This is a genomic window from Paenibacillus tyrphae, from assembly GCF_024158745.1.
GTDB lineage: Bacteria > Bacillota > Bacilli > Paenibacillales > NBRC-103111 > Paenibacillus_G > Paenibacillus_G tyrfis_A.
On record NZ_JAMZAW010000002.1, the window covers coordinates 57,373 to 288,058 of the forward strand.

Annotated in this window: 215 protein-coding genes and 1 pseudogene (2 of these 216 running past the window's edge); 54 read left to right on the forward strand and 162 right to left on the reverse strand. The window is 54.8% G+C overall.

The window, feature by feature from the left end; translation table 11 throughout:
• The 6 genes from NI000_RS02825 to citZ all read right to left on the reverse strand — a co-directional run.
• Positions 1 to 105, reverse strand: partial view of a hypothetical protein gene (locus NI000_RS02825; RefSeq protein WP_216797707.1) — the beginning only. 321 nt of this gene lie to the left of the window's left edge; the window shows 105 of its 426 coding nt (coding positions 1-105); it begins with the start codon at positions 103 to 105; the stop codon falls past the left edge of the window.
• Positions 106 to 192: 87 nt separating this feature from the next.
• Positions 193 to 3,318, reverse strand: a complete 3,126-nt coding sequence (locus tag NI000_RS02830; RefSeq protein ID WP_253407534.1) for an efflux RND transporter permease subunit — start codon at positions 3,316 to 3,318, stop codon at positions 193 to 195.
• Positions 3,315 to 3,914, reverse strand: coding sequence for a TetR/AcrR family transcriptional regulator (locus NI000_RS02835; RefSeq protein WP_253407535.1), 600 nt, complete (start codon positions 3,912 to 3,914; stop codon positions 3,315 to 3,317). The genes NI000_RS02830 and NI000_RS02835 overlap by 4 nt, the downstream gene beginning before the upstream one ends.
• 214 nt (positions 3,915 to 4,128) lie before the next feature.
• Entirely contained in the window at positions 4,129 to 5,070 is a 942-nt protein-coding gene (gene mdh, locus NI000_RS02840) for a malate dehydrogenase (protein WP_253407536.1), read from the reverse strand.
• Between the two features lie 375 nt (positions 5,071 to 5,445).
• Positions 5,446 to 6,741: an NADP-dependent isocitrate dehydrogenase gene (icd, locus tag NI000_RS02845; protein WP_216797711.1), complete on the reverse strand. Its 1,296-nt coding sequence runs from the start codon at positions 6,739 to 6,741 to the stop codon at positions 5,446 to 5,448.
• 188 nt (positions 6,742 to 6,929) lie between these two features.
• On the reverse strand, positions 6,930 to 8,042 hold the full coding sequence (gene citZ / locus NI000_RS02850) for a citrate synthase (RefSeq protein ID WP_253407539.1): 1,113 nt from the start codon (positions 8,040 to 8,042) through the stop codon (positions 6,930 to 6,932).
• Positions 8,043 to 8,569: 527 nt separating this feature from the next.
• Between citZ and NI000_RS02855 the strand changes: the two genes are divergently transcribed.
• Positions 8,570 to 10,111, forward strand: coding sequence for a Ppx/GppA phosphatase family protein (locus NI000_RS02855; protein WP_253407541.1), 1,542 nt, complete (start codon positions 8,570 to 8,572; stop codon positions 10,109 to 10,111).
• On the opposite strand, the gene ppk1 is transcribed toward NI000_RS02855, so the two are convergent.
• From ppk1 to NI000_RS02915, 12 genes are all read right to left on the reverse strand, one after another.
• Complete coding sequence (ppk1, locus tag NI000_RS02860) at positions 10,077 to 12,170, reverse strand: polyphosphate kinase 1 (protein ID WP_253407543.1); 2,094 nt, start codon at positions 12,168 to 12,170, stop codon at positions 10,077 to 10,079. The genes NI000_RS02855 and ppk1 overlap by 35 nt on opposite strands.
• Positions 12,171 to 12,418: 248 nt before the next feature.
• Positions 12,419 to 13,327, reverse strand: coding sequence for a methylisocitrate lyase (prpB, locus tag NI000_RS02865; protein WP_253407545.1), 909 nt, complete (start codon positions 13,325 to 13,327; stop codon positions 12,419 to 12,421).
• 45 nt (positions 13,328 to 13,372) lie between these two features.
• Positions 13,373 to 14,833, reverse strand: a complete 1,461-nt coding sequence (locus NI000_RS02870) for a bifunctional 2-methylcitrate dehydratase/aconitate hydratase (RefSeq protein ID WP_301292307.1) — start codon at positions 14,831 to 14,833, stop codon at positions 13,373 to 13,375.
• 21 nt (positions 14,834 to 14,854) lie between these two features.
• Positions 14,855 to 15,985, reverse strand: a complete 1,131-nt coding sequence (gene mmgD, locus NI000_RS02875; RefSeq protein ID WP_253407547.1) for a citrate synthase — start codon at positions 15,983 to 15,985, stop codon at positions 14,855 to 14,857.
• Between the two features lie 130 nt (positions 15,986 to 16,115).
• Positions 16,116 to 16,991, reverse strand: a complete 876-nt coding sequence (locus NI000_RS02880) for a LysR family transcriptional regulator (protein WP_253407549.1) — start codon at positions 16,989 to 16,991, stop codon at positions 16,116 to 16,118.
• A gap of 159 nt (positions 16,992 to 17,150) precedes the next feature.
• Positions 17,151 to 17,552: an acyl-CoA thioesterase gene (locus tag NI000_RS02885; protein ID WP_082420643.1), complete on the reverse strand. Its 402-nt coding sequence runs from the start codon at positions 17,550 to 17,552 to the stop codon at positions 17,151 to 17,153.
• Between the two features lie 106 nt (positions 17,553 to 17,658).
• Positions 17,659 to 19,416, reverse strand: a complete 1,758-nt coding sequence (gene pyk / locus NI000_RS02890; protein WP_253407551.1) for a pyruvate kinase — start codon at positions 19,414 to 19,416, stop codon at positions 17,659 to 17,661.
• On the reverse strand, positions 19,409 to 20,383 hold the full coding sequence (locus NI000_RS02895) for an acetyl-CoA carboxylase carboxyl transferase subunit alpha (protein WP_253407552.1): 975 nt from the start codon (positions 20,381 to 20,383) through the stop codon (positions 19,409 to 19,411). The genes pyk and NI000_RS02895 overlap by 8 nt, the downstream gene beginning before the upstream one ends.
• Positions 20,376 to 21,299 (reverse strand): acetyl-CoA carboxylase, carboxyltransferase subunit beta, encoded by a 924-nt coding sequence (accD, locus tag NI000_RS02900; RefSeq protein WP_253407553.1) that lies wholly within the window; start codon positions 21,297 to 21,299, stop codon positions 20,376 to 20,378. Before accD ends, NI000_RS02895 begins: the two co-directional genes overlap by 8 nt.
• A gap of 32 nt (positions 21,300 to 21,331) precedes the next feature.
• The gene (locus tag NI000_RS02905) at positions 21,332 to 21,523 is read right to left on the reverse strand and encodes a hypothetical protein (protein ID WP_010496159.1); all 192 of its coding nucleotides are present in this window, start codon (positions 21,521 to 21,523) and stop codon (positions 21,332 to 21,334) included.
• A 131-nt stretch (positions 21,524 to 21,654) separates the two neighbouring features.
• Positions 21,655 to 22,149, reverse strand: coding sequence for a phosphatidylglycerophosphatase A family protein (locus NI000_RS02910; RefSeq protein ID WP_253407555.1), 495 nt, complete (start codon positions 22,147 to 22,149; stop codon positions 21,655 to 21,657).
• Between the two features lie 106 nt (positions 22,150 to 22,255).
• A complete protein-coding gene (locus tag NI000_RS02915; RefSeq protein ID WP_253407556.1) occupies positions 22,256 to 25,942 on the reverse strand; it encodes a DNA polymerase III subunit alpha in 3,687 nt (1,228 codons plus the stop codon).
• Between the two features lie 142 nt (positions 25,943 to 26,084).
• Here NI000_RS02915 and NI000_RS02920 point away from each other — a divergent pair, with 142 nt between their 5' ends.
• From NI000_RS02920 to NI000_RS02930, 3 genes are all read left to right on the forward strand, one after another.
• The gene (locus NI000_RS02920; RefSeq protein ID WP_054975786.1) at positions 26,085 to 26,417 is read left to right on the forward strand and encodes a YtrH family sporulation protein; all 333 of its coding nucleotides are present in this window, start codon (positions 26,085 to 26,087) and stop codon (positions 26,415 to 26,417) included.
• Positions 26,414 to 26,941, forward strand: a complete 528-nt coding sequence (locus tag NI000_RS02925; RefSeq protein WP_253407557.1) for a hypothetical protein — start codon at positions 26,414 to 26,416, stop codon at positions 26,939 to 26,941. Before NI000_RS02920 ends, NI000_RS02925 begins: the two co-directional genes overlap by 4 nt.
• Before the next feature lie 62 nt (positions 26,942 to 27,003).
• A complete protein-coding gene (locus tag NI000_RS02930; RefSeq protein WP_216798131.1) occupies positions 27,004 to 27,291 on the forward strand; it encodes a YtpI family protein in 288 nt (95 codons plus the stop codon).
• Between the two features lie 119 nt (positions 27,292 to 27,410).
• On the opposite strand, the gene NI000_RS02935 is transcribed toward NI000_RS02930, so the two are convergent.
• Positions 27,411 to 28,757, reverse strand: a complete 1,347-nt coding sequence (locus NI000_RS02935; RefSeq protein WP_253407559.1) for a DRTGG domain-containing protein — start codon at positions 28,755 to 28,757, stop codon at positions 27,411 to 27,413.
• A 147-nt stretch (positions 28,758 to 28,904) separates the two neighbouring features.
• Between NI000_RS02935 and NI000_RS02940 the strand changes: the two genes are divergently transcribed.
• A complete protein-coding gene (locus NI000_RS02940) occupies positions 28,905 to 29,237 on the forward strand; it encodes a hypothetical protein (RefSeq protein WP_253407561.1) in 333 nt (110 codons plus the stop codon).
• Between the two features lie 59 nt (positions 29,238 to 29,296).
• Here NI000_RS02940 and NI000_RS02945 read toward each other — a convergent pair whose 3' ends face one another.
• Both NI000_RS02945 and NI000_RS02950 read right to left on the reverse strand, forming a co-directional pair.
• A complete protein-coding gene (locus NI000_RS02945; protein WP_301292308.1) occupies positions 29,297 to 29,575 on the reverse strand; it encodes a hypothetical protein in 279 nt (92 codons plus the stop codon).
• A gap of 86 nt (positions 29,576 to 29,661) precedes the next feature.
• Positions 29,662 to 30,768 carry an acyltransferase gene (locus tag NI000_RS02950; RefSeq protein WP_253407562.1) on the reverse strand — a complete coding sequence of 369 codons (1,107 nt, stop codon included), beginning with the start codon at positions 30,766 to 30,768 and terminating at the stop codon, positions 29,662 to 29,664.
• A 211-nt stretch (positions 30,769 to 30,979) separates the two neighbouring features.
• On the opposite strand from NI000_RS02950, the gene NI000_RS02955 reads away from it, so the two are divergent.
• Positions 30,980 to 31,753: a DeoR/GlpR family DNA-binding transcription regulator gene (locus NI000_RS02955; protein WP_253407564.1), complete on the forward strand. Its 774-nt coding sequence runs from the start codon at positions 30,980 to 30,982 to the stop codon at positions 31,751 to 31,753.
• Complete coding sequence (locus NI000_RS02960; protein ID WP_253407566.1) at positions 31,750 to 32,565, forward strand: HAD family hydrolase; 816 nt, start codon at positions 31,750 to 31,752, stop codon at positions 32,563 to 32,565. The genes NI000_RS02955 and NI000_RS02960 overlap by 4 nt, the downstream gene beginning before the upstream one ends.
• On the opposite strand, the gene NI000_RS02965 is transcribed toward NI000_RS02960, so the two are convergent.
• The 3 genes from NI000_RS02965 to NI000_RS02975 are packed head-to-tail and all read right to left on the reverse strand — an operon-like array spanning position 32,562 to position 36,210.
• Positions 32,562 to 33,698 (reverse strand): Ger(x)C family spore germination protein, encoded by a 1,137-nt coding sequence (locus NI000_RS02965; protein ID WP_253407568.1) that lies wholly within the window; start codon positions 33,696 to 33,698, stop codon positions 32,562 to 32,564. The genes NI000_RS02960 and NI000_RS02965 overlap by 4 nt on opposite strands.
• Positions 33,695 to 34,798 (reverse strand): GerAB/ArcD/ProY family transporter, encoded by a 1,104-nt coding sequence (locus tag NI000_RS02970; protein ID WP_253407570.1) that lies wholly within the window; start codon positions 34,796 to 34,798, stop codon positions 33,695 to 33,697. Before NI000_RS02970 ends, NI000_RS02965 begins: the two co-directional genes overlap by 4 nt.
• Positions 34,795 to 36,210: a spore germination protein gene (locus NI000_RS02975; RefSeq protein WP_253407572.1), complete on the reverse strand. Its 1,416-nt coding sequence runs from the start codon at positions 36,208 to 36,210 to the stop codon at positions 34,795 to 34,797. Before NI000_RS02975 ends, NI000_RS02970 begins: the two co-directional genes overlap by 4 nt.
• Positions 36,211 to 36,437: 227 nt before the next feature.
• Between NI000_RS02975 and NI000_RS02980 the strand changes: the two genes are divergently transcribed.
• From NI000_RS02980 to NI000_RS03000, 5 genes are all read left to right on the forward strand, one after another.
• Complete coding sequence (locus NI000_RS02980; protein WP_253407574.1) at positions 36,438 to 37,808, forward strand: YheC/YheD family endospore coat-associated protein; 1,371 nt, start codon at positions 36,438 to 36,440, stop codon at positions 37,806 to 37,808.
• A 93-nt stretch (positions 37,809 to 37,901) separates the two neighbouring features.
• On the forward strand, positions 37,902 to 39,110 hold the full coding sequence (locus NI000_RS02985) for a YheC/YheD family endospore coat-associated protein (RefSeq protein ID WP_253407576.1): 1,209 nt from the start codon (positions 37,902 to 37,904) through the stop codon (positions 39,108 to 39,110).
• A gap of 115 nt (positions 39,111 to 39,225) precedes the next feature.
• Positions 39,226 to 40,593 carry a YheC/YheD family endospore coat-associated protein gene (locus NI000_RS02990; protein WP_253407578.1) on the forward strand — a complete coding sequence of 456 codons (1,368 nt, stop codon included), beginning with the start codon at positions 39,226 to 39,228 and terminating at the stop codon, positions 40,591 to 40,593.
• The gene (locus NI000_RS02995; RefSeq protein ID WP_253407580.1) at positions 40,594 to 41,787 is read left to right on the forward strand and encodes a YheC/YheD family endospore coat-associated protein; all 1,194 of its coding nucleotides are present in this window, start codon (positions 40,594 to 40,596) and stop codon (positions 41,785 to 41,787) included. It begins immediately after the preceding gene.
• 24 nt (positions 41,788 to 41,811) lie between these two features.
• Complete coding sequence (locus NI000_RS03000; protein WP_253407582.1) at positions 41,812 to 42,981, forward strand: YheC/YheD family endospore coat-associated protein; 1,170 nt, start codon at positions 41,812 to 41,814, stop codon at positions 42,979 to 42,981.
• 129 nt (positions 42,982 to 43,110) lie between these two features.
• On the opposite strand, the gene NI000_RS03005 is transcribed toward NI000_RS03000, so the two are convergent.
• The 4 genes from NI000_RS03005 to NI000_RS03020 form a co-directional block, all read right to left on the reverse strand.
• Positions 43,111 to 43,791, reverse strand: coding sequence for an HAD family hydrolase (locus NI000_RS03005; RefSeq protein ID WP_253407584.1), 681 nt, complete (start codon positions 43,789 to 43,791; stop codon positions 43,111 to 43,113).
• Positions 43,792 to 44,258: 467 nt separating this feature from the next.
• Positions 44,259 to 44,828 (reverse strand): manganese catalase family protein, encoded by a 570-nt coding sequence (locus NI000_RS03010; RefSeq protein WP_253407585.1) that lies wholly within the window; start codon positions 44,826 to 44,828, stop codon positions 44,259 to 44,261.
• 32 nt (positions 44,829 to 44,860) lie between these two features.
• On the reverse strand, positions 44,861 to 45,124 hold the full coding sequence (locus NI000_RS03015; protein WP_253407587.1) for a spore coat protein CotJB: 264 nt from the start codon (positions 45,122 to 45,124) through the stop codon (positions 44,861 to 44,863).
• 20 nt (positions 45,125 to 45,144) lie between these two features.
• Positions 45,145 to 45,348 (reverse strand): spore coat associated protein CotJA, encoded by a 204-nt coding sequence (locus NI000_RS03020; protein ID WP_253407589.1) that lies wholly within the window; start codon positions 45,346 to 45,348, stop codon positions 45,145 to 45,147.
• A gap of 122 nt (positions 45,349 to 45,470) precedes the next feature.
• On the opposite strand from NI000_RS03020, the gene NI000_RS03025 reads away from it, so the two are divergent.
• Positions 45,471 to 46,160 (forward strand): C40 family peptidase, encoded by a 690-nt coding sequence (locus tag NI000_RS03025; protein ID WP_253407596.1) that lies wholly within the window; start codon positions 45,471 to 45,473, stop codon positions 46,158 to 46,160.
• A gap of 98 nt (positions 46,161 to 46,258) precedes the next feature.
• On the opposite strand, the gene NI000_RS03030 is transcribed toward NI000_RS03025, so the two are convergent.
• The 9 genes from NI000_RS03030 to NI000_RS03070 all read right to left on the reverse strand — a co-directional run bounded on the left by NI000_RS03030 (position 46,259) and on the right by NI000_RS03070 (position 55,617).
• Entirely contained in the window at positions 46,259 to 47,143 is an 885-nt protein-coding gene (locus tag NI000_RS03030) for a YitT family protein (protein WP_253407598.1), read from the reverse strand.
• A 58-nt stretch (positions 47,144 to 47,201) separates the two neighbouring features.
• Entirely contained in the window at positions 47,202 to 48,251 is a 1,050-nt protein-coding gene (ytvI, locus tag NI000_RS03035; protein WP_253407600.1) for a sporulation integral membrane protein YtvI, read from the reverse strand.
• A gap of 15 nt (positions 48,252 to 48,266) precedes the next feature.
• Positions 48,267 to 49,634: a hemolysin family protein gene (locus NI000_RS03040; RefSeq protein WP_253407601.1), complete on the reverse strand. Its 1,368-nt coding sequence runs from the start codon at positions 49,632 to 49,634 to the stop codon at positions 48,267 to 48,269.
• Positions 49,635 to 49,680: 46 nt separating this feature from the next.
• Positions 49,681 to 50,817, reverse strand: coding sequence for a radical SAM/CxCxxxxC motif protein YfkAB (gene yfkAB / locus NI000_RS03045; RefSeq protein ID WP_253407603.1), 1,137 nt, complete (start codon positions 50,815 to 50,817; stop codon positions 49,681 to 49,683).
• Positions 50,818 to 50,926: 109 nt separating this feature from the next.
• Positions 50,927 to 51,283, reverse strand: coding sequence for a winged helix-turn-helix transcriptional regulator (locus NI000_RS03050; protein WP_036681751.1), 357 nt, complete (start codon positions 51,281 to 51,283; stop codon positions 50,927 to 50,929).
• Positions 51,284 to 51,453: 170 nt separating this feature from the next.
• Complete coding sequence (locus tag NI000_RS03055) at positions 51,454 to 52,548, reverse strand: HD-GYP domain-containing protein (RefSeq protein ID WP_253407605.1); 1,095 nt, start codon at positions 52,546 to 52,548, stop codon at positions 51,454 to 51,456.
• Between the two features lie 193 nt (positions 52,549 to 52,741).
• Positions 52,742 to 53,548, reverse strand: coding sequence for an undecaprenyl-diphosphate phosphatase (locus NI000_RS03060; protein WP_253407607.1), 807 nt, complete (start codon positions 53,546 to 53,548; stop codon positions 52,742 to 52,744).
• Between the two features lie 97 nt (positions 53,549 to 53,645).
• Entirely contained in the window at positions 53,646 to 55,088 is a 1,443-nt protein-coding gene (locus NI000_RS03065; RefSeq protein ID WP_253408387.1) for a bifunctional metallophosphatase/5'-nucleotidase, read from the reverse strand.
• Positions 55,089 to 55,149: 61 nt separating this feature from the next.
• A complete protein-coding gene (locus tag NI000_RS03070) occupies positions 55,150 to 55,617 on the reverse strand; it encodes a hypothetical protein (RefSeq protein ID WP_253407608.1) in 468 nt (155 codons plus the stop codon).
• A 200-nt stretch (positions 55,618 to 55,817) separates the two neighbouring features.
• Here NI000_RS03070 and moaD point away from each other — a divergent pair, with 200 nt between their 5' ends.
• From moaD to NI000_RS03085, 3 genes are all read left to right on the forward strand, one after another.
• Positions 55,818 to 56,534 carry a molybdopterin converting factor subunit 1 gene (gene moaD, locus NI000_RS03075; RefSeq protein ID WP_253407609.1) on the forward strand — a complete coding sequence of 239 codons (717 nt, stop codon included), beginning with the start codon at positions 55,818 to 55,820 and terminating at the stop codon, positions 56,532 to 56,534.
• Positions 56,531 to 57,607, forward strand: coding sequence for a ThiF family adenylyltransferase (locus tag NI000_RS03080; protein WP_253407610.1), 1,077 nt, complete (start codon positions 56,531 to 56,533; stop codon positions 57,605 to 57,607). Before moaD ends, NI000_RS03080 begins: the two co-directional genes overlap by 4 nt.
• 154 nt (positions 57,608 to 57,761) lie before the next feature.
• Positions 57,762 to 58,832 (forward strand): HD-GYP domain-containing protein, encoded by a 1,071-nt coding sequence (locus tag NI000_RS03085; protein ID WP_253407611.1) that lies wholly within the window; start codon positions 57,762 to 57,764, stop codon positions 58,830 to 58,832.
• Between the two features lie 62 nt (positions 58,833 to 58,894).
• On the opposite strand, the gene NI000_RS03090 is transcribed toward NI000_RS03085, so the two are convergent.
• A complete protein-coding gene (locus NI000_RS03090; protein ID WP_253407612.1) occupies positions 58,895 to 60,058 on the reverse strand; it encodes a C40 family peptidase in 1,164 nt (387 codons plus the stop codon).
• 365 nt (positions 60,059 to 60,423) lie between these two features.
• Between NI000_RS03090 and NI000_RS03095 the strand changes: the two genes are divergently transcribed.
• Complete coding sequence (locus NI000_RS03095; RefSeq protein WP_253407614.1) at positions 60,424 to 60,798, forward strand: hypothetical protein; 375 nt, start codon at positions 60,424 to 60,426, stop codon at positions 60,796 to 60,798.
• A 72-nt stretch (positions 60,799 to 60,870) separates the two neighbouring features.
• On the opposite strand, the gene NI000_RS03100 is transcribed toward NI000_RS03095, so the two are convergent.
• From NI000_RS03100 to NI000_RS03140, 9 genes are all read right to left on the reverse strand, one after another.
• Positions 60,871 to 61,725: a DNA alkylation repair protein gene (locus NI000_RS03100; RefSeq protein ID WP_253407616.1), complete on the reverse strand. Its 855-nt coding sequence runs from the start codon at positions 61,723 to 61,725 to the stop codon at positions 60,871 to 60,873.
• A gap of 12 nt (positions 61,726 to 61,737) precedes the next feature.
• Entirely contained in the window at positions 61,738 to 62,403 is a 666-nt protein-coding gene (locus NI000_RS03105; RefSeq protein WP_253407617.1) for a peroxiredoxin-like family protein, read from the reverse strand.
• 99 nt (positions 62,404 to 62,502) lie between these two features.
• The gene (locus NI000_RS03110) at positions 62,503 to 63,186 is read right to left on the reverse strand and encodes a Crp/Fnr family transcriptional regulator (RefSeq protein ID WP_253407618.1); all 684 of its coding nucleotides are present in this window, start codon (positions 63,184 to 63,186) and stop codon (positions 62,503 to 62,505) included.
• Between the two features lie 107 nt (positions 63,187 to 63,293).
• Complete coding sequence (gene sufB, locus NI000_RS03115) at positions 63,294 to 64,691, reverse strand: Fe-S cluster assembly protein SufB (RefSeq protein ID WP_054975818.1); 1,398 nt, start codon at positions 64,689 to 64,691, stop codon at positions 63,294 to 63,296.
• A gap of 15 nt (positions 64,692 to 64,706) precedes the next feature.
• Positions 64,707 to 65,135 carry a Fe-S cluster assembly sulfur transfer protein SufU gene (sufU, locus tag NI000_RS03120; RefSeq protein ID WP_010492177.1) on the reverse strand — a complete coding sequence of 143 codons (429 nt, stop codon included), beginning with the start codon at positions 65,133 to 65,135 and terminating at the stop codon, positions 64,707 to 64,709.
• Complete coding sequence (locus NI000_RS03125) at positions 65,122 to 66,348, reverse strand: cysteine desulfurase (protein ID WP_253407619.1); 1,227 nt, start codon at positions 66,346 to 66,348, stop codon at positions 65,122 to 65,124. The genes sufU and NI000_RS03125 overlap by 14 nt, the downstream gene beginning before the upstream one ends.
• Positions 66,345 to 67,658 carry a Fe-S cluster assembly protein SufD gene (sufD, locus tag NI000_RS03130; RefSeq protein ID WP_253407621.1) on the reverse strand — a complete coding sequence of 438 codons (1,314 nt, stop codon included), beginning with the start codon at positions 67,656 to 67,658 and terminating at the stop codon, positions 66,345 to 66,347. Before sufD ends, NI000_RS03125 begins: the two co-directional genes overlap by 4 nt.
• A 29-nt stretch (positions 67,659 to 67,687) precedes the next feature.
• Complete coding sequence (gene sufC / locus NI000_RS03135; RefSeq protein WP_253407622.1) at positions 67,688 to 68,518, reverse strand: Fe-S cluster assembly ATPase SufC; 831 nt, start codon at positions 68,516 to 68,518, stop codon at positions 67,688 to 67,690.
• A gap of 131 nt (positions 68,519 to 68,649) precedes the next feature.
• Positions 68,650 to 69,225, reverse strand: a complete 576-nt coding sequence (locus NI000_RS03140) for a DUF1802 family protein (protein WP_253407623.1) — start codon at positions 69,223 to 69,225, stop codon at positions 68,650 to 68,652.
• A gap of 158 nt (positions 69,226 to 69,383) precedes the next feature.
• Here NI000_RS03140 and NI000_RS03145 point away from each other — a divergent pair, with 158 nt between their 5' ends.
• Positions 69,384 to 69,551 (forward strand): asparagine synthase, encoded by a 168-nt coding sequence (locus tag NI000_RS03145; RefSeq protein WP_253407624.1) that lies wholly within the window; start codon positions 69,384 to 69,386, stop codon positions 69,549 to 69,551.
• Positions 69,552 to 69,628: 77 nt separating this feature from the next.
• On the opposite strand, the gene NI000_RS03150 is transcribed toward NI000_RS03145, so the two are convergent.
• Positions 69,629 to 69,808, reverse strand: coding sequence for a hypothetical protein (locus NI000_RS03150; RefSeq protein WP_253407625.1), 180 nt, complete (start codon positions 69,806 to 69,808; stop codon positions 69,629 to 69,631).
• 212 nt (positions 69,809 to 70,020) lie between these two features.
• Between NI000_RS03150 and mtnK the strand changes: the two genes are divergently transcribed.
• Both mtnK and mtnA read left to right on the forward strand, forming a co-directional pair.
• Positions 70,021 to 71,226, forward strand: a complete 1,206-nt coding sequence (mtnK, locus tag NI000_RS03155) for an S-methyl-5-thioribose kinase (protein WP_253407626.1) — start codon at positions 70,021 to 70,023, stop codon at positions 71,224 to 71,226.
• Between the two features lie 21 nt (positions 71,227 to 71,247).
• Complete coding sequence (gene mtnA, locus NI000_RS03160) at positions 71,248 to 72,336, forward strand: S-methyl-5-thioribose-1-phosphate isomerase (RefSeq protein WP_253407627.1); 1,089 nt, start codon at positions 71,248 to 71,250, stop codon at positions 72,334 to 72,336.
• 72 nt (positions 72,337 to 72,408) lie between these two features.
• Here mtnA and NI000_RS03165 read toward each other — a convergent pair whose 3' ends face one another.
• Positions 72,409 to 75,510, reverse strand: a complete 3,102-nt coding sequence (locus NI000_RS03165) for an RCC1 domain-containing protein (RefSeq protein WP_253407628.1) — start codon at positions 75,508 to 75,510, stop codon at positions 72,409 to 72,411.
• 281 nt (positions 75,511 to 75,791) lie between these two features.
• On the opposite strand from NI000_RS03165, the gene NI000_RS03170 reads away from it, so the two are divergent.
• From NI000_RS03170 to nagA, 3 genes are read left to right on the forward strand one after another with little or no spacing between them, the layout of a single operon-like run.
• A complete protein-coding gene (locus tag NI000_RS03170; protein WP_054975828.1) occupies positions 75,792 to 76,652 on the forward strand; it encodes a MurR/RpiR family transcriptional regulator in 861 nt (286 codons plus the stop codon).
• 3 nt (positions 76,653 to 76,655) lie between these two features.
• Complete coding sequence (gene nagB / locus NI000_RS03175) at positions 76,656 to 77,384, forward strand: glucosamine-6-phosphate deaminase (RefSeq protein WP_253407630.1); 729 nt, start codon at positions 76,656 to 76,658, stop codon at positions 77,382 to 77,384.
• Positions 77,381 to 78,565, forward strand: a complete 1,185-nt coding sequence (gene nagA / locus NI000_RS03180) for an N-acetylglucosamine-6-phosphate deacetylase (protein WP_253407633.1) — start codon at positions 77,381 to 77,383, stop codon at positions 78,563 to 78,565. Before nagB ends, nagA begins: the two co-directional genes overlap by 4 nt.
• Positions 78,566 to 78,640: 75 nt before the next feature.
• On the opposite strand, the gene NI000_RS03185 is transcribed toward nagA, so the two are convergent.
• From NI000_RS03185 to NI000_RS03215, 7 genes are all read right to left on the reverse strand, one after another.
• Positions 78,641 to 79,225 (reverse strand): hypothetical protein, encoded by a 585-nt coding sequence (locus NI000_RS03185; RefSeq protein ID WP_253407635.1) that lies wholly within the window; start codon positions 79,223 to 79,225, stop codon positions 78,641 to 78,643.
• Between the two features lie 234 nt (positions 79,226 to 79,459).
• Positions 79,460 to 80,254 carry an SDR family NAD(P)-dependent oxidoreductase gene (locus NI000_RS03190; protein WP_253407636.1) on the reverse strand — a complete coding sequence of 265 codons (795 nt, stop codon included), beginning with the start codon at positions 80,252 to 80,254 and terminating at the stop codon, positions 79,460 to 79,462.
• A 31-nt stretch (positions 80,255 to 80,285) separates the two neighbouring features.
• Complete coding sequence (locus NI000_RS03195; RefSeq protein ID WP_253407638.1) at positions 80,286 to 81,446, reverse strand: UxaA family hydrolase; 1,161 nt, start codon at positions 81,444 to 81,446, stop codon at positions 80,286 to 80,288.
• Positions 81,447 to 81,470: 24 nt separating this feature from the next.
• Positions 81,471 to 81,785, reverse strand: coding sequence for a UxaA family hydrolase (locus NI000_RS03200; protein WP_253407640.1), 315 nt, complete (start codon positions 81,783 to 81,785; stop codon positions 81,471 to 81,473).
• A 28-nt stretch (positions 81,786 to 81,813) separates the two neighbouring features.
• Positions 81,814 to 82,725 carry a fumarylacetoacetate hydrolase family protein gene (locus NI000_RS03205; protein WP_253407642.1) on the reverse strand — a complete coding sequence of 304 codons (912 nt, stop codon included), beginning with the start codon at positions 82,723 to 82,725 and terminating at the stop codon, positions 81,814 to 81,816.
• A 51-nt stretch (positions 82,726 to 82,776) separates the two neighbouring features.
• Positions 82,777 to 83,550 (reverse strand): SDR family NAD(P)-dependent oxidoreductase, encoded by a 774-nt coding sequence (locus NI000_RS03210; RefSeq protein WP_253407644.1) that lies wholly within the window; start codon positions 83,548 to 83,550, stop codon positions 82,777 to 82,779.
• An 18-nt stretch (positions 83,551 to 83,568) separates the two neighbouring features.
• Positions 83,569 to 84,330 carry an IclR family transcriptional regulator gene (locus NI000_RS03215; RefSeq protein WP_253407646.1) on the reverse strand — a complete coding sequence of 254 codons (762 nt, stop codon included), beginning with the start codon at positions 84,328 to 84,330 and terminating at the stop codon, positions 83,569 to 83,571.
• Between the two features lie 228 nt (positions 84,331 to 84,558).
• Between NI000_RS03215 and NI000_RS03220 the strand changes: the two genes are divergently transcribed.
• Positions 84,559 to 86,271 carry an ABC transporter ATP-binding protein gene (locus NI000_RS03220; protein WP_253407648.1) on the forward strand — a complete coding sequence of 571 codons (1,713 nt, stop codon included), beginning with the start codon at positions 84,559 to 84,561 and terminating at the stop codon, positions 86,269 to 86,271.
• A gap of 386 nt (positions 86,272 to 86,657) precedes the next feature.
• Here NI000_RS03220 and NI000_RS03225 read toward each other — a convergent pair whose 3' ends face one another.
• Positions 86,658 to 87,647 (reverse strand): right-handed parallel beta-helix repeat-containing protein, encoded by a 990-nt coding sequence (locus NI000_RS03225; protein WP_253407650.1) that lies wholly within the window; start codon positions 87,645 to 87,647, stop codon positions 86,658 to 86,660.
• 306 nt (positions 87,648 to 87,953) lie between these two features.
• Here NI000_RS03225 and NI000_RS03230 point away from each other — a divergent pair, with 306 nt between their 5' ends.
• From NI000_RS03230 to NI000_RS03240, 3 genes are all read left to right on the forward strand, one after another.
• Positions 87,954 to 89,381 (forward strand): ABC transporter substrate-binding protein, encoded by a 1,428-nt coding sequence (locus NI000_RS03230; protein WP_253407652.1) that lies wholly within the window; start codon positions 87,954 to 87,956, stop codon positions 89,379 to 89,381.
• A gap of 589 nt (positions 89,382 to 89,970) precedes the next feature.
• Positions 89,971 to 91,050: a cytochrome P450 gene (locus NI000_RS03235; protein WP_309247869.1), complete on the forward strand. Its 1,080-nt coding sequence runs from the start codon at positions 89,971 to 89,973 to the stop codon at positions 91,048 to 91,050.
• Positions 91,051 to 91,193: 143 nt separating this feature from the next.
• Positions 91,194 to 92,663, forward strand: coding sequence for an ABC transporter substrate-binding protein (locus NI000_RS03240; RefSeq protein ID WP_253407656.1), 1,470 nt, complete (start codon positions 91,194 to 91,196; stop codon positions 92,661 to 92,663).
• A gap of 58 nt (positions 92,664 to 92,721) precedes the next feature.
• Here NI000_RS03240 and NI000_RS03245 read toward each other — a convergent pair whose 3' ends face one another.
• Complete coding sequence (locus NI000_RS03245) at positions 92,722 to 93,372, reverse strand: DedA family protein (protein ID WP_253407658.1); 651 nt, start codon at positions 93,370 to 93,372, stop codon at positions 92,722 to 92,724.
• Positions 93,373 to 93,511: 139 nt separating this feature from the next.
• Positions 93,512 to 94,162 carry a pyroglutamyl-peptidase I gene (pcp, locus tag NI000_RS03250; protein ID WP_253407660.1) on the reverse strand — a complete coding sequence of 217 codons (651 nt, stop codon included), beginning with the start codon at positions 94,160 to 94,162 and terminating at the stop codon, positions 93,512 to 93,514.
• Between the two features lie 109 nt (positions 94,163 to 94,271).
• On the opposite strand from pcp, the gene NI000_RS03255 reads away from it, so the two are divergent.
• Complete coding sequence (locus tag NI000_RS03255; protein WP_253407662.1) at positions 94,272 to 95,030, forward strand: IclR family transcriptional regulator; 759 nt, start codon at positions 94,272 to 94,274, stop codon at positions 95,028 to 95,030.
• Positions 95,031 to 95,052: 22 nt separating this feature from the next.
• Here the strand turns inward: NI000_RS03255 and NI000_RS03260 are convergent, their stop codons facing one another.
• Genes NI000_RS03260 through accB form a run of 7 tightly spaced genes read right to left on the reverse strand, consistent with a single transcriptional unit; the run spans position 95,053 to position 101,246 of the window.
• Positions 95,053 to 96,003 (reverse strand): DUF979 domain-containing protein, encoded by a 951-nt coding sequence (locus tag NI000_RS03260; RefSeq protein ID WP_253407664.1) that lies wholly within the window; start codon positions 96,001 to 96,003, stop codon positions 95,053 to 95,055.
• Positions 95,993 to 96,715 carry a DUF969 domain-containing protein gene (locus NI000_RS03265; protein ID WP_253407666.1) on the reverse strand — a complete coding sequence of 241 codons (723 nt, stop codon included), beginning with the start codon at positions 96,713 to 96,715 and terminating at the stop codon, positions 95,993 to 95,995. Before NI000_RS03265 ends, NI000_RS03260 begins: the two co-directional genes overlap by 11 nt.
• A gap of 16 nt (positions 96,716 to 96,731) precedes the next feature.
• The gene (locus NI000_RS03270; RefSeq protein ID WP_253407668.1) at positions 96,732 to 97,505 is read right to left on the reverse strand and encodes a LamB/YcsF family protein; all 774 of its coding nucleotides are present in this window, start codon (positions 97,503 to 97,505) and stop codon (positions 96,732 to 96,734) included.
• A 52-nt stretch (positions 97,506 to 97,557) separates the two neighbouring features.
• Positions 97,558 to 98,568: a 5-oxoprolinase subunit C family protein gene (locus NI000_RS03275; RefSeq protein ID WP_301292310.1), complete on the reverse strand. Its 1,011-nt coding sequence runs from the start codon at positions 98,566 to 98,568 to the stop codon at positions 97,558 to 97,560.
• Positions 98,565 to 99,335 (reverse strand): 5-oxoprolinase subunit PxpB, encoded by a 771-nt coding sequence (gene pxpB / locus NI000_RS03280; protein ID WP_253407670.1) that lies wholly within the window; start codon positions 99,333 to 99,335, stop codon positions 98,565 to 98,567. Before pxpB ends, NI000_RS03275 begins: the two co-directional genes overlap by 4 nt.
• Before the next feature lie 14 nt (positions 99,336 to 99,349).
• Positions 99,350 to 100,720, reverse strand: coding sequence for an acetyl-CoA carboxylase biotin carboxylase subunit (gene accC, locus NI000_RS03285; RefSeq protein ID WP_253407671.1), 1,371 nt, complete (start codon positions 100,718 to 100,720; stop codon positions 99,350 to 99,352).
• Positions 100,721 to 100,754: 34 nt separating this feature from the next.
• The gene (accB, locus tag NI000_RS03290; RefSeq protein ID WP_253407673.1) at positions 100,755 to 101,246 is read right to left on the reverse strand and encodes an acetyl-CoA carboxylase biotin carboxyl carrier protein; all 492 of its coding nucleotides are present in this window, start codon (positions 101,244 to 101,246) and stop codon (positions 100,755 to 100,757) included.
• Positions 101,247 to 101,556: 310 nt separating this feature from the next.
• Between accB and NI000_RS03295 the strand changes: the two genes are divergently transcribed.
• Positions 101,557 to 102,123 carry an RNA polymerase sigma factor gene (locus tag NI000_RS03295; protein ID WP_253407676.1) on the forward strand — a complete coding sequence of 189 codons (567 nt, stop codon included), beginning with the start codon at positions 101,557 to 101,559 and terminating at the stop codon, positions 102,121 to 102,123.
• Between the two features lie 60 nt (positions 102,124 to 102,183).
• On the opposite strand, the gene NI000_RS03300 is transcribed toward NI000_RS03295, so the two are convergent.
• Positions 102,184 to 102,369 carry a hypothetical protein gene (locus tag NI000_RS03300; RefSeq protein WP_253407677.1) on the reverse strand — a complete coding sequence of 62 codons (186 nt, stop codon included), beginning with the start codon at positions 102,367 to 102,369 and terminating at the stop codon, positions 102,184 to 102,186.
• Between the two features lie 160 nt (positions 102,370 to 102,529).
• On the opposite strand from NI000_RS03300, the gene NI000_RS03305 reads away from it, so the two are divergent.
• A complete protein-coding gene (locus NI000_RS03305) occupies positions 102,530 to 103,759 on the forward strand; it encodes a hypothetical protein (protein ID WP_253407679.1) in 1,230 nt (409 codons plus the stop codon).
• A gap of 64 nt (positions 103,760 to 103,823) precedes the next feature.
• On the opposite strand, the gene NI000_RS03310 is transcribed toward NI000_RS03305, so the two are convergent.
• The 3 genes from NI000_RS03310 to NI000_RS03320 all read right to left on the reverse strand — a co-directional run bounded on the left by NI000_RS03310 (position 103,824) and on the right by NI000_RS03320 (position 106,897).
• Positions 103,824 to 104,390: a GNAT family N-acetyltransferase gene (locus tag NI000_RS03310; RefSeq protein WP_253407681.1), complete on the reverse strand. Its 567-nt coding sequence runs from the start codon at positions 104,388 to 104,390 to the stop codon at positions 103,824 to 103,826.
• Between the two features lie 37 nt (positions 104,391 to 104,427).
• A complete protein-coding gene (locus tag NI000_RS03315) occupies positions 104,428 to 106,227 on the reverse strand; it encodes an ABC transporter substrate-binding protein (protein WP_253407683.1) in 1,800 nt (599 codons plus the stop codon).
• Positions 106,228 to 106,318: 91 nt separating this feature from the next.
• Positions 106,319 to 106,897 carry a hypothetical protein gene (locus NI000_RS03320; RefSeq protein ID WP_253407685.1) on the reverse strand — a complete coding sequence of 193 codons (579 nt, stop codon included), beginning with the start codon at positions 106,895 to 106,897 and terminating at the stop codon, positions 106,319 to 106,321.
• A gap of 402 nt (positions 106,898 to 107,299) precedes the next feature.
• Between NI000_RS03320 and NI000_RS03325 the strand changes: the two genes are divergently transcribed.
• Positions 107,300 to 107,626, forward strand: a complete 327-nt coding sequence (locus tag NI000_RS03325; RefSeq protein WP_010492260.1) for an ArsR/SmtB family transcription factor — start codon at positions 107,300 to 107,302, stop codon at positions 107,624 to 107,626.
• 73 nt (positions 107,627 to 107,699) lie between these two features.
• On the opposite strand, the gene NI000_RS03330 is transcribed toward NI000_RS03325, so the two are convergent.
• On the reverse strand, positions 107,700 to 109,085 hold the full coding sequence (locus NI000_RS03330; protein ID WP_253407686.1) for an ADP-ribosylglycohydrolase family protein: 1,386 nt from the start codon (positions 109,083 to 109,085) through the stop codon (positions 107,700 to 107,702).
• A gap of 41 nt (positions 109,086 to 109,126) precedes the next feature.
• A complete protein-coding gene (locus NI000_RS03335) occupies positions 109,127 to 110,029 on the reverse strand; it encodes an AraC family transcriptional regulator (RefSeq protein ID WP_253407693.1) in 903 nt (300 codons plus the stop codon).
• Positions 110,030 to 110,205: 176 nt separating this feature from the next.
• Between NI000_RS03335 and NI000_RS03340 the strand changes: the two genes are divergently transcribed.
• Positions 110,206 to 111,933 (forward strand): SulP family inorganic anion transporter, encoded by a 1,728-nt coding sequence (locus tag NI000_RS03340; protein ID WP_253407695.1) that lies wholly within the window; start codon positions 110,206 to 110,208, stop codon positions 111,931 to 111,933.
• Between the two features lie 54 nt (positions 111,934 to 111,987).
• Here the strand turns inward: NI000_RS03340 and NI000_RS03345 are convergent, their stop codons facing one another.
• From NI000_RS03345 to NI000_RS03360, 4 genes are all read right to left on the reverse strand, one after another.
• Positions 111,988 to 112,167: a small acid-soluble spore protein H gene (locus NI000_RS03345; RefSeq protein WP_216793514.1), complete on the reverse strand. Its 180-nt coding sequence runs from the start codon at positions 112,165 to 112,167 to the stop codon at positions 111,988 to 111,990.
• Between the two features lie 79 nt (positions 112,168 to 112,246).
• Positions 112,247 to 113,017 carry a LutC/YkgG family protein gene (locus NI000_RS03350; RefSeq protein ID WP_253407697.1) on the reverse strand — a complete coding sequence of 257 codons (771 nt, stop codon included), beginning with the start codon at positions 113,015 to 113,017 and terminating at the stop codon, positions 112,247 to 112,249.
• Positions 113,010 to 114,548 (reverse strand): LutB/LldF family L-lactate oxidation iron-sulfur protein, encoded by a 1,539-nt coding sequence (locus tag NI000_RS03355; RefSeq protein ID WP_253408391.1) that lies wholly within the window; start codon positions 114,546 to 114,548, stop codon positions 113,010 to 113,012. The genes NI000_RS03350 and NI000_RS03355 overlap by 8 nt, the downstream gene beginning before the upstream one ends.
• The gene (locus tag NI000_RS03360) at positions 114,538 to 115,284 is read right to left on the reverse strand and encodes a (Fe-S)-binding protein (protein WP_253407699.1); all 747 of its coding nucleotides are present in this window, start codon (positions 115,282 to 115,284) and stop codon (positions 114,538 to 114,540) included. Before NI000_RS03360 ends, NI000_RS03355 begins: the two co-directional genes overlap by 11 nt.
• Before the next feature lie 191 nt (positions 115,285 to 115,475).
• Here NI000_RS03360 and NI000_RS03365 point away from each other — a divergent pair, with 191 nt between their 5' ends.
• Positions 115,476 to 115,721 (forward strand): hypothetical protein, encoded by a 246-nt coding sequence (locus NI000_RS03365; protein ID WP_253407701.1) that lies wholly within the window; start codon positions 115,476 to 115,478, stop codon positions 115,719 to 115,721.
• 53 nt (positions 115,722 to 115,774) lie between these two features.
• Here the strand turns inward: NI000_RS03365 and NI000_RS03370 are convergent, their stop codons facing one another.
• The 4 genes from NI000_RS03370 to NI000_RS03385 all read right to left on the reverse strand — a co-directional run bounded on the left by NI000_RS03370 (position 115,775) and on the right by NI000_RS03385 (position 118,383).
• The gene (locus NI000_RS03370; protein ID WP_253407703.1) at positions 115,775 to 116,488 is read right to left on the reverse strand and encodes a FadR/GntR family transcriptional regulator; all 714 of its coding nucleotides are present in this window, start codon (positions 116,486 to 116,488) and stop codon (positions 115,775 to 115,777) included.
• Positions 116,489 to 116,622: 134 nt separating this feature from the next.
• On the reverse strand, positions 116,623 to 117,567 hold the full coding sequence (locus tag NI000_RS03375) for an alpha/beta hydrolase (protein WP_253407704.1): 945 nt from the start codon (positions 117,565 to 117,567) through the stop codon (positions 116,623 to 116,625).
• A 128-nt stretch (positions 117,568 to 117,695) separates the two neighbouring features.
• Entirely contained in the window at positions 117,696 to 117,998 is a 303-nt protein-coding gene (locus NI000_RS03380; protein WP_253407707.1) for a YunC family protein, read from the reverse strand.
• Between the two features lie 271 nt (positions 117,999 to 118,269).
• Complete coding sequence (locus tag NI000_RS03385) at positions 118,270 to 118,383, reverse strand: putative holin-like toxin (protein ID WP_253407709.1); 114 nt, start codon at positions 118,381 to 118,383, stop codon at positions 118,270 to 118,272.
• A 658-nt stretch (positions 118,384 to 119,041) separates the two neighbouring features.
• Between NI000_RS03385 and NI000_RS03390 the strand changes: the two genes are divergently transcribed.
• Complete coding sequence (locus NI000_RS03390) at positions 119,042 to 119,584, forward strand: hypothetical protein (RefSeq protein WP_253407711.1); 543 nt, start codon at positions 119,042 to 119,044, stop codon at positions 119,582 to 119,584.
• A gap of 12 nt (positions 119,585 to 119,596) precedes the next feature.
• Here the strand turns inward: NI000_RS03390 and NI000_RS03395 are convergent, their stop codons facing one another.
• From NI000_RS03395 to NI000_RS03445, 11 genes are all read right to left on the reverse strand, one after another.
• Entirely contained in the window at positions 119,597 to 121,543 is a 1,947-nt protein-coding gene (locus NI000_RS03395) for a putative bifunctional diguanylate cyclase/phosphodiesterase (protein ID WP_253407712.1), read from the reverse strand.
• A 194-nt stretch (positions 121,544 to 121,737) separates the two neighbouring features.
• The gene (locus NI000_RS03400; RefSeq protein ID WP_253407713.1) at positions 121,738 to 122,109 is read right to left on the reverse strand and encodes a DUF423 domain-containing protein; all 372 of its coding nucleotides are present in this window, start codon (positions 122,107 to 122,109) and stop codon (positions 121,738 to 121,740) included.
• Positions 122,110 to 122,240: 131 nt separating this feature from the next.
• Complete coding sequence (locus NI000_RS03405) at positions 122,241 to 122,540, reverse strand: hypothetical protein (RefSeq protein ID WP_253407714.1); 300 nt, start codon at positions 122,538 to 122,540, stop codon at positions 122,241 to 122,243.
• A 169-nt stretch (positions 122,541 to 122,709) separates the two neighbouring features.
• On the reverse strand, positions 122,710 to 124,533 hold the full coding sequence (locus NI000_RS03410; protein ID WP_253407715.1) for an FTR1 family iron permease: 1,824 nt from the start codon (positions 124,531 to 124,533) through the stop codon (positions 122,710 to 122,712).
• A complete protein-coding gene (gene efeB, locus NI000_RS03415) occupies positions 124,530 to 125,861 on the reverse strand; it encodes an iron uptake transporter deferrochelatase/peroxidase subunit (RefSeq protein WP_253407716.1) in 1,332 nt (443 codons plus the stop codon). The genes NI000_RS03410 and efeB overlap by 4 nt, the downstream gene beginning before the upstream one ends.
• Positions 125,862 to 125,864: 3 nt before the next feature.
• Positions 125,865 to 126,737 (reverse strand): iron uptake system protein EfeO, encoded by an 873-nt coding sequence (efeO, locus tag NI000_RS03420; RefSeq protein WP_253407717.1) that lies wholly within the window; start codon positions 126,735 to 126,737, stop codon positions 125,865 to 125,867.
• Between the two features lie 204 nt (positions 126,738 to 126,941).
• Positions 126,942 to 128,789: an ABC transporter ATP-binding protein gene (locus NI000_RS03425; protein ID WP_253407719.1), complete on the reverse strand. Its 1,848-nt coding sequence runs from the start codon at positions 128,787 to 128,789 to the stop codon at positions 126,942 to 126,944.
• A complete protein-coding gene (locus NI000_RS03430) occupies positions 128,755 to 130,518 on the reverse strand; it encodes an ABC transporter ATP-binding protein (RefSeq protein WP_375540937.1) in 1,764 nt (587 codons plus the stop codon). The genes NI000_RS03425 and NI000_RS03430 overlap by 35 nt, the downstream gene beginning before the upstream one ends.
• Positions 130,519 to 130,549: 31 nt before the next feature.
• Positions 130,550 to 130,996 carry a MarR family winged helix-turn-helix transcriptional regulator gene (locus NI000_RS03435; protein WP_253407723.1) on the reverse strand — a complete coding sequence of 149 codons (447 nt, stop codon included), beginning with the start codon at positions 130,994 to 130,996 and terminating at the stop codon, positions 130,550 to 130,552.
• A gap of 431 nt (positions 130,997 to 131,427) precedes the next feature.
• Positions 131,428 to 132,807, reverse strand: a complete 1,380-nt coding sequence (locus tag NI000_RS03440) for an NAD-dependent malic enzyme (protein WP_375540941.1) — start codon at positions 132,805 to 132,807, stop codon at positions 131,428 to 131,430.
• A gap of 205 nt (positions 132,808 to 133,012) precedes the next feature.
• Positions 133,013 to 133,558 (reverse strand): GNAT family N-acetyltransferase, encoded by a 546-nt coding sequence (locus NI000_RS03445; RefSeq protein ID WP_253407727.1) that lies wholly within the window; start codon positions 133,556 to 133,558, stop codon positions 133,013 to 133,015.
• A gap of 305 nt (positions 133,559 to 133,863) precedes the next feature.
• On the opposite strand from NI000_RS03445, the gene NI000_RS03450 reads away from it, so the two are divergent.
• Positions 133,864 to 134,328: a CcdC protein domain-containing protein gene (locus tag NI000_RS03450; RefSeq protein ID WP_253407729.1), complete on the forward strand. Its 465-nt coding sequence runs from the start codon at positions 133,864 to 133,866 to the stop codon at positions 134,326 to 134,328.
• A 6-nt stretch (positions 134,329 to 134,334) separates the two neighbouring features.
• Here the strand turns inward: NI000_RS03450 and NI000_RS03455 are convergent, their stop codons facing one another.
• The 5 genes from NI000_RS03455 to NI000_RS03475 all read right to left on the reverse strand — a co-directional run bounded on the left by NI000_RS03455 (position 134,335) and on the right by NI000_RS03475 (position 141,439).
• Positions 134,335 to 135,933 carry a response regulator gene (locus NI000_RS03455; protein WP_253407731.1) on the reverse strand — a complete coding sequence of 533 codons (1,599 nt, stop codon included), beginning with the start codon at positions 135,931 to 135,933 and terminating at the stop codon, positions 134,335 to 134,337.
• The gene (locus NI000_RS03460) at positions 135,908 to 137,743 is read right to left on the reverse strand and encodes a cache domain-containing sensor histidine kinase (RefSeq protein ID WP_253407732.1); all 1,836 of its coding nucleotides are present in this window, start codon (positions 137,741 to 137,743) and stop codon (positions 135,908 to 135,910) included. Before NI000_RS03460 ends, NI000_RS03455 begins: the two co-directional genes overlap by 26 nt.
• Positions 137,744 to 137,820: 77 nt before the next feature.
• Complete coding sequence (locus NI000_RS03465; protein WP_253407734.1) at positions 137,821 to 138,825, reverse strand: ABC transporter permease; 1,005 nt, start codon at positions 138,823 to 138,825, stop codon at positions 137,821 to 137,823.
• Positions 138,822 to 140,309, reverse strand: a complete 1,488-nt coding sequence (locus NI000_RS03470; RefSeq protein WP_253407736.1) for a sugar ABC transporter ATP-binding protein — start codon at positions 140,307 to 140,309, stop codon at positions 138,822 to 138,824. The genes NI000_RS03465 and NI000_RS03470 overlap by 4 nt, the downstream gene beginning before the upstream one ends.
• Positions 140,310 to 140,386: 77 nt before the next feature.
• Positions 140,387 to 141,439: a substrate-binding domain-containing protein gene (locus NI000_RS03475; protein WP_253407738.1), complete on the reverse strand. Its 1,053-nt coding sequence runs from the start codon at positions 141,437 to 141,439 to the stop codon at positions 140,387 to 140,389.
• Positions 141,440 to 141,680: 241 nt separating this feature from the next.
• On the opposite strand from NI000_RS03475, the gene NI000_RS03480 reads away from it, so the two are divergent.
• On the forward strand, positions 141,681 to 141,896 hold the full coding sequence (locus tag NI000_RS03480; RefSeq protein ID WP_253407740.1) for a hypothetical protein: 216 nt from the start codon (positions 141,681 to 141,683) through the stop codon (positions 141,894 to 141,896).
• A gap of 158 nt (positions 141,897 to 142,054) precedes the next feature.
• Here NI000_RS03480 and NI000_RS03485 read toward each other — a convergent pair whose 3' ends face one another.
• Positions 142,055 to 144,352, reverse strand: coding sequence for a glycoside hydrolase family 95 protein (locus tag NI000_RS03485; RefSeq protein WP_253407743.1), 2,298 nt, complete (start codon positions 144,350 to 144,352; stop codon positions 142,055 to 142,057).
• 138 nt (positions 144,353 to 144,490) lie between these two features.
• On the reverse strand, positions 144,491 to 145,375 hold the full coding sequence (locus NI000_RS03490; RefSeq protein WP_253407745.1) for a LysR family transcriptional regulator: 885 nt from the start codon (positions 145,373 to 145,375) through the stop codon (positions 144,491 to 144,493).
• Between the two features lie 123 nt (positions 145,376 to 145,498).
• Between NI000_RS03490 and NI000_RS03495 the strand changes: the two genes are divergently transcribed.
• Entirely contained in the window at positions 145,499 to 146,404 is a 906-nt protein-coding gene (locus NI000_RS03495) for a DMT family transporter (protein WP_253407747.1), read from the forward strand.
• 345 nt (positions 146,405 to 146,749) lie between these two features.
• Here NI000_RS03495 and NI000_RS03500 read toward each other — a convergent pair whose 3' ends face one another.
• The 9 genes from NI000_RS03500 to NI000_RS03540 form a co-directional block, all read right to left on the reverse strand.
• Complete coding sequence (locus tag NI000_RS03500; protein ID WP_010492322.1) at positions 146,750 to 147,439, reverse strand: response regulator transcription factor; 690 nt, start codon at positions 147,437 to 147,439, stop codon at positions 146,750 to 146,752.
• 3 nt (positions 147,440 to 147,442) lie between these two features.
• Positions 147,443 to 148,927 (reverse strand): sensor histidine kinase, encoded by a 1,485-nt coding sequence (locus NI000_RS03505; protein ID WP_253407749.1) that lies wholly within the window; start codon positions 148,925 to 148,927, stop codon positions 147,443 to 147,445.
• A 12-nt stretch (positions 148,928 to 148,939) separates the two neighbouring features.
• The gene (locus NI000_RS03510; RefSeq protein WP_253407751.1) at positions 148,940 to 149,692 is read right to left on the reverse strand and encodes an ABC transporter permease; all 753 of its coding nucleotides are present in this window, start codon (positions 149,690 to 149,692) and stop codon (positions 148,940 to 148,942) included.
• Positions 149,685 to 150,428: an ABC transporter ATP-binding protein gene (locus NI000_RS03515; RefSeq protein WP_253407754.1), complete on the reverse strand. Its 744-nt coding sequence runs from the start codon at positions 150,426 to 150,428 to the stop codon at positions 149,685 to 149,687. The genes NI000_RS03510 and NI000_RS03515 overlap by 8 nt, the downstream gene beginning before the upstream one ends.
• 90 nt (positions 150,429 to 150,518) lie before the next feature.
• On the reverse strand, positions 150,519 to 151,415 hold the full coding sequence (locus NI000_RS03520; RefSeq protein ID WP_253407756.1) for a hypothetical protein: 897 nt from the start codon (positions 151,413 to 151,415) through the stop codon (positions 150,519 to 150,521).
• A gap of 247 nt (positions 151,416 to 151,662) precedes the next feature.
• Positions 151,663 to 152,595 (reverse strand): S66 peptidase family protein, encoded by a 933-nt coding sequence (locus NI000_RS03525; protein WP_253407757.1) that lies wholly within the window; start codon positions 152,593 to 152,595, stop codon positions 151,663 to 151,665.
• Between the two features lie 143 nt (positions 152,596 to 152,738).
• Positions 152,739 to 153,602: an AraC family transcriptional regulator gene (locus tag NI000_RS03530; protein ID WP_253407758.1), complete on the reverse strand. Its 864-nt coding sequence runs from the start codon at positions 153,600 to 153,602 to the stop codon at positions 152,739 to 152,741.
• Between the two features lie 26 nt (positions 153,603 to 153,628).
• Positions 153,629 to 154,180: a tRNA (N6-threonylcarbamoyladenosine(37)-N6)-methyltransferase TrmO gene (gene tsaA, locus NI000_RS03535; protein WP_309247867.1), complete on the reverse strand. Its 552-nt coding sequence runs from the start codon at positions 154,178 to 154,180 to the stop codon at positions 153,629 to 153,631.
• 99 nt (positions 154,181 to 154,279) lie between these two features.
• Positions 154,280 to 154,885 (reverse strand): pentapeptide repeat-containing protein, encoded by a 606-nt coding sequence (locus tag NI000_RS03540; RefSeq protein ID WP_253407760.1) that lies wholly within the window; start codon positions 154,883 to 154,885, stop codon positions 154,280 to 154,282.
• A gap of 234 nt (positions 154,886 to 155,119) precedes the next feature.
• Here NI000_RS03540 and NI000_RS03545 point away from each other — a divergent pair, with 234 nt between their 5' ends.
• Positions 155,120 to 155,482: an MmcQ/YjbR family DNA-binding protein gene (locus NI000_RS03545; RefSeq protein ID WP_253407761.1), complete on the forward strand. Its 363-nt coding sequence runs from the start codon at positions 155,120 to 155,122 to the stop codon at positions 155,480 to 155,482.
• Here the strand turns inward: NI000_RS03545 and NI000_RS03550 are convergent.
• The 5 genes from NI000_RS03550 to NI000_RS03565 form a co-directional block, all read right to left on the reverse strand.
• Positions 155,422 to 155,694: a glycoside hydrolase family 3 N-terminal domain-containing protein gene (locus NI000_RS03550; RefSeq protein ID WP_253407762.1), complete on the reverse strand. Its 273-nt coding sequence runs from the start codon at positions 155,692 to 155,694 to the stop codon at positions 155,422 to 155,424. The genes NI000_RS03545 and NI000_RS03550 overlap by 61 nt on opposite strands.
• Before the next feature lie 74 nt (positions 155,695 to 155,768).
• Positions 155,769 to 155,978, reverse strand: a complete 210-nt coding sequence (locus tag NI000_RS03555; protein ID WP_253407763.1) for a hypothetical protein — start codon at positions 155,976 to 155,978, stop codon at positions 155,769 to 155,771.
• Positions 155,975 to 156,109: a hypothetical protein gene (locus tag NI000_RS36680; protein ID WP_301292312.1), complete on the reverse strand. Its 135-nt coding sequence runs from the start codon at positions 156,107 to 156,109 to the stop codon at positions 155,975 to 155,977. The genes NI000_RS03555 and NI000_RS36680 overlap by 4 nt, the downstream gene beginning before the upstream one ends.
• A gap of 29 nt (positions 156,110 to 156,138) precedes the next feature.
• A complete protein-coding gene (locus NI000_RS03560; RefSeq protein ID WP_253407765.1) occupies positions 156,139 to 156,900 on the reverse strand; it encodes a tyrosine-protein phosphatase in 762 nt (253 codons plus the stop codon).
• 159 nt (positions 156,901 to 157,059) lie between these two features.
• Positions 157,060 to 158,055, reverse strand: a complete 996-nt coding sequence (locus NI000_RS03565; RefSeq protein WP_253407766.1) for a LacI family DNA-binding transcriptional regulator — start codon at positions 158,053 to 158,055, stop codon at positions 157,060 to 157,062.
• Between the two features lie 384 nt (positions 158,056 to 158,439).
• Here NI000_RS03565 and NI000_RS03570 point away from each other — a divergent pair, with 384 nt between their 5' ends.
• The 7 genes from NI000_RS03570 (at position 158,440) to NI000_RS03600 (ending at position 162,910) form a co-directional block, all read left to right on the forward strand.
• Entirely contained in the window at positions 158,440 to 159,213 is a 774-nt protein-coding gene (locus NI000_RS03570) for an MBL fold metallo-hydrolase (RefSeq protein WP_253407767.1), read from the forward strand.
• Between the two features lie 76 nt (positions 159,214 to 159,289).
• A complete protein-coding gene (locus NI000_RS03575) occupies positions 159,290 to 159,706 on the forward strand; it encodes an Lrp/AsnC family transcriptional regulator (RefSeq protein ID WP_253407768.1) in 417 nt (138 codons plus the stop codon).
• 229 nt (positions 159,707 to 159,935) lie between these two features.
• Entirely contained in the window at positions 159,936 to 160,412 is a 477-nt protein-coding gene (locus NI000_RS03580; protein WP_253407769.1) for a MarR family winged helix-turn-helix transcriptional regulator, read from the forward strand.
• A gap of 69 nt (positions 160,413 to 160,481) precedes the next feature.
• Positions 160,482 to 161,696: an ArsA family ATPase gene (locus NI000_RS03585; protein WP_253407770.1), complete on the forward strand. Its 1,215-nt coding sequence runs from the start codon at positions 160,482 to 160,484 to the stop codon at positions 161,694 to 161,696.
• Positions 161,683 to 161,922: a hypothetical protein gene (locus tag NI000_RS03590; RefSeq protein ID WP_253407772.1), complete on the forward strand. Its 240-nt coding sequence runs from the start codon at positions 161,683 to 161,685 to the stop codon at positions 161,920 to 161,922. Before NI000_RS03585 ends, NI000_RS03590 begins: the two co-directional genes overlap by 14 nt.
• Positions 161,923 to 161,979: 57 nt before the next feature.
• The gene (locus NI000_RS03595) at positions 161,980 to 162,570 is read left to right on the forward strand and encodes a hypothetical protein (protein WP_253407773.1); all 591 of its coding nucleotides are present in this window, start codon (positions 161,980 to 161,982) and stop codon (positions 162,568 to 162,570) included.
• The gene (locus NI000_RS03600; protein ID WP_253407775.1) at positions 162,554 to 162,910 is read left to right on the forward strand and encodes a DUF6463 family protein; all 357 of its coding nucleotides are present in this window, start codon (positions 162,554 to 162,556) and stop codon (positions 162,908 to 162,910) included. Before NI000_RS03595 ends, NI000_RS03600 begins: the two co-directional genes overlap by 17 nt.
• A 231-nt stretch (positions 162,911 to 163,141) precedes the next feature.
• On the opposite strand, the gene cyoD is transcribed toward NI000_RS03600, so the two are convergent.
• The 13 genes from cyoD to NI000_RS03665 all read right to left on the reverse strand — a co-directional run bounded on the left by cyoD (position 163,142) and on the right by NI000_RS03665 (position 175,715).
• Positions 163,142 to 163,474 (reverse strand): cytochrome o ubiquinol oxidase subunit IV, encoded by a 333-nt coding sequence (gene cyoD / locus NI000_RS03605; protein WP_253407776.1) that lies wholly within the window; start codon positions 163,472 to 163,474, stop codon positions 163,142 to 163,144.
• Between the two features lies 1 nt (position 163,475).
• On the reverse strand, positions 163,476 to 164,087 hold the full coding sequence (gene cyoC, locus NI000_RS03610; protein ID WP_253407778.1) for a cytochrome o ubiquinol oxidase subunit III: 612 nt from the start codon (positions 164,085 to 164,087) through the stop codon (positions 163,476 to 163,478).
• Positions 164,087 to 166,060, reverse strand: coding sequence for a cbb3-type cytochrome c oxidase subunit I (locus NI000_RS03615; RefSeq protein ID WP_253407780.1), 1,974 nt, complete (start codon positions 166,058 to 166,060; stop codon positions 164,087 to 164,089). The genes cyoC and NI000_RS03615 overlap by 1 nt, the downstream gene beginning before the upstream one ends.
• Before the next feature lie 42 nt (positions 166,061 to 166,102).
• Positions 166,103 to 167,122 carry a ubiquinol oxidase subunit II gene (gene cyoA / locus NI000_RS03620; RefSeq protein WP_253407782.1) on the reverse strand — a complete coding sequence of 340 codons (1,020 nt, stop codon included), beginning with the start codon at positions 167,120 to 167,122 and terminating at the stop codon, positions 166,103 to 166,105.
• Positions 167,123 to 167,380: 258 nt separating this feature from the next.
• Complete coding sequence (locus NI000_RS03625; RefSeq protein ID WP_253407784.1) at positions 167,381 to 167,647, reverse strand: hypothetical protein; 267 nt, start codon at positions 167,645 to 167,647, stop codon at positions 167,381 to 167,383.
• Between the two features lie 109 nt (positions 167,648 to 167,756).
• Positions 167,757 to 168,512 carry an HAD family hydrolase gene (locus NI000_RS03630; protein WP_253407791.1) on the reverse strand — a complete coding sequence of 252 codons (756 nt, stop codon included), beginning with the start codon at positions 168,510 to 168,512 and terminating at the stop codon, positions 167,757 to 167,759.
• 12 nt (positions 168,513 to 168,524) lie between these two features.
• Positions 168,525 to 169,601 (reverse strand): aldose 1-epimerase family protein, encoded by a 1,077-nt coding sequence (locus tag NI000_RS03635; protein ID WP_253407792.1) that lies wholly within the window; start codon positions 169,599 to 169,601, stop codon positions 168,525 to 168,527.
• 22 nt (positions 169,602 to 169,623) lie between these two features.
• Entirely contained in the window at positions 169,624 to 170,400 is a 777-nt protein-coding gene (locus tag NI000_RS03640) for an ABC transporter permease (protein WP_253407793.1), read from the reverse strand.
• 14 nt (positions 170,401 to 170,414) lie between these two features.
• A complete protein-coding gene (locus tag NI000_RS03645; RefSeq protein ID WP_253407794.1) occupies positions 170,415 to 171,260 on the reverse strand; it encodes an ABC transporter permease in 846 nt (281 codons plus the stop codon).
• Positions 171,250 to 172,338 (reverse strand): ABC transporter ATP-binding protein, encoded by a 1,089-nt coding sequence (locus NI000_RS03650; protein WP_253407795.1) that lies wholly within the window; start codon positions 172,336 to 172,338, stop codon positions 171,250 to 171,252. Before NI000_RS03650 ends, NI000_RS03645 begins: the two co-directional genes overlap by 11 nt.
• A gap of 55 nt (positions 172,339 to 172,393) precedes the next feature.
• Complete coding sequence (locus NI000_RS03655; RefSeq protein WP_253407796.1) at positions 172,394 to 173,491, reverse strand: ABC transporter substrate-binding protein; 1,098 nt, start codon at positions 173,489 to 173,491, stop codon at positions 172,394 to 172,396.
• A 15-nt stretch (positions 173,492 to 173,506) separates the two neighbouring features.
• Positions 173,507 to 174,535 carry an alcohol dehydrogenase catalytic domain-containing protein gene (locus NI000_RS03660; protein WP_253407797.1) on the reverse strand — a complete coding sequence of 343 codons (1,029 nt, stop codon included), beginning with the start codon at positions 174,533 to 174,535 and terminating at the stop codon, positions 173,507 to 173,509.
• A 19-nt stretch (positions 174,536 to 174,554) separates the two neighbouring features.
• A complete protein-coding gene (locus NI000_RS03665) occupies positions 174,555 to 175,715 on the reverse strand; it encodes a mandelate racemase/muconate lactonizing enzyme family protein (RefSeq protein ID WP_253407799.1) in 1,161 nt (386 codons plus the stop codon).
• Between the two features lie 274 nt (positions 175,716 to 175,989).
• Here NI000_RS03665 and NI000_RS36905 point away from each other — a divergent pair, with 274 nt between their 5' ends.
• Positions 175,990 to 176,631, forward strand: coding sequence for a GntR family transcriptional regulator (locus NI000_RS36905; protein ID WP_253407801.1), 642 nt, complete (start codon positions 175,990 to 175,992; stop codon positions 176,629 to 176,631).
• A gap of 262 nt (positions 176,632 to 176,893) precedes the next feature.
• Complete coding sequence (locus tag NI000_RS03675) at positions 176,894 to 177,955, forward strand: DUF6612 family protein (protein ID WP_253407803.1); 1,062 nt, start codon at positions 176,894 to 176,896, stop codon at positions 177,953 to 177,955.
• Between the two features lie 88 nt (positions 177,956 to 178,043).
• On the opposite strand, the gene NI000_RS03680 is transcribed toward NI000_RS03675, so the two are convergent.
• Positions 178,044 to 179,330: a cation:dicarboxylate symporter family transporter gene (locus NI000_RS03680; protein WP_253407805.1), complete on the reverse strand. Its 1,287-nt coding sequence runs from the start codon at positions 179,328 to 179,330 to the stop codon at positions 178,044 to 178,046.
• Positions 179,331 to 179,455: 125 nt separating this feature from the next.
• Here NI000_RS03680 and NI000_RS03685 point away from each other — a divergent pair, with 125 nt between their 5' ends.
• Both NI000_RS03685 and NI000_RS03690 read left to right on the forward strand, forming a co-directional pair.
• Positions 179,456 to 180,754, forward strand: coding sequence for an ATP-binding protein (locus NI000_RS03685; RefSeq protein ID WP_253407807.1), 1,299 nt, complete (start codon positions 179,456 to 179,458; stop codon positions 180,752 to 180,754).
• 7 nt (positions 180,755 to 180,761) lie between these two features.
• Positions 180,762 to 181,700 (forward strand): response regulator, encoded by a 939-nt coding sequence (locus NI000_RS03690; RefSeq protein ID WP_253407809.1) that lies wholly within the window; start codon positions 180,762 to 180,764, stop codon positions 181,698 to 181,700.
• A gap of 71 nt (positions 181,701 to 181,771) precedes the next feature.
• On the opposite strand, the gene NI000_RS03695 is transcribed toward NI000_RS03690, so the two are convergent.
• The 12 genes from NI000_RS03695 to NI000_RS03750 all read right to left on the reverse strand — a co-directional run bounded on the left by NI000_RS03695 (position 181,772) and on the right by NI000_RS03750 (position 199,313).
• Positions 181,772 to 182,692, reverse strand: a complete 921-nt coding sequence (locus NI000_RS03695) for a C40 family peptidase (RefSeq protein ID WP_253407811.1) — start codon at positions 182,690 to 182,692, stop codon at positions 181,772 to 181,774.
• The gene (locus NI000_RS03700; protein ID WP_253407813.1) at positions 182,689 to 183,792 is read right to left on the reverse strand and encodes a mandelate racemase/muconate lactonizing enzyme family protein; all 1,104 of its coding nucleotides are present in this window, start codon (positions 183,790 to 183,792) and stop codon (positions 182,689 to 182,691) included. The genes NI000_RS03695 and NI000_RS03700 overlap by 4 nt, the downstream gene beginning before the upstream one ends.
• A 21-nt stretch (positions 183,793 to 183,813) precedes the next feature.
• The gene (locus NI000_RS03705) at positions 183,814 to 184,743 is read right to left on the reverse strand and encodes a S66 peptidase family protein (RefSeq protein WP_253407815.1); all 930 of its coding nucleotides are present in this window, start codon (positions 184,741 to 184,743) and stop codon (positions 183,814 to 183,816) included.
• 570 nt (positions 184,744 to 185,313) lie between these two features.
• Entirely contained in the window at positions 185,314 to 186,936 is a 1,623-nt protein-coding gene (locus NI000_RS03710) for a peptide ABC transporter substrate-binding protein (protein WP_253407817.1), read from the reverse strand.
• 36 nt (positions 186,937 to 186,972) lie between these two features.
• Positions 186,973 to 188,028 (reverse strand): ABC transporter ATP-binding protein, encoded by a 1,056-nt coding sequence (locus NI000_RS03715; RefSeq protein WP_253407819.1) that lies wholly within the window; start codon positions 188,026 to 188,028, stop codon positions 186,973 to 186,975.
• Between the two features lie 5 nt (positions 188,029 to 188,033).
• Entirely contained in the window at positions 188,034 to 188,951 is a 918-nt protein-coding gene (locus NI000_RS03720) for an ABC transporter permease (RefSeq protein ID WP_253407821.1), read from the reverse strand.
• A 28-nt stretch (positions 188,952 to 188,979) separates the two neighbouring features.
• Positions 188,980 to 189,912: an ABC transporter permease gene (locus NI000_RS03725; RefSeq protein ID WP_253407823.1), complete on the reverse strand. Its 933-nt coding sequence runs from the start codon at positions 189,910 to 189,912 to the stop codon at positions 188,980 to 188,982.
• 15 nt (positions 189,913 to 189,927) lie between these two features.
• Positions 189,928 to 190,752, reverse strand: a complete 825-nt coding sequence (locus tag NI000_RS03730) for a M55 family metallopeptidase (protein ID WP_253407825.1) — start codon at positions 190,750 to 190,752, stop codon at positions 189,928 to 189,930.
• Positions 190,753 to 191,003: 251 nt separating this feature from the next.
• Positions 191,004 to 191,357 (reverse strand): DUF3870 domain-containing protein, encoded by a 354-nt coding sequence (locus NI000_RS03735; RefSeq protein ID WP_216793244.1) that lies wholly within the window; start codon positions 191,355 to 191,357, stop codon positions 191,004 to 191,006.
• 371 nt (positions 191,358 to 191,728) lie between these two features.
• Complete coding sequence (locus NI000_RS03740) at positions 191,729 to 191,902, reverse strand: hypothetical protein (protein WP_253407827.1); 174 nt, start codon at positions 191,900 to 191,902, stop codon at positions 191,729 to 191,731.
• Positions 191,903 to 191,972: 70 nt separating this feature from the next.
• The gene (locus NI000_RS03745) at positions 191,973 to 192,413 is read right to left on the reverse strand and encodes a DinB family protein (RefSeq protein ID WP_253407829.1); all 441 of its coding nucleotides are present in this window, start codon (positions 192,411 to 192,413) and stop codon (positions 191,973 to 191,975) included.
• An 84-nt stretch (positions 192,414 to 192,497) separates the two neighbouring features.
• Entirely contained in the window at positions 192,498 to 199,313 is a 6,816-nt protein-coding gene (locus NI000_RS03750; protein WP_253407831.1) for a non-ribosomal peptide synthetase, read from the reverse strand.
• A gap of 456 nt (positions 199,314 to 199,769) precedes the next feature.
• Between NI000_RS03750 and NI000_RS03755 the strand changes: the two genes are divergently transcribed.
• From NI000_RS03755 to NI000_RS03765, 3 genes are all read left to right on the forward strand, one after another.
• Positions 199,770 to 200,627 (forward strand): formate/nitrite transporter family protein, encoded by an 858-nt coding sequence (locus tag NI000_RS03755; RefSeq protein ID WP_253407833.1) that lies wholly within the window; start codon positions 199,770 to 199,772, stop codon positions 200,625 to 200,627.
• A 353-nt stretch (positions 200,628 to 200,980) separates the two neighbouring features.
• A complete protein-coding gene (yhbH, locus tag NI000_RS03760) occupies positions 200,981 to 202,141 on the forward strand; it encodes a sporulation protein YhbH (protein WP_253407835.1) in 1,161 nt (386 codons plus the stop codon).
• Complete coding sequence (locus NI000_RS03765; RefSeq protein WP_253407836.1) at positions 202,138 to 203,568, forward strand: SpoVR family protein; 1,431 nt, start codon at positions 202,138 to 202,140, stop codon at positions 203,566 to 203,568. Before yhbH ends, NI000_RS03765 begins: the two co-directional genes overlap by 4 nt.
• A gap of 134 nt (positions 203,569 to 203,702) precedes the next feature.
• Here the strand turns inward: NI000_RS03765 and NI000_RS03770 are convergent, their stop codons facing one another.
• From NI000_RS03770 to NI000_RS03785, 4 genes are all read right to left on the reverse strand, one after another.
• A complete protein-coding gene (locus NI000_RS03770) occupies positions 203,703 to 204,659 on the reverse strand; it encodes a DUF3829 domain-containing protein (RefSeq protein ID WP_253407837.1) in 957 nt (318 codons plus the stop codon).
• 160 nt (positions 204,660 to 204,819) lie between these two features.
• Positions 204,820 to 205,434: an AmiS/UreI family transporter gene (locus tag NI000_RS03775; protein WP_253407838.1), complete on the reverse strand. Its 615-nt coding sequence runs from the start codon at positions 205,432 to 205,434 to the stop codon at positions 204,820 to 204,822.
• Complete coding sequence (locus tag NI000_RS03780) at positions 205,431 to 206,564, reverse strand: AAA family ATPase (RefSeq protein WP_253407839.1); 1,134 nt, start codon at positions 206,562 to 206,564, stop codon at positions 205,431 to 205,433. Before NI000_RS03780 ends, NI000_RS03775 begins: the two co-directional genes overlap by 4 nt.
• Before the next feature lies 1 nt (position 206,565).
• Positions 206,566 to 207,612 (reverse strand): aliphatic amidase, encoded by a 1,047-nt coding sequence (locus NI000_RS03785; protein WP_253407843.1) that lies wholly within the window; start codon positions 207,610 to 207,612, stop codon positions 206,566 to 206,568.
• Between the two features lie 342 nt (positions 207,613 to 207,954).
• Between NI000_RS03785 and NI000_RS03790 the strand changes: the two genes are divergently transcribed.
• A complete protein-coding gene (locus tag NI000_RS03790) occupies positions 207,955 to 210,234 on the forward strand; it encodes a transporter substrate-binding protein (RefSeq protein WP_253407845.1) in 2,280 nt (759 codons plus the stop codon).
• Positions 210,235 to 210,327: 93 nt separating this feature from the next.
• Here the strand turns inward: NI000_RS03790 and NI000_RS03795 are convergent, their stop codons facing one another.
• From NI000_RS03795 to NI000_RS03850, 12 genes are all read right to left on the reverse strand, one after another.
• On the reverse strand, positions 210,328 to 210,990 hold the full coding sequence (locus tag NI000_RS03795) for an adenylate kinase (RefSeq protein ID WP_253407846.1): 663 nt from the start codon (positions 210,988 to 210,990) through the stop codon (positions 210,328 to 210,330).
• A 39-nt stretch (positions 210,991 to 211,029) separates the two neighbouring features.
• Complete coding sequence (gene acsA, locus NI000_RS03800; protein ID WP_253407847.1) at positions 211,030 to 212,757, reverse strand: acetate--CoA ligase; 1,728 nt, start codon at positions 212,755 to 212,757, stop codon at positions 211,030 to 211,032.
• 210 nt (positions 212,758 to 212,967) lie between these two features.
• Positions 212,968 to 213,567, reverse strand: a complete 600-nt coding sequence (locus tag NI000_RS03805; protein WP_253407848.1) for a class I SAM-dependent methyltransferase — start codon at positions 213,565 to 213,567, stop codon at positions 212,968 to 212,970.
• A 277-nt stretch (positions 213,568 to 213,844) separates the two neighbouring features.
• Positions 213,845 to 214,426: a hypothetical protein gene (locus tag NI000_RS03810; protein WP_253407865.1), complete on the reverse strand. Its 582-nt coding sequence runs from the start codon at positions 214,424 to 214,426 to the stop codon at positions 213,845 to 213,847.
• Positions 214,427 to 214,432: 6 nt separating this feature from the next.
• Positions 214,433 to 215,785 (reverse strand): alpha/beta hydrolase, encoded by a 1,353-nt coding sequence (locus tag NI000_RS03815; RefSeq protein WP_253407874.1) that lies wholly within the window; start codon positions 215,783 to 215,785, stop codon positions 214,433 to 214,435.
• 5 nt (positions 215,786 to 215,790) lie between these two features.
• A complete protein-coding gene (locus NI000_RS03820; RefSeq protein ID WP_253407880.1) occupies positions 215,791 to 217,134 on the reverse strand; it encodes an alpha/beta hydrolase in 1,344 nt (447 codons plus the stop codon).
• A 23-nt stretch (positions 217,135 to 217,157) separates the two neighbouring features.
• The gene (locus NI000_RS03825) at positions 217,158 to 218,072 is read right to left on the reverse strand and encodes a LacI family DNA-binding transcriptional regulator (RefSeq protein ID WP_253407881.1); all 915 of its coding nucleotides are present in this window, start codon (positions 218,070 to 218,072) and stop codon (positions 217,158 to 217,160) included.
• Positions 218,073 to 218,135: 63 nt separating this feature from the next.
• The gene (locus NI000_RS03830) at positions 218,136 to 219,878 is read right to left on the reverse strand and encodes an alpha-glycosidase (RefSeq protein WP_253407882.1); all 1,743 of its coding nucleotides are present in this window, start codon (positions 219,876 to 219,878) and stop codon (positions 218,136 to 218,138) included.
• A gap of 30 nt (positions 219,879 to 219,908) precedes the next feature.
• Positions 219,909 to 220,742, reverse strand: coding sequence for a sugar ABC transporter permease (locus tag NI000_RS03835; RefSeq protein ID WP_253407883.1), 834 nt, complete (start codon positions 220,740 to 220,742; stop codon positions 219,909 to 219,911).
• Between the two features lie 18 nt (positions 220,743 to 220,760).
• Complete coding sequence (locus tag NI000_RS03840) at positions 220,761 to 222,059, reverse strand: sugar ABC transporter permease (RefSeq protein ID WP_253407884.1); 1,299 nt, start codon at positions 222,057 to 222,059, stop codon at positions 220,761 to 220,763.
• A gap of 43 nt (positions 222,060 to 222,102) precedes the next feature.
• Positions 222,103 to 223,395, reverse strand: coding sequence for a sugar ABC transporter substrate-binding protein (locus NI000_RS03845; RefSeq protein ID WP_253407886.1), 1,293 nt, complete (start codon positions 223,393 to 223,395; stop codon positions 222,103 to 222,105).
• Between the two features lie 262 nt (positions 223,396 to 223,657).
• The gene (locus tag NI000_RS03850; RefSeq protein WP_309247870.1) at positions 223,658 to 224,134 is read right to left on the reverse strand and encodes a PrsW family glutamic-type intramembrane protease; all 477 of its coding nucleotides are present in this window, start codon (positions 224,132 to 224,134) and stop codon (positions 223,658 to 223,660) included.
• A 153-nt stretch (positions 224,135 to 224,287) separates the two neighbouring features.
• On the opposite strand from NI000_RS03850, the pseudogene NI000_RS03855 reads away from it, so the two are divergent.
• Positions 224,288 to 224,491: pseudogene (locus NI000_RS03855) on the forward strand (excinuclease ABC subunit A); the annotation flags it as partial.
• Between the two features lie 130 nt (positions 224,492 to 224,621).
• On the opposite strand, the gene NI000_RS03860 reads toward NI000_RS03855, so the two are convergent.
• The 8 genes from NI000_RS03860 to NI000_RS03895 all read right to left on the reverse strand — a co-directional run.
• Positions 224,622 to 225,047, reverse strand: coding sequence for a hypothetical protein (locus NI000_RS03860; protein ID WP_253407890.1), 426 nt, complete (start codon positions 225,045 to 225,047; stop codon positions 224,622 to 224,624).
• Between the two features lie 2 nt (positions 225,048 to 225,049).
• Positions 225,050 to 225,550, reverse strand: a complete 501-nt coding sequence (locus tag NI000_RS03865) for a MauE/DoxX family redox-associated membrane protein (RefSeq protein ID WP_253407892.1) — start codon at positions 225,548 to 225,550, stop codon at positions 225,050 to 225,052.
• Positions 225,551 to 225,587: 37 nt separating this feature from the next.
• Positions 225,588 to 225,989: a hypothetical protein gene (locus NI000_RS03870; RefSeq protein WP_253407894.1), complete on the reverse strand. Its 402-nt coding sequence runs from the start codon at positions 225,987 to 225,989 to the stop codon at positions 225,588 to 225,590.
• A gap of 311 nt (positions 225,990 to 226,300) precedes the next feature.
• Positions 226,301 to 226,759, reverse strand: coding sequence for a TlpA family protein disulfide reductase (locus NI000_RS03875; RefSeq protein WP_253407896.1), 459 nt, complete (start codon positions 226,757 to 226,759; stop codon positions 226,301 to 226,303).
• A gap of 24 nt (positions 226,760 to 226,783) precedes the next feature.
• Positions 226,784 to 228,532, reverse strand: a complete 1,749-nt coding sequence (locus NI000_RS03880) for an ATP-binding cassette domain-containing protein (RefSeq protein ID WP_253407898.1) — start codon at positions 228,530 to 228,532, stop codon at positions 226,784 to 226,786.
• Between the two features lie 17 nt (positions 228,533 to 228,549).
• Positions 228,550 to 229,044: a hypothetical protein gene (locus tag NI000_RS03885; protein WP_253407900.1), complete on the reverse strand. Its 495-nt coding sequence runs from the start codon at positions 229,042 to 229,044 to the stop codon at positions 228,550 to 228,552.
• A 190-nt stretch (positions 229,045 to 229,234) separates the two neighbouring features.
• Complete coding sequence (gene pdxS, locus NI000_RS03890; RefSeq protein WP_253407902.1) at positions 229,235 to 230,116, reverse strand: pyridoxal 5'-phosphate synthase lyase subunit PdxS; 882 nt, start codon at positions 230,114 to 230,116, stop codon at positions 229,235 to 229,237.
• An 18-nt stretch (positions 230,117 to 230,134) separates the two neighbouring features.
• Positions 230,135 to 230,686 carry the 3' portion of a type 1 glutamine amidotransferase gene (locus NI000_RS03895; protein ID WP_253407904.1) on the reverse strand. Its footprint extends 207 nt past the window's final position, so 552 of the gene's 759 nt are visible here — the last part of the coding sequence; the start codon falls outside the window, past its right edge — the gene reads right to left on this strand; its stop codon occupies positions 230,135 to 230,137.

Genomic DNA, 230,686 nt, shown 5'->3' on the forward strand with positions numbered 1-230,686 from the left:
TCCCGATTGCAGTGCCTCCACCCGCATCGCCAAAAACGGCAGCATGAGATAAAAGCCCATCAATATGGCGCCGAGCACATGTAAATACAAAAACACTTGCTGCATAATCCCGGGACCCTCCCTATTCAACCTCGTTTTCTCTCTCCCCTAGTATACAAGAATACGAGCTTCCTAAGCAAATTCGGGGCGGGCTTATGGATGGACCGCTTTACCCGCTTTCGCCGAGCGTTTGTCGCGCCACTTCTGTAAAATGACAAACAGCGACGGTACGACGATCAGCGTCAGCATGGTCGAATACAGCAGACCGGAAATAATCGTAATTCCCATCGGGCGCCATAAATTTCCGCCCATGATCGTCATCGGCAGCAAGCCGCCGATCGCCGTGGCCGTCGTCAGCAGAATCGGCCGAAGCCGCGCTTTTCCCGCTTCCGCTACCGCTTCGTACAGAGGCAGTCCGCGTTCGCGCGCCTGCTCGATAAATTCGATCAGAATGATCCCGTTCCGCACCACGATGCCCGCCAGGCTGACGAGCCCCATGAGCGCCATGAAGCCGATCGGCGAACCCGAAAGGAACAGCCCGATGATCGCGCCGCCTGCCGCCAAATAGACGGTCGAGAGAATGAGCAGCGGAATCGAGAGCGAGTAAAACTGCATGACCATAATGATGTAAATCAGCAAAATAACGATGACCGACAGCTTTCCGATGGAGGCAAACGCTTCGTTACGCTCCTCGTTTTCGCCGCCGAACTGAATCGAATAGCCTGCTGGAACATTGTAACTTCCCAGCTTGGCTTGCAGATCCTTCACAATATCGTCCGCCAGCCGGTCCTGCGTATAGCTGCGCACGGTAATCGTCCGGGTCTGGTCGCGATGATGAATCGACTTGATCATTTGGCTGGTGCGGATATCTCCCAGTTCGCGCATTTGAACCGTGCCGCCCTTTTGCGTCGAGACGTACATTTTCTTCATCGTCTCCAACGGGTCGGAGGAACGCATCTTGGCGTACAGGGTCACGTCGATCAGATCTTCGCCTTTCTGCATCTCCGACACTTCCAGCCCTTCGGTTGCAATTCTGAGCGTCGTGGAAAGATCCTTCTCGTTCACGCCGAATACATTCAGTTTCGCCGGGTCCGGTTCCACCTCGTAGGTGTTCATGGCCTCTCCGACATCGTCGGTGACGCTGATCGTACCCGGGATTTCTTTCAGCATCGCTTGAACGTCCGCCGAAATCTGGCGAAGCTCCGACAGCTCGCTGCCGCTGATGCGAAGGGCGATCGGCGCGCCGACAGGCGGTCCCTGCTCCAGCTCGCGCGGCGTAATCTCCACATCGGAGGGGAACATCGCCTTCAGTTGCTCCCGCCACTGCACGACGGCGGCTTTCGTATTCAGCTGCTTCACATCGACCTTAACGAACAGCTGCCCGATCGAGATGCCCGTCTGATCCGCTTCCGAGTAATAAAAATGCGGAGCCGTCCGCCCGGCATAAGCCGAGACGAAGCGCACACCCGGCTGCTCTTCCATCCATGCTGCGGCCTTGCGGATTGTAAACTCCGTTTCCGCAAACTGACGTCCGGACGGAAGCTTGAAGTCGATGAGCATCTCTTCCTTCTCCGCAGGCGGAAAATACTGCACCCCAAGCAGCGGCATCAATCCGAAGGCGGAGGTGCCCAACAGCAGCGCAGCGAGCCCGGTCAGCAGCGGACGCCGCAAGAAGCGGTGAATCTGCTTGCCGTAAAAGGCGCTCAGCCTCGCGATCGGCTTGCCGAGCAGACCCGGAGATTGCGTCCCTTCGCTTCCAGACGCGCCTCCCGTACCTTTGGTTGGCTCGGCCTTGGAGCCTTTGCGGCGAAGCCGCCGCTCGCCTACCCATTGGCGGAAAATCGGAACAATCGTCAGCGACATCGCCATGGAAGCCGCAAGCGACAACGAAATGACGACAGGAAGCGGGCGAATGAAGCTGCCGATGTTGCCCTGCAGGAAAAACAGCGGCAAAAACGCAGCAGCCGTCGCAATCGTCGCCGTCAGAATCGAAATGGCGACATCGCGGCTTCCTTCCAACGAGGCCGTAGCCGGATCGTCGCCCAGCTGCAGGCGGCGCTGGATGTTGTCGTTCACGACGATGGCGTCGTCGACCAGAATTCCGAGCACGATGACGAGCGCGACGATCGTAATCTGATTCAAATCGATACCCATCGCTTCGACGGGAATAAAACCGATCGTGATGGACACCGGAATGGCCAAGGCCACGATCAGCGAAGTGCCGAACGTTAGTCCGAGAGAGCAGACGACGATAACCGAAAGAATCCCCATCAGCAGCTCTCTACCCAGCTCGTTAAACAGATGGTCGAGACTTTCCTTTTGCGTAAACAGCGACTCGATCCTCACATTGGCCGGCAGCTTCGGCTCCAGCTCCGCAACCTTCTTGTCGATGCGATTCTGCAGCGACGGGACATCCGTGCCTTTCTCCGCATTAATGACCAGATCGAGGACAGGCTTTCCGTTATGTAAGATGGATACTTCTTTTTTCTTCGAGCGCAGCTTGACGTCAGCGACGTCCTTGATCTTCATCGCGCTGCCGGGGGGCAGACCCAGAAGCTCCGTGTTCGCGATATCCTCGGCGGACTTCCATTCTCCGCCCATATTGACGTAATACTGCTTGGCGCCCTTGTCCACCGTACCGAGCGGCACCCGGTCATGCTTATTTTTCAGCGACTGCGCTACGATACCCCATGGCAGCCTGAGCGTATCCAGCTTGTCAGTGTCAAGCGTAATCGCCACTTCCTGCTCGGGCAGTCCGACGACCTGGACGTTGCTCACGCCGGGAACGGTTGCGAGCTGCTTTTTCCAGTAGTCCATCGTCGTCCGCAGCGACTCCAGCTCTTCCGGCGTCTCCACGACAAAATGCAAAATTTGCGCCGCAATTTTGCTTAAGTCGTCGTTCACTTCCGGCTGGTGCGCATCTGCCGGCAAGTCTCCTTGCGCAGACTGCACCTTCTGGCGCAGCGAGTCCCACGCCCTGCGGATATCCGTATCCGACTTCAGCTCGACTTGAATGACCGACACGTTGGCGGCCGAAGTGGAGGTGAGAACTTTGATTCCGCTGATTTCTTTAATTTTATCTTCCAGCGGGCGGGTGACGAACTGCTCCACTTTTTCCGGCGAAGCCCCCGGGTAGACGGTTTTCACCAATGCGTACGTGATCTCGATCTCGGGATTCTCCCTCTGCTTCAAGGTGAAAATATTGAACACCCCGAGCACGACCGCCATCACGAAAAACAGCAGCGTTACCTTGCGGTATTTCAGCAGCTTCGCGATCATCCTTCGCTCACATCCGTTTCCGGCAGGCAGTTGACGTTGATCCCGACGAGCACCTCGGCAAGCGGATCAAGCTTTTCCAGACCGTATCCTTTTTCGATGAACCATTGGTAAGCGACCATCTCGAGCATTCCGATCTCGGCATAAGCGGTCATTTCCAACTGCTCGTCCGTATATCCGGGGTAGACATTGAAGTGCTTGAACATGTCCTTGACAACCTCGCAAACATTGCCGTAAAACTGCTTCGAGATGTCCGCTATTTCAGGAGAGGCGGCGCCATGCCGCTTCAAAATGTTAAGGATGGTCCGGTTCTGGTAATAAATGGTCAGCGTTTGCCGGATCAAACGGTCATGCATCTTGTCGTTGTGCAATTCGCGAGGGTCCAGCGATTTCGGTTCGAGCGCGACGACGATTTCCTTCAAGCACTCCTCCGCCACACTGCGGAACAAGTCTTCCTTGCTTTTAAAATAAAGATAAAACGTGCCCTGCGCCATGCCGGCATCCTTCACGATGTCCGACACTTTGGTGCTATGATACCCTTTTTGCTCAAAAAGCTTCAGCGCCGACTCGACGATTTTGTCTCTCTTCTCTACAGCCAACGGTGAATTCTCCTCCCCTAGGACCCTCGTCACCGCAGGTCCCGACAATATGACTGATTCGTCAGTCATTTCGTATCGTACCATGGATTGCCATGGCTTTCAATCCCTTGATCGGCAGTTTTTCACCGGCTCCGCAAAAGAAAAGGGAAATAAAAAAGACCAGCTTCGGCCTTTTCGGCGGAAACTGGTCTTTCTTTGAACAGGTGGTATGCGATTAGCCCGTAACGACTTTGATAACGTTGCGTACGGATTCAGCGGATTTGTCGAGTGCTGCTTTCTCTTCCGGAAGCAGCTCCAGCTCGAATACTTTCTCGATGCCGTCGCCGCCAAGCAGCGTCGGTACGCCCATGAACAGGTTGTCATAGCCGTATTCGCCTTGGAGCAAAGCGATGGAAGGCAGAACGCGTTTTTTGTCTTTCATGATCGCTTCCGTCATTTGCACGATGGAAGCAGCCGGTGCGTAGTAAGCGGAGCCGTTGCCCAGCAGGTTAACGATTTCGCCGCCGCCGGTACGCGTACGCTTCACGATCGCTTCGATGCGATCAGCCGGAATGAGCTTCTCGATCGGAATCCCGCCAACATTGGAGTAACGAACGAGCGGAACCATGTCGTCCCCATGACCGCCGAGTACAAAGCCGCGCACGTCTTCTACGGAAACGTTCAGCTCCTGCGCGATGAACGTGCAATAACGAGCCGTGTCAAGTACGCCGGATTGGCCGATAACGCGGTTTTTCGGGAAGCCGAGCGTTTGGTAAGCGACATATGTCATGGCGTCTACCGGGTTGCTCAGGATGATAACGATCGATTGCGGGCTCGTTCTCTTGATATTTTCGCAAACGGATTTCACGATGCCTGCGTTCGTGTTCACGAGGTCGTCGCGGCTCATGCCCGGTTTGCGGGCAATCCCTGCCGTGATAATCACGATGTCGGAACCGCTGGTCTCGTCATAGTTGGACGTGCCGACAATGTTCGCGTCGAACCCTTGCACCGGGGAAGCTTCGAGCATATCCAGCGCTTTCCCTTTGGTCGGGTTCTCCAGTTGAGGGATGTCCAGCAATACGACGTCGCCGAGTTCTTTTTGCGCCAGCATCAGCGCTGTTGTCGCACCTGTGAAGCCTGCGCCGACAACCGTAATTTTTTTACGTTGGATTGCCATAATCAATTCCTCCCATAGTTTGTGCTTTATCGCACATTAATTTTATGTTTCAATTTCGGGAATTAGCATATGACTTCGGCTTAATCTTTATCAATGACGCATGGAAGCGTGTTCTTGTGCAGCACGGCGCCAGCTCGTGTGCACAAGAACAAACGCGTTCCTACACCAACCTAACACATAAACGCCCCGGCACGCATGAAAGCGTGTCTGCGGGCGCCTGGCTTCAGCCGGGCCGCCCGCAGACAAACGCGCTCCATTCTCAAACGCCACATGGGTGCGCCTCTACCCTGTTACCGACAACTTTCGTCGTCCAGGGGCCGAAACCCCTGGGGCCTCCCTTGTAAGGGAGGTTTGGAGGGTTAGATTCTCCGAGGGTTAGAAGTTTTTGATGATCTCGTCGGCAAACGCGGAGCATTTAACTTCGGTTGCGCCTTCCATCAGACGAGCGAAGTCGTAAGTTACCGTTTTGTTGTTGATTGCCGTTTCCATTCCTTTGTAGATCAGGTCAGCCGCTTCCAGCCAGCCCAGGTGCTCTAGCATCATAACGCCGGACAGAATAACGGAGCCCGGGTTAACAACGTCGAGACCTGCGTATTTCGGAGCCGTACCATGCGTTGCTTCGAAGATCGCATGACCGGTTACGTAGTTAATATTTGCACCTGGTGCGATACCGATACCACCGACTTGAGCAGCCAGAGCGTCGGACAGGTAGTCACCGTTCAGGTTGAGCGTGGCGATGACGTCGAAGTCGGTCGGACGAGTAAGCACTTGCTGCAGAGCGATGTCGGCAATCGCGTCTTTCACGATGATTTTGCCAGCAGCTTCTGCGTCTTTTTGCGCTTTGTTCGCCGCGTCAACGCCTTGCTCTTCTTTAATTTTGTCGTACTGAGCCCAAGTAAACGTTTTGTCGCCAAACTCTTGCTCGGCGAGCTCGTAGCCCCAGTTTTTGAACGCACCCTCGGTGAACTTCATGATGTTTCCTTTATGTACCAGGGTCACGCTCTTGCGGTTATGCTGGATCGCATATTCGATCGCGGCGCGGATCAGACGCTTCGAGCCTTCGGAAGATACCGGCTTGATTCCGATACCGGACGTTTCCGGGAAGCGGATCTTTTTCACGCCCATTTCGTTTTGCAGGAAAGCAAGCACTTTTTTCACTTCGTCGGAACCTGCGGCCCATTCGATACCGGCATAGATGTCTTCGGTGTTTTCACGGAAAATAACCATGTCCACCAGCTCAGGACGTTTAACCGGGGAAGGCACGCCTTTGAAGTAACGAACCGGGCGGGAGCACACGTACAGATCCAGCTCTTGGCGAAGCGCAACGTTCAGGGAACGGATACCGCCGCCGATTGGCGTCGTCAGAGGTCCTTTGATCGCTACGATGTATTCGCGGATTGCCGTCAACGTATCGTTCGGCAGCCAGTTATTGTATTTGTTGAAGGCTTTCTCGCCTGCAAAAACTTCGTACCATGCAATTTTTTTCTCGCCTTTGTATGCTTTCTCTACCGCTGCATCCAATACGCGCTTGGAAGCCGCCCAAATGTCCGGACCTGTGCCGTCGCCTTCGATGAAAGGAATGATCGGATTGTTCGGAACGTTCAGTTTGCCGTTCGTGATGGTGATGCGTTCGCCTTCAGTCGGAAGTGCGTATTGTTCGAATTGTGCCATGAATAGGTAAGCCTCCTTGGAATGGTTTGGAGCCGTTGCAACAAGCTCCGTGGAATAGGGATGATGATGTCAAAAATATACGGGAGCAGCGGCGCACGTCCCCTTCTCAGAAGACCGGTAACGCCGCAGCCGCCCGTAGGAGAGCTGCTTTTCTATTGCTTCCCGCAGGTGCGGGCATCCCAGCCGGATTAGCGCTGCTCGATCGGAACGAAGGCTTGGTGCGACGGTCCCGTATATTCGGCGCGCGGACGAATGAGGCGGTTATTATCGAATTGCTCGAGAATGTGTGCCGTCCATCCGGACGTACGGCTGATCGCGAAGATCGGCGTGAACAAGTCGCGCGGAATTTCGAGCGACGTGTAGACGGAAGCGGAGTAGAAGTCTACGTTCGGCTTCAATCCTTTTTGCCCGGTGACGATCTCTTCGATTTGAATGGACATGTCGTACCAGTTCATGTTGCCGGTAATTTTACCGAGCTCCTGGGACATTTTTTGAAGATGCTTCGCGCGCGGATCGCCGTTTTTATAAACGCGATGGCCGAAGCCCATAATTTTCTCCTTATTGGCCAGCTTATCGTTGATATAGCTGGTCACGTTGTCCGCCGTACCGATTTCTTCGAGCATCGCCATAACCGCTTCGTTGGCGCCGCCGTGCAGCGGGCCTTTGAGCGCGCCGATCGCGGACGTCACGCCCGAATAAATATCGGACAGCGTCGCAACGGTTACGCGCGCAGCGAACGTCGAAGCGTTCAGCTCGTGGTCGGCATGAAGCACCAAAGCTTTGTCCAGAGCCTGGATGGCGATGGCTTCCGGTTGTTTGCCCGTGAGCATATACAAGAAGTTCTCGGCAACGGAAGCACAGGATTTCGGCGCGATTGGCTCTTGGCCTTGGCGGATGCGAGCGAATGCTGCTATGATCGTCGGCAGCTGCGCTTGCAGCTTGATCGCTTTGCGGAGGTTGGATTCCGGAGTCATATCGTTCGCCTCGTCATCGTACAGCGCCAAGCTGGAAACGGCGGTACGAAGCGCGGCCATGGAATTGACGTCTTTCGGGTACAGCTTGATTTGTTCGATCACTTCGGCAGGAACCGAAGCGTTGTCGCTCAGATCTTTGGTTAATTGATCCAGTTCGGAGCGATTAGGAAGCTTGCCGTACCATAACAAGTATACGACCTCTTCGAACGTGGCGTTCTCTGCAAGGTCGTCGATATTGATGCCGCGATAGGTGAGCACACCGTCTATAATGGAGCTGATGGAGGACGTTGTGGCTACAATTCCTTCCAAACCTTTGGTAGCAGTCAAGATAATCTCTCCTTTTGCGTTCGAATTCACATAATTCTAATATAAAGTATTTAGAAACTAAAGTGAACAAATTCAGACATAAAAGTTCATTATCAGCACAATAAACAGATGCTATCTGCGGACTGAACCGTATGTACTCAAACCGGCAAACCCCCATCCGTAAAGGATCTATCCAGTTTCATTATACTCATATTAACTCATAAAAAATCATAATGAATCCAGTTGGGCGGCTTTATTTTAGATAGGTATTAAATCAACATAGTACTTTTCTGATTCGCAATTCGTTGGTACATTCGAGGCAGGGGTGGTAAATTTTGAAAAATTACAGCCTGTTCGAGAAAATAATGATTATATCGATGTTGGTCCTCGTAATATTTTTCATTGGTACTTTTTTTGTAATCAGATCTATTTTGCAGCATATTTCCTTTGCCCCTTAGGGGGAGGTTATCGAAGGCGGATCAGTGGACTTCCATCTGCCGTAACGGTAAAATAAAACTAACTTTCACCCGTTAGCAGGAGGACCAGCCATGAACAACAGCCGGCGAATCGGCATCATTGACATCGGCTCCAACTCGATCCGGTTGGCCGTGAACGAACAGACGACGGACGGAGCGTACCGCGTGATCGGAGAATTCAAGGAATCCGCACGTTTGAGCCAGCGGATTGGCGCCGACGGGACATTGGCGCAAGCGGATATTCAGGTGATCGTGCAGATCTTGTCGCATTTTAAACGGATATGTTACGCTCACGAAGTGACCGAATACCGGGTAGCCGCCACGGCGGCCATCCGCAACGCCGCAAATTCTCAAGAGATTCTGGACACGCTGGGCCGCGAAAGCGGATTTCACGTCGAGCTGCTGTCCGGGGAGGACGAAGCCAGACTCGGTTTCTTGGGCATGATCCAGACGATGGATATTGCTGACGGCTTTCTTGTCGACATCGGCGGGGGAAGCACCGAAATTTCGCTCTTCCGCGACCGCACCTTGATCCGCAGCGTATCGTTTCCTTTCGGGGCGGTCAATACGACGCGCAAATTTGCGCCAAACGGCGAATTCCAAGAAGAACAGCTGCGGGGCATCCGTCAAATGGTCGAGGACGCGATTGCCCGCGAGCCCTGGATTCGACAGGCTCCCGGCCTGCCTCTCGTCGGGCTCGGAGGCGGCGTCCGGACGCTATGCAAAATCAATCAGCGCAAGCGCAAATATTCCTTGCCGCTTACGCATAATTATTCGATCCCCGCCGCCGAAGTGGACGAGCTCGCCGCCTGGCTCCCGCTTATGTCCGGAGAAAAACGCAAAAAAATCGACGGTCTGTCCAAAGACCGCTACGATATTATCGTCCCGGGACTGCTGATTCTTCAGACGATCTTTCAGGCAGCCGGCGCTTCGCACTATGTTGTCAGCGGCGCGGGCCTGCGGGACGGTCTGTTCTTTGAAAGCTTCTACCCTGCCGACACGGAATTGAAGCATATGGCGGAGCGAAGCGCAGACAACCTGCTTGCCCTTCATTCGACGGCCCCCCGGGCGCATCTCTCGCAGGTGAGCCGGACGGCCTTGAAGCTGTTCGATGCCTTGACGGAGGCGGGAAGGCACCGCTTCGATCCGCGCGTGCGGCTGTGTCTGATCATCGCGGCCAAGCTGTACCGGATCGGCGCTTCGCTTAGCTATTACCAGTATCCGAAGCATTCCTTCCACATGATTGCGCACACGCGCATCGACGGTCTGACCCACCGCGAAATTCTGATTTGTGCCTTGGCCGCTTCGTACAAAACAAAAGCACGGACCCAGCAGGCCGTGCAGCATCACAAGGATATTTTGAAAAAAACCGACACCGACCTGATCGCTAAGCTTGGCACGCTGCTTAAGCTCGCCGTCGCTCTCGATATTAGCGAGACGCAGGCGTTGGAAGTGACGACTGTGTTCTCGGAGAGCAAGGCGCTGCATTTGCGGCTGAAAGCAAAGCACGACCCCTCTGCGGAATACAGAGAGGTCCTTGGACTGCAAAAAGAATTTAAAAATACATGGGGACAGCAGCTCAAAGTTCACGAGTCGTCGTTTTCCACGAACTGATGCGCATCGCTGCAAATTGACTGCGAAGCTGCGGCCCGCTTCCTTCCGCGCGGACATGCTCGTACATGCCGTTCGGTTGGAGCTGCCGCGCCTTCACGTTATCCTTCAGGCTGAGCCGCAATATATTGATCAGCGACTGCTGGATGCTTTTGTCAAATACGGGGCACATCAGCTCGACACGCCGCGTCAGGTTCCGGGTCATCCAGTCCGCGCTGGCGATATACACTTCCGGCTCCCCGCCGTTCTCGAAATAAAAAATGCGCGAGTGCTCCAAGAAGCGGTCCACAATGCTGCGTACCGTTATCCGCTCGCTCAGTCCCGGAACACCGGGCCGCAGGCAGCATACGCCGCGCACGATCAGATCGATCTCGACCCCCGCCTGCGAGGCCGCATACAGCTCGTCGACCATCTGCTGGTTTGAGAGCGAGTTGAACTTGGCAATGATCCGCGCCGGCTTGCCTTCGGCGGCGTGCTTCGCTTCGCGGCGGATTTTCTCGAAGAGCTTATCCATCATGTCCGTAGGCGCCACGCCGAACGCTTTCCAATTGTGCGGCGCCGAATACCCGGTCACCTCGTTGAACAACGCGGAAGCGTCCTCCCCGATCTCCTTATGCGAAGTAAACAAGCCGACATCGGTATACAATCTTGCCGTATTATCATTGTAATTCCCCGTGCCCACGTGCACGTACCGCCTCAGCCCGTCCGCTTCCTGCCGGACGACCAGCGTAATCTTGGCATGCGTCTTCAGCCCCACGAGCCCGTAAACGACGTGGCAGCCCGCCTGCTCCAGCTTGCGCGCCCAAGCGATGTTGCGCTCTTCGTCAAACCGCGCCTTCAGCTCCACTACGACCGTGACCTGCTTGCCGGACTCCGCCGCACGGGCAAGTCCTTGAATCAGCGGGGAATTCCCGCTGACCCGGTACAGCGTCATTTTAATAGCGAGCACTTGCGGATCGTAAGCCGCTTGAAGCACAAAATCGGTGACGGCATCGAACGACTCGTAAGGGTGATACACCAGCACATCCTGCTGCCTCAGCTTGGCGAACAGATCCTCGACATCGTCCAGCTCGGAAGGATAGACCGGTTGGATCGGGGCATAGCGCAAATGATCGAAGCCTTGGAGCGCCGACGCCATTTTCATAAAATACGTCAGATCAAGCGGCCCGTCGATTTCAAAAATATTCTCGACAATCTCGAACTCCTCCGTCAGCTGCTCCAGCGCATACGGGTGAATGCCCTTCTGCACCTCAAGCCGGACCGGCGTCCCCCAACGCCGCTTGCGGAGCTGGATTTCGATCTCCTCCAGCAAATCCTCGGCGCCTTCCTCGTTCAGCGTCAAGTCCGCGTTGCGTGTCAGCCGGAACGCATGGACCGACATTGGAATATAGCCGCTGAACAGCGTATGTATATGCTTTTCGATGAGATCTTCCATGAGAATGAATTCGCGCTTCTTGCTGTTGGTTCGTCCGGGCACCGCAAGGCAACGGCTTAAATTGGACGGCACCTGAAGGATCGCAAAATACGGTTCGTCCTCCGGATCGTCCCCTTCCTTCATCAGCACGACCGCCAAATATAAAGCCTGGGTCCGCACCAGCGGAAAAGGCCGCGACTGGTCGACCGCCATCGGCGTCAGCACAGGAAAGACGATATCGTGGTAATATTCGTCCATCGCCTTGCGCTGGGCTACGTTCAAATCGTCGTATTCGGTAAAAATAATGCCTTCTTTGCCAAGCAGCCGGATAATATCCCGGTACGTCTTGTATTGCTCCGTTACCATTTTGGAGGAGCGCTTCATGACGCGTTTGAACAATCCGGCGGGCGTATAGCCGGTGAAATCTTTTTTCGTATGGCCCGCTTTGATCTGATCTTTGACGCCGGCTACGCGGACGCTCATAAACTCGTCTAAATTGGAAGAAACGATCGATAAAAATTTGACGCGTTCAAGCAGCGGCGTCTCGGGGTCCTGCGCCTCCTCCAGCACACGCCAGTTGAACTCGACCCAGCTTAAATCGCGGTTCAGATAATGGTTGGCGGTCTCACGTGCGGCAATATCCTTCATAAGGTAGTAAACCCTCCATGGTCATTCACCGTTTAGCTTCATTTCGATTGCTTTCTACATCGTAATTCGACAATGTTAAGAGAACGTGCTCTTTTTGTTAATTTTATGTAAACGCAAGGGAAAATACACCTAAATCTTCTCCCTAGGGGATTCATAAAGAGCTTTATCATTATACAACGAAAAGAGCTCCCGAAGGAACTAGCCTCTTCAGGAACTCTTCACGTTACAATCGTTGGAAATCAAAGGAGCTATTCGGTTGGCGGCAGGACGGTTTTAGCGATTTTCCCGTCCAAGACTTCGTAATCGTAATATCGGATCGTATCGTACAGCTCCCTGCGGGTTTGCATGTCCTGGAGCGATCCCGCTTGCGTCCCGGTGCGGCTGATTTCCGAAAAAACGCGCTCGTAGGCTTTGGCCGCTACCCGCAGCGAGGTTACCGGATATATGACCATATTGAAGCCCCAAGCCTCGAACTGCTCTGCGGTATAATACGGCGTTCTTCCGAACTCCGTCATGTTCGCCAGCAGCGGCACATCGATGGCAGCTCGGAACCGCTTGAATTCCTCCTCGCTCTCCAGCGCCTCCGGAAAAATCCCGTCCGCTCCCGCCGATAAATAATGCTTGGCCCGGTCTACCGCCGCATCGAAGCCTTCTACGCTTTTGGCATCCGTGCGGGCAATGACAACCACCGAAGGGCTGATTTCCTTGATCGTCTTGATTTTTTGCATCATTTCTTCGCTTGAAACGAGCTTTTTGCCGTTCAAGTGGCCGCATTTCTTCGGCATTTCCTGATCCTCGATCTGGACGGCGGCAGCCTTGGCTTCGACCATTTCCTTGGCCGTCCGGGCTACGTTCAAAATGCCGCCGAAGCCGGTATCGATATCGACCAGCAGCGGAAGCATGGAAGCACGGACGAGCTCGCGGGCCCGTTCCGCGACTTCATTCGAATAAATCAGCCCGAGATCCGGCAAGCCCCGGCTGGCCGTATAGGCGGCGCCGGACAAATAAAGCGCTTCGAAGCCGACCTGCCTCGCTATTCTGGCCGCCATCCCGTCGTGTGTACCGGGAATTTTGAGAATCGGGCCGGCTTCCATCCGTTTGCGAAAAGCGGCCGCCAGCTCCCGTTGGTCCTTCTCTTGCTCCATCAACCATGCCATCGCTACTCCTCCCGGGAAGTCGTATTCCGCAGCCTTACCGTTAAACTAAATGACGTACAGATTCATGTATTCATTTACCGGCATTTGCTCCAACCGCTCCAAGTCAAGCGACAGTTCGAGGATTTGCGCCGCTTTTGACTTAGGAAACCTCGTCAGCAGATTGGCTTCGAACTTATCGATGACCTTCGGCAGTCCTTCGGCCCGGCGTCTGCGGTGACCGATCGGGTATTCGCATTCCACGTTCGCTGTCTCCGTTCCGTCCGTGAACCCGATTTGGATCGCATTGGCAATCGACCGTTTGTCCGGGTCGAGGTAATCCCGACTGTACTGCGCATTTTCCGTGACGACCATCTTGTCCCGAAGCGCATCGATTCGCGGATCGCCGGCCGCCTCATCCTCATAATGCTCCGCCGTCAACTCGCCATGCAGCAAGCCTACCGCCACCATGTATTGAAGGCAGTGGTCCCGGTCCGCCGGGTTATGCAGCGGGCCTTTCTTATCGATGATGCGGATGGCCGATTCATGCGTCGTGATCGTAATCCGGTCGATCTGATCCAGCCGGTCCTTGATCTGCGGATGCAGCGCAAAGGCGCATTCGACGGCGGTCTGGGCGTGGAATTCGGCCGGGAAGGAAATTTTAAACAATACGTTCTCCATCACGTAAGAGCCGAACGGGCGCGCAAGCTTCAGCGGCTTGCCTTGGAACAAAACGTCCTGGAAGCCCCACGTTTTGGCCGAAAGCGCGGTGGCGTACCCCATTTCGCCGTTGACGGCCATGAGGGCCAGACGGACTGCGCGGCTGGTCGCATCTCCGGCCGCCCACGATTTGCGCGATCCCGTATTCGGCGCGTGCCGGTACGTGCGCAAGCTGCCGCCGTCCAGCCAAGCATTGGAAAGCGCGTTGATCACCTCGTCCCGGGTGCCGCCCAGCATCGCCGTAACGACGGCCGTTGAAGCGATCTTCACCAGCAGCACGTGATCCAGCCCCACCCGGTTGAAGCTGTTTTCGAGGGCGAGCACTCCTTGAATTTCGTGCGCCTTCACGGCGGCGTCCAGCACGTCCCGCATCCGCAAAGGGGCTTTGCCTTCTGCGATCCGGACGCGGCTGAGATAGTCGGCTACCGCCAAAATACCGCCCAGATTATCCGAAGGGTGGCCCCATTCGGCGGCCAGCCATGTATCGTTGTAGTCGAGCCAACGGATCATGCACCCGATATTAAACGCCCCGTGTACGGGATCGAGCTCATAGCGGGTTCCCGGCACCCGGCAGCCGTGAGGCACGGTGACGCCCGGCACGACGGGTCCGAGATGCTTCACGCATTCCGGAAAGCGCAGCGCCAAAATGCCGGTGCCGAGCGAGTCCAATACGACGTGCTGTGCAATGCGCCGGGCTTCCGGACTTTGGACTTCGTATGCAAGCGCGTAATCCGCGATATCCACTAATAGTTGATCCGCAGCGGATGCGGTTCGTCCTTGTTCATAGGCCATAGATGGGTTTGCTGCCATATCGATGTCTCCTCCCGCTAGTTATGAGCCGACCGAGGCCGAATTGGGATGCAGATCGCGCGGTCCCTTGTACAGGACACGTGGCCGGAAAAGCCGGTTGTTCGCATGCTGCTCCATCACGTGTGCGCAGACGCCAACCGTCCGGGCGGCGAGAAAGACCGGGGTAAACAGATCGATCGGAATACCCAGCAAATAATAAACCGGCGCGGCATAGTAATCGAGGTTCGGATACAATCCTTTTTCGCGGTTCATCACCTCTTCGCCGATGACGCACATGCGGTACAGCTTCTCTTCGTTTTTGGCTGACGCCAGCGCGGCTAACGCCTCTTTCATCAGCATCGCGCGCGGGTCCGGCTTCTTCATGTACACCCGGTGGCCGAAGCCCATGATGCGTTCCTTGCGGGTCAATTTGCCGAGGATCAGCGGCTCCATCCTGTCCTCATCTCCCGCTTCCAGCAGCATCTTCATCACCGCTTCGTTCGCTCCGCCATGCAGCGTTCCTTTCAGCGAAGCGACGGCGCCGGTCAGCGCCCCGTACAGATCGGCCTGCGTGGAAGCAATGACGCGTGCGGCAAAGGTGGAGTTGGGCATTTCATGCTCGCTGTATACAATCAGCGACTGATCAAACGTCTTCTCTTCCATCTCGGAAGGAACCTTCCCTGTAATCATGTACAAGAAGTTGGCGCTGTACGAAAGGTCTTGGCGGGGTTCCACCAGAGGCTGCCGCATGGACGCATGATAGCTGGCCGCCACGATCTGCGGCACCTTAGCCAGCAGCCGGATCGATTTGCAGTAATTCGCTTCCCGCGACCGGTCCTCGATATCCTGATCATAGCCGGCAATGGCGGAAATGCCCGTTCTCAGCGCATCCATCAGATGCGTCTGCTGCGGAAGCAGGCGCAGGATCGTCAGCGCATCCTCCGGCAGTCCGTACTCCGTCTTGAGGCTGAGCTCGAGAGCATTGCGCCATTCGGGTGTAGGCAGGCTGCCGTCAAGCATTAACGAAACGACGTCCAAATAAGTAACGGTTTTGGCCAATTCGATAAGATCGTAACCCCGCAGCACAATTTGTTCTTTTTCGACATCCAAATAAGAAATTTCAGTTTCGCTCGCGATAACGTTTTCAAGGCCGGGCTGGAATGATCCGCTCATCGTTCTTTCGCTCCTCCCGATGGTTTGGCTTTGCCCCTACAGTATATCGACCCGCTGGAAATCACGTCCAATATCCGTTAAGTCCTTCCTGATACGCAGAACGTATCAAGCCGGGCAACCGGACGCTCGTTCAACCGCCGAACGCTTGGCTGAGCTTTAAAAATTCGTGCAGCACTTGCGACGTCTCGTCTTTCCGCCAAATAAACGCCGTTTCCAAAACGGCGGCTTCCCGAATATCCCGGTAAACGACCCCTTGATTTTGCTGGTGCCGAAAAGACGCGGGAACTAAAGCGACCCCCATCCCTTCGGCTACGAAGGCGACAACGGTTAAAATTTCAGGCGCTTCCAGCGCAACATTAGGCGAAAATCCGGCTTTATAGCATAAATGGATGATCGCATCGTGATAGGTCGAACCGTTTTGCCTGGGAGACAAAATAAAAGGCTCGTGCTCCAGATCGCGCACGCTAAGCGATTGTCGGCCGGCCAGCGGATGCGCTTCAGGAAGCACCGCCATAAACGGCTCGCGCATAAACAGCTCCGTATTTAAATGCGGACTGTGAATCGAGTTGCGCACAATTCCAAGATGGATGCTTTTTTCATGCAGCGCTTGCAACTGGCTCCCGCTCTTCATTTGATGAAGCTTCAATTCCACCGAAGGAAAACGCAGCCGATACTGCTGCAGCAGCGGAACGATGTGATAGGTCGCCGAACCGACAAAGCCGATCGCCAGTCTGCCCGTTTGCCCCCGGCTCGCTTTCTCCGCCGCCTCGCGCGCTTGCTCCACACGCGCTAACGCCGACCGCGACTCCTCTAGGAACACTTTCCCCGCGTCCGTTAATTCGACATGCTGCTTGCTTCGGGAAAATAACGAGAATCCGAGCTCTTCCTCCAGCTTGCGGATTTGCTGGCTTAACGGGGGCTGCGCCATATTGAGGCGTGCAGCCGCCCGGCCAAAATGCAGCTCCTCCGCAACGGTAACGAAGTATCGCAAATGACGCAGTTCCATCGTGCCTCTCTCCTTTGATCGTTCAATCCTTCGCTTGTACTTAAATTATACAATAGGGACGAATCATTTTGGTAAATATAGCATAAAAAGGAATAGGACCTGACCAAGAAAGGCCAAGTCCTTCATTATTTTTTAGGTTAGCGGAATTCGAGATGCACTTCAGCCCATGGCTTTGGCAAGGAGGGCATATAAATCCGGCACTTCTCTGTCGATCCGCACCGGCTTCCAATCCTGGTTCAACCAGACGTGCTGCGTTCCCCCGGTGACCAGCAGCTCCTCGCCGCGTTTAATTTCGTAAGCGAACCGGATCCGAAGACTCGTCAACTCGACAACTTTGGTATCTATCGTCACCAGATCGTCGTAACGGGCGGGCGAGCGGAATTTCAGGTCCGCTTCGATCACCGGCAGCAGCAGGCCGCGGGTTTCCAGCGCTTGATAAGGCATACCCAGCTCGCGGATCATCTCGGTCCGGCCAACTTCAAACCAATTCAAATAGTTGGCGTGATATACGACGCCCATCTGGTCCGTCTCCTGATAGCGGACGCGTAAAGTATGCTGCATACAAACCTCCTGAATTCCCATGGAAGATACTTGTAAAGCAAAGGAGCGAAACCGCTGTTCGATTTCGCTCCGATTATTCTGCTATTGTAAAACTTCGACGACTTTATTACAGCACGCGGGCGCGGCCGGAATAGATGACGCCGACTTCCGGATAGATGGATACTTCATCGTTGTCTTTCAAAATACCCAGCGCGTTGTTTACACCGACAATGACCGGTTTGCCCAAGCTGATGCCGACAACCGCCGCATGGGACGTAATACCGCCCGTTTCGGTAACCACTGCCGCCGCTTTCTCGAAGGCCGGCATGTAGTCTTTATCGGTCGTTACGGTAACCAGAATGCAGCCCTCGGTCGTCTTCGCATTCGCTTCTTCGGCGGAGCGGGCCGTCACGACGTGGCCTGTGGCGATTTGCGTGCCGATTCCTTGGCCTTTGGCAATCATTTCACCGATTTGATGAACTTTGATCAAGTTGGTCGTTCCGGAGCGGCCGACCGGTACGCCTGCAGTGATGACGACGAGATCACCCAAGCTGACGAGGCCTGCCTTCACGCTGGCGTCTACGGCATGCTCGAACAGTTGGTCCGTCGAGGTGCAGGTCTCGCCCTTCACCGGGATAACGCCCCATACGAGCGACAGACGGCGCAGCACGCGATCGTTTGGCGTTACCGCGATAATCGGCGCTTTCGGACGGTACTTGGACACCATACGCGCCGTATAGCCGCTCTCCGTGGAAGTCAGGATCGCTTTGGCGTCCAGATCAAGCGCCGAGTTCGCTACCGCTTGGCTGATCGCCTCGGTTACGGTCGTCTGCTGCGCATTGCTCTGACGGATGAAAATTTCACGGTATTCCAGCGCCGTTTCCGCACGCTCGGCGATGCGGGCCATCGTCTGAACGGACTCTACCGGATATTTGCCTGCCGCCGTTTCACCGGACAGCATCACGGCATCCGTACCGTCGAAGATCGCGTTCGCCACGTCACTCGCTTCCGCACGCGTCGGACGCGGGTTGCGCTGCATGGAGTCCAGCATCATCGTAGCCGTAATAACCGGCTTGCCGACCTGGTTACATTTTTTGATCATCGCTTTTTGCACGATCGGCACGTCTTCGGCCGGAATTTCCACGCCGAGATCGCCGCGCGCTACCATGAGACCGTCGGATACCTCCAGAATTTCGTCGAGGTTTTCTACGCCTTCCTGGTTTTCGATTTTGGAAATGATTTGAATATGCGTTGCGTTATGGCGGTCTAGAATTTCACGGATTTCAAGGACGTCGCTCGCTTTGCGCACGAAAGAAGCAGCGATAAAATCCACTCCCTGCTGAATGCCGAAAATGATATCGTTCGCGTCTTTTTCCGTGATGCCCGGCAGGTTGATTTTCACCCCAGGCACGTTCACGCCTTTCTTGCCTCCAAGCAGTCCGCCGTTTTTAATCCGGCACACGATATCGGTTCCGCGGATATCCTCAACCGTCAGTCCGATCAAGCCGTCATCGATCAGAATGGTGGAACCGATCTTTACATCTTTGTAAAGGTCCCTGTATGTGATGGAAACACGCTCGGCATCGCCGAGTACTTCCTCTGTCGTTAAAGTAATCAGATTGTCTTGGAGCAGCTCGACTTTTTGATCGTCCTTCAGTTTGCCGGTCCGGATTTCCGGTCCTTTGGTATCAAGCAGAATGGCTACGCTTTTGCCGAGCTCCTGACAAGCTTGACGCACGTTCTTGATTCTGTTGCCATGCTCTTCGAAATCGCCGTGGGAGAAGTTCAGACGAGCAACGTTCATCCCTGCATCAATGAGCTTCTTGAACATGTCCAGCGATTCGCTGACCGGTCCGATGGTACACACAATTTTTGTTTTACGCATGATTTCCCTCCTGGATGGTGGTGAACCGACCGATTTGTCTAAATTTGTTATAACGGTCTTCTATTAATTCATTCTCCGTCATCTTGAGCAATTCCTGCAAGTGGGTCCACAACATTTGCTTAATCGATTCCGCCTGCAGGACAACATCCCGATGGGCACCGCCCTTCGGTTCGGGAATGATCTCATCGATAACGCCGAGCTTCAAAATTTCGTCCGCCGTAATCTTCATCGCTTCGGCAGCTTCCATCGATTTTGAAGCGTCTTTATATAATATCGAGGCCGCGCCTTCCGGACTGATGACCGAATAAATCGCATTTTCAAGCATAAATACGCGGTTGCCTACGCCAAGCGCCAGAGCGCCGCCGCTGCCGCCTTCGCCGATGACGACACACAAGACGGGTACCCGCAAGGACGCCATTTCCATCAGATTCCGGGCGATCGCTTCCCCTTGCCCTCTCTCTTCCGCCGCATTGCCGGGATAAGCGCCTTTCGTATCGATGAACGTGATGATCGGGCGCTTGAACTTGTCCGCCTGCTTCATAAAGCGCAGCGCTTTGCGGAAGCCTTCCGGATGCGGGCTGCCGAAGTGACGCGCAATGTTGTCCTTCGTGTCTTTCCCTTTCTGATGGCCGACCACCGTCACCGGGATGCCGTTAAAACGCGCGATGCCTCCCACAATGGCCAGGTCGTCGCCAAATAAACGGTCCCCGTGCAGCTCAATGAAGTCGGTGAACAGATGCTGAATGTAATCAAGCGTCGTCGGGCGTTGCGGATGACGGGCAACCTGCATTTTTTGCCGGGTCGACATACCGGCGTACAATTCCGTTTCGAGCTGCTCCAGCCGCTGCTCCAAGCGCTTGATCTCCTCGGAGAAATCGATCTGCTTGTCCGCTCCGAACTTGCGCAGCTCGTCGATTTTGGCGCGAAGCTCGACTAGCGGCTGCTCAAAAGGCATTTCACTAGCCATTAACGGTTTCCTCCTTTACCGCGTGCATGCTAAGAAGACGGGTCAACGTACTGCGCATTTCTTTGCGGTGCGAGACCAGGTCCACTTGTCCATGCTTCAGGTTGAATTCCGCCGTCTGGAAGCCTGGCGGCAGCTTGATTCTCATCGTCTGTTCGATGACCCGTCCGCCGGTAAAGCCGAACGCCGCGCCCGGCTCGGCAATGATGTAGTCTCCAAGCATCGCGAAGCTCGCGCTGACGCCGCCGAAGGTCGGGTCGGTAATGACGGAAACGTACAGGCCGCCCTGCTCGTTCAGCTTGGCAATTGCCGCGCTCGTTTTCGCCATTTGCATCAGGCTGAGAATGCTTTCCTGCATCCGCGCGCCGCCCGATGTGGAGAAAATGATAACCGGCCGGTTCGTCCGGGTCGCATGCTCGATCGCGTTCGTCACCTTTTCGCCGACAACCGATCCGAGCGATCCGCCCATGAAGTCGAAGCTCATCACCGCTACGACGACCGGATACCCTCCGATCGTTCCTTCGCCGGTAATGACAGCGTCCTGCATGCCGGTAGACTCAACCGCCTTGTTGTACTTGGCTATGTAGTCGGGGAATTCGAGCGGGTCCTGGGATGCCATCTCGCTGTCAAATTCCACAAAGCGGCCTTCGTCCATCGTCATCTGGATGCGCTCTACGGCATTCAGCTTGTAATGGTACTCGCAAGCGGTACATACCTTTAAATTTTTATCAAGCTCTTTGTTGTACTGGATCGTCCCGCATTTGGGGCACTTGTTCATCAGGCCTTCCGGGATTTCACGCTTCGGACGCTCCTCGGGAACGTCGATAGCTCCGTCCATCACCCGGTTCGGAGCCGTCCTGTCCACGGAAGGAACCGTGGCATATTTTCTTTTTTTCTGAAACAAGTCTTTAAATTGCACAATTACACCTCGCTTGCGGTATTGGGACTTGTTTAGGATCTATGCAAAATGGAGTTCAGCACTTCCTGAACCTCTTCCAATTCGCCTTCGGGAACGACGATTTCAAACTGATTTTTGGTCATGTTGATAGCGCGGACTTGAACAAGGAAGCCTTCTTCCGTAAGTCTTTGCTTGATTCTTTCAGCGATTTTAGCGGTCGGAGCGATATAGATAACCGTCCACATGAAAAAAGACCTCCCGAACATAATGCAATAATGATATCATAAGTGCACTTTTTCCCGCAACCGAAGTTCGGCATGCCGGAAGGGGAGGTCTTTATCCTTAAAAATGTGCGCCGTTTCGGCAAATCTCGACGTCAGGTTTGCGGCGAGAGGCCGTCCGCCTCGTCCTGATGCTTGTGCGCGATCCGGGCCGAAGCCGCGGCGGCAAGCCCCGCCACCAGGTCGTCCAAAAAAACGTGAATGCGCTTCGGATGGTCGTTCAGCTCGCGGATGATGCCCGGCTTCTTCTTGTCCAAATAACCGAAGCTAGTCAACCCGACCATGCCATATACGTGAACGATGCCGAGCGCCAAGGTCTCGTCCACGCCGTACAAGGGCGCGTCCATCTCCATCAATCCCTGCAGCGGCTCGGGCAGCCCTTTCCGTTCGGCCAGCTCGTCCAGCGCGATTCCGGTATAAAGCACGTATTGGACTTCGCGCTTTTGGAGAACCGTCATGACGCTCTCGATGCACGCCTCTGCGGAAAGGGCGGGATTATAGGGAAGCTGCAGCTCGCGCACAATGTCCGCTATGCGTTCGACGGTTACGCCGCGCTTCTTCAAACATTCGACAATAAGTTCGCAGGACATAAAAACAACGCCTCCTCCGGTTCCATTCGTAACTCGTGCAAACCGGCGAGTCTCACGTCTCGCCGACTGGGTGTGGGTTACTAAATGTATGCGGGGGAGGCGCGATTTATTTCACTTTAACGCTCTCTTTGCCGAGCAATTCCTCGATGCGGGCGAACAGCTCGGGAGACGGCTTTACCTTGTATTGGTCGCTTAAGCCAAGCGTTTTCTGGGTCCGCTCGTAGTACAGCACAACCGGCAACGGACCGCCGTGTCCGGCGATCAGCCGCTTGAGCGATTCCAGCACCGCCGGCTGCTCGCGCTGCGGGGAGATGCGCATGTAGACGCGCTGCTCCGTCGTTGCGGCGCGGGGACCGCGGGCTGCGGCAACTTCAGCGGCCCGGGCAGGCTGGTCCGCAGCCTTCCGCGCCGTCCCGCCCGGCGAGGGCCCGGACGCTTGATCCGCCGCCGGAGAAGTCGCCGCGTACCGGCTTCGCGATTCGCGCGCAGCCTCCGCCGAAGCTGTGCCGCGGGGCGTGAAGCCGGAAGCGCGCCGCTGACCGCTTCGCGAGGAGCCCGCCGGGAGCGGGGCCGGCTTGACCGCCTTCTGCTCCAGGTGCGGATCGTCCAGCGCGATAAGCTGATCGGCCAGCAGCTTGTAGTCTTCGTCCCCGAGCTGAAGCTTGGCGACGACCAGCACGGGCTTGCCCTTCTGCACCAGTGGGGCATACTTTTTCCACGTTTCCGGGAACAGCACGACCTCCGCCTTGCCGACACGGTCCTCCAGCTCCATGAACGCCATCGGCTGGCCTTTTTTCGTGACGATCGTTTTGTTCGAAATGACCAGACCCGCAACCATGACGTCGCTGCCGTCCGGATACTCCTGAAGCCGGGACAGCAGGTCCGTCTCCAGCTTCTGCAGCACCGCATCGAAGTCGTCGAGCGGGCTGCCGGAAATGTACAGCCCGAGCAGCTCCCGCTCCAGCTCCAGCTTTTGCGTCAGTGTGAACGGAGGAATCTGAGGGTATTCGACCTCCCAGCTGACCTCCTCCGTGAAGCCGTCGAGCACAAGCTGCAGATCTTCGCGGTCCTTGCGCCACTTGACCGCCGCATCGACGGCATCTTCCAGCATTGCAAGCTGCTGGGACCGGTGGCCCGGCAGCGAATCGAGCGCGCCGCCTTGAATCAGCGACTCCATCACGCGCTTGTTGCAGACGCGCAGATCGACGCGCCGGCAAAAGTCGATCAAGCTGGAATAAGCGCCCGTACGGCGTTCTGCGATGATCGATTCGATCGCGTGCGTCCCGACGTTCTTGATCGCCGCGAGGCCGAAGCGAATCGCCCCGCCGCTCTCCGCCGCAACCGGCGTAAACAGAAAACCGCTTTCGTTCACGTCGGGCGGAAGCACGGCGATACCCATGCGGCGGCATTCGTCGGCGTATTCCGCGATTTTATGATGGCTTCCCGTCACTGCGGTCAGCATCGACGCCATGAACGGTACGGGGTAATGCGCCTTCAGATACGCCGTCTGGAACGCGAGCACGCCGTAAGCCGTCGCATGCGCCCGCGGGTAGCCGTAGTCGGCGAAGCGGACGATCATGTCGTATACCCGGTTCGCCTCGGCTTCGCTATAGCCCTGGCTGAGGCTCCCTTTCACGAAGTGGTCGCGCTCCTTGTCCAGCACTTCCCGCTTCTTCTTGCTGACCGCCCGGCGCAGCAAATCCGCTTCGCCGAGGCTGAATCCGGCCATCTTCGAAGCGATCTGCATGATCTGCTCCTGATAAATGATGATCCCGCACGTGTCCCGAAGAATCGGCTCCAGCGCCTCATGCGGGTATTCCACCGGCTGCTGCCCGTGCTTGCAAGCGATATATTTCGGGATGAATTCCATCGGGCCCGGCCGGTAGAGCGCAAGCACCGAGATGATGTCCTCGAAGTTCGACGGCCGCAGCTCCTTCAGCACGCGGCGCATCCCGGCCGACTCGAGCTGGAAAATACCCGTCGTATCGCCCCGGCTGAGCAGCTCGTATGTCGCCGGATCGTCGTCCGGCACTTTCGTCCAGTCGAAGGGCGCTCCCGTCTGCTCGCAAATCCATTCCAGCGTGCGCTCGATGATCGACAGCGTCCGCAGTCCGAGAAAGTCCATCTTCAGCAGGCCGATCGCTTCCAGATGCTCCATCGTATACTGCGTCAGCGCCGTCTGCTCGGTTCCTTCCTGCAGCGGCACGTACTGCGTCAGCGGCTCGCGCGAAATGATGACTCCTGCGGCATGGGTAGAGGCGTGGCGGGGCATCCCCTCCACCTTCATCGCCAGCTCCAGCAGCTCCGCCGTTTTCGGCTGCTTGGCGGCAAGCGATTTCAGGTCGGGGCTCGTGCGCAGCGCTTCCTCCAGCGTTATGCCGAGCTGATGCGGGATCAGCTTGGCGGCGCGGTCCACCTCGCCGTAAGGCATGTTCAGCACCCGGCCGACATCGCGCACCGCTCCTTTGGCGGCCATCGTTCCGAAGGTGATAATTTGCGCCACCCGGTCCCGGCCGTACTTGTGCACGACATAGTCGATCACCTCGTCGCGCCGGAGGTCACTGAAGTCGATATCGATATCCGGCATCGATACCCGCTCGGGGTTCAGGAACCGTTCGAACAGCAGGTTATAGCGGATCGGGTCCACATCGGTGATGCGGAGCACGTAAGCGACGATGCTCCCCGCCGACGACCCCCGTCCGGGTCCGGTCGCGATCCCCTGCTCGTGAGCGAAGCGAATGAAGTCCCATACGATCAGAAAATAATCCGAATATCCCATCCGCTCGATGACGGACAGCTCGTAATGCAGCCGATCTTCCAACTTGTTCCGCCATTCGGCGTCGTTCCATTCCTCAGCCGCGCCGTACCGCTGCTCAAGGCCCTGCCGGCAAAGCTGGGCAAGATACGTCCCGGCCGTCATGCCGCCCGGAATCGGGGCGAATTCCGGCAAAATCAACTGTCCGAAGTCGAGCTCGAGATCGCACCGCAGAGCTACCTCCAGCGTATTGGCGAGCGCCTCTGGCGCATGGGCAAACAGCTCTGCCATTTCGTCCGGACTCTTCAAATAAAGCTGCGACGTATGAAATTTAAGCCGCCCTTCGTCCTCGACCGTTTTGCCCGTACCTATGCAAATGAGGATGTCCTGGACCGCATGGTCCGGCTCGCGAACGTAATGCACGTCGTTGGTCGCGACCAGCGGAATGCCGGTGTCGCGGGCAAGCCTGAGCATGTCCTGCATCACTTTCTTTTGCTCTGTCAGGCCGTGGTCCTGCAGCTCCAGAAAGAAATCGTCTCCGAAGATCGCCCGGTAACGCAGCGCCGCCGCCTTCGCCTCGTCGTAGCGCCCGTGAAGCAGATGCTGCGACACCTCGCTGCCAAGACACGAGCTGGTGCAGATCAGCCCTTCCGCATAGCGCTCCAGATGCTCCAGATCGATCCGCGGCTTATAGTGATAGCCTTCCAAATGTCCGATGGAGCACAGCTTCATCAGATTTTGATAGCCGATTTTATTTTTGGCGAGCAGAATCAGGTGATAGATCGGCTGCTCTTGCCGGCTGCCTTTTTGCCGGATGGAGCCCGCAGTAAAGTAAACCTCGCACCCGATAATCGGCTTGATCCCCCGCTGCTTGCACGCTTTATAAAATGGAATGGCGCCGTACATCACTCCGTGATCCGTCAGCGCCAGCGCCTTCATGCCGAGTTCGGCCGCACGGCCGACCAAATCGTCGATGCGCGCGGCACCGTCGAGCAGACTGTATTCGCTGTGCACATGCAAATGTACGAAATCGCCCATCCGGGCCGCCTCCCCGCGTTTGAAATATTTATCCATAGTTTAGCATAATGCGAACAAGTGTGCCATATATTTAGTAAGGCGAAGTCGGCCAAGCCCCGAACGGCTGGGAACGGCTCAACAGGTCCGGAAAGGATGAGGAACGATGTCTCCATTTGTATCCAGATGCTTTCTTGATTTTTTCGTGGCGTTCGGAGTCGTGCTCGGGGGGACGATGCTGGCCGGCATCAGCGCCGTATTGACGCTCGAACCGCCGGTGTACCGGATGACGAGCGTCGCGGAGCAAATCAAAATTTGGGCGATCGTCGCCGCCATCGGCGGAACGATCGATCCGATCCGCGCGATTGAGACGCATTTTATCGAGGGACACATCTCCCCGGCGATCAAACAAATCTTGTACATCGTCTGCGCCTTCGTCGGCGCGCATATGGGCTCGACCCTGATCCAATGGATCTGCAAAGGAGGTAGCGAAGGGTGAAGGCGCCTGCTTCCGGTTCGTCCGGCGGTTTTTTGCGTGCGGCGGGCCTTCTTATCGCCGGGATGGTCATCGGTGCCGCCCTGTTTCTGAGCGCGTACAATCAACGCTTGAATATGATGATCGAGCAGAACCGGGAGCTGCTCTCCGCCAAAGTGGATCTGGAGGTCAAAATCGCCGATTTGACCAAAACGAAAAATCAGCAGACGACGATCAATCTCCTGAACATTTATATCGAGCCCGGGGAACACACGACGCTCGACAAGGTGACGGAAAGCGAGCTGAAGCGCCGCATTCACGGCGATTTAAAAAAAATCGTCGTCGGCCGCAAAATATCGGATTTTGCCGCCATGCCCGATGTGTACGAGCAAATTTTGACGGAGAAGCCTTACGTCGGCGTAATGGATAAGGACTATATCGTGCAGGCCGTCAAATGGATCGTGCTGACGCAAACGGAGCTTAAGGTATGGGTCACGGTCAAAGAGTGGAGGCGCATCCCGCTCTCGTATTCTCCCGCTGCCGGTTGATTTCCCGGGCGGAAATCGCTAAAGTGGAAGCAGAACCCGTACATAAGGATGTGCCGCTCAAGATGCAAACCATTCAATGGACGCTCAGCGTGCTGATCGTCATCTTCCTCGTATTGTCTTTATATTTCAGCGTGCGTTACCGCCGGGAAGCGGAGCCGAAGCAGCGCGGCCTGTACTCGGCCCGGATGAACATCTGCATGGGACTTATGCTTGTCGTGATCGCCGTATCCCAGCTGTTCTTCTTCGAAGATTCCGCCACCCGCCGCATCTTCGGAACCGTCTGCCTGCTGCTCGGCTTGTTCAATTTATTTGCGGGCATCCGCAATCACAATCTGTTCAGCCGGAAATAAACCGGCCCGCCTAAAACGCTCCGTAGGCATCGGAGGACGATAGTCCTCCGGCCGCCCGCCAAGCCCGTGAAGCCGTTCGCTGGCTCAAACGGCTTTGCAGCCCCTTTTACCGCTCTCCTCTAAGGCTCGAACACCTGCGCCGTCAGCATCGCCTTGGCCACCAAGGTGCCGTCGAGATGCATCTCGACATCGATTTTGCCGAATTTGCGGCTCACCTCGATGATGCGGGGACGAATTTCCACCGCGCTGTCGATCTGCACCGGCTTGATAAAATACGAAGCCATGTTGTCCAGCACCAGATCGCCCTTCTTGACATCCTGCACCGCGTGATAAGCGGCCTGTGTCATCAACACCGTCAGCACGCCTTCGGAAACGGTGCCGAGCCGGTTCGTCATTTGCGGGGTAATCGTCCCGCGGAAGACAGCATGCCCGTCCCCGTCCTTCTCCTCGCAGAAGCCCGACCAGATCAAATCCTCGAACGTCTCCCCGTGCTGCGGCTGGCGCTGAATATGCTGCATCGCCTTCAACACGTCCTTGCGGCTGATGATGCCGGTCAGCTTGCGGCTCATGTCGATGATCGGCAGCAGCTCGATGCCCTCCCATACCATCAGATGGGCCGCCGCCGCCACCGACGTGTTTACGCTTGCCGTCACCGGTCCCCGGGTCATCCGCTTGTCGATCGTCTGGTCCGGCTCGGCGCCGATCAAATCCTTCGACGTAATCATGCCGATCACGCGGTTCCACTCGTCCACCACCGGAAAACGGCTGTGCCCAGTTTCCTCGTGCAGCCGCTGCCAGTCTTTCAGCGTATGGTGCGCTTTCAGCACGTACACCTGCATCGATTGGGGGACGATATCCTCGATCAGCAAAATTTTCTTCTTGATCAGCCGGTCGTAAATCGCCCGGTTGATCAAGGATGCGACCGTGAACGTATCGTAGCTGCTGGAAATGATGGGAAGCTCCAGCCGGTCGGCAAGCTCCTTGACCTCCTCGCTTGTTCCGAAGCCGCCCGTAATCAGCACGCCCGCCCCTTGCTCCAGCGCGCCCAGATGCGCCGTGCTGCGGTTTCCGACGATCAGCAGGCTGCCCGGATCGATATAGCGCATCATCGCATCCTGCTCCATCGCGCCGATGACGAACTTGTGCAAGGTCTTCTCCAAGCCCGCCATGCCGCCGAGAACTTCGCCGTCGACCATATTCACGACTTCCGCGAACGTCAGCTTATCCATCTGGTCGCGCAGCTTTTTCTCGACCCGGACCGTGCCTACCCGCTCCTTCGTCGCCACCAGTCCGATCGCATCCGCCTCCTTGATCGCGCGGTAAGCCGTCCCTTCGCTGACGCCGAGCAGCTCGGCGATTTTGCGGACGGAGATTTTGCTGCCGATGTTCAAGCTCTCGATATATTTCAAGATTTGTTCATGCTTGGTTGCGGTTTCCTGCACGTTAGTCGATTCGGTTTCGCTCATCTGTCTCACCAATCCATTCTAATTCTGTATCACTCTGTACTATATCTTATCATTTTTTTTGCACGAAAAAAACAGTACCCAGGACTAGAAAATAAGCCCGTCAGCATACAATGGATTAGGCAGAACCCCATAGGAGGTGTGGATCCATTGCCAGACAGCCCACTCGCAGGCAGAACGCAGACCGTCTACCAGCTTGAAACGCGCGACGCGGAATCATTCAACCGGTTCAAGGAGCGCATTCACAGCGTATGCACCGAATATTTGCAGAGGCCCGTACGCGTATATACGGTTCACGGGCATAGCTACGAAGGCACGATCGTGAATGTCGACGATCATTATGTGTATTTGCAAATGTCTCCGGAGCACGGCCGCGCCCTGCTTCCCGGCCCGGATGCTTATTCGTTCTACAATCCCTACTACAGCAACGTGATATTGCCGCTCGTCCTGTTCGATTTGCTGGCCATCGCGCTCATTGTGTAGCCGGGGCAGAAAAAAAGTCCGTTTTCCACCGCACAAGGGGTGAAAACGGACTTTTTTCGCTATTTTTTGATCTGCAAAAGGCTGCGCCTGCCCTGCAGCGATTGCTCCAGCCGCCATTTTTTCATTCGTTTGATCTTGAGCAGCTCCCGCTTCGTCTCCTCCTCCACGCCAAGCAGCTCATGCAAATGCGCGGCCGTGACGAGCAGCGCAAAGACGATCCATCCTGCGCCGAATACGGCAGCAAGCGTCCAGCCCCCGCCGAAATCGAGCTTCGGTACGGCGTAAAGCATCATGCCCAGCGCCAGGACCAACCCAACGCTATTCCGGGTCCCCTTCAAAATTCCAGCCTCCCCTCGTACAACTTGTACGATACATTGTATGAGGGTCCCGGCCAAAATAGCACCTTATCGGTTCCTTAACTTCGTTAAGCGCTCCCTGCGGGGCTCGGCTTCGGCTTCTTGCGCCGGAATGGCCGCATGGCTTGCCCGTACAGGAACGTAGCGATCCACGGAATCGTCAGACTAAGCGCGAACGCCCCAAGTACATAGGCATGATAAGCCGACATGGCGCCGCTGTACGGGAGGACATGCGTTTTGTAATAGGTCAGCACCGCCGGGTGCGCCAAATAGATGCCGAACGAAGCGGCTCCGAGCGCCATGAGCACGCGCGCCGCTGCTTTTGCCCGCTCCAGCATCAGTTGGCCCAACCGGATCAAGCTCATGGCGGCAAAAGCCGCATAAGCGAAAAACAAGCCCTGATACCACGGGTGGGCCAGAACGACGTGCAGCCGCACTTCCATCTGGAACAAGCCCATGAAGCCGAAGCCCAGCACAGCCGTCAGCGGCAGCACCCAGACAAAATGCTTGCGAATCCAGGCCGAGAACGCTTCGTAATGGAGACCGATCCACCCGCCCAGCGTAAACATGCTGAAATAGTTGATGCAGAGTGAAGGCATATGGCCGAACGGCTCCACCCAGTTGTGATACGCATAAAACCCGGCCTGAATGAGCAGGCCGATCCAGATCAAACCGCTGCGGAACCAGCGAAATGCCCGGCACAGCCACATCAGCAGCGGAAACAGCAAATAAAACTGGACGATGATGACCATAAAATACAAGTGATACGAAGCATCCGCCCACGGCAGCAAATCCAAAAATTCGCCCGTGTTCCAATGCAGGTTCGCCCGGTAATAAATCCACTGGTTGTACAAGTAATAAAAGAGCGACCAAACCAGATACGGGTACAGCACCTGCTTGACCCGCCTCAAATAAAACTGCAGCGCCTGCTTCCCGCCGAAGTCGTTCTGGTAGCGGTAAAACAGCACCAGACCGCTGACCAGGATAAACACCGGCACGGCAAAATTGGCAAGCTTGTTGAGCGCCAGATACACCGCCTGGGAGCCGCTTCCCGGCGGCAGCTCGACCGTGGCGTCGGACGTCGAGTGAATGAGCACGACCGCGAGAATGGCGATGGCCCGGACGATGTCCAGCTCCAGCAGCTTCGGTTTCGATTTTCTTTTCGTTTCTGTCACGTGCGTCTCTTTTCCCTTCTTACGTAAGTTCATAGGCATTTGTACGCTTCAGCCATTGTAACATAACGCCCTCGCGGAATGCATCCGTTCGTTCAAATGATTTCCAGCAAGCATTTCACTTACATTTACTTATTATCGCTTGCATTATTTAAGTATTTTCACTTATAATGCGATTAAAGATATTGTCATCCTGCGTCGGAAGGAGCCTGTCATGTATCAGGAGGAACGGTTAATCGCCATTTTACAGCACATACAAGCGTATCAGCGCATTTCCGTGGAAGAGATCTGCGAGCTGTTTCAGGTTTCCCGGGATACGGCCCGCCGGGATATCGTCAAGCTGGAGGAGCAGGGAAAAATTTTGCGCACGCGCGGGGGAGCGATCTGGCCTTCGCTGAATAAAGACATCTCGGACTACCGCGACCGACTGCAGGCGGAATCCGACGTGAAACGGGCCATCGGCCGGCTCGCCGCCTCGCTGATCCACAGCGGCGACTATTTGTTCATGGACGCTTCCACGACGGTGCTTCATGCGGCGGAACAGCTTCGAACCGACGGCCACGTCATCGTGACCAACTCGATCGACATTGCCGGTATCCTCTCCCCCAAGCAAGGCAGCACCGTACATTTGCTGGGCGGAGTCGTCCACCCGCATCACCGTTTTATTTCCGGCGCAAGAACGCTTGAAATGCTTCGCGACTATCAGGCCGACAAGCTCATCCTGGGCACCAGCGGGCTGACGCCGGACGGGCTGACCAACCCCTTTGAGGAGGAGGGCTATGTCATGAAGGAGATGATTCGCCGCGCCGATCAAGTGATCGTGCTGGCAGATCATACGAAGTTCGGCCTCCGCCAGTTTTACCGGATAGCGGGACTGGATTGCATCGACATTGTCATTACGGACCGGCCGCCTGCGGAGCCGATGAGCGAAGCGCTGCGCCGGCACAATATCGAAATTCTGATCGCCGAAGGGGTGGAGGAACGATGATTAAACTGATTGTCAGCGATTTGGATGGCACACTGCTGCTTGGGCACCGGACAATCCGTCCCGAGGACCGGCAGGCGCTGCACGATGCGATCGGGCGCGGGGTTGACGTCGCTTTCGCCTCCGGACGCATGCGTCCGGAAATTGCGAAGGTGATGGAAACGGTCGGAGTCACCGCCCACTGCATCTCGCAAAACGGCGCATACGTACACGCAGCCGGCGGGGAGCTGATCCGTCACCACGCGTTCGAATGCGAATTGATCGTCGAGCTATCGCAGGCGGCGGCGGGCCTGCCGTTTCTGACGCTGCTCGCCGGACCCGACCGCTACATGACGGAACGGTGGAGCGAGCATGCGCAGCGGCTCGCCCCGCGGCTGATGGCTCCTTTCGAGGCGGTGGAAGGCCTGCGGGAGCGGCTCGGACGCGACCTCGTCTGCGGCAAAATTTCGTTCATGGGCGATGTCGGCCGGCTCCGCGAATTTCAGCAAACGCTGCTAGAGAAATACGGGAAAGCGGTCGACGCGTATATTTCGGATATCGATTGTTTGGATGTCATGCCCAAGGGAAGCTCCAAAGGAAGCGGCCTGCTTGCCCTTCTGGAAAAGCTGAACATCCGCCCGGAAGAAACGGCCTGCTTCGGCGACGCCTTCAACGATTTGTCCATGTTTGCGGTAACGCCGCACAGCTTCGCCATGGCTTCAAGCCACCCGGACGTGCAAGCCCGCGCTTTTCACACCGTACCGTATATTTCCGAAGCGGTGCGGTGGATCGACGGGTACAACGCCGGGGCGGTTGCCGCCGCCGGCAACCGCTAATCCGTCTGGCCGGTCCGCAAAATTTTCGTGCTCACCTCGACGCGCACCTTGGCTTTCGGATACAGCTGCTTCCATTTGTCCACGGTCAGGCCGCTGCCCCGATGCTGCGCCCGGTACTTCTCTCCGAAGCCGACGGGATCGACGTTCAGCTTCTGCGTTTTTTCGATAAATGCCATCGCGTTAGCTTGAACCGCCTTGCTCGCTTCGCGCTCCAATAGTTCGATCACCTGCCGGTTCCGCAAATTGACCGGAGACGAGATCTCCTGCAGCCTCCCGCTCATGTGAACTTGCACCGTGAACGTCAGCTGCTTCGCATTGGTCAACCGGATCCGGCTTTCGCTTTTCACCGAATCGAGCACAAGATAAATCTGCTTCTGCCCTTTGGACGGGGAGGCGATCGAGCCGAGCGCTTCCGGCGATAGGCCAATCTCCGTCATCCCGGAGTGGAATCGATCCCGCAACAGCCGAAGATAAAAAATTTTGCGCAGCGGCATCGTCGCGACCATCCGGTCTCCCCGGAACAGCGCAGCTCCGTATAAAATAATCTCGTTATTCCGTTGAACGATGTACGGGAGCACCGGGTCTCTCCCCGGTGAGTACAGATCGCGGATGTATTCATGCAGAATCGGAGAGACCATTTCCTCGCTTTCTACGTTTTGCCGGATCGATTGAAACAAATATTCGCCGACATTGCCGATCTCGGGATAGCGTCTTGTCATCAGATCGTAGGCCCGTCCTTTGGAAACGGCCAAATAGACAGCCGAGCCGACCTCCGGATCGCGCAGCATCGTATCGACGAGCTCGGTCAATCCTTTGCGCGCCAAGTCCTCATGGTACACGACGACCCGGAGCTGGCCCGAGGTCAGTTTTTTGCGCGATTCGATATTACTGTTGTACCGGAGCCCCTTGCTCGTATATGCGGTCGACGTAATGACATTGGAGCGCTCCTTTGCTCCCGGGTCAATCTCGTAGAGCACCGAGGTGCCAAGAATTTTGTCTCCCGGGGCTTCGTCGTATCCGGCGGCAATGACCAGCCCGAGTCTCTCCAGCACCCGGGTCTGCACACAGCCCGCCACGACGGAAGCCGCCAGCAGAAGCATGGCCGCCGTCATGGCCGTTCGTTTCAGCTTCATGCCCCCGCTCCTTTCTTCTTCCCGCGGCCGCGCTTCCACCGGACAAGCACAAACAGCGCGATGGGATACAGCCAGACGAGATAAATTCCGATTTCTCCAAGCAGATTGGACATCCACTCCACATCCTCGTGCGTAAAAAGCAGCTCCGACGACAGCACGAAGATCACGCAGCAGGCATAGAGAGCGTACTTTTGCTTCAGCTTGAAGAGAGAGCGCATGCCGCGCGTCGATGCCCACAGCAGCACCAGATTGTTCGGCAGCACCAGAATCATCCAATAGGCGGCCCCGACGATCTCAAACCGTTCAACGAACGGAATTTGTGCGATTTTGTACCAGGAGTAAGTTGCCCATACCGTATGCTTCAGCTGCTCTCCCGCATAAAACACAATGGCATTGATCAGCAGCGTGCAGTAAGTGAACACCGTAAAAACGATAGCCAGCTGGGAATACTTCTGTACGTTGTGCTTGTCCCGGATGAACGGGTACAAGAAGCAAACCAGCTCGTAGCCAAGCATCGGATAAGTAGCTGCCCGCATGCCGTTTACAATTTGCCCGGGCTTGGCCTCTAGCAGCGGAAGCAACTGATCGACCTGCGCATATTTCCACGGAAAATAGTACAGCAGGAACACCCAAAGCCACAAAATAAACGACACGACCGCAAACCCTGCAATAACCTGTATTCCCCCGGTCACGCCGTACAGAAACAACAGGCTCATCAGCATATTGAACAGCCAGCTGTTCATGTCCGGAAAAAGCCAGGTATGGACAACTTCGGTATACGAATGGAGCACGGTAAAGCAAAGCACAAAAAAATACAGCACGAACACAAAATTGAACAGCTTGCCCAGCCAGCGGCCGAACAGCTCCTGATGGATCTGATACAGATCGTTGTCCGGATAATGCTCCATCGTTTTGATCATCGCATACAAGGCTGCGCTGACCAGCAAACCGTTTAAAATCATGCTCACCCACGCGTCGTGGCCGGCCGCGATGTAGACGTTTCGTTGAAAGTTTTGCGCGGGATCGCCAAGCTGCGTCCCCGAAATGATGAAGAAAAGGACGTAAGCGTTGAGCGGCTTCGTCCGTTTGCTGGTCCTCACCGGGAATCACCTGCCGGTTCTTCATAAATGTCCTGACTCAGGCTCCGGAATCTGATCGGCAGCTTGGCTCGCATTTTGCCGATATGAAACGGATAGAGCGGGTACAAGTAGGATTGGCCGATGGTCTTGACCCGCAGCAGATGAATCAGAACGAAGCTGACCCCCGTCATGATCCCGACCGCCCCCCACGCCCCGGCCAGCAGCAGCATCGGAAAGCGCAAGATGCGGATCGCCGCCCCCATAATGTAGACCGGCGTAATAAAAGACGAAAGCGCAGCCAACGCCACGATGATGATCAGAATATTGCTGGTAAATCCGGCTTGAACCGCCGCCTGTCCGATCACGATACCTCCGACGATACCCATGGTCTGACCGACTTTGGTCGGAAGCCGCGCTCCCGCTTCCCGCAGCAGCTCGATGATAAATTCCAGCAGCAGCGCCTCCATCAGCGGAGGAAAAGGCACCTTGGAGCGCGATTGCGCCAGCGGTACCAGCATATTGGATGGAATGAGCTGGTAATGGTACGTCAAGGCGGCCACATACAGCGGCGTGAAAAAAACCGAGATGAAAATAGCGGCCAAGCGGAGCAGCCGCAAAAACAACGCCATATTGGTGCGTAAATACCGGTCTTCGGCCGATTTAAAAAAGTCGAAAAAGCGCGACGGCCCCAGCAGCGCGAACGGACTGCCGTCGACGAGGATGACCAGACGGCCTTCGATCAAGTTCAATACGATCCGGTCGGGCCGCTCGCTGGAAATCATTTGCGGAAACAGCGACTCGGGATTGTCGTCGATTTTTTGCAAAAGCATCGAGCTGTCGGTAATGCCTTTGAATTTCACGTTCGCCAGCTTGTCTTTCATTAAGGAAACTTCGTCGGCCGGGGCAACGCCCTCCATGTAAAGCAGCATCACTTCGGTGTGCGTGCTTTCGCCGATCTGAAACGACGCATAGCGGAGCCGCGTGTCCGGTAAATATTGCCGAATCAAAGAGATGTTCGTTTGCAGCGACTCGGTCAGTGCCACCTGCGGGCCCGTGATCTGCGATTCGACCTCGGGGCTCGTGGCGCTGCGGTCGATCTTCAGCGCCGTGTTGAGCAAATAGCCTCCGCGTTCCGCGCTGGAGAGGAGCAATGTCCAGCCGGAGATCAACCGTTTCACCACCCGGTCGATATCCCCTGCCTTCTCCTGCTGATCCACCGGCAGATGGCGAATGAGCGTTTCCAAGGAGACTCCCCCGGGTGCCTTTTCCTGCATGGGAGGAATCACTTGCGTCTGCAAAATTTTGGCGTCGGCCAAGTCTCCGTAATACAGCAGCATCCATGTCCCTTGCGCATTCGGGATGCTTCGCGTCTGCAGCTGACCGTGCTTTTCCAGAACGGAACGCAAAGGCTCAAAAAGATCTTGCTCCGACATAAGTTCCCTCCTCCCGGCAGTACATATCGCTTGTTAGGTTTTCCCTCCTCCGGCAAATGTATTCCAGTTCTGGCGGGAGCCGACGGGCTTGCGGGCATTTGCCCGATATAGGTAGTTTCTTTCACCAAGGCTTAAACGCCCTCATATGATGCAGTAGTTCGCTTCTCAATGTTCAAAGCATGTTGCGGCATGTCTTGCGGCAAGCCGGTGCTGGGAAGGAGTTCCGCATGAAAAGAACAAAGGTGAAGATCCAGATCCAAAGCGCCGGCAATTCCTCGGACGGCTCCGTTCTGACGCTCAGCGAATCTGTCGTGAAAAAATGGAAGATTCCGCTGCAGCAGCCTCTCCAAATCCGTTTCGGTTCTGCCCGGGAGGAGATTTCGGTCATCTCTTCGTCCAAGGCCGGCGTACTGCGCTTGAGCGGTTCGTTAGCTTCCAGGTGGGGGCTTGCCCACGGAGATGAGCTCTGTCTTCAATACAAAACCGGAACCCATACGATTCATCTCGGCCCGCTGATCGGTGTCATGGTCAGCCGCGTTCACGCCGATTCCGCCGACAGACTGTTCGGGGCGAACACCGCCTTTAGCCGCGAGCTCTCCGAAGCATGCAGACTGTATGGCGCATCGGTGTTTTTCAGCACGCCCGAGGATTTGCGCGGACAGAACGACCAGGTTCGGGGATGGCGCGTCAAGGCAACCGGCGGCTGGGAAAAAACGACGTTCCCGGTGCCGCACGTGCTGTATAACCGTCTGACCTCGCGCAAGCTGGAAAACCGTCCCAACGTGCAGTACTTTGTGACGCAAGCCAAGAGCCGCCATAATGCGGTGCTCTTCAATGAAAAGTATTTAAACAAGACGGAAGTGTTCGATGCCCTCCGCAAGGAAACGGGGCTGCAACCGTACTTGCCGGAGTCGTATTTGCTGCGGAATCTCCAGCTTCTCAAATCGATGTGCGCCAAGCATCCGACCGTATTTCTCAAACCGATTACCGGCAGCCTTGGAAAAGGCATCATTCGGATTAAAAAACAGCCGGGCGGATACATTTGCCATTTCACGAATCTGGGCGGCGCCCGTAAGCAGTCCTTTCCTACCCTTGGCAAGCTGTACAGCACCATCTCGGGCAAATTGAAAACCCAACGCTATCAAATTCAGCAAGGGCTCGACCTGCTGACCGTGAACGGCCGGCCTGTCGATTTTCGGGCCTTGGTGCAGCGCGGGGAAACCGGACAATGGGGCATTACGTCCATCGTAGCCCGAATCGCCGGCACGCATCACTTCGTCTCCAATCTGGCGCGCGGCGGTACGCTGACAACCGCCAAGGACGCTTTGGGACGCTCGGGGGCGGCCGCGGCGGCGGGCGGTTTAGGCAAGCTGAGACGGGCAGCCATCCAAATTGCCAAGGGTATCGAAGAGCAGGTCCCAGGCCATTATGCCGAACTCGGAATCGATCTGGCGATCGATACGAATGGCCGGGTATGGCTGCTTGAAGTCAATTCGAAACCGTCGAAGGAGGACAATACGCCGCTGGCAGCCGGGCTCAAGATCCGCCCCTCCGTCAAGAAGGTGGTGCAGTACGCCCGCTTCGCAGCGAAGTTTTGACCGGTTCGCCAAGCTTCCGGATCGGCGCGCCTGAAAGCGGATCTCCCCCGATAACTTGCCCTCGTACATGGGATATCTCGGGGTCCTCCGACGATGCAGCTTGAACGGATCGAGGTAAAGCGCATGATGAAACCAGACCGCTTGAACAAAAGTACCGTCGGCATCATGACGACGCAGACCGATGAACATCCGCCTTTTGCCAACCGCGGTTTCTACCGCCGCTTGTGTATTCTCGGGAGCCGCAGCGGTTTGACGGTATTCGTATTTACTCCGCAGGGCATCGATTGGTCCCGGCCGCAAGTAACCGGGTATGTCTATGATGCGGCATCCAAGGAGTGGGTCAGCCGGACCTTTGAACTGCCGGCTATCGTATATGACCGCTGCTTTTTCACCGCCCGGAGGCAATACGCCGATTATCGGAACGCATTGCAGGGTCTTAAACAGCAGTCCTCCGTCCGACTGCTCGGTCACGGCTTGAAGGGCAAGTGGGACGTTCAGCAAGCGCTTCGGCGGGACGGCCGGTTTGACCGCCACCTGCCCGAGACGCAGCCGCTGCGCAGCATGCGCACGCTCGCGGATTGGCTCCGGCAGCGCGGCGAAGCGATTCTGAAGCCGCGCGGCGGCTCCCAGGGACGCGGCGTGCTGCTCGTGCGCCGCGAAAGCGCGTCCCCTGCGGGCACGGCGAACGCCGCCGGAGCGGCGTACACCGTCCGCGGGCGCGATCCGCGCAACCGCGCCGTCGCGTGCGGCTTCGCCGACGCCGGGGCGCTTCTTCGATGGCTGCGCCGCTTCGTCGCGCAGCGCAGCTATTTGCTGCAGCAGTATTTGCCGCTGCAGTCGCAAAACGGCGACGCGTACGACGTGCGCGCGCTCGTGCAAAAAGACGGCGACGGCCGTTGGAAGCTGACAGGCATGGCCGTCCGCCGGGGGCAGAACGGCAGCCTCACCGCAAATCTGCACGGCGGGGGCAAGGTGGAACCCATCAGACCGTTTTTGGCCCGCGAGTTCGGGCCGACACGCGCCGAGAAGCTCCTTCACGAGCTGAAGCAGCTCGCTATGGGGCTTCCGGAAGCGCTGGAATCTTGTCACGGGCGGCTCGCCGAGCTCGGCATCGATTTCGGTGTCGACACGGACGGCAATAGTTGGATTCTCGAAGTGAATTCCAAACCCGGCCGCTCCATCTTTACTTATTTACAAGACGACCAAGCCAAACTGGACGCACTGGCCAATCCGCTGCGCTACGCGCGGTATTTGCTGCGGCAGCCGCGTGCGCAGGCGAACGTTAGGCAAAAGCAGCCTTGACCAATGCCCGGCAAAGTTCAACCTACACTTTCGAAGAAAGTTTTGCCTGCGGCAAAACTCAGCCCATGCTTTCGAAGAAAGTTTTGCCTGCGGCAAAACTCTTAGGAGGTTCAACATGAGCTTGACAACTTGCACGATTCATGTCACCCAGCGTCAGGAGCGGATCATCTACCTCTCCGGCGAATTGGCGCGGGCGCTTAAAGTATCCAAAACACGAAACATACATCTGCACCTCGGCGGCAAAAGCGTATACGCAAGTTTGAAGCTGCTGAAAAAGAGCGGCAGCCATCTGTATTTGCCGTCATTCCTTTACACGCAGCTTCGCATTCCCCGGGCCGGCACCAGCATGATCACGTGCAGCAACGGCAAAGATATCCGCATCGGCCCGCTGATCGGGGTCTTGACCAGCGTTACGGGAGGGGGCAGCGCTCCGTTCGGCAATCGGACGGAGTTTATCCGGCAGTTTATGCGCGCCGGCTCCGACAAAGCATTCTACTACGGCTTTTCCCCCCAAAGCGTCAATTGGTCTCAAGCGACCGTCACTGCCGTTCTCCCGCGAGGCGAAGGCGGCTGGGTACGCAAGACGATGCCGCTGCCCGATGTGATCTACAATCGGCTGCCCAGCCGGAAGGCGGAGCGGCTCGAGTCGATGAACGCATTCAAGCAGCGGTTTATTCGCAGAGGGATTCCGCTGTTCAACTGGACTTTTTTCGACAAATGGGATGTGTACAATTTGCTGGAAGGCACCGAAGCTTCCCGTTACGTTCCCGAGTCCCGGATCAACCCCACCCCTTCGCAAATCAAGGAAATGCTGGAGAAGCATAAATTCATCTACTTGAAACCGACCGGCGGCAGCCTCGGCATCGGCATTTTCCGCCTGACATACAATCCGAAACGCGGCTACTATGCCCGTTTCCGGCGCGGGGCGCGCAATGTACTGCTGCGGTTCAGCCGGTTCGAGGCCCTCATGTCGCTGCTCAACAAGCAGAGCGGAAGGTTGAACAACTACGTTGCCCAGCAGGGAATTCGCCTGATCGAACTCGACAGCTGTCCGATCGATTTCCGTTTCCATATGACCAAGAACAACGCCAACCAATGGGTCGTTGCCGCCATCGGGGCCAAGAAAGCGGGCAAAGGCAGCGTCACGACCCATGTTCGCACGGGCGGGCAGCTTATGACGCCCGAACAAGTACTCCGGCAAATTTTCGGCAACCGGGCGGATGCGGTGCTCTCGAATGCCAAAGAAACCGCCGTCAAGCTGGCGGAGGACATCGAGCGGAATTACCGGCATACCTTGGGCGAGCTCGGCTTCGATATCGGGATTGACCAGAACGAACACCTCTGGATGTTCGAGGCGAATTCCAAGCCGGGACGGTCCATTTTCAAGCACCCGGCGCTGAAGGAACAAGGAAGAGCCTCGCTGCAAAACATCTACGACTACTGCCTCTACTTGAGCCGATTTCGGTCAAGGAGGGATTCCTGAGTGGATACCAACACCAACGCACCGTCCAAGCGTGAAAATCCGACGCTGGCCATTCTTACTCACTCGGATAAAACGCGAATTTTTCGCGGGAATCAAGAAAATTTTATCGACCTGATCCGAACCGGTGCAGAGCGCGGTGTTCTCGTCTACGTCATGACGACGGCCGATTTCAAGCTGTCCGGACGCAAAGCCGTCGGATACACGTACAATGAGGCCGACAAAACGTGGAAAAAAGGGGTGTTTCCCGCCCCCCACGTCATATATAACCGGATTCCTTACCGCAAATTCGAGCTGCTGCCCGAGGTGCAGCAGGTGATTCAAACCTGCATGCGGCAGAGAAGGATCCGCTTTTTCAACCCGTCCTTCTTCAATAAATGGACCTTGTTCGAATGGCTCAACCATGCCGAGAAGACGCAGAGTTACATTCCCGATACGAGACGCCTCTCCTCCGGCGAGGAGCTCGACAAGCTGCTTGCCGAGTATCCGTTTCTGTATCTCAAGCCGATTCGCGGCAAAGCCGGCAAGGGCATCATGAAAGTAAGCCGAAGCCTTCTCGATACGAAGTCCAAATCATTCGAGCTTAGCATTCAGGAAAAGACGAAAAGCCATATTTCCCGTTACCCGAGCGTCTCCCGACTGTGGTCGGAAGTACAGGAACTGATCGGGGGTAAGGACTACATCATCCAACAAGGAATTCCCCTCTCCAGCTATAAGCAGCGTCCGTTCGATCTGCGGGTGCTCGTGCAAAAGAACGGCAAAGGCCAGTGGAGCGTCGCGGGAATCGGCGCCCGGCTGGCCGGAAAGCTCAGCATCACGACCCACGTTCCACGGGGCGGCTCGATTGACGATCCCGCCAAGCTGCTAACCTATTCCTTCGGCGGGCCCGGCAGCAAACGCATCATCACCCGCGCCAAAAAAGCGGCGCTCACCATCGCGAAGCAGATCGAGAAGTCCAGCGGCCATATGTTAGGTGAAATGTCCCTGGACCTTGGCGTCGATCAAGAAGGGCACATTTGGTTTTTCGAGGCAAACTCCAAACCGATGAAATTCGACGAGCCGCCGATCCGCAAAAAATCGCTCGAAAATCTGATCCTGTACTCCATCTATTTGGCCAAGCGCAAATCGAAACGCCCTCCCAAAAAAACGGATGCCTCTCCCCTTCTGGCTCAAACCAACACCGAGCGCGATAAATAAGAAGAATAGGCAGGTGAGCTGCACTTGAATCCCCAACTGGGCGTACTGGCTATGTATATGCCGGGACGGAAGCTGGAAGAGCTTTCGTTTTACCGCAAACTAAGCATATATGGACAAAAACTCGGGGTGGATGTGTTCGTATTCACACCGGACGATGTGGATGACAATCGAACGCGGATTCACGCGCTCGCCTATAACCAAGCAACCCGATCATGGACCCGCAGGTGGGTCGGCTTTCCGCCGATCGTCTATGACCGGTGCCGGTATCACGGGGCGGACAATTACCGCAAGATCACGAATTTCCGGCAAAAATATACCAAGCTCCGCTACCTAAGCCGGCCGCTTGCCAACAAATGGATCATTCACCGCCTGCTTTCGGAAAATGAAAACATCGCTCCGCACTTGCCTTCCACCGTTCATTACAAAAGCCGGAAGCAGTTGGAGCAGTTTCTGAAGAAGCATCCGATTGTATACATGAAACCGAAAAGCGGCACAGGGGGCCGCGGTATTGTCCGCTTGCAGCGGCTGCGGGGAAGCAGTGGTTATCTCATGCAGGGAAGGGATGCGAATCGCCGCATTTTGCCGGCGACCAAGGTGACCGCAGCGCAAATTCCGGCCCGGCTTGCCGGCTGGGGGCTGCAGAGCAAGTACATTGTTCAGCAGGGCATTCCGCTTGAGCTGAAGGACGGCCGGGTGCACGACTTTCGGATGCTGGTGCAAAAAGACGGCCAAGGAATGTGGCAGGTAACCGGATGCGCCGGCCGTATCGGACCGCCGTTTTCCGTCACTTCCAATCTGCACGGCGGCGGGACGGCAATCTCGATGGAAACGATGCTCAAAAACCGCTTCAGGACGGAAGAGACAGTAAAGAGCATCAAGGAAACCGCCTATACCCTCGGGATCCATGTGGCACAGCATCTCGAAGCCAAGTTCGGCACGTTTTGCGAAGCCGGCATCGATCTGGCGGTTGATCCGTCGGGGCATGTATGGCTGCTGGAAGTCAATCCGAAGCCTTCGCGCGACGTGTTCCGATTAACCGGAGATCTTCAGACCTACCGCAGGGCCATTCGCCGGCCCATCGAATTCGCTCTCCATCTGCTCGAAAAAAAAGCGGCGCCCAAAACCGATACCAATCATTTGGACCTTGTACCGCGATCCCAACCAAGCGAATCATACCAAGACCGGTCTGTTTGAAACAGCGGTCTTTTCTTTTTGGCCGGTTGTCCGGTTTTTGTCCATAAAAAAACACCGATGCGTCATCGATGTTTTTTGTGCCCGTCAGCGAATCCGGGTCCGAGACTTTAAATCAAAGCTTCCGCTCTTTTACGCTTCGAGCAATGCCGGAAGGTCGCGGAAATCCGCGATGCGGACGTCGGCCTGATCCAGTTCTCCCTCTTTGCGGAAGCCTGCATAATCGCAGCCGACCACAAACAGCCCGTTCGCATGTCCCGCCTCGACGTCCGAGGAACGGTCACCGACCATCCAAGCGTTTTCGATGCCGTACTTGTCCAACAGCTGCCGCACGAGATCCACCTTGGAGCGGGTTGCATATTCCCCTGCGCTGTACAAGCCTCCCGCTTCAAAAAGCGGCTCCAGCCCTTGGTGACGGATAACGCCTTTGACGTAAGCTTCCAGTCCGTTGCTGGCTATGAACAGCCGCACGCCCCTCCGGCGCAGCTCCCGCAGCGTGTCGGCAACGCCGTCATACAGCTTGCCTTCGCCGCGCGCCATCCACTCTACTTGCAGCTCCAGCAATAGCTCGTCCGCACGGCGGTGAACCGCCACATCGGCGTCCGGCATAACCAGCTGCCATATATGCTCCAGCAGCATTCCAAGCCCGCTCAATATGTATTTCTCATCCGGCGTTTCCCCTTGAAACAGCCCTTCCGCACGCAGTTGCTCGAATGTAGCATGGTAAGCCGGCAGCAGCAGCGTTTCCGTCTGAAACAGCGTCCCGTCCAAATCGAATATCATCGCTTCCGGTGTTCTCTTGTTCGTCGACATTCCCTTTCTCCTCCTGACATCCGCATAAACATATCACGTCTTATAGAACCATGATTGTCACAGATTGTCAAACGATGTCCTCACAATACAAAATAATATGTTTGTTTTTTGCCCTTTTGGAAATGCAACGGGCATGTTACCTTAGCAAAAAAATGGGAGGAAGGGGAGGCGTTGCTTCTTGGGGGTCGATGATTCGCCAAATTTAAAATCGGTCGGTTTCTCGGTAACACCGCGCGTTATAGGCAGCGGATTCAATCGGGAAGGATGCGGGACCCTCGGCTACTTTGAAGGCAAGTTCGTCCACCCCGGGCCCATGGAGCGACGAAGGCTTAATTGAAATCGGTCTGATGCTGAAGCGGATAAGCGGAAGCTGCGGACCGCCAAAATAAACGATGGCGAACGGAATGATTTACCTGCTCATTCCGTACGCCATCTCCCTCTGCCTGTCCTCCGAGTCCGGCTTCCCTTTAAAATACCTTTTTCGCTCCCTGCTCCGCCTTTAAAATCTCCACCGCTTCGCGGAACCGGAGCGAATGAATGACTTCGCGCTCGCGCAAAAATTTCAGACCGTCCTGCAAATCCGTGTCGTCCGTCATGTCGATCAGCCATTGATAAGTGGCACGCGCTTTTTCTTCCGCAGCAATGTCCTCATACAAGTCGGCGATCGGATCGCCTTTGGCCTGAATATAGGTAGCCGTCCAAGGTACGCCCGCCGCGTTGCTGTAAAACAGCGCCCTGTCGTGATTCACGTAATGCTCTTCTAGTCCCGCGGCCTTCAATTGCTCCGTCGTGGCGTCTTTGGTCAGCTTATAGACCATTGTGGCAATCATTTCCAGGTGGGCGAATTCCTCCGTCCCGATGTCCGTCAGAAGCCCGATCACTTTATCCGGTATCGTATATCGCTGATTCAAATACCGCAGCGCCGCCGCCAGCTCGCCGTCCGCACCGCCGTACTGCTCGATCAGCAGCTTTGCCATGCGCGGGTCGCACTTGCTGACCCTGACCGGGTACTGCAGCTTTTTCTCATAGATCCACATCGCTCAAGACTCCTCTCCTGGTCGGCTTTGAATCAGACCTGCCACGGCCACGGCGGCTCCCACCATTGCCAGGGATACCCCGAAAAGCTGTGGCCATACTGCAGAAGCGGACCGAACTCGGACTCGTACCGTTGGGCCAGAAGCTGGCGCTGCTGCGCACATTGATTAAACTGCTCCAACGCCTGGGCGTCCTCGGGGTGCGTATCCAGGTAGAGTGTCAGTTCCACCAGCACGAAATCGATCGCTTGCAGTTCCTCCAGCAGCGTGTAGTAATGAGGGGGCAGCGGTTGGTTCATGCCGTTCACCTCCTATCCTTTCAGCAATGTTTGGATTGGTACGGACTATACAGCACAGGCCAGAGCGTACCGCACCGGAGCGCCTGAAGCGGGGGATATTGCGGAAGCCCCGGCGGTTGAAACTGAATATACAGATTTGGCGGAATAACATAGGTCTTAACCGTAATCGGCGGACAAGGGTCGAAGGGACTGACATACGGATACCATTCTTTCTCAAGATCCATGGCCGGAAATGCCTCCTTTAGCAATCTACCAATATTTATACATTGCCGCTCGTCCATTATGCGTATAAAATGACAACAACTTCATCTGCCCCCTGCAGAAGGAAAAAAGGAGCTGAAGCTTTTTGTTTAAGAAAGCGTTTTCAAAAGTGTTGCTGCTAACGGTCGCCGCTTCTTGTCTGATCGCGGTCCCCTCCGTTTTCGCGGATTCGACTTACGCGGCTGCCGAACATTCCCCGGTCGTCCTGTTCCAGGGCACATCCGGAACGGCGGTGACAGAACTGCAGCAAAATCTTCAATCGCTCGGGTATTTCACCTACCCGAATGCTACCGGATATTACGGCCCGTTTACGGTACAGGCCGTCCGCTCTTTTCAGCAAGCCTACAGTTTGCCGATGACCGGCGCTGCTAACGGAACGACGCGGATCGCGCTATCCCGCGCTCTTGTGAAGAAATCCATCCTCGCCGATGCAAAACGATACATAGGTACGCCCTACGTGTGGGGCGGAAGCACGCCTGCGGGCTTCGATTGCTCCGGTTTTATCTACTACTTGCTTTCGAAGCAGGGAGTCCCCATGCCTCGGACCAGCTCGTCCGTCATGGCCGACATGGGCTTTGCGGTCGACCGGGACCTTCTCATGCCCGGTGACTGGGTATTCTTTGGACTGAACGAGCCTGGCGTCCCCTCCCACGTCGGCATATATACGGGCAACGGCGAGTTCATCTCCGCCACCCGCTCTGCCGGAATCGCCGTACAAAAGCTGGACAGCAGCTACTGGGGCCCAAAATATCTCGGCGCCCGCCGCTACTATTGATCTCCGTTTACAAAAAAACCGTCCGCAGCCCTCGTTCCAAGCAGGCGTGCATAATGCGCTCCCTGCCTTCGAACGAATGGCCGTGACGGTTTTTCTCTTTAGTGAATATCCTTTTTCTTAAAGCGTCCGCCCTTCACGTCGTGGATATTGCCGACTGCGAGAAATGCGGATTGATCGAGTTCCTCGACGATCGACTTCAGCTTCGCTTCTTCCAGCCGGTTGATGACGCAGAAGATGACCAGCTTGTTGCCGCCGGTAAATCCACCTTCGCCTTGCAGATACGTGACGCCGCGGCCCAAACGGTGCATAATGGCGTCCCCAAGCTCGCGGCTGTTCTCGCTGATGATCCAGACGGATTTGGATTCGTCGAAGCCTTCGATCGTAATATCGATCAGCTTGAAGGCTATGTAATAAGCGATAAGCGAATACATCGCGTGATCCCATCCGAACACAAAGCCGGCGCTGCTCAGAATGAACAGGTTAAAAAACATGACCACTTCGCCGACCGAGAACGGCGTTTTCTTGCTGAATAGAATGGCCATAATTTCCGTACCGTCGAGCGAGCCGCCGGAACGGATGACCATGCCGACGCCAATGCCGAGAATAATGCCGCCGAACACTGCCGCGAGCAGCGGATCGGTCGTCAGCGGAGGCACCGGATGAAGCAGCCATGTACCGACGGACATGAGGGAAACCGCAAATAAGGTAGATAACGCGAACGTTTTACCGATTTGCTTATACCCGATAAACAGAAACGGAAGGTTGAATAATAAGAGAAATACGCCGATCGGAATACCCGACAAATGCGAGGTAATAATCGAGATGCCCACGATTCCCCCGTCAATGATGTTGTTGGGCACCAAAAAGTTTTCCAGTCCGACCGAGACGAGCGCCGCCCCCAACAAAATAATGACGGCGCGTTTCACCAGTTTGGGCAACGATAATTTGGAATGCTGCTTGGCTTTTTCTAGACCTGCCTGCATTGCTTCTCCCCCTTAGATTGCCGTAAGACCGTATGAACGACAAGATTTTTTGTTATAGTTACTGTTCCAATTTGATGTTGATTTTAAGCAAACCGACCCGGCGAAGCGCCTGGTACACGATAATTAGCACCGGCCCCAGAATGAGGCCGATCACTCCGGCAAGCTGGAAGCCAACATACATGCTGACCAACGCCGCCAAAGCATTGATCCCGACGGCGTCGCCGATAATTTTCGGTTCGATCAGACGGCGGAACACCATGATGACGAGCAGCAGGATGATCAACCCGATTCCGAGCCGCATATCTCCCGCGAGCATGCTGTACCCCGCCCACGGAACGAGCACGGCGCTTGTGCCAAGCACCGGCAAAATATCCACCAGCACGATAAGCAGCGCAACGGCTAGCGGATAATCGACATTCAAAACAAGCAAGCCGACCAACGTCACCACATACGTTAGCAGACTGATCAGCACCTGCGCGAAGAGAAAGCCGAGAATAGCACGGCGCAGATCGCTCAGCACCGCAGCCACCTTGGGCCTCGACTGCTTCTCGAACAGGTTCAGAAACGACTGATGCAGCTTCGGCAAGCTGAACGAAATCAAGTAAAGACCGATCACGAACACGAAAAAAAACACAAACAAATTCGGAATCGTTTTGGCTACGTCGAGAAAATAGCCGGAGATGGCGGCCACGATGCTTTTTAAGTTTTCCGTAAGCATCCCGGCTCCTGTCTCCACATAGCGCTGTACCTGCTCGGCAACGTCGTACGGCAGCAGTTTATAGAACAATTTGTTTCGTACCGACGAATCCTCAATAAACAGCTTGGCGTCGCTCAAATAGACGGAAGCGTTCTTCCAGAATTGAATGAGCTCCGTGACGATTTTGAAGCCGATCAGATAGACGAAACCAAGCAGCGAGCCGGTAAAAAGCGTACAGACTACGGCAGAAACCGTCACGCGCCCGCCGCGGAACATTAATGTCAGCAGCAGAACGATCGGTTCGAGCAACAGGGCAATCAACATGGCGAGCAAAAACGGGAAGCCGATGGTGAACATTCCGTACAAAAGCACGGCGCCAAGCACACAAAATACGATCGTTCTAAGCGACATCGAACGGGTACCTCCCTATTCGTCAGGATGGTTTTGACCGGCTAGCGGACCCGAAACGGGCTGTTTCTGAACGGGTTGAATTTTTACACGCAAAATACGCAATCGCTCGACCTCCGTAATTTCGAACAAGAAGCCGTTCTGCTCCAGCCGTCTGCCTTTGGAGACGGAGCCTTCCAACTGCTTGAACAGCCAGCCTCCGATCGAATCCACCTCGTCGTCTTCGATCCCGAGGGCAAGCCGGTCGTCAAGATCCTCCAGCAGCACGCGCCCGTCAACGGAGTAAGCATCTCCGATCTTCTCCACCTCGGGCCGCTCCGTTTCGTCGAATTCGTCGTGAATCTCGCCGACGATTTCCTCCAGAATGTCTTCGGTGGTAATCAGCCCGGCCGTTCCGCCGTATTCGTCGATCACGACGGCGAGTTGTGAACGCTTCTTCTGCATAAGCCGCAGCACGTGGCTGATTTCCATCGATTCAGGCACCATGAGCACCGGACGCAAGAAATCTTTGATATCGTGCTTCTTGTCCGGATCGCAGGTGAGCAAGTCTGACATATGGACAAATCCGATGATTTCGTCTTTATCGTCCGTAGCCACCGGGTAGCGCGTATGCTTCGTTTCGTAAACGATTTTTAAGTTTTCCTCATAGCTGAGCTCGGTAAACAAACAATCCATATCGGTCCGCGGCAGCATGATTTCCCTTGCCACCCGATCGGAGAACTCGAATATATTGTCGAACAGCGCCAGCTCGTCTTTATCAATGATACCGCTGCGGGCGCTTTGGTCCATCAAAATCCGAATTTCTTCTTCTGTATGAGCTTCTTGCTCGGTAGCGGGCTGTATCCCCACCATCCTCAAGAGCTTGTTCGCGGCGCCGTTCAGCAGCCAGATCGCCGGATAAAAGATTTTGTAAAACAGCATTAAAGGAGCCGACAGCCATAGAGAGGTTGCTTCCGATTTCTGAATAGCCATGGATTTGGGCGCAAGCTCGCCGAGCACGATATGCATGAAGGTGATCACGGCGAATCCGATCGCAAACGATAAGGCATTGGCATACCAGGCTCCTCCGAGTCCGAGAGCTGCCAGAGCCGGTTCAACGATCAGATGCGAGACGGCCGGTTCTCCTACCCAGCCCAGCCCCAGCGACGCCAGCGTAATGCCGAGCTGCGTGGAGGACAGGTAAGCGTCCAGCTTTTTGGTTACGGCGAGCGCATACTTGGCTTTCGGGTTACCCTCGCTCTCCAGCTGCTGCAGGCGCGTAGCCCGGACTTTCACCAATGCAAACTCCGCTGCGACAAAAAAACCGTTCAGCAGCACCAAAAACACGACCAGTAGAAGATTAAGCGAAATTAATCCGAAATCGAACCCTGTACTGTGACTTTCCAAGAAGGATCAGTCTCCTTTGCAAAAGTAAAATAGGATAATGGCTGAATTACACAAGTGCTTTCCGCTGACCGAAATCGACGTCTTTATAATACGTATCGACGACCAGAAGATTCGGTCCGCAGCAGTTGGCCGCCGGACAATGGCAGTTCACCGTCTTGCTCAGGCGATGATCTTTCCAGCGCGCGAATACTTGATCGAGCCGGTCCGCATGAATGTTGCCGAGCGCCGGCACATCCGCAAAGTCGGTGACGAAAACATCGCCCGTGAACAGGTTCACGTTGAGGCGGTTACGCCCGTCCGGGTCGTTGCGCACGGTTACGTTCGGCTCGCGGCGAAGACGGGTTACCAGCTCCCGGTCCTCTTCGAGCGGGCTGCAAGCGTAAAAGGGCAGTGTGCCGAACAGCATCCACAGATCACGGTCGCGGTCGTCGAGCAGCCGATGAATCGCAGCCCGCGTCTGATCCAGCGTCAGCACCGGCAAATTGGAGGCGAAAGCGCTTGGATACATCGGGTGCACCTCGTGGCGGCGGCATCCCATTTCTTGAATCAGCTTATGAATTCCGCTTAGCTTCTCGTGCGTCCGGTAATTGATCATCGATTCCGCCGAAACAAACATCCCGCCGCTGGCGAGCGCTTTCGCATTCTCGACCATCCGTTCATATAATTTAGCCGCCGTCGTGGCGGATACTCTTCGGTCTGTCCGGACGAACCCGACTTCGTAGAAATCGTCGGCGTTCAAATAGTTGAACGAAATATGCATCACGTCGAGATAAGGAGCCATCGCTTCGTACCGCGAAAGGTCCAGCGTCACGTTAGAGTTGATTTGCGAACGGACTCCCCGCTCCCTGGCGTAGCGCAGCAAGGGAACGATATATTCGCGCACCGTCTGCTCGTGATAGCTCGGCTCCCCGCCGGTAATGCTGATCGTCTCCAATCCCTCGACTTCGTCCAGCCGCTTCAAGATGACATTCAGCGGGATGCGCGGTCCTTCCGATACCATGAGCGATTCGCCGACGGCGCAGTGCTCGCAGCGCATGTTGCATAAATTCGTCACGGTCAGCTCGACGCTCGTCAATCGGTGTTCGCTATGTGTTTGCAGAGAGCGCAGCGGGTCCCACGGATCGTATTCGGGCGTTATCTGGGGCAATACGGGCAAATCGTTGACGATTAAGCGATCGGACATGTTGTTTTTCACACCTGACTTCTTTAAAAAGTAAAATCTAACAATAATATATTACCCATTGTATCGTAATACGATTGAAAAGAAAACCGACGTCCTGTCGCGCCGCACCTCACTCCCGCTGTTCGGAAAGGTCGATGCCGCGCGGCTTTCCCCATTTTCTTGCCCAATTTCCCATTTCCACAAGTATGGTTTGAAAGTCTTTGCCTTTATCCGTTAAGGAATATTCGACGGTTACCGGTACCGTAGGAAACACTTGACGACGGATAATCTCATGCTCCTCCAGATGACGCAAAATATCGGTCAGCGATTTGGTGCTGATATGGTCCAGATTGCGGCGCAATTGATTGAACCTCTGCGGACCTTTGAACAGTTGACGGAGAACCAGGAACGACCATTTTCCTCCGAAAATTTGGAGTGCCTCCTCCACGGAAGCCATGCATTCCTCTTCGTTTGAAATTGGGTCCACTCGATCACCTCCTTACGAAAGAGAAGTTAGTTTATAATTTAACATTATACTAAAAAATCAGCTATGCTTCAAATTAAAATCCAGTTGCATACAGTAGTCCCAGTTCCCCAAAACATCGCCAACATCAAAAAAGACAGCTTCCGGGAAGCTGCCTCTGTACGGCTCTGACACTATATAGGTTTATGGTTGACGCCGGTAATCATGACCGACAGCATTTTGGACAAATCAATTTCGGGCGTATCCTTCAGCTCCTGTCCCTCCGCATCCAGCAGCAGTCGTACGACCGGACGCTGCGGCACGTTCGCATTCAAATCGACGACCACTCCCGTTTCACCCGTGTTTAGAGTCACGGTGATGCCGATCGGATAGATGGCGATTTTATCGCGGAACAATTCGATCTGCTGGGTTTCGTACAAGGTGCCCGATCCGGCAAACAAAATTTCCATCGCCTGGTGCGGAAGCATGGCGCTTCGGTACACGCGGTGGGTCGTCATGGCGTCGTAAGAATCGACCAGCCCGATCCAGCGCGCATATTCGTGTATTTCCGAGCCCTTGAGTCCGCGCGGATACCCGCTGCCGTCCAGTCTTTCGTGATGTTGAAAGGCGCAGTGCGCGGCGAGCAGCGGAATGTTGGGCTCGTCCTTCAGAAATTGAAAGCCGAATACCGTATGATGCTTAATCCGCTCATATTCGGTTTCCGACAGCTTTCCTTTTTTGCGCAGCAGTTCAAGCGGGATTTGGGTTTTGCCCACATCGTGGAGCAGCGCCCCCAGGCCGAGCGTCATCAGCTCTTCCCGGTCGTAGCCGTGCGCCATGCCGAGCATCGTCGCATAGATGCACACATTGAGCGAATGCTGAAACAAATATTCGTCCATGAGGCTGATATTGGTCAACATAATCATGGCATCCTTGTGCTGGCTCAAGTCGTCCAAAATCATGCTCATCATCCCACGAAACGCTTTGCCGACCTGGATCTGGCCCACCAACTTGCGCTTGACCTGATCCTCCATCATTTTACGGAAGGAGGTCCGGATCTCGGTAATCGCTTGGAGCCGCGTCTCCTCGGTAAGGACATCATGAACAATCAGATCCCGGGTTCGGGGATCGTCGATATATACAAAGTCCACGCCATGCTCGCCTAGGCGGGTAATAAGCGCCTGCGTCAATTCCACCCGCTCGCCAAGCAGCGTCAACCCGTCCGAGTTGTATATTTTTTTCCCAAGGCGCATGCCGGGTTTGACCATGCTTAGCGGAAGCAAACGCATCAACGAACCACGTCTTCTTTCTAAAGAAAAATTTAGAAAATATCGATATGATTAAGCGTATCGAATTCGAAACAAAAGAGCAATATGTTTTTTCACGATTTGACAAAATTTATATGAACATCGGACGAAAAAAAAGCCGGAAACAAGAGAATATCCCCTATTTCCGGCAAAATATCGTCGAATTCCGAACAAGCTACCGCAGCACGAAGATCCAGAACAGCGCGGCAGCGGCAAAGCGATAATACGCAAAATACGACATGCTGAATTTTTGGACGAATTTGATGAACGTAACGACCGCGAGCAGCGCTACGACGAACGACACGATAAAGCCGATAGCAAAAAATCCGACATCTCCGGAAGAGAACGTATCGAGGTTTTTTAACAGCTCGTATCCGGTAGCCACCACCATGACGGGAATGGCGATAATAAATGTAAAGTCGGCGGCAGCCTTGCGGCTCGCTCCGGCCAGCATCCCTCCGGCAATCGTCGATCCTGAACGGGAGAAGCCCGGCCAAATCGAAATGATCTGCCATAGACCGATGAAAAACGCCTGCTTGTACGTCAGCTCGTCGACATCGTGCGCGGTTACCTCCGGCTGGAATTTCTCCCCGATGATCAGCAGCACGCCGCCGAGGATCAGGCCGATAAGCACGGTTTCCGGCGAGAAGAGGTAGGCTTTAATAAAGTCTTTCGTCAAATAAGCAATCGCCAGCGTTGGCACGATCGCCAGCATAATGTGGAGCAAATTCATCCCTTTGCCTGCTTTGGGCTTTTCCTTGCTGAGACCGAACAGCCGCAATATCCGCTTCCAGTATACGACGACCCCGGCCATTATGGCGCCGAGTTGGATGACGATCTCGAATGTTTTGATCAATTCATCCGTATCCGGAATTCCCAGCAGCGTGCTCGTCAAAATCATGTGGCCCGTGGACGAAACGGGCAAAAACTCCGTCAAGCCTTCCACGATGCCGATAATCACCGCTACCCACCAATCGTGCATGCGCTCCTCCTACTCTCTCCCTCGAAATGATCCAGTTCGTATCATGATTAGCTTTTTATATTCTAGCTTGTTTGCCGCGGTTTGTACACACTTGGAATTAAGTAGCGTGAGGCGATTCGCCGACCGGGCGCCACCGTCGGGAAAAGCTGCGCTGAAGCGACGCTTCGTCGCGAAGCTCCCGGAGCAGCACATCGCGCAAAAATTCCGGCAGGAAGAACTGCGGTTCCGCCCCTTCTCCAAGGGACGTGAAGCCGACCCGGAACGTAAACATGTCGATGGAGCCGACCAAATACTGCCGCTCCGCCTCCAGCGGCTGCCCGCCGACGTCCACGGCGCGAATCTTCGCATAATCGGCCCCTTCCGGGTCGTATTGCACAGTGAGTCCGTCCACACACAGCGTGCCGAGCACTTTGCCGCGAAAGCCGTAGCCGTACAGCGGTTTGTCCATGAATTCGGGAAGCAGCGATTCCTCCAGCGCGCGAAGCAGCTGCGCCCCGGTCAGCTTCATCCGGCACGGGTTGATCGGCGACGGGCACAATTGCAGCAGCATACCGGCCGATACCGGGCCTTGCGGCAGTCCGCCGAGCAGCTGTCCGGCATTGACCAGGCCGATCTCGGCTCCCATCCACTGGCGCAATCCCCCGGCCAGCAAATTCCCGAGCGGCGACTCGCCATACCAGTCGTACGGCATTTCGACAGGCAGGCGGGCGACCTCACGGTCCAATTCGGCGGCGGCACGAAGGCCATACTGCCCGATCAGGCTGCGGATCTCCTCATCCTCCGGCTCAATAGCCACCGCTTGCACGGAAGCATCCGCATGCACCAGCTTCTGTTCGGCGGGATCCCAGTCCAGATCGACGACTCCGACGTATTGTCCGAATTTGCCCGTGGCGCAGACGAGCGTCCCGCCAATGCGCAGCGGTTCTTCGAGCAGGTGATGCGTGTGCCCGCCCAAAATCAGATCGATGCCCGGCACTTCGGCCGCCATACGCTCGTCGTTGCGCAGCCCGAGATGGGACATGACAATGAGCACGTCCACTTGGGGACGAAGCTGCCGGACAAGGGGCGGCACGACGTCGAACGGCTCCCGCACATCCCATCCGAGCAGGTTGTAAAACTCGGGAAAGCAGGCGGTGACTCCGATCAGCCCGATGCGCACTCCCGCTTTGCGGACGATATGATACGGCACCGCCCATGGCGGCAGCGCTCCCGTTGCCGATGCCGGCAGGTTGCAGATAACGGTGGCGAAGTTCGCCTGTCGCCCGTACAGCTCGGAAAGCACGTCCTCCGTGTAGGACAATCCCTCGTTGTTGCCGAGCGTGACCGCTTCATACCCGGATGCATTCAGCACCACGATGTTCGTCCGGCCGTCCGTCCCTTCGGTTTCCGGGCGCATCCGGTCGATATGATCTCCGATATCGAGCGTAAGCGTCCGCTCTTCTCCGGCTTCCGCGCGAAGCCTCCGCAGGACGGAGGCGATGCGGGGCATTTGTTCAAAGTGGCTGTGAATATCGTTCGTATGAAGGACGCGCAGCCTCATTCGTTCGATCACAAAGGCACCTTCCTTCAAGTAGCGAGTAGATGAACGGAGCCGCGTGCTGTCAAGAACGTGGCTTGAACAGCTGCTCCGGTGTTATCGTATTTTTGAACCCGTACGTCGCCGCTTTTTCCGCGGCTTCTTCATCGTAGAGAATCCGGATTCGCACGATGCTTTTCACATTGAGGCATTCGCTGCTTCCGTCCGGAACGTACAAGCGGATCGGATGCCCTTTGGCCAGCGGGCTGCCATCTTCCTGTTCGTAGAGCACCAAGGCTTGCTTCAATTCGCTCCAAGGAATGCCCGCTTGAAATTCGTCCGCCCCTTCGACCTCCAGACGGGTCGGGGTCCGTCCCGGCTCCACCTGCTGTGCTTGGACCCAAGCTTCGTACCAGGCCAGCCAGTCGAACGCATTCCCTGTGACGCCGCTCACCCGCTCCTGTACCGGAAACCTCCGCGGAGCGATGGCCGCCAGCTCGCTTACGGCATACCGGATGCGGCCGACGTACTCATCTGCGATTTCTATAGTCATGCTACGCCTCCATCTCCCCTCGAAACATCACCAACCATTATATCATTTTTCGCTAAAAATATGGTATGCTGAAACTTAAAAGAACAGCCCGCAAAAGCCGGTGAATCACGAGCTTGGCAGCGGCCGGAGCAGCAATCCGCCGCACAAAACCTCATTCGCCGGACTTCGAAAGGCCGCTAAAACGAAGGAGTAGAACAACCATGAAGCTGACGCTGCTGCTTTTCGCCGGATTGGCCGAGCATTTCGGTTCCCCGGTACTGGAGCTGGACATAGAACAAGACGGGCTGACGCCACCGGAGCTCAAAGCCCTGCTGGCCGCCCGCTACCCTGCGGCATCGGACGTGCTTAAACAAGCGTTCGTCGCAGTGAATCAGCAGTACGCGGACGATGCGGTCTGCATCACCGGGCAGGACGAGGTAGCGCTCATCCCGCCGGTTTCCGGCGGCGAGCCGGAGCCCTACGCCATCACCCGCGATCCGATTCTTGCCGATGAGGTGACGGCCAAAGTATTGCATCCGGACCATGGCGCGACGCTGGCATTTGTCGGTACCACCCGGGAGTTTACCCATGGCAAAAGAACCACGATGCTGGAATACGAAGCCTACGAGCCGATGGCGCTGAAAACGATGCGTCAAATCGGCGAAGAGCTGTCCTCGCGCTGGCCGGGTACGCGGCTTGCGATTACGCACAGGCTCGGTACGGTGCCAGTAGGCGAGACGAGCGTCGTCATTGCCGTATCTTCCCCGCACCGCGACTTCGCCTATGAAGCGAGCCGGTATGCCATCGAGCGGCTGAAGCAGATCGTACCGATCTGGAAGAAGGAAATATGGGAGGACGGCTCGGAGTGGAAGGGACATCAGCAAGGCCCCTGGAATCCGGCAGCCGGTCTTCCGCATGGAGGAGAGACGCGGGCATGAACGTATCTGACAGCATGACGGAGCAGGAGAACGTACAAGTCGCGGACCGGGAACGGTATTCGCGGCAGATGCTGTTCGCCCCCATCGGCGAAGCCGGCCAAGCCAAGCTGCTGCAGGCCCGCGTTGCCATTGTGGGCATGGGCGCGCTCGGCACGGTGCTCGCCAATCATATGGTGCGCGCCGGCATCGCCTTCGTGCGCCTGATCGACCGCGACTTCGTCGAGCGGAGCAATCTGCAGCGGCAGATGCTTTATGACGAAACGGACGCGGCCGGTTCCGCGCCCAAAGCGGAAGCGGCTGCCGCCCGTCTGGGCGCGGCGAACTCCGGCGTGGTCATCGAGCCGGTCGTGGCCGACTTGAACTTCGCCAATGCCGAGCAATTGCTGGCCGACGTCCAGCTTATTCTGGACGGTACGGATAATTTTGCGGTGCGCTTTTTAATTAACGACGTCAGCGTCAAGCACGGAATTCCGTGGATCTACGGCGGCGCCGTAAGTTCCCGCGGCGTCTCGCACACCGTCATTCCCGGCGAAACGCCTTGTCTGCGGTGCTTGTTCGACCAACCTCCGGCCCGGGGCACGACGGAGACATGCGATACGGCAGGCGTGATCGGATCGATCATTCATACGGTCGCCTCCCACCAGGCGGCCGAAGCGCTGAAGCTGCTTGTGGAGGCCCATCAGCAGCTAAATCGCAAGATGGTCCATTGGGACCTTTGGTATAACCAATACGCCGCGATCGACGTGTCAAAAGCCCGCAAAGCGGATTGCCCTTGCTGCGCAGCACGTCAATTCGAATACCTGGATGCTTCGTTGGAGGAAGATACGATCCAAACACTGTGCGGCCGGAATTCTGTCCAAATCCAGCCCGTTGCCCCTGCCGCGCTATCTTTGGAAGAATGGGCGGAACGGCTTCAGCCGCTTGGAAGGATCGAGAAAAACCCGTTTCTCCTCAAGCTTCATTTGGACGAAGCGTTGACATTGGTGCTTTTCCCGGACGGCAGGATGATCGTACAGGGCACCGAAGACCCTACCGTGGCCAAAAGCTTGTACAGCCGCTATATCGGAATGTAATTGTTACAAAATAGATTAAATATTAATTAATTTTTACCTTTTATTCGACAAAATTCGAGTGCTTCGGGTTCATTTTCCTGTTATCATGAGACAAAAGGGACAACTTTTACATATCTGTAAACGTCCCGTGACCCCAGGACAGAGGTGACCCGTTGTGCTCATATCGATCCATCAAGTCAAAGTTGGCGATCGGCTCGGCTCGGATACGTTTAACGGGTACGGACTGCTGGTCCTATCCGCACATACCGAGCTTTCCGTCGATGACATTGAGAAGCTGAAGCTGCACCATATCGACGAAGTGGATATCGCTTTTCGCACGGATGACCCAGAGCCCGACGCAGCAAAAGACGCATCTCCACCCGTGCAGACGGAGCACGCTGCCTCAGCTGCCGCAGTAGCAGCTTACCATGAAGCAGTGGACGGCATGAAGAGCATATTTGAGCAAGCGATTCAAAAAGGCATCGTGCACAAGGATCAAATTGATAACGGTTTCAACCCGCTTGTCCAGCAAGTTCACGAGGAGAGGGACGTCGTTTCGCTCCTGCTCGTGTTAAACAGCACAGACGATTATACGTATCAGCATAGTGTGCAAGTAGGCATGATCTCCTACTATATCTCCAAGTGGCTCGGGCAATCGGAGGCGGATGCTGAGCTCGCCGGCAAAGCGGGCTATTTACATGACATCGGCAAAGGCCTCATCGATCCGGCCATTCTTCAGAAGCCCGGAAAATTGACGGCGGAAGAATATGAACGCGTGAAAAAGCATTCGATCTACGGATACGAGCTGCTGCAGCGTTCAGGGCTGCCCGCGGAAATATGCTTGACTGCTTTGCAGCACCATGAACGGCTCGACGGGTCCGGCTACCCATACGGCCTGTGCGGTGATGAAATTCATCCGTTGGCCAAGATCGTCGCTGTCGCGGACATTTACAGCGCGATGATCTCAAGCCGGGTATATCAGAAAAAACGCGATCTGCTGTTCGTCCTGCGCGAGCTTCACCGGTGCAGTTTCGGACAAATTGATCCTCATATTACGCAATTGTTTATCCAGCACATGGTCCCGAATTTTATCGGCAAAAAAGTTCAGCTAGTCTCCGGCGAAACGGGCACGATCGTACTCACCCATCCGACCGATGTGTTCCGGCCGCTCGTCAATTTTGACGGCATGTTCATCGATTTGTCGGAACGGACGGACTTGGAAGTCGAGCACATTTTCGCGGATTAAGAAACGTTTGCTTTACATACGAAGAACAGCCCTGACGGACAACCGGCCGGGCTGTTTCTTTTTTATGAGGATACCCGCTTGGCAGCCAAAAACGTCTGCTTCCAATACGCATTGTTGATGTGGGTCATCTGCACGCCGTCTTTCGGCTCAGGAGCCGAGTGAATCATTCTCTGGTTCCCTAAATAAATGCCCACATGACCGACGGCTTTCTGGCTGCGAAACTTACCGGGAACGTAAAAGAACAATAGATCGCCCTTCCGCAATTGTTTTCGGTCGACTGCGGTCCCTTGCTTGGCTTGGGCCCGGGCTGTCCGGTTCAGCGTGATGCCGGATTTGGCAAACACATATTGCGTAAATGTGGAGCAGTCGAATTTGCCGGAGGTCGAATAAGGCGCGGCGCCGAACAAATAGTTCACGCCGACGTATCGCTGTGCCCGGGTCAGCAAAGCGTTCATATCGACCTGCCTCAGAACGGGGACCGCCATGTCATCCTTCCCGGAAAAACCGTCCAGCCCCTTCATGGCCTCCACAGCATCGGAAGCCTCCAGCAGCGGGTCGCGCTCCAGTCTCATCGCCGAAGATCCTCCCGTTGTTTGAAACGGATCCTTCGGATCGTCGCCGAAGTCAAGCTCCGCTCCCGTACTCGCCTCCAGCGGGCCGTCGATCGCCCCGCTAACTGCCAAGTCGGTCGCTTGGACGACCGCCGCCTGTTCCTTGATTTCGAATGAAAAATCTTTCTCAAACACCGGATTTAACGCCGATACGGGGATATGTATCTGGGAATTAAAAAGAATAGGCGATTCCTTAAGCGCCACCGTCTCATCGTCTCTCAGCGCTGACGTTTGGCCCGGCTTCAGCTCGTAAGACGCATCGTGCTCCCCCAACTGAAATACTCCCCTGGCTTGATCCCAATTTGACCGGAATCCGACAATTTTGGCAAAATCGGAGCCGACCACATAAGCCGTCCCGCCTATAGTCACGATGGGAATCGTCAATTCCACCCGTCCCTGCGATAACATGCGAATAAATCCGCCGTTCAGGCCAATCGTCGTCGTTTTTCCATTGATTTCTTCGCTTTTTAACCGGTTTGCGGCTTGACCGTGGTTGCTCGGAATGCCCTGTTGATTGGAAAGCCGTTGTTCCTTCGATAATTGAGGCCCGCAGCCTGCCGCCAGCAAGCATGCAACCAACGAGGCCGCCACCGGACGCCGCCATGATCCGATCATCGCACCATGCTCCTCTCATTCGTGAATTCGCCGGAATTCGATCCCTTTATAGGATGAAGCAGGAGTCAGGGGGCTATGCATCCGGTTGGCTGGAAACAAATAATCGCAGTCCTCCTGCATAAATTAGGCGAAGCAGTTTCTTAAGAAACTTCAAATAAATTTAAGGTAAATTTTATAGACACCGGTACAAATGGTAATGTATGTTTATAACAACAGCCCAGAATATCCCAATGACTCTTTTATTGGGAGGTGTTCGGCTAACCGCGACGTTCAAATTGAAAGCGAATTCAAAACGTAGAAGACTTACCTGGTACCAAAAAAGCGCTTGTCGAGTTCATTCTATGAAAAAAGGAGCTTGAGATGGTATGAAAAGAAAAATCGCATCTATCGCTTTGGTGCTCGTTCTGCTGTTCAGCTTTGCTTCAACCGGCTTGGCAGCCTTAAGCGGACCGGGTACAGGCAACAATACTTGGGCGCCGGTCCAAGCCCATGGCAATATTTATATCGAAGGCAACTTCATAAACGTCGGTCGGATCAGCCTTGGGGTTAATTTTAAGCTGTACCGGGTTACCCCGACGGGAGATGTGCTGGTCGGCAGCAATTGGACGGACACCATTGTCGCCGGTCAATCTGCGCGGCTCAAGATTCCTTTGGCTTCGAATCAACCCGACGGACAGTATAGACTTGTGTTAGACTCGCCGGGTGATTTCACCGTCGTTGCCTATTTAGGCTACAATTAAACGTCAAAACCTCCACAGCCGCTTTGCTCCTTAAGGTGGCGATGGAGGTTTTTCATTTTCAGTTTAAAGCAGTTACTCCTTCGATTTTCTCAGTAAGCTTCTTGTCGCCCTGACCACGATTCGTTTCGTCTCTTTCGTATCCGAAGCTTCCAGCCATGCATCGCATATCCGACGCACCCAGTCCGGATTCGTTTTACCGGCATCGTTCAGCCAATTTCCCACCGAATCTTGAACATATTTGACCGGGTCTGACTTGACCTCCTCCAAAAGCGAAAGCGCCAATTGAGGCTGCTCTTTCAATACGGAAAGGTGCTTGGCCCAAACGCCTTGCGGACGGAGCGATTCTACGGCAAACCTTCGGATATTCGAATCCTCATCGCGCACCCACTCATGCAGAATATCGATGGCTTGCAATAATTCGTTAGAAACCGATTCCCTGACCGCCATCCAGGCCATCTCGCGCACGCCAAAATGGGAATCGGCAGCAAACGGACGAATGCCTGTTAGTTTCTGCATGACCGTTAATCGTTCGTCCAATCCGATCATATAAGCCGCCCAACAGCGCACGCTGTCTGAACGATGGTCAGCTAATGCATGGAAGATTCGAAAGCCTTCCTTTTCCGGTACATGGTCCAACAGGCTAAGCCACTTTCTCGCAATGGCGGGGATTATACTCATAATCTTCTTTTGGTTCAATCGTTCCAAACCGGATAACATCTCATCCGATTCTTTATGCAATTCGAGCGTGCAGAGTATATGCCGCAACAGCTTGAGATGATCGATAGCCAGCCACTCCGTAAGATTGACGGTCTGCAGCTCCCCCCTTTGCAGCAGTTGAATCACGGCTTTCGGGATATCGGCAGCCTTTCGAGCTCCCTTCCGCTGTAAAATCACGTTGGATATAATAACTGTCTTTTCCTGATCCATCGCTGCCCCCTGCTACGACGAAATCGAGTTCAAAATCTGTATGATTTCGGCAGGCTCCATGCGTTTTTTGTAATCTGCATCCACCTGCGCCGCACGGATGATTCGATTTTTATCGATAACAAAAGTAGCCGGTACAGGAAGTTCCCATGAATGATCTCCGTTAAAGGCATCCAGTGTAATGCCGAGCGACCTGTAAATGTCGTGCAAATGATCGGGCATTCTAAATTTCAGATTGTATTTCTCCGCTGCTTGATTATGCATATCGCTTAAGAGCAGGAAGCTGAATCGGTGCTTTTCGTTGAGGAGTATGGATTGATCCGGAGTTTGGGGACTGACTGCAATGAGCTGAGCGCCGGCTGCTTGAATGTCTTTCCATATTCGCTGATAGGCCAGCAGTTGCAAGTTGCAGAAGGGACACCATCCGCCGCGGTAAAAGATAAGAACAACGGGACCTTTAGCCGTTTCCTCGGACAACGTGATCTCGTTCCCTATGTGATCGATCAAAGTAAAGTCAGGCGCTTGAGTTCCAAGCTCCAATCCTGTACCAACACCGGATTCCCGAAGCTCCGAGATCGACATTTCGAACGCATCCAGCACTTCTTGAGGGAGCATCTGCTTCATTTGTACCGTCGCTGCTTCTAATTCAGATTGCAATGTTTGAAACGGCATCTTTTCCATGAGATCATCTCTCCATATCGTATAGGTTTTAGCCTTTATACGATACTTCTTTTTCTTAAGGGAAAGATGTAATCCAGTTTACAACTGCAGCCGGAAGCCTTACATGATGCTCCTTTCCGAAAGCTTGCCTCGATGAATATAGATTGTTTTGAATCCAGTTTTAATCACTTGTTCTTTCACAAGATCCTGCAAGGCTGCCGTGACGGCCTCTCGGGTTGCGCCGACGAAATTGGCGATTTCTTGATGGGAAAGAGGAATATCGATTTTGTAAAACTCGCAATCCTCCGTGACTCCAAACTGATCGGAAAGCTTAACAAGAATAAACAAAATTTTATCATGCAGCTTCGCAAGTGCCAGATTTTGAGCCAAATTGCTCATATCGATCATCCGTTCGCTCAATACTTTCATTAAGTTCATCATAAAACGGGGATGATGAACTAAAAAACTCTCGAACCTATCCTTATTCATCAAGCAAATATGAGATTCTTCTACCGTTTCTATGTATAGCTCCCGTGTGCCAAATGAAATTCCGGCCATTTCACCGAATACGTTCCCTTCGCTTAAGATGTCCAGAGTGAACTGCTTGCCTTCGGCGTTAAGCTTGTACAGGCGGACCTTCCCTTTCTTCACAAAGTAAAGCCCCTCGGCAAAAGAATCCGGTGTTTGGATATACTGACTTTTCCCAACCGTTGTTATTGAAGTTAATTGATCCATTTCGACCAAATCTTCCATCGACAGCGAGTTCAGCAGATTGAATTGTGACAGGTATTGAATTTTGTCCATTTCTCTCCCTCATTCGACCTAAAAAAAATACGTATCCGGGCGACGTTACACCTAAGCGTAAACGTCGCTGCGGACACGTATTTGCATGTTTCCCCGAAAATGAAAACTTAGCCGATCGAGCCTTCCATCTCGAACTTGATGAGACGGTTCATCTCAACCGCATATTCCATCGGCAGTTCTTTCGTGAACGGCTCGATGAAGCCCATAACGATCATTTGCGTCGCTTCCGCTTCCGTCAAGCCGCGGCTCATCAGGTAGAACAGTTGATCCTCGGATACTTTCGAGACGGTTGCTTCGTGCTCCAGCGTAATGTTGTCGTTCATGATTTCGTTGTAAGGAATCGTATCGGACGTCGATTCGTTATCCATAATGAGCGTATCGCATTTGATGTTCGCTTTGGAGCCTTCCGAATTGCGTCCGAACGAAGCCAAGCCGCGGTACGTTACTTTACCGCCGTGCTTGCTGATCGACTTGGATACGATCGTCGATGTCGTGTCCGGCGCCAAGTGCGTCATTTTCGCACCGGCATCCTGATGCTGGCCTTTACCCGCTACGGCGATGGAAAGCACCATGCCTTTCGCGCCGCGGCCTTTCAGCACAACCGCAGGATATTTCATCGTCAGCTTGGAACCGATGTTGCCGTCGACCCATTCCATTGTCGCGTTTTCTTCCGCAACTGCACGCTTCGTAACCAGGTTGTAAATGTTCGGTGCCCAGTTCTGAATTGTCGTATAACGGACGCGGGAATCCTTGAGGCAGATGATCTCAACAACGGCGCTGTGCAGCGAGTTCGTGCTGTAGACCGGAGCCGTACAACCTTCGACGTAATGCACGAAGCTGCCTTCGTCGGCGATGATGAGCGTACGTTCGAACTGCCCCATGTTTTCCGAGTTGATCCGGAAGTAAGCTTGCAGCGGAATTTCCACCTTCACGCCTTTCGGCACGTAGATGAAGCTGCCGCCGGACCATACCGCGCTGTTCAGTGCGGCGAATTTATTGTCGCTCGGAGGTATGATCGTCCCGAAATACTTCTTGAAAATTTCCGGGTGCTCTTTAAGCGCCGTGTCCGTGTCCATAAACAGCACGCCTTGCTCTTCCAGATCTTTCTGCATGCTGTGGTAAACGACTTCGGACTCGTACTGAGCGGATACGCCCGCCAGGAACTTCTGCTCCGCCTCCGGGATCCCGAGCTTGTCGAACGTTTCTTTGATTTCCGTCGGCACTTCTTCCCACGTTTTCCCCTGCTTCTCGGAAGGCTTCACGTAGTATTGAATGTCGTCGAAATCCAGATCGTCCATATTGCCGCCCCAACGCGGCATCGGCATTTTCAAAAACTGTTCCAGCGACTTCAGGCGGAACTCCAGCATCCATTCCGGCTCGCCCTTCATTCTGGAAATCTCGGTAACGATTTCGCGAGTCAGGCCTTTTCCGCTCTGAAACACGGCTTTGTGCTCGTCGCGAAACCCATATTTATATTCTTCCATCTCGGGCATTTTCTTTGCCATGGGTACCGTACCTCCTTATTTGTTGGTGTTCACTTGGTCGATTCCTTTGCGCAGCGCGTTCCAAGCCAGTGTCGCACACTTGATCCGGGCAGGGAATTTATTCACGCCGGACAAAGCTTCCAAATCTTCGTATTCGAATTCCACAGGCTCGCCTTTCATCAGGCCGGAAAACTTCTCGGCCATCTCCAGCGCCTCTTCCAGCGTCTTGCCTTTTACGGCCTCCGTCATCATCGAAGCGGAAGAAAGGCTAATCGAACAGCCTTCGCCTACGAATTTGGCCGCTTTGACCTTTCCGTCTTCGACCTGCATTTGAAGCTGGATTTTATCGCCACAGGTCGGGTTGTTCAGATCGATACTGACTGACTGATTCTCGAAAGTGCCGCGGTTGCGGGGATTTTTGTAATGATCCATAATGACTCTGCGGTATAAATCATCCAATTGCATAGCCGAAGTACTCCTTTGTTTTAATAAGGGAAGCGACCAACCGGTCTACATCGGCTTCGGTATTGTACAGATAGAAGCTCGCACGGGCGGTTGCCGTGACATTCAGCCAGCGCATCAGCGGCTGGCAGCAATGGTGGCCGGCACGTACCGCGATCCCGTCGGCGTCGAGCACGGTTGCCACGTCATGCGGATGCACGTCGTCCAAGTTGAACGTAATCAGCCCCGCACGATTTTGCTGCGGACCGTAGACCGTTAAACCATCGATTTGCAGCATCCGTTCCATCGCGTAAGCCGTCAGCTGCTTCTCATGCTGCTCTATGGCATCCAAGCCGATGCTTTCGAGGAAATCGATTGCCGCCCCCAGCCCGACGGCGCCTGCGATAATCGGCGTGCCGCCTTCGAATTTCCAAGGCAGGTCTTTCCAGGTGGAGTCGTACAAGCCGACATGGTCGATCATCTCGCCGCCGAACTCGATCGGCTCCATTTCCAACAGCAGCTCTTTCCTGCCGTAAAGCGCGCCGATTCCGGTAGGAGCGCACATCTTGTGACCGGATAACGCATAAAAATCGCAGCCGAGCGCCTGCACGTCCACTTTGAGGTGCGGCGTGCTTTGTGCGCCGTCCACCATCACTTTGGCGCCGTGACGATGGGCGATTTCCGCGATTTCCTTCACCGGGTTGACAACGCCGAGCACGTTGGACACGTAAACGACCGATACCATTTTGGTGCGCTCGGTAATCGTTTTTTCCACATCCGACAGATTAATCGAACCGTCCGGCTGCAATGGAATATATTTCAAGACAGCGCCGGTCGCTTTCGCGACCTGCTGCCATGGAATGAGATTGCTGTGGTGCTCCATCGGCGTAATGACGATTTCGTCCCCTTCGCCGCATACGGCCCGCGCATAGCTCGAGGCGACCAAGTTGATCGCCGTCGTCGTCCCGCGGGTGAAGATGATTTCTTCCGTAGACGAAGCGTTGATAAAGCGGCGTACCTTCTCTCGCGCGCCCTCATAAGCGTCCGTCGCGCGGGAGCCGAGCGTGTGAACGCCGCGGTGCACGTTCGCATTATCAAGCTCGTAATAACGTTTGACGGCTTCGATTACCGACACCGGTTTTTGCGATGTGGCTGCCGAGTCCAGATAAACGAGCGGATGTCCGTTCACATCCTGGTGAAGAATGGGAAATTGACTGCGTATGTCCGCCGTATTCATTGTCCCAGCTTCCTTTCCACAAGAAGCTGCAGCTGTGACGCGATCTGCTCCAGTGGAATTTGAGACACCACCGGTGCCAGGAAGCCGTAAATGATCAGCCGTTCGGCTTCTTCACGCGAAACGCCGCGCGACATCATATAGTATACCTGTTCTTGGTTCACTTGACCCACGCTGGCCGCATGGCCCGCCGTGACGTCGTCCTCGTCGATCAGCAGAATCGGGTTGGCGTCGCCGCGCGCTTTCGGGCTGAGCATCAGCACTTTTTCCGTTTGCTCGCCGTTCGCTTTGGTCGCGCCCTTCTCGATTTTGGTAATGCCGTTGATGATGGCCGTTGCTCCGTCACGCATAACGGCGCGGGTAATCATCTGGCTGTCGGAGCTTTTTCCGAAATGAACCGCCCGGGTGGACACGTTCAGCTTCTGCTCGCCGGTACCGACGCAGATTACCTTCGCATCGGAGGTCGAGCCGTTGCCTTTCAAAATCGACGTCGTATCCGACATCGCGTTGCCGTAGTGCATCTCGCCGACGATCCACTCGATGCTTCCGTCGTTCTCCACGAGCGCGCGGCGGTACGTCAGATCGGTAACCGATTCGTTCAAATTATGCACCGAAGCAAAGGTTACCTTCGCTCCAGGCTTGACGACGACTTCCACAACGCCATTTTGCACCAGGCCGTTCAAGCTGCCTTCGGAAACGAAGTTGTCGACGTAAGTCACCGACGCGTGCTGCTCGGCAACGATCAAGACGTGCGGCGAAAAGCTTGCTTCGGCGTCGTCCGTCACGAACAGCGCTTGTACGGGCACTTCCACCTGCACATTTTTCGGAACGTAGAGGAACACGCCGCCGCTCCAAAGCGCCGTATGCAGCGCCGTCAGGCGGTTTTCGTCCTTGCCTACGACAGACATAAAATATTTCTGCACCAGATCGCCGTGGGTTTGAAGAGCTTCTTCAAGGCTCGTAAATACGACGCCCTGCTGCTTCAACGTCTCGGAAACGCTGCTGTACACGACGCCCGAGTTTTTCTGTACGATCAGATTGTCCGGGTGTCCTTGCCCGTCGTTCTGCAGCAGGCTCTTGGCCGAGGCCGGCAGCTCTTCGAGCGATGCGAGCTTGGCGCCCGCTTTATAGGTTCCGAAGGAAGCGAGGTTCCAACGGTCGATTCTTGTTTTCTCCAATGTCGGCAATTCGAGCGTTCCGGCAAGCTCCAACGCTTGCCCGCGCAGAGTCGTCATCCACTCCGGCTCTTGTCTCGCTTTGGACAGCTCTACCAAGCTTGCGCGATCGATCGGAAGAACGGTTTGTGTACTCATGGTTAATCCTCCTGTTCCCTTTCGATAGCTTAGTATTTCGGAGCCGTCGTATTCATCGGAATCTTGAATTCCTCTTCGTCCTGGCCTACCCGCTCGTCCACGATCCCAAGCTCTTCTTTAACCCAGTCGTAACCTTCGTTCTCCAGACGCTGAGCCAGCTCCGGTCCGCCGGATTTTACAATGCGCCCTTGCATCATCACGTGAACGTAGTCCGGGGTGATGTAGTTCAGCAGGCGCTGGTAGTGGGTGATGATCAGGAAGCCGCGCTCTTCGGAACGCATCGCATTGACGCCCGTCGCCACGATACGCAGCGCGTCGATATCGAGACCTGAATCGATCTCGTCAAGAATAACGATGCTCGGATCCAGCATCATCATTTGCAGAATTTCGTTACGTTTCTTCTCGCCGCCGGAGAAGCCTTCGTTCAAATATCGATGCATGAACTCCGGGTTAATCTCCAGTTCCTTCATTTTCGCTTCCATTTGGCGGATGAACTTGATCAGCGAAATTTCGCTGCCTTCCTCGCGGCGGGCGTTGATCGCGCTGCGCAGGAAGTCCGCATTCGTTACGCCGGCAATTTCACTCGGATACTGCATGGCAAGAAACAGGCCGGCACGCGCTCTCTCGTCCGTCGCCATCTCAAGCACGTCCTCGCCGTTCAGCGCCACGCTACCTTCCGTCACTTCGTATTTCGGGTGGCCCATCAGAGTGGACGCCAGCGTACTTTTGCCCGTTCCGTTCGGTCCCATGATCGCATGCACTTCGCCGCCCTTAATCGTCAAGCTAAGGCCTTTCAAAATCTCTTTGCCCTCGACAGTCGCTTTCAAACCGTCTATAGTAAAATGCGGTACGTTTGCCATAGTTTCGTGCCTCCGAGTTTTAATTATTATTTAATGATAATCATTACAAACTGATTATCAATGATTCTCAATAATAATATTATATCTCAATATGCAAAATCAAGAAAGTCCCGTCCGCGGATTTCCCGGAACTATTTTTGTGCAAGCGCCTCCCGAATCCGGTTGGCCTCCATCCCAAAAGCTTCGTCCGTCAGCACCGGTCGGCGCGGAGCCCCGTGCAGCGATTCGGGGAGCCCGATCCACGATTTGCACCCGTTATATTCGTCCAGCATCGGGATTCGCACAGGCTCGTCCAGCGCATACACCCTAAGCAGCATGACATGCAGCGGCTTCGTCCGCTTCCACTTCAGCCTCTCTTCGGCCAGCCGGTCCGTCCAAATGTGAAACGGCTTCAGCTTCGCGAGCTGTTCTTCAGTCTCGATCAGGATATCCTCGGCGAGCTCGGCGTAGCATCCGATTTCCGCTTGTTCGCCGCTCCATTCGGGCGCCCGCTCGTCCACCCGCTCCGCAAACTCCGGCTTGATCAGCTCCATGCGCTGGTGCTCATAGGTCGGATACAAATAAAAGCTGTCGGATTCCACTTGAAAATCCCGGGTTTCCTCGCGAATGCCGCCTTTGCGCATAATCAGAATTTGCTTCCCCTGCTTCAAAGCCTCGACGGCCACGGCCCATTCCTTCAGTCCGACCGCCTGTCCTTGCGGTATCATCTCTTGCGGTCTCCTCCCTAATAAGTTTAGCCCATTCGTTTACGCTATTATAGATTTCCAGCCAAAACATTGCAATTCCGAAAGAGCATAAAAACGATCGCAAAAATCGATGCTAAAAACGCTACATCATTCAATCCGCTGCGAGGAGAGTGAAAGTAATGCGCGAAGGTCTGATTCCAACCGTTCTCGGTACGGCTGTCGCAGCATCCGGCGCGGCTATGCGAAACAAATTCCCGATGGCGGCCGCGGCGGTCTTCGGTTTTGGGCTCGCACACGTCGTGCTGGGGGCCATTGACTTGGTGGAGCATCGCAGAAGAACGGAGTAGCCCTGTGCTTTTGCTCGGGCAAATAAAAAGGGAAGGCGCCCAGGCCTCCCCTTTTTCACATGCAATCGTTCGCTTGATCAATTTCCGTTCTGTACATAATAATTGGAAGCCGAGATTCGTTGGTACTGCTCGTGACTCGCTTTTAAAGGATTGGCATGCAGGGCTACGGACGGATTTTCCGGCGAGTTCCACCCGAGCACGCACAGGATGGCGAAGCACGCCGCGACAAACAGCAATCTACCGAGCAGTTTCTCCATATCAAAAACCTCCAGCTCCGCGTATTTACCTTTATTGTATCTCCCAGCGTTAAGCGCATATTATCGGGGTATGAACATTTTGTAAAAGACACGGCCAAGACCGGACAAAACGCACGTCAGGAAAACGCATTTCCTCTATTCCAACGCAAACCAAATTGATTTATACTAGAGAGAATGGCAGTTTTCATATGGAAAAAGGAGGAATTCATCCCATGTCCGCATATCATCCGCTGACGGAATCGGAAGCTATCGATTATGCAAGAAGTTTACCCGACCTGTTTCAACCCGATTCCGAGCTCACGAGCCGCGAAATCGGGGACGGCAACTTGAATCTGGTGTTTCATATCTCGGAGCCTTCCACCGGGAAAAGCATCATTTTAAAGCAAGCGCTCCCCTATGCCAAAGTCGTAGGCGAATCGTGGCCACTGACCTTGGACCGCGCCCGGATCGAGAGCGAAGCGCTGATGATACAGGAATCGCTGTGCCCCGACCTTGTCCCGCATGTATACGCTTATGAGCCGGACTTGGCGCTTACGGTCATGCAGGATTTGAGCGACCATACCATTATGCGCAAAGGCTTGATCGAGCGGAACAAATACCCGCTGTTCGCCGGGCATATCGGAACGTTTTTGGCCCGCACTCTTTTTTACACGTCCGATCTCGGCATGAACCAGCAGGAGAAAAAAGAGCGGGTCAAGCGGTTCATCAACCCGGAGCTGTGCAAAATTACCGAGGACCTGATTTTTGACGATCCGTATACGGATTCGCCGAACAATAACGTGCCGCCGGCCATTCGCGACGCCGTTGCCGCCATCTGGCAGGATACCGGGCTTCATCTGGAAGTGGCGATTCTGCGCGAGAAGTTTTTGACGCACGCCCAAGCGCTGCTGCACGGCGATCTGCATACCGGCAGCATCTTCATCAAGCCGGATTCGACCAAAGTCATCGACCCGGAGTTCGCGTATTACGGTCCGATGGGCTTCGATATCGGCGCGGTGTTCGCCAATCTGCTGCTGAACTTCACCGCGCAGGAAGGCTGGGGAGAGGACGAGGCTTCGCGCCAAGATTTCCGCGGCTACTTGACCGGCACGATCCGCGACGTATGGGAGACGTTCGAGCGCGAGTTCCGGGAGCTGTGGAACCAGCACGGTACCGATCGGATCGCCAAAACACCGGGCTATCAGGACTGGTACATGAGAGAAGTGCTTCGGGACACGTTCGGCTTCACCGGCAGCAAGATGGTGCGCCGCGTTCACGGCCTGGCGCAGGTGGCCGACATCAATCAAATTCAAGATGAAGCGGCCAAAGAGCGCGCTCAGAGGCTGGCGCTCGCCATCGGCACGTCGCTCATTCAATTTAACCGGCAGGCGTCTTCCATCGGAGAAATGATCGACATCGCCGAGAAGGCCGTGAAATAGATAAAGGAGTGTGCTGATACCTTGACTACGGAACAAACCAAACAAGCGGACTGGCTGCAATCCGTCCGCTGGAATTCGCTGGAGGACCGCTTGGATCTGCTCGATCAGCGGCTGCTGCCGGACGAAATTGTCTATTTGGAGTTGACGACCTCCGAACAAGTCTGGGATGCGATCAAGCAGCTCGCCGTCCGCGGCGCGCCGGCCATCGGCATCGCGGCGGCATTCGGGGTCTATCTCGGCGTGCGGAGTTTCTCCGGAAGCCGGGATGCGCTGCTAGCGGAAGTCAACCGCCAATGCGATTACCTCGCAACATCGCGTCCGACGGCGGTGAATTTGTTCTGGGCGCTGGACCGGATGCGGGCGCGGGCCAAAGGACTGCTCGGCGCTGCTGCACCGGAGGAGACGACGGTGGAGAGCGCGCAGCAGGCGCTGCTGGACGAAGCCCGGGCCATCCAGGCCGAGGACGAGGAAACGTGCCGCTTGATCGGCGAGCACGCGCTGTCTTTGTTCGAGGACGGCATGGGCGTCCTCACGCACTGCAATGCGGGCGGCCTTGCGACCGCGAGGTACGGGACGGCGCTGGCGCCGATGTACTTGGCGCTGGAGAAAGGCATTACGCTTAAAGTGTTCGCAGACGAAACCCGTCCGGTGCTGCAGGGAGCGCGCTTGACGGCGTTCGAGCTGCAGCAGGCGGGCGTCGACGTGACGCTCATCTGCGACAACATGGCCGGCGCCGTCATGGCGAAGGGCTGGGTACAGGCGGTCATCGTCGGTACCGACCGTGTAGCCGCCAATGGCGACGTTGCCAACAAAATCGGCACCTACAGCGTCGCCGTGTTGGCCAAAGCCCACGGCATTCCGTTCTACGTCGCGTGCCCAATGTCGACGATCGACTTGAACACGCCGACCGGGGCCGATATTCCGATCGAGGAACGGCACGAGGACGAGATTACGCAAGGGTTCGGCAAGCGCACCGCGCCGCAGGGCGTCAAGGTGTTCAACCCGGCGTTCGACGTGACGCCGAACGAGTACGTGACCGCCATTATTACGGAAAAAGGCATCGTCCGGGCTCCGTACGGGGACAATTTGCGGAAGCTGTTTACAGATTAATCGCGGCATTTTAGCAACGACAAAAATGGCCGTTTCCTATGCATCGCTGCACGGGAAACGGCCGTTTTCAGTTTATGGGGCAAGCGAATTTGACGAATTCGGCTCTTTCATGTAAACCGGATGAATCATCTTCAAAATAAAGAGCACATCGTCCCGGTCGAACTTGCCTTCTCCGGTCACATCCGTTTGAGCGCGGATCGCTTTCATAGCCGAATCCAAATCGGTGACGACCGGCAAAAGAGGTCTCGCCCGGTCGATCAAGATGGTGTATAATGCCGTATTTCCGTTCTCGGCCGTCACTTGCAGCTCGACAGGAAGCCTTTGTCCCAAAATGAGCGATTTTGCATGCAGCATGCCGCCGCTCCATTCGACGTTGGCTTGCTGATTTCTAAGCGCCAGTTGTGCCTTCGGATCGTCCGGAACAATCTGCAAGCTTACGGCATCCGTCTCGTGTCCAACGGTTAGCAGATACTTATCGGGAGCGACCAGTACAAGCGGAGCCGAATTATAGGTCACGGAACGAAGAGACATATTCCCGGATAGACCGGATTGCCGGGTGACCTCCACATGGAAGCTGCTTGTAAAGCCGCTCCCGATTTTCGCGACAACGGAAAACGGTCTCGTCTGGTTCTCGATCAGATCGGATACCGTAATCGTCCGCCCGTAGACGTCGTAGGTTACCCCGGTCACCGTGGATGGGACATAGAACGTCGCATTCGGATCATACAGCGTAACACCGAGCTGCACCTGAGTCACATTCCCGGGCACGTTTAGCAAGTACGTCCGTGTTTCTGGTTTGTAGGTTAAGGGAGCGTTGGCGTACGAAATACTCATTTCATTCAAGGTGATTTCATACGGCTGCCCGTCCGAACCCGATCCGCCCGTTAGCACGACGCCTTCCCTTAGAGCGACCACCGGCAGCACCGAACGCGTGCCGTTGTCCTCCTGATCCCGGTTATCGAACCACGCCTCGCCCTCCTCGTTGACAAGCAGCGGATACGCTTTGTTCGCTTGAGCATCGTTCAGCGGATTAATCAGCCAGTGACCGGAAAGCAGCTTAGGATTTACAAGTCCCGATAATTTGGCAAACTGATCTTTGCTCAAAAGCCCAACGTTCGCGTTAACGGTAAACGAACCCTTTTCCACCAGTTGATAGTTCACAAAGTCATAGGTCTTAATATTGAACGGCGAAGCGGCAATCCATTGCTTCGTTTCGCCCAGGCTGTTGTAAAAATCCTGGTTCAAATACTTGCCTACAGAACCCTCCGCGGCCGGATCGAAGCGATAGGCCGGATTGCCGGCAGTAAATATATTGCTTTTATAGGCATTATTCCAATATAGGCTGGTGATCTGCGTCCCCGGCTTCAAGACCATGGTCCGGCTCGCAGGGTCCAGCATCATCCATTGCTTTCCGGCATAGGTAACGATGTCGCCTACAGACAACAACGTTAAGGAATCGCCTGCGGCGGGCTGCCTCACAATCGTAATTTCATAAGGAACCTTGGTTCCGGTAACCGAGTCGGCCACTTCGAACGTAATGCTGCTTTTCCCAACAGGCAGTTGCCCAACGGAAAGCCGGTTTCCGGAATAAGATGCCGTAGCGCCGGAGGAGCCCGCTGAAACTTTTTCGACGGTCATCCCGGATTGGCTCAGCACCATATCGAGGGCCACAGCATTCGTTTCACGAGGAAGACGAAGGCTGTAGGCTCCCATACCTTCACGGTTCGTTACTTTTCGAACGGGAATTCCGTTCGTTGCGGTCAACGACTTGACAGGCAACAAATCGATTTCGATTGGGACCGCGCTGTACTCCGGAGCCATCGTTTTCCCCGTTCCGAGCTGGCCGCGGCGGTTATCTCCCAAACCGTACAGCTTGTTTTCGCTTGAGAGCATATAGGTGACTTTCGCTCCGCCGACAATGCCGTCGACTTGCTCTCCGGAGTATAAGCCCGAACCTGGCCCTTGCCCCGTTCCGGAACCTCCGGTCCCCGGGAGCGGAACCGCAATCGGATAGGCAGCGTTGGAACGATCCGGACGACCGGCCTGCCCGAAATCGTTAAGCCCTGTAACGTACACCGTGCGCGGAGCAGCCTCTCCGTCCCCGCGAATGAGCAGCGTATGATCGCCGCCGGCCGCCGCGCCCCTCGCGTCTCCGATCGGATTGCCGCTCTCCGTCGTCATGCGGCTGGCGTAGCTTCGATGGCCTACGGTCGGGCCGATCCCCAGCTGCCCATATTCGTTGCTGCCCCAAACGTAGACGCTCTGCCCTTCGCCCTTGGCGACCGAATGCTCGTTCCCCGCCGAAATGCCGTAAATGTTCGTCAGCATGTCGCCTAACGTTTCCGACCGGACGACCTCCACCGGCAAGCGCTTGTCGGTCGTGGTGTTGTCGCCGAGCTGTCCTTTGTTGTTGCGGCCCCAGGTCAGCACGGTTTTATCTGTCGACCGGGCCAAGCTGTGGTAAGCGCCTAAAGCGATCTCTTTCATCCCCGTGAGATCCCCAGTGCCCTCCTTGTTTTTCACAAAAACCGGAAAACCGCTTGGCGCCTGATCCCCGCTGCCCAATTGCCCGTAGGTATTGTCGCCCCACGCCGCTACTTTTCCGTCGCCGAACAGCAACGCAGCGTGATCGTAACCGGCGGCCATGCCCGCTACCGGTTCCGCGTCCAGGTCATAGCCCGCGCCAAGCTTGACGTTCCCGGGAGCGGTTCTTCCGTTCGTCGTCCCGTCGCCAAGCTGATACTTGTTGTTGCTTCCCCAGGCCTTCACTCTTTTGCCACCGTCTTCGCTTGTCAGCACCAGCGTAAACGCGCTTTTGGCGCTCTCCGTCGGGTTGCCGCCGGCAGCGGCCGCCGAGGCGTTCGCGATCCCCGGAACCTGCCGCGGATACGGCTGGTCGGCCCCGCCGGTATCGTAGCCGAGCTGCCCAAAATCGTTCGCCCCCCATGTCCATACGGTTCCATCCTCCCGTACAGCAACGGTATGCGAATAAGAGGAAGATATGGAAACGAACATCGTATTCGACCCGTCCTGGCCGTACGCCTGACTGCGTCCCGGAAGCGACAGCAGCAGACTGAGGCAGACGATGATTGCGAGAATCCAAAGCTTTCCTTTTCGATTGAAGCTTGCATGAGAATAAAAACCTGAAACGTCGACCCGGTCGACAACATTCACTTGTGCTTCACTCCTTCCGTGCAAATCACAGGGATTGCTCTATGAGGCTATTACTTTATTTTACCTTATTTTACTGCCCCTGTGGGTGAATATTGTCATAATTTTAGAAACCGGTTCCTCCAACCGCAAGGATCTGCAAGTCTTAAGACGCTGCCGGGTTTAGGCCGAAAACAGTTGCGAAAACTAGTGATATTGGCTATGATGAAGAAGAAAATATTTTTCATCATTTTTATCGGTATGAAGAAAATGATTTACAAAATCTTTGCAAAACAGGTGATCTGATGTCCGGTATTCTGCAAGCCTTACGGGAACAGCAGCACCACATGAATCCGAAGGAACAAATTCTCGCGCAATTCATTTTGGAGCATGCCCACGAGGCCGTTCATTTGAGCATTACGGAACTGGCCGGACGCTCGGGAACGAGCGCTGCGACGGTGTCCCGTTTTTGCCGCAGCTTGCTGTTCAAGGGCTACGGGGATTTTCGCATGAAGCTGTCCGCCGAGCTCGTCCAGCCTGTTCCGGCGAAGCCTTCCTACCAGGACATTGTCGCGGGGAACACGCTTCACAGCATCGCCCAGGCGATTGAAACGAACCATCTCCGTTCAATCTCGGATACGACGCGGCAGCTCGATCTCACGGAGGTCCAGCGGGCGGTGGATGCACTGCACGACGCCCGGCGTATCGATCTGTACGGGATGGCAACATCGGGGATGGTCGCGTACGATTGTCAGCAAAAGCTGGTGCGCATCGGCAAAATGGCGCAGCACTGGTCCGATTCCCACATGCAGATTACATCGGCAACGAGCCTCGGCGAGGGTGATGTGGCGTTCGCTTTCTCCTACTCTGGCGAAACCCCCGAGACGCTCGACGCCCTCCTGTGCGCCAAAGAGCGGGGAGCCACGACGATTTCGCTGACCAAGTTCGGAGCCAACCGGATTTCGCAGCTTGCGGACATCCGGCTGTACGCCTCCTCGCTTGAGGAAGGGATGCGCCGCGGGGATATGGCTTCGCGGATCGCTCAGCTGCACGTGGTGGACATTTTGTTTACCGCGCTGCTCAGCTTGCACTTTGACGATTATGTTCCGCTTCTGGAGCAATCGTTTCAAGAAGTGAAAAAATACCGCAAAGAAAAAGGGAGATGAGCCATGAACATTTTAACTTTCCGCACACAAGAAGAATTGAACAAAGCCGGCGCCGGCATCATTACCGGACTGCTGCAAACGAATCCGAGAGCCGTGCTCGGTCTTGCGACAGGCAGCACGCCGATCGGCATTTACCGCGAGCTTGTCGAGTCGCACCGGCAAGGGCTGGTCAGCTTCGCCAAAGCGACGGCGTTCAATCTTGACGAATACGTCGGTCTCGAGCCGGGGCATCCGGCCAGTTACTATACGTTCATGCAGGAGCATCTGCTCGGTCTCGTCGACATTCCCCCGCAGCAATGCCATATTCCAAGCGGAATCGCGCCGGATCTGGAGGCGGAATGCACCCGCTATGACAGCCTGCTGGAGCAGTACGGGCAGATCGACCTGCAGCTGCTCGGTCTCGGCCATAACGGGCACATCGGCTTCAACGAGCCAGACGCCACGCTCGAAGGCGGCACGCATCTCGTGGAGCTGAAAGAATCGACCCGCTCTGCGAACGCGCGCTTTTTCGACAAGCCGGAGCAGGTGCCGACGCACGCCCTGACGATGGGAGTCGGAACGATTCTGAAAGCGAAAATGATTCTGCTCGTCGTCCGCGGCGCGGATAAAGCGGAAATCGTACAGCGGGCGCTGCAAGGCCCGATCACGACGGATTGTCCGGCCTCGCTGCTGCAGACGCATCCGCATGTGGTCGTATTGCTGGATTCTGAAGCAGGAGGTCTGTTAAAATGAGTCGCGAAGCATGGGACACCCTGATCATCAACGCCAAAGTCGTCACACCGGATACGGTGATCCCCGCCGGGTATGCCGCGGTCAAGGATGGAAAAATTGAAGCGCTCGGCTCGATGGCCGAGCTGAACGAAGCGCTGGCCGAAGCGGCCGGCACGAAAATCGACGCCCGCGGAAGCTGGCTGCTGCCCGGATTCATCGACGTGCATGTGCACGGCGGCTACGGCAGCGACTTCATGGACGGAACGATCGAATCGCTTGAAAATATTACCCGCTTTCACTCCAGCCACGGGACGACCACGATGTTGGCGACCACAGTAACCGGCTCTCCCGAAGCGATCGGCCAAGTGCTGGAAAGCGTCAAGGCGTACCGGGAAAAAGGGATGCCCTACGCGCAATTGGCCGGCGTACATCTGGAAGGACCGTTCATCAGTCCGAAATGGCCCGGCGCGCAAAATCCGAGCTTTATCGTCACACCGAAGCTCGAATGGGTGAAGGAATGGACCAGCCGCTACCCGGGCTTGATTCGCCTCGTTACGCTGGCACCGGAAACCGAAGGTGCTTTGCCGGTTATTGCGTTCCTCGCCGGACAAGGCATCGTCGTCGCCTGCGGCCATACGGATTCGACCTATGCGCAGATCGGCGAAGCGGTCAAGCATGGGCTGAGTCATGCCGTGCATACGTTCAACGCGATGAAAGGGCTGCACCACCGCGAGCCCGGCGTCGTCGGCGCCGTGCTGACCGAGGACAAGATCTGCGCGGAGGTCATCGCCGACGGACATCACGTTCATCCAGCCTGCATCCGGCTGCTGACCCAAACGAAGCGCAGCGACAATCTGCTGCTGATCACCGACGCCATGTCCGCCGCGGGTCTCGGGGACGGCGATTTTGAACTCGGCGGGCTCGCCGTCGTGGTGAAGGACGGCGTCGCAAGGCTTCGCGATGGCGATAGCCTCGCAGGCAGCACGCTGACGATGATGGGCGCCTTCCGCTTCGTGGTCAACACGGTCGGAGTCAGCGTTGAGGAAGCGAGCCGGATGGCCAGCTGGAATCCGGCGAAGCAGCTCGGGCTGCTGGAGGAAACCGGCAGCATCGAGACCGGCAAGCAGGCGGATCTGCTGCTCGTCACGCCGGAGCTCGACCTCGATCGCGTCTGGGTTCAAGGAAGAGAATTGCATAACTAATCGCGCGACAAAAAACCGGCTGTTTCCGTCTTTGATTGAACGGAACAGCCGGATTGTTTTTTCGGGAAGATCGCTTTATTGCGCCGTAAACTGCTGCGTCACGATGTAGAAGCGGAGCTTGTTCAAGTCTTTGGCCGAGATGCTGTAAATTTCGGCTCCGTAGCGAATCGTTTTTTCTTGAATATGGGCGTACCGGACCACGACCTTCGGATGAATCGTTTCTTCGTCGCACATGATCATCGTGTCGTAGACATGGTTCATTTTGACGGAGAAATCGTTTATTTCAAATCCGAACCCGAGACGGCTGATCCGGCAAAAACGAACCGCCATCGTACGGAAATCGTCGATCAGCGTGCCATACGTATTCAGCTTGAAGCTGGGAAACGCCAGGTTCTCGTCGCGGTACATGTCGTCCAGTACGGCATCCGGTCTCGCTTGTATATTGAAAATTTCCGAATCCGCCGGCACTAAAATCAGCTTGGATTTGGAAACCTGCAGCACGCGCATTTGCACTCTCTTCTGAAAATCAAAGCAGATGACGGATTCCCCGCCCGTAAAAGAGGACGGCTCCGCGAAGGAAACCTCCATTAAGTCCGAACCTTCATAGGACACTCGCCCCTTGTAGACTTTCCCCTGATGAAGCAGCTGCATGTCTTTCATACCAATCACCTCCGCTTGATATCTCTACTATAGCTCCGAATTTTTATGAAAGTTTCAGCTAAATATTAGGAGATTATTAGATCCGATGTCGATTGGTGTCGTTTTATGTAAGATTTAAGCATTTATTAGTAAATGCGGAGAAGAAACGTTAGCTGTCTGCTCATGGGGATATTCAAAGGGCGCGGTGTGCCAAAAAGCCCTCCGGCTTGCGGAGGGCTCAATTCTTGCCTGCCATTAGTGTTCCATATGATCTTCCGGCTGGGCCGCTTTGACGGTCAGACCGCCGTCGACCATCAGCAGATGGCCGTTGACCTGCATCGCTTCCTCGGAGGCCAGGAACACGACCGCATCCCCGATCTGGCGGGCGGTGCCGAGACGCTTCATCGGATTCGCTTCGATTTCTTTGGCCCGGATCGCATCGTCGGCCAAATAGTCCGTGCACATGTCGGTATCGACCGTGCTCGGGCCGACCGCATTGACGTTGATGTTGTACTTGCCAAGCTCGATCGCCATCCCCTTCGTCAGCATGTTCGCCGCCGCTTTGGACGATTGGTAATGAGGAATGACCGGGCTCGTGACGACGAGGCTGGCGGTCGACAAGACGTTGACGATTTTGCCGTAGCGTTTTTCGATCATGGACTTCGCCGCCAACTGCGAACAGAGGAAAATCGATTTGACGTTCGTATTGTACGTCCGGTCCCACGTCTCCTCCGTGCATTTCAAGAACGGCTCGAACGGCGCGATCCCGGCGTTGTTGACGAGAATTTCCACATCGCCTAATTGCTCCTGCACCTGCCGGAACATGTCTTCCACCTGCTGCTTGCTGCCTACGTCGGCTTGAACGACCATGGCTTTGACGCCGTGCGCTTCCGCCTGCTTCTTCACGTTCTCCGCCAACGGGCGCGAACGCTCGGAAGTGAAGTTAACGGCGACATGCGCGCCTTCCTCCGCCAAACGAAGGGCAATCGCTTCTCCAATGCCCCGGCTGGCCCCTGTAACGAGCGCCACCCGTCCTGCCAATCTTCCCATAAATCCTTGCCTCCTTCGTTGTATAGTAAACTTATAAGCTCGGTCCGATCCGGTTGATGCTGAATTCGGTATGGCCCAAAATTTCCGCCTTCGTCAGCTTGCCGTTTGCGACCGCTTGAATTTCTTCCCAGACGACCTGGCCCGCCGCCTCCAGGCTGAGCGTGCCTTCCAGCATATCGCTGACGTCAACGTCCATGTTGTCCGACATTCTCTCGAACATCCGCTTGTTGCCGGTAATTTTGATGACCGGAATGACAGCGGCCCCAGTAGGCGTCCCCCGTCCCGTCGTAAAGCAGACCAGATGCGCGCCGCCCGCCGCCATCCCGGAGACGCATTCGATGTCGTTGCCCGGCGAATCCATAAAATAAAGCCCGTGCTTCGGAATGTCCTCGGCATACTCGATAACGCCTTTGATCGGCGCGGTGCCGCATTTGCTGATGCAGCCGAGCGATTTCTCCTCGATCGTCGTCAGTCCCCCGGCAATATTGCCCGGACTCGGATTGCCGCCGCGCATGTCGGCGCCCATCCGCTCGACTTCCTTCTCGAAGCGGTCGACGATATGATACAGCTTCTCCGAAATGTCCGGTGCGGCGCAGCGCGAAGCGAGCACGTGCTCGGCACCGATAATTTCCGTCGTTTCCCCGATCACGACACCGCCGCCCTGCTGAATGAGCGAATCGGCTGCCGCGCCGAGCGCCGGATTGGAAGCAAGCCCCGAGGTCGCGTCCGAGCCGCCGCATTTGACCCCGATAATCAGTTCGCTGAAAGGCACCGGCTCAGGCTTCATTTCATCGAGCCGGGCGCGCATTTTCCGGGCGATTTCCACCCCGTGCTGGATCGCTTTCACCGAACCGCCGACCGATTGAATGTCGAACACTTCGACCGGCTTGCCCGTCGGGCGGATCGCGTCGGCCAGCGCATGCGGATCGACGACCTCGCAGCCGAGGCTGATGATGATAACGCCGCCGACGTTCGGATTGCGGCCGGTTCCCGCCAGCACGTCAAAGGTGCGGTCTTTGTCCGCGCCGATCTGGCTGCAGCCGTGCTGGTGGGGAATCGCTACCGTGTCCGGAACCATCTGGTTGATCCGGGTGCACACTTGGTTGGCGCAAATGACGGTCGGGATAATAAGCAAATGATTGCGGATGCCCACGTCGCCGTTCGGTCTTCTATAGCCCATCATGTGATTCATGAGTATTCGTTCTCCCTTCGCTTCTCACGCTTTCGCCTGATCTCCGCGACCGCGGATGCCTTCGACGTTATGCACGTGAACATGCTGCCCTGCAAAGATCTGGGTCGTCGTCCGTCCGATCACTTCGCCGTACTTGCGGATATCCGTCCCGGCCGGGATATCTTGAATCGCAATTTTATGTCCGAACGGAACGTCGTCCAGCAGCGTTACTTCCTGGACTTGCTCCTGCACCCGGAAGGTGATCCGCTGTCCCTGCTTCAATTCTTTGATTGCCGTCGCCACATGGTCGCGCGGGTCCATCACGAGCGCGTCCGCGCCTGCAATAATCGGTCCTGCCATCCGTCGTTCCTCCTTTTGTCCGCTGCCGTTACGCCTGCTCGTTAACCATGCGGTTCGTCAGCGAGCCAAGCTTATCGATCTCGATCGTGACAACGTCGCCGTCTTTCAGGTAAACCTGCTTCTCTTCCGGATATCCGAGCACAACGCCCTCCGGGGTGCCGGTCAAAATCACGTCGCCCGGTACCAGCGTCATATGCTGCGAAATGTAGCTGACGATTTCGTCGCAATGGAATATCATGTCCGATGTGTTGGAGTTCTGGCGCACTTCGCCGTTCACGATGCAGCGGATGGCAAGGTTGTTCGGATCGCCGACTTCATCGGCCGTCACCAGATAAGGCCCGAGCGGGCTGAAGCCGTCGCACGACTTGCCGAGCAGCCATTGCTGAGTGCGCATCTGCAGGTCACGGGCGGATAAATCGTTCACGTTGCAGTAGCCGAACACGTGATCCAGCGCCGCTTCTTTGGAGACGTACTTGGCTTTCTTGCCGATCACGATGACCAGCTCCGCCTCGTAATCCACCTTGCTCGTGACGCTGATCGGCAGCGGCACGTCCTGTCCGTGACCCGTCAACGTATTGTTGAATTTGTTGAACAGGATCGGATACTGCGGAATCGGCGCGTTCGTTTCTTCCGCATGCTTGCGGTAGTTCAGCCCGACGCAGATGATTTTGTTCGGATGCGGGACGCACGGGCCGTAAGTGATCCCCGCTTCGTCCAGCACATATGCCTCGCTGCCGCCGGCCGCCAGCGCTTGGTCCACGTAAGCTTGCAGCGCCGTAACCGCGAAAGGGCCGCCTTCGATGACTTCGTGCACCGTCTGCGGCACGTCGGCGTTTCCGGCAGGGACCGCTGCAAGCGCTTTAGCGATATGTACGATGCCGCGGTCGGTCTTGACGCCGAGCCGTTCCTGTCCCTCTTCGATAAAAGTAAGCAGTTTCATTTTCGAATATGCCTCCTTGGCTTATTGTAGGCCTGGTCTTAAAACGATGCGTTACGCGTTCTTGCCGAAGACGACGCCCCCGTCGATATATAGCGGGGAGCCCATCATGAACTTCGATTCGTCCGAAGCGAGGAACAACGCCGCTTTCGCCACGTCGTCCGGGCGTCCCAGGTCGCCGCTCAGTTGGCGTTTTTTCAGCGATTCGTAAGCTTCCTCCGGATTGTCGTAGGAGTTCCGTAAATAATTTTCCACGAACGGCGTCAGGATCGTGCCTGGCAGCAGCGCGTTTACGCGGATGTTGTATGGAGCGTAATCGACCTGCATCGATTTGGTCAGCGCCAGCACGGCTCCTTTGGTTGCGGAATACGATGCCCTGCGTGCCAGCCCGATTTCGGCGATGCAGGAGGACATGTTAATGATCGAGCCTTCTTTGCGCTGCATCATATGCGGCAGGACGTACTTGCACGGCAGGAACGTGCCGCGGATATTGACCGTCATGACGCGGTCCCATGCCTCGGGCTCCACTTCGTGGATCGCCCCCACGCCGCTGATGCCGGCATTGTTGAACAGCACATCGATCCGGCCGTACTTGGAGACGACGGTATCCACCAGCGCTTGAACGGACTCGGGATTCGTCACGTCGGCTTGCACGAACAAAGCGTTCCCGCCGGCTTGACGTATTTCTTCGACCGTCTCCTGCCCCTTATCCTCCGCCAAATCGTTGACGACGACCGTCGCGCCTTCGCGGGCGAACAGCTGCGCCGTGCTTTTCCCGATGCCCGAGCCGGACCCGGTAATGAGCGTTACCTTATTGTGCAATCTCACAGGGTTCACATCCTTCGGTTAAGTGGTGGTTTGATACTGCGACAGCCTCTCGGCGAGCGCGCATATTTCATGCCGGGCCAGCTCGCGCTTCGCCTCCCATTCGTGCTGGAACATGGAGCAACTGATCGCCGCGACGACTTTCCCGTTGCCGGAACGAACCGGAGCGGCCACGCAACAGAAGCCCATGACCGCTTCCTGCAAGTCGAACGCATAGCCGTTCGTCCGCACATCCTCAAGCTGGCGAACCAGGTCGGAGCGATTCTGCAGCGTGTGCGGCGTTAAGCACGGATCGAGCGTTTCCGAAGCGTACAGCGTCCCGAGCTCGGGCTCGGCGACCCATGCCAGCATCGCCTTGCCCAGCGCCGTCGCGTGAGCGGGATATTTGATCCCGGGCTCCGACGATAAGCGCACCGGGGAAGGCATCTCTTCCTTCGCCAGATACAGCACCTCGTTCCGTTCCAGCTTCGCCAGCTGAATCGTCTCTTTGATGACGTGCTTGGTGACGGAGGCTTCCTTGCGGAACCGGTCGATCAAGCTGAATTGCTTGAAAAAAGTGTTTCCAATGTAGCCCAGCTTGGACCCTAGCGAATACGTCGCGTCATCCTCCCGTATGACCCAGTCCAGCGCTTCCATCGTGGCAAGCAGGGAAAACATCGAGCTTTTGTTGATCCCAAGCCGCTTCGACAGGTCGATCAACTTCAGGCTGGAGGGCTGCTCCGAGATCGCTTGGAGCACAAGGTTGGATTTTTCGAGGGCAGGTACCCAATATTTCTTGTCCATGCTTCCTCCAAAATGCAGTTGGTTTTGTATAATAAACCAAGGTTTTATATAATTGACACTTTCATAGTACCACCGCGCTTTCGCAGGTGTCAATCGGAATTTGGCCTTCCGGACGGCGGGATGAAAGCGTTTATAATATTTTTTTCTCTTGTGCCGCTATCGCTCCGACTATATAATGTCACCTGAAAATAAAATCGTCGTCGTAAAAGATTATTGGAGTGTGAGGACATGGTTCGTCGTTTTTTCAGCTATTATGTGCCATATAAGAAGCTGTTCGTGCTCGACTTCTCCTGCGCCGTCCTAGCGGCGCTGCTGGAGCTCTGCTTTCCGCTGGCGGTCAAGCTGATCGTCGACAAGCTCTTGCCCGGCAAGGATTGGGGGCTGATCGTCGCAGCATGCGTCGGCCTCCTTGTGCTGTATTTTGCCAGTACGGGGCTGCAGTATATCGTTACGTATTGGGGCCACCGGCTCGGCATCAACATCGAATTCGACATGCGCCGGCAGCTGTTCGGCCATATCCAGAAGCTGTCGTTCCGCTTCTTCGACAACAACAAAACGGGCCATCTCATGTCGCGCATGACGAACGATTTGTTCGAAATCGGCGAGATGGCCCACCACGGCCCGGAAGACGTGTTTATTGCGATCATGACGCTCTGCGGCGCGTTTACGATGATGCTGTTCATCAACTGGAAGCTGGCCTGCCTCACCTTCCTGATCGTCCCGCTGCTTATTTGGCTCGTGGTCGTCTGCAATATGAAGCTCGTCAAGGCCGCCAAGCGGATGTTCTCGGACATCGCCGACGTGAACGCACAGGTGGAGGATAGCGTTACCGGCATCCGCGTCGTGCAGACGTTCACGAACGAGGAGCACGAGATGGGCAAATTCATGACGAGCAACAGCAATTTCCGGGAGGCGAAGCTCCGCTCCTATAAAATCATCGCGGTCAGCTCCTCCGGCATGTACCTGCTGATGCGGCTGATTTCGCTGTTCGTGCTGATCTGCGGCGCTTGGTTCGTCGTTCAGGGGGAGCTGTCTTACGGGGAGTTCGTCGGCTTTCTGCTGCTGATCAATATTTTTTTCAAGCCGATCGAGAAGATCAACGCGTTCCTGGAAAGCTATCCGAAAGGGATGGCCGGATTCAAACGGTTTATCGAAATTATGGATACGGAGCCGGACGTCGCCGATGCCCCGGATGCTGTAGCGGTTGACCGGGTACGCGGGGATATCCGCTTCGAGAAGGTGACATTCGGGTATGAGGATCACGCCAAGGTGCTGAAAAATATCGATCTCTCGATTCGGGCCGGGGAAACCGTCGCCTTCGTCGGACCGTCCGGCGCAGGCAAAACGACGCTGTGCAGCCTGCTGCCCCGCTTCTACGAAATCGAATCCGGCAGCATTGCTATCGACGGCCTGGACATCCGGAAAATGAAGCTTTCGTCGCTCCGGCAGCATATCGGCATCGTGCAGCAGGACGTGTTTTTGTTCTCCGGCACGCTGCGCGACAATATCGCTTACGGCAAGCTGCACGCGACGGACGCCGAAATCTGGGACGCCGCCCGCCGGGCGAAGCTGGAAGACTTCATCCGCTCGCTGCCGCTCGGCCTGCAGACGCCCGTCGGCGAACGAGGCGTGAAGCTGTCCGGCGGTCAAAAGCAGCGGCTTGCCATTGCGCGGATGTTCCTCAAAAATCCGCCGATCCTTATTCTCGACGAAGCGACCTCGGCGCTCGACACCGAGACGGAAGCGGCCATCCAACAGTCGCTCGCCGAGCTGTCCGCCGGCCGCACGACACTCGTCATCGCCCACCGGCTCGCCACGATCCGCAGCGCCGACCGGATTGTCGTCGTTACCGAGGAAGGAGTCTCCGAGCAGGGGCGCCATGACGAGTTGGTGGCTTCGGGAGGCGTGTACAGCCGGCTGCATCAGGCACAGTTCGGATAGGAGGAAGTGGAAAAGAACCGTCCACGTAAAGCGGACGGTTGTTGAGAAATTGCTCAATTGAGGTAATAGAGGGTACGTGGGGGTGGGGTATCTACTTCCGGTCGCTGTTGTCAGCGGGAAATTTTCATTGAAGCCGCTTAGCAGCGGGTATTTCCCGCAGACAAAGGCGAACGCTATCGCTCCTCCAGTAGATACCCCACCTCCGTATGCTTCTCTATTTATATAATGATCACTTACTCAACAGATTTAGAACCGTCTACGCCCAAAGCGAGGACGGTTCTTTTCGTTTTTTCTTAAAAATATTTGGACGCTTCGTTACATCGGCTGACTTCAGCGAATTAACGGCATGACGGTTAAGGCAAGCTCGACGGAGACGGATGTTTCGTCTACTTTCCGCTCGTGACGCTGCCGGTGTACATGTTTCCGGCTGGGTAACGCGTATTGCCGGAGGCGCTGGCGGTCGTTCCGCTGGCAGCGTTCACGACATAAGCGGTCGTGTTGTCCAAATAGACCGTATTGTTCGTGAATGAGGCGTTTTGTCCCCAACCGGCCGCCCGCTGATGAACCTGAAACGCATCCTTGATTTTGCTGTTGCCATTGCGGTAGCCGGTGTTGTTGCGGATCACGTCGTTGTTCCCTTTCACATCGATGAAGCTGTCCGCAGCGTTGGCTCCGCTCATACCGGTACCGTCGAACGTGTTGTTCTCGACAAGCGTCCCCGTAGAGCCTTCCTTAATGTCGATATGCTCTGCAGCGACATTCGGTCCTATGGTGTTGTTCGCAATCGTATTGTGGTTGGTCGCTGCGTTAAAGGTACCCCACTTTCCTTTGTCGGACCCGACGTAAATCGCTTCTCCGAACGATGGGGTTACGGTGCCGATATCGTGAAGATACGAATTCCGAATCGTATTGTAGGAGCTGCCGTCCCGGTAATGAACACCCTCTTCCCCGATCTGGTACACCTCGGCCCCGTCAATCAGCGTGTAATTGGCATGATCGAGCATAATCCCTTTTTTGGCGTTCGTAATTTTCAGATCCTTGATCACCCAATGATCGCCTGTTACGTGCAGCGTATAGCCGCTCCCCGTACCGCCGCCGTTCAGCTCGGCTTTGTTCGAGGAACTGGCGCTTTGCAGCGTAATCTTGCCGGTTGGGGTTCCGTTAGCCGCAGCTACGAAGTTGCCGTTGAACGTCACGCCCGCCGCTAAAGTAATTACGTCTCCCGGCGACGCATTAGCGAGGGCATTTTTCAAGCAAGCAGCCGTACTGCAGGTGACGGAGGCGGCCATCGACGAAGCGGGAAACGAGAGCAGCACCGAGCCAAGCGTCAAAACGGACGATATGCAGGAAAGACGGGAACGCCAACTTTTTTTCATCACATCATGCCTCCTGATCTGTTATTTTGACAACGGTTACAACGTTGACATTATCAAACATCCTTGGTTTATGCTTGTAGAATCCATAGATTGGCTTGGAATTTTTTCAGAATTCATCCAGCGGATGCAAAAAATCTCTGGGTCTTGAGGAAATTTTATGAAATTTGGATGTGTTATTGCAAAGAGTGATGAAGTTTTTTAGAAAAGTTGTCCTTTTTCTATGGCCCTTATCCGTTATACGGTTTGGAAACAAAAATATCAGAAAAGACGGTCGTCGATCCGTCTTTGGAAAAGGGTGGACAAGCATTGAAGAGAATTCGTAAAGGTTTAACGGCAGGGTTGTCTTTGGCTGTGCTGCTGACGGGCTGTACTTCCGGCGGGGCCGGAGACAAGCCTTCCAAAACGCTCAAGGAGCTTGGTAAAGACGAGAAAGCCAGCATTAAAGTCGTCTACTGGGACAAAAATTATTTCTTCCAAAAGTACGGCAACTTGTTCTCGGCGAAATTTCCGAACATTGACGTGCAGGTCGTTTCCATGCAGGGAATGATCCGCGACCCCAACAAGGATATGAACAAGGAATTCCAAAAGCTCATCGACGACGAAAAGCCGGATGTGCTTATGTTCCAATCGTCCGATCTGTTTGAGAGATGGGCGAATGACGGGAAGTTGTACCAGCTTGACGATGTCATTCGACAGGATAAGTTTGACGTGGAGAACATTTTGCCAAGCGTCATCGAGCAGATTAAAGCGAAAGGCAACGGCAATATCTACGGCTTGGCCCCGTTCTTTTACAGTCAGGCTCTATTCTATAACAAAGACTTGTTCGAAAAATACGGCGTGCCGCTGCCGAAAAATAAAATGAGCTGGGACGAGGTGCTGGACCTCGCCAAGCGGTTCCCTAAGGACGGACAAGGAGACAACCGGATTTACGGATTTGCCTCTTCCGGCGCATTCCTCGACAAAAAGCGCATCAGCTTAGACTTGATGAGCAGCATCGGGTGGACCAGCGGCTTATCGTACGTCGACGCCGGTAAAGGAACGGTTACGCTTCAATCGGAAGGCTGGAAAAATGCACTTGTAACTGCGATGGAAGCTTTGAAATCAGGCGCGGTGTATACCGGCACTGACAACAAACCCGATCCGAATAAAACGGTGCTTATGGACGATGGCCGGAGCCTGTTCGCCGCCGGAAAAGTCGCGATGACGCTGGACGGCTCCTACGCCATGCCAAACCTTCAAAACGCGAGGAACCTTCCGGAAGACCCGCCTGTGAATTGGGATATCGTCACCGTACCGGTCGATTCCAAAAATCCGGACGTGTCCAACGCCGTATCGCTTTCGGACCTTTTCGCCGTTAACGTCGATTCTTCCAATCCAAGAGCCGCCTGGGAGCTCGTCAAGTTTATTAACAGCGACGAGATGGCCAAATTGCAGGCCAAATCCGAAGACGGCTCGCTGCTCTCGCGAACGGCCTACGTGAAGGAACGGAACGGCCGCAGTTTGGAGCCTTTCTATATGCTGAAAACCAATGAAGACATGCTGATGAAAGGCGTGAACACCATACCGTTCGGGTTTAATCAACCCTTCAATGAAATGGCCGGTACGGAAATCCTAGCAGTTATCGAGGGCACAAAATCGGTGGACGAAGCGCTCAAAACCATGCAGGAAAAAGGGCAAGAAATTTTTATCAAGGCCAAGCGGGAACAGGATGCCAACAATGCGAAGGAAAACTGAGAAGCGAAGCCTGCCGAACCGGCTGTAACAGAAGGCATCCCGAGGCGGTGGGGTCACGGACATTCCCGGACTCCGCCGCCCTTTTTTACAAAGGTTAAGGTTAAGGTCGAATAAGCTGCTTGCCGGAAATGAGATAAATCCACTTTCCGTCGGGACTGCTTCCCCTCACCGAGGTACCGCTCCAAAGGCCCGAAGCGAGCTTATGCTCCGCAACGAAGGCAAGTGCCGCGGCGGACGACCCTATCAAGAAATATCGTTTCAGCGAAATAACCCCCTTTGGAGTGCGCTTCTAAACGATATTGACGCTGTGCTCTGCCAAATGTTGCATGCTGCCAAGCAGGAGAACGTTTTTTTAGCTAAAATTGACATACACGCGTTATTTGTATAAATTTACCTTAGATGTAATTTTATAATATTCCCAAAAAAGGAGCGATGGAGTTTTGACAAACGAATCGCTGGAACTGGAAAAAGTATTCCTGCCGTTGTCAGAGAACGAGTTGCCCTCATCCTTTCTGAATCCTTTCCTACCCTCAACCGCTTAAAACAAACGACTCCGATACGCTACGACGAAACAAGACAATGCTGGGACATCTTCGGCTATCAGGAAATCATGCAAATTTTAAAGGCTCCCGAATGCTTCTCTTCTGTTGTTCCCGGAAAATTTGAAAATTCGTTGAGCTTGCCTGAAAGCATCCTCGAGCTTGATCCGCCACAGCATACGAAGCTCCGCAAAATCGCCGGCAAAGCGTTCGCTCCGGCGGCTCTCTCGCAGCTCGAAGCGAAAATCGCCTCAATCGCGAACGAGCTGATCGACCGGGTTGTTCAGCGGGGAGAGATGGATTTTGTCGCCGACTTCGCCAATCCGCTTCCGGTGATCGTCATTTCGGAGATGCTCGGCGTGGAACCGAACGACCGCGCCTTGTTCAAGCATTGGTCTGATACGATGATAAAATCGCCGGCGGACGCCCGTCCCGAATCGTTCGAGCGGCTGCTTACCGAGCAGCTGCAGGCACGCCGGGAGCTGGAAGCATATTTCCGGCAGGTGATCGAGCTTCGGCGGAGCGATCCGCGTGAGGACCTCATTTCCCAGATCGTCCATGCCGAGGTGGACGGGGAAAAATTGACCTTTAGTAAAATGGTGGAATTTTGCATCCTGCTGCTCGTTGCCGGGAACGAGACGACAACGAATTTGCTCGGCAATTTCGTACGGCTGCTTACCGAACGAAGCGAACTGCAGCCCGTAGTTTGTGGAAACCCCGAACGTTTAAAAACGATGATCGAAGAAACGCTGCGGTTTTATTCGCCGGTTCAAGCGCTCCTGAGATATGCGAAGCAGGACACCGATCTTGAGGGCTGCCATTTGAAAAAGGATGATGTCCTGGTCCTCTGGCTCGCTTCGGCCAACCGCGATCCGGCGGTGTTTGACCGTCCCGACGAGCTGGACATCGACCGTTCGCCCAATCCCCACGTAGCCTTCGGCTTCGGCATCCATTTTTGCCTCGGAGCGATGCTTAGCCGCATGGAAGCCCAAATCGCACTGGACATCGTGATGCGAAGACTGTGCAATATCCGTCTGGCGCCAGGCGCCGCCCTTACTCCGATTCCAAGCACCTTCTTCTTCGGACTTCAAGCACTTCCGATCAAATTCGACCCCGAACAACAATTGTAAAGAAATTATAAAGAAAAATTTAGAAAGAAAAATGAATTCTTTTCTGCCTTTCATCCGTCTATTAGAGTGGGATGAAGAAATAATTGGAAAAGACGGCGCGGCAAGCTAATATGCTGTCTTTCGGAAAAGGTGGAGAAAAAGCAATGAAACGAAGTCGTATTGGGCTCACGGCCGGACTGGCTGTAGCCGTGCTGATTGCGGGATGTAATTCCGGGGGAGGAGCCAAGCCGTCCAAGACACTTAAGGAGCTTGGTAAAGACGAGAAAGCAAGCATCAAGGTCGTATTCTGGGATAAAAGCTACTTTTTCCAGCAGTACGGCAACTTGTTCTCGGCAAAATTTCCGAATATTGACGTGCAAGTCGTTTCTATGCAAAACACCTACGGCAGCGGCAAGGACCCGAACGAGGAATTCCAGAAGCTTATTGACGAAGAAAAACCGGATGTGCTTTTGTTCGATTCGCCGGATACGTTCGAGAAGTGGGCCAATGACGGCAAGCTGTACCAGCTCGACGACGTCATTCGTCAGGACAAGTTCGACATCGAAAATATTTTGCCGAGCGTCGTGGAGCAGATCAAAGCGAAAGGTAACGGCAATATTTACGGGTTGACCCCTTCCTTCTACGGTCAGGCGTTATTTTATAATAAGGATTTATTCGAGAAGCACGGCGTCCCGCTGCCGAAAAATAAGATGACTTGGAACGAAGTGCTGGACCTCGCCAAGCGGTTCCCGAAGGACGGGCAAGGCGATAACCGGATCTACGGCTTTGCGGAGAACGCATCTTATGCTTTCTCGGATAAGAAGCAAGTTGCTTATCAAATGATGAGCGGTATCGGAGCGACCAGCGGATTATCCGTCGTCGACCCGGACAAAGGAGCGGTCACGATTCAATCGGACGGCTGGAAAGAGGCTCTTCTCATGACAGTGGAAGCTTTAAAATCGGGGGCGGTGTTTGCCGGCAGCGACGAAAAATTCGATCCGAATAAGCCGATGACGATGGAAGACCATATGAAGAAAGATTTGTTCGCCACCGGAAGACTCGCCATGACGGTGGAAGGCACTTATATGATTAGCAGCCTTCAACGCGCCAAGGAAACGCTGAAAGACGTAACGCCTGTAAACTGGGATGTCGTTACCGTACCGGTCGATCCGAAAAACCCGGAAGTTTCGAACTCCGTCTCCCTTTCCGGGCTGTTCGCCGTCAATGCCAACTCGTCCAATCCGAGAGCGGCTTGGGAGCTCGTCAAGTATATCAACAGCGAGGAAATGGCCAGATTGCTATCCAAGTCCGAAGACGGGGCGCTGCTTTCCCGAACGGCTTACGCCAAAGAACGCGAGGGCCGTAGTATGGAGCCGTTCTATATGCTGAAAATGAACGAGAACAGCCTTTTCAAAAACTACAACAAAATCCCGATGGGATTTTATCAACCGTTCAACGAGTTGGCCGGAAACGAAATCCAGTCCGTCATCGAAGGCAAGAAATCGGTGGACGACGCGCTCAAGACGATGCAGGAAAAAGGGCAGGAAGCTTATATTAAAGCCAAGCAAGAGCAGGATGCCAAGAATGCGAAGGAAGGCAAAGATCAGAAGCCTGCCGAACCGGCTAAAAACTAAAGTGTAAACAAAGCAGCGGCGTCTGGGATTCAAAGCCCCGGACGCCGCCGTTTTTTTCCTATTTTACAGAGCGGACGAACAGTTTCTGCAGGCCCTCATATCTCGCACGCAGCCACTGGATCAGCAACGCTTTTTTCTTCCTCGCAAGCACTGCCAGCCCCGCAAGCAGAGCAAGAACGACGACCGCCCCGAAGGAGTATTGGGTAATCAGATGCAGCAGTTGCTCGATCTTCGCTCCAAAAATGTGGCCAACCGTAACATAAGTCATGACCCACAAAATCCCGCCGATCCCGTTGTAGAGCAGAAGCGTGCCCAAGCGGACTTTGAGAATCCCGGCAACATAGCCCGTAAAGTGCCGCAGGCCGGGGACGAAATAACTGACTAGAATGAGCTTGTCTCCGTATTTCCCAAACCATTCCGTCAATTGGCGGAGACGCTCCGGCTTAAGGAAGAAGTACTTGCCGTACTTTTCAAAAAACGGGGTGCCGAGCCGTCGGCCCAGCATATAGGTGACGAGCGTACCGGTTATGGCCCCGAGATAGGACACGAGGATAATCGATGTCAGTTGAAACGTGCCCAGAGAAGCCATATGCCCTGCGATGGCCATAGCCAGTTCTCCCGGAAACGGCAGCGCCAGCGATTCGGCGAACAATCCGAAGAATAAGACGAAGTAACCGTACTGTCCAAACATTTGACTAATCCATTCCATGATCAGGCTCCTTATCGACAAAATTCCGTCTGTCTATCAGCTATTCCAAGTATAGCTGGATGACGGACTGTCAATAACGGCCTTAGGGTTAGTTTTGGAACTGGCCTTTGGTCTCGGTAAACCTGCGACTAAAAGACAGTTAGCAGATCTGCCCTGTTGAAACGACGATATCCTCTTGATAGTGGATAGCTGCCCGGATCCCTGCTTCCAGCCCTTTGACGACAGCCTCCAGACTCATGCTCGGTTGTCCTTTATGCTGCACGGCTTGTTCCGGCAAAAACGGAATATGAATAAAGCCTCCTCGAACCGCCGCATTGCCCGTCGTTGCCAAATGATGCATCAAGCCGTAAAACAGGTGATTGCAAACGAACGTGCCGGCCGTATGCGATACGGAAGCCGGAATGCCGCGATCGTTCATCTCTTTCACCATGGCTTTAATCGGAAGCGTGGACCAGTAGGCGGCGGGTCCTCCGGGAATGACCGGCGTATCGATCGGCTGCTGCCCGTCATTGTCGGCAATCCTGGCGTCGTTGATATTAATGGCGATTCGTTCGACCGTAATATCCGGCCGGCCGCCGGCTTGACCGACACAGATGACGAGCTTCGGTTGGATTTCCGACACAGCCGCAAGCAGTCGCTCGATCGATTTATCGAATACCGTCGGGATCTCGCGGGTTTCCACGCGATGGCCTTCCACCGTTACTCCCTGCAGCCTCCGGACGGCTTCCAAAGCGGGATTCAGCGCCTGCCCTCCGAAAGGATCAAACCCGGTAACAAGAATATTTTCCACTGTTATATCCTCCTCGCTATATAAAATCTGGTTTCAAGCTGGAATGTATTTTCATATTTTAATATAATTGAAGCAGCGTTCCGATATACGGAATGAGTTGGAGGTTGCCATGCAGAATAAGAACAAAACCGTCGTCAAAGCCAAAGAGATTCTGGATCTCTTTCTAACCTACGAACAGCTATCCCTGCAGGAAATGTCAACGTTGTCGGGACAAGCGAAAACGACCGTGCACCGCATGATCGGCTCGCTCGAGGAAATGGGGCTGCTTGCCAAAACCGCAGAAGGAAAATACGAGCTCGGCTTTATGTTCCTGCAATTCGGGCAGCTGGTCAAGGAGCGCCTCGATATCCGCAAAATCGCCCTGCCGGTCATGAAGCAGCTGCGGGACGATGTGGAAGAGGCCGCTAATCTGGTCATCCGGGAAGGAAACGAAGCGATCTACATCGAGAAGGTGGATACGACCCAGCCGGTAAGGGTGTTCACCCAAATCGGCCGCAGAGCCGCTCTTTACGCCGGAGCCTGTCCACGGATTTTGCTCTCGTTCATGTCGTCGCAGGAGCTGCAAAAGTATATTGAAGAAACGCCGCTCGTCGCCTACGCGGACGGCACGATCACCGATAAGCGGAAGCTTATCGAATCGATTCAAGAAGCCAAAACGCGCGGCTACACGATCAGTCATTCGGAGCTGCGCAATTTTACTTCGGCCGTAGCCGTTCCTATTTATAATTATAGCGGACAAGTGATTGCAGGGCTAAGCATCTCCGGATTGGAAAACCGCTTTACCGAACAGCGGCTGCCGGAATTAATCGAGAAGACCGTCGCCGCGGGTAAAGCGATTTCCAAAAATATGGGATATTCAGAGTACTGACACGAGGTGCGGCGGGCAGCCGCTAAAAAGCGAGAACATACATCAGTACGATATTGGCCGCCAACAAGATCAGAGCTGTCGGCACTTGGGCCTTGATGACACTATACTTGGGCAGGTCGAGCAGCGCGGCCGGCACGATGTTAAAGTTGGCTCCCATCGGCGTCATCAGCGTCCCGCAGTAACCGGACAGCATGCCGATGGCGGACATGATCGCCGGATTGGCCCCATGCATGCCTACGAGCAGCGGAAGGCCGATGCCCGCCGTCATGACCGGGAACGCGGCAAAAGCGTTGCCCATGATCATCGTAAATACGGCCATCCCGATGGAATAGGCGGCTACGACGAGCAGACGGTTATCCACCGGAATGGAAGAACCGACCAGTTCCGCGATCACTTTACCGACCCCCGCGGCGGAGAACAGTGCTCCCAAGCTGGCGAGCGTTTGCGGAAGCACGGCAGCCCATCCGATGGAATCAAGCAAGCGCCGCGATTCCTTCACCGGGACGATGCTTTTTTGTTTGGTCAGTGCTATAGCCACGAGGTATGCCAGCACACACGCTACGCCAAGGGCTGCCAACGTTACGTTGGACTTATCCAGCAGTCGCAAGCCGCCGATGGTCACATCCTTGAGCAAGGTGGCTCCGACCAGCGTGAGGAGCGGAATCATCAGAATCGGCAGGAACAGCTTGTTTTTATATTTCGCCGCCGAAGCCGCCCGTTCTTCGTCCGACGTTTGCTTATGCTTGCCCGGCCGCACGCCACCGAAGCCGGCAATGACCGCCATAACAATGACGATGATCCCCATATACATCGGAGGAATAAGCTTGCCGAAAGCGAACGATACCGCGAAAAGCGCCCAAAACGCCGCCGTCAGCAGCCGCTTTGGATTGCTTGTATCCTTCAAGCTGAGCCCTGCAATAATCGCCAAAAAGACCGCGGCGACATAATAAACGTATTCCAGATTAACGAGCATGGCTTTGCACCTCTTCCAAGGTTACTTCGGACGAGTCGGACGGTTCCGAATCGATCAGCTGCTTGATTTTCCGATCCAGCAGATACAGCCTTGTGCCATGAATGAGAAACGCCGCGATCGCCGTCGGGATCCCCCAGACGGAGACGTGCAAAGGCTCCACTTGAACGCCATTTTGCGCTAAGAAGCCTTGAATCAGCAATACGGCGCCAAAAGCGATAAATACGTCTTCTCCAAAAAACAGCCCCACATTGTCCGTTGATGCGGAATAAGCTTTGATCCGGTCGGAAACGTTTTTGGGCAAAGGTCCGTGCTTATGCGCCGCTGCGCCTTCGGCCATCGGAGAAACAAGCGGACGAACCATCTGCGCATGCCCGCCGAGGCTTGTCAGCCCTATGGCCGCGGTCGCTTGGCGGATCACCAGGTAGACCAGCAGCAGCCGGCCTGTCGTGGCCGCTTTAATTTTGCCGATCAGCTGCTGCGACTGCTCCTTCAGACCGTAGCGTTCCAGCAGGCCGACAACCGGCAGCGTGAGAATAAACAAGGACAAGTAGCGGTTGGAAACGAAAGCATTGCCGAAGGTCGTTAAAATTTCGCCGAATGACAGATGGCCGGCAATTCCGGTTACAATCCCGGCTGTGCAAACGACAAGCAGCGGATTAAAGCGCAGGGCGAAGCCGACGATGACGATCAGGACTCCAAGCAGCGTCAACATAAATGTATTCCTCCCTTTAGATGTTGCGATTAACGTGAGCTGGCACTAGCGTAATTCCTTCGGCTTGGAGCATGTCCCGGATCCCGCGGGCGAACTCCACGGCATGCTTCCCGTCGCCATGGATACAGATCGTCTCCGCCAGGATGGGAACATCCGTCCCCTGCTGCGATCTGACCGTTCCTTCCTTGACCATGTTCATAATTTGCTTGACGGCGGCCGACGGATCGTTGATCAAAGCGTCCGGTTGGCTGCGCGGAGTCAGGCTCCCGTCCGACTGATAGGTACGGTCGGCAAACACCTCGCTTGCCGTCAGCAAACCGAGCTTGGCCCCCGCGCGAATCAGCTCGCTTCCGGACAGGCCGTACAAGATCAGCTGCGGATTGACCTTATAAACGGCCTCCGCAATCGCCTCGGCCAGCTTGGCACTGCGGGCCGCCATATTGTATAGTGCCCCGTGCGGCTTGACGTGACGCATCACGCCCCCTTCCGCCTGGACGAAGCCGTTCAGCGCCCCGATTTGGTAGACGACCATATCGAACGCTTCCTGCGGCGAAATATCCATATTCCGCCGGCCGAAACCGATTAAGTCCGGAAGCCCCGGATGAGCGCCGATAGCCACCTTGTTATCCAGCGCGGACTTGACGGTTTGACGCATCGTGCCGGGATCTCCGGCGTGGAAGCCGCAAGCGATGTTCACCGAAGTGACAAGCCGCAGCATTTCCTCGTCGTTCCCCTGTTTATAGGCCCCGAAGCTTTCCCCGAGATCGCAATTTAAATCCACCACATACATAGGCTGCCGCCTCCTTTCAAATTTCAGCGGATAACGCACCGCCGGGCGTCATTCACCGGGCCTTCAAATAAAGTTTTATCGCCCTGGTCAATCGTTCAAATTCCAGTTCTTTCCGGATATAAAGCTCTTCGGCCTCCTGCAAAGAAACTTCGGCGAAACGGATGCTGTCTCCGGGCTTGGCTTGGGCCAAAACCGGAAGATCTGCCGTGATGACCTGCGCGATTCTTGGATAGCCTCCGATCGTTTGCCGGTCTGCCATCAGCACAATCGGATTCCCTTCAGGCGGCACCTGCACGGTACCGAATGAAACCGCTTCAGATAATGTCTCCAGCGATTCCTTAAAAGCCAGCGTTTCCCCCTGCAGCCGGTAGCCCATCCGGTCCGACTGCGGCGTAATCCGGAAGGTCCGGGTGACAAACGTGGTTTGGCTTTCATCCGTAAAAGCGTCGTATTCCCGGCCCCGGATCACCCGGATCGCGGGATCTTTAGCATAGGCGGGCAGCGCGTCGTTCCCCATAAACCATTCCGCTGCCAGCCACCTCTTCGCACGAAGAGCAGCCTGCCGGGCTTTCAGGTATCCGGCCGACGTTTCGGAAGGAAGACCAAAGTCAAGCCGGTCGCCGGCCTTCAAGGCTCTCCCTTCATGCCCTCCGATTTCCGCCCGAAGGTACGTGCTGCGGCTGTGCATCACCGGCGGAACATCGATTCCGCCCGCTACCGCCAAATACGCGCGGGCGCCCGACCGGCACGGCCCGAATTCGAGCGTCAAGCCTTCTTTGATCAAGAGGGGTCTCCATAAAGGAACCGGCTCTCCTTCAATTGTGGGCGACAGATTTCCGCCGCAGACGGAAATGAGCGAATCGGCTTCAAAACGGATGACCGTTCCCATTAACGTGACTTCCAAGGCGGCTGCATTCTCTTCGTTGCCCACCAACACATTCGCCGCACGAAGCGCGAACGTATCCATAGCCCCGCTGACGATAACCCCCTGCTGTTGAAATCCGAACCTCCCTTTATCCTGTATCGTGGTCAAGAGTCCCGGATTGACGATCTGCATGCTCATGTGCTGTCCTCTCTCCACTCTTCGAATTGTTTAAGCCCGATCGGCTGGAATCGCACGATATCTCCCGCCTTCAACAAACTGGGCGAAGAATCGTCGGGGCGAAATAACGGCAGCGGCGTTCTTCCGATCAATTGCCATCCTCCCGGCGTGGAGATCGGATAAATTCCGGTCTGGTTTCCTCCGATGCCTACCGTTCCCGCCTCAATCTGCAGCCGCGGCGTGCTTCGCCGCGGGGTGGCGATGCGTTCGGACAACCCGCCCAAGTAAGGGAAGCCCGGAGCGAACCCAATCATATAGACCAAATAATCTTGCGACGAATGGATTTCGATGACTTCCTCGGGAGTCAATCCGTGATATTCGGCTACGCTGTTCAAATCCGGCCCCAATTCGCCTCCGTAGCAAACAGGAATATGCACAATATTCGAAGCGCTTTCAAAGGTGTTATCCAAATTAGCGGCCGCCCGCTTGACGATGCCTCGGATCATCTCATACGGGGAGCGGAACCCGCTGCCGTCTCGCGCTCTGCAGCTTTCCCCCGTCGCCGGATCGCGCAGCTTCAAGGGATCGTAAAACACGGTAACCGTCACAAAGGCCGGAACGATTTCGATCAGCCCCGGAAACGGATGCCGCTCAAGATAGGCGGCCAGAGCTTGAACTTGGCGGTGCGTCTTCGGATCGATGCCGCTGCCCAATTGGACGGAAACCGCAGCATCGCCCAGCGGGTATATTTCCGGCTCCATCCGCTCTTCGCGCTGGTTGTCAGGCATGCTGCCACCTCTTTTCATCGATGTTCGTTCGCGGAACGTTTCGGAAGGATTTCATGTGTTTCCAAAAACTTGGTATCAAAATCGCCCGATACGAACGTCTCGTGCTCCATCAATTGCCGATGGAACGGAATCGTCGTCTTGATCCCGTCGATCACAAACTCGTCCAGAGCCCTTCTCATTCGGCGAATGGCATCCTGCCGGTCTTTGCCCCACACAATGAGCTTCGCGACCATGGAATCGTAGAACGGCGTAATCTGATAGCCGGCATACACCGAGCTGTCAACCCGGACACCGAAGCCCCCCGGAGGCGTGTAAGCCGTAACTTTGCCCGGAGAAGGCATGAAATCTTGAGCCGGATTCTCGGCATTGATTCGGCATTCCATCGCCCATCCGTTAATGCGGATGTCCTCTTGATGGAACGAAAGCGGGCAACCTGCCGCCACGGTCAACTGTTCTTTGATGAGGTCGATCCCGGTGACCATTTCCGTGACCGGATGCTCGACCTGAATGCGGGTGTTCATTTCCATAAAATAGAACCGCCCATGCCGATCTAGCAGAAATTCAACGGTGCCTGCGCCACGATAATGGACCGCTTTGGCGGCGGCGACGGCCGCAGCGCCCATTCGTTCCCGCAATTCGCTGTAGATCGCAGGGGACGGCGCCTCTTCCACCAGCTTCTGGTGGCGTCGTTGAATCGAACAATCCCTCTCGCCAAGATAGACGACTTGGCCCTCTTGGTCGGCCATAATTTGCACTTCGACGTGCCTCGGGCCTTCCAAATATTTTTCCAGGTAGACGCCGGAATTGCCGAAAGCCGCGTCCGCTTCTTTCCGCGCTTGCTGGATGACATCGGCCAGCTGCTTTTCGTCCTGGGCGACCCTCATCCCTTTCCCACCACCGCCGGCAGTTGCTTTCACGATGACCGGATAGCCGATTTCCGCCGCCATCCGAAGGGCGTCTTCCACCCGGTCGATGAGGCCGTCTGTGCCCGGCACGACCGGAACGCCTGCCTGCCGCATCGTTTCTTTGGCCACGGCCTTGTCGCCCATCTTGCGGATCGCTTCCGCGTCCGGTCCGATAAACGCGATGCCGTATTCTTCGCACGTCTCTGCAAAATCGGCGTTTTCGGACAGAAATCCGTAGCCGGGATGAATGGCGTCGGCCCCCGCATGCAAAGCAACAGCGATCAGACGGGCCACATTCAGATAGCTGTCCTTTGCGGCCGTCGGCCCGATACAGTAGGCTTCGTCCGCCATGCTCACATGCAAGGAAGATTTATCCGCTTGGGAGTATACCGCAACCGTTTTCATATCCAGTTCCTTACATGCCCTTATAATGCGAACGGCGATTTCTCCCCGGTTGGCAATCAATACTTTCTTAAACATGAGATGCTCCCTTCCATCCGTTTGATTCACGCGATTACTCGGGTTTGACGATAAAGAGCGGCTGCCCGTATTCCACGAATTGCCCGTTCTCGACGGCGATCTCGACGATTTCTCCCGACACCTTGGCCGATACTTCCGTAAACAGCTTCATGGCCTCCAACACGCAGACGACCTTCTCCGGAGTTACCTTGTCTCCGACCTGCACATAAGGCGCCGCTCCCTGCTCGGCGGCCGCATAGAACGTGCCAATCGTTGGCGCGACGATCTCGATGAGCTTCGGGGCATCCGCCTCCGCGTTCTTTTCGGCCACTGCCGGATGTTCGCCGTCGGGTTCTGAAGGCTTCGCGCCCGCAGCTCCCGCATGCTCCGCCGCCGGTTTCGAGTTGCGTTTGTCCGCTTTTGGCGATAAGGCAGCGTTGTCTTTTACAATTAATAGTTTTGCCGTCCCATCCGAGTATTTAAACTTCTGAACGGGTGACCGGCCGATCAGTTCGATGATGTCTTGCAGCTCTTGCTTCGTAAACACGTTGCCGCCTCCTTGACAGAAATTCGTCGAAATGATGAGTCAAAATTTTGTTGTACCGAATTTCGGAATTTGAATTCCGTTTTTTAATAGTTTGATTGTAACAACATCTTTCTAAAAAAACAAGATGCTATGTGATGTTTTTTGACATCAAAATATAAATTGACATCGCGCTTCGGTGTACACATCATAAAAACAACATTTCTTTTCAACGGCAGTGTAAGATTATTGCAAAATTTCCGTCTAAATCTATTGAACGAGCAAAAATCGGGTGAGGCCTCATACCGAAGCTTTGGTTATTGGAGGATGTTGCATGCAGGATGATCTGGCACTTATCGAGCGCGTGCGGCAGGGCGAGCAGGAAGCCTATGCCGGGCTCGTCAACAAATACAAGCACCGGATTTATGTCTTTTTGTTTCGGATGCTCGGTGAAGCGCAAGACGCTCAGGATTTAGCCCAGGAAGTGTTTATAAAGGCATACTTCCAATTGGACACGTTCACAGGGTCCAGTCAATTTTTCACTTGGCTCTATCGCATTGCCTACTGCCGTGCCATCGACGAGCTGCGGCGCCGGAAACCGGTCAAGAGCGTCCCGATCCACAATCTGGAGTTCGCGGACACCCTGACGCCCGAAAGCATATGTCTGGCCAAGGAGCGGGCGGCTTCCCTGCAAGAGCAGGTCATGGCCTTGCCGGAGAGCTACCGGACCGTGCTGCTGCTTCGCCATACTCAGGAGCTGAGCTATAAGGAAATTGGCGAGGTGCTGGATCTTCCTCCCGAGACGGTGCAAGTCCGCCTGTACCGGGCCCGAAAAAAACTGCGCGAAGTCCTTACGGCAAGCGAGCAAGGAGGCGGTCTGCATGAAATGCTTGACATTTGAACAAATGATGGCATACCTGGACGGGGAAGTCCCCCTGCAGGAGCGGCAGCAGATGGACTGTCACCTCGCAGCGTGTACCGCTTGCCGAACGGCGCTTGAAAGCTGCATGAGCGATTTTGCCGTCTTCGACGCCTTAAGTGACGCTCCTCCTTTGCCGGACTCGTTCACGAACGAAATCATGGCAGCAATCTCCAGTAAAGCTGCGGAGAACAAGACCGAACCGAAATTGAAAACGATCGATCTCATCTTAAATACATGTTGGAGGGGCAGTATGAAGAAAAAAATGGTTGTCACCGCCGCCGGCTTGGCCATCGCGATATCCATCGGCGCCTACACATCGCCGACGTTCGCATCGTACGTGCAATCGCTGTTGAATCTTCAAGCCGAGACGAAGGATCAGGACATCGTGTTCAAAGTGAAGAATGCTTCGATCAGTCCCAACCAGATCGCGCTGGAGTACGAATTTTTGAAAAATGGAATCCGGCTTTCGGACGACGATACGTACAAACCGTTCAGCTTTAACATGGGTAATACGTTGCTGGATTTTCATGGGTATGAAAAGAAAGATTCAAGCGAAAACGACGTATATGTCACGGATGAACAAGGTAACAAGCTTATTGACCGCTCTCGTATTGATGCGACCGGGCAACGAACTTTAAAAGCCGGAGTCCAATCCCTGATAAGGATCAACCTGAATGACGAGACGTTCAAGAAACTGCCGGAGAAAATTGTGCTTCATATCGAAATCAACAAAGTAGCAGGCAAGGAAGGAAAATGGCACCTGACCGCCCCGATCAATGTCAAGGAATTGAAAGAGAAGTCCAGGCTCGTCATAACCGATGATCAGAATTTCACTTTTCCGAACGGAACTATTCTTAATCTGAAAGGCTGGCTATCCGTCAATTCCATATCGAGTATTTTTGCGAACTTTGTCGATTCAAAACATGGATGGGCGAACGAATATGGGCCGACCGAGTTTGGATTCCAAGTGACAAACAAGCAAGGCGAGGTCGTGGCTGCTCATGATCGTGCCGGCCTTCAAGATGTGAACTTTGTTGGAGGCAACGGCAATGAAACGGATCCAATGGCAGATACGCTGGGGCTCCAATTCAAGCGGTTCAAGGATGACGATGATTATACCTTCGAATTAACGTCGTTCCATTCGTACGATAAGCTTGGCTTGGACTTAAACCTGGATCCTCAAGCAATAGCCAAGAAGCCGCTGGTAAAAGATTTGGGCGGAGGAAAAACATTAAAAATCACCAAAGTCGAGTTAAAGACAGATGACGGCCCGAAGGAAGTTCCCTCCCGTCAAATCAATAGCATTCCGGATGCACCGGTAATTTCCTATGTTGATGATAAAGGCATCTTTATCGAAGTAGAAGGACGGCTCGACAAAGAGACGGTCGATCTGACGAGATGGAAGGTCAAAGTGGACAATCAAGAAAAGGAATGGGTCGTCTGGGACCCGACAAGGCTGGAACAAGATGAGAACGGAAATTACAAGTTCCGCAAAGTCATCATCATCCGGGATGTGGAGAAAATGCCAAAGAACATTACGCTTGAAAGCGCGGCTGTACACAAAAAAGCGGCTGTCGATTGGAAAGTTCCGCTTGGCAAGCCTATGCCTGAATAACAACCAAACACGCTTTAAAAGCGACGAACCTCAAGCTCATACGCTGGACTTGAGGTTCGCTTTTTTATTCCGCGGGAACGACCCGCTTCACCATATGATCGTACAAATGACCGCTGACCTCCAACTGACCGTCCGCTTCGTAGCCCTTGGCCTCGTACAACCTTCTCGCCTTGTCGTTGCTTTCTTCGACGATCAGCGATACCTTGTCGTATCCCCGCCTTGCGGCTTCCGCTTCGAACGCCTCCATCAAAGCCTTGGCAATGCCCTGTCCTTGATAGGCCGGATCGACGGCAAGCGAATCCAAGTAAAACTCGTCGTCCCGCGCTTCTTTCGTAAGCTTGACGTCGGGTTGACCGATCCCGGCCAACCGCTCGGCGAGCGGCCGGTCCAATTCGGCCGTACGGCTGCCGTGGTAGAACAGTATAAAGCCGGCCGGACGCCCATCCCGCTCCGCAACGAGCGTATTCTCGTAGCTGAGCCGGTTGCCCCGGCGCTCGTAAAATTCGCGCAAAATATGCTGCGCCTGTTCCGGGTCGGTGGTGCCCGTCAAAGTAAACGCAATATCGCCGATGGCGGAATAAATGAGCGGTATGACGCTAGTTGCGTCTCCCGGTTGCGCTTGTCGTATCATAAGAATCCTCCTCAGGCTTAGGCTGCGTAAGTCAGTCTTACACGGACTGCAGCCAAACATTTTTGAAATCGATCCAGCCGAGCGAATTAATCGTTACCCCGCGCAAGGACGGGTCGTGCACCGTCTGGAGCCCTTTGAACAAGAGGAACAACGCCACATGCTCGTGGTTCAGAAGCGCCTCCAGCTCCTGCATCCGGTGCTTGCGGTATTCGGGCGAAGGAGAGGCCAGCAGATCGGACGCAATTTTATCTACGCGCGCGCTCAATTCTTCGTCCATAACGAGGCGGATGTAGCTGTCTTCGCGCAAATACAGCTCCAGCAGCGACACTTCCCCTTCGTCGATCACGAATTGGTGCAGCAGCGCCTCCGCGTTCAAATTACGGTCCCGGACCTGTCGGGCCAGCTCGGAGATCTCATAGCAGACGACCTCCGCCTTGATCCCGAACTCCCGGCAGCGGTCCCGCAGCCAGTGCGCATCCGCCAGATGCTTCCAAATGGCCGCGATCCGAAACGGCTCTCCCGTATACCCCATCTCGTCCAAAAGCTTCCGGGCGACGGACGGATCAAACGCATGATCCTCCTGCCCCAAATAATTGTGAGGCTGCATTCCGGTTGCGGGAAAGCGGCGGTTTTCGCCCAACTGCTCCACCATGCTCTTCCGGTCCACCAGATGATGCAGCGCTTTGCGAAAGCGAACGTCCTGCTGCGGTCCGCCCCGCTGCATATTGTAGGACAACATCGAACAGCCGTTGTTCAGCAGCTCGATGCGCTCCCAATGATGCCGCACCGGATAGGTGACGCCGTCATGATTGCACAGCATTTTTTCGGAATCGGTAACTTGAAAGCTGTGCAATTCTTCCGGAGGCAGAAACACCACCTCGACCCGGTCCAAATGCGCCCGGCCTTCGAAATAAGAGGGGTTTGCCGTCAGCACGCATCGATTCTCGTTCCACAGCTCCAAGCGGAACGGACCGCTGCCGACCGGCGCAAGCGCGAACGCCTCCTCCCTGCCGTCCACCAGCTCTTCGGGCAATATGCTGGTAGCAGGGAAGCACAAATAGCGCAGCAGCAAATGATTCGGCGAGCGCAGCCGGGTTTCGACGACCCGCTCGTCCAGCACGCGCACTTCCTCGAAGCCTTGAACCAGCCAGCGCTGCGTCAATGGGTCCGTCTCGCGCATGAGCCGCCGCAGCGAAAAGGCGACGTCGTGAGCCGTTAATTCCCGACCATGGTGGAACATAATGCCTCGCCGCAAGTAAAACTTCCATGTGAGGTGGTCCGGACTGCATTCCCAGTAGTGGGCAACCTGCGGCTCCACCGTCTGCCGATGCTCGTTATAGGTGACCAGCGTATTATACAGCTGCTTCATCAAATGCACCTCGAACGCATAGATCATCCGCCCGGGATCAAGGGTCAGAATGGACCGGAACACCGGGAAACGCAGCGTTTCAACCGGCTTGCTGTCCGCTGTTTCCTTCTTGTAGCCGAAATAATCGGACAGCCACGCCATGAACCGTTCCTTCGTATCCGTTCCTTGGCCAAACCGATCCAGCCACTCCAGCGCGTCATTCAGCCGGCCTTCCTGCATCGCCTGCTTGGATAGCTCCAGCAGCAGCTCCTGCAGATTCATAAGAAACCGGACCCGGGATACGTGCCCGCGGCCACGGCCCGGGCTCCACTCGATCCAGCCGGCGCTTTCCAGCTTCTTGAGAATTATTTTCACATTCCGCTCCGTACAAAACCACAGCCCCGTAAGGTCGGCCACCGACACTTCCGGCCACGCTTCCCCGGGCAGATAAAAGTTGCGGTGCAGCTCAAAGTATTGGATTTCCAGCATGATCGTTTCAGCCGCTTTCGTTAGGGTTAAGCTTATTGTACTTCTTTTTGGGCTCGGGGTGAACCGGAGGATGCATTTCGGATGCGGGGGGCTAGTCGAGCTGGGCTTTGGCCCGGTGAAACTGCTGGAAATCGCTTGTCAATCGGTACAGCTTGGCTTCCATTCTTTTCACGAATTTCGGATTGGTGCTTTCCAATATTTCGTCGATATGCCAATCCAGCTTGCCTTTTAACTCGACAAGCCAGGAAGCGGGACGATCCCGACGGAGCCGCCGCAAATCGTCCGCGAAAGCTTCGGATAAAAAACGGAGCTTCGGCGGCTCCAGCCAGCCGCGGACGGCAAAGTGGCGCGGGGTCGTATCGTACCGGAACTGCTGCCCCGGCACTTGCTCCCAGAAGTTTTCCCATTCCCGGAGCAAGCCGGCTTCGTAATAGATATATTTCAAAAAACCGCACAGCCAGGCCGTACAGCTCGTATTGCGCTGTCCACAGCCGACACCGTCGCTCAGAAACGGGCAGCTTAAGCAGCAGGAGCCGCCGCTCGGAATACAAACTTTACAGATGAGGTCCGCTCCCACGCCTTCGAGGTAAGCCAAGCCCGCTTCGATCACTTCTTGTTTGGTCGTCGGGCGCGCAAGCTCTTTTTGTTCCCAAGTCCAAAAGCCGGACATACGCAATCGCCTCTTTCCAACGAATAACCGCTCAAATCCGTTAAATCTTTGATTATTTGAATATAACAATATTATACGTTCACGGTTTGTTTTACAACCGGCAGAGCATTGAGAAAGTGGTCAACTGAAGTAATAGAGGTGTACGAGGGGTGGGGTATCTACTTCCGGTCGCTCTTGTCTGCAGGAAATTTCCATTAGAATCCGCTTAACAGCGGGTATTTCCCGCAGACAAAGGCGAACGCTATCGCTCCTCCAGTAGATACCCCCCCACCTCCGTATGTTTTCTATTTTTTATAATGACCACTTTCTCAACAGCCTAACGGTTTGTTTTACAACCGGCTTCTTTTCTGTGGTATGATATTCATATATTCAGACGTTCAACGTTTTAAGGGGCTTAGATCCATGAATCGTGAAATCCAGCAGTTTAAAGCGGAGTTTTTCAAGGCGTTGGCGCATCCTATGCGCATCCGGATTCTTGAGGTACTGTGCGAAGGGGACAAAAACGTCAACGAGCTGCAGGCTATTCTGGGAAGCGAAGGCTCCGCCGTGTCGCAGCAGTTGGCCGTGCTCCGCAGCAAAAATGTGGTCAGCGGGACCAAAGAGGGAACCTCCGTTATTTATTCTTTACGCGATCCTCTGATTAAAGACCTCCTCGGGGTAGCCAGACAAATCTTCGATAATCATTTGGTGGACGCCATCTCGCTGCTTGAAAACATACGCAACGAATAATTATGCCGACGAGCGATTGCAAATGTCAAAAAACCGGTATCCTTGTGCTTGCAAGGAGCCGGTTTTTTGGTCGTTATCCGTTGATGCGGCGATAAACCTCGTAGCTGCGCCGGGCGCATTCCGAAATCGCGATCGGGTGAAAGCCGTTTATTTCCGAATACAGCGTATCGTTCAGCTTCGCGGTCCAACGCTCCGGGAGCCGCTTTGCCCCGTCTATCGCGCCCATGATCGAACCGACGGTTGCGCCGTTGCAATCGGTGTCCCAGCCGCCGAGCACCGCCGTCGTGACCGCGGTCTCGAAATCGCCGCGGGCGAAGACGAGCGCTGCCGCGCATAAGGCGGCGTTGTTATTCGTATGCACTGGATGGTAATACTTGAACGCCTCCCAGATCCGGTCGACTAGTTCAATCTGGTCTTTCGCTTCCCGGGCGATCACCACCGCTTGACGAATATCACTAGCCAGACGGCAGCGCTGCGGAATTTCGCTCAAGCCGATCTCCACGATCCGTTCCGGATCGGTTTCCACGAACGCCGCGGCGATCATGGCCCCTACGAACATGGCGCCGTAGATGCCGTTCTTCACGTGGGAGAACGACGCGTCCCGCCAAGCGAATTCGGCGGCCAGCTCGGGATGCCCCGCCGCGCCGTAGGCTAATCCGTCCACGCGGATTTGTGCGCCGATCCATTCGCGGTATGGGTTCAAGTGCGTCCGCACCCACTCCTTTTGCGCATCGGAATCCGCTTCCCGCTGCCACCCCATCTGGCTGTTCAGCACCGTAAAGTTGACGTAGGACCGCGCCTCGGCGGTGAACACCTTATGAAACGGCAAATGCTTAAGCCACAGGCTGCCGACGTCCCACGAGTCCCAATCCGCTCCCTTCTCCTCCAGCAGCAGCAGCCCGAGCACCGTATATCGGATATCGTCGTCGGTTTCCATATACCGGATACGCTCCAGCTCGCTTTCCTTTCCGTAGGGAGCGAGTGACAGACCGTATTGCTCTTGTGCCCGCGACTGTCCCGGCGTGTAATCGCGAATCGGCCAGGCATCCGCTCCTTCGAACCACAGCTTCACGTTGGCCCAGCCTGGATGGGTATCCGTGCCGTACATAAACGGCCCGATCTCCAGCGGCTTGCCGAGCGCGCAGCCGACGCTTCGTCCGAGCCACGCGCCATAAAACTTGTCCTTCCACTGCTCCTCCGTCCAATCCGCTTGCAGCTTGCGCGGCCCTTCCGGACGCGCCGCCCGGATCTCGTCCAGCCCGTTCGGCTCCGTATACGGAAAATCCGCCGCGATCGGCAATGCGGACAATTCCTCGTAAACGGCCGTCAGCCTGGCGGCATCTTCCCCGGCCTCCTCCAGCTTCGCCTGAAACCCCTCAACGTCGCAGCCTTCTTCCTTCCGCTGCTTGATTTCTTCACGCAGCAAGCCTTGCAGCGCTTGCCAGCCCCAACCTGCCATTTGCTCTCCCCATTTCCGTATCGAATGTACACCTGCCTGACCTAAGGTGTACTTTCATTGTAATCGGCGGGAGAGCTCGTCGTCGTCTTATTTTCATCCAAGTCATTCTCAAAAACGGCTAATTTTCTCGATAACTCGCGATATTCCAGCGGAGCGGCGCCGACGATTTGCCGGAACGCGCGGTAAAACGGCGCATGACTTTGGAAGCCGCTTGCAAACATCACGTCCGCCATCGGCAGCTCGGTGCTTGCCAGCAGCCGCTTGGCCTCGTTTACGCGCAGCCGGAGCAAGTACTGCTTATACCCGACACCTAGCTTTTCCTGAAAAAGATGCCGCGCCCGGGACGGGCTTAAGCCAAGCCGGGCAGCCGCGTCTTCCAGCGTCAGCGCTTCTCGAAAACGCTCGTCGATATAATCGAGCGCCGGCTTGATGCGGTAGTAGGACGACAGGGTCCGGTTCCACTCCTCAGGCGACGTTTGTTCGCTGTAATGCCTCAGCAGCAGCGCGCAAATCTGCAAAATTTTCCCCCGCATCATGCCATGACAACCCGGACGCTTGTGCCGCTGCTCGTCTGCGAGCTCATGGAACAGCCTTCCGATTCGGCGGGCCGTGTCCAGCTCCCCCGGAATACGGTTCTGAAACTTCGTCGGCAAATAAACGAACGGCAGCAGCAGCTCCATATCCGCCTGCTCAATTACCATCGGGTCAAAATATAAAAACAGATAATGGCTCGGATTGTCCGCATCCGACGCGGCGGCATGCCGCTCCAGGTGATTGACGACGAAGACGTCGCCCGGCTGCGCCGCATAAGCCTTTTGTCCGAAATAAAAGGTGCCGCTGCCCGATAAACAATAACCGATCTCCAAATGATCGTGGGTATGAAACGGATCGATATGCACGCGCGGGGACCATTCGAACAGATGGATTGCCGGCTCTTTTCGCATACTTTTCACATCGCTCCTTGCCTGCGGGTTATCGTGCCCTGTAGGGGTATCGTTCCCTTCATTATACCTGAGATTATGCAAAAATCGGCACTTGTCCGACCATTGACAAGAACGATTCCCGGGTGTATATTCCCCATATATTCAAATAATCAAATATATGAAAAGAAGGTCTAGTCATGAAGCGGTCGGGTAGATTTGACGGGTACAGCGCAAATGATTTTCGCCGGGATCTGATCTCGGGCTCGATTGTCGGGGTTATAGCCATTCCTTTGGGGATGGCTTTTGCCATTGCGGCCGGCGTCAAACCTCAGTACGGCATTTATACGACGGTGATTGCCGGATTTCTCATCTCGCTGCTTGGCGGCTCCAAATTCCAGATCGGCGGGCCGACGGGTGCGTTCGTTCCTATTTTGTTCGCTATTGTGATGCAGTACGGGTATGAAAATTTGCTGATCGCCGGCGGGCTGGCGGGAATCATCCTTGTCTTGATGGGGGTATTCAAGCTCGGAGCGCTGATTCAATTTATTCCCCGTCCGGTGACGATCGGCTTTACCGCCGGGATCGCCGTTATCATTTTCACCGGCCAAATCGCGAATTTTCTAGGGCTGAGCGGCATCCGCAAGCATGAAGATTTTATATCCAACATGAAGGAGATCGGGCTGCACCTGTCGACAGTAAACCTATACAGCGTCCTAACGGCGGTCGTGTGTCTCGCTTTGTTATTGGCGACCCCGAAGCTGCTGCCCCGGGTGCCCGGATCGCTCGTCGGCCTGTTGGTATCCAGCGTGCTGTCGGTCTTGCTGTTCGAGGGCCGGGTCGATACGATCGGGTCGACGTACGGCGCCATTCCCGGGACGCTTCCCCAGTTTCACGTGCCGGACGTGACGCTTGAGAAAATCATCCCGCTTCTTGGCCCGGCTTGCATCATCGCGGCGCTTGGAGGAATCGAGTCGCTCTTGTCGGCGGTCGTAGCTGACGGCATGACGGGAAGCCGCCATCACAGCAACCGCGAGCTGATCGGACAAGGAATTGCGAACATCGTCACCCCTTTGTTCGGCGGAATTCCGGCGACGGGTGCGATTGCCAGAACCGCGGCGAATATTAAGAACGGGGCGGCGAGTCCCGTATCGGGGATGGTGCACAGCGTCTTCGTTCTCCTCGTGCTGATTATGCTCGCCCCTTTGGCTTCCGCGATTCCGCTGGCCAGCATGGCGCCGATCCTGATGGTCGTGGCCTGGAATATGAGCGAGCGCAGAGAGTTTATTCATATTGTGAAAACAAGAACACCCGATTCCGTCGTCCTGATCATTACTTTCTTGCTTACCGTGCTGACCGATCTGACAACGGCTGTGATCGCCGGATTGATTCTGGCAGTCGTTCTGTTCGTCCGGCGGATGAGCGGCATGCTGAAGGTGGCCAAGGTTTTGCCGGACCCGGCTTCGCACCGCGGGAAAGTGGCTTCTCATATCGTAAACGAAAGCCATGACTGTCCGCAGATTGCCATTATTACGGTGGAGGGAGCGTTGTTTTTCGGAGCGGGAACGCTGTTTGAAAAATCGATTTCGGGGACGCTCGACGAACAGCCGAAAACGGTGATCCTGCGCCTCGGCAAAGTGCTGTTCATGGACACGACGGGGGAATCGTATTTGGCCGGCGTGGTCCGGGATATCGTCCGGCAAGGCGGCGTCGTTCTCATCTCGGGCCTGCAGCCTCAGCCCCGGGACGTGTTGAAACGAACCAGACTTGATGCGCTGATCGGAAAAGAGCACTTTTTTGAGCATACCGGCGAGGCAATCGATTACGCCTTGACCCGGTTGGAGCATCAAAAATGTCTGGGCTGCCGGCATTTTGCCTTTCGGGAGTGCAGCGCCTTGTCTCAACCAAATACCGCAAGCGAGCGTTAAAAAAAGCAGCCCCGCCAAGTCGAGCTTGGCGGGGCTACCGTGTTATTGAAAAGCTTAACCTTCAACTAAACTATTCAGCGGAACCTCTTGCTCCTGCTCCGGCTGATCAAGCGGATAAATTCTGGCGGACTCCCGTTCTTCATCCACATGCTGGATATAAATCGGAACTCCTTCGTACGTCACGTTCGCCATCACCGGCGAAGCGGCGATTTCCTGGGCGCGCTGTTTATTCATGGCTATGACCTCCTTGGATTAGGTAACCGTCATAGTATGCGCACAAGCGGCTGGAATATGCTTCCCTATTTCCCCCGGCTTATCGGATAATGACCGCGTATACCTTGCCCGGACCGTGGATGCCGATCGTCAGATCGTTCTCGATGTCGGCGCTGCGGCTCGGCCCGGTAATCAGGTTAAGCGACGAAGCATACTGCGCCGGCAGCTGCTTGCCGCGGGTGATCTGCTCGAACGCCTCGCCCATCCGGTATACGAGCTGATCGGCCCGGAAGACGGCGAACAATATTTCCGTCAGCAAGCTCACCGAGCGGCCGCGCTGTGGGGAGCATTGCAGCACCAGAGTGCTCGTATTCGCTACGGCGAAGTCGGGCCAGACGATCCCAAGCTGGCAGCGCTCGGTTCGCTTCAGCAGCTCGCTCCGCTGTGCCCAGTTCTCGCTCCCTGCCGCCTTCGGCCATGCCTCGCTGTCGCCCGCTTCCACCGGCCGCCATGGCGCGACGGCGATGCCGGAGGCAGCCAGCGCCTCGTCCAAGCCCAGCGCCGTCAGACCATCGTGCTCCCAGCGGGATACATGCGTAACTCCAAGCTCGGCGGCGATGTCCCCTAGCCAAGCGCCGACTTTTTCCGCTGCCTCGGCTTCATCCACCACAAGCACCTTGCCGGTCAGCGCCTCCCAGTTCCGGGCGAACAACTCGATCTTTTCCTCCGTTGAGGGATTGATCTGCTTATAAAACTCCGGCGCGCCGCGAAACGGATGTACCGGAGCCGCCGCCGGGACCTCACGGCGTCCGAGCCTCGACGACAAATTCGCGATAAACGCTTCACGGCCGCGGATCGTTCCGTTACTCATGGCGCCCGCCTCCTTTTGTAGAGCTATCCGCCTCGTCTCGACCTTGCACAGCTTGCCCGCTGGCTACTCCGGCTTCACTCTGCCCAGCCCGCTTGCCGGTCTGCTTCAGCTCCTGCTGGAGCGCCTCCCAGCGGTCGCGGAACGACAGCTTCGGCTTCATCGGGAAATGGCGGGACTGCGTCCAGCCCGCTGCCGGACCCGGCGCCTTCTTGATCACGCCCTTGCTCACGAAAGGCTTCATCATATAGTAGGCGGACTTCGTCGCCATCTTGTACAGCGTGACGTTCCCGAACGTCGTCCGGAACGTCTTGAAGGCGGCGCGCTCCGCCAGCGGCGTCAGCCCGAGCCGCACCTTGCGCGCCCGAAGCTGCACCAGCATGTCGTGCAGCGGAATTTTGACCGGGCATGCCTCGTAGCAGGCCCCGCATAGACTTGAGGCATAAGCCAGCTGCCCCGCTTCCTTCATATCCTGCTGGAGCAGCGGCGTCAGCACCGCCCCGATCGGGCCGCTGTACACGCTGCCGTAGGTGTGGCCGCCTACATGACGATACACGGGGCACACGTTCAGACAGGCCGCACAGCGGATGCAGTGCAGCACTTCCTGGAACACCGGATCGCCGAGCTGCGCCGACCGTCCGTTGTCCAGCACGATCAGATGAAGCTCCTCCGGCCCGTCGAGCTCGCCTTCGCGTCGCGGCCCGGTAATCATCGACGTGTAAGTCGTCAGCTTCTGCCCGGTAGCGCTGCGGGCAAGCAGGTTCAGGACGACCTCCAGGTCGTCATAGGTCGGCACAAGGCGCTCCATGCCCATGACGACGACGTGGCATTTCGGCAGCGTCGTCACCATCCGCCCGTTGCCTTCGTTGGACACGAGCGTGATCGCTCCCGATTCGGCAACGCCGAAATTGCAGCCGGTCAGCCCGATATCCGCTTCCAGGAAATAATCGCGCAGCCGCTGCTTGGCATACTTCGCCAGCACCTTCGTCTCCGGCGCAAACGTCTCGCCCGCTTCCTCTGAGAAAATATTTGCGATCTGCTGCTTGTTTTTGTGAATCGCCGGAATGATCAGATGCGACGGCGTTTCCTTCGCCAGCTGCAGGATGTACTCACCGAGATCCGTCTCGATCGCCTCAATCCCGCGCTCCTCCAGATGACGGTTCAGATGAATTTCCTCCGATACCATCGACTTTCCTTTCGCCACCAGTTTTGCCCGGCGCTTCTCGGCAATTTCCATAAACGTCTTGACCGCCTCGTCCCCCGTCTGGCAAAAATAGACGTGGCCTCCGGCTTTGGAAACGTTATCGGTAAACTGCGTCAAATAATAGTCGAGATGTTCCACGACATGCTTGCGGATCTGTCTCCCTCGCTCCCGCCAATCCTCCCAATAGCCGAAATCGTCCGTCACCTGTAGCTTGGCCGTCTTCAGCTTATCGGTCGTAAACGCCACCGCCTTGCGGAGAAAATCGTTCGCCAGCGCTTCTTCCGTGCGCTTTTTTAAGCCCGTGCCGATCAATTCCTTCTCACTTGCCATGCCGCTCACCGCGCTTCACTCCTTCCTCCAGCAGCTGCGCCAGATGCATGACGCGCACCGGCTTGTTTTCTTTATTCAAACGGCCCCCGATGTTCATCAGACAGCCCATGTCGGTCCCGATCAAAAGGTCGGTATTCGTCGCGCATACGTTGGCGGCTTTCTCGCAGACCATCGCTTCCGACATGTCGGCCATCTTGACCGCAAACGTGCCTCCGAAGCCGCAGCAATCTTCCTTGCGGGGCAGCTCGATCAGCTCCAGCCCCTCGATATGCGCCAGCAGCTCGCCTGGCTCCTCGCGTACCCCGAGCAAACGCATCGCATGGCAGGACGGATGATACGTCGCTTTCCCCTCATAGACAGCGCCGAGGTCTTTAACGCCCAGTACATTGACCAAGAATTGGGAAAACTCGTACGTTTTCCCGATCAGCTTCTCCGCCTTGGCCTTCCACTTCGGCTCGTTCTCGAACAGCTGGGGGTAATAATGGTGGACCATTCCGGTACAGGAGCCGGACGGCGAGACGACGTAATCGCTGTGCTCGAACGCGCGGATCAGGTTGCGCGCCACCTCGCGGGCGTCATCCTGGTAACCGCTGTTGTACGCGGGCTGTCCGCAGCAGGTCTGCATCTGCGGAAAATCAACCTCACAGCCGTATCGGTGCAGGAGCCGGACAACGCTTTCACCGACTTCCGGGTAGATCTGGTCGGCCAAACACGTGATGAATAAAGAAACTCGCATACGGGTCCCCATCCTTCGGTTTATGGTTTTTCTCTTACTTGTCAGGTTATCAGATAAGTTGTTTTTTGAAAAGTGCCTTCTCCATAATCAGGCGAAACTTTTTACCTTGGAAAAGCGTCGAATGAGGTAAGCAATCGAAGGATAATTGAGGTATTTTTATGTTATATTTCCAAGAAGGGAGCAAATTTCCGATGGGCAATCGTTTGAATAAAATTATTGGCACGGTCTTCCTGCTCGCCAGCGGCGCCTATTATACCGCCGAGAGGATCGGGGCCAAGATTGCCGCAGCGATTCCAGCGGCCGGATCGGCCGTGCGAGGATCATACGATGCGACGCCGTCCAACCCGACATTTTTTGAAAACTTTTTCGTTTGGTTTTTTATGCTGGTCGGCTTCCTGCTGCTTACGTTCGGCTTTCCGAAAGACAAGGACGGATAGGCCGCTCCGCTCGGCAACGGCCTGTCCTTCCGGGACCTTCCCTTCCTCTTGTCCTACTTTTTCAAATAACGGATCAGCACCTGCTCGACATGAAACAAATGCCGCCGCATCTCGTCCTGCGCAGCCGCCGGATCCTGCCGCTTGATCGCTTCGTACACGGCCTGATGCTCCTGCAGCAGCTGCCGGGATACCGTGCGGTTCGCATACATTTGCAGCCGGCGCGTTTCACGGATCGCGGTCTGCATCTGCGTCGAGATCGATTCGATCATGCGCGCCATGATCGAATTGTGCGTCGCTTGGGCAAGCACTAGATGAAACTCGATATCCGCCCGCTCGCCTTCCTCTTCGTCGCCCAGATGCTCCTCCATCCGCTTCAGCACCGCCTCGAAGCGCCGCAGGTCGTCCTCCGTCCGCTTCTCCGCCGCAAGTGCCGCATTGGAAACTTCCAGCGCCTGGCGCGCCTCGATCAGCTCCATCACCGTGTCCCGGCTCATCAGCAGCGAATTGAATTCCGGCAAATCCACGTCCTGCGACTCGATGCTGCGCACATAGCTGCCTTCCCCTTGATGGCTTTCCACCAGACCCATTGCTTTGAGCGCGCTGAGCGCCTCCCGAATTGTAGAGCGTCCCACTTGGTAGCTCTCCGACAGCTCCTTCGTGGAAGGAAGCTTATCGCCCGGCTTCAGCGCACCGCCGACGATCTGCTCTTTAATTTGCTCGGCGATGGCTTCGGAAATTTTGCGCGGCGTGATTTTTTGAATATCCACTTTCCCGTCCCCCGTTCGTCTTGACGCGTCAGTTCCATTATACCCGCTTTAGCAAGGAGCACAACCGGACGCAGCCGCCGCTTGAACGCGGCAGCAGTTCGTCCGGGAAGAACGGGAACGACGCGTCCTCCGGCTCATGAACCGTTGTTTTGACGGGCCGTCTGCTCGTCCAGCCAATGGAGAACGTCCTGCATCACTTCATCGCGGTTGATCTCGTTCAGCATCTCGTGCCGGCCTTCCGGGTACAGCTTGTACGTCACATGCCGCAAGCCCAACTCCCGGTACAGGCCGGCCAATTCGACAACCCCTTTTCCCTTGCGGCCGACCGGATCGAGCTCGCCGGAAAATAAATAGATAGGCATATCGACCGGAATCTGACGCATGTTCCGCTCATCGTGAATCTCTTGCAGCCCGCGGAAAAAATCGATCCAGAAGCCCGCCGTCATCGCAAAGCCGCAATCCGGGTCAGCCGCAAAAAGGTCAACCTCTCGTTCGTCGCGGCTGAGCCAATCGAACGGCGTCCGATTCGGCCGAAACTGGCGGTTATAGCTGCCGAGCGTAAGTCTCATCAGCAGCTCGCTGCGATGCTGCTCCCCTTTGCGGGCCGCCAGTCTCCGGGCCAGCGCGCTGCCGATTCCGAGCAGCTTCTGCGGCCCGTTCGTTCCGGACAAGACGATGCCGTCCACTTTCCCGGGAAATAAGTACATATATTTTTGAGTCAAAAACGACCCCATGCTGTGGCCGAATACGTAAAAAGGAACGTCCGAAAACCGCTCACGAATCAAGTACGTCAGCTGCCCCATCGCTTCCGCCATGCGTTGAAAACCGTTCTCGCCGATGACGCCGAACCGCTCCGGGCTGCCGGCCGTCCGGCCATGCCCTCGATGGTCGTTGGCATACACCGCATAGCCCGCCCCCGTCAGCACCCCGGCGAATCGCTCGTAACGAGCGGCCGTTTCGGCCATCCCGTGTGCGATTTGCACCACACCCCTCACCGGCATATCCTCTTCCGGAAGCCATTCATATACGAATATTGCTTCCCCGTCAGCGTCTGGAAATGTAAATTGTCTGTCTCTCATCGGACTCCTCCGTTCTCCCGAATATCCTACCGTCCTATTATAGGACGAACTCCTCCTTCGGGGAAAGATGTCTCCGTCCATAAAAAAACGCCCGATTTTCTCAGGCGCTTTACCTCATGTGATTTCGGTCAAAACATCCGTCTAACCGCCTCCCGGCCCTTCATCCCCGGCACCACGCCGAGCGACTCGGCTCCGTAGGTGACCGACTCAAGCGGCGCTTCCAACAGCTCCTCGATCGTCCGCACGCCCGTCGCCCGGGCGGCGATAATCCCCCGTTCCCTCAGACGTTCATTCAGCAGTCCCACATCTAACGCGCCGCACATAATGTACCCTTTGTCGGTCGTCACCGCGAGCAGCGTCGTCTTCGGCAGCTTCACCTCGATCGCCAGCGCCGTGCGCCCATCCAGATCCACCGGTTCCATGCGCATCATTGACCCAAGCATCCCCTTTAACACCCGTATGCCTACACTATATGCCCTTGGGCATTCATCTGTGCACGGGGCCGGGGATGGATATTTGCTGAATATTTAAGTATTGTATTGTGAGTACGTTTAACGTACTGTATAATAAAGGTAAATCACTAGAGAGCGCAGATGCTGGTAACATCTACACTCTCCATGTTGTCACAACAGCCGCTTTTAAGGGCGGTGGCTTAAAACAATAGGTAAGACGCGAAATAGACCATACCTTTGCTGGGGCGGTCTATTTCTTTTTGTTTTGGTTAATTGCACTAACGATGGTCACAACCAGTGCCAACATTGCAATAAGCAGCATGCCGAAACTGATCATGAGCGTCAAAGCGTCTTTAACCTCCACAGGCATCACCTCCCTTCCGAGAGGTTAGCCGACCGCCCATAAAGCCAATCCTATTGTGACTAAACCATTATACCACGATATTCCATTTTCGAATAAAAGAAATAGAAATATTTTAATAGAATAATAAGGTGCCCTTTTCTGGAATTTGCTAATTCTGGCTTGAAATAAAATGTACAATGCCAACAACAATTAACAAAGAAAAATAAATGACGACCAGCCATAAAATGATTTTGACAACTCTGGCTAAAAGCGACTCTTTCGTTGGAGAACTCATTTTGCGATCAACTCCAATTCCGGATAGTCCCTCAAATGATATAACAATGATCCATACGCTGGGCTATAGACAATTTACCATAAAATCACAAATACATCCATAATTACTGAAGAACACAAAAAATTTGACATAGTTCTTTAGATGTAGTATTCTCGCATCATGTTTAGTTATTAGGGCCTACCATTTTTATCCTGAACCTAGTTCCAACATACCACAACAGCAGCATGCCAATTTCGTACCATACGTCGCTTTCAACCTGCAAGTTATTTCCATCGTATACGAACAGCGTTAGGATAATAATTCCAGTCTGTTTACTTCTATTTTCCTATAGTAAAAAGTGATATAGTAAAGATTACGCAAGCATCAAATGAGGAGGAGCCGCCTGTGGAAGCCAACAAACTGCAAAAACGAAAGTTTTTGTTCAATGTAGACATCATGATTGAGGAAGATACCAACGGGCGAGCCTTGGAGAAGCTGCTGCATCTGCTCAATTCGGAACTTGTCATCGATTATCAAATCAAGCAAGGGGTAGAATTAGGTAAGACCATCGAAGCTTCACTGAAAGACGCCATTCTCAAAAAAATCGACACGTCTGCCGGGCTGACGAAAAGCCGGCCGAACGCCGCTTCCGCAGAAACCGCCCCGAAAGCTCCATCCGCTACGAACGCCAAGGAGGCCAAGGCTGCGGAGGAAAAACGTCCGGAATCCGATCCGTTCAAGCAGATTTGGGAAGAAATGAAAGCATTTCAACAAAGCAATGCGCTAGTTCGTTTGTCCGTCGTGAAGGAGAAAGGGGTCAAGCTCAGCATGCCGTGCCGTATTCTAAATACGGACCCGCCCAGCGGAAACCTCACCGTCTACCATGTCGACGAGAAGAAAGTCTACCTGCTTAAAATTAACGAAATTGACGATTTTCAGGCCCGCTGAACCGGGCCTTATTTAATTTACTGGGGGACTCTCCTCGCCGGCCGCAGCCTGCGCCGAGTAAAGCTTCATCAGACGCTCCGCGTCGGAAACGGCAAGGGGCGGGCTCAAATAAAAGCCTTGAATGAGATGGCATTCGTTGTCATGCAAAAATCGGAGCTGTTCCTCGGTTTCGACGCCTTCCGCGATCACTTCCATGTTCAAATGCCGGGTCATGGCGATGATCGAAGCGACGATGGCCGCATCGTTCGGATCGGTCATAATGTCGCGCACGAAGGAGCGGTCGATTTTTAATTTGTCGATCGGGAATTTTTTCAAGTAAGACAACGAGCTGTAGCCGGTGCCGAAATCGTCGATGCTGATTTTGACCCCTAGCTTCTTGAGCTCATGCAGCAGATCGCTGGCATAATCGACATCCATCGTGCAGCTCTCCGTAATTTCAAGCTCCAGCAGGCCGGGATCGAGCCCCGTTTCCCGAAGCGTCCTGCCGATTCTGGCGCACAGCTGATGCTGCATGAACTGCCGGATCGACAAATTGACCGACACCGGCACGACCTCCAGCCCGGCGTCCTGCCACTGCTTGTTCTGTCGGCACGCTTCTTTCAACGCCCACTCGCCGATCGGCACGATCAGACCGCTGTCTTCCGCGAACGGAATGAACTCTCCCGGCGCAACCAGTCCGCGCTCCGGATGCTGCCACCGGACGAGCGCCTCGAACCCGACAATGCGGCCGGTCGCAATATTGATCTGCGGCTGGTAATGCAGCAGCAGTTCGTTATTGGCCAAAGCCCGGCGAAGCTCGCTTTCCAAAGTTAAGCGTTTCAATGATACAGATTTCATTTCGCTGTTGAACAGTTGATAGTTGTTTTTGCCTTTTTCCTTGGCTCGGGTCAATGCCATATCCGCGCACTTCATAAGCGAATCCGCAGACTCGTCCTCCTGCGACAGCAGCGATATGCCGATGCTGGCCGTCAGATGAACTAAATTTTGCCCCAGAACAAAGGGCTCCTCCAGCAAGTCGAAAATCGCCTTCGCGATCGTTCCCACCGGCTCCGCCGTTTGATCAGCCACTTGGAAGAAAAACGCAAACTCGTCTCCTTCCGTACGTGCGAGATAATCGTCCGGGCCTACACAGCGGGAAAACCGCTCCGCTACCTGCAGCAGCAGCATATCTCCGTAATCGTGCCCAAAGCAATCGTTGACGATCTTGAAACGGTCGATATCGACGAACAGGACGGCCAGCTTTCGTTCGTGCCGGGACACGGCCGTCATGGCGGCGTTCAAATGCTGCACGAACAGTCTGCGGTTCGGAAGCCCCGTCATATCGTCATAGTAGGCGAGATGCCGGATCTGCTCTTCGGTTCGCGTCGCAGACGTAATGTCCTGGCAAACAATCAGAACCCCTGTCGTGATCCCCTGCTCCTGCACCGGGACGACCGTCGTATCGAGGTCGACGCGGTATCCGTCTTTATGCAGAAGCGACGTTTTGAACGAAAGCGACGAGCCATGCAGTGCTTCGGTGAAAAAGTTGTTGGTCCTGCCGGACAACTCTTCCGGAAACAGGGTGCGCAGGTGCTTCCCTCTCAGCTCTTCCTCCCGGTATCCGAGCATGCGTTCCGCAGCCGGATTCCATTGCAGAAAACATCCCCCCGGATCGATCAGCCCAACGGCGCCCGGATGGTGATGAAATAACGCGTTCAATCGGCTGTCCACCCTCCGAAACCGTTCCTCCGCCGTACGGCTTCGGGCATCCGATTCGGATACGGCCCGGGACAGCCGAATAATTCGTTCCCACGAATAAGCCATCAACAGGAAGACGGCGATGCCGAATCCCCATAGGATAGCCCCTCCGACCCACCAGCAGACGAGGAATCCGACCGCCGTCCCTCCGCATGCGAACAGCATCGTTCTTTTTTCATCGCGCGGTTGTGTTCCATTTGCTGATCCGTCGGTCCTAGACATGCGGGCCTCCTTTCCCGGAAAGATACGTTTGTCAGAGTATTCCATTCCCATATCTTGTCCGTAGAAATTCTACGCACAACTGTCTTTTTCCTGCTAAATCGACAAAAAAAGCGAGTTATTCCAGAAAGGTAGGCATAAAAAAATTCGGCATTGAAGACCTGCCGAATCCGGAGAAAGAGTCTGAGTCTTAGGACTTATTTTGCCCGAAGGGCCAGAACCAAGGACAACCACCCGAACAAAAAGGCTACCCCGCCGATAGGGGTAATCGCGCCCAGCTGCTTGATCCCCGTTATACTTAGAACATACAGGCTGCCGGAAAAAACGGCGATCCCGACAAACATCGACCAGCCGGCCCGGCGTAAATGTCCGCTGGCCGGAAGCAGGGAGGCAGCAAGTCCAATGGCAATCAGCCCGAGCGAATGCATCATCTGGTACTGGACGCCGGTCTGGAAATTAGCCAGCATATCTGCTGCAAGCTTTCCTTTCAGCGCATGCGCGCCGAATGCTCCGAGCGCCACCGACAGAAATGCGCAAATGCCGCCAAGAGCCACAAACGTTCTGTTCATCAACTTCACCTCCCTTTCCATGATATAGTATTTTTTCCCCACTGCCAAATGAACAAAATAAGTCCTGCCTTCTCGCCGAATTCGGCGTTGTCAGCAGGACTTCTCACATTATGCGAATGATGGATATGGCATTACATTTGGCCGATATCGTGCTGGCCGACGATCAGCGTAACAGGCTCCAGAAAGACGCGGGTGATGGCAGGCTTCTTGAGCAAGTCAAACTCGATGTCGATGACCTTGAACCGCTCTTGCTTGCCTTCGCGCTTGTCGTACACCACTTCGAACTCTTTTAACCCGAGCTGGTACGAAACGACGGAGCAGCCGATCGATAAGGCCGGCGCCTCATGTTCTCCGTGGTCGAACAGCACCTCAGACATAATTTCTTCGTTCATGTCCACAATTTTGACTGTTTGGCAAATCGCATATTTCATTGCCATCCTCCTCCGGCAGGGGCGAAGCTGATCGTTGCTCTGTAGTGACGTGCCCCCGTTTCATAGTGAAGAATTCGACGTTCTGCGTCCAAACTCCTGCTTTTTTCCAACCGGATGCGGGACAAAAGTTCGTTATTTTTTTTGAACGAATCCCGCCGCCGGCAGCGGATTACACCGTATGCGGTCCCGATTCGTGGGTTGTGCCCCGCATTTTCCGCTCTTGCCGGGCCCATTGGAACGCGATAAAGAGAAGCACGAGCAGCTGCGGAACGAACGTTTCCCAAGTCGGGTAGACGCCGAGCCAATTCCAGGAGGGAAGATAGCCGGGCACATGCGCAGGAACCTGTCCCGCGATTTGCAGGGCGTGAATGCTCTGGCCCAAAAATTTCAGGACCAGGTAATAAATCAAAATCGTAGCTCCCAGAAAAAACGGGCGGATCGGCAGCAGAACGCTTCCCCGGACGATGACGAAGCCGAGCAGGATCAACAGCACGGCGGCCGAGCCGATGCCAAGCGCAAGCTGCGCCGGATCGATGGAGGGGGCCATGCCGATATAAAAGATCGCCGTCTCCGCGCCCTCCCGCAAAATCGAAAGCGCCGCAACCAGGAAGAGCGACCACAGGCTGCCGCCCGCCAGCGCCACGCCGACCCGGTCTTTCACATACCGATTCCACGTCTCGACGTTGGATTTGCGGTGAAGCCATGCGCCTACCGTAAGCATCAGGACCACGGACACGAGGCCTGTGATGCCTTCGACAAGCTCGCGAGTGCTCCCCGAGGCAACGTTGGCGATCGTAAAGGTTAGCGCGATAGCCAAGCCGCCGCTGAGGAGCAGCCCTGCCGCTCCGCCGCTCCATACCCATCCTTGCTTGGAGGCGTTGCCGGTCCGGCGCAAAAAAGCGAGCAGCGCGGCCAGCACGAGCAGCGCTTCAAGCCCTTCGCGCAGCAGGATAATGGCGGCATCCCAAGCCGAATAGCTCGTTTGCGCCGTGAACGGCTGAAGCTCCGTCTGCATCTCCGAGACGATCCGGCCCGCTTCCTCCGGCTGCGGGGGAGTAGACAACAGTCGGCTCGCCGCCTCCGTCATCTCCCGTTCGATCCGGTCATACGTGTCCGGAGCTCTTGTGCGAACCTCTCCTTCGACGGAAGGCCAGATCCGGATAAAGGCCTGAAGCTGATCGGCCGCTTCCGCGTTACGACCCGCGCCGATGGCGTCTGCGGCTTTTTGCAGAATCGCCAGCGCGTCGGCTACCGATTGCTTGCCGGAAGCGGCGGCGTCCTCCCGGAGCTTGCCACTGGCGTAATCGTCGATCAGCTGGATCAATTCGCGAATGCCTTTGTCGGCCGCTTCCGCCTTCGGCGGCTCCGCTTGCAGCGCGATCCGGAGCAGGCTAAGCTTCGTCTCGATCTCGCCGTACACGCCGGACGGATCCGACCGGACGGCCGCTTCGCTTTTGGACCACTGGCTGTCGAACTGCTTGTAGCGGCTCCGGGCTTTGTCCCAGTCGCTGTTCTGAATATCCGCCTGCGTTTGCCGAAGTATAGGAAGCAGCGCGCCCGCCGCCTGTTTCCCGTCTACTTTCGGTTCATTTTTCGCTCCGGCCCCAGCGAAACGGCCGACCGCCTTCGTCAGCTTGGACACGGCCTGGTAAGCCTCGTCGGGCTTGGAAGCGGCGTCGGTCACCGCCTTCTTCGCTTCGGCCAGAGCCGACGCGACGCTATCCGCCGCTTCGCCGGAGGGCGCGTTCAGCTTGCGCCATTCCGCCTCGAACTTCTCCAGCTCCGCAGCCGTTTCCTGCCACTTGTGCTCGCCCGCATGAACCAGCGCTCCGCCGACGAGCGGCATCAGCGAGTTGGGTGCCGCCGCTTCGGCGAGCGTGCGGCCGCTCCAGCCGAACAGAAGCACGGCGGCAGCCAGCAGAAGGACGAAGAAGCTTTGTTTCCCGTGAGAGCATATCCCGTACGCTTTTTCCACCTTCATCCCCCGGATCACTCGAACAGTCCCTCCCCGATGTAGCCGCCTTGTCGCGCACCCGGAAAACAGGCAAACAGCGCGCTGCCGACATGCACGATATATTCGTTCAGCTTGTCGCGCTTCGCGAGACGCTGTTGAATCGGGACGAATTGGGTTCTGGGATCCCGTTGGTAGCTGATGAACAACAGCCCGGCGTCCAGCTGCCCCGTTTGACGGTCGATGCCGCTGGAGTAGGAATACGAACGGCGCAATATTTTTTCCGCCGGCTGCTCGCCATGCGCCAGACGGGCATGCGCGGTGAGCGGAATGAGCGGCTGGCCGGCTTCGTCCTTGGCGTCCAGTTGCAGCGGATCAAACTCGTTCTTCGCCCCCAGGGGCGCTCCGCTGCTCCGGTATCTCCCGAACGTCGCCTCCTGATCGCTGAGCGTGGAACGGTCCCACACCTCGATACGCATCCGGATTCGCCGGACGACCATGTAGCTGCCGCCGCTCATCCATGCCGGCTGCTCCGAAGGCTGCACCCAGACGATACCGTTCATCGCTTGCTTGTCATGAATATCCGGATTGCCCGTTCCGTCCTTGAAACCCAGCAAGTTGCGCGGCGTCTCGCCGGCCGGACCGGAACCGCCCGTCCGCTGAAAGCCTTCCTGGGTCCAGCGCAGCACGGCGACGCCGCGGGCAAGACGGGTCAGGTTGCGCAGCGCATGGAAAGCTACCTGTAAATCGTCCGCGCACACCTGTACGCCGATATCCCCGCCGCACCATTCGGGCCGCAGGCTGTCTCCGCCAAAGCGGGGCAAATCCGCCAAAGCCTCCGGCCGTTTGGCCGCCAGCCCGAACCGGCCGTCGAACATGGAGGGGCCAACGCCGAACGTAATCGTCGTCCGGCACGGATGCAGACCCGCCGCTTCGCCCGTATCCGCGGGCGGCATACTCTGCTGGTCCTCCTCGCCGCCGACCGGCTGCCCCGCCGTCATTTTCGCTGCGGCTTCCGTCCAACGGCGGAACAGATCCTTGACTTCGGACAGCTTCGCAGTCGTCAGATCGAAGGCGGCAAAGCAAATAAAATCCTGCGCAGGCGTCACAATGCCCGCCTGGTGCGCATCGTAGAACGGGATAACCTGCTTAGGACCCGGGTTGGCCTCCGTAGAAGCAGCGGGCGCCGCCAGCTTCGCTTTTCCCGCCCATACGCCGCCGACACCGACCGATCCGAGCAGCAGTCCGACTCCTCCGGCTCCGGCCAGCTTGAGCAGGTCGCGGCGGCTGATGGACGAACGGTCCTGTCCGTCGTGCGACTTTTCGCCTTCCGGGCCTTTTTCCGTCACTTGTTTATTCGCCTCATCCATGGATTACGCCCCCAGCAGCTTGCCCATGCCCGACAGCGGCTCTGCCAGTGCGTCGATGGCTTGGCTCAGCTTCTTGGTCTGCTCTTGCGTCAGCTCCGTGTACGTCACATAGCCGCTGCCTTTTTTGAACGGCGCAAGCGCTTGGTTCAATTCCGCGAAGCGCGTTTCGATCGTTTTTGCCAAATTCGCGTCCTTTTTCTCCAGCTCCGGCTTCAAGAGCTCGAAAATTTTGTTCGCTCCCTCGACGTTTGCGGCGAAATCGTACAGGTCCGTATGGGAATAACGTTCCTCTTCCCCGGTCACCTTCGTAGCCGACACTTCGTTCAGCAGCTCCACAGCGCCGGTGACCAGCATATTGGCCTCGATTTCCACGGTCTCGACTTTCGCCCGCAGCAGCTTGCTATCGCTCAGCAAACGGTCGGCCGTTTCTTCCTGGCCCTTGGTCGATTGCTCGACCCAGAGCGCTTTCTCGAGCCGGTGGAAGCCCCGCCATTCCTTCTCGTCCACGTCGCCTTCCCTCGCATCGATGTTCGGATCAAGGTCGCCGAGCGCTTCGGCAATCGGCTCGATCCGCTCATAAAACATCCGCGTCGGGGCATACAGCTCCTGGCTCTTTTTCAAATCGCCGGATTTGACGGCTGCCGTGAATTCGCCGGTTGCTTTGACGAACGCATCGCACTGCTCAATGACAAACTTCCGGTATTGCTCCGTTGCATTTTTAAAATCTACCGCCGCAGCTGCCGGTTTCGTGCCCGCATCGCTTGCAGACGGCGCAGGTGCCGGCTGGGCTTCTTTCTTGGTATTCCCGCCGCATCCGGCAAGCAGCAGTGCGGAGCAAAGCACGATAGAGGAAACGGCTGTGAACGTCTTCGACATAAATTCAATCTCCCTTTTACCTAATCATTATGGACAAATTTCCATGATAATGATAATTATTCTCACGGATAAATTATCATAGAAGTCGATGTTTTTCAATGAAAATTTTTAGTAGTAAACATTTTGTCAACATTTGCAAAAAAAAGCCCCAATCTTCTACAAGTGCGAAGATTGAGACTCTGTTTTAGCTTACGGTCTGGCGGCTTAGCCGGCGTCGGCCGACGGATTGGCATGCATCTCGGCATACAGCCCCCGCAGCGCCAAAAGCTGCTCGTGCGTACCCCGCTCGACGATCTCGCCTCCGCGCACGACGAGAATCAGGTCGGCTTCCTGAATTGTGCTGAGCCGGTGGGCGATGACGAAGCTGGTCCGCCCTTGCATGAGCGCCTTCATCGCTTCCTGGATGTGCATCTCCGTGCGCGTATCGACGCTGCTGGTCGCTTCGTCCAATATGAGAATGGACGGATCCGAAAGAATCGCCCTGGCAATCGTCAGCAGCTGCCGCTGCCCGTGGCTCAGATTGCCGCCTTCCGCCGAGAGCGGCGTATCGTACCCTTGAGGCAGCTTGCGGATGAAGCCGTCCGCGTTCGCCAGCTTGGCCGCCAACCGAATCTCCTCCTCCGTCGCGTCCAGCCGCCCGTACCGGATGTTGTCGCGAATCGTGCCGGAGAACAGATGCGCGTCCTGCAGCACCATGCCGAGACGGCTTCTGAGGCTGTTTTTGTCCCACTCCCGGATATCTTTCCCGTCGATCCGGATCGTCCCTTCGGCAATATCGTAGAAGCGGGTGAGCAGGTTCATGATCGTCGTCTTGCCCGATCCGGTCGGACCGACCAAGGCAACCACTTGCCCCGGCTGAGCAGCGAACGATACGTCCCGCAAAACCGGCGTGTCGCCGTATCCGAACGTCACCCGGTCGAACTCAACTTCTCCGCGGATGGCTTCTTGCGGCTTCCGGCCGCCCGTCGACCCGAATTCCGTCTCAGTATCCAAAATCTCAAACACCCGTTCCGCTCCGGCCACGCCGGATTGAATCATATTGTACTGGTTCGCCAACTCGTTGACCGGGCCGCTGAACTGCTTGGAGTAATTCAGAAAGCTGACGATGACTCCGATCGTCGTCCAGCCGTTGTAAGCCATCCAGCCTCCGGCGACCGCCAGCAAAATGAAGCTCGTATGGTTCAACAGGTTCATAAACGGGCCCATCATGCCGGAAAAAATTTGCGCCTGCGTCCCCGCCTGCCGCAGCTTGGCGTTAATCTCTTGAAACTGCCGGGCCGCCAGTTCCTCGCGGTTGTAGATTTTGACAACCTTCTGCCCGGATATCGTCTCCTCGATGAAGCCGTTCAGCGCGCCGAGATGGCGCTGCTGTTCCTTGAATTGGCTTTTGGTGCGCTTGCCGATTTGCCGGGCGACGGTAGTGACAAGCGGAATGATCACGAGCGCGACGAACGTCAGCCATCCGTTCAGCATCAGCATCATCGTCAGCGAGCCGAGCAGCGTAACGATACTGGTGATGAGCTGCAGCAAGCTTTGGTTCAGCGTATTCGAGACGTTGTCGATGTCGTTCGTCGTGCGGCTCATCAGCTCTCCGTGCGGCGTCTTGTCGAAGAAGCGCACCGGGAGCTCCTGCATATGGGCAAACAGGTCGCGCCGCAGCTCCCACACCGTCCGCCCGGCGATGCCGGACATGACATACGTTTGCAGCCACGAAACGGCGCTGCCGCCGATGTAGACGGCCAGCAGAAGAACGCACAGCTGCAGCAGGCCGTTCGGATCGCGAAGCGCAATATAGCGGTCGATTGCCGTCCCGATCAGATATGGTCCCGCGAGCGACAACGCGAGCCCGAGCAGCACAAGCGTGATGACGCCGGCCAACGCGGCCCGCTGCCGCTTCAAATACCCCCACAGCCGCTGAATCGCAGCCCGGGTGTTCTTGGCCCTTACCTTGGGCACCGGTTCGCCCCGGCGTCCGAATCCGAATGCAGCCGTCGGAAGGTCCGCCGTTTTTTTTCCATCAGGACGGGCTGAGGGTTGAGCTTGCGGTGTCACGGACGCTCGCCTCCTTTCCGTGCTGGGAGCGGTAAATATCGCGGTAGATCGTACTGCTCCGCAGCAGTTCCCGGTGCGTGCCCCGGGCGGCAATCGCGCCGTCCTCCAGCACGAGGATCAGATCCGCTTCCGTCACCGATGCAATGCGCTGGGCGATGACGATGCAGGTCGTTTCGCTCTTCAAAGCTTCCAAAGACTCGCGGATGCGGGCTTCCGTCACCAGATCGACGGCGCTCGTACTATCGTCGAGAATAAGAATTTTGGGCCGGAGCAGCAGCGCCCGCGCGATGGATAAACGCTGCTTTTGGCCGCCCGACAGATTGACGCCCCGCTGGCCCAGCTCCGTATCGTAGCCGTCCGGCATACGTGCGATGAACTCATGAGCCTGCGCCGCCCGGGCTGCCACTTCGACTTCCTCCTGCGAGGCGTCCGGCCGCCCGTAGCGGATGTTGTCGCGAATCGTGCCGCTGAACAAGACCGCCTGCTGCAGCACGATGCCGACTTGACTGCGCAAATGCTTGGATTCGATATCTCTCACATCGGTACCGTCGATTAATACCCGGCCCTCCGTCGCATCGAACAGCCTTGGGATCAGGCCGACCAAGGACGATTTGCCCGAGCCGGTCGCACCGAGAATGCCGACCGTCTGGCCCGGCTCGACGGCAAAGCTGATGTCTTTCAGCACGAAGTCGGTCTTCCCCGGATCGAATGAGAACGATACCCGGTCAAACCTCACATGCCCGGTACGGATCGCTCCGGTGTTGGCCTGCTTAGCTTCCGCGATGCCCGGCTGGGTCTCCAGCACTTCGCAGATGCGATCCGCAGACGCCTTCGCCCGGGAGAACGAGATCAGCAGCATGCCGACGGATAGCAGGGAGAAAAGAAGCTGCGACATATAGCTGAGGTATGCGATCAGGTCGCCCACCGGCATCGCGCCTTCCCACGTCTGCGCGCCTCCGTACCAGAGCACGGCCACGATGCCAGCGTTCAGCACCAGCATCATCAGCGGCATATTGGCGGCAACGGTCCGTGCGGCTTTCAGGGCGACTTCCAGGTGCTCCCGGTTCGCCTTCCCGTAGCGCTCGCGCTCGACGGTAGAGCGGACGAACGCTTTCACCACACGGATGCCCTTGAGGTTCTCCTGAAGCACCGTGTTCAGCCCGTCCAGCTTTTCCTGCACCCGGCCGAACAGCGGAACCGACAGCCGGATCAGCGTGTACAAAATGATAATCAGGAGCGGCACCACCGCAAGCTGCATCAGCGAGAGCCGCGGACTGAGCGCGATCATCATCGCAATGCTGCCGACCGCCAGCGACGCGCTGCGAACCATGGCGCGCAGCAGTATCTGGATCTGGTTCTGCACCTGCATGACATCCCCCGTCAGCCGGGTTACAAGCGATCCCGTCGTCAGCCGGTCCAAGTTGTCGAACGATAAGGTCTGTACTTTTTGAAACAGGCTGAGACGCAGATCCGCCCCAAAGCCGAGCGCCGCCCGGCTGGAAAAAACCGTGCAGCCCATACCGCCGAGTAATCCGACGAGCGCAGCGCCGATCATCAGCAGGCCCGTATGCCAAATGTGCGTCAGATCGCTGCGCACGACGCCTTCGTTGATGATGCTCGCCATCAGCCTCGGCTGCAGCAGATCCATGCACACCTCCAGCACCATAAACAACGGTGCAAGCAGCGCAGCCCATGTATAAGGCTTCAAATAAGTTCTAAGCTTCCACACGTTCATGTCCCTCCGCTTGTTTGTCGGCTAACTATTCATCCTTGAAATTTCGTTGAAACGTCTCCAAGTCGTCGCGAACCTGCCACAGCAGCCGGCGGAACAGCATTTTTTCCTCCGGGCTGAAATGCTCGAAGCATTTCGCCTCCAAGACTTGCAGCGCTTCCTGCACGCCGGCGGCGGCTTGCCGCCCTTTCCCGGTCAAGTAAACGCGGGACACGCGCTGATCGTCCGGGTCCGGCTTCCGTTCAACGAGCCCCGTCTTCTCCATTCGGTTGATCATCACGGTTAACGTAGGCGGTTTGATGAGCATGCTGTCCGCCAGCTCCTTCTGGCTCTGGCCGTCCCGCTCCGACAACCGCATAAGCAGCGGAGGCTGTCCGGGAAAGACGTCGTATTTCTGAATCATCAGATCGACGCTGTGCCGGTGAAGCTTGAGCACATGCCGCATCAAGCGGGTAAGCGAATCGTCGTGCGACATCGGGGAGTCCTCCTTTTAGTTTGTCGGCTAAATAAATTTAGGTTAGGGGATTTTGGAGCTGCTGTCAATGGGGATTAGGAAATTCGGGAGCACAAACAGCCCCGCTTTGGGAGAAGCGGAGTGAGCTTGTTGAGAAAGTGGTTAATTGAGGCTATAGAGGTTACGAAGGGGTGGGGTATCTACTTCCGGTCGCTCTTGTCTGCAGGAAATTTTTATTAGAAGCCGCTTAGTAGCGGACATTTCCCGCAGACAAAGGCGAACGCTATCGCTCCTTCAGTAGATACCCCACCTCCGTATGTTTCTCTATTTTGTTAAAGAAACCACTTTCTCAACACTCTGGGTCCCACTTCGGGAGAAGCGGAGCCGTTTTACTTTTAAAGGATAGCTAGTACAATATCGAGTCCTTACCGGCCGGTGCCCGGCTGTCGGATTTAAGCAAACTCGTGCGGAATTTTGCGTGCCACGCCGGTTTCCACTGCGGCTTGGGTTACTTTTTTTCTAACGGCTTCCACAACCCGGCTGTTAAAGACGCTCGGAATGATATACTGCTCGTTCAATTCGTCGTCCTCCACGGTGGAGGCGATCGCGTAAGCGGCGGCGAGCTTCATTTCCTCGTTAATCGTCGTCGCCTGGCAATCGAGCGCCCCTCTGAAAATGCCGGGGAAGCACAGCACGTTATTTAGCTGGTTCGGGTAATCCGATCGTCCGGTTGCCATCACGCGAACATACGGTTCCGCAATTTCCGGAAGAATCTCCGGCGTCGGATTGGCCATGGCAAATACGATCGGATCTTTCGCCATTTTTTTCAAATCCTCGACACCGATCACCCCCGGACCGGACAGGCCGATAAATATATCCGCATCCTGCATCGCATCCGATAAAGTACCCGCAATGTTGTCCGGGTTCGTATGCTCGGCATACCACTGAAACATGGGATTGCTGTACGTTTCGCCCCTGCGAATGATTCCGACGGACCGCGAAGCGCCGATGATACGCGTCACTCCGGCAGCCATCAGCATCTTGGTGCAAGCTACTCCGGCGGCACCGACCCCGCTGAATACGACTTTAATATCCGTCAGCTTTTTGCCGACCAATTTCAATGCGTTAATCAGCCCCGCCAGCATGACAACGGCCGTCCCATGCTGATCGTCATGAAATACCGGAATATCCAGCTCCTGCTTCAACCGCTCCTCAATTTCAAAACAGCGCGGAGAGGAGATGTCCTCCAGATTGATTCCACCGAACGCGGGAGCAATGGCTTTCACAATCCGAATGATTTCTTCCGTATCCTTCGTATCCAAACAAATCGGAAACGAGTCGATGCCCGCCATTTCCTTGAACAACATCGCTTTCCCTTCCATCACCGGCATCGCCGCGATCGGCCCGATATCTCCGAGCCCGAGGACGGCCGTTCCGTCGCTGACGACCGCCACTGTATTTCTTTTGATCGTCAGCGAATACGCCTTGGCAGGGTCTTCGTGCAGCGCCATACAGACGCGGGCTACACCGGGGGTGTACACATGGGAGAGATCGTCCCGATTCTTGATCGGCACTTTCGAATGGACCTCAAGCTTGCCGCCCAGGTGCATCAAGAAGGTGCGGTCGGAAAAGTTAATGATTTTAATTCCCGGCACTTTGGTCACATTTTTAATCAAGGAAGCTTCGTTTTCCGCATTGGACACATTCACCGTAATGTCGCGGATCGTCGTATTTTTACTTCGGTTCACGTTATCGACAGCGACAATCTCGCCCCCGGTTTCATGAATCGCATTCGCGATATGAATGAACGGAACATTCGGTTCCGTCTCCATTCGCAAAATAATCGTATAGCTCCCGCTTGTTTGAACTCCCATGACAAATTCTCCTCCCCTGATATCCCCTGCAAGTGGATCGACGTTTTTTAATATTGTATCACATATGAGAGAAAAAGCTTTCATTAATGTGTAATATTAATATATATGATACAACCTTATTCGTAAAGAGTATGATTGCCAAATCTAGCGGGATGTATCCCGATCATCCGTTAAATCTTCCCATCACAATGGTGTTATAGTAGTTGCCGTCGGAAAGAATTTTGTCGTTTTTCAATATGCCTTCGACTTCAAAGCCAAGTCTTTTATACAATTCAATCGCTTTGTCGTTTGTTTCCAGGACATTCAAGGTCATTTTTTTAATGTCGTTCGAGTCAGCCCAAGCCATTGATTCTTTTAAAAGATTTTTCCCGATCCCATATCCCCAAAACTCTTTTAAAACGCATACTCCAAATTCGACTTTATGAGAGAAACGCTTTAAATAAGCTCCTTCGCATCTAGAAAACCCGACGATCCGATCCTGAACGGCGGCAACTAAAAACAAGTTTCTCGGTTGTTCTGTATCCGTTTTAATAATCTTCTCGAAGCCTGTCGGATCGATGAACGCCTCCCCTCTTTCACGGTCCATATTTTCGGTTTCTCCGTCAATCTGTAATCTTACTTCGGACAACTGCTTTGCGTCTTTTTCCATTGCGGATCTGATCGTATAGTTCAACCCGTTGATATAAAATTGTTGTGTGTTCGCTAGCATGTATAGGCTCCATTTCTGTTTAGTTGGTTCTTTCTATGTTTTGTTTTGTTGATAGGACGCTTCAAATGAAGAAAGCCCCGATATCGAAAAATCCATATCGAGGCACGTGCATGCAAGCAAAACATTCAGTTAACCTATTTTATCATAATTTCCCAAAAATCCAAAACATAATAGAATCGATTGCTGTTCCGTAGACTCTCCGAAAATGACATTCGTCACCAAGATCGGATTACTTCTTTCACTGTTTGACAACTCCCTGATGAGAGATACTTAACTTACAAATTGATCGAAGGAGTGTTGTTACCATGAACGCAACTGTATCTCTAGGAATTTCGGTATTGATCTTTCTTCTCATTATTCGCGGTCAATTCCGCGGCATGAGTACCCCCATCAAAAAGCCGGGGATTTCCTTATTGCTGCCGATTTTATACATCTCGACCTCGTTATTTCAATTAATGGACCCGAACCTGCATCTGCAGTCAGGCCAAGTTCTTATCGCGCTGCTGATCGGTCTGGTCATTTCCGTTCCGCTTATTATGACGACGAATTTTGAAGTCCGGGAAAACGGTGCTGCGTTTATCAAGCGTAATAAAATCGTGTTTGTCATCCTGATCGTCGTCTTTGCGCTTCGTTTCGTGTTTGTTGCTAACGTTAAGCTTATCGATCCGAGTACCTTGGGCTTTTTGTGCAATTTGGTCACTCTTGGTTATGTGGCTTGCTGGAGAATCGTAAGCTTCATTAAATTCCGCAGTGTGCTCAAATTGGCTTAAAAATCGTCACCGGATCTTCTCCCGGTACTGTCCGGGAGTTACCCCCTTGAGGGACTTGAACATTTTGGTAAAATACTGCACGTCCTCATACCCGACCCGGCGCGAGATTTCGTAAATCTTCAGCGTCGGGTCGCTCATCAGTTCCGCCGCTTTATTGACCCTGAACTCCATCAAATATTTCGTATACGAAACGCCGAGCTCCTCTTTGAAAATTTTGCTGAAGTACGACGCGTTCAAGTAAAAGCGCTCGGCCACGGCGTTCAGATTCAGCTCCTCCGGGTAGTGAAGCTCCATATATTCCAAGGCTTTCTCGATCACCTTGCGCCTTTTTTTGCACTGCGAATGCTCCAGAAAGTCGATGATCTTCGTAATGGTATCGCCGAGCAGTCCATGAATTTCGTCTGTCGATTGCGACTGCTGCAGCAGCTCGAAAAAATGCAGGCTGAACTTCGAAAAGTCTTTCGCCACCCCGTTGCCCTCCACGGCGGTCCTGACGATCGAATTGACGATATCGATATAAATGAACTTTAAATCGATCGGGCGGATGCTCCGGTTTTCCTGCACAAGCTGATCCAGGCTCGCCAAAGCTGCGGCCTTGTTCCCCACCCGGATATGGTTGATCAGCGCTTCTGTATCGTAGAGCCGGTATCCTCCCGTTTTGTGCGGTCCGGCCGCGCTCTTCGTCTCCTTGCTCCGCCCCGTGTCCAAATAGCCGTGAAGCAGCATTTGCTTCGCCTGCCGGTAGGACGCGGAAATGTCGAGCAGATCGCCGACCGCTCCGCCTAAGCCGATGACAAGGGAGCTGCCGACGATTTTATGAACGATTTTGCGGATATCTTCGAACATCGTCAGGCAGGCGCGGGCCAGCGCGTCGTCCCCCTCGCAGGAGGAAACGATGCACACCACCTCGTCCGCATGGGCGAAGACGATCTCGTTCTCGCTCAGGTCTGTCAGAAAATCGTTCAACAAATTGCACAGCACGAACTGGGCGAAATTCGCATCCGGTTTATTTTCCGGCGGAAACGTTTGCGGCTCCGGCACCTGAAGCGCGAGGCAAGCATGACGGAGGCCATTATTCTTCAGCCCGAAATCGGCCAAAGTCTCGCGCAATTTTGGCTCGTCGGGCTTATGGCCCATAATCAATTTCGAGAAGAGCATTTCCTTTAATAAGGGCAGCCGCTTGTTGACCTGATCGTCGGCCTTTTTCAGCAAAGCTTCCTTTTGCCGTTCCGTCTCGATCTGCTCCAGACAACGCGCGACCACGTCAAGCAGATCGTCGTCCTCCACCGGCTTCAGAATATAATCGGAGGCGCCTAAGGAAAGCGCCTTCTTCGCGTACTCAAAATCGCTGAAGCCGCTGATAATGACCACTTTGGCGGCAAGCCGTTGCTCCTTGAGCCGTTCGATCAATTCCAGCCCGTCCATACGGGGCATGCGGATATCGGTCAGAATGAGATCCGGCTGCACCTTCGCGGCGAGAGCCAGCGCTTCTTCGCCGCAGGTCGCTTCATGCAGGAAGCCGATGCCCAATTTGCCCCAATCGATCGTATGCACGAGCCGTTCGCGAATCCAGGCTTCGTCATCGACCACGATCATGCGGTACATCCGAATCTCCCCTCTCTATCGAAATGGCAGGCAGCTTGACGGTCACGCGGGTGCCTTGCCCGTATATGCTTTCCAGAGTAACGCCGTAGGCGGTCCCGTATTTTAAGCGGATTTGCCGGTTCAGGTTGCGTAGCGCGAAGCCGGACGATTCCCCCGGACCATTCCCCTCAAGCATGCTTTGCAGCTTCTCCAGAGCGTCAGGCTCGACACCGATGCCGTCGTCCTCTACGTACAGGAACAAGGCGTGCGATTGCGTTACGGCGGAGATGGTCAGGCAGCCCCCGCCCTTGCGCCGTTCGAGCCCGTGATAGACTGCATTTTCCACAATGGGCTGCAGCAGCAGCTTCGGCACCTGACAGGCGTAAAGCTCCTCGGGAATATCCAGGTCAAAGGTAATAGCGCCCTTATACCGGATATTGAGGATCGTCAAGTAGTTGATCACGAGCTGCACGGCTTCCTTCAGCGTCACGACTTCTTTGCCCGAGCTCAGGCTGATTCTGAAAAATTTGGAAAGCGCGGCAACCATCTGCGAAATCTCGTCCACTTTTTTGATCCTGGCGATACTGTAGATCGAATCGAGCGTGTTGTATAAAAAATGCGGGTTGATCTGCGCCTGCAGCAGCTTGATTTCCGCTTCCTGATTTAAAATTTTTTCGTTCTCCAAATCCCGGATCAGGACGTTCAACTCGTCCACCATATCGTTAAACCCTTGATACACCCGCTTGTATTCGTCCCCGCGGTTATCCTTGATCTTGAAATCGAGCCTGCGGTTCTCGATTTTTTGCATCGCCAAGACCAATTTCTCCAGAGGCTTGTAAAAGAAGCGGGACAGCAGCAGCGTAATGCCGAAGATCAAAATCCCGGTCACCGAAATGACGATCAGCATAAATTTCTGCATTTCATTGACTTTCCCCAAAATCTCGGAAGCCGGAATCACGACCACATAGCTCCAATTCGTATAATCCGAAACGGAATAAACGGCAAACTTCTCTTCGCCTTGTACGGTGATAAAGAAGCTGCCGCTCTTGCTTTTCATGTTTTGGATCGTGTCGTTCATTTTGGAATAATCCGCGGTCTTGCCGCCGACCAGCCGGTTGTCCGGGCACGCCACCACCGTGGAGCTCCGATCCAGCACGACGAACTCGCCGGGGATGCCGCGCTGAATTTTTTTATAATAATCGCGGATAAAGCTCTCGTTCACATTCGCCGCCAATACTGCGATATCGTGACCGTCCTCGTCGGTCAACGCCGTCGTAAACGAAATCTGCTTCGCGGTTTCCAGCCGCGTTTCGATACCGTTCAACGAATCGTAATTGACCGGGGCAGACACAAACCAACGGTCCTTCCATTGCCCGCTCTTTGCTTGCTGCACAAAATCGACATGCTCCACGTTGACGTCCTCGTAATAGGTCGACTTGGAGTCCATAATCGTATTTTGTTTCACCAAGTACAAGTAGAACGAATCGATGCCCTCCAATATATTCATCACTTTAATCCGTGTAATGAAAAAGCTCAGCAGATCCATGATGCCGTTGTATTTTTCGTTTTTCTCTTCCGGCTTCAGCGGTTCTCCTCGCTTGGCGATGGCGATCAGCCGGTTTTCGGTCAGCAGCATCTTGCTCATGCCCGCCACGTTTTCCAGCGCGGAATCGATATTGGTCACGGCAAATTCGATGCTGCTGATGACGACCTTGGAGGTCTGATCCGTGATGGCCTGCTCCGACCATTTGAACAGGATGGTGCTGACCAGAATCATCGGAATGAGAATGATGGTAAACATGATCACGAACATTTTCAAGCGAAAGCTCATATTTCGAAGGGCCATGGTGTCTTCGTCCTTTATTCATCGTTCGTACCCACATTATACCGCGGCCGTCCCGTTTGCGCTTACCCCTTTTTCTTCATGTATTGAATTGAGGCAATGAGTACGGCGACCAAAATCAGCAGCCCGCGAACGATATACTGCACATATTCGTTCACGTTGAGCAGCGTCATGGCATTGATCAGCACCCCGAGGAAAATAAGGCCGATAAACGTCCCCCGCACTTTCCCGATCCCGCCCATCAAACTGGTGCCGCCGATAATGACGGAGGAAATCGCCATCATTTCCCATCCCTTCCCGAAGGAAAAGGACCCAGACATGACTTGGGAGGACACGAGGACGCCGCTAAGCGCCGAACACAGCTGCACCACGACCATGCAAATGATTTTCACCCGCGATACATGAATGCCCGACAGCCGCGCCGATTCCGGATTGCCGCCCACGGCGTAGACCGAGCGTCCGAATTTCGTATAGTTCATCACGATATACACGACGGCGAAGACGAGCAGCAGCAGGATGGCCGGAATCGGAACGGACAAAAATTCGCCCGAGCCCAGCTCGTTGTACCACGACGGCAGCGTCGTCACGGGGAAGCCTTTGGACACGACCGCCGCCAGCCCGTAAATGACGTTCAGCATCGCCAGCGTGACAATAAAGGAAGGCATTTTATACCTGGTCATAATCCATCCGTTGAACAGCCCGATCAGCCCCGCCACGACAAAAGAGAGCACGATGCCGACGATGACCGCCTGCTCCATCGGCATCATTCCCGAGCTGCTGAGCCACCCCGTCGTAAGACCGATGATGACCCCCGTAAGAGCGACGGTCGAGCCGATGGACAAGTCGATCTCCCCGGCGATAATGACCATCGTCATCCCGAAAGCGATACAGCCCTGCAGCGCGATGTTGCGAAGAATGTTCAGCAGGTTCTCCGACGTCAAAAAGCCGGGAGACGCGAAGGCCATGGCGATCACGATCACAAGCAAAATAAGTTCGAGCACATATTTGTTCAAGCCTTTGCGGATGTCGATACGGGAACCTTTGTTTAATTCCAGCGTTGTCGATTTCATGCGGTTTCTCCTCCCATACTTAACGCGTACAGCTCGTCGATCTTCAGTTCCTCGGGGGCGTATTCCCCTTCGATGCGTCCGTCCCGCAGAATCAAAATCCGGTGGCAAACCTCAAGCAGCTCCTCCAGCTCGGACGAAACCATAATGCTCGATATGCCCTTGCGCGATTGCTGCCAGATCACCTGAAAAATCTGCTGCTTGGCGTTCACGTCGATCCCGCGCGTCGGCTCGTCGAAAAACATAATCTTCGGGTCCGTATTCAGCCAGTTGCCGACGACGACCTTCTGTTGGTTGCCGCCGGATAACGAAGACACCGGATGCTCGACGTCGGCCGCTTTAATCTGCAGCTCTTCCATCTGACGGCGCACAAATTCGGCCTCCGTTTTCTTTCGGATCATCGGGCCCTTCGCGATCCGGTTAAGACTCGCCACACACAGATTGTCGCGGATCGAAGCGATCTGGATCAGGCCTTCGTGCTTCCGGTCCTCCGGCGTTAAGGCCAAGCCGGCCTTCTTCATCCTCGCGGGAGTCGGCGAATCGATCCGCTGCCCGCAGCAATAAATTTCGCCGCTGTCGAGCGGATCGGCGCCAAAGATCGATTTGAGCAGCTCGGTACGCCCGGAGCCCAGCATCCCGGCGATGCCGAGAATTTCCCCTTTTTTCAGCTGGAAGGAAATATCGCGGAATTTGTTTTTGCGCGTCAGCCCTTTGACCTCCAGCACCACCTCGTCGGTCACGCGCAGGTCTTCCGGACGCGTTCGGATCTCCACGTCGCCGAACATCATATGGATCAGCTCTTTCCGGGTGAGACCGGCCATCGGAGCCGTGCCGATAAAATGCCCTTCGCGCAGGACGGTGCACGTATCCGCAATCTCCCAAAGCTCATGGAGACGGTGCGAGACGTAAATGATGATGACGTCTTTTTTCTTCAGCTCGCGGATCATGTTGAACAGCGAATCGATCTCGTTTTTGGCCAAGGCCGAGGTCGGCTCGTCCAGTTGAAGCACCTTCGGCTTGAACGTCAGCGCTTTCACGATCTCGATCATTTGCGCCTGACCGACGCTCAAATTCGCCACCAGCTCATCCGCAGCGATATCGATGTTGTATTCGTTCAGCAGCTCGCGAGTCATGCAGTAGGATTTCTTCCAGTCGATAAACGGACCTTTCATCGGCAGCCGACCCAAGAAAATATTTTCCGCCACCGTCATGCCGGGGACGAGACTGAGCTCCTGATATACGGTGGCGACGCCTTGGGCGAACGCGTCACCGGGATCTTTAAAGCGCAGCACGGTACCATCCAGTACGACTTCTCCTTGCGTCGGCTGGACGGCGCCGGAAAAAATTTTAAGCAAGGTCGACTTGCCGGACCCGTTCTTGCCGAGCAGCGCGTGCACCTTGCCGCTCTCAAACGACACCGTCACCTGATCCAAGGCGACCGTGCCGGGGTAATGCTTCGTAATGCTGCGGGTTTCTAATACGCTCATATGCCTTCCCTCGCAATCTCCTCTGGGGCTTCTACCGGCCATCCGGGGCCGCCGCAGCAGCCCCACTACCTCATACGTCACTTGCTCATTTTAGCGTTCAGATCGGCTTCGAACTTGGCAATGCCTTCGGGATTGGACCGGCTCAGCAAAATGCCGTCGACGCTCGTCGTCTTCCCTTTATTCGCGCTCACATCTTCGCCCTTCAAGCCCTTGATCAGCAGTTCCATCGCTTTATATCCCATGTTGTACGGATCTTGTCCCGCAATCGCCTGCAAAATATTGTCTTTCTCCTTCAGCATCGCGATCAATTGATAGCTCGCATCGGTGCCGAACACATACACCTTGCCCGATTTGCCCGCATTCTTGACCGCCATCGCCGCTCCGATCGTACCACCCTCGTTGGCCGCCCAGATGACGTTCACGTCCGGGTGAGCCGTCAAAACATCGCCGACGACGGAGACAGCCTTATCCTGAAGCCATGCGTCTTGATCGGCCACGACCTGCACATCGGGGTTTACTTTCTTCACTTCTTCCAAAAAGCCGTTTACCCGGTCGGTGCTTTGCTGCGGGAGCTGGGACTTGTATTGCAGCACGGCGATTTTCGCTTTTCCCCCAAGCTTCTCTTGGATGAAGCGGGCCGCTTCTTTCCCGGTCACCTGGCCGATATTTTTGTTGTCCGACGTATAGCCGCCGACGATGAACGGTGCGTTGGTCAAGGAAATGTTCGTTACGGAAACTTTCACCCCTTTGTCGTCGGCCCGTTTCAGCGCAGCCACCGAAGAATCCTGATTGAGCGGCGCGATGGCGATCCCGTCCAGCTTTTGCCCGATATACGTGTTGATCAGCTCGGTTTCTTTTCCTTGGTCGTTCCCGGTATTTCCCGTCAAAATTTTGACGCCGGCCGCGTTGGCCGCATCCTGATAGCCGAGCGACAGCAACTTCATAAACTGGTCTTCCTGAAAGACGACGCCGGCAACAACGAGATTCGCTTTTTTCTCTTCTTTTTGGGCCGCGGTTTTCTCTTCCTTTTTCCCGGAATCGCTCGCCGCCGGTGTCTGCCCGCAAGCCGCAAGCGAGAAGGCCAGTGTAAGCAATGCCACGGAAACCAAACCTTTTTTCAATCTCTTCATATTCAGCACCCCTGACTTTAGTGTGGATTTGTTCCTGCGGAGCATGCGGTCCGCGGGACCCGAAACCGGCTTTTCCAAGGCTGTCCGGCTTCTGTTTTTATTCTAAAATGGACGAGGAAAGCCAACAACAAGACTGTTTTTTTATTTGTTGTATTATTTTTGTTTCTTTGGCGATTCATTTGTCGGCACGGTGACCAAACGGGCAGGCCGCTCATAAAATGCATCATCCAAGCCGCGGGAGATGAAGACTGTGAGCAAAGCGAAAACTGCCAAAAAGAACGTCCCGGCGTCATCCATCGACAAAACCAAGTTCAACATGAAGGTGGTGACCTCGGACGTGTGCGCCCGCTGCCGCAAATGCGAGCGCGGACTGCGGTATCTCGAGAAAATGTCCCAGCCGGGCGCCGTCGGCAACGGGGTACCGTGCATCCTGACCAAAGGCAAGGCTTACGCTTAGCGTGGTACTTGTACGACGAATCGGCGCCAGCGAAATGAAAAAGGGCAAGGTACGCTTCCGGCGGTTCCGGAATTCGTCCCTTGCCCTTTAGTATGATAGCTTGCGGTTGACTGCGCTTCCTTGCGGTCGACTGTCCTTCGCTCGTCGGCAGGCTTCCTCTACCCCTTCAGCACGTACGTCCGCCCGCCTTCCGCCTCAAATACCAGAACGCCGTCGCGGACCTCGAACGTCGCTGCTTCGTCGTCCGCCACCACGGCCGACACCGCCGTCTGCGTCCGAATCCGGCAGGTGCCGCTGTGTCCGGCGCGAATTATCGCTTCCGTCAGCCGATGGTCGTCCCAAGTCAGGCCGACCTCGTAGCCGCCGCGCGCCCGCAGCCCGTAGACGCGGCCCGACGGCCAAGCCTTCGGCAGCGCCGGCAGCAGCGCCAGCTCCCCCCCGTGAGACTGCAGCAGCATTTCCGCGATCCCGGCCGTGCCGCCGAAGTTGCCGTCAATCTGGAACGGGGGATGCGCGTCGAACAGGTTCGGGTACGTCGACTTGGCGAGCAGCGCCGCTACGTTGTCGTACGCCTTGTCGCCTTCGCCGAGCCGCGCCCAGAAGTTGATAATCCACGCCCGGCTCCAGCCGGTATGCCCTCCGCCGTGCGCGAGACGGCGCTCCAGCGTCCGCTTGGCTGCTTCCGCCAGATCCGGCGTGCGGTGAAGATGAATCATCTCGCCGGGGTGCAGCGCGAACAGCTGTGAGATGTGGCGATGGCCCGGGTCGGCTTCCTCGTAATCCTCCAGCCACTCCATGATCTGGCCATGCCGTCCGATCTCGGGCTTTGGCAGCTTCGTCATGGCCTCCGCGAGCTGTTGGCGGAACGCCTCGTCCATACCGAGCGCTGCCGCCGCTTCCCGGCACGCCTCGAACAAAGTGAATGCGATCTGCGAATCCATCGCGGGCGCCATGCATAGATTGCCGGTGATTCCGCTTGGCAGCACGAACTTGTTCTCGGGCGATATGGACGGTCCCGACAATAGCCGTCCCTGCCCGTCCTCCAGCAAATAGTCCAGCAGGAACTCCGCCGCTTCCTTCATGACCGGATACGCCCGGTCCGCCAAGAAAGACCGGTCAAGCCCGAAACGGTAGTGCTCCCATAGATGAAGCGACAGCCAGGCTGCGCCCATCGGCCATATCGAGGCGCTGACCGGAATGCCCTCCACATGTGTATCGCCCCACAGATTCGTGTTGTGATGCGCCATAAAGCCGCCGCAGCCGTATACCTCCCGGGCCGTGACCCGGCCGCTTTCTCGCATCCGCTCGATCAAGTCGAACAACGGCTCGTGGCATTCCTTCAAATGGCACACTTCCGCAGGCCAGTAGTTCATCTGCGTGTTGATATTAATCGTAAACTTCGATTCCCAGGGCGGCGTGTAGTTATCGTTCCATATGCCCTGCAGCGTGGCTGCGAGCGAGCCCGGACGCGAACACGACAGCAGCAAATACCGCCCAAATTGGAAAAATGTTTCCACCAATCCCGGATCGTCATGCCCCTCCTTCACGCGCTGCAGCCGCTCGTCCGTCGGCAGAGACGCCGCCTGATCCGGCTCCGGCTTCGCCAGCTCCAATCCGACCCGCCGGAAATAGCGGACGTAATCTTCCGTATGCGCACACTTCAACTCTTCGTACGGCAGCGATGCCGCCCTTGCTATCTGCTCCAGGCAGACGGCTTTCGGATCGTCATGCCGAAACGTCGTGCCCGCCGAAAGCAGCAGGGTCACCGCATCTGCGCCCTCCACCGAGATAAAGTCGCCGATCGGCTTCACGCTGCCGCCCTCGGCAATCGCTTTCAAGACCGAGCTGAAGCGGACGCCGTCCGTACCGCACTCGCCGTACATGATCATCGTATCTTCGCCATATTTTTGGCTGCCCATATCGAACGGGCGGCGCATCATATGCGTACTGAACGTGAGGCTTCCCGGCCGGTCAGCCGTCAGTCTGACGGCCAGCACCTGATGGGCCGCACTGCTGAAATATTCCCGCGTATAGCGGACGCCGTCCATTTCATAACGGACCTGTACAAGAGCCCGCTCCAGATCGAGCTCCCGTTTGTAGGCTTGCGGTGGCTTATCGTGCCCGAGCATGTACAGAAGCAGATCGCCGAGCGGCTGGTACGGATGCAAATATTTAGGCGCAGACATCAACGCCATCCGGGCCAAATGCTCCGCTTCCTGCTGCTTTCCTTCCATCAGCAGCAGCCTGATTTCCGGCACGTTCACCCGCGCGTCGGGGTTATTCGCTTTTTTCGGTCCGCCGTACCAGACGGAATCTTCGTTTAATTGAATTTTGTCCTGCCCCACCGTGCCGAATACCATGCCACCGAGCCGGCCGCCCCCGATCGGAAGCGCCTCCTCCCACCTGCGGGCCGGAGCCGAATACCACAGCGCCAATCGGCTGGAACATTCCTTCATCCGTCATCCCTCCCCTATTCTAATTATTGTAGCCGATAGCTCGGCGCTGGGATATGTACTTTCTTACGATGCATTTGGACAAAAATAAGGTCCGGATCAGGGACACGCCCGCAATCCGGACTTACGTACGGCATAACGTCAAAGCGATACTTGCTGCTCGCTCAGCCACGACACGATATGCTTTTTGAACTTTCGCGCAGCCGGTGAAAGGTGCTTGAAGGATACGGCCGCGAGCACAATCGTGCGGTACGGGTCGCCTTCGAGACCGATCATGTGAATGCCGTCCAGCGCTTCGTACAGCACCATCGCCGGCAAAATGCTGATCCCGAGCCCGTTTTTCACCATCGCCATGATCGCTTGATCTTCCAGCACCTCGTATTTGATGTTCAGCGACAGCCGGTTGATTTTGATGATGCGCAGCAGGTCGCTTTCCTTGCCCCACTTCGGCATAATGAACGGCTCCGCTTGCAGCTGGGCCAGCGACATGACGTTCATCTCGCGATAAGGAGACTCGTCCGGCACGATGCAGAGCAAGTTGTCCTTGGTCAGCGGAATGATGTCGAAAGGCCGGGCCGCCGTTAACGAAACGAAGCCGAAATCGACCGCGCCGCTCGTAATCCAATCGTTAATTTCGTCGTAGTCGCCCTCCAGCAGCTTAATCTCGATGGCCGGGTGCTCCGCCTGGAACCGCTTCATGATGCCGGGCAGCCACTGGGTGGAAATGCTCGTGAAGGTGCCGATCCGCACCGTACCGGTCTCCAGCCCCTGAATCGAAGCGACCTCCTGCTTGAGCAGCTCGCTTCGCTGGATAATGTCCCGGACATGCTTCAGCACGCGCGCTCCGTTCGGCGTCAGCCCGATCCCTGCGCGTCCCCGGGTCAGCAGGGCAAAGCCCCATTCGGACTCCAGACTGGCGATGGCATGGCTGACCGCCGATTGGGTCAGTCCGAGCTTCTCGGCCGTCCGGGTCAGACTCCCTAACTCAACGACAGTGCTGAATACTTCGTATTTCGCCAATGACATGGATCGTCTTCCTTTTCATGAAAATAATTCACATATTATATGATAAACATTCATTTTTCTTATTCATAGTGTACCGTTATACTAATCGATGTGTAAATACATATCGTGTTGGGAGCCGGACAGATGAGAACGGAAATTAAAGCGGATTTGATGATGCTGGGAGCGACGATGCTATGGGCGTCCTCTTATTTGTTTACCAAAGTCGGATTGCAATCGCTAGAGACATTTAATCTTATTGCTTTGCGGCTGCTGATTGCATTTCTGCTGTCGGCGCTTGTTTTTCATAAGCGGGTACGGAGCGCCAGTTGGTCGACGTTGAGTTCGGCTTTTGTGCTAGGCTCGATCTTGTTTCTCAGCTTCGTGTTCATCACCTTCGGGGTCAGGTCGACCTCCGCTTCGAACGCAGGCTTTCTCGTCGGTCTTTCGGTGATCTTCGTTCCTATATTGTCGATCCTTTTCCTGAGGAAAAAACCGGAGGCTCGCTTGCTTCTGTGCATCGGACTCGCCATCGTCGGGATCGGCCTGCTGACGCTAACCTCGTCGCTGACGATCAATCAAGGGGATATTTACTGCATGCTCGGTTCGCTGCTGTTCGCCGTGCATATGCTTGTTACGGGCTCGGTCGTCAAACAGGGGGATGCGATCGCCCTCGGCGTGCTGCAGCTCGGATTTGCCGGATTGTGGGCGCTATCCTTCTCCTTCCTGATGGAGACGCCGAAGCTGCCGGATACATTCGATGCGTGGACATCGATCCTCGGCCTGAGCGTCTTATGCAGCGCCGTCGCTTTTGTGCTGCAAGCCACCGTGCAAAAATATGCCTCGCCTACACGCACGGCGCTAATTTTCGGCATCGAGCCGTTGTTCGCTGCGATTTTCGCTTTTGTTTTCGCAGGGGAAACGTTGACGTCCAGAGGGTACGTCGGCGCGGCGCTGCTGCTGCTCAGCGTATTTCTCGCACAGACCGATGTGAAGAAGCTGCTCGACGGGAAGCGGCTCGCCGTCAAGAAGCACCGGCCGGTAAGCAAGTAGCTTGGAAGAATATAGAGGAACACGGATGTCTTAACTACAGCGAAACACCAGCGTTTTGAAAAATAAGACATCTGCGATGCGCTAACCTGTCCGTGCGGAGGGAAAATTATATTTTTTGACAAGCATAGAGGAACATGTGTTCCTCTATCATTCACGATCCGAGGCAAAAAGGTACGATAGCGCACCTGGGTTCCTCTAATTTTCGTACCGCACACTTTCCCGGCCGCGGCGTCACGGCCCTGCATGGTGCAGTCAGTCCCATTAAGCACGCCCCGCGCACTCTCGCAAACCACAAGATCCCGCCTGCTCCTTCTGAGAGCATGGGCGGGATCTTTTCATTTCGCTTCAAATCTTAAACCGGTAACCCGCGCCCCAGATCGTATCGATATACTGCGGATTGGACGGGTCCTGCTCGATTTTGTCCCGCAGCTTATGGATGTGCACGGTGACGGTCGCGATATCGCCGACCGAATCGTAGCCCCAAATGTGCTCGAACAGTTGGTCCTTGCTGAACACGCGGTTCGGATTGGAAGCGAGAAACGTCAGCAGATCGAACTCCCGCGTTGTAAATGTCACTTCCTGATTGTTCACGAACACGCGGCGGGACGACTTGTCGATGAGGAGGCCGCGGATGCGGATTTCCTCCGTCTGCGGAGCCCGGCTGCCGAGCAGCCGCTCGTAGCGCGACAAATGCGCCTTCACGCGGGCGACTAGCTCGCCCGGACTGAACGGCTTGATGATGTAATCGTCGGCGCCGAGGCCAAGGCCGCGGATTTTATCGATCTCTTCCTTTTTCGCGGACACCATCAGAATCGGAATATCGTGCTTGTCGCGGATTTTCCGGCATATCTCGAAGCCGTCTACTTTGGGCAGCATCAGATCGAGAATGATCAGATCGTAATTCCCCGTGAGCGCCTTCTTCAGTCCCTCATCCCCGCTGTGCTCCATATCGACCTGATACCCGTTAATTTCGAGATAATCCCTTTCCAGCTCGGCAATGCTCGTTTCGTCTTCGATAATTAAAATATTTTTCATCGCTCAGCCCTCGCCGCCCGTAATTTGATGGAGCGTAAAATAAATGCTCGTGCCTTCGCCAAGCGTACTTTTGGCCTGAATGACGCCGCCGTGCTCCTCGATAATATGCTTCGCAATGGCAAGACCCAGCCCGCTGCCACCGGTACCGCTGTTCCGTGACGGGTCCGCCCGGTAAAACCGGTCGAAAATATGCGGCAGCGCCTCCGGCGGAATGCCTTGACCGTTGTCCCTTACCTCCACGATGACCCGTTCGCCGTCGGACCGCATCCGCAGCGTGATGAGTCCCTCATCCTTATCCATATATTTGATGGCGTTGCCGATCAAATTGACCAGCACCCGCTTCAGCTTCTCCCGGTCGGCCGTAACCCACACCGGAGCTTGCGCCTCCGGAACGTCGAACCGAAGCGTGACGCCTTTCTTTTCAATGTCGGCGTGCAGCTGCATGTCGAGGGTGCAGTCCCGCAAAAAAGCGTTCAAGTTAACCGGTTCAAAATGAAACGGCAGCTTCTTCAAATCCAGCTTGGAGAACAAAAACAGTTCGTCGATCAGATGATCCATCTGAACGGCTTTGGCATAAATCGTCTTCAAATATTTGTCAAGCTTATCCGGCGAGTTCGATACGCCGTCCATAATGCCTTCGACATAGCCTTTAATGGCGGTCACGGGCGTCTTCAGATCGTGCGAGATGTTGGAAATAAGCTCCTTGCGATTCTCTTCGTACTTGAGCTGCACTTCGACGGATTGCTTCAGCCTCCGGCGCATCTGCTCGAAGGACACCGCCAGTTCGCCGATCTCGTCCTTCGCCTGCGGATTGACTTCAAAGTCGAGATTGCCTTCGCGGATTTCGCCTGCCGCCCGCTGCAATTGACGAAGCGGACGAATTACGCTGCGCGATACCCAATACGTCAGCAAGCCGTTGGTCAACACGAGAATAACGAGCAGCGAAATAAAAAACGCCGAGGTGTAGGTGCGGGCAAACTTGCCGATAAAATTCATGTCTGTGGCGACAAAAACACTCCCCGGACTGCCGTCCTTGAACCGGAAATCGTACTGCCGGGATAAGAACCACGGACCCCGGTCCTTCATCGTCCGGCCGTTGCGATCCGAATCCGCCACCCCGTACGGCGGCAAATTGCGAAGCAGCCCCGGCTTGTTCAGCTTCTCCGAGACGTAGGCGACGCTCTCCTGCTTGCGGATGACCAGCCCCATATTAATCGGCTTCAGCCGCTCTTCGAACTGCGCCACGACTGCCGGGTCCAGCAGGGAGTCCGGATCTTCCGTCGTCTTGAGCTTTAATTCGGCACTGACGGCGGCTTCCTTCTCGATCACTTCCTCGATGGCATTGTGGCTCTTCATATCGACGTTGTACAGCGACTTGACGTCGCCAAAAAAAGCGGCGACAATGATCAAAAACGCGACGCCGGCAAGGATGACCGGCACGATAAGCATCAAGAAATAGGATAGTACCAACCGGACTTTGATGGACATCGCTTTGGTCTCCTAATATTGTTTTCGCTCGAATAGGGTATAGCCTCCTGTAAAAAACAATATACAACAAGCGGCCAGAAACATAAAGACGTTCAGGATTTTACCGGACGCCACGGAGGCTCCGAGCCATAGCATATGCCAGTCGGTGTAAGCCGCAGGGGTGTATACCGCCAGCGCGGGCACGAAGTAAGCGCCGAGCTTTGCCGAAGCGTACAGCAGAATGCAAACCGTCAGCGCGCCGCTGCCGTTTTTGAAAAATTGGGCGATAAAAGCCGCGGCCAGTCCGAGCGTGAACAGAGGCAGCAGCGCCGTGACATAAGCAGCAGCCGTCCGGCCCAGTCCCTGCACAACCGCACCCCCGCCGCCCAGAAACAGAAGGCTTGCCACCGATACGACAAAGGCGATCGCCAGATGCAGCGCCGTATACCCGAGCATGGCGGCCAGCTTGGACGTGAACGCTTGAAATCTTGTGATCGGCCGCGTTAGAAGCAGCTTCATCGTCTTGTCGCCCGCTTCTCCGGCGAACATGTCGGACGCCGTCATAAAGAGCAGCAGCGGCAAGTAAATGGCTGTGTAAAAGCCCAGCAGGACGACCGGGAAATCCGCAGAGGTCAGCGCCGCTACGCCGAAGCCGAATTGAAGCCGCGAGGCGGCAGCTGCCGCAGCAATCGGGATCAGGGCGGTCAGGACGAGAAAAACAATCGTTTTGCGTCGGGCCAGCAGCTTTGCCAGCTCGTTTACCGTATTCGCATAAAAACTAGGCATGGACTTCCGCCCTCCTTTCTTCGCGCACTTGCTCCATAAAATAATTCTCCAGTGTCATCGGGTTCGCGCCGCGGACAATATCCGCTACGAAATCTTCCCGAACCAGTCTTCCGTTATACAAAATGCCGATCCGGCTGCACAACTGCTCCATCTCCGTAATCAGATGACTGGATAAGAAAAACGTAATGTGCTGCTCGCGGGCCAGCCGGGCGATCAATTCGCGCATCTCCACCATGCCCTCGATATCGAGTCCGTTCGTCGGCTCATCCAGGATAAGCAGCTCCGGCTCGGACAGGATCGCGGCGGCTACGCCCAAGCGCTGCTTCATGCCTAGCGAGTATTGGCTTACTCTCTCGTGCTTGAAGGCGGCGAGCCCGACCAGTTCCAGCACCTCGTCGATCCGTTTGCGGGGCAGCTGCGGGTAAAACCGGGCGGCGAGCTCCAAATTTTTGTAGCCGCTCATGTAATCGTAAGCGTCCGCCGTTTCGATAAGCACGCCCACCTTGCTCATCGCTTTCACGAAGTCGGCTGAGGCATCTTGCCCGAACAAGCGCACCTGCCCCCGATCCGCCCGGCACAGTCCGGCAATGATCTTCATTACGGTCGTTTTACCGGCTCCGTTCGGCCCGAAAAATCCGTAAATATCTCCACGCTGCACTTGCAGCGTAATATTTTCCACGCCGCGCCGGTTGGCATAAATTTTAGTCAATCCATTTAGCTCCAGGACAGCTTCCATCGGCTCATCTCCTTATTATCGAAGCTCAAGCTGGTCGCGGACGGCGAAGGGCAGCTCGGGCCGCCCCTCGTCCCGCCGCAGGTACCGTGCTTATTCTCCGTGTTTTTTCACATCGATCGTCTTCACTTGCTTGCCGTTCAGATCGATGTGGTCCGGCGTCGTGCCGTTGAAGTTGGACAAGCCGAAATCGGCGGCAACGACGACTTCATGGGAAACGCCTTGTGCATCCTTGCCGCTGATCGTCAGCGTCATTTCCTGCTTCTCGATCCGGTTGTCCGCGTTGACTTTGGCAGCCAGATCGAACTTGTCGATCTTCACGTCCTGCGTCAGCTTCGGCATGCTGTCGTGGAGTCCCTGGAGCTTATCGCCGAAAGGCCCTTGAACACCGTTATGATGCCCTTCTGCGTTTGCAGCCTGCTTCACCACAAGCGATCCGATCGCATTCGCCACCGCCGGAATTTGGCTTCCGCTCAGCTGCATCGCGATGTTCTTCGTCCCGTCCGCTTGCGGCGACAGGGTGACATAATCCTTCAGATTGCCGACCAGCGCGTCGACGACATTCTCGACTTCGGCGCCAATGCCGTCCGGAGCTTGCCCCCGGTGTTGGCCCGCTTTCCCCTTCCACTCTTTTCCTTCTATGATGTTGTATACGTCGTTGTCGCTCGCTTTGACGATTTGCTTGCCGTCCTGGTGGTAGAGGCTAACTCCCTGACTTGCTCCGCCGCCGTTGAGGTTGATTTCCGCGCTCATTTCGTCCTTCGCCTTATCGGCTTTAACGGTCGACTGCACGTCGAGCAACTTCGTTCCGTTATCCTTCACCGTCACATTCATTTGCTTCGTCACGTTTTGTACCGCGAACGTTTGCTTGACGGCCGATTTGTAAGCGTCGTACCCCGGGGCGTCTCCAAGCCCCGCATAGGCGGAACCGATCAAAAGCAGGCTTCCGACGGCTACGCTGACTCCGGTTAATGCGATTCGTTTGTTCATGGTTTCTTCCTCCTTGGGATTGGGGTTTGAAAGCATCTCCGGCTTCCATACTTCCATCCTAACCGGAAGAGCTAAACATTCTAGAAAACGGGGATTAGCCGTTTCTAAACAATTCATTAAAACTTTATTAACCGGTCGCACGATTCCCCCCGGGAATACGAAAAAACCCCGGATCGTTCTGATCCGGAGTGGTGGGATCTGGCTACGATTTAACAAGATACCGGCAGCGTTGTTAAGTCTATCAGACTTATGTCTGCCGAACGCTAACCGCCGGTTCAAGCACGGTTAGCGTGCTGTTGAACGTATTCAGGTTCACCGTAGCCCCGATAGGAATCGCGGCTTTATAGTGGCCGTGTCCGGTCGCGAGATTCGTCAGCAGGGGCTTGCCGAGAGGAACGACGAATTCGTTGATTACATCTTCATAAGACTTGCCGTAGGCGACCGGACAATCCGTGCATTCGCCCATGATGATGCCAAGACAGTCTTGGAACTTCCCGGCCAGCTTCAAATGATTTAAATACCTGTATACCGTATTGGCCGGCTCGTGGGTTTCTTCCAGAAACAACACCTTTCCTCTTGTATCGATCTCGTAAGGCGTACCCAATGTATCGACCACAGAGGTCAGATTGCCGCCGACAATCGGTCCGGTCACATTCCCCGGTACACGGCTGACCAGCGGAACATTCGGCGGATTTAAAATAGGCCGATAAGAAGACAACGACGACACGGCGGTAAAAAACTGGTCAAAATTATACGCGGGGGTATCCGGTTTGAAATCAATCAGCATGAGGCTGTGAAAGGCGATGAGCCCGCTATAGTAATACAGCGCGTTTAGAAGAAACGTCACGTCGCTGTAGCCGGTAATGATTTTCGGATTGCATCGGATGATGCCGAAATCGAGGTAAGGCAGCATACCGGCCACGCCTACGCCGCCGCGGGTAGGAAGAATCATATTAATCTGCGGATTGGCGAACATCGTCATCAAGTCGTACGCCCGCTCTTGGTCGGTACCGGCAAGGAAACCGTTACGGGCATATGCATACCTTCCCAAGACGACCTGAAACCCCATCCCTCTCAACACCTGGACATGCGCATCGATCACGTCAGCCTCCAACGGACTGCCCATGGCAACGACTCCGATGGTATCACCTCTTTGCAGCGCAGGCGGTCTAATGGCCATATGCCCACCTTCCTCTCCCAAAGCGTCGTGCGACTTCCGTCTTTTCAAGTATATGGGGGCACGTATCCGGGCATCCCTATTTTGCGCTGCAGATAAAAATGATTTATCAGAAGCAATCCGAAAACCAGGAAGGCCCGTTTCCATTAAATCAGCTCTATCGGAATGTAAATTTCCGTTTCGGAATCTTCGTTGTCGGGACCTTGGTAGGCAGATCCGTAATATTCAAATTCATAAGGAAGGGTCAAGGCATATTCCGACTGGGGAAGCCACGTTTCATAAATGTACTTGTAAGTGAATGAAACATGACGGGAGAGCCCTTTATGGATAAACCGGATATATTTGGCCGGGGGGACGGTTTTCGCGGTCATCGTCAGAGGAATCTCGGTAATGCGCTCCACCTCTAAACCGCACATAACATAGAAACCGTTCATATCGTAATTTGTCGGCCAAAATCCGAGCTGATAATACTTCTCGGGCACGTTCCGGCTCGCAGGAAGGTCCGTTTCCCGAAACAAACGGGACCAGGCTTCCGTGATCGGGTGAGCGGATTGCTGAACGACGGCTACCAGCCCCACGATGCGAATCTCCCCCCGCTCCACGATCTGGGGCTCTATGCCCCTGATCGTGTCTCTGTAACGAATGTCTTCTTGCCGCAGCCTGCTGAAGCGGTGGAGCGGGTAAACAAAGCTCTGCTTGCGCAGCTCGGAAGGCGTAATGCCAAACATCCTTTTGAACGCCCGGACAAACGTTTCATAATTCGTAAATTGATATTCCGTTGATATGTCAATACTTTTCCTTCTGGAGTGAATCAACTGATCGGCGGCTTCCGTTAATCTTCTTTTTAAGATGTATTCACTGGCCGGGAGTCCGGTGATTCCATGAAACAACCGACTAAAGTGGTGATAGGAATAGCCGATTTCTTTGGACACGTCAATGACCGACAGCTCTTCTTTCAGGTTCGCTTCGATAAACTCAATGGCTTTACAGATGACGTCCTTATTGTTCATGATCCTCGAACTCCCTTTATCGGCTGCTACGCATCCTTATTTTCGTCTTCCGGCAGCCACTCGGGCCAATTTTTCGCCCATGCTGCCACCTTCACATTCTTCACCCGATCGCAGCCGGGAAAATACGCTTTAATATCAAGAATAGGAGTGCCCGGATAAGCATCGATTTCCGAAATCTCGATCTTCCCTGATTTTTCGTCGACCTTATGGATTCTCACGGTGCTTAGACCGATAGGGTTGGGTCGCACGGGCGAACGGGTGGCAAACACCCCGGTAACAGGCGCATCGTAAGGAGGCTCGATTCGAGTCGTTTGGCGGTAGACAGCGTTATCGAACTCATGAATCCACCAAAGCACCTGCGCATGGCTGAAGCCTGCCAATTCCTTAAGAGCCGGTACGTATGGTTCAAAAATGCTCAAGCTCATCTTCCCATTCTCCGCTTGAACATACCCGACAGGTACTATTGTAAATGATTTGCTTTCCTGCGTCTGCAACTTCATCATCCCCTTCTTCTTTTTCTTTATTGTACCGGCTCCCATTGTTATTTTCCTGATCCTGTTTGTGCTGTTAAGGGCCATTTCACCCGGTTATCGAACGAAACCTGACTTCATTTGATACATCCAACGGCAAACAGCCCGCAGGTCACCCCGCGAGCCTTATCCCATGCCTCGTAGCCCTTATTCCACCTTCGCGCCGTGCGAGCGCAAAAACAAGATCGCTTGCGCCGCGTCCATCCGGGCGCCCTTGACCTCAAGCGACTTCAAATCGACGCCATCCAGGTTTGCGCCTCGCAGATCGGCTCCGTACAGCTTGCATTTGGCAAGCTGCGCGCGGGTGAGATCGGCTTCCCGCAGGTCCGCTTTTTCGAAATTGCATTCGTACAAATCGGCTTCCGTGAACCGGACTCCTCTCAGGTGCTGCTTGGACAGATTGGCGTGCCTCAGACTAGTGTACGACCAGTCGCCCCGATCGATGGTTTTCCCGTCGAAGCTCGCCTCGGAGAAGTCGGAGCCGACCATTTTGCACTCCTCGAATTTGGCGACAAACAGATTCGTCCCTCTAAATCGGCAGTTCGTAAAAGCCGAACCATGATGAACGGACGCATTAAACTGAGCCCCGGTAAAATCGCAATCGATAAACTGGCAGCCCGACGTCCACAGCTCTTCCAAATGGGCGGTGCGAAACCGGCAGCGCGAGAACGTGCAGTTGCGCAGCTCCCCCTCGCGAAAATCCGCTTGACTAAAATCTTTTTCGGTAAACGAGTGATCCACATATTCAAACATCCGATATCATCCATTCCTATGAATAGTAGGAAAAAAGCGATCTAAACCCGAACAAAACAAGAACAAGTGTTCTTATTTTTATCTTAGCAGATATCGGAAAAGAAACAAGGTTTAGGTCTGACAAGTTCATCCTATGGCAGATTACGGCCGATCGCCCCTCTACCCTTCTGGCACAAACCCGGGGTTATACGTTAAAATATAGAGCAAAAACATGTCTCAAGGAGTCGCTAACTTATGATCGATCATACCCGTCTTATGGAATACGGACTGAAGAAGCCCGGAGCGAGCCTCAAGCATCCTTTCGACCCGGACCTACCCGTCCTGTTCGTCGGCGACAAAATGTTCGCTCTGCTCGGCACCCATCAAGGCATTCCGAGCGTCAATCTGAAATGCGATCCCGACAACGTCTGGATCGTACGGCAAACGTATCCGACCGCCGTGCTTCCCGGTTACCATATGAACAAGCGGCACTGGAACACGGTCGTGCTGAACGGCCAAGTTCCGGACACCGAAGTACTGGACATGCTGGAGGAGTCTTACCAGCTTGTGTACCGCAAGCTGACCAGAGCCGTGAAAGAAGCGATCAACGCCGGTTGACGAAACGGATGGTGAAACCGCTCAGAACCGGGCATCCCGGCTGCCGCAAAATGCGTCCACAGGACTTTTCCGTTATCCTGACAAGCCCGTACATAAGGTTCGGACATCTCTGCCACTACCTGCGCGCTCGAACCGAGCGTCCGGATATTCGTTAACGGGTTGCGGAAATTCATATCCAGATCGGCTACCGGCGCAAAAAGGACCAATTGCACCCGACAGCCGCCCCTTCGCGGGCCGCGATAAGCCCGAGCCGGGCGGCCGTTTCCGCATCGCCGGTCGCCGCAGCCTACATCGGATTGGTGAATACCGTCCCGTCCGTGGCAATGCCGCTTCCGCCATACTCCAGGTTGGCGGCAAGCAGCAGCGGAATCTTCGATTTCTCCTGAAGGTACCGGTGGGCAGCTTGAATCTTTTCCTTCGGTCCGGGCCGAAACATAAAGCCTCCCGACCGAATCCCCGTCAAGATCTGCTCCAAAGCTTCCGGGCTGTCTGTCATGCCGTGGATGCAAAATAAATGCCCGACCTTTTTTCTTCCAGAGTCATCGTCTCTAACGTGCTCTTGACCCAATCCATATCCTCATCCGTAAGATAAAACGGATTTCCGCGCAGGATTTGCAAATCAAACATGGAATGTGCCGCCTCTCCTCGTTCAACCATTATTCGAGATACCATTCCTGCAAAAGCTTGCACTCTTCGTCGGAAATGCCTAACCCTTCCACGATATAGTTGTCGGTCGAACCGTAAACCCGCCGCATTTCTTCCAGGGAAGCCAAAAGGTACTCCGGCTTGACGCCCAGCAGCGCACGGACCCAAGTCAACTGTTCTTCGTTTTGAATCGCCTCGCGGGCCTTCGCCATCAGCTTCTCGTTGGCCTCCTGCCGGTAAGCGGCTGTCTTCATGTAGTCTTCCATGATCGTCCCGATCGGAACCTCCAATAGCAGAAGCACAATAGCCGCAGCAAATCCGGTGCGGTCTTTGCCCGCCGTACAATGCCACAACACGGGACGGCCCTCGGCTTCCAACAGGGAGCGGACGAATGTGCGGTAAGCTTGCCGGGATTGAGGGTCCGTGACAAATTTTTTGTAGGCTTCAAGCAGCGGGGCGCCGCCCTGTCCGTTAGCAGCCATCGTTTTGAACACGTCGGATAAGTTCTGCATATTTACGGCACCGCCCATGGCCGGATTGCTCATATTTTTCACCCCCGCCAGGACCGGGTTCGGCTTCGCCTGCTGCTCCCCCTCCGATCTCAAATCGCAAATGAACGAAAGGCCCAGCGATTGCACATATTCAACGTCCTCCGGCTTCAGGTCGGACAGCTCGCCGGAACGGAACAGCTTGTTCGATTTAACCCTTCCGCCTGCCGCCGACGGATAACCTCCAAGCCCCCTAAAATTTACGCGTCTCATCAAATCGTCCATATCTGTTATGCCTCCCTGAAAATTGACATATAGTAATTAGTACTTAACCATCAGTTAATACATATCTCATTTTAGACTTAGTTTATTTGGGTACGTAAACGTTTGTTTAATTATTGTAAATGAAAAACAGCATCCGGTTGGATGCCGCTGCTATACTACTTACGCTTTAAGCGCAGCCGTCGATTCCCTGACGACCAACTCGGGCTTCCATTCGACCGTGACGCTTGCCGTCGAGCCGGCTCCGATCCATTTGAGCAACAGTTCGACGGAGCTCTGGCCGATGCTTTCCGCCGGCTGACGAACCGTCGTCAAATAAGGACGAAGACGGGACGCAATGTACTGATCGTCATATCCGATGACGGACATCGCCTCCGGCACGCGCATCCCCTCTTCCGCCAAAGCGTTTACGATCCCGACCGCGATATAGTCGTCACCGGCGAATACGGCCGTAGGCAGCTTCCCGCTCCTGATCCATGACTTTGCCGTGTCGTAGCCGAATCCGATTTCGTAGTCCCCTTGCACTACGGCGAACGGAGAAAGTCCCGCCTCCCGGAGCGCATCCAAAAAGCCTCTCTTCCGCTCCCGCGTGCTCAAGAAATATTCCGGCCCGCATACGTGGGCGATCGAGGTATGGCCTAGTGAGAGCAAGTGCTTCGCCGCTTCGTAGCCTCCGTAGTAATTATCCGTCAGCACCGATGGGACCATGTGATCCCGTCTTTGATTATCGATGAGCACGAACGGAATACTACGCTTCTTCAATTGGGCAATATATCGGTCCTCTTCCGGCAAAGACAATAGAATCAAACCGTCCACCCGGTCTTCATGCATCAAATCGTGACTTTCGCGGGAACGAACATCGTTCGCGACGGAAAGCGCCAGAAAATAACCGTATCGGGCAAGCGTGCGGTTGATTTCATTGACGACCGTCTCAAAAAAGCGATCATGCAGCGCAGTCATGATCAAACCGATAATGCGGGTATGACCCCGGGCAAGACTTTGCGCTGCGGCATGAGGCCGGTAATCCAAAACCTCGATAGCGTCCAGCACCTTTCGCCGGTTTTTTTCCCGTACGTTGCCTGTGTTGTTTAACACCCGAGAGACGGTCACTACGGACAACCCGCAATATCTGGCCACGTCGTATATGCTTGCTTTCATGGGTAGGCTCCTTCCGATACGCGCTATGAAAATTAAACCGCTTTAATTTTTGGAATAGGCAAACCGAATCGCCGGATGGCGGCAAGAAGCGACATCTATTTAGGAAAAATGTAACAATACTTTACTTTTGTGAGCCTATATTACCATCCTCCCCCTTCGATAGCAATGTGTTTTTTTGAATAATCCGGCCGTTCGACAGCGCCGCATCTGTCGGACCTGCCGCTATGCGGCTTAGCGATTGAGCGGAAGACGGCTCCTCATCATTTTCTTCCGCCACGAAAGCAAAAGACGCTTTTCTCTTTCACCGGATTGTTCCGCAGCATGGCCGCTTGGCGTTACAATACGGATAGAAAGCAAATGCAGAAAAATGGAGGTACCGTTCCCATGGAAATTCAACTCATTCGAAACGCAACGCATTATATCGAATACGGCGGAAAGAAGCTGCTCATCGATCCGATGCTAAGTCCGGCCGGAGCTATGCCTCCTATCGCGAATACGCCGAATTCTTTTCCAAACCCGACCGTGAACCTTAAAGTTCCCGTAACCTATCTGCTGCAAGCCGACGCCGTCCTGCTTACCCATACCCACCCGGATCATTTCGACGCCATCGCGGCGACACTGCTGCCAAAGGATATCGTCTTTTTCTGCCAGCCGGAGGATGCCGGGAAGCTTCGGGAGCAGGGCTTTCGGGATGTGCGGCCAATTGAAACGGGCATAGTGTGGGATTCCGTCAGCATCGTACGCACCTCCGGCCAGCATGGCACAGGCGAGATCGGCAAGCGTATGGGGCCGGTATCCGGCTTTGTGCTAAATGCGCCCGGCGAGCCCGTATTTTATATTGCCGGCGATACGATCTGGTGCCCGGAGGTGGAGCAAGCCTTGGCACAGCATAAGCCTGACGTCGTCTTACTGTTCGGAGGTAGCGCGCAATTCCTTCAGGGCGGACCGATTACGATGAACGAAGAGGATGTGGCGATGGTTGCGAGCGCCGTACCGGACGCTCAAGTCATCGTGGCTCATATGGAGGCTTTGAACCATTGCCTTCTGCGGCGAGAAGATTTGAGAGCGTATGTTGCCGGGCTCGGTCTCTCCGAAAGAGTCCGTGTTCCGGAGGACGGGGAGTCCATCCGCTTCCATCCGTCCTCATCGCGCGTGTAACAGAGGGGACCTTGTTTCCGGCGAACGGACACGGTACAATCGGTTTGAGCAATCTTCCATACAAGTAGGTGTATTCATGGAATTGGATCAAACCGATATTGAGATTATCCGCCTTCTTCGGCAAAATGCCCGTATCCAGTGGAAGGAGATCGGAGAAAACGTATTTTTGTCGGGGCAAGCAGTCGGAAACCGGATCAAGCGTCTGGAAGATCTGGGAATTATTCAAGCCTATACCGTTCAACTGAACGAGGCAAAAATGGGCCGCCCCGTTCTTGCCATCATCACGGTATTTATGAAATCGACGAATCACAGCGGCTTCGAGAGCTTTCTTCAGGAACAAGAGTCAGTGATCGAAGCTTACCGTATCAGCGGCGAAGGGTGCTATACGGTTAAAGCCGCGGTGTCCGACCCGGCCGCATTGAATGTTTTGCTGGATGCGATCCTCCAGTACGGCAACTACAAGGTCAATCTGGCCATCGGAAAAGTAAAGTAGACGGAATTTCATCGCCGATAACGCCCCGAAATGCGGGGCGCTATTTCTTTTTTTCCTACCAAACCGCTGCACTCGCCTAACCGCCACTTAGCTTCTCCCCCGCTTCATTTTCACTCAAACGCAAAGCTCCCTCTTGCCATTATTACGAAGTCGTAGTAAAATGAAGCCGTAAATTAGTTCCATATCGTAGTAAATCACTATCGCAGTACATTGGAGGATGCAGCCGTTGATGGAGCAGATGTTGGAGCTATTTTTCAAACACGGTCTGCGGCCCATGAGCTTGATGGCGGAGGCGGCCGAGCTGGAGCAAACGCTGAACCGCTCCGAAATTTCCGCGCTCATGTTCCTCGAATATCGCGGCGAGCTGACCATGTCGGAGCTGGCCGCGGAACTGGGAGCGCCGCTCAGCACGGTGACGAGCCTGACGAAACGTCTGGTCCGCAAAGGTCTTGCCGAGCGCAATCAATCCGACAAAGACCAGCGCATCATTCTGGTCAGGCTGTCCGACGAAGGCCGCAAGCTGGCAAGCCAGGCGAAAGCCATGATGGAAAACATGTTTGCCCGCGTGCAGGCGGCTCTCTCCTCGGAGGAGCTGCAGCAGTTTCTGACGCTCGCGGTCAAAGTAGGCAAAGCGCTGCAGTACAAAGAAGATAAAGACAGCGTGCCGTCCGAGCGCACCGTCCGGAAAATCCGGATAGACGATTAAATTCGCTTGAACCGCAGCCCCTATTTTTTTAACTAAATACTACGAAATCGTACTAATTGGAGGGATACGATGAGAATCATTCTATATACCGGCAAAGGCGGCGTCGGCAAAACGAGCGTCGCTGCGGCAACGGGTGTTACACTTGCGGCGCAAGGGCTTCGTACGCTTGTGATGAGTACAGATGCGGCGCACAGTTTATCTGATTCGTTCGATCAGCCGCTTGGCAGCAGTCCTGTTCCCATTGCCGACTGTTTATGGGGGCAAGAAGTCGATAGCTTGCGCGAGACGGAAAGGCACTGGGGCGCGGTCCAAGGCTGGTTGGCCGGCTTGATGAATTGGGCCGATCTTAGCGACGTGACGACCGAGGAAATGCTTGTGTTCCCAGGCATGGAAGAGCTGTTCAGCCTGCTGGAAATCAAGCGCCATGCGGCCAGCGGCGATTATGACGTCATAGTCGTCGATTGCGCGCCGACCGGAGAGACGCTTCGGCTGCTCAGCTACCCGAACGTGCTCGGTTGGTGGATGGACAAAATTTTCCCGTACGAACGCCGGTTGGTAAAGTTGGTGCGTCCCGTCGCCAAAATCGTCACGGGCGGGCTGGAACTGCCCGACGATAACGTCATGAACAGCATCGAGTCGCTCGCCCGCGAGCTGGAGCTGCTGCAAAGCCTGATTCTCGATTCGGAGACGACCTCCATCCGCATGGTGCTTAACCCGGAGAAGATGGTCATCTCCGAGGCACGGAGGGCGTTCACCTATTTGAACTTGTTTGGCTTCAATACCGATGCGGTGGTCGTTAACCGTGTGCTGCCGGAGGAGGCCGGCACCGGCTATTGGGCCGGATGGCGAGCGGCTCAAGATAAATATGAAGAAGAAATTCGCGATTGCTTCAGCCCGCTGCCGATCTTCCGCATCCCGCTGATGAAATCCGAAGTGCATGGCCTGCCGCTGCTCGCACAAATGGGCGAAGCCGCTTTCGGCGGCCGCAACGTCTCGGAAGTGCTCCACTTGGGGAAGGTGCAGGACATTCGCAAGGAGGACGACGTTTACTTTTTGGATCTGACGCTGCCTTTTATAGACAAAAGCGACTTGTCGCTCAGCCAGAAAGGCGACGAGCTGACCGTCCAAGCGGGCCCTTACAAACGCAAAGTGGTGCTGCCGCGCATCCTGCTCGGACGTCCGATTGCCGGCGCCCGGTTTACAGAGCAGAAGCTGTCGATCCGCTTCGGCGAAAGAGAACTGCCGGAAGACCCCAAAAAGGAGGAGAACGATGAGAGCCGATAAGGTAACAAGATTGCTGGACAGCTTGTCGGAGGCGCAAGAAACGTTGATTTCCGAATTTATTCCCGCCGGGGCGCGCAGCCATTTTCTCGCTTCCCGCAGAGAAGCCCTGCTCGGCCTTCGCAGCCTGCTCGATGCCGCAATCGACCGGACGAAGGAGCCGACGGAGGCAGCCGGCAAAAAATCACCACCCAGCCGTTCCCGCGGTGTGATCGACATTTCTGATTGAGCTATAGCACAGTCTGCCGGCCAAAGCTTTAGAGCTTGATACGAGGAGGAATTGCCCATGCTGCTCGACCGCTTTTTGCCCGTTTACCACTACCACGAAAAGCATTCGATCGACGTCCGCGCGCCGAGGGATGCGGTCTATCGTGCGATTCGCGAAGTAAAATACGGGGATATTCCCGTACTGCGACTGCTGTTCGGTATTCGGATGCTTCCGGCCTGGTTGGCCGGCAAAGTGAAAACGGGGGCTTCGGGCGGCGACGAACCATTTATAAAGCGAATGATGCGCTATGGATTCATGCTGCTGGAAGAAGCCGAAGGGCAGGAGCTCCTGGTCGGCGTAGTCGGCCCATTCTGGAGACCGGTCGGATTCGAGCCGATCCGCTTGGATTCAGCACAGGCTTTTATTGATTATGACTCCCTTCGTCATGCGAAGGCGGTCATGAATTTCCAAGTGCGGGAGCAGTCGAACGGAACGATGACGGTCATGACCGAGACGCGGATTCAAACGCAGGACAGGGCGGTGCGGCTGAAATTCGGGCTGTACTGGCTGCTGATTTACCCCGGCAGCACTTGGATCCGGCGCAGCCTGCTCAAAGCGATTAAAACCAATGCGGAAAAGGAGCGAGTTGTTTATGGCAGCCAAACTTAAATCTTATTCGGGTATGATGCTTGCTTGGACGGCGGTACTGCATACGGTAGTCGGCATTTTCGTTTATTGGCAGCCGCTCGTGGATATCGGACGGAGCGGACTATTTAATAGCATTGACCCTCATTTCGACCGGGTTTCGGCCTTCTGGTTCCTGCTATTCGGCGCCCTGCTGTTTATGCTGGCCGAACTGATCCGCTGGCTAACCCAAGTCAAAAAAATGGAAACTCCGAAATTTATCGGCGTCTACATGCTTGCGCTTTGTCTCGTCGGTGTCTTTTTCATGCCGGTGTCGGGTTTCTGGCTCGTCATTCCCCAGGCGCTTATCATAATGCGGGCTTGAGCCGGATGTTAAGCACCTACCACATACTGTATAATAAAAAGAGAGCCGTGCGCCAACACGACTCCCACACAATAGCCGCTTTTAAGGGCGGTGGCTAATAAGTAGAATAAGAACTGATCATGAATCGATCGCTACCTATGCTGAGGGCGGTCTGTTTCTTTTTGTTTTGGTTAATCGCAATATTCTAGCATTGAATAATAGAAAAAAGGGGCGATTTCTCGCCCCCTCACCTTAATGCGCTACGGCATTGTAAGTCATAATCCAGATCGAGCCTGCTACAATCGTCAACAGAATGATCATGCCGAGCAGCAGCGCCATCATGTTCCAGCGGGCATTCTCGCCTTCGCGCAGGTGCATGAAGAAGACAAGCTGCACGACGAACTGAAGAATAGCCATCGCAAGAATTACGATCAGCGTCGCCGTCTTGCTCAGCATGCTGTTCATCACGATGGTAATCGGGATGATCGTCAAGATGATCGAAAGCACGAACCCGATCGTATAAGACTTCAGCGAGCCATGGGAGCCGTGTTGCTCATGCGAAGAAGCTCCATGCGAATTCCCCATCTTACATCACCCCCATCAAGTAGACAACCGTGAGGACGAAAATCCAGACGACGTCAAGAAAGTGCCAGTACAGGCTGAGATTTTCCACTTTGCGTTTGGTGACGGGAGTAATGCCGCGTTTGCGGAGCTGAAGCATAAGCCCGATCATCCAAACCAAGCCGAGCGAAACGTGCAAGCCGTGCGTCCCTACCAAAGTAAAGAACGCGGATAGAAAAGCGCTGGTGGAAATCGTCGCGCCCTCGTGCACCATATGCACGAACTCCGTCACTTCCAGCGCGATGAACGCCGCGCCGAGCAGCGCCGTAACCGCAAGCCAGCCGATCAATTGCTGCTTGTTGCCGCGATGCATCGCAAGCACCGCAATCCCGCTCGTAAAGCTGCTTGTCAACAGGATGAACGTTTCGGCGATAATGCCCGGCATTTGAAACAATTCCTCGGGCGTCGGTCCCGCATTCGTATTGCCGCGAAGAACGATATAGGTGGCAAACAATGTGCCGAATAAAATAACGTCCGTAATCAGAAAGAGCCAAAAGCCGAACGTCTTCAGCGACTCTTGATCGTGATGATCGTGGTCGTGAGCGTCGTGTCCGTGATTTGCCGCTGCATGTGCCATTAAGCTTTTGCCCCCCTTGCCAGTTGCTCTGTGCGCTTCACTTCATCGACCGGAATATAATAGTCGGTATCGTACGAGAACGAACGCGCCAGCATGCAGATCGCGATGCCGACAAGCGCCGGAATCGTCAGCCACATCCAGTTCCATACGAACCCAAACCCGGCCAAGAACCAGAGCGAGGACTTGATGAACGGAATCGCCGAGTTTTTCGGCATATGAATCGGCTCCAGCTTCGCATCCGGGATCGGAGCGAGCGGCTTCTCGCCTTTCTGCTTCCGCTCCCACCAGTCGTCCGTTTCCTGCACGGTCGGGGTGATGGCGAAGTTGTACATCGGTGCCGGCGACGGAATCGTCCATTCGAGCGTGCGGCCGTCCCAAGCGTCACCTGTCGTGTCTTTCTCATGATTCTTGATACTGTAAGCAATCTGCCATACTTGGAAAATGAACGCAATCCCCATCAGGAAGCCGCCGATCGTAGAAACGAGGTTGAGCGGTCCCCAGCCCATGTCAAAATCGTACGTATACGTACGGCGCGTCATGCCGTCCAGTCCGAGGAAATATTGCGGCATGAAGCACACATAGAAACCGATGTTCCAGAACCAGAACGCCCATTTGCCGAGGCGCTCGTTCAGCTTGAAGCCGAACATTTTCGGCCACCAGTAGTACAGACCTGCAAAGTATCCGAATACGACGCCGCCGATGAGCACTTGGTGGAAGTGCGCAATCAGGAAGTAGCTGTTGTGAAATTGGAAGTCAGCCGGAGCAACCGACAACAGCACCCCGGTCATCCCGCCGATGACGAAGCACGGAATGAACGCGACCGCCCACATCATCGGTGTCGTGAAACGAATCCGGCCGCGGAACATCGTAAACAGCCAGTTGAACACCTTGACCCCGGTCGGTATCGCGATCAGCATGGTCGTTATCGCGAAGAACGCATTGACATCCGCACCGGAGCCCATGGTGAAGAAGTGATGGACCCACGTAAAGAACGAAAGTACGCTGATCCCGATCATGGCGAATACCATCGAAGAGTAGCCGAACAGCTTTTTCCTGGAGAAGGTCGCAACCACCTCGGAGAAAATACCAAACGCCGGCACGACGACGATATACACTTCGGGGTGACCCCACATCCAGATCAAGTTGATATACATCATCGGGTTACCACCGCCGTCGAGCGTGAAGAAATGCGCGCCCGCAAAGCGGTCAAGGAACAGCAGGAACAACGTAACCGTCAAAATCGGGAATGCGAAAATGATCATGATACAGCTGGACAGCACCGACCAGGAAAACATCGGCATTTTCATCAGCTTCATGCCAGGTGCGCGCATTTTGAGAATCGTAACGATAAAGTTGATCCCCGTCGCCAAGCTCCCGATCCCTGAGATCTGAATGCCCCAGATATAGAAGTTTTGACCGACGCCCGGGCTGTGGGACAGCTCGGACAGCGGCGGGTATGCCAGCCAGCCCGCATCCGGCGAACCGCCGATGACGAACGAAATGTTGAACAGCATGGCCCCGAAGAAGAACAGCCAGAAGCTGAGCGAGTTCAAAAACGGAAAGGCAACGTCGCGCGCGCCGATTTGCAGCGGAACGACGACATTGAACAGACCGAACATGAGCGGCATCGCCATGAACAGAATCATGATAACGCCGTGCGTCGTGAAGATGGCGTTATAGTGATCCGCCTGCAGAAATTCGACGCCGGGCATCGCCAACTGCAGCCGCATGAGCAGCGCATCGACGCCGCCGCGGAACAGCATCAGGATGGAGCAAATAATATACATGATGCCGATGCGCTTATGGTCGACGGTCGTCAGCCATTCGCGCCACAGCCAGCCCCATTTTTTGAAAAACGTAAGCACGAAGACGATGGCTACCATCGCAAGCCCGATACTTACCTGTGCCCCGAGAATGAGCGGATCCCCGGTGACGAAAAACTCCGATGCGAATTGTTTAATGGTATCCAGCATGAGTGGGCCTCTTTTCTGTTAAAAATAAATCAAGCGCTGCGTTTATTTTCCGGAGGCGCTGTGAACCGCTCCATGAGCCCCGTGGCCTTCGCCCGCGGTTACGTCCTCCATCTTGTTGCTGCTGACCGCAGCGCCCTGCTTCCCGCCAGATTCGTTTCCGCTGCCGCCGGATGTCGCTCCGTGAGCGCCATGAGCGCCGTGCGAGCCACCGACTGCATATTTCGTAACGATATTGTAGAACAAGTTATCCGGGAACGCCGAGAAAAACTGCTCGCCGGAGCGGCCTGGTTTGGCCAACGCGTCATAGCCGGCTTGCGTCAACGGACTTGCCGACTTTTTGACCCCTGCGGCCCACTTGTCGAACTCTTCCCGCGACGTTGCGTGAACGTCGAATTTCATGTCGTTAAAATGCTCCCCGCTGAAGTTCGCGGCGGTGCCGAAATATTTGCCTGCCTCGTCCGCTTGCAGATACAAGGTCATCGCCATGCCGGACATCGTGTACATTTGTCCGCCAAGCTGCGGGATCCAGAAGGAGTTCATTGGAGCGTCCGACGTTAATTCGAACTTGATCGGCACACCCTTCGGAATTTGCAAATAGTTCACCGTCGCAATTCCCTGCTCCGGATAAGTAAACAGCCATTTCCAATCCAACGACGTCGCTTGAACGACAATCGGCTTCTGGTCCGATTGAATCGGCTTGGAAGGCTCCAAAGCGTACGTATATTTTACCGTCACGCCGCCAAGAATAAGGATGATGATGATCGGAATCCCCCACCAGATCATCTCCAGCTTGGTGCTGTGCGCCCAATTCGGCTTGTAGGCCGCCTTGTTTCCTTTCGCGTCGCGATAGCGCCATACGATGACTGCCGTCATGGCCAGCACGGGCACCAGTACGATAAGGCAAAGCACGGTCGAGATCACGATCAGGTCTCGCTGGTCTTGGGCAATCGGCCCTTTCGGGTCGAACACCATCATTTCTTGTCCGCAGCCGGTTAGCAGCGCCATAATCAGGATGAACAGCAGCGCTAGCGAAATTCGGCCGATCTTTACCGGTTTTCTCATGTCGATCCTCTCCCAAGCTCTCCGAAATGCTATGATTGTTCTGACTGTGAGCCAGATCACTCTATAAAACCACCATAACAGATTACGACAAAATGTTCGCGGCATTTAACAAATACGTCAATGTTTCGTCATTTTTCTGCAAAAGAATTTTCACGAAGCTGACAAATATTTTGCACTTGTTAAAATATGACACCCCAAATAACACCAAAAACCCCTCCGAGAGATCCCGAAGGGGCTAAAATTTGTGTGTTATGCTACTTATTTACTATCATCTTCCGCTTTCGCTCTGGAATGAACGAGATGGATGGCCGTGCGGATTACATAGATATGAACGCTGCCGACCATGAACCCGACCCCGACCATGAGGGACGTGTTACGATCGCTGAAGTCATGCAGGTTAAATAAACTAAGCAGCAATCCGATCCCAAGCAGCACCCATGCTGTTGCCGTCATCAAGACTACCAATCTGCCCACATTGCGCTCGTTTCCGGTTCCTTCGGCCAAAACTGCCGTTTTCGTCGTCATAGCGATCACTCCTAAACCATTGAAAGTGCTTTCTCTTCCAATAGTATACCACACTTTTGCGATTTTGTTCATACAAAATTCAATTTTTGATCAAATTTCAGACAAAAATTTATTTAGAACCTATTCGAATTTCCAGCAGCGAATCGATGAGAAAGTCCGCATCCTCGGATAGCACCTCTCTGGAGCCGTCATACGTCACAATCCCGACAGCGATGCTTCCTGCCGCTTTCGCCATCTTCATATCGACAACGGAATCACCGACGACCACCATCTCATGGGGGGATATGCCCAACTGCTCACAGGCTTTGTAGACCATGTCCGGGTTCGGCTTGCCTTTCTCCACCTGCTCCGGGGTAATGAGAAAATCCAGCCGCTCCTTGACTCCCAGCAAATCCATGCATTGTTCGGCCCTTGTCCATTTGTCCGAGGTTAGGATCCCTGTCCGGATCCCTTCATCAAGCAGCGACAGAATGACTTCCGATGCCCCCTCTTTGGCTTGGAAGGCTTGATCCAGAACCGTATTCTCGTCCGCCAGCCGGAAGACGGACTCCGCTTTGGCTTTGCATTCCGTCCACGGCCAGCCCTTCAACTGATAGAAAGCGCCGGCGGTGAGGATGATTTCCTCCAAGGTCGTCGCTATGGCCAGCACGCCGTTATGATCTACATCGTCAGCCCCTCGAATGCCCATCAGCTTCTCCCATTGCTCCAGATGCTCTTCCCCGGCCAGGTTCAGAAACTGCTGCTTTCTTAGCGTATCGATATATACCCAAAAGGCCACGGCATCGAATAATGTGCCGTCTTTATCGAATCCTACCGCCTTCGCTTCGACCTTCGTATTGCCTATCCATAAACTTTTGCCGCTCATAATACATCCTCCTTATATCTCCCTGCTGCCGAACTTTTCCCGCCATACGGTCTCAATTTCTTCTCTTGTGGTTAAAAACATAAATTCCGAGTCAAACGTACGCTTTTCATGAGGCAGCAGTTGTTCCAGCCTGCCCTCCCGCCGCTCCGCTGCTCTTCCGTTCAATCCGCAGTTGGCCGGTTCAAAGCCGATCGCATAGATGCCTTGTTTGATGCCTTTCCATAACGAAAACCGGGGAAACTGCCGCGAATCGTAGGAATACACAAACGCGATGTCTTCCCGCGGATTTATGAGCATCAGATGGCATTTCCCGTTTTCATCGGGCTCCACTTCCGCATGGATGACCTCCTCATCCACTGTGCTGCTCGGACCGGGGATCAGCGAATAATGCTCCAGATCCGCTTCCGGCGTGCCCTCCCATGCTCTTACATTCGTTATGGAACCAACGATGGAGGAGCCTTCATCGACCAAAGGAAATCCCAAGTTGATATGATATAACAGCATGAGCGGCGTTGCCGTGAAGCCTTGGTTGATGACCTCGTCCTCGATTTTGATCACATTGGAACCGAATACCGTCGTGATCGATCGCTTGAGCTCCAACTGCTCATGGAACACCGAAGCTTGCTCGACGCATCCCCTAACGGATAACCTGTACTCCTCGCCGACCCACTCTTCTTCGTAGACGGTTTTCCGGGCAGGGAGATTGGCTATTCTTCCATGCAGCCCTAGCTCCTCCTCTCCGTCCCGGCACGGCTCTCCCGCTTGGGTCAGCCCGCACGTCGTCAGCAGACCGCCGGAAAAGTTGCGCAGCCACCCGATCCCGGCCGGCTCGAAATATTCGCCGGAGGCGTAGCCGACGGGCGAGATCCACGCCATCGGAATCCCGTCGCATTCCACTTGTCCGATATCCATCCCCCGGTCGGCCAACACGGTAAAGCGCAGCCTCCCGTTGCGCACGTCGAAAGCGAGCAGGCCTTTAGCTTTGCCATCGGTAAAAGCAAACGGTTGAATTCCGGCCAATTGCCGATAAGCTCCGACCTTGGGCCTCCACTGTTCTTTCTTATAGTTTAAATAAGCTTTTCTCGCCATTTCTTCATCCGTCCCGCTTCCGCTACGATTTTTTCAATACGCTTTTTCCCGCAAACGCGATAACCGCCAAAGAGAAGACGATGAACAGCGAGTAGATTGCATTGATTTGCGGCGAATACCCGTACCGGATCATCGACCAGATTTGCATAGGCAGCGTATTGTCCGTTCCGATCAGGAAGAACGTCACGACGATCTCATCGAACGATACCGTGAGTCCCAGTAATGCTCCTCCGAGCAAAGCCCCTTTGATATTAGGCAGCGTGACGAAGAAAAACGTTTTTAACGGGGAGGCTCCCAGGTCCATAGAGGCCAGCTCCAAATTTTTGTCCAGACGTTTTAACCGGTCCATTACCATAATCATCACCACGGGTGTAATAATGACGACATGTCCGAGGGTGACCGTGAGCAAAGAGGCAGAAAGCTGGAGCGTTTTAAAAAATAAAGTCATAGCAATACCGGTGATGATGCCGGGCAAAATGTAAGGCAGCAATAGAGAAAGCTGCAAAAAGCTTCTCCCGGCAAATTTGTAGCGCTGGAACAAAAAGGCGGCCGTGGTGCCCACCACAATAGCAAGCAGCATAGCGGGGATGCTGACCGTCAGGCTATTTTTGGCGGCCAGCCACAGCTTCGGCTCTTGGAACAGCTTCACGTACCAATCGAAGGTAAACGCTTTGATCGGAAGCGCCGGGATGCGCGACGCGTTGAAGCTGAACAGCACGGTGACCAGAATGGGTAAATACAAGAACAGATATACGGCTGCGGCAAACAGGATGCAAGCCCATTTCTTGACGTAGTTCAAGGTCAGTCCCTCCGCTAATTTTCTTCGAATGTTCCTTTGACATCCCCCAGCTTCCTCAAGATCAAAATAACCACCAGCAAGCATAGCAGCAAAATGACGGCCAAGGAGGCGCCGAGCGGCCAGTTAAAGCTGTTGCCGAATTGGGTCTGAATAATATTGCCGAACAATATTCCCGACGCCCCTCCGACCAAGGCAGGAGCCATATAATCGCCGACGGCGGTAATGAAGGCAAACATGAATCCGGTTGCTATACCGGGCAAGCTTAGTGGAGCAATAATGTGAATAAACGTATAAAATGCCGTTCCCCCCAAATCTTCCGAAGCCCGAACTAACGAAACCGGAATTTTCTCGATGGTTGTGTAAATCGGAATGAACGTGAACGGAACGGCTATGCACAGTACGGTAACGATAACGGAAAAATTGTTAAACAGCAGGCCCGTTGCCGGCTTCTCCAAAACACCGGCAAGCAGAAGAACGGAATTGATAAACCCGTTTTCACCCAAAATGGAACGCCAAGCATAAATCCGTACCAAGTAGCCGACCCATAACGGCGCAAGAACACCCAAAAACAGAACAGTCTTGAAGGCCCCTCCTTTATAATGGATGATCAGGGCCATCGGATAGCTGATGACAACAGCGAGACATGCGATCAGGACGGAAAGCTTCAGCGTCTTCAGCAGCAGCTGCACATAAGTCGGATCTGTAAAGAAAGCGATATAATTCGCCAAGGTCAGCGTGCGCACAAGTTTGAATTGGTCGACCTGCCAAAAACTGTATAAACCCATGGTGCCGATGGGAATGAGAATAAATAAAATCACCCAAAGGGATATTAACGAGATCAGTATCCGTTTATTGTTCATCGGTCTCACCTGTATTCTGAACAACGGTTGCGTCTTCCGTCCTGAAATAAAGATCGACAAACGTTCCCGGAGCAATCCGGCGATGCTTGTCCTGCTCCGTAATCCTCAGGAGGAACGGCAGCTCTCCCTTCAGCTTGAGCAATACCTCGGTTTCCGAGCCGTAATACGTTTCCTCCAGCACGAAAGCGCCTTCGATTTTGTTCGTATACGAGTCGTCCTCCGGAGTGAAGCGAATTTTCTCCGGACGTATGGACAAACAGGCTGCATTCGGATCGTTCGGAGCTTCGACGCGGAAGGTCTCTCCGTTGTCGCATTGAAAAAGATGATCCTGAATCATCCGACCGGGCAGCAAATTCGTCTTTCCGATAAATCCGGCGACAAATTTCGTTTTCGGATGATTGTAAATTTCGGCCGGTGTGCCTACCTGATGCAGCCTTCCGCGCTTCATGACCGCGATCCGGTCCGATAAGCTCAAGGCTTCTCCTTGATCGTGCGTGATATAAATAAACGTAATGCCGACTTCCCGCTGCAAATGCTTCAAAACCTTCTGCATATCCTGTCTTAAATGAAAGTCCAAGGCGGATAGCGGTTCGTCCAGCAGCAAAATATCGGGGCTCGAAATCAACGCTCTGGCCAGAGCCACCCGCTGCTTCTGACCGCCGCTCAGCTGGTCCGGTCTGCGTTCTGCGAATTCTCGCATGCTCACCATGCCCAGGCTTTCCATCACCCTTTTGGCTATTTCCGCTTTGGCGACTTGCTTGATTTTCAGAGGATAGGCGACATTCTGAAATACGGTCATATGCGGAAACAAGGCGTAATTTTGAAATACGGTATTGACATTTCGTTTATAGGGAGGCTGGCCGCTTGCGTTGATCCCTGAAATACGAATCTCTCCGCCGGTAGGATATTCAAATCCGGCGATCATTTTCAGGATGGTCGTTTTTCCACAGCCGCTTGGGCCTATGATCGAAAAAAATTCGCCTTTGCCGACCGACAGATTCAACCGCTTGATTGCAGTGAAATGTCCGTAATCCTTAACCACATTGATCATTTCCAAGACCGGTTGGCTATCGTTCATGATGATCGTCTTTCCTTTCTTCTATAAAGGGGATGGATGAATTTCACGCACAGCCTTAGTTGGCTTTAACCTCGTTCCAAAGCTTAACTCGTTTTTCGAAGCTTTCCGGAAAAGCCACGTATACCAGACGATTGAAATAGTCCGCATCGTCCATATGGGCGTCTTTCGCCTCTTTTTCCGAGATGTGCTTAACGGCCTCTTGGTTGACGACCCCATAGCCTGCTTTTTTGACCACCTGCGCCTGCACCTCCGCGGAGATCAGATAGTCGATATAGAGATGAACCAATTCCGGATTTTGAGCTTTCGCACCAATGGTAACGTTATCAATCCATACCAGCGCTCCTTCTTTGGGAACGACTTCGACGACATCCATTCCCGCTTTTTGCAAATCCGTCACCATCGTCGGCCCTTGGGTATATATGGCCCAGGCCTCTCCGCTGGCCATTAAATTTTTTCCGTCTTCAAAGCCCGTATAATAGGAACGGACAAGCTGCTTTTGCTCGATCAGCTTTTGTTTGACCTGCTGCATTTGATCGTCCGTCAATTGGTAAGGGTCTTTGAATCCGAGCAGCAGGGCGGTCATCGAAATCTGGTTGTTGGCATCGTCGACCGTGGCGATTTTGCCTTTATAGTTGTCATTCCATAAAACGGACCACGAATCGACGGGCTCCTTGATTTTGTCCCGGTTGACGGCCAGAGGCAGCGAGCCCCAGGCGAAGGGAAGGGCGTAAGCTTTTTGCTCGAACGTCACATGCTTCTCGTTCAGTTTGTTCATGTTAGGAATAAGCTGCGCCGTATTTTTCAACTTGGAAGTGTCAATAGGCTGAAGCAGGTTCAGCTTCTGGTACCGGGTCACGGAACCGCCGTCCATAAAGATCAAATCATAGTTGACGGCGCCCGAAGCCGCCTTGGCAAACATTTCGTCGACGCTTCCGGCGTAGGAAACGTTCACCTTGACTCCATATTTTTCCTCGAACGGTTTGACCCATTCGTCCTCCTGATAGCCCTCCCACGACAAGACGTTCAGCGTCTGCCCTTTGTAGACGGATTCCGGGCCGCCTTGACCGGCTTGTTGACCCGGCTGATTGCTGCAAGCGGCGAACCAACACATGAGACAAACAACGACAACGATGCGAATTCCAAGTTTAAGCAAAGCTTGTCCCCTCCTTTATGATCTCCAATCAATGACGGTCTTGATCGCACAAGAGGAACGACCTTCCTCTAAAAACGCTTTCACTTGTTCCGGCTTAAGCACTTGCCCTACCAACGACTCCATTTCGATATACCCGCGGCTCACGGCTTCAATCGCTCTCGGCCAAACGGACGGCGCGTTCGTACGCCCGTAGATCGTCAAATTTTTGAGAATAATTTCCCGGTGAGGGAATGCTCTCGTCTCGCTATCCTTGAATCCATACAAGATAATTCTGCCGCCGATTTTCGCGTACCTGACTGCGGCCTGCACCGTCTCCGACAGCCCCACGGCATCGATCACAAGGTCGAAGCCTTGGGTATGGATGTAATCGTCCGTTTGTTCGACAGCTTTCATGTTAACGCTTTCAATAATGGTAGCGGCTCCCGCTTTCTTTAACCATTCCACCCGCTCCGGCAGCTTATAGACGACCGTTACGGCAGCAGCTCCTCTCATTCGGGCAATCTGGGTAAAATATAAGGCCGCCGGGCCGTCCCCAAAAACAAGCACTTTATCGCAGGCCTTCACCCCCGCAGCCTCAACCGCTCCGAACGGGCACGTCATCGGCTCAAACACCGCGGCCGCCAGGTCGCTCATCGTATCTGGTATGCGATGGACGCATCGTGCGGGAACGACCGCATAATCGGCCCAACCGCCGTTCATATTGATTCCGAGCTCGCGGTAGTTGAAACAAAATTCCGGCTTTCCGGACTGGCAGGAGAGGCAAGCTTCACAAGGGACGGCCGGGTCGATGACGACCCGTTCCCCTTCGCGCAAAGCGGCTTGCGCATTGCCGATTTTCACCACCGTCCCGGTCAGCTCATGTCCTAAAATATAAGGAGGCCTGTACGGAAATTTCCCTTGAAAAATTTCTTGATCCGTCGCACAGATTCCCGAATAAGACACTTTAACCAGCACTTCATCGTTCTTCACTTCCGGTACGGGGACGAGGCGTAGCTGAAGAACGCCCGGCCCTTCCCATACAAGCGCGCGCATCGTTTCCGGCATGGATGGAAGCCTCCTCTTGTTAAAGTAGCATGCCGATTCGAGGCTGGTAATTTTCCCCGCTCTCGTCGTCATAGAACACCATCTCGCGGATCTCCTCTTTTGCCAGCCCGTTGAAATCAGGCGCCAGTTCCACCCCAAGTCCCGGGGCATCGCTTAAAGCGAGCTTTCCGTTGCGGAAGCTTAACGGGTTCTTCAATACGTCGGACGTATACCATCCGTAATGGGTATCGTTGGCAAACGGGAAGTTTCTCGAAGCCGCAATCAGATGGGCATTGGCCAGCGTCGCAATCCCCGTTTCCGCCCACGAGCCCGTCACGCACCAGATTCCGCAGCTGTTAGCCAATTCCACGATTTGCTTTGCTTTCAGAAGTCCGCCCGCTTCCGAAGGATAGACCGTAAAGGCCGCAACCGCCCGCTTTTCGATCAATCGGAGGGCCGTATCGAACGTGGTGCAGGATTCGTCCGCCGTAATGGGAACGGGAACCGATTTGCTTACGGTGGCCAATCCGTCGATATCGTAGTAAGGAATAGGCTGTTCCACCAGCTGCAGATCGTATTCGGCCATTCGGTTAATCGCTTTAATTGCGCTGCTTACGCTCCAAATCTGGTTGGCGTCGATCCGCAGCTTTACCTTCGGACCTACGGCCCGTCGAATTTCTTGAATTCTGCGCGTATCCAGATCGATATCTCTGCCGACCTTGATCTTAATTTCATCATAGCCTTGGGCGACGATCTCCTCGGCTTCCTTGGCGTTGACCAACGGATCGTCGATGAACAAGTATCCGGAGAAGGAAACCTCCTTCCGGTACAGCCCCCCAAGCAAATTGTATACCGGTGTGTTCAATAATTTCGCTTTCAAATCCAGTAAGGCGATATCGATGCCGGCCAACGCGTAGTATCCAATCTGCGACCAGTTTAGAATGTATTCCTCCAGCTGATGCAAGATCAGTTCCGTCTGCATCGGGTCTTTGCCGATCAGAAACGGTTTAAATTCTTTTTCCACAATCGTCTGGATCGTTGAGATCGTAGGTCCTACACACTCGCCATATCCGATAACGCCTTCATCCGTGACCAGTTGAACGATTAATGCCGGAGCATTCTTTCGGGTACCGCCCGACCACTTGGCCGGTTTCTTGAAAGGAATCAGTACAGGCGTTGTAATTACATCTTTAATGAACATACCATATCTCTCCTTTGTCGTGTGGTAAGAACAATTTGAGGATGATGTAAGTATATTTTACCGACGAATTAATTGTCAACAATATTGTTAACAATTTTATTTCAAATTTTTTTAGCGATATTGATTGTTCCCTATTTAAGATCATAGTATAATCACGTATTGTCATTGTCAACAATAACGTATAAGTTGATTTTGATTATATACAATAATCTTTTTTATTGTATAATTAAGGGAGCAAAGCTATTGAGCTTGGGTCTATTAGGAGGAAAACCATGTGAAGAATCAATTTCGCTTCTCGGTCAAAAAAACAGATACGCTAAGAAATCAAATTTATCAAGATATTAAGGATGCGATCATTCAAGGGAAGCTCAAGCCGGGGCAACGACTGCGCGAGGCGGATCTTTCCGAAGAAATGGGTGTCAGCCGCGGCCCGATCCGCGAGGCGATTTTACTGCTGGAACGCGAAGGGCTACTGGTGACCCAGCCCCATCGGGAAACGACCGTAACTACCGTGGATAAGGATGAAGTGCTGGATTTATTAAATCCGCTTCGGGTGCTGCTCGAATCTTTTTGTATTCAAAAAATATTGCCTCATCTGACGGATGCCCATTTCGCCGAGCTGACGGACATCCTGAACGGACTCATCGACTCCTGCGAAAAGAATGATTTGGAGCAAGTGGTCAAAAAAGATTTGCAGTTTCATGAGTACCTGATTTCTTTAACCCATGAGCCCTATTTGCAGACCCTCTGGTCCGGAGTCTCTTCGCGCATCGTATTTCACTTTATGTCGAACTCGCAAATGCATCGCGAGAATAATTTTGCGAAGCTCATCGAAGAGCACCAGGCGCTGCTGAACGCGTTAAAGACAAAAGAATGGCCTGTTGTTGAAGAAGAGTTGAAAAAACACATCTATTAAAAAATCGATCGTCCTCCAAGCCAAGAAGGTATGGAGGGCGATTGCTTTTCCCACGTAGTCAATTAACCGCGCCTCTATTCGCTCTGCCTCATAAAGGCCCCAGCCCACTTTCTGACAAGTAGTTCTCTAGTAGGATATTCGTTCCATTAGATTATGAAATTCGACACGATTTACCAATCATTCCTTTTCAAATCTATTTTTTTGTAATAGAATAAGCAATGTTGCAAAAATAGAGTCAGATTTGGAGAGGGGATCAACACAGATGTACAGGAAGAAAATTGCACTTGCACTTTGCGCGCTGCTGGTTGTAATGGCAGTCCTCGCCGGCTGCGGAGCAAAACCGGCACCGAAGGAAACGCTGGAGAAGGCGTTCCAGACGGCTGCGGATATGAAATCGGCTGATTATAAAATGACTTTCGCCATGAACATGGACTTCCCTGCCGACGCTTTGGAAGAAAATCCGCAGCTTGCCGTAACGGCGCAAATGCTGAAAAACATGGAAGTGGCCGTAACCGGCGCTTACCAGCAAGAACCGTTCCAGATGGAAATGAACATCGAAGCCAAGCTCAAAGGCGATATGGCGATGAACATCAATCTGCCGATCGTAATGACCGACCAAAAAATTTGGGTGAAGGTACCGAACATTCCGATGCTGCCGCTGCCGAAAGATGTAGTAGGCAAATTTGTGGAGCTTGATCCGAAGGAACTGGCGAAGCAATCCGACCAAAAAGTGAATTTCGACGCCGCTACCATCAAGAAGCAGCAGGAGCTGGGCCAAGAAATCGGCAAAATCTTCTTCAAGCACGTGGACGAGAAAACGTTCCTCTCCTCTGTTGACAAGAAGGATGCCAAGCTGCCGGAAACGGTTGAAGCGAACCAAATCGTTAAATTCGCGGTTACGAACGAAAACCTGGAGCCGTTCATCACGACCGTCGCCGAGAAAGTACTGCCGGAAGTGCTCGATCTGATGATGAGCGACAAATACGCGAAAGTGTTTGACTTCAAGAAAGAAGACCTGGAGCAAGCGAAGAAAGATTTGACGGCCAATTCCGGAGACAAGCTCAAATCCGAAATCGCCAAAATGAAGGAAGACGTGAAAATCAAGGACCTGCAAATCACGACAGCCGTCAACAAAAAAGGATTCCCGGTTTACCACGATGTAAACGTAGGCCTGGAAGTCAAAGAAAATGGCAAGTCGTCTCAAATCGGCGCCAACATCAAGGCGGAATACTCCAAGATCAACGAAAAGCCGGAGTTCAAGATCGGCATCCCGAAAGACGTTATTACCCTCGAGCAGCTGATGGCCAAAACAAACGGCATGTAATTCAACGCAAAAGCCGCGCCTCTAATCGGAGACGCGGCTTTTTTGTACATAGAATCGGCTCTTCTTGGAAAATCTAGCACTAGCGGACTTAGGCCGTCGGCTTCAGCGCTTGCTTCGACGTTTCCTTGACTGTAGCGGCGTAAGCCTGTCCTTTTTGCTTGTCGTATTGCCCTTCCCACTTGGACATGACTACCGCTGCCAGCGAGTTGCCAAGCACATTGACGACCGTGCGGGCCATGTCGAGAAGGCGGTCAATCCCGGCAATGAAAGCGAGTCCCTCGACGGGAATCCCCACCGAACCGAGCGTCGCAAGCAGGACAACGAACGAAACTCCCGGCACGCCGGCAATACCTTTGGACGTGACCATCAGCACGAGCATCAGCGTAATTTGCGTGCTGATCGGCATGTGGATGCCGTACATCTGAGCGATGAACAGCGCGGCAAGCGCCTGATACAAGGTCGACCCGTCAAGATTAAACGAATAGCCGGTCGGGACGACAAACGACGTAATTGCTTTAGGACAGCCGAACTTTTCCATTTTCTCCATCACTTTAGGCATGACCGATTCGGAGCTGGCCGTGGAGTAGGCGAGAATGATTTCGTCCTTAAGCAGCTTGATGATCGTCCAAATGCTGGTACCGGACATTTTGGCAATTGCCCCGAGCACGACGAAAATAAAGAACAACATGCTGGCATAGACGACAATGACGAGCTTGCCAAGCGGAATAAGCGAGCTTACGCCGAATTTGGCAACGGTGACGCCGATCAAGGCGAATACCCCGAACGGTGCGAATTTCATTACTTGATTCGTAACCCAGAACATCGTGTCGGCAACGCCATGGAAGAAGCTAAGCACCGGTTTGCCGCGTTCTCCGATGGCCGCAACGCCAAGTCCGAACATGACGGAGAAGAAAATGATCGCGAGCATATCGCCGTTCATCAAAGATTCGAAGATGTTTTTCGGTACGATATTCACAAATGTGCTGGCGATGCTGTGGCTTGCTTTCTCTGCCGTATCGACATAGGTTTTGATATCGGTTTTCGCGAGGTGCGACATATCGATGCCGGCGCCCGGCTTGAAGATGTTGGCAAACAGCAGGCCGACGATAATGGCAATTGTGGTAACGATTTCAAAATACAAGATCGTTTTACCGCCAAGCTTGCCCAGCTTCTTGATATCTCCTACCCCGGCGATACCGACAATAAGCGAAGAAATAACGATCGGAACGACGATCATTTTGATCAAGCGGATGAAGATATCTCCAACCGGCTTCAGGTACGTTTCGACAGCGGGATTCCCGTAAAAAATGGCTCCGACGGCTATCCCAAGCATCAAACCGATCACGATTTGCAGAGCCAATCCGAATTTTTTCATGTCTGTTTCCTCCTCTTTTGTTACTAAAAGCGCTTCCAAATCAGGGGCGTCTGTGAAATAATAGGTTTGAGTAATATCATATGGACCGTCTACACTAAACTACAAAAACCTACAGTTGCGAGTTGATGCGAATTTTGAAAAAGGCTGTCACTTGGCAAAACCGCCTGCTCCGGCTTGCTCTTGTCGCCATTCTCGTACCGCTGGCCGGCGAGCTGAAATTTTATCCGTTCTCGGATTCGTTCCGCGTCGGCATGGGGCCTCCCGTGCTTTTTTTCAGTTTGCTGTGGCTTCGCGGATTAACGCCGCTTGCGGCAGGATTCGTGACCGGCCTTACCGTGCCGGCCTTTCGGATCGGACTGGATGCGCTCGGCGGGGCGGCGCTTGAAGCTTCGTTCTACCAGCATGTTCCCGCTTTCTTCTTTTATTTCTCTTATGGGGCCTTGTTCGCCGCGGCACAAGTCAACAACTATCGCCAAAGTCCGCTTCTAATCGGGCTGATCGGCATGGGACTGGAAATCGGTTCCAATGTGGCCGAGCTGTTTTTTCGGTATTCGCTTCCCGGCCGCACGATCATTCTGCACGAGCTGGAGCAAATTATCGTGATCGCCGTGTTCCGGAGCTCGTTCGTGCTGGCGATCTTCAACATCATTCAGCTGAGGCAGGTGCGTGCGCTGCAGGAGCGGGAGCGGCAGGAGAACGAGCATCGGCTGATGCTGATCTCGACGCTGTACGAGGAATCCGTGCATTTGCAAAAAACGCTGCAGCAGGCCGAGCAGATCACCCGCTCGTCCTATGAGCTGTACCGGGGGCTGAAAGACGAGGCCGAGCCCGATTTTGCCCGGCAAGCCTTAGGCATCGCCGGACAAGTGCATGAGATCAAAAAGGACAATCAGCGCATCTACGCTGGGTTGTCGCAGCTCATTACAAGCGAGCAGCGGGCTGACTTCGGCCTGGCGGAAGAGCTTGGCGGCGTGGTGGTCCGCTCGAATGAAAAATATGCATGCCTACACGGCAAATCGATCCGCATTGCGTTGAAAGTCAAAGGTGCGCATCCCCCTTATCACGCCTACACGCTGCTGTCGCTGCTGAACAATCTCGTCTCGAACGCCGTAGAGGCGATTGGAAAGGACGGGAATATCGAAGTCGTCATCGACTGGACGGACGAGCGCACGACGGAGCTGCGCGTCCGGGACGACGGCCCGGGCATTCCGGGGCATTCGCGGGATATCGTTTTTCATCCCGGCTATACGACCAAATACGATGCCGCCGGGGTTCCGTCGACGGGCATCGGCCTCTCCTACGTGCAGGAAACGGTGGAGCGACTCGGCGGAACGATCACCATTCGGGAAGGAATCGGTGGAAAAGGAACGGAATTTATCATACAATTGCCGTTAGCAAGTTTAACGACGAATAAGGACGGGTGAAAAAGGAGTGCGATTTTTTATAACCGATGACGACCCGGCGGTACGCCGGATGCTTGCGCAGCTGATCGAAGACGAAGACCTCGGCGAGGTGGCGGGCGAAGCCGTGGACGGAGCGGATGTGGATGCCGGGCTGCTGGCGGTCACGCGGACCGATATTTGGCTCATCGACCTGCTGATGCCGAAGCGGGACGGGATTGAGACGGTGCGGGAGATCGCCCCGTCGTTTCCCGGCAAAATCATCATGCTGTCGCAGGTCGAATCAAAGGAAATGATCGGCGAGGCGTATGCCTTGGGGGTCGAATATTACATAACGAAGCCAATCAACCGGTTGGAGGTGCTGTCGGTCATCCGCAAGGTCGAAGAGCGGATGCGGCTTGCACGGTCCATTCAGAACATTCGCCAGTCGCTGCTCGGACTGGACGACGGCGGCTTAGGGAAGCCTGCGGCACCGCGCGAGCGGGATCACGGTTCTGCCGGAATCGGCGCGGCGGGCCGCTATTTGTTCTCAGAGCTCGGCATCACCGGGGAAATCGGCTGCAAAGATTTGCTGGCGATGCTGCAAATTTTAGCGGAGCATGACGATGCCGCTTCAGGTCACCGCGATTTCCCCCAGCTGCGGGAGCTGTTCCGCGCAGCGGCCGTGCGCAAGCTGGGCGATAAGGCGGACGAAACGGTGATCAAGAAAGAAATCAAAGCAGCCGAACAGCGCGTGCGCCGGACGATTCATCAAGCGTTGAGCCATTTGGCTTCGCTCGGACTGACGGATTATTCGAATATCAAGTTCGAAAATTACGCATCGAAGTTTTTTGATTTTACGGAGGTTCGCAAGCGGATGCTGGAGCTGGAGGACGAGAGCGGGGACACCGTCTCACAAGTGCGGATCAACGTCAAGAAATTCATTCAGGTCCTTTATTTGGAGACAAAGCAGCACATGCGGGAACATTGATGCGAAGAAAGGGCTCTCCCCAGGTCTGTATCGGACCTTATGGGAGAGCCCTTTTTCTCGGGTGATTATTTTTACCAATATCTTCTAGAGATGCAATGTTCCTTCGCCAGCTTGTAGCCGTCCAGCTCGACAAGCTCTATGCACCCTTCGGAATCGGGAGAATGAAGCATCCGGTTGTCGCCCGCATAGATTCCGACATGATGCACGCGCCCCTTGCCTTCTTCGTAAGCGAAGAAGAGCAGATCCCCCGGTTCCAGACGTTCCCGCTCCACCACCTGCCCCCGAACGGCTTGATCGGAAGCGTCCCGCGGAATGAGAATGCCTTGCGATTTATGCATGCTGTAAGCAAAACCGGAGCAATCGTAGCCGAAGGAAGACATGCCTCCCCAGAGATAAGGCAGACCGATAAACCGCATCCCCTGCCGGACGGGCCGCTTGCCCGCATGCTCCTCTTCCACGCCGGAGGATGCCGGACGGCTGGCGATCCTCACTTGATCCTTCGGCAAAAAGCCTTCTCCGTGCGGGGTATCCACGACAACGCCGTCGTTCGTCTCTTCGATGACAGGCAGCCGGGTTAGGAAGCTCAGTTCGATTTCGGCTTTTGGCGAACGGAAAGTCAACAGCGCCCGGGGAGCGCTCACCTCAGTCCATTGGTTTACGGAGGATTGGGCGCTTGCTTCCGTCAACTGGCGCTTCGGCACCCATCCGGGATAGCCTGCTCCTTCCTTCCGGGTGCTTTGCTCGGGAATGAACACCTTGACCCAGTCGCCGTTTTCTTCGGCAACTACCGCCTCGGTTCCGTACAGCATTTGCGTCTGAATCCGATTGGCGCCGTTTAAATCCAGCTTATCCTTAACGGTCATAGCCCCTAGCCATTCCGTTATGGCCGCCGGATGCCGCAGCGCCGGTTCGTCCAGCGGACGCGGGGAATCGGGAGACGTCCACACGGTGGCGACGGACACCGCCGCTCTCACTCGCTTCGGTCCGCTCATGATACGGCTCCCATCCCGTCCTGACAACGCACGTTCCGGATGCCGAGTCCGGCCTCGTCCGGGAACGTCATGACACGCCCTTCGTATTGGACGCCACCGTCGACAATATCGTGAAGCATCATGAGCGGCGCATCGAAATCGAAGCGGGTAATGTTCTTTTTGCTTGCCGCAAAATGAGCCGCCGCCGTTACCGCAAGACGGGATTCGATCATGCTGCCCACCATGCATTCCACGCCGTATTCCTCCGCAATTTGGTTGATGATCTGCGCCTTGTAGATCCCGCCCGATTTCATCAGCTTGATATTGATCAGATCGGCCGCGCGCCGCTGCAGCACTTCAAGCGCCTGAACCGGAGAAAACACGCTTTCGTCCGCCATAATCAGCGTTTCGACCGCGTCCGTTACGGCCTTCAAGCCTTCGATATCTCCGGCTTTCACCGGCTGCTCCACAAGCTCGATGTTAAGGCCCATATCTTCCATCCGCCGGATCGATTTGACCGCATCCTTCACCTGCCAGCCTTGGTTCGCATCCAGCCTGATTTTGACCCGCTCGCCTACGCGGCTGCGGATCTCTTTAATCCGTTCGATATCTTCGCCGATATCGTCCTTCCCTACCTTGATTTTCAGCACGTTGAACCCGGATTCCACATAGCGGGCCGCATCCTCGCCCATTTCTTTCGGCGAATTGACGCTGACGGTAAAGTCCGTCTCGATCCGGTCCTTGTAGCCTCCGAGAAATTGATACAGCGGCACCCCGCAGGCCTGCGCCACCAGATCGTAGACCGCCATATCGACCGCGGCTTTGCCGCTGCTGCACCCGACCATCGCCTGATGGACGGATTGAATGATTTGTTCATAGGCCAGCAGACTTTTGCCGATTAACAGCGGTGTGAACGTATGGACAATGGCGGATTCGATGCTCTCCAAGCTGTCCCCCGTAATCACAATCGTAGCCGGCGCTTCGCCCCAGCCGACCCGGCCATCGTCCGCCGTGATCCGAACCAATACGGATTCCGCTTGGAATACGGTCCGCAGCGCGGTTTTGAACGGTTTGACGAGCGGGGTCGACTGGCGCATTACGTCTATTCTTTGAATTTGCATCCAGGGCGCCTCCTTACGCTTCTACTCTACAGCCGGTTCGATAAGTTCCAGCTTCTTTTGTGCGGTATTCATCCTCGCCTCTATGCCTAACGGAACGGCGATGTTCGGCGAGCAATGACCGATTTTAAACCCAGCGAGCGCGGGTCTCCCCGCCTGAACGAGATGATGCCGGATGACCTGCTCCAACGTTAGTGAATTTTTGTACTTGTTCGGCTCGCAGTTGTGAAAATCGCAGACGAGAATTCCCGACGCATCGGCCAGCTTCCCGGCCTGCCGCAGTTGGTTCAGCATCCGGTCGACGCGGTACGGCTCCTCGTCAATCTCTTCTATAAATAAAATACGTCCGCGGGTATCCAATTCATACGGCGTCCCGAGCGTGCTGGCAAGCAGGGTCAAATTGCCTCCGACCAGCGGTCCGTACGCTGCCCCTTCCACCAATGCGACAAGCGGCGAGATGTTTTCCGTGTACACAACCGGCTTCGGATGAAACAGCTGCTCAAAGCCCTGCAAGGTCAGCGGATGAACGGATTCCTCGGCAAGGCAGGTCAGCATAGGACCGTGAAACGTGACGAGCCCCGACCGGTTTCCGATGGCGGTGTGGAGGAACGTGATATCGCTGTATCCCCAGAAAATTTTCGGGTTATTGCGGATACCGTCGTAATCCAGCATGTCGGCTATTCTTGCCGACCCATATCCGCCGCGCGCGCATACGATAGCCCGAATGCCCGGGTCCGCGAACATCGCGTTCAGCTCCACCGCCCTCTCCTCGTCCTTCCCCGCCAAATAACCGTACTGGCCGGACAGCGTAGCGCCGAAGCGGACGTTCAGGCCCATCCGCATCAAATAACCGGCCGCCTGCTCGATTCTGCTCCGGTCACCCTGGCTGGCCGGGGCCGTAATGCCTATCGTATCGCCCGCGGCGAGACGCGGAGGTTTGATGCGATTGCGCATGGTATCTTCCTCCCTTCGTTAGCGGAGCCATCGATAGCTCGGATTAGCCAATAATGCAGTATGGCGAGAACCGTGCTCGGCATACTGCAGGTACTGGCGTGACGGGCTATCTAACCTACTCAACATCACAGAAACATCGTGAAGTCTAGCTTGACGGTTACTCGGTATGCTTGATACTAGGCGACAGGCAGATTAGATATCTTTACAGTATCAGTGGTACGATTGCCAACCAACCAGTCTATGTAGCACGCAGGAGCTATCGCATGCCCCATTGGACGCTTTTTTCAGCATCGCTGGCACTGGCGCGAAAGTTTCTGTACTAGCTTATTTAGCATAGAGGAACTACGATGCGTTACTTTGTCTGGTTTCGGCGCCTTGTGTAAAATAGAGGAACTGACGTTCGCTAACACTCCCATTACGCGGGTCGTGAACATTTTTCGACACAACTAAAGCACCTGTCTTCCGCTATATTCAAACGGACGCCGAATCCTACCCTTTAACGCATCGTACTTCCTTTAATATCAAGCGTAGCTCAGTTGCCCCCAACAGGCCGTCGCGCCCCGGTGCCGACTATTTCAAATCGGCCCATTTGAAGTCGATGTATCCGTAGGCGTGCCGGACGACTCCTTCCAGCTTGTCGCTTTGCATATAGGCGGAGTTGTAAAAGTACAGCGGCATGATCGGCGCTTCATCGAGCAATATTTTCTCCGCTTCGTGCAGTAATTTGAACCGCTTGGCATTGTCCGGCTCGTTGTAAGCGTCCTGAATCAGCTTGTCGTATTGCGCGTTGCTCCAGCCGGTCCGGTTGTTCGGATTGCCGGTCTGGAAGATGTCCAGGAAGTTGATCGGATCAGCAAAATCCGGCAGCCAAGACGAACGGGAAAATTGCAATTGCAGCTTCTTCTGCTCGGCCGTCAGCACTTTGCCTTCCTTGCTCTCGATTTTCACGTCGACGCCCAGGCTTTCTTTGAACATCGCTTGAGCCGCCTCGGCAATTTTCTGATGCAGGTCGTTCGTGTTGTAGGTCAGCGTCACCTGCGGGAGCGTTTTGTAGCCGGCCTCGGCCATTCCTTTCTCCAGCAGCTTTTTCGCTTCTGCGGCGTCGAACTTCACCAGCTTACCGCCGACCTTGCGGAAGTCGTCCCCTGCCGGATCTTTAAGACCGTATGAGACGAATCCGTCGGCCACCTTTTGCTTCTGCTTGACGACGAGGTCGACGATTTTCTGGCTGTCCACAGCCATCTGAAACGCTTTGCGGATGTTGACGTTATCGAACGGCGGCATCTTGGTGTTGAACCGGTAAAAATACGTTCCCGCCGAATCCTCCACCTTGACCTTGCCTTCCGCGAACAGCTTCTGGCTCAAATCGGCCGGAATGACGCCGTCAATATGCAGCCCTCCGCTCTGATACAGCTGATACTCCGTATTCGTGTCGTTGACCATCTTGAACGTAACGCCGTCCAGCTTGACGTTGGCCGCATCCCAGTACTGGTCGTTTTTGACCATCTTCAGCTCCGAATCGTGCTTCCATTCGGTGATCTTGAACGGGCCATTGTTTACGATCGTGGCGGCTTCGCTTGCCCATTTGTCGTTTTTCTCCACGGTTGCCTTATGTACCGGGAAAAATGCCGGGTTGGACACCATCCCGAGCAGCCACGGAGCCGGCTTGGTCAACACGATCTCCAGCGTCTTGTCGTCCGTCGCTTTAATTTTGACGCCGTCGGCTGGTCCTTTATCCGAATTATACGCTTCGGCTCCTTCGATGACGTAAGCCAGAGGCGCGGCCGGCGAAGGCTTCTTCGGATCGAGCATCCGCTTCCAGGCGAATTCGAAATCGGACGCCTTCACCGCGTCTCCGTTGGACCACTTGATGCCGTCCCTCAACGTAAACGTATACTGCTTGCCGTCGGGACTAATCTTCCATTCCTTGGCCATCGCGGGCTCGGGGGTTTGGCTTTTGCCAAGGCGCGTCAAGCCTTCCATGGCGTTGTTCAGGATGTCGTACGACACCTGGTCGAACCCGACCGGCGGGTCCAGCGACGTAGGCTCCCTCATATTGTTGTACAGCAAAATTTTGGCCTGCTGTTCTTTCCGGGCCGGATCGGTGCCTGCCCCTTCTTTGCCGCTGCAGCCTGCCAGCGCCGTGCCGGATAACAGGATACAGCCGAGGAGTAAAGCCGTTCTTTTCTTCATGCAACGTCTCTCCTTCACATTGTATGATAGGATTCGCTAACCTATTGCCGATCGGATAAAAGTATTCGTGCCCGGCGGATCAAGCTGTTTGACGCGCGCATCCTGAAGCCAACAGGCAACGCCATGCCCGCCGAGCAAGCAGGACGTTTCCGGCTGGAAGTCGGCGCACACTTCCATGGCGTGAGGACACCGGGCTGCGAACGCGCAGCCTTTGGGCGGCGCGAACAGATCCGGCGGGGTCCCCGGAATCGATTGAAGCGGGGCGTTCCGGTCGCTATCCAGACGCGGCATGGATGCAAGCAGCCCTTTCGTATAAGGATGCTGCGGATGCTGGAACACCTCGTCCACCGTGCCCGACTCGACCACTTTGCCGGCGTACATCACGTTCACGCGGTCCGCGATATTCGCCACCACGCCCAGATCGTGGGTGATCATGATGATGGATACGCCGGTTTTGCGCTGCAGCAGCTTGAACAGATCGAGGATCTGCGCCTGAATCGTCACGTCGAGTGCCGTGGTCGGTTCGTCGGCAATGAGCACCGACGGCTTGCCGACTGCCGCGATCGCGATCATGATGCGCTGCCTCATGCCGCCGCTGAACTGGTGCAAATGCTGCTTGAGCCGGCTTTCCGGGTTGGAAATGCCGACCAGCTCCAGCATCTCCATCGCCTGCTTGCGGGCCTCGGACCGCGACAGCTTCTGATGGCGGATGATGCCCTCCATAATCTGCTCGCCGATGGTGATCGTCGGATTCAGCGAGGTCATCGCATCTTGGAAAATCATCGTGATGGCCGAGCCCCTGATCTCCCGCATCTGCTTCTCCGTCAGTCCGGTCAGCTCCCGTCCTTGAAACCGGATGCTGCCCTGCCTGATCTTCGAAGTTTGCGGGGGAAGCAGCCGCATCAAGCTGCGGGCGGTGACGCTTTTGCCACAGCCGGACTCGCCTACGATGGCGAGCGTCTCGCCGCGGCGAAGCGTCAAGCTCACGCCGCGGACCGCCTGTACCTCACCGCCGTACGTGGCGAAGGAGACATGCAGGTCTTTTACTTCGAGCAGTACGTCCGGGGGAGACAATGAATCGGGTCCATTCATGGAGTTTACCTCCTCTGCTTCGGATTAAATGTGTTTTGCAGCCCGTCGCCGAGCAGGTTGAACGCCAGCATCGTCAGCGAGATGAAGAACGCCGGAAAGAACAGCCGCCACCAATAGCCGGATAAAATCGTCGGCAGCGCATCGTTCGCCATCGTGCCCCAGCTGGCCAGCGGAGGCTGAATGCCGAGACCGAGGAAGCTGAGGAACGCTTCCGCGAAAATCGCCGACGGGACGGAAAACGTCACCTGCACGATAATGACGCCGAAAGCGTTCGGCAGCAAATGCTTGCGGATGATGCTCCAAGGACCCGCTCCGAGCGTCCGCGAAGCCAGCACATACTCGGACGACGCCAACTGAAGCACCTGCCCGCGCACGATCCGGGCCATGCCGATCCAGCCGGTGGCCGTTAACGCTATGATGATGGTAAATAAGCCTGGGCCCATGACGACCATCAGCAGGATCACGATCAGCAGGTACGGAATGCCGTACAGGATGTCGACGATCCGCATCATGATATTGTCGACCCGCCCGCCAAAATAGCCGGCAATGCCTCCGTAAACGACGCCGATGAGAAAATCGATGAGCGCCGCGACGATGCCGACGGTCAGCGATATGCGGGAACCGAACAGGATGCGCGCGAACACATCCCGGCCGAGCTCGTCGGTGCCGAACCAATGCTCGGTCGACGGAGCCTGGTTGCCGTTCAGCAGGTTTTGCTTGGAGTAGCTCTGGTCCGTCAGCCAAGGCCCGAAGATCGAAAGCGCCGCCAGCGCAACGATGAAAATAAGCCCGAGCAGGGCCAGCTTGTTCTTGAACAGCCGGATGCGTGCCTGCTGCCAGAACGTCAGCTGCGGCCGGACAATCGCTTCCGTAGGACCGACGCGTTTTTGCATCGGCACAAATAAATGATCGGGAACCGACATCCTCATCCCTCCTTTCTATGCGTCCTTTCTATGCATCCCTTCTATGCAGCTTGATGCGGGGATCGATCAGACTGTACACGATATCGACCAGGAACATCATGAAGATGAGCAGGGCGCTGTAGAACACCGTCGTTCCCATGATGACCGCATAATCCCGGTTGTTGATCCCATCCACAAAATATTTCCCCATGCCCGGAATCGCAAAAATTTTCTCGATGACAAAGCTGCCCGTCAGCACGTTCGCAAGCAATGCTCCAACTAACGTAACCACCGGCAGCACCGCGTTGCGCAGGGCGTGCTTGAACACAATCGTCGCCGGAGAAAGCCCTTTTGCCCTTGCCGTCTCGATATAGTCCTGCGTCAGCACTTCGACCATGTTGGCCCGCGTCAGTCTTGCGATGATCGCGATCGGTCCGGTGGACAGCGCGACCGCAGGCAGCACCACATGCTTCCATGTCCCCCACGTCGCCACCGGCAGCAGCTCCCATTCGACCGCGATGTATTTGATCAGCAGCGGAGCCACGACAAAATTGGGCACCGCGATGCCGATGACGGCGAGCACCATGGCGATGTAGTCGATCAGGCCGTTTTGCCGGAGCGCGGCCGCCGTTCCGAGCGCAATGCCCGATGCGATCGCTAGGAGAAGCGACACGATGCCGAGTTGAAATGAGACCGGGAAGCCGCGCTCAATCATCGCGTTCACGCTTTCCGGATAGTGCGAGATCGACGGCCCGAGTTCCAGCGTGAGCAGCGACTTCAAATAAAGCGCATATTGGACGTACACCGGCTTATCCAAATGGTAGAACGCCATCATGTTCTGGACGACGGCCGGATTGGCTTCCTTGCCGTCCCGGTCGAACGGCGAGCCCGGAATCGTATGCATCAGGAAAAACGTAATCGTGACGATGAGCCACAGCGTCACCAGCATGGACACGAATCTTTTCAATAGGTACGGCGCCACTCGATCACCCGCTTTTTAACAAAATGAAGTTCGCATGGCCAGTTCCGTCATGACCACCATAGCTTGGTACGCCTCCAGAATGTTTTTGGCTTGAAAGGAAACGACCGGTGAGCCCTGCTCGATCGTCGTTCCCGGCATCAGATGCGCCCACTCCGCCTGCCCGTAATTCGCGAATTCGATCGACAGCACCGGACTCTCCGGGGGCGTTAAAGGCTTCACGCGGCCGCGGGCCTCAAGCGCCTCCCTCGTTTTGTCGCGCAGCAACTGCCCGCTTTTCTCCGGCGTCAAACAGAGCGCCGCCGTCCGCGAGATGCGCCGCTTGACGATGGCCGTCGTCACCCCCGGGATCAACGCCTCCGCTTCCTCCGCGGTCTCGTCGTCACCCGCCACGAGCAGTACCGGCACGCCGTAATGACCTGCGACGAACGCATTGAAGCCGAGCTCTCCGACCGCCGTATCGTTGATGTACATGTTCCGCACGCCGAAAATCATCGTGTGGCTGAGCACGCCCTTCCTTGCGGCCCGTGTATGATAGCCCAAAAAAGCGGCCCCGGCGAAGCTGGCGTCAAGCCCCTGCACCATCGAAAACGGCTTGACATCCCCCGAAATCAGTTGCGTCTCCGGATGAAGCTTCTCAATCAGCAGGTTGTTCATCTTGGAATGGCTGTCGTTGACTACGACTTCCCCGCATCCCTCCTGGAATGCCGTTTCAATGACATGATTGGCCTCCGCAGTCATGATGAGCCGGCCTCTTTCATAGTTGTGCTTGCTGGAATCGACAAACGTCGCATCGACCAGTCCGGTAATGCCTTCCATGTCAATCGAAATGTACAGTTTCATCGCTCAATCCTCCAGTTTAAATATGTAATAAGAAAAGCTTCTTATCGAAGTCACTTCGAGGAAGATACATTCGTGTCTTAGAGGAAGCTTTTCTTGCGATATAGAATTCAATCAGCCCCGCTGATAACTTATAAATTCTATATCTATAAAAAAATCCAGCAAACGACAACCGGCAGCCACAAGGCTTCCAAGCGTATCGTTTGCTGGATTTTATTTACGCGTATGTCGCCATACTAATAAACAAAGCAGCGTTATCCGGTCCCTGACGCACCGGAATCGCAATCCCGGCCGTTCAAGGCCAATTTGTATTTTTTTTGCGCATCCTTGAAGGCGACGATGATCGCTTTCTGCGACGAACCGTGGTACCTTCGTTTGATTTCGTCGGCGACCGGCTCGAAGGCCAGAATGCTCTGCCCGACGAATAAGGAGCGCACAAATTGCGAGGTTAGCGGAATAGTGGACGAGCAGCCCGCATCCACGATCTTGTGGTTGGTCGTATCCACGACAAGTCCGATGAAAAATGCGCTGTACTGCTGAGTAATCGGATTATTGAGAGATGTCTGCGCATCGCCGACCACGTAAACCGTGTCTTTATCGTAATCCATACCCGTCTCCCTTAATCGGCGTCCTTAGACCGGACGAACAGGGATGAAGGAAGGGAAGCTTCCCACGACCTGCCGCCTTCGGACACACAACGAAGAATATGTAACTTATTCTAACAACAAACTAACATCTTGTAAACATGAAATAAAATATTTTGTATGCGCTTACGTTTTTGACCCCGAAGCTTATCAAAGGAACTCTTTGGAACAATTGTTAAACTTTCATGAAAATTCCCGTAACCAAGTTCTATTATAATAAACTCCGCTGCGTCTGAATAGCTTTATTTCACAATTTTATCAATGATTTGTCGATGATAGGGTGCAGAAAAAAAGCCGATCATCCCACAAGGACGACCGGCATTCCGCTTCACACGCTACTCCAGACGGTAATCGTCGATCTTCTCCCCGTCTTCCCACACCTCGACGAACAAGGCGTCGCAATCCTCAAAATCGGACGGCTTGAACGAAAGAGCTTTCTCCTCGTCCTCGCCCACAAACACATTTTCCATCCCGTCTTCGTTGAACGAGAGGATGACATACAGCTTCATTCCAGAACCTCCAGCAGCTAAGCGTATTTTATAGTGATGCCAAAATAAGTGGCCAATTAAACGTTGTTCTTCAAAATTTGACGGCCCAGATGGTATTCCATATGTTCCACGTAATCGTCAATGAGCCACTGCAAGCTCTTCGTTTCCTGATTGGCGGTGACACATGGGTATGCAGCTTTTCGGCCGGTATTTTTTCAATGGCCTTCAGGATCCGGTTATTTAAGCGGGACCATAAATTCAGGATCTCTTCCGCCGGAGCCTCCTGATAATCTTGCAATGTCACCCATTGATCCTGATCGTAAGGGATGAGGACATACGGCTGCTTTTCATATTGGATTTTAATAAATCTCGGAAGATTGTTGACGGCCGAATCGCATAAGTGTCCGAGCGCTTCTTTAGGGGACCACTTACCCGGCACGGGCCGCTCGGATGCCTCCGCTTCGGACATCCGGCCGAACTGCTCCGGAACCGTGCGCAGCAAATGCTTTAAACGTTCCGCAGTATTCTCCATCGTATTCCCTCCCTCATCTCAAATTATTGACAGCCTTCTCTACATACTATTTCTCCGTTCGTCCGAGCTCACCTTTTTTCAAGCTTAAATAAATCCGACTTCCCGGCAGTATCGCATCATATCGTCCATCTGCTTATCGCCGATCGCTTGCCATTCGAAGCCTAGCTTCTTCAGCAGTAGGACGGTCTTCTCCGAAGCGAGCGTAAACCGGGTCTGCTCCTGCTGCTCCAGCCAGCCGTAATGAAGCATCAGACTCTCGATCTCCTCCCGGCAAAAGCCTTCCTCGTATCTGCTCTTCATGTAGTCAATGAACTCGTCGAGCGTCCCCGACGACATTCTTCCCCTCGAGCGGCCATCCGCCAATACACGGTGCATACTCTCGTAATGCGGGTTATACAAATGGAATATTTCGTCCCTCAACGCAGCAGGCTTCATGAGGTGAACAATCGCTTGGCTGACCCGATCGACGCAGGAAAAATCGATATCGGCCTCCAAACGGGGCACCATGCCGAGACGGACAAACGACTTGACCGTCGCGTAAAAGGCGTTTTCCTCGATGTTTTGCTGGAACTTGCCCGTCTCCGATTGAAAGACGAGATTCCCCACCCGGTAAATGCTTGTGCGGAGCCCTTGAGCCCGCGCCTGAACGACCCGCTTCTCCGCTTCGAATTTAGATTTGGCGTAATAGTTCTCATACTGCTGCCCCCCATCCAAATCATACTCGGTAAAATAAGCCGCAGACTGTCCCGGAATATGTCCGGTTGCCACGCCAAGGGTGGAAATATGATGCACGTCTTTGGCCCGGTGCGTGCCGGCAAACGCCAGAAGCCGCTCGGTCGAAGCGATGTTCTGGCTTTCGAAGTGCGAATAGCTGCCGTAATGCTTCACGGTCGCCGCCGAATGCACAATGCAGTCGACGGTGCGTGCGAGCTCCAGATACGTTTCCTCATCCAGCCCCAAGCTTTCCCGCGACAAATCCCCCCGGTAAATTCGAATACGGCGGCCAAATTGCGCTTCTAGGGCATCACCGGCGAAATAAAAAGCCAGCTTCGCAAGCAGTCGTTCCCGTGCTTCCGCCTCCGTCGCCGCACGCACAAGAACGTGAACCGTCGCCGCGGTTCCGGCGAACAGCTCCCGCAGCAAATGGATGCCCAAATACCCGGTGGCTCCCGTCAGCAAAATGTCGCTGTACCCGCTATCCCGCGTCAGATCGAGCCGAGCGTACCGTTCGTTCCTCGCCCGGTATGCGGCGATCTCTTCGTCGAATCGTTCCATCGGCTCGTCGCCGCGGGCTGTCTTCAGCTGCTCCAGCTTGGCGGTCAAATAGTTGGCCTTCGGCTTTACCTTGGCGGACAAGGACGCAATCGTCTGGTTCTCAAAGACATCGTTGACCCCGATATCCAAATCCTGCTGCAGCCTTGCGGTCATCGCAGCCGCCTTCAACGAATGGCCGCCGAGCTCGAAAAAGTTGTCGTGAACGCCTATGTCCGGAACGTCCAGAAGCTGTTCCCAAACGGCCGCGATCTTCCGCTCGATGTCCGTACGCGGGGCGATGCGTTCGCGCCCCGCTGCGGCACGCTCGCCCGGATCGGGCTCGGGCAGCGCCCTGCGGTCGATTTTGCCATTGGGCGTGAGCGGCATGCTCTTTAACAGAACGAAATACGAGGGCAGCATATACTCCGGCAGCGCCTTGGACAAGTGCTCCCTGACGGCATTAATCGGCAGATCTTCCGTTCCGGCAAAGTAAGCGCACAATGCCTTGGCGCCGCTGCCGTCCTCTCGGGCAACCACGACCGCTTCCCGGATCGAAGGATGGCTCAGCAGCCCGTTCTCAATCTCTCCGAGCTCGATCCGAAACCCACGGATTTTCACCTGATGGTCCAGACGGCCCAAAAACTCCAGCGTACCCTCCGGCGTCCAGCGCGCCAGATCGCCGGTCTTGTACATGCGTCCCTCCCCGGCGAACGGGTCGGGCACGAATTTCTCCGCCGTCAGGCGCTCGTCGTTAAAATACCCTCTACCGACGCCATCCCCCGCGATGTACAGCTCTCCCGGCACGCCGGGCGGCTGAACCTGCAAGCGGTCGTTCAACAGGTAGATACGCGTGTTCGCAATCGGCCTTCCGATAGGCGGAAGCTCCAGGATCGAGCCGTTCGGATCGATCGTATGAGCCGTCGCGACATGCGTTTCCGACGGACCGTAATGATTGTGCAGGAACACCTGATGCCGCCGGAGATGCGCCTTGAATTTGTCCGGGACGACCAACGGCTCTCCGGCCGTTATGATATGGCGCACCGACGCCGGAAGCTTGTCGGCGTACGCGCTCTCGTTCAGGATGAGCTTCAAGTACGAGACGGGTAGGAACAAGACGTGGATCTGACGTTCTTCGATGAGCCGCAGCAGCTTGTCCGGGCTTCGCCGGGTTTCGTTCGTCACGAGATGCAAGGTGCCCCCTGCCAGCAGAGCGGACCATATTTCCTGCGAGCTTACATCGAAGCTGAGCGTCGTAAATTGCAGCACGCTGCTGCTGTAATCGACGTTCGTATGCCGAAACTGATGGTGAAGCAGATTGACCATATTGCGGTGCTCGATCATGACGCCCTTCGGCTTGCCGGTCGTTCCCGACGTATAAATCACATACAGCAAATCGCTTGGACGGCTGCGGGGAGGTGGGTTGTCCGCCGCTTCCTCATAGGCGGCATCCGTATCCAGGCACAGCTTCATGCCGTCAAACTCGACCCGGTCGGCCAAATGCGTCTGCGTCAGCAAGACACGGGTCCGGCTGTTGTCCAGCATATATTTTACACGGTCGGCGGGATAATCCGGATCGATCGGAAGGTAGGCCCCTCCCGCCTTCAAAATGCCAAGCAGACCAACAATCATGTCTGAAGACCGTTCGGTCATCAGTCCGACAAGCTGCTCCGGCTGCACGCCGTGGCGAATCAAAACGGCCGCCAGCCGGTTCGCCCGGTCGTTCAACTGCCGGTAAGTGAGCGTTTCGTCCCCGAATACGACAGCCGGCCGATCCGGCATCTGCCGCACTTGATTCTCAAACCATCCGTGAATCGTCAAATCCTGGTCGTATGCGGATTCGGTTCGATTCCGTCCCTCCACTTGCTCCTTTATTTCCGCTTCCGAAAGCAATCGCAGCTCGGACAGCCGCTTTTCCTCCGAAGCCAACGCATCCTCCAATATCCGCACATACTGGTTCGCCATCCGCTCGATCGTATCCCGCACGAACAGATCGGTGCAGTATTGGAAATCGATCTGGAGCGTCTCTTCCATTTCCTCCGCATCAAGTATCAGATCGTATTTGGCGATCGGGTCCACGTACCGCTGAACGGTGATCCGGCTCCCGTCGATCGACGGCGTCGTCGTGCGACCCGTATTTTGCATGACGAATATCGTATCAAACAGCGGGCTGCGTTCCGGCACTCGGGGAATGCGCAGCGATTGCATCATCCGTTCTAGATCGTAGTCCTGATGCTCGAAGGCAGCAAGCAGAATCGACTTCAGCTCCTGCAAATAGTCGGCGAACGTCTTGGTCCGCTCTGGAAAGCTTCGGATCGGCAGCGTATTGACGAACATGCCGATCAGCGGCTGCAGTTCGGCTTGCGGACGGCTGGCGACTGGAACGCCAACAATGATGTCTTCCTGACCGGAATACCGGACAAGCAGCACCTTGTAAGCAGCGAGCAGGATCATGTACAAGGTGGTATCCGTCCGTAGGGCGAACTGCTTCAAGCGCGCGGTCAATCCGGCATCCAGCCAAAGCGGGTAAGTGTCGCCTTTAAAGCTTTGGAAGCCTGGTCTTTCCTTGTCGGTCGGCAGCTGCAGGACTGGGAGCTCCCCGGACAAGGCCGCCATCCAATACTCGCGCTGCTCCGCCTCCTCTTCCGGTTCTCGGCCGTTCAGCCGGAAGGCATAATCTTTGAATTGGATCGTCGGGCGAGGCAGCTCCTCCCCCCGGTACAACTGGCTCCATTCCTTGAAAAACACGTGCATCGAGACGCCGTCCACAATAATATGGTGGAAATCCAGCATCAGATAATGAAGCTCCTCGGAGCAGCTAATGAGTCCGGCCCGGAATAACGGCGACTTCCCGAGATCGAACGGGACGACGAACGCTGACATCAGCCGCTCCGCTTCTTCTTCCGCCGCCGCATGAAACTGCATTTGAAACGCCGCACGGGGCCAGATGGTCTGCGCAAGCTCCCCGTCCACCCATGCGAAAGCCGTACGGAGCGATTCGTGCCGCTCGATCATTTGCTCGAAAGCCCGCTCCATCCGCCGCCGGTCGACGCTCCCTTCGATCTTGAGCAGCAGCGGAGTGTTATAGGCCGTCCCCACCTGCTCCATCTGCCCGATGAAGAAGAGGCGCTTTTGCGCCGGATGAAGGGGATAATGCTCCCGCTCGGGCGCCTTTTCAATCGCCTGACCGCCTCCGGCCGGTTTACCCGCTTGACCGATCCGCTCCGTTTGCTTACGGATGGTCGCATGCTCGAACAACTCCGCAATCGACAGCCGAACACCGAAGCACCGTTCAATCTGTCCGCGCAGGACGGCGACATGCAGCGAATGACCTCCGGCGTCGAAGAAGCGGTCATGCACGCCGACCGTCCGCAAGCCGAGCAGTTCCTTCCACAGCTCCGCCAACCCCCGTTCCGCCTCGCTGGCCGGAGGCGCGTAAGAAGCCGACTCCGCCTCTCTCTCAGGCTCGGGCAGCGCCCGCCGGTCGACCTTGCCGTTCGCATTCACGGGCAGCCTCGGAAGCATGACGAACCAGGACGGAACCATGTAATCCGGCAGCTGCTCCGCCAAAAACGCCGACAGTTCGCTGCGGGCGAGAGGCTCTTCGGATACGACGTATGCGCACAGGTACGCATGGCCGGCTTCGTCTTCGCGCGCGATCACGATGCAATCGAGCACCCGGTCGTGCAGCCGGAGCCGCTGCTCGATTTCGCCCGTTTCGACCCGGAAACCGCGAATTTTCACTTGATGGTCGATACGTCCCACGTATTCGACGGACCCGTCCGGCAGCCACCGGGCCAAGTCCCCCGTCCGGTACAGCCGCTCTCCCTCGCAGAACGGATGGACGACGAATTTCTCCTCCGTCAGCTGCGGCCGGTTTAAATATCCCCGGGCCAGACCGACGCCGGAAATGCACAATTCCCCGGGAACCCCCACCGGCTGCGGCTCGCCGCAGCCATCCAAAATATACAACCGAACATTGTTCAGCGGCTTCCCGATCGGAATATTATCCGAGTGCGCCGTAACAAGCTGCATCGTGGCGAAAATCGTATTTTCGGTAGGTCCGTATACGTTGTAAATAAGGTAGCTTTGCGGGTGGAATGTCTTCAGCTTCTCTCCGCCCGTCATCAACACGCGGAGCGAGCGATTGGGAAGCTTCATAAACTGCTCGCCAAGCTGGGTCGGCAAGAAACTGACGGTAATGTCATGTTGGTTGAAATACTCGTTCAGCTCTGCAGCATCCAGCCGGATGTGCTCGGGAATGACATGAACCGCCGCCCCGGAAATAAGGTAGGGAAAAACCTCCAATATCGAGGCGTCGAAGCCGACACTGCAATATTTGCTGCTGCGATCCTCCATCGTGACCTGAAAATGCGAGCAATGCCATTCGCAAAAATTGACAAGCGACCGGTGCTCGATCAGCGTGCCCTTCGGCTGCCCGGTGGAGCCGGACGTATAGATGACATAAGCCAAGTCCGATGGTCCCGCAAGCTCCGGCAAAGGGGACGAGTCCGCATCATGCATCCGCCGGTCCGCGAGATCGACAGTTTGTCCATTAAAGGCAAATGGAAGCTCCGACTGCCCCTCCGTGAGAAGCAGCCTCGCTCCGCTATCCTCCAAAATGTAGCGTATGCGGTCCGGCGGATAATTCGGATCGATCGGCACATACGCCGCGCCCGCTTTCAGCACCGCCAAAATACCGGCGAACATCGACAGCGTGGGGCGGGTCATGACGGCGACAAGGGTATTGGCGCGTACACCGCATTCCATTAGCATTCTGGCCATCCGATTCGATTGTTCGTCGAGCTGGCGGTAAGTCAAGCAGTCGGTCCCGTCGACGATCGCGAGGCGATCCGGCGTACGCCGCGCTTGCTCCGCAAACAGCCGGTGAATGGTCGCATCGGAGGAAAAAGGCACATCCGTTTGATTGAACCCAACCAGCAGTTGCTCTCTCTCGTCTTGACTCAGCAAAGCGATGCGGCCGATTGGCGTATGGGGAGATTCGATCCAGGTCATGACGATATTTTCCAAATGCCCCAGCAGCCTGCGGATCGTCGTCGGCTGAAACGCGTCCGGCTTATACTCCGCGCGGACTTCGAGCACGTCCGAAAGCACGAATCGGATCGCGAGGTCGCCCCCCGGAATGACGGACCACGCCCGGACGGTACCGGGAGCTTCCACGGCTGCGGCCGTATTGAAAGGAAGCCTCGGTGAGTCGGACCCGCTCAAGTCACGAAGCTCGCTGCGTGTAAGCGCGCAAGCCTTCCCTTGGGCCAGCATATCCTCCGCCAGGGCTACCAGCGATTCGAATGGCAGCGAAGCCGCGCCTGCGATTCGGGCAAGCACGATCCGCTCTTCTTCGGATGTGACCGCTGCAAACCGTACCTCTTCGGTCCGCAAATAGCGCTGCAGCAATACGGCCCACGCCGTATAAAGTACCGTGCTTGCTTGAACCCGGCGCATGCCGCAAAGCTGACGCAAACGACCGGACAGCGCATTTTCGAACGTACGACTAAGCGTCCGATACGCATCCCGGTCATCCGCCGGACCTCGATCCAAACGGAGAATGGTAGCTTCCTCCGCGTCCTGCATCTCCGTTATCCAGCGGTCAACAATACTGATCGTCCCTTCATCCAGTTTCTGTGACATCCTCATTCTCCCTCCCGAATTAAATTGGTTATGAAGACAAAAAGCAACCCGTTCCAAATCCGAAACGAGTTGCTGTTCATAACGAAGGCGTTCCCTGCAACCGTCAAGCCCGTGCGTTGACGCATATGGCCCCTCCATGGCTCCCTCCTGCAATGATATGACGGAGCCCTTTTTATTCAATTCATAGATCTATCGATTTATGTCGATTCGTTAAATAATATTGCGCATACAGTTATATTTTACCATATTTCGTCGAATTTCCAAAATACTTTTTAAGGTCTTAGCCGTTATTTCCGCAACCGCGCTTTCTGTGCAAACCATCCTACGCGAATGTGATAAATACCACTTTCGATCCCCTTTTTTTGCGGTAAAATGAGACGACAGCAGAAACTGAGCGTTAGCACATCATCGATTGTGAATATTTTCACAAACATAATGGAAAGGTCGTGTCTAGGCATGTCGTATCACAAACCGGAAGAAATTGCGCATATTACCGCAGCTATGGGCGAGAAGAAAGCGAATATGCGTCCGCTGCAAACTTGTACGCTGGGCTTTTTAGCAGGGGCATTTATTGCCCTGGGCTTCCTTCTATATTTGAGAGTAGCTGCGGGCGTTCCTGCGGCCTGGAGTGGGCTCGGCTCCTTACTGGGCGCGGCGTTGTTCCCCATTGGCTTGATCCTCACGATTATTGCCGGGGGTGAGCTGTTGACCGGAAATATGATGGCGGTGCCGCTCGCACGGCTCCAGGGCAAAATAACGACGAAGCAGCTCGCCGTCAACTGGCTGCTGATTACGTTATCCAACTTTGCCGGGGCACTGTTTGTCGCCTACATGTTCGGTCACGTCGTCGGATTGACGGAAGCGGAGCCGTACTTGTCCAAACTGGTCAAGGTGGCGGGCGCCAAGCTTGACGAGAGCTTTCTGCAAGCCTTTATCTCAGGGATCGGCTGCAACTGGCTTGTCGCCTTGGCCGTCTGGCTCGCTTACGGCGCAGACGACGTCGCGGGCAAAATGCTCGGTATCTGGTTTCCGACAATGACCTTCGTCGCCATCGGCTTCCAGCACGTCGTCGCAAACATGTTCCTGATCCCTGCCGCGATCTTCGCAGGGCACTATACCTGGTGGGAGTACTTGGGCAACTTTGTCCCCGTCTTTCTGGGCAACGCCGTCGGAGGCAGCATCTTCGTCGCCACCGCCTATTGGATAGCGTATTTGAGAGCCAAAGAAAAAGTGGTACTAAACCGAAAATCGGCTCTTCCGCAGCCGCAGCCTCTACCGACAAGCGAACGAGCGGTAGCGGAAGGTAAAGCCTGAAAGAAGCGGACAGGAACGGTTCATGATCGTAAATAAGCAAAAACAAAGTAAATGCCTTTCGCAACGCGCGCTTCTCCCGGCGCGCGTTGCGGCGCTTTATGACTCCTACAGTAACCCCTGCCTCCCTAAAAAAATCTGCTCCTAACCCGCTCACATATCCCTCCGGGACTTGAATATATTTAGTAACAAGCACTTTTTTCCAAGTACTTGTCATGTTTCGTTACATGTTGCTTTACTCGCTTATCGTCCATCCGGTCCCCAACACCGTTCAAGCTTTCGACGCCGGCTCAGCCGCTTTTTGACCGCGCTCTCGAAGCCAGCTTTGATCCAAAAGCTATCAGGAGGTGTTCCGCATGACAGAGCCTTTATTTACCGTATCCCGCGAGGATTGGTCCCTGCACCGCAAAGGATATCAGGATCAGACCCGCCATCAGCAGAAAGTCCGTGAAGCGATTAAACAAAATCTGCCTGATCTGGTGACGGACGAAAGCATCATCATGTCGGACGGCAAGCAAATCGTCAAAGTGCCCATCCGCAGTCTGGATGAGTACCGTTTCCGCTATAACTACAACAAGAGCAAGCATGTGGGGCAAGGCGACGGGGACAGTCAGGTCGGGGACGTGCTCGGGGTAGACCCGCAGCCCGCTTCCGGTCCGGGCAAGGGCGAGGGCGCCGGCAATCAGCCGGGAGACGACTATTATGATGCCGAAGTGCAGATGGAGGACCTGCAGTCCCTGCTCTTCGAGGAACTGGAGCTGCCGAACCTGCAGCAGAAAGAAAAGCACAATGTCACAACCAAAGAAATCGTTTTCAACGACATCCGTAAAAAAGGAATCATGTCCAACATCGACAAGAAGCGGACGATTCTCGAAAATCTGAAACGGAACGCCACCTCGGGGGTCCCCGGCATTCATCATATCAGCCCTGACGATCTGCGCTACAAGACGTGGGACGAAATCGTCACTCCCCACTCGAACGCGCTGGTGCTCGCCATGATGGACACGTCCGGCAGTATGGGGTCCTTCGAAAAATATATCGCGCGCAGCTTCTTCTTCTGGATGACGCGATTCCTGCGGACGAAATACGAGCAGGTGGAAATTATTTTCATCGCCCACCATACCGAGGCCAAGCAAGTGACGGAAGAGGAATTTTTCACCAAAGGCGAAAGCGGCGGCACGATCTGCTCTTCGGCCTATCAGCTTGCGGTCGACTTGATCGACCGGCGCTATCCGCCGTCCCGCTTCAACATATATCCGTTTCATTTCTCTGACGGCGATAATCTGACCTCGGACAACGAGCGGTGCGTACGGCTGATCGGCGAGTTAATCAAGCGGGCGAACCTGTTCGGTTACGGCGAAGTGAACCAATATAACCGCAGCAGTACGCTGATGTCCGCTTACCGGAACATTCACGACCCGAAATTCGTGCACTACGTCATCCGTGAGAAAGGCGAAGTGTACAAGGCGCTCAAAACCTTTTTCCCGAAGGGCGCGGAGGGGAGGATCGCCCAGTGAATGCAGATGACATCAAGCAGCTGGAATATGCCATCGCGGAAATTACCGAGGTCGCCAGCGGCTTCGGTCTCGACTTTTACCCGATGCGCTACGAGATATGCCCTTCCGATATTATTTACACCTTCGGCGCTTACGGGATGCCGACCCGCTTCTCTCACTGGAGTTTTGGAAAAACTTTTCATAAGATGAAAATGCAGTACGATTTCGGACTCAGCAAAATTTACGAGCTCGTCATCAACTCGGATCCGTGCTACGCTTTCCTGCTCGACGGCAATTCGCTCATCCAGAACAAGCTGATCGTGGCGCACGTGCTGGCGCACTGCGACTTTTTCAAAAACAACGTCCGCTTCTCCAAGACGAACCGCAACATGGTCGAGAGCATGTCCGCCACGGCCGAGCGCATCCGCCAATACGAGATCGCATACGGGACGGACGAGGTGGAACAGTTTATCGATGCCGTGCTTGCCATTCAAGAACATATCGATCCGCTGATCACGAAGCCGTATCGCGGACGCGGCAGCGGCCGGGAAGAAGCAGCGGACGATCCGAAAAAGCCTACAGAGCGCAAATTTGGTTACGAGGATTTGTGGGATTTGGATGAGAAGCCTGCGGCCAAGACGGCGAACACCAAAGAAGCCCCGGCCAAGTTTCCCGCCGAGCCGGAAAAGGATCTGATGCTGTTTATCGAAGAGCATGCCCCTTACCTGAAGGATTGGCAGCGCGACATCATGACGATGCTGCGGGACGAAATGCTGTATTTCTGGCCGCAGATGGAGACGAAGATTATGAACGAAGGCTGGGCCTCCTACTGGCATCAGCGCATTATGCGGGAGCTCGATCTGACCGACTCCGAGACGATCGAATACTCCAAGCTGAACTCCTCTGTTGTCGTCCCTTCCCGCCATACGCTCAATCCGTATTACCTGGGACTGAAAATTTTCGAGGACATCGAGAAGCGCTGGGATAAGCCGTCCGAGGAGGACCGGGAACGCTTCGGCTATAAAGGCGGCGAAGGCCGGCAGAAGATATTCGAAGTGCGCGAATTCGACTCCGACCTATCGTTCATCCGCAACTATATGACCAAGAAGCTGTGCGATGAGCTCGATTTGTACATTTTCGAGAAAAAGGGGCCGGAGTGGAAAATTACCGACAAGTCCTGGGAACATATCCGCGACCAGCTCGTATATTCCCGGGTGAACGGCGGCTTCCCTTATATCGTGGTCGAGAACGGAGATTTCGAGAAGAACGGCGAGTTGTACTTGAAGCATATGTACGAGGGCATCGAGCTCGACTTGAAGTATGTGGAACGGACCCTTCCGTATATTCACCGGCTGTGGGGGAAGATAGTGCATTTAGAATCGGTCATCGAAACGAAGCCGGTGCTGTTTACCTTCGACGGGAAGAAGCAGAATAGGAAGTTTTTGTGAATATGGTTATCCGAAATAAATAGACCGCTCCTTAGGAAAGGAAGCGGTCTGCTGGACGATAGGAGTCGTGTTAGCCGCACGGCTCCTTTTTCATTTAGATACGATTGCCTGTAAACCCTCTTTGCTCAATTGCCTTACGCCCGGATGAGGCCGGCAACTTTATTGCTGAACTTCTCGGGAGTACCGCTTGGGTGCTCGGCCTTGTAGTCGTTTGGTGAAGGGATGTTTTTTACTTTTTCCTTCTTGTTCACCCGCTCAACAATTTCCGAGGCAGCAGCCTTAACCTCCTTGGCAGCTTCTACGAATTTTTCATATTTATATTTATCCATACTATTTTTGGCGCTTATGTCCTGATACTGCTGAGTCAAAATCTTAAAATCTTCCACAAGCACGTCGTATTTCGGCTTGAAAGCATTCATGTCCAAATCCAGCACGTTAGCGGCCGTAATGCCCTGACGCGCTAGCTCCGCGGACAGCGCTTCGGCATCAACCACAAACTTCAGTCTAGTGTAATCGATATTCTGCTTGTCGTCCTTATAGTTTTCCAGATGCACTTTTCTGAGCTCGGTGTCCAGATTATTCATTGCCAAATCAAATTCGTCTTTAATTGGATAAAGCTCGGCCGCCGCTTGTCTAATTCTCGCATGCAGTTCCTTGCCTTTGGCGAAATTATCGTCGACGTAGTCTTTCGCATCATAGTAATCGTAAGCTTCGGTCAACGCGGCCATCAACTCGTTGATCACCGGCTTCATTCGGATTACGATCGGATCGACGGTCGGAAAAGCTGGTTCTTTATCGGCATAGCTTAAACCCTTCTCAAAAACCTGAGTTTTATTCGTACGGTCTCTGCTGTTCATTGAAAACGAAAGCATCTTGTAGTCCTTTGGGGTCAACGGCTGCTCTCCATCACCCAGATTTTCGAAGTAATGTGGAAGTACTTTTTTTAGCAAATGAGAGTCGATGTAAGACTTCATTTCCCAATAAGCACTTTTCTTCTCCGTCTCCGTTGCCGGAATCGGTTTCGTTCCGTCGCAAGCGGTGATCATGGCGCTTAATAAAAAGAGGGTAAGAAACAACCGAAATTTGTTCAATTCTCCAAGCCTCCAAGCTCTTAGTAACCTAACACGTCCCATGGGTAGGACTCAGCTTGTATATCGGCTCGACAACTAGAAATCTTTAGAGTTAATGCCAATAAAGTGGTAAAAAAGAAGCCCCGGCAACATACGGCCGCGACTTCATGATTGAACCGCCTTACGACGATACCTCTCCCCCGCGCGGCGCTTTCCGCCGGGTCAGCGCATACGCAGCACCATAGGCAACCACGACAAGGCCCGCCGCCGCTTCCGTGACGCCCGCTCCGATCCGCTCCCACTCGCCGATGAGGATAAGAAAGGCGGGAATCGTCGCCGTCACCCACGCTTGAATAAGCGTCACCCAGCCGACAAATGTGCCAATATTGCGCTTTAGCGCCAGCAGAATAAAAAACAGGGTCCACAGGAACGACCACATGAGCCAGATGATGCCGAACTTTTCATCGTGAAAGTGAAGAAAATTGATGGCCGCATAGCCTACGGCAAGAATAGCGACCCATAACGAGTACCAGCCGACACCGCTCGCATCCAAGCCTAGCAAGTTCGTAATTCCTACATATAAATAGGTAAGACCAAACAGAAAAATACCGGACGCCTGAAATATCGTCCATGCGTCTCCCCCTGAAGTAAAGATCATATAAAACGGGGTAATCACCTGCATGGCTCCGATAAACAGGTTGAACACGCCTGCGCTCTTGCCATCTATGCGGCCGAGCAGCATCAAGCCGTTCAGAAACAGTACCGCGCCGACATACAGCAGACCAACGGCGCTCATCTTGTCACCTCCTGAGATTCGTATACCAGCCGCTCGTCGTCTTCGTACCACGCCAGCCCTTTACGTCTCCCCCGCACGTAATATGTCACGAACGGATCATCCTGCCGCCGGTTTCCGAGCAGCCCGGCCAGCGGGATTTCGATGCAGGTTCTGACGGCTCTTTTCAGCGAGCGTGCGCCATACTGCTTGTCGAACCCCAGAGACGCAACGAGTTCTTTGGCGGACGGGTCGAGCAGCACCATGCAGCGATGCTTCAGGACCCGGCGGTTGAGCGAATCCAGCAGCGAATCCAGGATCGGTCCGAGGCCGTCGCGCCGGAGCCAGTTAAATACATAGATATCGTCGATGCGGTTGATAAATTCGGGCGAAAACCGGCGCTCCGTCTTTTTCTGTACGATGGCTTGCAGAAGCTCGCGTTCGGAAGCCCCCCAATGCTGGGGCTGAGCATACCATCCAAGTTTTTTCCAGAATGCCTTCAAGCTCCCGTCGGCAAATTCCGTAATGTCCTGTGCCCCCAGATTGCTGGTCATAAAAATAATACTGTTGCGGAAATTGATCGTTTTCTCTCCTGACGACAAGACCATCATCCCGTTGTCCAGCACACCCAGCAGCGAATAGATGACTTGGTCGTTCGCCTTCTCCAGCTCATCGAACAGCACGATGCCGGGTTTGCCGTAAGAGCCCTCGATGCGCTGCGTATCGAACAGCGACGTGCCTTCCTTGCTTCCTACGTAGCCGGGAGGCGCTCCGGTCAAGGCGGCGGCATAATGCTCCTGGGCCAGCGTGTTCATATCGATCCGGCAAAAGGCCTCGGCGCTGCCGTGAATCGCTTCCGCCAACGCTCTCACCGTTTCGGTCTTTCCTACCCCCGTAGGTCCCAAAAATAACGCCACATACAAAGGCCGGTTCGGCTCCGAAATGTCGGACCAGACGACCCTCAGCATCTCCTCCAGCCGCCCGACGACTTCGTCTTGCCCGAAAATTTTCGATCGGACCTGCTGCATGACGCGATCGACGTCAAAACGAAACCGGGTCACGGTCCGGGGAGAAGAAGAACGGTCCTCCTCTTCTCCGGTAGCCTGTTCTTGGCGCTGATGGATCGTTTTCAGCTTCTCCGCAATGAACGACATGTCAGCCTCCGGCCGCCTTTTGCTTGCCCTCGTGAGGAATTCCCGCAATCGGGCATTCTGCGGTTCCGACGGTCGACCGGGTGATCTTCTCTACGTTTTCCCTCGCCTTCTCGGCATCCAACACCCAGGTACGGTAAAAGTCAAACGGACATTCCGCAATTCCTTTGTCTCCGTCCCCGGAATGAATGAGTCCCGTGTAGCCGCGGTGAAGCAGCTTGAACAAATGGTTCTGGGATTGGGCGTTTTTGCGGAAATCGCGGATTAGCGAAACCGACAGCTCGGCGTACTGGATGCCGTTTTCCTCCGTGCCGCATTCCCCGAGCGTGCGCCCGTCGAAGCCGATGATCGAGGAGTGGCCGAAATAAGAATAAACGCCGTCGAAGCCGGCCGCATTGGCTACGGCCACATACGTATTATTGGACCAAGCCATTGCTTTCGCCATGATGATTTGCTGGTCCTTCGACGGGTACATATAGCCTTGGCACCGCACGATCAGCTCGGCGCCCTTCATCGCACAGTCGCGCCATATTTCGGGATAGTTGCCGTCGTCGCAGACGATAAGGCTGATTTTGAGCCCCTTGGGCCCTTCCGCTACGTACGTGCAGTCGCCGGGATACCAGCCTTCGATCGGACACCACGGAATAATTTTTCTGTATTTCTGAACGATGTCCCCTTTGTTGTTCATCAGAATCAAAGTGTTGTACGGAGCTTTATCCGGATGAGCCTCATGCCGTTCCCCGGTCAAGGAGAATACACCCCACGTATTGGCCTTCCGGCAAGCCTCGGCGAAAATGGCGGTTTCTTCTCCGGGAATGGAGGAAGCGGTTTCGTACATTTCCTGCTCGTCGTACATAATGCCGTGGGTGCTGTATTCCGGAAAAACAACAAGGTCCATGCCGGGCAATCCCTGCTTCATCCCAACGATAATATCGGCGATCCGGCGGCAGTTGTCCAGAACCTCCGCCCGGGTATGCAGGCGCGGCATCTTATAGTTCACCACCGCCACCCCTACTGTGTCCTGACTGCTGGAAATGTCTCCATGTCTCATCGAAAACCCCTCCTTGGTGTGTTTTGCATCAGCCGGGACAAATATCTCATCGTCCGACCGACTTAACCGGGATTAAAGCAAAATCCGTGCCAATGAAATTCCTCGCCAAATAAAAGAAACCGCTTACAAACAAAGCCTCCATTTGTCTTAATTTGATACAATCACAGCCCCCATTCCTGTTCGAAAAGCGTCAAAACCATCCACAGACCATTGACTGTCGCAAAATGATACACTGTCTTATTTTTACACACGAGCCATAAGAAAAAAGTCAACTCCCAATTTCAAACGATTTATTTTTTGTTATAATAAAGACACAAACCTACCAAGGAGAGGCGGAGTTCAATGAATGCGAGAGTCGGTTTATTGTTTTCATTAACTGGCACGACCGCCCTGACGGAACGAGGACAATGCGACGCGGCCATCCTGGCCATCGAACACTTCAACCAAAATGAAATGAACGTGGAAGCGATCGTGCGAGATATTTGCTCGGACCCGGCCAAAAGCGCGAAAGAAGCGGATGCGCTTGCAAAAGACGGCGTAAAAGTGTTTATCGGCTGTTATACTTCGGCTTGCCGGAAAGCGATTCTTCCGGTGCTGGAGAAATACGGCTGCCTGCTGGTCTATCCTACGTTGTACGAGGGACGGGAATGTCATTCCAACGTGTTTTATACCGGGGAGGTGCCGAACCAGCAGGTTCATGTGCTGCTCGATTACTTAACCGAGCACTTCGGGAAACGCGTCTACTGCATCGGCACGGATTACATTTATCCCCGGGAAACGAACCAGCAGGTCCGAACGTATCTCGCGGAAAAAAACGGCTCGGTCGTCGGCGAAGCCTATGTGCCGTTCGGTCATCAGACCTTCTATGACGTGCTGGAAGATATCATAGTGAAGCGGCCCGATGCCATCTTTACGACGCTCGTCGGGCAGAGCATCATCCCGTTCTATCGCGCGTACCGGCGGATGGGGTTGAATCCGGATCATTTGCCTATCTTCAGTCCGATCACGAAGGAAACGGAAATCGCGGCGATGGGCGCCGACTACGGAGCGGGGCATTACGGTTCGGCCAGCTATTTTCAATCGCTTCAAAATGAGCACAATCTGCATTTCGTCAGCGCGTTTCACGAACGCTTCGGCGCGCAACAGGTGATTTCGTCGGTCATGTTCAACACTTATTTGGGCACTAAAATGATCTTGGACAGCATTCATGAAACCGGCAGCCTGGATTACCGGGACGTCTTTTATCACCTCAGCGACAAGAAGCTTGAAACCGCTTGCGGAACGGTGCTCGTCGAAGGAGACCACCACCACTTGTCCAGACCGGTAAAAATCGGAAGAGCGATGCCGGACGGGCAATTCGAGATGGTGTGGGACTCGCAGCGCAATATTGCTCCGAAGCCGTTTAAAGAAAAAAGCCGGGAACCCGGCCAGCTGAATGAAATCATCTTGGAGTCGTGGGGCCGGATCAGCGATGAAGCGATCGTCGTCCTGTCGGAGCGGCAGCATATTGTGTACATGAGCAAAAAAGCGGAAGAGCTGACCCGGTTAAAGGAAGGCCAGCTCCTCACGCCGACGCTGCTGCAGCAAATCCATCACGCGTTCGAGGTGCATCCTTACGGAACAACCGGTCAGCAAATGCTTCTGCTCAAGCCGAAGCCTAGCGTCCGTTCTTCGGCAGCGCCCTTTCAGTTCGACCGCATTCAGACCTTGAACCCCGAGTACCAATTGGAGCTGGAGGTCGCCAAGCTGGCGTCCCAATCGTGCGCCAACGTGCTGATTACCGGAGAGACCGGAACGGGAAAAGAGGTGCTCGTCCAAGCGATTCATCAGCAAAGCGAACGAAAGCACGGCCCGCTGGTCGCCGTCAACACCGGCCTGCTGCCCCGGGAGCTGATCGCGAGCGAGATGTTCGGCTATATCGAAGGAGCGTTCACAGGCGCCAAAAAAGGTGGGTCCATCGGAAAATTCGAAGCCGCGAACGACGGGACTCTTTTTCTCGACGAGATTGGCGACATGCCGCTGGATCTCCAAGTTGTCCTGTTAAGAGCCATCGAGTCGAAGCGGATTATGAGGCTCGGCGAAAATAAAGAGCATGCGGTCAACGTACGGATTATTGCGGCGACGAACCGAAATCTTCAAGAAGAAATCGCCTACAGCGGCTCGTTCCGATCGGACCTGTTTTACCGTCTGAACGTCTTGTCGATCACCATTCCCCCGCTTCGCGAGCGCCCGGAAGATGTGGAGCACTTAAGCCGGGAGTTCCTCCGCGAATTTCAGGCGGTCCACGGCGACGGGCCGGACAGCCTCAGCGACGAAGCGCTGCAGGCCTTGATCCAATATCCGTGGCCGGGCAATATCCGCGAATTGCGAAATGTGATGGAGCGCGCCTACCTGCTGGCCGGACGGGAACGATCTGCGATCCGGGTGGAGCATCTGCCACGAGCGCTCAAAGGATATTACCAGAGAAAGCCGAGGGCAGCCGAGCCGCTCAAGCAAGTCGAGCGAAGGATGATCGAGCAGGTGCTGAGCGAGACGAAGACCATCACCGAGGCGTCCAAGGTGCTTGGCATTACGCGAAGTACGCTGTACCGGAAGCTGAAGGAATTTCAAATGACGCCGTAAGCCGGTTACAGTTACAAGCGAACAAAGCTAAGGGCAGGCCCGCTTCGTGCAGCGGATCTGCCCTTTATGTCCCCGGCAAGCGGCTTGCCCGCTTTATCTGGCTCTGACGTGCAAGCCTCCGAGAATACCGCAAATGTCTTCGAATACCTTGTCCATCCCGGCCTCTCCGTCCACCGAACGAAGCTGGCCTCTCATTTTATAAAATTTCAGCAGCGGCTTCTGCTGCTTTAAATTGATTTCCAACCGGGTGGCTACCGTTTCCTCCGTATCGTCCGGCCGCTGGTACAGCGGTCCTCCGCACTTGTCGCAGCTTTCTTCTTGCTGCGGAGGGCGATACATCACGTGGTACGTCTCCCCGCAGTACCGGCAAATCCGCCGTCCGGTCAGACGCCCAAGCAGCCTGCTGCTATCTACGTCCAAATGAAGCGCAAGGTCGATCCGCCGACGCCCTTCGATGAGTACCCGCTCCAATTCCAGCGCTTGGGACACCGTCCGCGGAAATCCGTCCAGCAAAAAGCCCCGTGCCGTATCTCCATGGCTTAGCCGTTCCTTAACGATCCCGATCGTCACCTCGTCGGGCACAAGCTGCCCCTTCTCGACGTACGCTTTGGCTTCAAGACCGAGCGCCGTTCCTTCCGACATCGCAGCACGGAACATGTCTCCGGTTGAAATATGCGGTATGCCGAATTTCGCTTGGATGAATTCGGCTTGGGTCCCTTTCCCTGCACCCGGCAATCCGATAAAAATAATCTGCATCTCGTTATATCCCCCATCTCTGTTTTATGAGTCCGAAGGTTAATCCTCTATCGTCGACATGTCGCCGACCGGCAAATTCAATTCCCACGCTTTTAGCACGCGGCGCATAATTTTGCCGCTTCTCGTTTTCGGCAGTTTGTCCTTGAACTCGATTTCACGAGGCGCCGCATGAGCGGACAAGCCGGTTTTGACAAATCGGACAATCTGGTCCTTCAGCTCCTCCGAAGGCGTATAGCCGTCCCGCAGCGCGATGAACGCTTTGATCACTTCGCCCCGCATCGGGTCCGGCTTGCCGATGACGCCCGCTTCCGCAACCGCCGGATGCTCCACCAGCTTGCTCTCGACCTCGAAGGGGCCGACCCGCTCGCCCGAGGTGTTGATGACATCGTCAACGCGGCCCTGGAACCAGAAGTAGCCGTCCTCGTCGCGGAAAGCGGAGTCTCCGGACACATACCAGCCCTTGAAGCGGAAATACTCTTCGTACTTGGCCGGATTGTTCCAAATGCGGCGCATCATGGACGGCCATGCCGTTTTAATCGCCAGATTTCCCATGCAGTAAGGCTCCAAGACACGGCCCTCGTCGTCCAAGATGGCCGCGTCCACGCCCGGAATCGGCTTGCCCATCGATCCCGGCTTAATTGCCATCCCCGGGTAATTGCAGATGAGCTGCCCCCCGGTCTCCGTCATCCACCAAGTGTCATGGATGCGCTGCTTGAATACGTTCAACCCCCAGCGGACGACCTCCGGATTCAAAGGCTCGCCGACGCTGAGCACATGGCGGAGCTTGGACAGATCGAACCCGGACACCAGCTCGTCTCCGGCTCCCATCAACATGCGGAAGGCGGTAGGCGCGCTGTACCAGACGGTAATGCCGTACTTTTGCAGGGTGGCGTACCAGTCCGCCGGCTTGAACCGTCCCCCGCGGATCACATTCGTCGCACCATTGAGCCACGGGGCGAAAACGCCGTAAGACGTACCGGTTACCCAGCCCGGATCGGCCGTGCACCAATACACGTCGTCTTCCTTCAGATCCAGCACGATTTTGCCCGTATAATAATGCTGAAGCATTGCATCATGGACGTGAAGCACGCCTTTGGGCTTGCCCGTGGAGCCGGAGGTGTAATGCAGAATAAGGCCGTCCTCGCGGTCCATCCATTCGAGGTCCAACTCCTCGGAAGCGCTTTCCATTGCTTTGTGGAAATCGACCTGCCCCTCCTCCAGGCGAAGAAGGTCGTGTCCGACCAGAATCACATGCTTCAAGTGGGGCAAATCTTGAACCGGGATGCGCGGAAGCTGGGAAGGCGTCGTGACGATCGCCACGGCCTGGCTATCTTCCAAGCGGTCCTTCACGGCCGTCTCCATAAAGGCTTCGAACAATGGGCCGGCAATCGCGCCGACTTTAATAATCCCGAGAAGCGCGAAGTACAGCTCGGGAGAACGGGGCATAAAAATAAACACGCGGTCCCCTTTTCCAATGCCCAGTTGACGAAGCACGTTGCCGAATCGGTCGGAGCTGCTTTTCATTTGCCCGAAGGTGTACGCTTCTTCTCTCTGACCGTCGCTGTAGTATAAGGCGACTTTGTCCCGGCGCGAGGACTCGGCATGCCGGTCGATCGCTTCGTACGCCATATTGATTTTTCCGGTTTCGTACCATGTGAACTCGCTCTCCATCTCCTCCCATTGAAACTGTCCCCGCGCCTGCTCGTAATTTCTCAAGTTGGGGCTGGCCGCCGTGGCCGCAATACGCTCGTTCGTAAACGAATTCATGATGTAGACCCTCCCAATCGATAATAGATGTTTGCCCTTCTGAGCCTAAGTAAAGCAATTATTGTGCCAACCGTCGGAGTGCGGGAAATGAAAGGAACGCACAAAAAAATGTGTCCCATTTCGGGACACATTTGCCGATTCGATCCGATACAGTGATGCAAAATGGGACACTTGGGGCACCCGCAGCAGCCTGCGCGCCTAACGAATTTCTCATTTTTTTCTCAATACAAGTTGAATGACATGAGCTAAACCGGTGTGCGCCTTTCCTTCCACCCGCTCTTGTTCGCCATAGAAGAAATGGAGCACCTCATGGCCTTCGCACCAAGCAAGAATTTCTTTGGGGTCGTAGAGCAAGTCCGAATCCGGGGGGCCGCCCGTACCATACTTTAATTGGTCCTTGGAGTATACCTCAAGCATCATCATCCCTTCGGGCTTTATCGCATTTTTCATTTTATTGAGAATCATGGCCTGATCGTCTTTATGAAAATGTCCGAATACCATGATGGCGGCATCATATCGCTCGTTCGGCACCTCATCTGCCAACAGGTCTAGTTTTTGGGTATGCACGTCAACGTCATGCTTCCGGGCCAGTTTTTTCGTTTTGTCCAGACCGCTCTCCGCATAGTCAATGGCAGTTACTTTATGATTTCGTTTTGCTAGAAAGACGGCATTCCGGCCCTCACCCTCCGCAAACGCGATAACTTTGTGACATGGTTCCAATCGAAAAGCTTGTTGTTGAATAAATACGTTGGGTTCTTCCCCATAATAATATTCCTCCGAATTAAAACGCTCATGCCATACATTTCCCATCATTACCGACCTCCTGTGGATAAGTATTGGACATTAAAGACTCACTATATCTTTAATAAAAGCAAAAAAAACGCAGCATGGGTGCAGAGCATACTTCGCCGCTTTGGTAATTTTCGTCGCTGTTTACAGAGTTATTATATCCATAATATCTTCGATAACAATGGTGTGTCAATAGCGCAAGGCATCGATAACGCGCCGATTCATCCGTATTCCGGCCATGAAAAAGAATAAGCCGCAGCACCTATTCAGGGCCACGGCTCGTTGTACAGTAATTCGCTCAAAGCGTACGAAACTTAAGATTCTTGCAGTCGATGGCGAACGAGAAAGCTCTCTGCTCGCTTCCATCCAACGAAAGCTCCACGATCAAGCTCTCCAGCTCTTTCTCCGTTAAAGCTTGGCCGCTGATCCAGCCGTGCCTTTCTTTGCCGGGCAGGATCGTCGCCCCTGTGAAGTCCGGGTTGGTTTCGGAGGCCCCGACTTTTTCGCTTGCCTTGCCCGCGCTCGGATGGTTCGCCTGCACGGCAAGACGGCTAGGGTCTACCGTAACGGTCTCCTTTTCGGTCCCGTTCTTGATCGTGACTTCGAAGTCGGTCGTTTGTCCGGTCCTCCGGATGGAATGGACGGTAACCTCAACGCCGTTAGTTGTTTGTGTGACTGGCAGTTTCTGTAGCTGGGGCTCCGAGCCGCTTTTATTCGAAGCGGAATTTTCGTTCCCCCCGACCGGTCCCGAAACATAATTGCTATCAATGGGCACGGGATTGTCGATATCCTGCGCGGCATGCGGGGTTCCGTTCATTAACACGGCCCCTGTAAACACAATCGAACCGCAGACGAGTCCGAGCATAATTTTTTTCACCATGACAATTTAATCCTTTCTGATGTCGTTTGACCAGCGTTCGACGGTCAGCTCCAGCCTCGAATCGGCCTCGGCCCGGTAGTAGCGCACTACCGGATTTCCGGCTTGATCCGTTTCCGTCACGCCGTCGGCCCTGCTAATTTGATAAACGAACTCGGTATGAAGCGGAAGCTCAAGCCGCTCGGAATATACAGGCGCATCCGGCTGCTTGCTTAAAGGAAACCAGACGTATAATGCGACGGTTTCCGGCGTATGCGGCGGGACATGAACCCTTAAATCGAGGGCAACCCGCTCCTTCAATTCCTTGACCACACGGATGGAAATAGCAGCTTCCAGGCCGCAGTAATTAACCGTAACCGTCGTCTCTCCTTCTTCCTTCGCCACCACGGTCCCGTCCTCTTGAACCTCTACGATCCGAGGGTCCTCCACCCGGTAAGCCGCCCTTAGCAGGGACATCTTCAAACCGGTGTCAAACTCCGCAATCGGGTTCAATCGGCAGAGCGGGCCGCGGATGCCGACTTCGTCCCAGCCTTGCAGGGATAAAGAGCGCGCCTGACCCTTGGCTCCAAATAAATGAAGCAGCGGAGAGGCCAATCTGGCCGCCCAATCTTTCTCCACATGGGCCGCCTCGGGATCGAAATAATACATCAGTTCGTCGTCGGCTTCGTATCCGAGGAGGGTAAGCTGCTCCGCGACCTCGCGGACATGCTTTTCCATGATCAACGTGCCTTCCCTGCCTCCCAGATCGATCCAGATCCGGGAAACCGGCTGCTTTGTGCCGAACGTATGATACTGCCGGTATTCTTCCAGCGTCACAGGATCGACGTAATAAAAATACGGCGACAGGATCGCCAGCTTCCTGAAAATGTCCGGACGGCGAAAGCCTATATGGTAGGTGACTTGCCCTCCGCGGGAAGACCCCATTAAGCCTGTATGCTCCGGGTCCGGCTTCGTGCGGAACAGCGCATCGATGTAAGGCTTGACTTCCTCGATAATAAAGCGCTCGTAAAGCTGTCCTTTGGGCTGGATTCGGACTTTGTCGGACGGATACAGCACCCCTTCCAACTCGTGGGTAAATTCATCGGCCCGCTCGACGCCCCGATTCGGGATGCCGACGACGATGATTTCTTCCATTAGTCCGTCTTGAATCAACCGGTCCGCGGTCTCATGGACGTTCCAGGAATAGCCGTTGAAGGCGGGATGGAAAATATTTTGCCCGTCGTGCATATACAGCACCGGATACCGCTTCGCCTGATCCCAGCGATAGCTCGGGGGGAGGTAAACAAACAGATCCCGCGTATTGTCCAAGTGGGCGGAGTAGAAATTTTCCACCTTCAAAATGCTCGATTGGTTATTGTGCATCCTCATCACCTCTGCTCGCTCACGGGCGCCGCGTCCACCCAATTTTCCACTTCGTAATTCAGAACGAGGCCGTCCTTGGCCGTAAATTTCCGGTAAGCAATTTCCCGGCCCTGCCGGTCCGTCTCATGCATGCCCAAGCCGCGGGAAATGCGGAATTCGAAGGACATATCCCGCGGTACCTCGAAGGTTCCTCCGTACAGTCCTTCGCGAATCATCGGCAGCTCGATGCCGGCGTATAGCGCAGCAGTTGGCGGCGTAGAAGCCGGCACTTTCACGAACGCTTGGACGGTAACCGTCTCCGAAACCGACGGGACGACGGCAACAGCCAATTCAGCCGTCAGGCTGCCGTTTCTGTAACGGACCGCCGTTTCCCCTTCTTTCTTGGGCAGCAATTTACCGTCTGCCGTCACGTCCAGCAGCTCGGGATCGGCTACTTCATAGCAGGCGTCTAGATCCGTCATCATGAAGCCGCTGTCGTAGTGCACCACCGGATTGAGCGTGCGTTTTGGCCCCTCGATCCCAACCGCCTCCGGCCCATACAAATCGACGCGAACAGGAGTTCCGATGCGGCCAAAAAAATAAAGCAGCGGCGCATGCACTCTGGCGGCCCAATCCTTCTGCGAATGGCCCGAATTGACGGCATAATAGTACATAAAATCGTCCCCGGGCCGGTACCCGGCGCCGATCAACGTATCCGCAGCATGCCGCACATGCTTTTCCATAACGGTGAAGCCTTCGGCATCTCCCACGTCCATCCAAATGCGCAGAGCTTTCTTTTCCGTGTAGACGCGGCTCAACCAGCGATCCTCCATCGTACGGAGATCGACGCTTGCGAAGAACGGACACAAAGCCCCGATCATCCCGAACGTCTCTGACCTGCGGAACCCGATATTGTAAGAGACCAGACCGCCCGCGGACGATCCCATCAGCGCAGTATGCTCCTGATCCGGCAGCGTCCGGTACTCCCGATCGATATAAGGCTTTACTTCACGGACGAGAAACTCCTCGTACAGCTCGCCCTGATTCGTCGTATCGAAAACCCGGTGTCCGTACGGATTCTCATGCATATATTCCGCAATCCGGGCATCCTCGATGTGGGCTACCGCAACGATGATAATTTCCCGAATGCGTCCTTCGGCAATCAGGCGATCAACCGTTTTATGCACGTCCCACGATTCGCCCTTCCGGTCCTTGTAGAACGCGTGCTGCCCGTCCTGCATATATAGGACAGGGTAACGCTGCTGCTCGTTCGTTTTATAACTCGGAGGCAAATATATAAATATATTTCTGGAATTATCAAGAATCTCGGAATAAAAATGATTGATTTCGATCAGCCGCGACGAACTCACGCCACATTCTCCTCACCGGATCGTCACGTGATGACGGAAAGGCAATAAAACTTTTCACGGCTTACCTCATCCGCATCCTGAATATTGCGATCCATCATACGGACAATCTCTTTGTAGTCATTCATATCAAACGCAACTTTCGCCATCCCTTGCGGAACGATTTCCGGACAATGGCTTGTGCACAGAACAGCGAGCCGGTCATGGATCTTGGCCGCTTCATGCGCCAAAAATTCATTCATCACGATCCCCGGACGTCCGGCATACGCGGACAGAAATTCATTTAAGCCCTCGATGCTCTCGCACACATGAATCCGTTCCTCATCCAAGCCGGATTGCCGCTTGATAAATTCCACTAGTTCAGCATTGTTATACGAATCCATCACAAGAAACTGCGGAGCTTCGCCGAGCAGACTGCGGGCCGCTTGGAAACTCCCCATGAAATCCGGAACGATTTTGTGAAATAACGGGTCTTCGATATAGCTGTCGATCACGAAGACGGGGACGCCGAATCCAAAATAATTCGATATGGTCGTGAATTGTTCTTTATCCACATTCATCAAGAAGACGCCGTCCAAATTGCGTTCCATAATAATTTTCGAGGACGGGCCCAAGTTGTCGATTTGCATAAAAATAACATGATACCCCAGCTCGCTGCAGTGCCGCTCGATGGCATGGATCGTTCTCGCATACTTCAAATCGGACCATACATGACAGTCTTTCCCTTTAAACCATAAGAGGCCGATGAGTCCGGTTTTCTTAACCTTCAGCGATTGCGCCGTACGGTTCGTTACGTATTTCAGCTGCTGCGCGGCCTTCAGTACCTTCACGCGCGTTTCATCGGATATGGATTGGGTCTTCACGTCGTTCAAAATATACGAAACCGTCGCAATGGAAACGCCGGCTGCTTTGGCTATGTCTTTGATCGTTGCTTTTTTCATGGTTTAACCGCCTCTACTTAAACGTTTAGGTCGATTAAAGCATACGGCCCCGTCTTTGTCAATTCATGACAATGGCGCCTTTAAAATAAGCCATCCGTACGGAGGCAAGCTGATAGAAAGCCGCTCGTCCTTTAACTCGAAAGTCCCGTCGCCCATGGCGATTTCGAGCGGTACCTGCGAGTCCAAAGTGACATCCGCGACGGCCGGATGCCCGCTATTGTTGAAGCCGATGTAAAGCTGCTCGTCTGCATCCGTTCTACGGATGACAAGCTGACGATCCTTGGCATAGATCACATGGAAAGTCCCATCCCGCAACGCCGGATGCTGCCGTCGGTACGAAATAATCGTCCGGTAAAACGCAAGCAGCTCCTGATTTTGCCGGGCTTCGTCCCAAATCATCGGCCGCCTGCAATCGGGGTCTGCCCCGCCCTGCATCCCCACTTCGTCGCCGTAATAAATGCACGGAACGCCGGGGAACGCAAACTGAAACAGCACGGCGAGCTTCGCTTTCCTTGCCTCCTCCGCGACTGTAAGCAGCCGCGGCGTATCGTGGCTTCCGACGATGTTAAAGGCCGCTTCGTTCACCTGCTGCGGATACTGGGCCAGCAGCCGGCTGATCCGGTGGGAAAACTGCTCCGCATCGATCGCATCCTTGGCAAAAAAATCAAGTATGGCTTCTGTAATCGGATAGTTCATGACCGCATCGAACTGATCTCCCTGCAGCCACGGCATCGCGTCGTGCCAAATCTCGCCCAAGATATAAAAGTCCGGCTTGAGCGACTTCAAAGCTTTGCGGAAATGCCTCCAAAACTCGTGATCGACCTCATTGGCCACATCCAGCCTCCAGCCGTCGATATCGCATTCCTTCACCCAATACTCCGCCACGTCCAGCAGGTATTGCCGGACCTCCGGATTCGCCGTATTCAGCTTCGGCATATGCGCCTCGAAAGCGAAGCAGTGATAGGAAGGTCTGGGCTCCGTCTGCACCGGAAACTGCTTGATATGGAACCAATCCCGGTAGCGCGATGCCTTTCCGTGGCGGACCACATCTTGAAAAGGAGCGAACAGCGCGCCGCTATGATTGAATACGGCATCCAGAATGACACGAATTCCGCGCTCGTGGCAGGCCTGGACCAGCTTTTTCAGCAATCCGGTATCCCCGAACTGCGGATCGATTTTCATATAGTCCGTCGTATCGTACTTATGATTCGTCTCCGCCGCAAACAGCGGGGTAAAATAAATCGCGTTAACACCAAGCGAGCTAAGGTGATCCAGTCGGTCCAATACGCCCTGCAAATCGCCGCCGTAAAAATCGTGCGGCCCCGGGTCCGCCTCCTCCCACGAACGAACGCCGGCCGGATCGTTCGACGGATCGCCGTTCGCAAAACGCTCGGGAAATATTTGATAAAACACAGCCTCTTTTACCCACCCCGGCGGCTTTAGAACTTCATCCGTCCACAGAAACGGATAATCGAAGAAGGAAAGCGGGTCCTGTGGCTTTTCCTTTTGAAAGCCTGTCTCCGTGTACCAGACTGTTTCGTCCTCCGCAATCAATGCAAACGCATAGCGCAGTCTACGATGCGGAGGAACAAGCTCCGCCTGCCAATAATCGAACCGTTCATCGCTTGCCAGCTTATGAAGATACTGCTCGCTGGCGGTTTGTTCCCAATCGTACTTGTCGCCGTAGAGCGCTTTTACCGCGCGCAGGTCGTCTTTTTTCGTCCGCAGCCGGATATGGATCGTACGGTCGTCGTAAGCGTAACAATCCGCATTGCCGGACCGGTGGTAAACCGCTTCTAATAACATGGCATACGCCTCCTTTGGAATAAAATTGCGTTATCCTTTATCCGCGCCGGCCGCGATTCCGTGAATTAAGTATTTCTGGAAATACATGTACAGCAGCGTGATCGGCAGCGCCACAAGCACGGCGCCGGCCGCGAATAGCGTAAAGCTGGAATTGGTCTCGTTGGCAACCATCGCATACAGCCCTTGCGCCAGCGTCATTTTGTCCGAAGACCTAAGAACGATTTGCGGTAAAATAAAGTCCATGAACGGCGTGATAAAGCTGTTCAGAGCTACGAACGTAATCGCCGGCAGCGATAAAGGAAATATAATTTTGAAGAACGCGTCGGCATGGCTCGCACCGTCGATAAACGCAGCTTCCTCCAGACTTTTCGGGATCGTATCGAAGTGCCCTTTCATGACCCAGGTGCCCATGGATACCGCCCCGCCGGCATAGATGAGAATCAGCCCCAGATGCGTGTCAAGCAGCTTCGTTTGCAGCAGCAGCACAAAAATCGCCATGACGGATAGAAACCCCGGAAACATTTGCAGGACCAGCAGCATCATCAAACCTTGCTGTCTCCCTTTAAATCGGAATCTGGAAAAAGCATACGCCGTCGCCGCCACTAATGCCGTCGAGACAACTGCGTTCACCAGTGCGATCTTGATCGTATTTTGATACCACAGCACAAAATCGGTCGTATGGAGCAGCTCGATGTAATGCGCGATCGTCGGATGGTCGGGAATCATCTTGCTGACGAGCAAGTTATCACCCGGATTCAGAGACGTGCCTACGATCCACACGATCGGGTAAACCGTCGTGACGAGCAGCACCGCAAATACCAAGTAAATTCCCGTGACGACCAGATTGTTTTTTAATTTGGACATCCAGATCAAATCCTCTTCTTAAACGGACTTCATCCGCTTGTAATTCCATAAGGAAAATGCCGCAATGAGAATGAACATAATGATGGATACGGCCGAGGCCATATTAAACTGGCTTTGATTCAACGTCATCTTGAAGATCCACGAGATCAAAATATCCGTGCTACCAGCGTAATAATAATCCGGATTGTTCGGCTTCCCGTCCGTCAGCAAGTAAATCAGGTTGAAGTTATTGAAGTTAAAGGCAAACTGCATAATAAAGATCGGCGCCGTCGCCATCAGCACGAGGGGCAGCGTAATTTTGACGAACTTTTGCGGTCCCGATGCCCCGTCGACGTCCGCCGCTTCGTATAGATCGCGCGGCAGGGTCGTCAAGATTCCCGACATCAACGCCATCAGGAACGGCGTCGAGAACCACAAATTGACCAGAATGACGGATACTTTCGCCATCGTCGGATCGGAAAGCCAGGGCACGGGAGAGAAGCCGAGCTTCACGATCAGATCGTTCACCGGACCGAACGTCCCGTTCAGCAGCACCCGGAAAACGAGGATCGAGATAAACTGCGGGATCGCCCAAGGCAGGATGAACACCGTTCTCCAAAATTTTTTGAAGCGGACCTGCGGGTGGTTTACCATCATCGCGAGTAACAGTCCGCTGAGAAAGACGGTGAAAGTCGAAGCCGCCGCCCAGATGATGTTCCAAACGGAGATGCCAAAGAACGTAGACCTCCATGCTTCCTGCGCGAACAGATCGTAAAATGTGCGGAAGCCGATCCAATCCACCAGCGCCCGGTCCGGAATATGCGACGGTGCCGAATAGTTGGTAAAGGCGATCAACACGTTAAACACGAGCGGGATAACCGTAACAAACAGGATGAAAAAAGCGGCAGGCAGCAGCAGCAAATAAGGAAAATGCCGGAACTTCGCCTGCTTCACGGACTCGATGAAGCCGAGGACATGGCCGCCTTCGTCCCGAAGCTCCCCGTTCTTCTTCGCATCGTAAATATTCATCGCATAAAACCCCAGGAACAGCAGGATGACGACGAGGGTAATGAGACCGTTGATCAGCAGAAAGATCGAATGGTCACCCTGAACGATTTTTCCCCGGATGATCTGCGTCGGGACATCGCCTAGCGTGATCAGCCCAAGGATGCCTTTCCATGCGATCGAGTAATAGTTCCAGAAAAACAATTGGGCCAAGACGATGAACAGCAAGCCTTTGATATATTGTCTGTTGTAGAGCTGGCCCAAGCCTATGAACACCGCGGAACAAACGGCTGCCGTGACCTGATGCCGCCGGGCGCTTGGTTGTGATTGCATACGTAAAACCGCCTTAGCCGAGTTTTGAGGATGAATCCGTGCGTTACTTCGTCGTTTTCATGGCTGTCTTGATTTGCTCCACTGCGGTAGTCAGAACGGTTGCCGGATCTTGACCGTCGTTCCAGATTGCAGCGAGCGCGGCACCTGCGGGTACCCATACATTGCCCATTTCCGGAATGGACGGCATCGGCGTCGAATATTTCGCCTGCTCCAGAAACGCCGCCGCTTTAGGGTCTTGCGTAATGATGGGGTCGTCCATCAGGTCCTTCCTCGGGGGAAGCTGGGTTGTCATCTTGAATCGCTTGATCAGATTGTCCTTGCTGGTCGCATAGCTTGCGAACAGCTTGGCGGCAGCCGGGTACTTCGTGTACGAATTGACGTACAAGGCCCGAATGCCGGAGAAGCTGACCGGATGCTCGCCGTTCGGCAGCAGAGGCAGCGGCGCTACGCCATAGTCGAAATTCGCCTTCGACAAGCTGGCCATCAGCCAAGAGCCGTTGATGACGGCAGCGGTTTTCCCTTCCTGGAAAAAGCCCGTAATGATGTTGTCGTTGATGTCTCCGGCGTTCAGCGGCAATATTTTTTTGAGCGATTGCAAATATTTTGCCCCTTCAACCGTTTTGGCACTGTTGAGACCGATATCGTTCGGGTCCGTACCATTGCTTCCGAACACATACCCGCCGTAACCGGCGAGGAACGAATACGATTGATACAACTGGCCGACGTCCCACATCAAGGCGAACTTTTTGGCTTTCGGATCGTTGTAGGTTTCGGCGAATTTCACGATGTCGTCGTACGTTTTCGGAGCTTTGTCCATCAAGGACTTGTTGTAAAACAACGCATACGTATCGATTGCCGTCGGAAAGCCGTAAAGCACGTCCTTGTACGTGACTCCGGCCAGCGCCGAGGACATGACCTCGTTTTTCATGCTGTCGCCCGAAACGTCGTTTTGCAGCACGAGCCCGGCCGTCACCGCATTCCCCAATTGATCGTGCGGCGCGGAGAAGACGTCGGCTCCAATGCCCGCGGGACCGTCGGTGGTCAGCTTCTTAACGGTGTCGATCGCGGGAACCGGCTCCACCTTCACTTTTACGCCGTATTCTTTCTCGAAGCTTTCCGCTACCGCTTTCAAATAATCGAGCTCCGGACCTTTCGATTCCCATACGAGCAATTGGGCGCCTTGCTCCGGCTTTAATGGTTCCGTGTTTGCGCTTCCTGAGGCTTCGTTTCCCGGCTCCTGCCCCGCAGGCGTAGGACGGCTCTCTCCGCAAGCGGTTAGCATGGAAGAACTCAGACAAAGGACAAGAACGGCGGAAATGAAACTTCGTTTTGACATGCAGGGTCCCCCTTTAAGCATACTGAATTGTCCGTGAACTGAATCGTTTAAGTACTGAAACGTTTAAGTAACGTTTAATGATATCATAGCTTTTCGCTTCCGCAGGAGTCAATGATAAAAAATGGAAAACGGCTTCGGGGTGCCAGTTGCGGAGGAAGTGAACCTATAGATGTTACAAAGGGGCGGGGTATCCACTTCCGTATGTATCTATATTTTTATAATGACCACTTTCTTGACACTCTGGGCTAGTGCTTTTCTGACACTAGCCCTTATTATCCCCTGCCCTGAGCGCCTGGCCGCAACGGGCGCAATAGCCGGCTCCGCGCGGCGAGACGGTCCCGCAGCCTGCGCAGCGCAGCTCCGCGAGCGCGTCGCTCTCCGCAGAAGCTGCAGCCTGCGCCAAGTCCGGGTTGACCCGCAGCAGCGCGCGGATCTCTTCCCCGGTCCCCTGCCGGATCAATCGGCGCAGCAGCCACAGCCCGCATGCGCCGATCACGAGCTGCAGAAGCAGGCCCAGGGAGCCTGTCCCCGCGACTGCGTCCCACAAGAAATGCAAGCCGATAGCCGCGGCTGCATATAACGTGGCCGCCATGCAGGCGGCGTAGCATCCCCGTTCCGCGGAGCGCCGGTTCCAGCGCCACCAGCCCGCGGCCATGACGGCCGTCCACGTGCCGTGGCCGAAGGGCGACAGCAGCCCGCGAAGCCAGAGCACGGCCAGCAGGCTGTCCGGCGAAGCCAGCCGCGCCCAGCACGACCGCGTCCGTTAGGAAGCGGGTGCGGCGGGCGCGGTACACGATTAGCAAAGCAAGCAGCTTGGCAAGCTCCTCAATGACCGCCACGGCGATGGAGACGGCGATGGAGACGGCGATGCCGTGCGGCCGGGCAGCGCCTGAAGCTCGTGGACAACGGCAGCACGGTGATCGTGATCGAGCATAACCTCGACGTGATCAGTCAAACCGATTGGATCGTCGATTTGGGTCCCGGGGCCGGACAAGATGGCGGGATAGTCATCTTCGAAGGCGTTCCCGAACAGCTTATCGAGCATCCGCATTCGGTCACGGGGCATTATTTGAAGCGGTATCTCCACGGCGATTAAACGACAAAACACCTGCCGAAAAGGGCAGGCGTTGCAATGAATAAAAGCTTATTTTCACAGTTTCTAGCGCAGTGTAAGCGTCCGGCCATTTCCACACAAGGAGTTATCACACAAAAAAGTATGAACTATTTCACGTTTTTGACCGGCTTATCAGCTTTAGGAAAGCGGGTACCTCATGAAACACGCGGTATTTTCCGTATTTATCCATAATCATACGAGTTGGGTTCACCCCCGACGAGGATGCGTTCAGGCCGCTCGCGCTCACGACGCAATGCCGTTCCCACTTTTTTGCTTTGGCGGCAATCAGCCATTCGGGAGCGGTGAAAACGACAGTGACCCTGTCCGGCATGTCCGAGAGCAAGAGAGCATCGATTTCCTTAAAACCCGGTGCCGAGTAGTCCAGAAATAAGATCAGCTCGTTCGTTTCGTTCGCCAACTGCCCGATCTGCCGGACTTGCGCTTGAATTGCCCGTTGCTCCCTCCTTCTCAGGATGGCAAGCGCTCCTATACTTATGGCAAACCACAGTAACGTACATAAAAACAACGGATCGGCCATCGTCAGACCTCTTTTCTTTTCCAACGAATCGTCATGAGCTCAACGGTAAACGACAACGCCATGACCAAAACAAGCGAATGGAGCATGGAGTAAGCATCTGTCGGCTCCCGCTTCAAGCCCGCATCGATCAGCAAAATACCGATCAGAACAAGATTTCTATAAACAGGAAACCGGTTGAGGAAACCGACATTGCCGTAGCAGGCGCAGGTTTCGGCCCCGGTGCTTTTTTTCTTTCTCCAGGTCAACCAAGTAAAGACGGACAGCAGCCCGATCGCCCCGAATTGTTTCCAGCCCTCCGCCAAGCCCGTCGCAAACAAGAAAAACAGCAAAAATTCCGCAATCAACACGGCACAGGCCGCCAAAGACAGCATGGATGCCGGCAGCACCCCATAGGAATAAATTTCCACTTTTAATCCTTCGAAGCTGCGCAGCTTCATGTAAAAGGGCAGGAAAAACAGAACCGCAATCGTTAAATCCAGAACATACGCTATGAAACCCGTCATCTTCGTCGATCACCTCATCAGGTACTAGACGTTTTAGTTAGGAGGTTTGATGCCCGTCCTTCTGCAATCGGATCGTCAGCGGATACCATGCCGCTTCTTCGCCGTCGGCAAAGCATTTGATGTGGACGATTCCCGGCTCCGTCAGCACCAGCGTAAATGCAAAATCTTTATCGACACCCGGAATTTGATCGTCCGCTCTGTAATTTCTGAGGACGGTCATCGCCGTTTTGCCAAGCTGCTCTCCACGGTGATTATTGAACTCAAAATGCGTATCTATCGATTTTCCCTGCGGCAAATCAAAGATTTTGAGCAAAATGTACAAATCCAAGGCATACGGCAGAACGGGAATCGTCTGATGGTTTAGTACGGTACCTAACTGATGCCCCTTCGCCTGTTCGTTATGGGTAATCCGGTCGCATACGATTAATTGAGCTTGCAAGGAAGTTCCCCCGTTCTTGAAAGAGTAAAAAGAGAAGAGGGGTGATCCCCCCTCCTCTAATCGGTTTAGTAGCAGCAGCCTATTCTTGGCTGTTGGCACGAGTACGTAGATCCGTCTTCGCATCCGACGATCTTATTAGCGCCCATCGTTTTCGGATAACTCGAACCGCCAGAAGTGCAATCGCTGAGGTAGCAGAACGTTTCATTTTTCAAAACAACATCACATTTCGGTTTGTCGCAAGCCATGGTTTTCACCTCCTTTCATTGCAATGTGAAGCTCTATCTTAAGGTGTAAAAACCGGGATGCCTCTATCAAGCCAATGCATGGCGGGCGTAGTCCTTCACAAGTTGTTCGTACTCGTCCGCGTTGTAAATGACTCCTTTAGCGGCCACTTTTCCCAAGTCGTCGACGAGGATAGCGAAGGGCAGATACGTCACCGCAAAATACGCCTCCATGTCGCTTTGGTCCAGCGAACAAACCGGGAATGTCCATCCGAAATAATCGACCATGCTTCGATGATCGTCCTCGTCACCCGTGGAGAAGAGCCGGAAAGAAAAGGTCGGATGCCTCCGCGTCATCGCTTCGATATGCGGAAGCAGATCGATGCAATGAGAGCAGTAGGTGGAGACGAACAGCAGCACCATACCCGTCGATTTGCCCGGCTCCGCCGGCATTCCGATATTGCTGATATGGGGCGGCAGGTCCGACAGCATGGAGCCGATCGGCGGGCCGCTGTCGGCTGATCCGCCCGGCTTACGGTTGAACGACATCGTTACTCCCTCTTTTCGCCTAAATTAGTCGTACCATTGCTTTTGCTGATGCCACATCTCGTGATAAAGTCCTTGCTTGCGAAGCAGCTCGTCGTGCGTTCCGACCTCGGCTATGCGCCCGCCCTCCATCACGAAGATGCGGTCGGCTCTCCGCGCGATCCCGACCCGATGGGATACCATAAGCACGGTTTTACCACGGCAGTGCTCAAGCATTTCATTCATCAGCCGCACTTCGCTGACCGGATCGAGCGCGGAGGTCGGTTCGTCGAATACGACCAGCTCGTGATCCTCCGAGACGAACACTCTCGACAAAGCGAGCCTCTGCCACTGTCCGCCGGACAAGTTGACCGCGTTATCCTCCATCGTTCCCAGCTTCGTATCCAGTCCTTGCTTGAACGTCTTGGACAGCCCGACCTTCGCGAGCACCGAAAGCAGCTTGTCCGTATTGTGCGCCTCGGCAATATTGCCGACGGCGATGTTATCCCGCACATCCGTCATATACCGGATGTAATCCTGGAAGACGGCGCTCGTTTTGCGCCACATTCCGATCCGGTCCAGCTGCCGGACGCTCACGCCGTCGTACAAGATGGCGTCGGTGTCGCTCCGGTAAAGGCCCAGCAGCAGCTTGATCAGCGTCGATTTTCCCGAACCGTTCTCGCCCAGAATGGCGATCATTTCGCCTTTGCGAATCTCCGCGTTGATGTCGATCAGCGCCGGCTCGTCCCGATTCGGATAACGAAACGTAAGGTTACGGATCCGAAGCTCGTCCTGAAAGCGGAATGGGCGGGGCTCGACCTGCTCTGGTAGGCGGGCGGCGGCATGCACATCGCTTTCGATCTTGTTCAGCCTCTCGATATGAGCCGCATTTTCCGTCAGCCTTGAAACCGAAGCGAACATCATCGTAATATTGCTTTCCGTCATCGTTAGCGCCATCGTGACGGCCACGTAATCTCCAATCGTCAGCGAGCCTTTATAAATGAGCAGCGCGGTGATGACGATGACGAAGCCCGAGCTGATGATGGACAGCAGCTCGCCGGAAGCTTGTCTTTTCAGATTTAAGGTTTCAAGCTGCATGGACAAAGCGTTGGCCTCGTCCTTCTTGCGCAGCCATTTCTGCCGGAAATAGGGCACCAATTGAAACAGCGTCATTTCCTTCTGCGTCTGGGAGCCCGTCAATACATCGAAATAATAATGGTACCCCCGGGATTGCCTCATCATCTCCTCGTTGATCGCCACTCTTCGCCGGACGGCGCGGAGATCGTAGATGCCCTTCAACGTACCGACAAGCAGCGCCAGCAGGCCGATGTACAGGTGATAATACAGCAGATAACCCAGACTTACAGCCGCGATCAAGCCCTGCTTGACGAGTCCGGTCACGGTGGAATACGATTCCAGATATTTACCGTTAATAAAGGACCAATAAGAGAAATCGCCTGTAAACTGGGGATGCTCCTTGTCCAACAGCTCCGTCCTCGCAACGAGATCGACCAATTCGTTCTCGCAATGAACGGCAAACGCCATATGCATCCGTCTGTTTTTAAGCTGGGAAAACGTTTCCAGCAGCAGCCGCACAAGCTGAAACGAGAGAAGAAGCGCAATGCTTCCCATAAGCAGGTACAGATTGTTCGCGGACAGCTGGTCTACGATCCGCTTGCTTAAGTAAATGCCGATATTCGACTGCAAGGCCACCATGAAGTAAACAAACAACGACAGCAACACGACGGGTTTATTGAACCGGTATACTTTGCAAAAGGCTTGACCGGCGCATCTCATGGTGTTTGTGAACGACTTCATACTTGTGCCAGGCTGCGCTCATACACGCGGATCAACGGAGCCGCCAACTGCACGAGCTTCTCGCAGTCGTTGAAGATGCCGGCGCCAACCGCTTGTCCAAGCTTATTCAAAATGAGGGCGTAAGGAACGGCGCCCACCTTCAGTTGGCTTTGCAGCTTAACGGTATCGCACAGGTAGAACGGCATGTCCAAATCATAGATCTCACGCTGCTGCTCCATCGCTTCCACGCTTCCTTCAAATAACACACAGGAGCGGAATGCCCCGAACCGTTCCGCGAACTCTTGAACAGGTCCCATGCTGCAAGCCGAGCAGGAAGCGCTCATTAGGAACACGACGGAACCATGCTCCGTCTCCCGAAGCCATTGGAAGGAGACGGGCTCCGACTTGGCGAACAAAGTCAGCCTTTCGGGAAAGTACGTTCCCAACTTGTATTCCTCGGTATATTGCTTTAAAAATCGTCTGTGATCATCGGGCGGGCGTTCAGGCTGCACTACAACTCCTCCAATGCTGTGAACTCGAGTGAGCGGTTGTTCGTCTCGCCTCTGGTAATATTGTATAATTTAGAATGAATCCCTCACAATGGAATACCATTACTTTATTTGGTAATTTCATGACTTGGAATTCAATGATTCGACATTGTAGAAAAATAAAAAACCCATCGCAAAGGATGGGTTTGACCGCTTACCAGCCGCGCTCCTGCATCCGCTCGGCGGCTTGCAGCTTGGCAATTTCGATCCCTTTCATCGGAGTCCCCAAGTTTTTGGACACCTGCGCAATCAAGGAATAGTCCGTGTAATGTGTGGCTGCAGCCACAATCGCTGCGGCGAACTTTTCCGGCGCGTCGGATTTAAAGATGCCCGACCCGACGAAAACGCCGTCCGCACCCAAATGCATCATAAGCGCCGCATCCGCCGGGGTCGCGACACCGCCCGCCGCGAAATTGACGACCGGCAGACGGCCGTTCTCGTGAACGTGCAGCAGCAGCTCGTATGGCGAGCCCAGAGCTTTAGCTTCGGCCATCAGTTCGTCCTTGCTCATGCTCTGCACCTTGCGCATTTGGCCGATCATCATCCGCATATGCCGCACGGCCTCCACGATGTTCCCTGTGCCCGGCTCGCCCTTCGTGCGGATCATTGAAGCGCCTTCGCCGATCCGCCTCAGCGCCTCGCCCAAGTCGCGCGCTCCGCAGACGAAAGGCACGGTAAACGCCCGTTTGTCGATATGGAACAGCTCGTCGGCCGGCGTCAGCACTTCGCTTTCGTCGATATAGTCGGCCCCGAGCGACTCTAGCACCCGGGCTTCCACATAGTGGCCGATGCGGGCTTTAGCCATCACCGGAATCGTCACGGCCTTCATCACTTCCTCGACGACTGTCGGATCGGCCATCCGTGCTACCCCACCGGCTGCGCGGATATCCGCCGGCACCCGCTCCAGCGCCATAACCGCCGTTGCGCCTGCGGCTTCTGCAATTTTCGCCTGCTCCGCGTTCATCACGTCCATGATGACGCCGCCCTTTTGCATCTCGGCCATTCCTCTTTTTACGCGTGTGGAGCCTGTCTCCATCTCGATTCCCCCTATGTTCTAGTCTCCGATTGTCCGGTAAACCTGTCCCTTGCCGGAAGCGAACCGCGTATGCTCCCTCTCTGAACAACGCCTTTCTATCGCATCCAGCAGCGTGTACAAAATCGTTTTCGACGCGTTCACGAGCTCCGTCTGGTCCGCCATCTCCTCCGGCTTCTGCACGTAGGGACCCTGCACCAAATCGTCCTTGCCATGCTTCAGCATCCGGCCGATTCCCGCTTCGTCCATCTCCAAATGAAACTGCAGGCCGACGACATAGTCTTCGTAAACGAATGCCTGATTCGGACAGCCCTTGCTGCTGGCGGTGCGCATCGCCCGATCCGGCAGCTCAAACGTATCCCCGTGCCAATGAAACGGCACAAACCGGTCGGGAAAGCCCCGGAATGCCCGGCTTTGTTTCGCCGCTTCGGTCAGCTCGACCGGGAACCAGCCGATTTCCCGGTAGTAGTTCTGACGGACCTTGCCTCCGATCGCCTCCGCAATCAATTGGGCTCCCAGGCAGATGCCGAGCAGCGGTTTCTTCTGCCGGATCGCAGCGGCGATCCATGCCTT

Coding starts and splice junctions, on each gene's coding strand:
- NI000_RS02960 (WP_253407566.1), top strand. CDS start 31,750: ATGATTAAACTGATTGTCAGCGATTTGGATGGCACACTGCTGCTTGGG.
- NI000_RS03465 (WP_253407734.1), bottom strand. CDS start 138,825: ATGAAATCGACAACGCTGGAATTAAACAAAGGTTCCCGTATCGACATC.
- NI000_RS02935 (WP_253407559.1), bottom strand. CDS start 28,757: ATGAGCGAAACCGAATCGACTAACGTGCAGGAAACCGCAACCAAGCAT.
- NI000_RS03150 (WP_253407625.1), bottom strand. CDS start 69,808: ATGGAGAAACTGCTCGGTAGATTGCTGTTTGTCGCGGCGTGCTTCGCC.
- NI000_RS03195 (WP_253407638.1), bottom strand. CDS start 81,446: ATGAATCACATGATGGGCTATAGAAGACCGAACGGCGACGTGGGCATC.
- NI000_RS03010 (WP_253407585.1), bottom strand. CDS start 44,828: ATGTGGATCTATGAGAAAAAGCTGCAGTACCCGGTCAGGGTCAGCAAG.
- NI000_RS03350 (WP_253407697.1), bottom strand. CDS start 113,017: ATGAGTAACGGAACGATCCGCGGCCGTGAAGCGTTTATCGCGAATTTG.
- NI000_RS03485 (WP_253407743.1), bottom strand. CDS start 144,352: ATGAAGGAATGTTCCAGCCGATTGGCGCTGTGGTATTCGGCTCCGGCC.
- NI000_RS03880 (WP_253407898.1), bottom strand. CDS start 228,532: ATGAGATGCGCCGGTCAAGCCTTTTGCAAAGTATACCGGTTCAATAAA.
- NI000_RS03500 (WP_010492322.1), bottom strand. CDS start 147,439: ATGAAAAATATTTTAATTATCGAAGACGAAACGAGCATTGCCGAGCTG.
- NI000_RS03875 (WP_253407896.1), bottom strand. CDS start 226,759: ATGTCGTTCAACCGTAAGCCGGGCGGATCAGCCGACAGCGGCCCGCCG.
- NI000_RS03635 (WP_253407792.1), bottom strand. CDS start 169,601: ATGGCGAGAAAAGCTTATTTAAACTATAAGAAAGAACAGTGGAGGCCC.
- NI000_RS03105 (WP_253407617.1), bottom strand. CDS start 62,403: ATGGAAAAGATGCCGTTTCAAACATTGCAATCTGAATTAGAAGCAGCG.
- ytvI (WP_253407600.1), bottom strand. CDS start 48,251: ATGTCGCTTAGAACGATCGTATTTTGTGTGCTTGGCGCCGTGCTTTTG.
- sufB (WP_054975818.1), bottom strand. CDS start 64,691: ATGGCAAAGAAAATGCCCGAGATGGAAGAATATAAATATGGGTTTCGC.
- sufU (WP_010492177.1), bottom strand. CDS start 65,135: ATGCAATTGGATGATTTATACCGCAGAGTCATTATGGATCATTACAAA.
- NI000_RS03525 (WP_253407757.1), bottom strand. CDS start 152,595: ATGGCCATTAGACCGCCTGCGCTGCAAAGAGGTGATACCATCGGAGTC.
- NI000_RS03335 (WP_253407693.1), bottom strand. CDS start 110,029: ATGCGAAAAGAGCCGGCAATCCATCTGTTCGAATGGTCCCCGCGCGTG.
- NI000_RS03865 (WP_253407892.1), bottom strand. CDS start 225,550: ATGACGGGTTTCATAGCGTATGTTCTGGATTTAACGATTGCGGTTCTG.
- NI000_RS03505 (WP_253407749.1), bottom strand. CDS start 148,927: ATGTCCATCAAAGTCCGGTTGGTACTATCCTATTTCTTGATGCTTATC.
- tsaA (WP_309247867.1), bottom strand. CDS start 154,180: ATGGCCCTTAACAGCACAAACAGGATCAGGAAAATAACAATGGGAGCC.
- NI000_RS02915 (WP_253407556.1), bottom strand. CDS start 25,942: ATGGGCGATTTCGTACATTTGCATGTGCACAGCGAATACAGTCTGCTC.
- nagB (WP_253407630.1), top strand. CDS start 76,656: ATGAACATTTTAACTTTCCGCACACAAGAAGAATTGAACAAAGCCGGC.
- NI000_RS03675 (WP_253407803.1), top strand. CDS start 176,894: ATGTACAGGAAGAAAATTGCACTTGCACTTTGCGCGCTGCTGGTTGTA.
- NI000_RS03645 (WP_253407794.1), bottom strand. CDS start 171,260: ATGAACAATAAACGGATACTGATCTCGTTAATATCCCTTTGGGTGATT.
- NI000_RS03730 (WP_253407825.1), bottom strand. CDS start 190,752: ATGAAACTGTACATTTCGATTGACATGGAAGGCATTACCGGACTGGTC.
- NI000_RS03360 (WP_253407699.1), bottom strand. CDS start 115,284: ATGCGAGTTTCTTTATTCATCACGTGTTTGGCCGACCAGATCTACCCG.
- NI000_RS03735 (WP_216793244.1), bottom strand. CDS start 191,357: ATGGATTACGATAAAGACACGGTTTACGTGGTCGGCGATGCGCAGACA.
- pxpB (WP_253407670.1), bottom strand. CDS start 99,335: ATGCCTGACAACCAGCGCGAAGAGCGGATGGAGCCGGAAATATACCCG.
- NI000_RS02985 (WP_253407576.1), top strand. CDS start 37,902: ATGCAGCTTGAACGGATCGAGGTAAAGCGCATGATGAAACCAGACCGC.
- NI000_RS03790 (WP_253407845.1), top strand. CDS start 207,955: ATGAATGCGAGAGTCGGTTTATTGTTTTCATTAACTGGCACGACCGCC.
- NI000_RS03245 (WP_253407658.1), bottom strand. CDS start 93,372: ATGGAATGGATTAGTCAAATGTTTGGACAGTACGGTTACTTCGTCTTA.
- NI000_RS03695 (WP_253407811.1), bottom strand. CDS start 182,692: ATGAGCGGACCGAAGCGAGTGAGAGCGGCGGTGTCCGTCGCCACCGTG.
- NI000_RS03295 (WP_253407676.1), top strand. CDS start 101,557: ATGCAGGATGATCTGGCACTTATCGAGCGCGTGCGGCAGGGCGAGCAG.
- NI000_RS03570 (WP_253407767.1), top strand. CDS start 158,440: ATGGAAATTCAACTCATTCGAAACGCAACGCATTATATCGAATACGGC.
- NI000_RS03090 (WP_253407612.1), bottom strand. CDS start 60,058: ATGATCGGATCATGGCGGCGTCCGGTGGCGGCCTCGTTGGTTGCATGC.
- NI000_RS03625 (WP_253407784.1), bottom strand. CDS start 167,647: ATGACGACGAAAACGGCAGTTTTGGCCGAAGGAACCGGAAACGAGCGC.
- NI000_RS03495 (WP_253407747.1), top strand. CDS start 145,499: ATGAGAACGGAAATTAAAGCGGATTTGATGATGCTGGGAGCGACGATG.
- NI000_RS03805 (WP_253407848.1), bottom strand. CDS start 213,567: ATGGGAAATGTATGGCATGAGCGTTTTAATTCGGAGGAATATTATTAT.
- NI000_RS03055 (WP_253407605.1), bottom strand. CDS start 52,548: ATGCGTTTGCTTCCGCTAAGCATGGTCAAACCCGGCATGCGCCTTGGG.
- NI000_RS03740 (WP_253407827.1), bottom strand. CDS start 191,902: ATGAAGCTGTATGTCATCCTCTCGTTCAACGAAGACGGGATGGAAAAT.
- NI000_RS02885 (WP_082420643.1), bottom strand. CDS start 17,552: ATGCAGCATACTTTACGCGTCCGCTATCAGGAGACGGACCAGATGGGC.
- NI000_RS03600 (WP_253407775.1), top strand. CDS start 162,554: ATGGCAGCCAAACTTAAATCTTATTCGGGTATGATGCTTGCTTGGACG.
- NI000_RS03395 (WP_253407712.1), bottom strand. CDS start 121,543: ATGTCTAGGACCGACGGATCAGCAAATGGAACACAACCGCGCGATGAA.
- NI000_RS03785 (WP_253407843.1), bottom strand. CDS start 207,612: ATGAGACATGGAGACATTTCCAGCAGTCAGGACACAGTAGGGGTGGCG.
- NI000_RS03170 (WP_054975828.1), top strand. CDS start 75,792: ATGTCCGGTATTCTGCAAGCCTTACGGGAACAGCAGCACCACATGAAT.
- NI000_RS03685 (WP_253407807.1), top strand. CDS start 179,456: ATGCGAATTTTGAAAAAGGCTGTCACTTGGCAAAACCGCCTGCTCCGG.
- NI000_RS03405 (WP_253407714.1), bottom strand. CDS start 122,540: ATGAAATATGCGATTTGCCAAACAGTCAAAATTGTGGACATGAACGAA.
- NI000_RS03815 (WP_253407874.1), bottom strand. CDS start 215,785: ATGCACAATAACCAATCGAGCATTTTGAAGGTGGAAAATTTCTACTCC.
- NI000_RS02920 (WP_054975786.1), top strand. CDS start 26,085: ATGTCTCCATTTGTATCCAGATGCTTTCTTGATTTTTTCGTGGCGTTC.
- cyoA (WP_253407782.1), bottom strand. CDS start 167,122: ATGAGAAAACCGGTAAAGATCGGCCGAATTTCGCTAGCGCTGCTGTTC.
- sufD (WP_253407621.1), bottom strand. CDS start 67,658: ATGAGTACACAAACCGTTCTTCCGATCGATCGCGCAAGCTTGGTAGAG.
- NI000_RS03860 (WP_253407890.1), bottom strand. CDS start 225,047: ATGGCCGATCCGTTGTTTTTATGTACGTTACTGTGGTTTGCCATAAGT.
- NI000_RS03510 (WP_253407751.1), bottom strand. CDS start 149,692: ATGCCTAGTTTTTATGCGAATACGGTAAACGAGCTGGCAAAGCTGCTG.
- NI000_RS02980 (WP_253407574.1), top strand. CDS start 36,438: ATGAAAAGAACAAAGGTGAAGATCCAGATCCAAAGCGCCGGCAATTCC.
- NI000_RS03145 (WP_253407624.1), top strand. CDS start 69,384: ATGCGCGAAGGTCTGATTCCAACCGTTCTCGGTACGGCTGTCGCAGCA.
- NI000_RS03585 (WP_253407770.1), top strand. CDS start 160,482: ATGAGAATCATTCTATATACCGGCAAAGGCGGCGTCGGCAAAACGAGC.
- NI000_RS03080 (WP_253407610.1), top strand. CDS start 56,531: ATGAACGTATCTGACAGCATGACGGAGCAGGAGAACGTACAAGTCGCG.
- efeO (WP_253407717.1), bottom strand. CDS start 126,737: ATGTCGAAGACGTTCACAGCCGTTTCCTCTATCGTGCTTTGCTCCGCA.
- NI000_RS03240 (WP_253407656.1), top strand. CDS start 91,194: ATGAAACGAAGTCGTATTGGGCTCACGGCCGGACTGGCTGTAGCCGTG.
- NI000_RS03480 (WP_253407740.1), top strand. CDS start 141,681: ATGAAGACTGTGAGCAAAGCGAAAACTGCCAAAAAGAACGTCCCGGCG.
- NI000_RS03680 (WP_253407805.1), bottom strand. CDS start 179,330: ATGAAAAAATTCGGATTGGCTCTGCAAATCGTGATCGGTTTGATGCTT.
- NI000_RS03100 (WP_253407616.1), bottom strand. CDS start 61,725: ATGGATCAGGAAAAGACAGTTATTATATCCAACGTGATTTTACAGCGG.
- mtnK (WP_253407626.1), top strand. CDS start 70,021: ATGTCCGCATATCATCCGCTGACGGAATCGGAAGCTATCGATTATGCA.
- NI000_RS03705 (WP_253407815.1), bottom strand. CDS start 184,743: ATGCGCAATCGCATCAAACCTCCGCGTCTCGCCGCGGGCGATACGATA.
- NI000_RS03470 (WP_253407736.1), bottom strand. CDS start 140,309: ATGAGCGTATTAGAAACCCGCAGCATTACGAAGCATTACCCCGGCACG.
- NI000_RS03355 (WP_253408391.1), bottom strand. CDS start 114,548: ATGGCAAGTGAGAAGGAATTGATCGGCACGGGCTTAAAAAAGCGCACG.
- NI000_RS03660 (WP_253407797.1), bottom strand. CDS start 174,535: ATGCCGGAAACGATGCGCGCGCTTGTATGGGAAGGGCCGGGCGTTCTT.
- NI000_RS03185 (WP_253407635.1), bottom strand. CDS start 79,225: ATGAAAGACATGCAGCTGCTTCATCAGGGGAAAGTCTACAAGGGGCGA.
- NI000_RS03560 (WP_253407765.1), bottom strand. CDS start 156,900: ATGGACGATTTGATGAGACGCGTAAATTTTAGGGGGCTTGGAGGTTAT.
- NI000_RS02990 (WP_253407578.1), top strand. CDS start 39,226: ATGAGCTTGACAACTTGCACGATTCATGTCACCCAGCGTCAGGAGCGG.
- NI000_RS03030 (WP_253407598.1), bottom strand. CDS start 47,143: ATGCAGGCAGGTCTAGAAAAAGCCAAGCAGCATTCCAAATTATCGTTG.
- ppk1 (WP_253407543.1), bottom strand. CDS start 12,170: ATGAAGGATATTGCCGCACGTGAGACCGCCAACCATTATCTGAACCGC.
- NI000_RS03325 (WP_010492260.1), top strand. CDS start 107,300: ATGAATCGTGAAATCCAGCAGTTTAAAGCGGAGTTTTTCAAGGCGTTG.
- NI000_RS02830 (WP_253407534.1), bottom strand. CDS start 3,318: ATGATCGCGAAGCTGCTGAAATACCGCAAGGTAACGCTGCTGTTTTTC.
- NI000_RS03440 (WP_375540941.1), bottom strand. CDS start 132,807: ATGGAGACGGAACCGAATGTTCCGTTCATTCATATCGCGAATGCGATT.
- NI000_RS03845 (WP_253407886.1), bottom strand. CDS start 223,395: ATGTCAAAACGAAGTTTCATTTCCGCCGTTCTTGTCCTTTGTCTGAGT.
- NI000_RS03780 (WP_253407839.1), bottom strand. CDS start 206,564: ATGTCGTTCATTGCGGAGAAGCTGAAAACGATCCATCAGCGCCAAGAA.
- NI000_RS03745 (WP_253407829.1), bottom strand. CDS start 192,413: ATGGAGAATACTGCGGAACGTTTAAAGCATTTGCTGCGCACGGTTCCG.
- mmgD (WP_253407547.1), bottom strand. CDS start 15,985: ATGAGCGGATCATTCCAGCCCGGCCTTGAAAACGTTATCGCGAGCGAA.
- sufC (WP_253407622.1), bottom strand. CDS start 68,518: ATGGCAAACGTACCGCATTTTACTATAGACGGTTTGAAAGCGACTGTC.
- NI000_RS03400 (WP_253407713.1), bottom strand. CDS start 122,109: ATGAACAGAACGTTTGTGGCTCTTGGCGGCATTTGCGCATTTCTGTCG.
- NI000_RS03300 (WP_253407677.1), bottom strand. CDS start 102,369: ATGAGATCGATCGTTTTCAATTTCGGTTCGGTCTTGTTCTCCGCAGCT.
- NI000_RS03310 (WP_253407681.1), bottom strand. CDS start 104,390: ATGATACGACAAGCGCAACCGGGAGACGCAACTAGCGTCATACCGCTC.
- NI000_RS03255 (WP_253407662.1), top strand. CDS start 94,272: ATGCAGAATAAGAACAAAACCGTCGTCAAAGCCAAAGAGATTCTGGAT.
- NI000_RS03065 (WP_253408387.1), bottom strand. CDS start 55,088: ATGAGGCTGCGCGTCCTTCATACGAACGATATTCACAGCCACTTTGAA.
- mdh (WP_253407536.1), bottom strand. CDS start 5,070: ATGGCAATCCAACGTAAAAAAATTACGGTTGTCGGCGCAGGCTTCACA.
- NI000_RS03140 (WP_253407623.1), bottom strand. CDS start 69,225: ATGATACCGCAAGGACAGGCGGTCGGACTGAAGGAATGGGCCGTGGCC.
- pyk (WP_253407551.1), bottom strand. CDS start 19,416: ATGCGTAAAACAAAAATTGTGTGTACCATCGGACCGGTCAGCGAATCG.
- NI000_RS03590 (WP_253407772.1), top strand. CDS start 161,683: ATGAGAGCCGATAAGGTAACAAGATTGCTGGACAGCTTGTCGGAGGCG.
- NI000_RS03225 (WP_253407650.1), bottom strand. CDS start 87,647: ATGAAAAAAAGTTGGCGTTCCCGTCTTTCCTGCATATCGTCCGTTTTG.
- NI000_RS02880 (WP_253407549.1), bottom strand. CDS start 16,991: ATGGAACTGCGTCATTTGCGATACTTCGTTACCGTTGCGGAGGAGCTG.
- NI000_RS03060 (WP_253407607.1), bottom strand. CDS start 53,548: ATGCACGATTGGTGGGTAGCGGTGATTATCGGCATCGTGGAAGGCTTG.
- NI000_RS03220 (WP_253407648.1), top strand. CDS start 84,559: ATGGTTCGTCGTTTTTTCAGCTATTATGTGCCATATAAGAAGCTGTTC.
- NI000_RS03615 (WP_253407780.1), bottom strand. CDS start 166,060: ATGCTGGATACCATTAAACAATTCGCATCGGAGTTTTTCGTCACCGGG.
- NI000_RS03265 (WP_253407666.1), bottom strand. CDS start 96,715: ATGTTGACGCTGCTTGGAGTCCTGATCGTCATCGTCGGCTTCGCCCTG.
- NI000_RS03795 (WP_253407846.1), bottom strand. CDS start 210,990: ATGCAGATTATTTTTATCGGATTGCCGGGTGCAGGGAAAGGGACCCAA.
- NI000_RS02975 (WP_253407572.1), bottom strand. CDS start 36,210: ATGTCGGAGCAAGATCTTTTTGAGCCTTTGCGTTCCGTTCTGGAAAAG.
- efeB (WP_253407716.1), bottom strand. CDS start 125,861: ATGGATGAGGCGAATAAACAAGTGACGGAAAAAGGCCCGGAAGGCGAA.
- NI000_RS03810 (WP_253407865.1), bottom strand. CDS start 214,426: ATGGTGAAAAAAATTATGCTCGGACTCGTCTGCGGTTCGATTGTGTTT.
- NI000_RS03005 (WP_253407584.1), bottom strand. CDS start 43,791: ATGTCGACGAACAAGAGAACACCGGAAGCGATGATATTCGATTTGGAC.
- NI000_RS03435 (WP_253407723.1), bottom strand. CDS start 130,996: ATGTCGCACGACGATTCGCTTACCCGCTTGATGCGGCATGTGCTCAAG.
- NI000_RS03015 (WP_253407587.1), bottom strand. CDS start 45,124: ATGAACCAACCGCTGCCCCCTCATTACTACACGCTGCTGGAGGAACTG.
- yhbH (WP_253407835.1), top strand. CDS start 200,981: ATGACAGAGCCTTTATTTACCGTATCCCGCGAGGATTGGTCCCTGCAC.
- NI000_RS03450 (WP_253407729.1), top strand. CDS start 133,864: ATGAACGCAACTGTATCTCTAGGAATTTCGGTATTGATCTTTCTTCTC.
- NI000_RS03460 (WP_253407732.1), bottom strand. CDS start 137,743: ATGAGCTTTCGCTTGAAAATGTTCGTGATCATGTTTACCATCATTCTC.
- NI000_RS03715 (WP_253407819.1), bottom strand. CDS start 188,028: ATGAATGGACCCGATTCATTGTCTCCCCCGGACGTACTGCTCGAAGTA.
- nagA (WP_253407633.1), top strand. CDS start 77,381: ATGAGTCGCGAAGCATGGGACACCCTGATCATCAACGCCAAAGTCGTC.
- NI000_RS03475 (WP_253407738.1), bottom strand. CDS start 141,439: ATGAAGAGATTGAAAAAAGGTTTGGTTTCCGTGGCATTGCTTACACTG.
- NI000_RS03830 (WP_253407882.1), bottom strand. CDS start 219,878: ATGTTATTAGAAGCGGTTTACCACCGGTCCGGCAATGCGGATTGTTAC.
- NI000_RS03520 (WP_253407756.1), bottom strand. CDS start 151,415: ATGAACAAACGAATCGCATTAACCGGAGTCAGCGTAGCCGTCGGAAGC.
- pdxS (WP_253407902.1), bottom strand. CDS start 230,116: ATGGAGACAGGCTCCACACGCGTAAAAAGAGGAATGGCCGAGATGCAA.
- prpB (WP_253407545.1), bottom strand. CDS start 13,327: ATGGCATGGTTGATGGAGCAAGAGAAGGACCAACGGGAGCTGGCGGCC.
- NI000_RS03840 (WP_253407884.1), bottom strand. CDS start 222,059: ATGCAATCACAACCAAGCGCCCGGCGGCATCAGGTCACGGCAGCCGTT.
- NI000_RS02965 (WP_253407568.1), bottom strand. CDS start 33,698: ATGAAGCTGAAACGAACGGCCATGACGGCGGCCATGCTTCTGCTGGCG.
- NI000_RS03575 (WP_253407768.1), top strand. CDS start 159,290: ATGGAATTGGATCAAACCGATATTGAGATTATCCGCCTTCTTCGGCAA.
- NI000_RS02910 (WP_253407555.1), bottom strand. CDS start 22,149: ATGTCCTGCGAACTTATTGTCGAATGTTTGAAGAAGCGCGGCGTAACC.
- icd (WP_216797711.1), bottom strand. CDS start 6,741: ATGGCACAATTCGAACAATACGCACTTCCGACTGAAGGCGAACGCATC.
- NI000_RS03315 (WP_253407683.1), bottom strand. CDS start 106,227: ATGCTGGAAATCCAATACTTTGAGCTGCACCGCAACTTTTATCTGCCC.
- NI000_RS02870 (WP_301292307.1), bottom strand. CDS start 14,833: ATGGCAGCAAACCCATCTATGGCCTATGAACAAGGACGAACCGCATCC.
- accC (WP_253407671.1), bottom strand. CDS start 100,720: ATGTTTAAGAAAGTATTGATTGCCAACCGGGGAGAAATCGCCGTTCGC.
- NI000_RS03125 (WP_253407619.1), bottom strand. CDS start 66,348: ATGAATACGGCGGACATACGCAGTCAATTTCCCATTCTTCACCAGGAT.
- NI000_RS03380 (WP_253407707.1), bottom strand. CDS start 117,998: ATGATGCGCATGGAACCGGTGGATCTGGATGGGCGCACGGCGCTGGCG.
- moaD (WP_253407609.1), top strand. CDS start 55,818: ATGAAGCTGACGCTGCTGCTTTTCGCCGGATTGGCCGAGCATTTCGGT.
- NI000_RS03270 (WP_253407668.1), bottom strand. CDS start 97,505: ATGTATGTGGTGGATTTAAATTGCGATCTCGGGGAAAGCTTCGGGGCC.
- yfkAB (WP_253407603.1), bottom strand. CDS start 50,817: ATGTCCGATCGCTTAATCGTCAACGATTTGCCCGTATTGCCCCAGATA.
- NI000_RS03070 (WP_253407608.1), bottom strand. CDS start 55,617: ATGACTATAGAAATCGCAGATGAGTACGTCGGCCGCATCCGGTATGCC.
- NI000_RS03345 (WP_216793514.1), bottom strand. CDS start 112,167: ATGAATAAACAGCGCGCCCAGGAAATCGCCGCTTCGCCGGTGATGGCG.
- NI000_RS03545 (WP_253407761.1), top strand. CDS start 155,120: ATGATCGATCATACCCGTCTTATGGAATACGGACTGAAGAAGCCCGGA.
- NI000_RS03835 (WP_253407883.1), bottom strand. CDS start 220,742: ATGTCCAAATTAAAAAACAATCTGGTCGTCACGGGAATTTACTTGGTA.
- NI000_RS03555 (WP_253407763.1), bottom strand. CDS start 155,978: ATGACAGACAGCCCGGAAGCTTTGGAGCAGATCTTGACGGGGATTCGG.
- NI000_RS03775 (WP_253407838.1), bottom strand. CDS start 205,434: ATGAGCGCCGTTGGTCTGCTGTATGTCGGCGCGGTACTGTTTCTGAAC.
- acsA (WP_253407847.1), bottom strand. CDS start 212,757: ATGAATTCGTTTACGAACGAGCGTATTGCGGCCACGGCGGCCAGCCCC.
- NI000_RS03020 (WP_253407589.1), bottom strand. CDS start 45,348: ATGGATCTTGAGAAAGAATGGTATCCGTATGTCAGTCCCTTCGACCCT.
- NI000_RS03375 (WP_253407704.1), bottom strand. CDS start 117,567: ATGAGAGACAGACAATTTACATTTCCAGACGCTGACGGGGAAGCAATA.
- NI000_RS03755 (WP_253407833.1), top strand. CDS start 199,770: ATGTCGTATCACAAACCGGAAGAAATTGCGCATATTACCGCAGCTATG.
- NI000_RS03095 (WP_253407614.1), top strand. CDS start 60,424: ATGAAAAGAAAAATCGCATCTATCGCTTTGGTGCTCGTTCTGCTGTTC.
- NI000_RS03200 (WP_253407640.1), bottom strand. CDS start 81,785: ATGGCAGGACCGATTATTGCAGGCGCGGACGCGCTCGTGATGGACCCG.
- cyoD (WP_253407776.1), bottom strand. CDS start 163,474: ATGGGGAATTCGCATGGAGCTTCTTCGCATGAGCAACACGGCTCCCAT.
- NI000_RS03565 (WP_253407766.1), bottom strand. CDS start 158,055: ATGAAAGCAAGCATATACGACGTGGCCAGATATTGCGGGTTGTCCGTA.
- NI000_RS02905 (WP_010496159.1), bottom strand. CDS start 21,523: ATGTGGACGGTTATCTATATCGCTCCGACCGCTAAAATCGCTGAAAGA.
- NI000_RS03215 (WP_253407646.1), bottom strand. CDS start 84,330: ATGGACAAGAAATATTGGGTACCTGCCCTCGAAAAATCCAACCTTGTG.
- NI000_RS03205 (WP_253407642.1), bottom strand. CDS start 82,725: ATGAAACTGCTTACTTTTATCGAAGAGGGACAGGAACGGCTCGGCGTC.
- NI000_RS03540 (WP_253407760.1), bottom strand. CDS start 154,885: ATGTTTGAATATGTGGATCACTCGTTTACCGAAAAAGATTTTAGTCAA.
- NI000_RS03365 (WP_253407701.1), top strand. CDS start 115,476: ATGGGCAATCGTTTGAATAAAATTATTGGCACGGTCTTCCTGCTCGCC.
- NI000_RS03340 (WP_253407695.1), top strand. CDS start 110,206: ATGAAGCGGTCGGGTAGATTTGACGGGTACAGCGCAAATGATTTTCGC.
- NI000_RS03490 (WP_253407745.1), bottom strand. CDS start 145,375: ATGTCATTGGCGAAATACGAAGTATTCAGCACTGTCGTTGAGTTAGGG.
- NI000_RS03455 (WP_253407731.1), bottom strand. CDS start 135,933: ATGTACCGCATGATCGTGGTCGATGACGAAGCCTGGATTCGCGAACGG.
- NI000_RS03260 (WP_253407664.1), bottom strand. CDS start 96,003: ATGCTCGTTAATCTGGAATACGTTTATTATGTCGCCGCGGTCTTTTTG.
- NI000_RS03650 (WP_253407795.1), bottom strand. CDS start 172,338: ATGAACGATAGCCAACCGGTCTTGGAAATGATCAATGTGGTTAAGGAT.
- NI000_RS03320 (WP_253407685.1), bottom strand. CDS start 106,897: ATGTCCGGCTTTTGGACTTGGGAACAAAAAGAGCTTGCGCGCCCGACG.
- NI000_RS03330 (WP_253407686.1), bottom strand. CDS start 109,085: ATGGCAGGTTGGGGCTGGCAAGCGCTGCAAGGCTTGCTGCGTGAAGAA.
- NI000_RS03630 (WP_253407791.1), bottom strand. CDS start 168,512: ATGAGCGGCAAAAGTTTATGGATAGGCAATACGAAGGTCGAAGCGAAG.
- NI000_RS03110 (WP_253407618.1), bottom strand. CDS start 63,186: ATGGACAAAATTCAATACCTGTCACAATTCAATCTGCTGAACTCGCTG.
- NI000_RS03530 (WP_253407758.1), bottom strand. CDS start 153,602: ATGAACAATAAGGACGTCATCTGTAAAGCCATTGAGTTTATCGAAGCG.
- NI000_RS03710 (WP_253407817.1), bottom strand. CDS start 186,936: ATGAAGAAAAGAACGGCTTTACTCCTCGGCTGTATCCTGTTATCCGGC.
- NI000_RS03595 (WP_253407773.1), top strand. CDS start 161,980: ATGCTGCTCGACCGCTTTTTGCCCGTTTACCACTACCACGAAAAGCAT.
- NI000_RS03580 (WP_253407769.1), top strand. CDS start 159,936: ATGGAGCAGATGTTGGAGCTATTTTTCAAACACGGTCTGCGGCCCATG.
- NI000_RS03700 (WP_253407813.1), bottom strand. CDS start 183,792: ATGCAAATTCAAAGAATAGACGTAATGCGCCAGTCGACCCCGCTCGTC.
- NI000_RS02855 (WP_253407541.1), top strand. CDS start 8,570: ATGAACAACAGCCGGCGAATCGGCATCATTGACATCGGCTCCAACTCG.
- NI000_RS03720 (WP_253407821.1), bottom strand. CDS start 188,951: ATGTCGGTTCCCGATCATTTATTTGTGCCGATGCAAAAACGCGTCGGT.
- NI000_RS03275 (WP_301292310.1), bottom strand. CDS start 98,568: ATGAGCATGCAGATCGTCAATCCGGGACTCTTGACCACGATACAGGAT.
- NI000_RS03825 (WP_253407881.1), bottom strand. CDS start 218,072: ATGAAAAAAGCAACGATCAAAGACATAGCCAAAGCAGCCGGCGTTTCC.
- NI000_RS03445 (WP_253407727.1), bottom strand. CDS start 133,558: ATGCTAGCGAACACACAACAATTTTATATCAACGGGTTGAACTATACG.
- cyoC (WP_253407778.1), bottom strand. CDS start 164,087: ATGGCACATGCAGCGGCAAATCACGGACACGACGCTCACGACCACGAT.
- NI000_RS02895 (WP_253407552.1), bottom strand. CDS start 20,383: ATGGCTAGTGAAATGCCTTTTGAGCAGCCGCTAGTCGAGCTTCGCGCC.
- NI000_RS02930 (WP_216798131.1), top strand. CDS start 27,004: ATGCAAACCATTCAATGGACGCTCAGCGTGCTGATCGTCATCTTCCTC.
- NI000_RS03750 (WP_253407831.1), bottom strand. CDS start 199,313: ATGTCACAGAAACTGGATGAAGGGACGATCAGTATTGTTGACCGCTGG.
- NI000_RS03665 (WP_253407799.1), bottom strand. CDS start 175,715: ATGTTCATTAAAGATGTAATTACAACGCCTGTACTGATTCCTTTCAAG.
- NI000_RS36680 (WP_301292312.1), bottom strand. CDS start 156,109: ATGTTTGATTTGCAAATCCTGCGCGGAAATCCGTTTTATCTTACGGAT.
- NI000_RS03515 (WP_253407754.1), bottom strand. CDS start 150,428: ATGGAAGCTGTCCTGGAGCTAAATGGATTGACTAAAATTTATGCCAAC.
- NI000_RS02955 (WP_253407564.1), top strand. CDS start 30,980: ATGTATCAGGAGGAACGGTTAATCGCCATTTTACAGCACATACAAGCG.
- NI000_RS03190 (WP_253407636.1), bottom strand. CDS start 80,254: ATGGGAAGATTGGCAGGACGGGTGGCGCTCGTTACAGGGGCCAGCCGG.